Origin of the sequence: Rossellomorea oryzaecorticis (genome assembly GCF_045897515.1) — a bacterium.
In the GTDB taxonomy this organism is placed as follows: Bacteria; Bacillota; Bacilli; order Bacillales; family Bacillaceae_B; genus Rossellomorea; species Rossellomorea enclensis.
Window position 1 is genome coordinate 1 of record NZ_JBJOSA010000007.1, and the last position, 185783, is coordinate 185783.

Here is a 185783-nt window from a genome sequence, read left to right on the forward strand (position 1 = left end):
GACGTACAGGCAGAAATGCAAGAGTTTAGAACTGACTTACAAGCGGACATGAAAGAGTTAAGATCTGACGTACAGGCAGAAATGCAAGAGTTTAGAACTGACTTACAAGCGGACATGAAAGAGTTAAGATCTGACGTACAGGCGGAAATGCAAGAGTTGAGATCTGACGTACAAGCCGACATGATGACGTTAAGAACTGACGTACAATCGAACATGAAAGAGTTAAGATCTGACTTAAAAGCGGACATGATGACGTTAAGAACTGATGTAAAAGACATTAAAGAAACAGTCAATCGAATTGAAGCCTCACAAACAGAAGATGTCATCGCGATGTTAAAAGTTGGCGCCCAACGCTCGGAAACGGACTTTCGTTACCTCAATACAAGAATTACAGACATCGATAAGCGGGTCTTCACCCTGGAAAATCGCCCCGAAAGTTAACCTGCACCATCAGAGTCAAACGTTTGAGCGATTGGCCAGAACCAATCTTCCGTATACCCTCATCATGATCCTCAAATCGGTTCCTTCAAAATCAAAATTCTAATTTCTAACCTGGAAGCATAGGGGAAGGCTCTCCTGTTTCCAAAGCATGCATACCTTCCCCGTGTTTCAAACGTATCCCCTCGAATCTCACTTATACTCATGCCACCTGAAATCCTCCTGCCTGAATATATTGGTGCCCTTCGGATAACCAAAGTAATAGAGTTTTTTTCCATTTTCATCAAAGGCCGTGGCATTAAGTTTGTCTATCTGTTTGCTAAACGGAAACAAAAACGTAACACGCTCCCCTTTACTCACATCCCTGCGTTCGACATGGGGCTCCACTCCCGCTTCGATATAAGCCACCTTTTCATCATTTGACAACACACTCAAATAAGTAAGGGCATTTTCTTTTGAGGTAACGCTCATCCCTCCAATAAGCTGGAGCGGGTCAGATGTATAGGGGGTATAGGTAGAGTACTTACTTCTATATAAAAACCCTGACTTTTCAGCTAATACTGTCATATACTCCTCTTTTACATCACTTTTGAATAAAAGAATCTCAGCCTCGCCAATCCCCTGTTGATCCACATATTCAAAGTCATCTGTCACGGCAGAATTACTTAGGGCGGCACTTTCCGGCGTGAACCGATAAGCACTCAACACAAATATGAATATGGCCACTCCAATTGACCCTGCTATCAATACAAGTCTTCTCATCCAATCCCTCCTTTTCCTTTTTTAACCTGCCAGCATGGGGATTCAACGCAAGAAAACTGTCCCGACAGTCTTCCCAATCCCATCCCTATTCACAAATCGACTCTTTTGCTATACTTCTAGAATACCTTTCACAAAAATCCGAGGTGTACTTCATGATCAATGCAACCGGCTGGGTGACTTTTTCCTATACACCCAAGGCCGTCAAAAACTATAGACCAAAAGCAATCAAAACCATCAATTCTTTCAGTAAAAACGGCCATACATTCGACGTCCAATCCGTCTCACCCCCATTCGACCGGGAAGGCGATATCGCCGTGCAGGTCAAATGCAACTTCGACATAAATATAAAAGAACGATATGGATTCCGCGAAGGTGCCGATTACATCAGTGTCATCTCAGATGAACTGCAGCTGCTGCTGCCGATGGCCGGCGTGCCGATTACGCAGATTACGAATATTTATAGGTTTTAAGGAGCGGTATGCCCCCTAAAAACGGCGCCTGCCCTTCAGTGGAGGGGCGTCTATATGAGTTGCTTTTCTAGAAAAACTCATACAATCCCTCATCAAAATATTGAAATTCTTCCTTTGTCACCCTATACCGCGTATATCCCTCATAAAAAGCCGTTACGTATTCAGTGTTATCCATAAACTTCCTTATTGCCAGGGACTCATCATATCGGGGATCACCCACTGTCATACCGGCTACATCAATAAACATCCGTACCTCTCCATCAACCACGAATACATTATCCGCTGTGCAGTCACCATGTATCATCGTCTGGTTTACGGGAGACGGTCTGTCAGCCTTCAAATTCTCTAATAAAGATAAATTTCCGTCACACTGGCCATTTTCAGCATAGTATTGTGCTTTAAGAAGCTGGTCTTGTAACCAATCACCCTCGCTTTTAAAAATATCCAGTGGTTCTTTTTCATGAAATTCATGAAGAAATCGTCCAAAACTCCTGATCAACGATTTCCTTTCGGTTACCGACGCCGCTTTGGTTAAAGCTGCCGTCAAGGACATTCCATCCTCAAATGACATGATCAGATGGTCACCGTCCTTTTCCTCAATAAAACCATAGTATTCAGGAACCGCTATGACTGTATTTCCACTCAGCTTTTTTAAAACCTTAGCCTCTTCCTTCAACCACTCTCGATATTTTTCCTTATAGGAGCTTTTAAGTAAATATGAACGATCCGCTGCTAAAATCCTCCGCACCTCCGAGGTCCAGCCTTGTTCGTCCAATGCGTTGGTCTTATGTATGGAACCTGTTATTTTCTCTATCTTTTCTTGTAAACTCTGATTCATTTCATCTACATCTCCAATTTTTTCGTATCTAAATGAAAATATTTCGAAGGTACAAAACACCGTATAACAAAGCTCCGCCAACCAGAATGAGCAGTGCAACCATCACAAAACCATAGATAAAGCCTTTTCCCATTGCAAATAAGTCTAAAAACATGTTCTTCATTTCATTCACTATCGCCTTCATAGAACCCCCTCATTTCCGTAAATTTACTACTGAGTTGACCAGGGACTGCCTCTCAGAGTGATTCACCCTGATTCCCTAGATTTTTCGACAAGTTGGTTGATAAACTGGAAAAGTGAAGTGTATTTTTTAAATGCTGCACGTAAATGTGGAAAGAGGAACGTATTTTTCAAAAGTGGAACGTAAATCCGGAAAGTGGAACGTATATTAAAATATAGATCACTGAGCACGGTCCTTATGCTACTTTTCTCATCGGATCGAGCTATGCAGTGAAGCATATTTGCAGATTCAGTTCATTTTTCCGTTAAAGAAGGAGAAGATACCACGCTTCCCTCGCGCTTCAGGAAACTATTAAGCACTAAAAAGTAACTAAACCCACTACTAAAATTCCAAGCATAATAGAAAAATAGATGTACCTTTTATTTATAAAAAAAATGATGATACATATCAGGGTAATGAATACCCAAAAGATGTTATCTGCTAATTCCGGCATGAGGTCCACAACAAATAGGTCAATTGTATTCTTTAGAAAATAGATTAGTATTAAGACAAGTAAGATCGAATCAGTTGTTTTATTTCCTTTATTCTTTCTAAGAGTTACCACCGAATTCCCCCTGTTAAAAGTACACAATACTGACTAGTAAATCCCGGAACTGTTTTTCAAAACCACCTTGTTAGTTTATCATAAATTTTCCATTTTACAGTAAAAATATAGTTGAACAGGGACGTGTTTCCAAAATAAAAAATAGTAGAGCAGGAACCGTCCCCGCCCTACTCTGCAGAATAAAATCACTTCGAAAACAATCTCCAATTACCTTCAGAAACCACTTCAACCTCACCATCTATCACTTTAATGGCCGTTTCATCATCAACCGCGTACGCCGGACCCTGCATCCCTGCTGCCCATTTCTCTGCAGCTGCCATGGTGTTATGCGGGAGCATCTCGTGATCCAGGTGCGGAAAGATTGAAAAGTCGACCAGTCCCAGAGCGTCATCTCCCCCGCCCGGCGGTGTCCAGCCGACGAAGAATTCCCCGATGTGAGGGGCCATCACCATGCTCCCGGCACTCATTCCCACATATACTGCCTTCAGCGATGGCAAAAGCTCTGCCATCCCGGATTTCTTCATCCAGTAATTCAGATACAACGCGTCGCCGCCAGATACCAGCAGAACGTCCGTCTCCTTGACCAGCGGCATCCACCGTTCTTCATCGATACTTGGCAGCGCCGTGAGCTCCAGCACGCCGACCGACTTCCAGCCAAGGTCCACCATGGGATTCTCCGAATTACCGCTGATGAAGTCCCAGGTTCTTACACCGGGTCCGACCCAGGGGTGTCCGTACATAGCGGTCGGGATGCACAGTGCGGTGGATTCGGCGATCGGCTTGTCGAGCATGCCGGTCAACGCATCATGTATGCTTTTGTTATTGACGCCTGCAGATGTGAGCAGTAGTTTCATCACTTCATCTCCTTGTGATTGTGAGGAAGGAATCACCTTGACAGGAATCCCTCACCCTTCTTCTCTCCATAAGAAATTCAACAAAAAAGGCCGTGAATCCTCCTTGGAGTACGGCCTTCTCAACTCTATGCAGAGGTCATTTCATTCCTACTAAAAATTCTTCTAAATTTGGAGATTGATTATATTTAATGGCAGCTTGTTTATCCTTTTTGATTATGGCTTCTGTTAAATCAATATCATTTATGCTTGCAATGGCCACTGCGTAATGGATAACATCCACTAACTCTTTTTCTAAAGATGCATCCCCGGAATCTGCTTTCCTGCCTTCCAGCTGGTTTAATACCTCTGCCACCTCGCCAACCTCTTCTACCAATTTCATAAACAGAGCAGAAGAAGTGCGCCCTTCTTTGTATTTTAATGCAAGGTAGTCTTGTAACTCATGGAATGTTAATTGCTTCATAGAAATCCTCACTTGTCATTTTTTAACCATAACTCCTTCTTTACTTTCATTTCAGCTCCGCTCGATTATGAAAAAACGAATGTCTCCCCTTTTACTTAAGAAGATAAATCACTTCTTTTTCTAAGCAAATACGGTGCTAACGCGTCACCCTTGAGCAGCCCTGTTGTACCTCTTGTAATATGGACGTACTCTTCAGCATCTTCAATATTCATCCAAGTAACCTCTTCTATTTCTTCAGGCCGGGTTATCGTAATCTCTCCACCGGTTATCTTTCCTCTGAACGTAAAGAAAACGGTGTGGTGCCCCCGGTCCTCAAAAAATCCCTCACCCACAGAAAAAATATCCCTTATTTCAGCATCCAGGCCTGTCTCTTCCTTCACTTCTCTAATCGCAGCTTCCTCAAGTGTTTCCCCTGGCTCTGCTGCACCTCCAGGAAGTGTATAATACGACCCGTTCTTCCCAGTATTTTTCACCAACAATACCTTCTCTCCCGGTTCATCAAATAGAAGCATATAGGTGACATCCACTCTTTTCATAAAACAACCCCCTCTTTATTTTCCTAATGCCGACTAACCAATTCATTCCATCAGCAAATGAACATCAACATGGTCATCCAGCCAAATTCAAAAAGCCTGTCCCACTAAGAAGGACAGATTTAACCCGCGATACCACCCACATTTTAACAATTATGCAGCTTCACCACTTCATCCACAAACATTTCAGCTGTATTCTCGACCGGAGGCATCCACAAACCTGGAATGGGCCCATATACAACTAGTTATGTTGGTTCAATAAGTTATTCCACAAAAACGCCGTTAATCCTCCTTGGATCAACGGCACCTTGCGTTGAACATGCACTTTCAAATTAAGGTAAAAACTAATCAGATAACCCGTTTTGTGCATGATTCAACAGTTTTATATTCTGATAAAAAACGTCAGGAGATTTCCAATCCCTGTACTTTTCAGGTATATCGATTTCCTCTATGCTACCGCATTCTCTAACTGCATCTTGCAGTTCATTTATGTAATGGATTAGTTGATTGACATCATCCTTGCCTCCCACGGAACCATGTCCCGGAATTGCCGCCTCAAAATCAAAATCTACAACCTTCCTTAAAATCTCAACCCATTTATCAGGGTTTGATTCTTCAAAAAATGTAGGGTGACAGCGTACAAATAATAAATCTCCCATGAAGATCACTTTTTCTTCCGGGATATATAGAATTGCATCACAAATGGAATGTCCACCCCCCAATGAGAAAAGTTTGGCACTGCAGGTTGTTCCGAAGAATGTCAATTCGCCATTGAAGGTTTGGTGGGGTAAAGTCAATTTTAAAGTCGGCAATGATCGTTCTAACTCACGCAGGAAATGTATTTGATCCTGTAATGCAGGATCATTCTTTTCACTCAGGGACTCAATGTAATGTGATAACCCTTGAAGATCATTTTTCTGCTTACTGATTCTTGAGGGATGAATCTCTTTCATTTTTGAATAGGTGATTTCACTTGATATAATGTTACGATCATTAAATGTTTGGTTACCTCGTATATGATCACCATGCCAATGACTATTGATCACCCATGTGATGGGCTGTTTAGTCACTTTTTCAGCAATATACCTTAAATCTTCTGATGCTTGCTGTGTGTTGAATGTATCAAACACCATCACCTTATCCCCTAAGTCAACAAAACCTGCATTCGCTGCTGATCCGCCGCCTTCCTTTGCTATTGCTGCATAAACACTGGGACTGACCTTTTCAAGATTAAAATGTTTACTATTAAATTCTTCTATCATTTGCCCTTCTCCCTTTATTTTAAATTTCTATTTATCTTTTTAAAAACCTTATTCCGCTCAACAACCGCACATCCGTTACGTTCGAATGTCTTAAGCATCGGAAGGTTGTTGTGACCAGTACTTCCAATGTAATAAGAAGCTTTAAAGTCCCTTTTTAAAATCTCCAGTGCTTGCTTATGAAGAAGTCTGCTTTTCCCCTTCCCTCTTTCGCCTGGGATGATTCCAAAATAAAAGAGCCTTCCCTCTTCTGAAGTCCCGGGTTCTATATGAGGCATAACAACCCCGATTGGAGCTCCATTTTCATAAGCAATCATGCAGGATTTCTTATAGTCATCGCCTAATTCCATCTCTACACTTCGCATTTGTTCATCCATATTCAGTGAGGATGGCGCATTTAATGATCCTTTCATGGAAGCTTCCCAGACCCTTTTAAACTCTGCTACCGGAAGTTCAGATAAATCCTTTAATAAAAAACCGTCTTCAAATTCAGCTAATTCATCAAGCACCTTGCGAACCGTGACGTTCTTATCATGTAACTTAAACCCATACTCTTTTAAAAGAGTGGCTGTCTCTTTGCTGAATTTACGATCCACAAGGATATTTACATTTTTACTGGTTTGTATAAATGGCTGTTTCATCAAATATGGTATAAGTTCCATTAGTTCTTGATCCGTCAGGCTGCTTGTATGTTCGATCGTGACAATATTTTCTCCTTTTACAAGTTTAATCTTTGCCATTAAGTCAGAAACGTTGTGTGACTGTTTTCTATCCATACATTCCACCTCTCTCTTTTTTTGGGTTAGCCGTGGATGGTTCTCATCCTGCTTTTGCTGGATACGTTTCTCCACACCTTTAGTAAAAATATTTGGTGGTGAAAATACAATTCTTAAAAAGCAGAGCGGGAATCGTCCCCGCTCTACTAGATTACTTGCATCGCCGAACGATATCATTAACAACCTGTCCGATTGGAACAGCAGCGTCGATGATGATTCCGTCTTTAGGAATATCTTCTTTCGTTTGATGCAATCGTAAAACGAATTCCCGCTCCTTTTTCTTTCCCCCAAACTCATCTTGGGGTCGATCATCAAGGCGCCTCTTCAATGTGGCACTATCAACTTCGAGTACAAACACTCCGTCAAATAGATGGATGAATTTCGAATAGTTCCTGGACCCGCCGCAGAAAAATGTTACCTCATGATCCTGGTTGGCGATTAAAGATTTAACTTTCTCTACATCCCAAATATGATTCTCGTGCGAAGCGGTACCCGTCCGCTTACCCGTTTCCGGATCTCCCTGATAAGCCAATTCACGGTCACCATGAATGGAGTGGTAACCGCGTTTCTGCAATTCATTGCAGACCGAAGTTTTACCGGTACAGGAAACGCCTTCGATCAAATAATTTTTCTTTCCCATTGCTGGACCCCCTTTTAAGCATGTAGAATCATGGGGACGGTTCTCGTGCTTCTTTTTTGTGAATTAGATGAAAGCAGCAGAATCGACCCGATGCTTCATGGCTTTCCACACCGTCTGTGAAGATACTTGGTGGTGAAGTTCAATTCTTAAAAAGCAGAATAGGAACCGTCCCCACCCTACTCTTCGCTGCTGAACCGCTGCCTTCCTTTGCTATCGCTGCATAAACATTGGGACTGACCTTCTGCAGCATGAAATGTTTACTATTAAAACCTTCTAGCATTTTCATTCCCCCATTTGCAATATTTCTTAGTACTGCTTCCGAAGTAAGTGAACCGGATCAGTGTTTCCCAAACATAATTCCTGCCCCTTTGATATCTCGATACCAACCTGAATTCATGGCAACTGGAAACATAATGAAACACGTTCAGATCCATCCCTGTAACTTCCTTTGGGTATTCAATACAGTTTCACCGTGTCTTGTTACAGAAAGTCTAAGCAACCTATTCATCTCCTTACACAATCGAGTATAAGTAACATTTTACCATTAAAGCTAGGATAGTCGTTTCAAACTCACCCCACATAAAAGGAGGGCTGTGCTTAAAAGGAGGCGAAGGAACAAGCAAGATGGCCAAAAACCACAAAAAGGGACAAGGCGGCCGCCTTGTCCCTTTTTAAAACTATTCGCAGTGAACCTAACACTCTCTCTTACCTTAATTGTGCCAGTCCCCCACTGTTCTTATCTAAGCACGCAATAAAGCCCCATTTGGCTCTTTTAACTCCTGCTCTACTATTTGATTCATCTTAGAGAAGTGTTCCAGAAATTGTTGTGCCAGCTCTTGTTCCTCCGTGTCACTTTTCAATGAGACGATGTCGCGCAAAATCTGAGCCATCCACGAATTATCAAAATAACGGTACTTCCCTGTATTCCAAGTCGTTTTTCGAGGGGATTTTTCATTAACATAGTACTTCCAAAAAGGCATCTGCTTCGATTCCTCGTCTGTAAGTTTCAGTCTGTAATGGGAATGGGCAGGAATATTCCCATCTTCACAAAGTTTACCGATGAAATTATCCTTCACCATATAGACTCCTAATATCCGTCTGTCTTTTTCAGGGATGCCGGGATCGACCGTTGTCAGAAGGACCGCACTGTTTTGATGTAAGCGACTTGGCTTGTTTGGCTTACCCTTATTATTACCACTTTTTATTTCACCAGAGGAAACCGTCCAATCTGAAAAGGGGCTACTCTGTTCTTCTGTATCGCACCGATAAACCATCTGCGATTCGGGATGAAGTTTATGATTTTTCATAAGTTTTTCATGATCCGCTCGAAGCTCCTGGTATTTTCTTTGCCGTGCCTTTTCCTCTTCCTTCTGCATTTCTTCCTCTTTGAGTTCCATTTCCTGCTCGTGTAAAATTTTTTCAAGTGAATTGGCAGCATTTTTATCATGTAGTTTCAAGTGCTGTCCAAATACATCCGGGTAAACAAATTTTTTATTTTCCGAGGCGAAATGTATTTCAACTACCGTATCATTTTGTTTAACGATACTTCCCGTACCAAACCGCTCATGTGTAACTTTCTTATTGATTAAATTCAATATATTAGTCCTCCTTGTATAATATCTCGGGTCCTATTGCCTAAAAGCTCACAAAAACTGTTTGAATTCTCCTACGGAATAAATATGATTTTTAACTAAACGTTCAATATAAAAAAATCACTTGGTAATAATTATAGCATTTTTATGATAAAAATACAAATTAAGTGTTGACAACCTATTTTATTGCGAGGTAAAATAAAGTTTTGCTCAAATCTTAATGATCGTTCACCCCTGGAAGCATGGGGACGGTTCTGCCGCTTCCTACTAATCAAAAAGGAACACGAGAAGCGTCCCCATGCTTCATTTTTCTATAAAAAAAGTAGAGCGGGAACCGTCCCCACCCTACCTCTACTCCAAGCACGAAAGCTCTATCGTTACAACTGTTCCTTTTCCTTCTTCACTATCAAAAGAGATTTTCCCATTATGCTGATGGGTGATCTTCAGGCACCGCATCAATCCGAGGCCCGTCCCTTTTTCTTTGATGGAATAGTAAGGCTCACAGAGGTGCTTTAACCGGGCTTGACTGATCCCTTTTCCGTTATCGATTACACGGATCCGGGCTTTATCTTCCATACGGTCCAGCTTTACGATAAGGTGCCCGGCCGGTGACATGGCTTCGATCGAATTTTTGAACAGGTTGATAAAAAGCTGTTTGAGCTGCGGCTTGATACCGTGTAAAAGCAGCCCATCATGAAAATCGGATTCTATAACCGTTGTGATTTGTTTGCCATTTAGTTCCGTCCCCACTGCAGTAAGGGCGGACTGTATGATGCCGACCATTTCAACATCCGTCCATTCATCATCCTGCGAGTGGGACAGTTCAATGAATTCATCGGTAAAGCGATTGATTTGTTCCAGCTCTGTTTTGATAACGGGGAGGAAATCAAATAGTTTATTTTTATCATCGCCTTCTTCAATCAATTTTAAAAACCCCATGATCCCTGTAAGCGGGTTACGGATTTCATGTGCGATCCCCGACGCCAGCTGTCCAACCAATGCAAGTTTTTCAGACTGTTTAAGGAGCAGATCCATTTCCTTTTTCTTTGTGATATCTCGAAAGGTGGAAATCACATATTCAATCTTTTCGCTGCTGCCTAATTCAAAAATGGCTCTCGTGTCAACGAGTATCCATCTCTTTTCGTTTCTTAGAGGATTATGGATGGACATTTCTACATTGCTATGGGATTCTCCGGTACGTAACGTTTTCATAGCCGGATGTTCTTCCCCTGAGATGCCATCGCCTGAATCATTTAATGCTTCCCACTCCTCATTCATGGAAGACATTGTGATTAATGCCTTTTCACTGTATCCAAGAATGTCACTTGCATTTTTGTTCGCGTAAACGATTTTCCCGGTCGAATCTTGAAGGACCACACCGCTGGTCACGGCTTCATAGATCCTTTTATGATGCTCTTCAAGTGCTTTCTTTTCAGTGATATCACGGGTCACACCGACAACCTTCTTGATGACGTGGTCTTTTAAAATGATCGGTGACAATACACTGTGAAAATAGTGCTTCTTATCGTTTATCGTGAATTCCCATTCAAATTCAGTCGTTTTCCCTGATAACGCCTGCCGGGCTGCATCCAGGTGCAGAGGGGAACCGTTGAAGATCTTCTCAATCGACTCCCCTTCGAACATTTCCTTCGTGAACCCGTTTGATTCGATCCACTTTCCGAATACGCTCATGACAGTCAACAATTGATCAATCGTGAAAACGAAGTCGTCCATGGACGAGACCAGTGTTTTATATTTTTCCTTGCTGTTTTCCAGCTCATTAAGAGAATGAACTTGTTCGGTGATATCCACTCCTGTCGCTACAACATACTCTATATTTCCGGTTGGATCGTTGAATACGACATTTTTCCATTTGATGTGTCTTTTTTCACCATTCTTTATCAACCAATAATTCTCGTAATCAGAGGGGATTTTCCCGGACAAATAGTTGTCTATGATTCCGTTTTCTTCGTCTTTTTCTAAAAAAAGTTCCCAAAACTTCATGTATTGCACTTCTTCGAGCCGGTACCCGCTGAACGATTCCGTGAAGTTATTCCAATGAGCAATGCGTCCTTCCTTATCTAGGATCAATACAATGGACTGTGTGGTGTTCATGATGGTATTAAGGTAATTGTTTTCTTCTTTAAGGACTTCGTGATAACAGCAGGGGGTCGAATATTCTTTCAGCAGGCAGAAAACGATGCGTTTCCCTTCTATGTCATTCAAGGATACATTCAATTCCACAGGAATCATGGTGCCGTTTCCATCCGGAACATCAAGGATCGTTGTGAATTTTTCATTTGTAAAAAAGAGATTTTTAATTGTGCTGAATGCGAGGGGGGACAGGTGGCTGAAAAAGGACATCACATCTTTCTCCATCAACTCTTTTTCCGGAAGCTTCAGTAAAGCACAGGCTGCTTCATTCACTTCAAAAAGTCGATAATGATCAATCTCCTCGTTCACTATTTCAATCAGTAAGACCGGATATGCTAGCTTTTTAATAATGTCTCGATACAGGGACGGATCATTTCCTACCATCTCCATCTCCATAGGGCACCTCCTGACTGCATTTTTTGCGGGTGATGCTGTAAATATAATAGCCCGGAACAGGTGAATATTTTACTACAGAGACACAAATACGAAAGGTATGTTTCTATTATTTTATCACAAAATAGGCAAAAAGAAGGGTGCGCACTCTTACTTGGTAAAATATTTATATGTAATTTATCTTGTGTGAGCGTTGTATCCCCCCATTTTCCATACATATGAAAAAGGAAGCAAAGGTGCCGTCCCTTGCTTCCTATCAGTAGTATAGTAGATTGATGGAATTGAAAGAGAGGACAGTGGGAATAAACTGCTTAAAGTATGATGGTTTCATGAGGTTTGCTGAAGTGAGTTGTTCCCCCACCTCCGACTGTCACCGTGCCTCTTTTCGGGAAAATGACCAGCCTGCTCGAGCCATCGTTTAATAAAACTTCCATTTGAGAACGTTCAGCCAATGCAACATAGATCACATAGCCTGTTGGGGAAATAACGGTCTTCCAGTTATCATCAAACTCTGCTCGTTCCACACGATTTGAAAAGGTCTGATTGGTAAGGCTTGTGGAATTTGATTTCTTCATTTACTTACCTCCCTTCTTTTTATGTAAAGCTCTCTATATCATATTCATAATTTGAAAATCTGTATGGACAAGTATACGGGCGGTCGAGATGTATTCGGGTGATTAGAATAATGATCGAAGGAAGTTAGATTTAGAACTTATAGTAATCTATTAATTTCATAATTGGACAACCCTTTTTTGATTCTTGTTATGTTCGCTTATACCTTCTCTCTTTTATTTCATAGTATGAACAATATAAGAGGCCTCTTATAAAGAAAGCTGTAAGAGGGAGGTGAAGTTAAATGAATACTCTAAGTTCTTTACTTTGTCTTCTTGGGAAATTCTTAGTCTATCTTCTATTGATTGTTGTGGCTCTGCTTGCAGACTTATTGATCAACACTACTACCGGAGATAGGATTAGAGAACTTGCCAGATCTATTGCTGGTCAACCTTGTTAATGGTAGAATAACAAACCCTTTGCAGCAAAAAACCTGGAAGGATAGCAAATAACCTTCCAGGTTTTTTTAAAAATACTTCCTTACATAGAAGCACGGAGAAGGTTCTTGTGCTTTCTGTGGACCAAACAGGTATTATGGCAGCAGCACCTAACCTTTGTATGTTTTTTAATTTATGTTGAATTAACCTTTATAATCATCATCCTCAGGATCCTTTACTTTACCGTTAAGAATGTCGTCCAACGGAGTATAATGATTGGAAGGGAGCTTCTTTTTCCTAATAGCTTTTATGAATATAAACGCTGGTATGGCAATATAAACTGCAAATGCAAGTCCACTGGTTAATAATTCTTGAATGGTATTCATCATTTCCATACTCATTACCTCCCACTATAGTGAACGTTTAAGGGGGCAGCCCTGGACGTTTCTGATCCTGCTTCACATCGTCAGTGAAGAGGTTTAGTGGTGCAGATCAATATAATGGGAACCGTCCCCACGCTGCCCCAATCAACCGGCATAATGCAGAATCAACCTATACAGCGCTACACAACACCCTAATATACTGGCTTTCATTTTAGATGGATGTTTTCTTTTACTTAGAAACATATAAAATAATACAACGATAAATCCTAAAGGAAACCACAGCTCGAAGGTGCCTTCTTTTGTATCCCTGGAAAAAACGGGACCGATGTGCGTACTGATCAAAAAGTAAATAAACACTTTGTAACGGCCTGTTTCTAATTGTTTACTCCACCTGACTAAAAAGAAAAGAATAACGATGGCAAAGATGGTAATGAATATAGGCGGGAGAACAATAGAAAAGTCACCAAGACTGAATGCCACCGGATATACCCCCTTTTTGCTTCTGTATGTATATTCCTGCAGATCTTACGAGACAAGGAATCCGTTCAGCCGGCCACATATTCAACTATTGAAGCGTGTATTGGAAAAACGCTCTTCCCTATAAGGGGCAGGCAGTCCGGATTGGATATTTGGTCTATTTAAAACGAATTGTTTAAATCGTTTGCTATCTTCTTGAAAAATTCAGGTATGGGTATACCTGCATCCATAAAAAACAACTCACTTATCACAAGAAATAAAAGTGCCATCACGAAAAAAGAAACGATAAATACTGTCCACGCTTTGCTCACATTATTTCGTTTTACCTTTTTATGCTTCTTCTTTCTATATAAGCTTTGCGCAATTCTCAGCCGTTGATTTTTTTCTTGCTTGTTGAAATTCATCGTTAAATTCCCTTCCTGCCATAACCAATTCATTAAATAGTATATTCATTTAAATTACATTTTTACTAATTATTTCAAATAACAAGTGATTGTACAACCCTGTATTTCCAAACAGGTTCAAAAAAGAAAAAGAGCCTCACACCTGAAAATGGGTTGAAGCTCTTTACGATTAAAAGAAGGTTCCTTCGTATTTTAATGAATAGTAAGTTCTTTGTCTTTTATTCAATTAAATTGACCGATGATAAAAAAGCAATGCCCCGGAGTCAGTGGGATTGCTACCATTAATGGAACAAGGGGAGCCATCCATTACCCTGGAATTTCTCCCCCTACTTTCTCTGAATGGGCGATACTACTCTTCCCATAACATCATCCCGAATCCTGAATGTGTTCTTCATTGTTTATTTCCTTTCTTTAGGGGAAAGACACTATTAACAACAACAAAGGAGGAATTCATTATCTCACACGATCCAAAACAAGCGGCCGCACAGATGAATGAAGACAATAAAGAGGACATCCTGCAGCATTTCGACTCTTTCAAGAACTACCTGGGAAATCAGGTTCAAAGGGGAGAGAAGTTAGGTCTTAGTGAGGAGGCTCTTTCCAAGGGGGCTAAGCGCGTAGCAGACTATTTAGCGGAGCACGAGGAACCGAGAAACCGGGAGCAGAAAGTATTGAATGAGATGTGGAGCGTGGCCAATAAAGAAGAGCGGGAACATATGGCTCATGTACTGGTCAAGCTTGCTGACCAAACCAACTAAATCACGCAATAACGCCCGCAGCGATTTAGACCGCTGCGGGCGTTATTTTATGAAGAAACATTTACATGCATATAAGTCAGGGCATCTTTCACCGTAGCAAACGTGGGAATCGATGTTAGGTCGATGTTCTGGTTCGCAGCACTCATGACCATTTCCGGTCTTAATCCCGTGATGATGGTGCGAACGCCCAGTAAGTCCAGCACTCTTGTAATCTTAAATAAAGTATCCGTCACCACTTGATTTAATGTATAGACACCAGAGACGTCGATGATGACATGATTCACGTCCTGTTTCCTTACTTTGGCCGGAATGATATCGAATAGTAAGCGCGCTTTCTCTTCATCGATCGTCCCGACGATCGGGAGGACGGCAATATCGTCCAGCAAAGGAACCAGTACGGCGGATAATTCGTTTATTTCAGCCGCCATATCCATTTGCTTCTTTTCTCTTTCTTTCTTATCCGTGATGTCATATACATACGTCTGAATCGCCTGAGTATCCCCTATCATCAGCGGATGACAGTACAATTCGACTTCGACTGCCGTTCCGTCCGTTCGATAGACCGTCTCTTCAATGACATCGGCGGGCTTTCCGTACGCAGATTGAATTCGTTTCCTGATTGCGTCCTTTGAGGAATCCTTGAAAATATCCAAGGGACTTTGACCCACAACACCTTCTTTATCCGTTCGAAAAAATTCTTCCGCAGCCCCGTTCACATATAGGATTCTGTAATCCGTATGTATAATCAATGGGTCCAGTGAATACTCCATAACCTCGAGATAATCTATTTCTGATATATCTTCGCTCATAATGATCACTCCTCTCATCTAACGATATCGTTATTCACTGTAAGACGCAACAAATCGGAATGATATAAATCGATAGATGAGAGAGAGCAGGAGTGTGCAAAACTTGAACTTCGATCATCAAGTTGATGGACTTGAAATGATTGCTTACCTGCATATGCATATAAGTATTCCCCATCCTTTCCTGCCCCTTGAATCAATGCGGAACTTCGATAGTTCCCGAATCTTTTAACACGTAGATAATGGTCTCTTAGTGCTTTTTACTATTAAATGACTTTTTTTTTCAACCTCCCAAAGAGTCGAACGAATGAATTCATATTAAGTAACATTGCACTAAGAGCAGTAATGATGCTTGATATGTAAAATCCAAATGCATAGGAAGGAATGTTCCTTTCATGGACACTATCATTAATTTCAAAAAGTAAGAAGTGCACCCCGATTCCTTCTCCATCTACATCAGTCCCTAAGTCAGATAGTTGTAAACCCTTTTGAAACATTAATATTGAAAGAACCACAAGAAAAGCCGATAAGCCCCAGCGAATATTATATGACAATTAAATCCCCCTTTTCTCTCTTCATAATTAACATTTTTATTTTTTCTCCGAATACTTTTTTCATCTTTACACCTTCTTCTACAGTGAAGTCCACTTTTAAATATTTCTGCCTTACCCTTATTAATCAACAATTTTTTCTATTTTTTGTGCTTTTTATTATGCACTGCTAAAAATTCTTCTAGAAGATTACAAAGTTCATTAATAATGATATCATTCTATCCCAAACCGACTCCTCCCAGTAACCCTCTCCCTACTAAATCCCCCTTCCGCCTGCATCTACGTCAACTCATCCATCTTCATCGTAAACCTTTCTTTATGTATCAAAAATATCTCCACTCACCTCCTCTTTTTTAAAAAATTTGACCCCTTCAGCTGGGACAAGGTACCTGTCCCATCGCGAAAGTGAAATAGCTTCAAAGTGTAGGATGAGGGAGTATTCACAACCATCCCCTAGTAATCCTATACCTAACAAGGGTGAACTCATCTCCATGTTGATAACCGCGAAATTTGACGAAATATGAAAGCGACAGGACTTTTTCTATTTTTTCAAATTATGGTTTAATGGATAGTTGTACTAGGTATTAAGGATTATCTATTAAAGTAGTAAAGGATTGATGCGAATGGACAGGTCCGTATTTAGGATCTCGGTAGGAATTGCAGTGGTTTTCGTCCTGATTGGGGTGTTGATACCCGAACAATTGGGATCTGCAATGGAAGTAGCAAAAGGATTTGTACTTGAGAAATTTGGCTGGTTTTATCAGCTGGTCGCCACCTTTTTCCTCATATTTGCCGCATTTATGATCTTCAGTAAGTATGGAAAAATCAAATTAGGAAAAGAAGATTCACAACCCGAATTCAGCCGACCGACCTGGTTCGCGATGTTATTTTCGGCCGGAATGGGAATCGGTTTGTTATTTTACGGTGTGTCTGAACCAATCTCTCATTTTTCCTCGCCACCTGCAGGAGAAGGCGGGACGGCACAATCGGGAATTATGGGAATGCGATATACCTGGCTTCATTGGGGACTGCATGCGTGGGCGATTTATGCCATCGTCGCATTGGCACTGGCCTATCAGAAGTTTAACAGGGGAGCTCCCGGATTGATGAGTGCAACTCTTCATCCTGTAATTGGTGAAAAGGTGAAAGGCCCAATCGGTAAGACAATTGATGTTGTCGCCGTGTTTGCGACATTATTTGGCGTTGCCGCATCATTAGGATTGGGATCTCAACAGATCAATGCTGGACTGGAATATCTGATTGGAATTCCAAACAACTTTTTCGTCCAGTTCATCATCATGATGATCATCACAGTACTTTTCATTGTTTCAGCAACTACAGGCATTTCGAAAGGGATCAAGTTATTAAGTAATATCAATATGTCGTTGGCTGTCATATTGTTTATTGCCTTGCTTATACTTGGTCCAACGCTATTCTTGATGAATATGTTCACCACCACCATGGGAAGCTATTTGCAAAATGTCGTTCAAATGGGCTTGCGCTTGTCGCCTTTTAATGCAGATGAAGCAGCGTGGACCCAAGGCTGGACTGTGTTTTATTGGGCTTGGTGGATTTCCTGGACTCCGTTTGTGGGAATGTTCATTGCACGTGTGTCCAAAGGGCGTACCATCCGTGAGTTCACGGTCGCAGTCTTACTTGTGCCATCGCTTGTCTGTGCCTTATGGTTCACAGTATTCGGCGGAACGGGAATCAACCTCGAGATGGTGAAGGGCTTGGATGTTTCAGGGCAAAGCCTGGAAACCGCTCTATTCTTTGTTTATCAACATCTTCCGTTCGGCGCGCTTTTATCGGTATTGACTGTCGCTCTTATCACGACCTTCTTTGTCACATCAGCCGACTCGGCCACCTTTGTTCTTGGAATGCTCACAACAGGCGGGGAATTAAACCCTCCTAATCGTGTGAAAGTGATATGGGGAATAATCCTTGTCGCGTCCACACTCGTTCTGATGGCATCCGGCGGCCTGACCGGCCTGCAGACAGCAATCATCGTAAGTGCACTTCCACTGACATTCGTCGTGCTGGTCATGTGCTATGGATTGGTCAAGGAGCTTGGAAAAGAATATGATATCCAAATGAATCAATGGAAAACGGATAAAAAGAATAAATCAAATCAAAAAGCAGGCTGAGGAAATGACCTGTCCCAAAATGGGGCAGGTTATTTTTTATGTAAAAAATCTTCTCGGTCTTAAAAGGGAACTTGGTTGACTGAAGATGGGGAGAGAATCTATTCATCTATTCGTTCCAATCACTCTTTTTTCTTATTCACCTTCTACATAGTGATAGAGTTATGAAAAGGATACTATTAGTGAAAAATTCACATTTCTGTTTAATATCGTTATCCATTGTTGCACCCCAGCTTCATCCCATTTATTCAAGTTCACCCCAAACCCATAACAATCCCGATATTCTTTTACGGAAAAAGAATCATCTATTGAAGGGAAATTCGAATCAACAATCTAAAGATTATTCGACAAGTTGCTCGAAAACAGAGGAAAGTGGCTTGAAAAATGAAAAAGCGGCTCGTAAATCTGGAAAGTGGCTCGTATTTTTAAAATGTGACTTGAAAAGCTTGAAAAGTGGATCGAAAACGCGATTCGGGGTAATTTGCCGGTTCCTCTTAGTCAAGAATCCTTTAAAACCGGGGTTTTTAGCATGAGTTGCCCCCATTCATAACTCAATTTGCCTACTTCTCGGCCACTTATGCTGAAAAACGAATAGAATCCCGCCCTGCTTTAAAAGGGAAAGGCACGCCGGTTTTAGATCAACAAAAAACCGCAGTACCTGTCCCCTAAGCCCCAACCCCAACGCAGCCCAAGAAAAAAGGAATCATCTAACCATTCCCCAATAAAATACTAGAAACAGTACTTTAATTAACTGGAACTCTTTATAGGCTGGCAGACAGAAATAAGCAGGAGGGGTGGCATGGCTTTTAAACTTTACATTGTTGTTTTGCTGGTCTTTTCGCTGGCGAATTTAGCTTTTTTCATCTTTAAACCGTTAAGATATCATGTGTCTCTCCGGACATTGCGGAAAACACTTTATACATTGTTTATCGGAGCCATCGCCCTCGGTTTATTGCTGGATGAAATCCGATTGGCAGATTGGGAGTTGATCCTGACCCTGACTGCCATCGTGGTTTTTATGGATATCGCCCTTCTGCTGACTCCGAGCATCATGAAAATTTGGAGTGCTGAATTTCATTACACCGATTACGTGGAAGAGATCATCAAGGCCAATGACAAGATTCATAAAGCCATGGTCTACCGGGTCGAAGCGATGTCTGAAATGATTCAAACCAACAGTGAGCTGCTTCCATTCAGGAATTACACGGACCAGGAGTTACGTAACTATCTTGACCTCTATGCTGAAAAGTTCGGTTTCGACATTCAGATTCACCGGATCCCCCTTATTGAATTTTCAGCAGATGATGCAGATCCATCAGTGATAGAGGGATTGGCTGCCGAGGAGATTGAAATGCTTGTAGAATCCTACCGGTTAAATGAAGGAATCAGGATGACAGTAGAACAAATCAAGACCATTAACAACTTTGACTTCGACAGTGAGGAAGAGGATGTGGAAATGCTGGCACAATCAGCTGTCGTTCCTCTGATCGAGGATGAAAGCATGCTTGTACCTGTATTTATGGAGACAGACCAGTTCATTGTCGTCTTAAAAGAGGATATCGGTGAAGTGTTGGAGGTTGATGCGATCCATATCACCAACTTAATTTATCTTTTTTATGCGCTTTAAAACAACCCGGGTGCAGAAAGCTATCTTGCACCCTGCTTACTTATTTTATGAGTATACTTCTTCCCTCCTCCTGAATATGATGGATAGTAACCAAGCAGGAACAGGAGTGTGAAAACATGGACAAGGACGAAAATAAGAAGCCCGCCCCTAAAAAAGTGACGCATCTTAAGGGCGAAACCAAAATAGATAAAAAGAATAAAGAAGCACTGAAGGTCATTAAATCGATTAAGGGGATGTTTGGATGAATTCGGTGTTATTGACATTATGAATATATGAAGTTACTAAAAAAGCAAGCATGGGGCTCGCTTTTTTTCTTATTTAAGCCCAACCTCATAACGGTTACCAGCCCAAGTATGCTAAGGGATACCGGTAATACAGAAAAAATATTAGAGCAGAGTACTAATAAAACAAGGCAAACCGGCTCTGTTTTCATATAGTATCTTTCTATACTGTAACGGCAACATTTGTATATGCGGAATCCTTTACACCATCTTATTCACCAGCCCCCATCCCTTTTAAATGTTGTTTTAGAATCCAACTCCATGCAAAAAAGACGCCTCCTTATTCAAGAAGAGCGTCCTTTGTTAAACATTTTTGTATTACTTATTTTCATTGATAGTGGAGATATTGATAGAAAAATCCTCAAAACTCAATTGTCCTAAAGCAAACTTCGTACTTTGAACAAAGATCTGTTCGTTCTTAGTTAATTCACGTTTTGTTAGATTTTCAATCCAGACGTCCTCTATTTCTAATCTATCTAAAACATGTGTCTGTTTTGAAAAAGCTTCATAGTATCTTAAACCAAATTTCCTTTGTGACACAGCATCAATATGGATGCCATCCGGGTTAGCCGTCAAGCCTTTCGAGGTTACGAAATAGCAATTTTTTTCGGTATGAGCAACCCTGGATAATACCTGGTTTATTTGTTTATATTCGACAGCGCTTTTTCCAAATCCTGATTCGCCAAGATAATGTCCCAGCTCACCGATCATAATCGGGATATCTGGTGCATTCAATTCTTTTCTCAAGTGCTTGAATAATAAAAGTAATTTATCCTCATACGTCTTATAACGACCTCCGTAACTGTCGCTTTCACCTTGATGCCAAAGGATACCTGCTATTTCACTTGTTTCCATGGCAAATTTCGCTTCTGAAATTGCATGTCTTGTTAAGAGTCCATCTATTGCCCACTCATCAATGGAGCTTCCTCCCTCGGCACATGTTATGACCCCAATGGACTCACCCGGATGATCCTCTGTCCAAGCCTGAGCAAAAGAGGCCGCGGGTCCAACACCAGATATGTGACGATCCACATTAATCGGCTCCGCCATCATTTGCCATCTGCCGTTTCGCAGCATATGTATGTGCTCATTATAAATTGGCGTTACATCCTCAACAAACCCTCTGCCTGCCATATTCGATTGTCCAATTAATAATATTGATTTCATGAAAATCCTTCTTTCTTTTATACAAAGGTTTAATGATATTATTGCTTTCATCGCCTTTATTGGCCAACTTGGTACCGCTGCTTCTTTCAGCCTTTAAATCAGCCTGCAGTCCAGTTAGAGAACGAAAGGTGCAGACACATAAGCGATGAAAACAGATAACAGGAGATACAGACTAAACTTTTTAAAATCTTTTTCCACACCATGTTTCATGGCCAGAGTCAACAGCCACAACGAAAACAGTGCAGGACCTACGATATTCACATAGTAGCCAAGTTCCGTTCCATACCCATATTTAGGAAAAAAGAAGGCTTGAAGAACACCCCACATCACCAAAAGGATGGCTGCCATGTTCTCAAGAATCCGGGTTATTTTCACCTTCATTAGTATGCGCCTCCTTACCGATAAGAAATAGTCTTGTTATCTTCAAGAGTACCATATTTTAGGATACCCTGGAACACAATAAGAAACGCAGTATCAAGATGTCTCCACTATAATAATGTACCTCACCATGGTATGGCTATTGCTTCATCATAAAAGAGCATATATTAACAAAACCGAGCCACGGTACCTGTCCCCCTGACTCCTACTCCAACCAATACTTCTTCAACTCTTCTTTAACCTCATCCGTCGCAAATGCAGCTTCCACGCTGTTCATATAGATCTTTCTATAATCCTCATCGCTCATTTCAAACTGATTCCAGACCACATTAAATTCCTTCGTCATAATTGTATCGGATACCGTTCTGTTGTCGGTATTGATGGTGATGCTGATTCCGTCCCTGTGGAAATCGTATAAGGGATGATCCTCGAATCTGGTAACAGCTTTGGTCTGCACATTACTGGTCGGGCAGACCTCCAGCACGATCTGTTTATCTTTCACAACCTTATAGGCTTCTTCGCAGTCTTTTATATATACTCCGTGGCCGATTCTTTCAGCCCCGAGCCATTCAACAGCCTCGAGCACATTTCTTCCGATCCCCGTTTCACCTGCGTGGATCGTGACTCTGTAGCCATATTCCCTGGCAAGCGAGATGGGTTCAACGAATTTCGCGCAGAACCCTTCCTCTTCGGAAGCACATAAATCAATCGCAACAACTCCTTTTCCAAGAAAGGATTTCCCCTTTTCAACCACTTCAAAAGCATGTTCAGGAGCCATCGTCCTCATGCACGATAAAATGATATTCCCTCTGATATCAAATTGCCCTTCTGCCTCCTTCATCCCCTCAATCACACTTGCAATGATCCCTTCAACCGTCAATCCCTGACGTGTATGAAGCAATGGCGCGAACCGCACCTCCATATATTTTACCTGTTCGTTTGCAGCGTCTTCAAAAAGCTCGAAGGTGATCCTCTTCAAATTTTCCTTTGTCTGCATAACCGCATTCGGGATCGAAAATTTCTCCAAGTATTCATCCAATGACCTGCAGTCCAACGGAGCAATGAGCTCTTCTTTCATCACTTCTATATTCTCAGAAGGGATACGAATGCCATCCCTTTTGGCAATATCTATGATCGTTTCAGGCCGAACACTCCCATCCAAATGGCAGTGCAATTCAATCTTTGGCATATCAGCAATATTCATTAATGGACCTCCTCAATTTCTCATAAAAAAAATCCTGATTACGAAGAAAATACAAGAAAAAGTATCTTCTTCGTAATCAGGATTTTTTGGTTCCTGGTAGAGACCTCCAAACCATATTATTGGAGTTATACGAATGTACATAACGTATTCGGTTTTATATTACGATAATAAATTGTTCATTTATTGTCAAGTAGAGGGCCGGGGGGACAGGTACGGCGGCTCTATGGGGATGGAATAAATGCAGGAGATCAATAACGGTCGGGACTGGGTGGGGGGCTCTCACCTCCTTTCCACACTAAATTCATAATGACTGGTGCCTGCCCCTCAACTCTTCTAACCGATCATCTGCTTGCCAGAAAATCGAAACTACCGTCTAAAGATTAATCGACAAGTTGCACGAAAACAAAGGAAAGTGGAATGAAAAATGAAAATCTCGCACGTAAATCTGGAAAGTGGAACGTATTTTCAAAATGTGGTTTGAAAAAGCTGCAAAGTGGATTGAAAACGAAAATTGGAGTATAAGACCGGCTCTTCATTCATATAAATATCCCTTAGCACCGGGATTTTCAACATGAGGTGCCCTTGCCCAGTTACAGATTTACTCACATATCTGCCATATATGCTTAAAAGTGAATAGAATCACTCCAAAATCAGGGGATAAGTACTCCGTTTTATTAAGACCGGAAAAACCACAGATCCTTTCCCTGTGATTTTCCTCCAGTATGCCTTATCAAAACAACAATAAAATGTATAAAATAAAAATAAAAAGCCCCTAATCAGCAGGGACTTCTTAATATACAAGAAATGGCTTCATTTCTTCTTCCGTTAAATCTTTTGGTTCTACTCCAAGCCCTTTGCAATACTTATCCAACGTTCTTATTTTCACCTTTGGGACTTCAGCGGTTGCCGGGAATGCAAATACACCATCTGGAAAAGCATTATCAAATCTCTCGATATCTATTCTGCGCATAGTATCACTCCTGGTTATTTGCTTTTGTCTTCCACACTTATATCATACCATAAAATTACATTCTCTAATTAGATACCATGCTCCCCCTCAATCTTCTCTAACTTCATCCTTAGGAAACCAAAAGGACAGGCACGACGGTTTTTTTATCAACAAAAAGCCACTGTGCCTGTCCCCAATATTTTATAGAACGTGTATATTAATTGCGTCTACCTTCAACATATGTATTGTTAAAACTAGCAAATTCCTGATTATCTTGTATAGGATTCACATAATCTAGTTTTCTGCCATTATAAGTAAAGTAATCACGAATCCAAGTGAAATCACGGTCGTTATTGCTTATTAATGTAGCATTATGTATGAAAGCGGAAGCGGCAATGAATTCCACTGCATCCTGATAACCCATTTCATCCGCTGCGTATATATTGGTATCAATTAATGCTTTTTCCAAAGATTAATCCTCCCAATCTTCACGGTTAGCAATCCTTAAAGATTCTTTGAAGCCTTCTTTACTAAATAATTTTGCACTACCCGCTACTTGTTTGTGAAGAGCTTTCTTTTCTTCTTTGGTTAGTTTCCCCTTTTCTCTTGGTTCCACACTAATCCTCTCCTTAGAAGGAGTTACTTCTGCAGGAATAAGCTGATGCCCATCCCCGATTCTGATTTCAACTTGAGAAGCGTCTACTTCCTGCCTGCGTAGTTTCTTCTTTAAAACTGGGTTTTTGCTTAAAATGGATCTTCCTAATTCTAAAGCGAGACGATTGTCTCTGCGTCTATTTTGTTGTGGTCTCGGTTGCGGATGTGGTTGAGTCACTGCTCTTCCTGGCTTATATTCCATTGATCATCCCCACCTTAATTCGTATAGATTATAATTATATTATACCATAGGAAGCATCTCTTTATAATTTATCCGGATCATGAGCATTATTCCACTTAGGAATTTTTAACCAGCATATAAATGGGCTCGCAGCTCTAACCCAGTGACTCAATGGATATCTTGTCTCACTCAATTATGACTGCACAGTACCTGTCCTCTTCAAGCATCCCAAGGGGGCATAATCCTTGCCTTACTTATCACCGCCCCCGATTTATATCCCCGACCATCATCTCCACCATCGCTTCCTGATAACCTGCTCTTTTCTCTCTGTGCATTAGTTCAGCAACTTTATTTAAACCATGATCGCGCAGCTTACTCAATTGACTTAATCTTTTTTCGGTGATAACTTCTTCTGACATCGCTTCAAGATATGATCTTTCATCCATTCTCCAGAGAAGAACTGATTCTGGAAATCTTCGTAATAAACGATCCGCAATAAGCATCCCTTCAGGATCCAGATCACCTGAATAGTGAATTGTGACGTCTGATCTTACAAGTAATTCAATCAATCGCCAGCCGGCAATTCGCAGCTGTCCGTGGGTACATAGAATAGGCTCATCAGGAACCAGATCCATCAGGGTAGATGCCACGCTTGAATTTTCCACCACCCATACACAATTCCGTTCAAATGGGTAGATTTTATCCACTTTCATTAATTCTTTCAGCGGGATATTCAGGACCGTTCCCGTTTCTTGTGCTGCTTTCCAAACAGGATGAATTACCTGATCTGCTTCAGCTAATATATTTTGACATGTCACAAAACTCCATAAATCATCGCGGATCAAGCCATAGAATCCCAAGAGGTCATTTTCTTCTTCAGATGTTTTGCTAAAATTGATCTCGCTATCCTCCTTAATCTTCTGATCGACAGTTAATAAATGAAGCAGCATTCTTCCCAGAACCACATTCCGGTCGAATGCATGGGGGTTGCCCGTTACCTTTTGGGCAAATAAAGGAATTCGCAGGAACATTTTTTCTTCGATTAAAAATCCCCAAGCTGTTTCAAGGTACTCAAGATAAGAAGACAATACAGAAGGGTTTTCCTTATACACACTCCAAATCCATCTCGTGTCCGCCGACTTGGAAGAAATCCAATCAATATACCATCCAATTTGCGGAAATCTCGCTTTCATTTCATTTAAAAACTGCAATTCTCGCTGTTGCTCTAGGATCAGGCGATCCTTGTTCACTATTAATGACTCTTCAAAATAATCCTCAAGAAACGAAAGCAGAGAATCATATTGATACCTTGTACGCTGCAGTGATTTCTCAAATTTCAGCAGCGTAATGGAATTCTTCCCGCGTAATTCATCTACCGAAAATCCCGTCAATCCCGAAATGGCCTTTAAATCATCATCCGTAAATGATTTCAAACTGACCGATCCCCCGATCCGGCCAAGGGACTCATATCTCTTTTTGAACAAGAGAAACAGCTTATGAAAAGCCGGCTCCCTTTTAAGTAAGCTCAAGTCGCTCATAGATCTCTTCCTCTTCCTGTTGAACTGGCTTTCTCTGCACCCCATCCCACTCATAGCGCATGACCGTTACGAAGTCAGCATTTTTAGGACGCAGCAGGTCAGCGATTGAAAGGGACGGCACCGTATCATAATCCCCCCACAACGCCTGGGAATTCATGATATAGTTGAAGCCCAGCTGCTCGATCACTTCGAACATGTCCCTGATATTGTTTTCATCCACTCCTGCAAAGGCCTCGTCCAATGAGATGATATATGGCGCGAAGTCTCCTGCTTCTTTGTATCTTGAATAAGCTGCAGTGAAAAGCGGTATATACATGGCCATCGCCTTCTCTCCGCCTGAGAACTGGAAAAACGCATTATTCGTTAACTCACGCTTGATTCCTTCGTTCTCCCGTTTATAAGAGAGGACAAAGGTAAACCATTTCCGATAATCCAATACTTCCTTCAAGACCTGATGAAGGGTGGATCCTTCATTGCGAAGAGTGATCAATTCTTTGGCTTTCGCAATCCTGGATTGGAAATGCCGGGTGATTTTGCTTAAATCATCTTCGTGAAGATGTTTGCTGTCACGTTCGAGCAAGCTGACAAGTTCCACCGTATCCATCTCTTCTTCCGATTCCGCTGTTTGTGCTTTCCACGCAATCGAGAAGATCAGTCCCGAGGAATTGTCGCGCGCCGCCATGATTTTATCCATCTGACGAACCCATTTGGCAGCCCGCTTAATCCGGCTCCTGAGAATCGTTCCGATATGATTCAGCATGATATCCTCATACAGCTTCCGGTCCTGTTGATCCAGATTGCGATCCTGTTCTTCATAAGTTTTTGTCAGGATATCAGCAAGATAATAGGGATTGACCTGACTGCCATTATAAGAGAAACGTATCATCCGGCGATCCTTTAGAGATCTGTACTCTTGCAGGAAGGGTTCAAATCGCTCATCCTGCTCCTCATTTATCCACAGGGGCATGTCTCTGTCGTCGGTATAACTCCCCATCCTGTACTCCGATAACATCTGCGATTCTTCAAAAAATGCCTTGGACAGCTGCTCTAATAGTTTGGGTTTTTCATAAGAGATGAGCATATCCCCGTATGCTGATAAAATGTGGTCCGCCTCTGGAACATCGACTTCTACAAACTGATGATTGATCTCTTCTGTGACGTGCTCTTTCCACAAATCGCTCATCTTTGTCCAGAATTCCATGTCCGCAATGTACTCCTCCAACTTCTCATCCACCCGTTTTGCCTCATTTACTTTTTCTGGAATGGTCTTTTGAAGCATTCTTAGCTGCTGCTTCACATCTTCATACCTGCCCTGTACACGTCTGATTTCACGCCTGATTTCCTCCACACCTTTTAAGGCGAGCTGATGTTCGATGGACTCGATTTCCAGAAGCAATTTATCTCTGTCACTCTGCTCCACGTTGATGTCACCTTTCAATTGATCCAGCTCTTCTTCTATATCATGGAGCAGCGAGGCTATATCTTGAATCCGTTGTCGGCTGGCTTGCAATTGAACAAGCCCATTTTCAAAATTGTTCAGATTCCCTTCGTATTCCTTCATCAAAAGAATTGTCTGGGTCACACTCTCTGTGTCCAGCTCAAACGAGAAGCGACTGCTGTATTCGTATAGTTCCTGCTTCAACCGGCTTAGGGCCACCTGTACTTCTTTCCATTGGCGATCGGTTTGATCCAGAAGTGCCTGTTGAACGTTCCGTTTTTGTTCAAGCTCTTCATACTGTTTATGGATGTCACGCAGAACTTCATCAGATGGGATTGATTGCTGCCATTCTTTCACGTTCTCCAGGACCTGTGTTAACCTCGAAATCTCCAGCATTACTCCGTCCCGATCTTCGTTCAGCTCTGCAAGTTCAGTCACGAGAAGCGCGATTTGCTCCTTCAAATGACGTTTTCTTGATGCCCTGCCAATGAATTTTGACGGACCTTCTTCCGGTGCATGACCTTTCAAGATCCCCATAATATACGAACCGTCCGGATCGATCATGAATGCTCCCGCTGTTTCTTCTAAGGGAATGGAACGAAGGACGTCATCCACCTTTTGCAAGCAAACAGCTGAATCCCCTTCGACATCCGGTCTTAGGTAGTCGGCAAGGGTCTGGGTCATAAGCAGTGGCTCTGGTACCAGTACTGAGTCTTCGGACGGAGTGATCCCGTCCGCTGTTATGAGGCTGTCCAGGATCCCCGTCTGATTGAGAACCGCTTCGATCCGGGATTTTTCCCCTTCCGTCACACCATCCTGAAACTCCACCGCTTCATAAAACGGAACCGCCGCAACCCCTCTTCCTTTAAGATCTTCACGGTGCAGGGACGTTCCCTCAGAACGGCCGGGTTCAATCATTTTCTGCTGCTTCAATTGTGTCATCTGCCTGTTCTTTTCTTCAATGGCATCGTCTAATTGCTTAAGATGATTTCTCTTTTCAATCATTTGGGTCCGTATCTCTTGCCGGTATTCATCCAGACTGTCGAGCAGTATCCCTTTTGCTTGATCATAGGAATTCTCTTCGTAAAGCCCTTGAACAGATCGGGCCACCTGTTGGCGCTGACCATCCGTGAATAAGAGTTTGTCATGCTCACCAATCCAAGTGAAAATAGCAGATTCCAACTTCTGCTGCTCTTCCGTAAACCACTCTTCCGTATGGTTCATTTGCTGCAGGATCTCATCCACTTTCTGCTTCTTCGCAGACGATTCCCGTTCAAGTTCACGGTATCTCCCCAGCTGCCGCTTTCGATCTTCAAGGAGCTTCATGGCTTCTGAAAGGACATCCAGATGAGACGCAGCTTCTTTTTTCCAGACGGTAAAATCGTACTCACCTTCTTCCATCCGTTCGAAGTCGGCTTGATTGACGATGTGAGCTGAAAAATCACATTCTTCTGCCAGTTCATTCATTTCCTCCAGTAATTCTTCAACCTTACTTTTCGCTTTCCATTCACGTTCCTCCAAGGAATCAAGCTCTGCCTTCTTTTTCACATAATCGTTGTGCTTTCTGTCCCTTTTCTCCTCCAGGCGAATGACCGAGTCTTTTTTCCGCAGAGATTCTTTCTCAAGATCTTTCTTCTTCGCTTCAAGTGACCAGACTTCATGGCGGTTCAGCTGATCCTTTTGTTTTTCAAGAAGGTCTTGCTCATTCGACAAGTTCTCTTCTTTGACCTCAAGGTCTGAAATTTCCACTTTCAAATCTGATTTGTTTTGCTGAAGTTCTTTGACCGCTTCTTCTTTTTGGACAACCTTCTTATGCGCTGATTGCCACTTTTCCGCTTGTTCAGCAAGTACATAACGGTTATAGCGATCGTACACCCGGAGCACTTTATTGATCGATTCCTTTTGCATCGCCAGGCGCTCAAGCTCCTGTTGTGCCTGATCCATGTGATCGATACTATCGGATAAATAACGGATCTCATCATCCGTCAACGGCGGCAAGGCAGATTCCAGGATTTCATAAATCACCGTCGGTTTAAAGTCTTTTGAAAGCTTGGGGCTTCTCAATTGAATCAATAATTTGATCATATCCTCATAGGCATCCGTCGATTGGAAGCCGAAGATGTGGCGATTCACAAGTTCCATGTACTCCCTCTGGGACTGGACGACTTCTCCCCCTGTCCCGACCCGGTTCTTCAGTTCCTTTTCAGACATGGGAATCTTTTCACCTGAATGCTTTAGGGTAAGGGAAAAATCAAAGCCGATCCGCCGATTATCCGTGATGACGAAATACCATGATTTCATCTGCTTATTCCTCTTCGCCTGCATGCCGATTCCGGTTGTCATATACTGCCCTGTACTTTTCTTTACATATTCCATAAACAGATATCCCGTCCGCTCATCACGATCGACAATCCCTTTTTCGCCCAGAAGATAGTCCTCCATCCGCCTCGCCTTCGAACCAAATGGATCCAGCCTATCCGGGGACTTCCTCCCATCCAGCAGCACTGGAAGAAAACTCTGCATCGTAACGGACTTACCCGACCCATTGGCTCCGCGAAGCAGCAGCTTCCCATCTTTAAAGTCAAAGGTCTCTTCATCGTAATACCAGAAATTCACGAGTCCGGCGCGGTTCAATTGCCACCCTTCATTACTCACTATCATCACCCTTTCCCTTAAAATCATCCGGATATTTCCCTGCAAGTATCCCAAATAAAGGCTTGATATAAATCATCGCATCACTCTCATCCGTTTCTGCCATCATCCAGCTTTTCATGGAAGAAAGGCACTCCTTCCTGATCGTCTCCACCGCAGCTTCCCGGAAATATTTCGACCAGCCGGCCCCATTCTGTTCCTTCAACTCTATGATCAACTGATCAAAGTCCCCAGTCGTCAACAGTAAATCTCCGGATTCCAGGGGCGTGAATGAAGAACGCCTTTCATAAAGAAGATACGACAGCTGCAATAATACATCGGTCACGGCTTTATTATCCGGAAAATACTCATACTTGTAGTTAGGTTCCTGTGAGGATAGAAATGCCGTATTCTTGAACAGCCGAAGGCGGTAATGGCTGTGTTTCTCAATGTCTTCCATCATACGGTTCCGAAAGTTCCTGATATAAATAAAATCAGGGTCGTTCGTTGATTTTCTATGTACACCAGGTGAAAAGAACAGTTGGCGGTAGACCCTCTTTCTCCGCTCATCTTCCTGTTGGAACTTCCAATCTTCCTGAAGGAGTTCCTGCCAACTGGTAAACTGAGTCAAATCTTCCGGAAACGACCGGATGAAATATTTGCTGTAAACCGTCGTCTCATATAACACCTCATGTTCTTCGTCGGTATCAAACCTCTGAATATTCCCGTCCACCGTGCGGATCAACTGAAGGTCTGCCATGGTCTTAATCGTACGGATAAGGGACTTCCGGTGAGTATACACCGTCCAATCGATCCCTTCGTCTCCCTCATAATCATGCCTGATTTCCTCTGCCAGTTCCGACAGCAGAAACTGTTCACCGACAGACTTTTCCTCGAGAAAGGCCATGGCGTAACAGAACAACGCGTAGTCCCGCTGCTCCTGGAACGATGGAATGCCCATCCATGGTTCTGGCTCGACCGGAATCTTCTCAAGCTTAATAAAATGTTGATGGACGATTAACAAGAGGCCGAACTTATCATCAAGATACCGTCTCAATACCTTCTCCCGTTCGCGGATCAACTGATACTCCTGTGGATTCTCACTTCTCAATATCCAGAACTCATGCAGCAGGATTTCCAGCCCTTCAATCGCTTTGTCATCAAATTCAACCGTCTGTACCTGTTCCATCCGATGGCCCTCCTTTCATTTCAAATGTTACATCCGGCATCTTTAACACTCCGTCTTCTGCTTGCAGGATCACCATTCGCTCACGATGGACCTGAACCCGAACCGTGAACCCATAATCCGTTTTAATGGTCTGTTTTTTGCCCGCCATTGCTTTCCCGATCCAGCTGAGAATCACCTTCCGGACAAAAGGCTCCACTACATCAAGCTCAGAAATGACCATTTTGTCATCTGTAAACAGATTTTCGATGATGGTGCGCTCCTGTTCCTTTTCAGCCAGATGCTTCCGCATCAATGCCTTTTTCTTTTCCTCATTCGACACCATCGCCCCGGGCTTTGTTTTTTCCTTATATGATCTGACCCTTGGTTTGATCGGCAGGATGATCGGCTCTTCCTCCCAAATATCACTGTGAATGTTTTCTGTTGTATCTTCTTCGATTTTCAGATGCCTGATCGTCATGGAACCGAAAACGACCGCTGATAATTGATGGGCATCTTCCATCGAACGGCTCGCGCTGAAGAGTTTTGCCAGATGAAGATAATCTTTCTTACGGCTTTGATGACTGTGATGCCGCTCGCTCATCCGCTGCACATAACGGGTGATCCGCCTGATCATTTCATTTGTCTGCAGCTGCAGCATCTCAAGTTCACTCGATTGGCTGTCACTCCCGATGAACCATGACCTCATCACTCGCCAGAAGTCGTGGAATTCCTGATACCAATCCATCACCGTCTCTTCACTGATTTCCTCCAGTCTGGGAATCTGCCTCCTGTGATCAGCAAGCTTATCAAAGAAAGGAGCTACAACCTTTTGATCCATCCGGTCCAGCTGATCTGAAATCTGGAAGGATGTCTTCTGCAGGGACACAATAAAGTCTCTCAGATAAGTGGTGAATTGATTTTTATATACCAAAAACGCCTCACTCTGCATCCGCTGATCCGTTTGTTCACTATTGATATACGCAATATAATCCGCCGTGCTCGTCCGGATCGTCCGGAAATACTGCAAGAGATCCTCCCAAAGGAGCATATACGTTTCGGCCGATTCCCTAAGCCCCTTTTTCAACTCATGATCCAACTTGTTCACGGATTCAAGCAATCTGTCAAACTGAGACTTCTCCAGAGATCCCCCGAAGCTCTCCCCGCTCTTCTTCTCAAGAGTCGCGACCATTCTCTCAATCTCAATCGTATAAGGCGTCGACTGATAGCGGAAACGCTTCTTCTTATACTCCTCGATCGTCTTCGCGTTCGTCATATCCTGCCTGGCATTCAGATTCTTCCACTTCACCAGCTGCGCAAGCTGGATGAGAAGCTGCTCCTCTTCATAGTGCTCGTAATGAGGGAGGGATCTCATATATTCCAGTACCTCTTCAGGTGAAATGAAATCCCGCATCCGTTCATGCTGAAAGTAAAAGTATCGTAGAATCGTTCGGTATTCTGCCGCATTCTCTGCAGTCAGATAACTCGCTTCGATGAGCTTTTTCATTGGTCCTTGCATGTTCACGCACCTCTTTTCATGGCCATCATACTTGACTCACCTATGTATGTATATGGAATAATTATACCAGTTGAGGGAGCAGGCGGTAACGTAAACGTAAGAGAGGGGAAAGAGAATACAAGGGGCAGTATTTTACCTTTTGATCCAAAACAGAACGATTCACTAGATGTCTGATCGCTCTTTACTGAAACACTACACTAGCTAGGTTACAGCTCTTCTCCCCTGAAACCAAAGAGACAGGTAAACAACAGGGGAATCGGTTATATTTAGAACAACCACCCAAAGATTATTCGACAAGTTGCACGAAAACAGGGGAAAGTGGAATGAAAAATGAAAATCATGCACGTAAATCTGGAAAGTGGAACATATTTTCAAAATGTTGCCTGAAAAAGTTGAAAAGTGGATCGAAAACGAAAGTTGGCGCATAAAACCTGCTCCTCATTCATCTAAAAATCCATTAGCACCGGGATTTTCAACATAAGGTCCCCTGCCCCTTATAGAAATTTGCTAACTTTTGGTCCATTTAAGCTAAAAAATGAACAGAAGTCTTCAAAAAATCATAAGGAAAGGCAGCTGATTTATTATAACCATAAATAAAACGCAGTACCTGTCCCTGCGGTTCTCTCCCATCAACTAATTGAGCCGCGGTACCTGTCCCCTATGTTCAAACAAAACGGCGTTGACCAACAAAAAGTCAACGCCGTTTTCTTATGGCCGAACACCAGGAAACTCAATCACAAACTCCGTCCCCACCCCTTCCTCACTTTCCACACGGATCTTCCCGTTAAATGATCGGATGATTTGGTAGCTGACCATCATCCCGAGTCCCGTCCCATTTTCTTTTAAAGAATAATAGGGGGATCCAAGGCGCTGTACCTGTTTCGGGTTCATGCCGATTCCCTGGTCCTTAACAGTGATCCTGATGTGTCCATCGACGGCATTGTGACATGATAGCGATACGGTTCCGCCATTCGGCATGGACTCCACTGCATTTTTCAAGAAATTAAGTAGGGATTGGTTCAGTTTCTGGGGATCTGCCTTCATCCAGCAGTCATCCTGGATGTCTGTTTGAAATTCAACCTGCTGGTTCACGCTGAAGGTTTGAATCAGCGATGCTGTGCGTTTTAATTGTTCACTGACATTGATGGTTCCATATGTACTGTTGGAGGGCTTGCCTAAAGCGAGAAAGTCGTGGATGATTTCATTCGCGCGGTCTAATTCTTCAATCGACAACTTGATGTATTCTTTCTGGCGATAAGGGAGGTCGGGATCATCGAGGAGCTGCAGAAATCCCCTGCTCACCTGCATGGGATTTCGGATTTCATGGGCAAACACACCGGTGAGTTCACTAATCACCTTGAATCTTTCCGTGTCCTGGACCTCCAGCCTGAGCTCGTGGATCTCATGGATTTTCTCGATCAACACGGTACAGAACCCCGTGACGGCAATAGTAAAAATCAGATGAATGACCTGCACTTTCAATACAGGGATGGAGAATCCATTCATGCCCCCAAATACCATCATGCCGCAGAGACAGTACAGGAACGATAATCCCGTTGCAATGATGATTCTTCTACCCCTGTTCACACGCAAAAATAATCGCTGAACATAAAGAATGACGGGGAGTGTAAGTATGAGCACAACGACTGTCGTCACAACCCCCATGCTGATTCCGAAAGTCAGGCGGTAAAGAATGATGAGGAATGACAAAAACACGCCGGGCCAAATTCCGAGGTATATCGTCCCGAATAACAGAGGGATAAACCGAATATCGAGTCGTGCGCCTCCGCCGTATTCCACGGGAAAGGACATGCACAATAGGATGGACACTCCCCACAAAAGGGTCATGAACATCTTAATTGCCCGGTCCTCTTTCACCTTCTCCAGAATAAACGTAAAGTAACTGAAGATAGGGATAACCATTAATGTAAACTGCAGCAGGAAATCTTTCAGAATACTCATCCGCGCACCATTCGCCTTCTGTTATATGTATCTACTATTTTAGCAAAATCCAGATACTTTGGGTACTTGGGGCAAATTATTTTAAAAAAACTGAGGTGCTTGTCCCTATGTCTTTACCCATGGTTTTTTGGTGCCCCTTTTTCTAATTACAGAAAAATGTTCCCGCTCCCTATTAAAAAATAGCCCCCTTACAAAAGGGGACTACTCTTCTCCATCTTATCTTGGTTCCAAATAAATCGGAATGAAAGAAAAACCATTTTTCTCCCTGATTTTATTAGCTTTTTCTAAATCCTGAGCCTCACTACTACTAATCACGCCAGATCGTTCTGATATACTGATATCTAGAATTTTCGATTTTTCATGGCCTTTAAGCTTACCTATAGCTATTCTTTTAATTGAAAGCTCTTTAGGAAATGTCTCCAGATATTGATCGACCTTCTTCTTTTCTTCTTTGGTCAGTGGTTCCAATGTATATCCGCTCTCAGCTAACAACTCCTCAATTTCAGATTGTTCATCATCTACTGTTTTTTGTATGACCTTTCCGGATTTATTTAGAGGTACAACGACAGCGTCCCCCACTTCAAGAACACAATCCTCTTGATTTTCAACAGGGGCAAACGTCATAATGTATTGGCCATTTTCCCCTTCCACTTCGCCTTTACTGAAAATTGGTTCCACCTTTTCTCCTTTTGATTTAATAAATACTCCTGATTTCTTTTCGTTGACAATATAACCATATTCTTTACTGATTTTCCTTGCATTGAGATATTGTCGTTCCAGTTTACTCATCACTCTATATTCTTTTCCATTTACATCTTCCAAGGTCCCTGTGTCAGACCCACTGACGACAACCCTTGTTTCAAGCTTTGAAAATTCTACCTTGTTTACGGTGTAGGTTTCCCTTTTATAAGTGAAAGTTTGATTGAGCCTAACTGTTTTTCTCTCGGATACTGCAGCTGGCTTGATCTTGAACTCTACCGGCCATATTGTGTCCACACTGTCCTGACCATTATCGTTCCAAATTGTTAATTGATCAATTTCCAAGCGGATGTCTTTCCCCTCATAATCCTTTAATGATTCGAACGATAGGGCCGTTGCCACTTTGTTTTCTTTTTTATCATAATATCTGCTTCCCCAACCTACATTTTTTAATTTCCTTTTTTCATTTCCAACCATCAAATTGATTGAGCTTGCCCCTTCAAATAGATCGATATAATAATCCTTTAAATCGGTTGTTTTACTTTGATAAGTAAGGAGAAGCTTTGTTTCTTTATCATCCGTCAATAACCGTTCGAAATGGACGGTGATGTCATGCCTCTCATCGGTATATGATTGATCAAGTATTTGCCCATCCCCTGATAGTACAGCATTTCTCACACCTGAATCATCGATATGGTTACTTGAGAAAAGTTTGTCATATACCTCTTGAATAGCCGCTATCACGGGTGTGAATGTTAACGTTGATGCAATTAATAAAAGTGCCGCTGCAATAATCGAAAGTCTTTTATAAAGGGACTTTTTGCGCATGGGTGAACGTTCTGTACTGCGTTTATTCTCCTCTGGAGCGGCAGGTCTCTTATCATTGTTTTCCACTTTAGCTTTCTTGACGCCTAATCTGGCTCTACTATGTATTTCATCAGGAATTTCAATTTTTTCCAATTCATTTCTAATATGGTTATGGTTACTCATACATATCAACCCTCCTAACCTGTTTTCGAAGTTTTGCCAGCGCCCGATATAAAACAGACTTCACTGTGCCCAAGGGGGTTTCCTCGATTTCTGCAATCTCCTTCAAGGTATACCCATGGTAAAATTTCCAGAGTATAATATTTTTTTCACTTTCATTTAATGTTTCAATCAAATCATGCAAGGATAATGAGAGAGGAATATCATTGTCCTCAGAATGTATAGGAGAAGCGTATTCCGGGTTCAGATGAATGATCTTCTTTCTATTTCTGAGCATATCAGTAGCGCAGGTTATCGAGATCTTGATTAACCACGTTTTAAAATATTCAGGATTCTTTAATGTGCCAATCTTTTTGAATGATCGATACGCTGTTTCTTGAACGACATCAAGGGCATCTTCCTGATTTTTCACGTATACATAAGCCATTCGATAGATATCTTTTTCGTACTCTTGAAACATTGTCAAAAAAGCCTCTTCGTCGCCTTCTTGAGCTTTGTGAACTAATTCAATAATGGAACTCACCTTCTTTTCCTTTTCCTTTGTTTATTACTATGTATTAGACGGACACGTTAAGGATTTGGCTTCAATAATTTAAAATACCACAATAAAAAACAAGAGGAATTGCCCCCTTGCTTCTTTGATTCATGATTTGTAATTTAATTAATGGGGGTACCGGAGATCGTTCTCATCTTACTTTTTGTATTACAAGAACAATAGAACGCGTCCCCCTGCTCTATGCATTCACTTTTCATCCCCCATAACACTCCTAGCCGCATAATACCCACTAAGAGCAGAAGACAACGTCCCCGGCCCCGGAAAGACCTGTTCGCCCGCAATATACAGCTGCGGCAGTGGAGACCGGACACTTTTCGGTTTGGTGATGGCATTTCGAACGGTCAGCGGGAAGCCACCGACGGCCCTTTTTCCGATATAGCGCTCATAGGTCAGGGGCGTGCCCGCTTCTGCAAACAGCAGGTTCTCTTTTACCGGGATGACCTTCCCGATTTCTGCGAGAATCTCTTCTGTCACCTGCTCCTTGATCCGCTTGTACTCATCTTCTGGATATTCCGACCAGCTCTCTAATTCAGTATGCAGCGAGACCGTCATCATCACTTCCCCTTCAACCCGTTCACCTTTTCGGTCAACAGAATGATTGAAGGTGACATAGACAGGTCCATGGGTGTTTGCCCTGAGAGTGTGAGAATCCAGACTCGGAACGATTTGATAAGCGAAAGGGAGTGTCTTTTCCTTTAACTTCCCGCTCAACCCTTCACTAGACAAAATGGCATCGACCCGAAAGGCTCCCCAGGAAAACTCGTCCCCACTCTCATAGCTCGTTCCCTCCCCGAAGGAGATGCCTGAATTGTTGATCACAAAGTCGAAGGAAGACGTACATTTGCGACTGGCCACATTCCATTGTTTCCGGCTTTCTTCATAGACAAGGCTTTCAACCGGAGACACTTTCATGATCCCGCCGCCGAGCTCTTTAATGCGATGTGCCAGTGCTTTTCCCAGCTGGCCCATACCATTTTCGATAAAAAAACTGCCTCTGCGGTAAATCGTCAGAGCCAGACTTGATGGAAGCAATGCTGCCTCCCTGACATCCGTCTGCACCGCATCAAGAAGCTGGGCGTTCAGCAGCTGGCGCAGTGGTTCATACGAGTCAAGCTGATACTTCCTCATGAGATCTTCCACTGTATACAGCGCATATCGTGCCAAGCGGGCCATCGATATTGGATGCCGTACAGCGTGACGGGGCAGGCTTCCCAGGTCATATCGTTTTCTGACGGGTAAAGAAACCCTGCTTTCTGTCACAGCCAGGACATCATCACTTATTCGTTGAAGAGCCTCCCAGAACCTGACCACATCCCCGCTCCTCGGAAGAAATGCTTCCTTCAGCTCCTGTGCCCACAACGCTGGCCTTTTCACGATTGAAACCTTTCCTTCCGGCAAAATGACATCCATGGGGTGAAGCAGTTCTTCTGCGGGCAGATCGATATCCAGCTCGTTCAACACGGTCCTCAACAAGCCCTTTTCCTCCAAGCCAAACGCAATCGTCGCGCCTGTTGGAAACTTCCGGCCGTTCCGAATATACCACCCTGCTGAACCTCCAACAGTCGTCGCCTTCTCAAGGACCGTCACCTTATACCCTTCCTTCGCCAAATAGGCAGCCGCCGTCAATCCGCCCACACCCGCACCAATAATACAAACCGACTTAGACAAGGGATCACCTCCGCTCCTTGCTTCCCGCAAGCAATGTTCGTTGTTAGTTGCCATTAGTATACCCTTAATAGACCTGGGATGATAAAAATGGAGGTGCTGCGATGTGCTAAAACCAGAGGTAAAACCAAAGGGACAGGTACTCCGGTCTTTTATCAAAATTGAAAAAAACCAGGGTGCCTGTCCCCTGGCTTTCCTGGCTTCTTTACCCTCACCCGCTCCCTCAGCAAATCTTTCGGCAAACCGGATTACACTACTCTCCCACCCTACTACACCGTCATCTTCCAACTGGATCCTGCCAGCCAGTTTTCTTTCTCTTTATAGTCCGGCACAATTTTTCCAACAAGACGCCAGAAAGACCGGTCATGATTGAGATGCACCATATGGCACATTTCATGGACGACTACATAATCGACCACTTCCCGGGGAGCCATGGCCAGCTTCCAGTTGAAGGTCAGCTGTCTTTTGGCGTCACAGGTCCCCCACGTTTTGGTGCTGTCTGTAATTCGGAAGCTATGCGGCTTAGTTTTAAAATGATGCTGGTGTGAAGAAATACTTTTCTCTACTAACGTTTTGCACTGTTGATAATAAAAGCGTTTCAAAGCTTGTTTGATTCGTTCATCCTCCAGCTGTTTGACATAGACATGGATGGTCGTTTCATCAAACAGGACATGATCCTGCGGGCTGGATGGATCGTGATGGACTTCTATAGGAAAGACCTTGCCTAAATACAGAAACTGCTCACCCTGATCATAGACCTTTTCCTGGGGCCCATTCAGCCGGTCCTTCCTTTCTTTCGAATTCCTCAGGATCACATCCCATTTATCCTCTACTAATTGAATGATAGACTCGTCCGGCGTGCCTTTCGGGGCATGTACCTCGACATTTCCATAATGATCAAGATAAATACCAATGGATTTTCGATTTTTGTACTTAATATCAAGATATATCGTCTCACCTGAAAAAGTATGGTTCATGATTTATCCCCTGTATCTGATCGTTAATCCTTTTAAGAAATTCCTGGCATATCGGTCACCACAAATTTGGTAATTCTTATGGCCTTCCCTCCGTAAAATGGCGCTCATTTCGCCTTTGGTGACCTTCACACCCGCATCTTCCAGGATGTCGATCATATCTTCACTTGTCAAAGAGAGCGCAATTTTCACTTTCTTGAGGAGAAGGTTATTTACGTGTTCATACGTGATTGCCGGCCGTTCCGGCTGTCCCGGCTTAGGTTCCTGTTTGCCTCTTTTAAATGTAATGAATCCATTTAAAAACGACTCGAACATTTCATCATCACATGGTATATGATTTTCCTGATGATCATCCTCGTCCACTGATTTGGTCAGGACCTTCATCACCTCTTCTTTAGACAAATCCATGCCGCCTAGCTTGAAAATCTCCACCATCTCTGTATTTTTTATATCCAAAGCATATCGTAAACGAATCAATATATCGTTGTTATCTATATTCATGGGTTGACCTCCTGTTAATTATCTTGATACTGAATCACTAGCTTACCACTTTAGAGGCTTTGTTAAAATAGTATTAATTTGAGGGACATGCTATATCTATGCTTATCAACCTTTCAACAGTTGAACAATTTCCTTCGTTTTTTCCAGGTGAATCTCTTCGATCGGACTATGATTTTTTCGCACAGCTGTACCAAAATGATAATAGCCTGTATTTACTGTTGAATGAACAGAACAAATATTGCTTGCATTTAGTCCACTTCCAACCAAAATTGAAATATGCCCAGATACGGTTTTCATTTCCTGTATGGTTTGCAAGCGACTGGAAAATTCACCATTACCGCCAGAAGTTAAGATCGTTGTTATTTCTTTGTATTGGGCTAATGTTTTTGCTGCCTGAACGGGATTGTTTGTAGAATCAATTGCCCGATGAAATGTAACTTCCAATCCACTGCATTCGGTCAATAACTCTTCAAGCATAGGTTGGTTTACTTCATGATTCTCATTCAGCACTCCTAGTACTACACCATTCGCACCTAATGAGCGGATGATGTTTATATCATTTTTCATGATTAAAAAGTCGTCATAAGAGTAACAAAATGATTGACTATGCGGCCTTACCATCACATTGACCGGAATGCTTACACGGTTAACTACTGCTTCGATTAAAGAGTGACTAGGAGTTAAACCGCCCTCTGTCAAAGCGGATACCAGCTCAATCCGATCTGCCCCGGATTGTTCAATTAAAATAGCATCTTCTAACGTTGTCGCAATAAATTCTATGTACATCGTATCAACCTTTCTTATGCTGCCTGTCACATATACGTTTAAGGCGTTGCTTCTTATTGGAATAGTTTCTCTTCGCTAATGAGGCTGCCGCCATAACTTTTTAAGCACTATTTAGTCTAAACTTCCGGCAGGCAAACAGAATCTAGAATTGCAATTGTATGAGCATATACATTTATGCAAATGGAAGCAAGAGAACCGTCCCTATATTGCATTTTGTCCCCAACGACTTTCATGCCTATACCCTTAAGAAGCAATAAACATAATAAAATGTAGGTCAGTCATAAACATTAAACATTTCTTGGATGCGAGAAAAAATATACTTCATAATTGTTTGTTAATGTGGAAAACTACATCATAATATTGGAGGTTAGAAAATGCTTAATATTCGTTTGATTTTACTCATCTTAATTTTCACTTCAGTCGTTAGCATCGAAAAAGTTGCTTTAGCAGAGGACGTAAAAGTAAATCCTCAATCTTTTCATTACAAAATTGATTACAAAGAACTATATCAGTTTTTAGGAATAAGTAAGGAAGAGTATAATAGTGAATGGAAAAAAGGAAAAACAATAACTGAAATCGCTAAATCCAATGCAATTGCCCCAACGGAATTAATTACTTTTTTTGGTGAGCTGCAATTTACTGCTCTAAATGAAGCATTAACAAAAAGAGCAATTAACAAAGACTTTTACTATAACTATGCAATATCTCATATGGAAGAAGATATTATGCAAGTTATTAATCAAAACCCTAATAGACGAAGATCAGATAAAAAGGTTATGTACAATCATGATAGTATTAAGGTTGATGAACTTATTCAAAAGGTTGACTTTAATGTCCTTCTCCCTAATAAACTGCTTATTGATAATTATACGTTGGAGATTAAAACATATCCTGAGTGGGAAAATGATACCTTTACAAAGGTCAGACTACATTATATGGATAATGAGGATAATTCATTGTTGCTTGGGATTGAACAAAGAAAAATTTCGGATGATTATTCAGGGGATTCATTCCAAGGTAGTGAAGAAACCGTTAATATTAATGGACACAAAGGTTATTTCAAGACATTCTCAAATGCTGCTGGCGGCATACTTACTTGGAAGCAGGAGGGTACCTTGGTAGAAATGGATAGCAATCTTTTTAACAAAAAAGAAATGATAGAAATTGCTAACTCAATGAAAGTTGTTAAGTAAGATTCTTTGCAACCAAAATCAGAATGGCACTCAAGAGCCCTCATTCATCAACAGGGGATTTTGATCAAAGGATTAACGCTTTATTGGTGAAATTAATGGATTACTAGAGCAGGATAACGGAATAACTCACTTTGGTATACAGCAAACTAAAGAGAGATGAAATATGAAAAGAATTAAATTTATCCTGATCTTAATGATGATGGTTATTGTTCCGGAAACTCAAGTAATCACTATTTGGTCTAAACTTCTGGCAGGCAAACAGATCCTAGACTAGCGAAAAAATTTATTTTGTGTGAGCGATATACCCCTTCCAAATTTATGAAAGAGGAAGCAAGAGAGCCGTCCCCTTGCTTCCATCCCTCTCTAGCCCAATCAAAAAAGAGCAGATCCATCAGCTTGCCAACAATTAATTAATCCTTACCAAATTGGATATTCATTTCTTCCAGCAGTTGATAGAATGATACGTCACTCATGGAGTTCAGCCTATGTTTCACAGTTGGAAATTCAAGTTCCCGGGTCGTCTGATTAGGGACAATGATACATGTTAAACCGGCCTCCACAGCAGCCGATGCCCCATTTGCAGAATCTTCAAAGGCAATGCACTCTGAAGGCGATACATTCAAGTCTTCTGCTGCAAGCTTATATAAAGCAGGATCCGGCTTAACAAATTCTACGTCATCTGCCGTTCTGATTGTTTCAAAATAATCGATCAGATCAAGGTTTGTTAAGTGTTCCGTGACCCACTTTCTATTTGAGCTTGATGCCAGTCCAATCTTTAGCCCTTCGGATTTAGCGCCCTTCAAGTATTCAAGGACCCCAGGCCGTGCCTCGAGCACGCGGACCCGTTCTGAAAATTTCTGCTGGTTTTTGGCTTTCAACAGCTCACGGTCTACCTTCACCGAGGTAAGTTCCCTTTCTAATAGATCAAAGACAGTGAATGTGCTTTTTGTACCGATATGTTCAATCCAATCGGCATAAGGAAATTCAAGACCATGGTCATTGAACATTTCTTGAAATATTTCCACATGAAGGGTTTCCGTATCTAGGATCAGTCCGTCAAAATCAAAAATAACTGCTTTATACATTCCCTTCACCCTCTTTTATTAGTCTTGGTCTATAATATGTTCCAAACTCAATTTCACCCGTTCCGCAATTAAATAGTATTTGGAATAATGGACGGGAGTATCCTTTTCCCCGAAGATCACTTTATCCACCGATACGAGTAAATTTAAGCTATTTACCTTTAAATGTCTTTGCACTTCTTCATCAGGATGAATAAACTCCAAGTTCTTATTTACTCTTTTAAACTTTACTCCATAATCATCATGGATGATGGCGAAGGTTGAACTTTCGGGCGTAATTTTATCTTCGATGCCAGGATAAAGGTCTGTAGGCAAATAGGCAAAGTCCAGGCTTAGCTCCTGGTCATTGCGATACACTTTTCTTACCAGTTCAATATATTCGTCGTATCGCTTCTCAAAAACCCTGTCTAAATCCTCGTTTCTATTCACTTTCCGGATAGAAATGATATCTTTCGTGATAGTATCATTATCGGTTGTCAGCCCTTCAGAAAAACCTTGCAAATCCAACAAATGAATTTCTTTTCGCTGAGCGCTTACAAATGTTCCTTTACCTCTGACAATTTTCAGCGTACCTTCATCCACTAATTCCTTGATGGCACGTCTGATGGATATCCGGCTGGCATTAAACAAATCCCCCAGCTCTTTTTCAGTAGGGATTTTATCTCCTTCTTTTAATCCATTGTTATCAATATATTGTTTAAGGCCAGTCATGATTTCTTCATATAAATAATGCTGCAGATTGTCTTTTTCCATTGTCAACGCCTCAATATCTCAATTTTACAATAATTATACATGAACCACGGTTGAAATAAAATGAATTACATTTTTGCAGGGTAGCCAAATCCTCCATATACTTGACATGTGTTTTCAGCTGAGACTGTCCCTTTTTCAATTGCCTTTTCGATGTCGTTACTCTTCACATATTCGGTTAGAAAGCCGGCAATCAAGCTGTCCCCTGCCCCCATTGTATCGACCACTTCTATGCTGCGTAATGTTTGTTTGTAGATGGTTTGATTATGAACAAATACCGCAGGCTCCCCTCCCCGTGTCAACCCGATTATTTCAAAGCCAAACGGTGCAAGACTTTCAACAAAATCATCCAGTTCTGTTTGTGATAGTTCTGCAGCCGAGAAGAAAGCATAAGATACATACGGAGCAATAGAGGAGATATAGTCCAGATCTTTTCGATTTGAGAAATCGTACGATATCTTAATCTCTTTCGAAATCTTAAGCAGTTCACTTTCCATGGAAGAATAGCAGCTTACATGGCATAGGTCGAATTGTTTAAGGTAGTCCACTTCTTCCGGTATAAGCTGGATTTTAAAGCGATGTTGGACAGTGTCTTTAGGTCCGCCGACAAATACCCTGTCGTTCTCTTCTGTAAGCGCCACTTTCGGCTGGCCGGTAATGCCTATAGCCTCCCGTGAGAATCGAAAGTCTACCCCTTCTTCCTGCAGTGCTGCCTTTATATGATCAGCAGGTCCATCTGTAGCAAAAATACCAATATAAGCAACCGTGCTTGCGCCATTGCGTTTTGCATTTACAGCGACATTCACACAATTCCCGCCCGGAAAATATTCGTTACGATCCAAATAGCAGTCTACAACATTGTCACCAATTGTAATCAGTTTCATAGGTTTCTACCCTTTCACCGAGCCTTCTGATAAGCCTCGCACTAAGTATTTTTGCAGCACAATCAACAATATAACCATCGGTACTGATGCAATCACCATTCCAGATAATAAGACACCCCAATCGGTTCTTAAGGCATCCCTGAAAACCATCAAACCGGATGGGATCGTTTTCAATTCACTGGAATTGATAAAAACCGTCGCAAATAAAAACTCATTCCATGCATAGAAGGCGTTTATAATGACGGAAGTAATGACGATCGGGATGGACAAAGGCAAGTAAATCCTCCAATAGATCCCAAACTCGCTGCATCCATCAATCAAAGCAGATTCTGATAGTTCTTTTGGAACAGTAATGAAAAAAGCGCGGATGAGGATAATCGTAAGAGGAAGCCGGTAAGCCACATACGTTAGTATTAATGCCCATCTCGTATCAATTAAGTTAAAGAATGTTAGAATCTCAAACAAAGGAATGAGAGCAACCTCCGGATTCATCATCAAACCACCAATGATGAATAGAAGAGCCGCATCAATCCAGCGATTCCGGTACCGGGCCAGGACAAAGGCAGCCATCGTACCTGACATCACCGTAAGGAGGATTGAGAAACCAGTAACATATGCACTATTCAGGAAATAGTTTTGAATCCCTTTTTCCCACGCCAATGCGTAATTTTCAACGTGCCATTCACTCGGTAGTGCCCAAACATTTGTATAAATTTCCTGATAACTTTTAAAAGAAGAGATAAACATCCAAAAAAGCGGGTATAGGATCATCAAGGCGAAAATTAATAATCCAAGAAAAACGATGTTTCTGGATATACGTGTTTTGAGCGGCATATAGTTTCTTTGGGCAGCAGGTAAAACTGTTTTTTCAGTTGCAAGATTTTCAAGTTTCATCTTCAATCCTCCTTCCCTGTTTTAGACAATTTGATCTGGACTAATGCAAAGATCGCCGACAACAAAAACATCAGTGTAGCGATTGAGGAAGCATACCCCATATTGTCCTTAAAGAATCCATTTTGATACATATGGACGGCTAGTGTCATCGAACTGTTACCAGGTCCGCCATTGGTTAAAATATAGGGTTCATTAAAGACCAGGATGGAACCAGTGACCGTAATCAGCAGATTGACAAACATGGTTTCCTTTACTTGAGGAAGTGTAATATGAAAGAACTGACGGATTTTCCCGGCACCATCTATGTGGGAGGCTTCATACAATTCAGCAGGGATTTTTTGAATAGCGACAATGAACAGCATCGTGATTAAGCCGATACTCTGCCATTGTGACATGGCAATGACACTGTAAATCGCGGTCGTCGAGTTGCCAAGCCAGGGTTTAGCAAGATCACCGAGTCCGATTAATTCCAGAAAGCTGTTTAACAAACCAATCTGAGGATTATATACAAAACCAAACAACAGAGCGATGACCGAAATGGAGATCATGACAGGAATAAAATAAATGACCCTCAGTGCTGGAGCGACTCTGCGAAACAATTTATCTTCCAAAATACTTGCAAGTATCAAGGCAAAGAATATCTGAAAGATCACCGATATCGCTCCATATTTCAAATTGTTCAAGAATGCGGTACCAATCACTTCATCGCGGAACAATTCTTTTATATTACTTAAACCCACAAACTCTTTTGAATCTGAAAACACATTGAAATCAAAGAAGCTGTTATAAAAGTTTTGAATGAGTGGTATGTAAATGAAAATACCTAAAAATAGGACGGTTGGCAGAAGGAATAATATTGGCGTAATTGACAGTTTTTTAGCATTCATGTGTGTCACCCACTTTCACGATAATGAGAAAGCCCCGACACCCGAATGTCAGGGCCCTCCTTTTTACTCACTCATTTTCGCTGCTTCTGTTTGAACCTCTTTCATAATATCTTTTGGCGTTTTTTGTTTCGTTGCGAGTTCCTGACCGCCGCGCATGAAGATATCCGCAATCGTAATATCAACCGCATTATCAAACCATGGAGCTGTATTGGATGCATCTAACACAATTTGATACGCTTCATAGCTGGTAGGACTCGTATTCTCTTCCGTGACGCCATTTTTCACGGCATTTAATTGGCCGTCTGCTTTCGTGAATTCCTGAGCTGTTTCCTCAGAAGTTAAGAATTTCAGGAATTCAACCGCTTCTTCAGGAGCATCTTTGCTGAGCATCCAGCCTTCAGGGGCACCGGTCAGGGAATCCGCCCGACCTTCTCCATCCGTTACTTCAGGGAAGTTGAAGAAACCAATTTCTACATCCCCAATCTCTTGTACCAACCCTACTTCAGCAAACTGCATATAAAGAACCGGCACTTCTCCTGCGGCAAACATATTTCGTGCAGCTTCATGATCTATGGCGGTAGAGACTTCTCCCATATAACCCGTCAGCTCTTGGAACATTTCCAACCCTTTAATATATCCTTCATCTGTATAAGTGGAAGCACTTTCCAGTTTATAGTCTGCCTCGCGGACTTCAGGATCCACTACGCGGTCAAAGATTGTCCCCATATAGTGGGAAATAGCCCAGGCATTTGTTAATCCTTCGACAAGAGGAGTTTCATAGCCAGCCGACTTTAATTGATCCAATGCTTTAAGCATCTCATCGTAAGTCTTTGGAACCTCAATATTATTTTTTTCAAAGATTTCTTTGTTGTAGAAGAAGGCTTTTCCATCTACTGTGAAAGGAATACCATATGTTTTATCATCGAATGTAAATCCTTGATACTGGGATTCAAGGATATTCCCGCTCCATTCTTGATCTTCACTAATGATATCATCTAGTTCTTTTATCCTGCCAGAGCTGACTAGATTTTCAGCAAAAGAGTCTGACCAAGAAGAGAAAATATCAGGGAGGCCGTCATTTGATACTAAAACTCTAACTTTTTCTTTATAAGAGTCATTTAAAACTGAATCGACATTGATGGTGACACCAGGATGCGATTCTTCAAACTCTTTAATTTTCTCATCATAGAATGATTTTCTGGGCTCATTTGGCCAACGGTGAAAGAAATCAATAACGACCTCCCCTTCTTTAGATGCGGAACTTGAGTCAGATGAGTTACACCCTGCCAGAAGACTGGCAGCGGTAAAGCCTGCCAGAAGAAAGCTGAACATTTTTTTCAATATAATCCCCTCATCCATACCGTTATTTTTTTAATAGATTTTACACCAAGTGAATGACAATTAATACTCCATTTTCCACATGTATCTTCTAACAGACAGTGGGTGACCTGTATGTTCTGCCAAACCATCTGCATACAGGCGCATGACAGGACCTGCCAGGGCTGGACCAAAATACTCTTTCAAATCATCATCCACACCGCTGTAATCGAATTTGCTGACGTCCACCACTTCTACTTTCTCACTGTATTTTGTGACGAAATCCAGCGCACGCTGATCTAAAGGCTTACTTGGACCCTCACCGACAATCAGCAGGAATGGAACATCATAATCCGTGATTTCAAACGGGCCGTGGAAGTATTCACCTGAATGAATCGCATTTGAATTGATCCATAACATTTCCATCAGCAGACAGCTGGTGAATGAGTATGCATGGTGGTAATAAGCGCCGCTTGCCATCGTATAAATGGTTTTCTCTCTCTTATTCCGCTTACCGAATTCAAAAGCCGCCTCTTTATGCTTCTCCTGATTCGATTCAATTAATCCTTCAAGATTGCTTAACTGATCAATTCCTCTATCATACTTTTCGTCACCTGTAAGGGTTTTCAACAATTTGAAAATAAATGTGTAATAAATACCGATTTCTCCGTCAATGGCATTTGATCCATCTTTGTAATTGTAGTGAAGGACGTATTCTGCTTCTTTGCAAAGCGGGGATTCAGTATCCATAGAGATGGCAACAGTGAGAGCACCTATATTTCTGGCATATGTAGCTGCTTTCACTGTTTCCGGTGTTGTTCCAGAGTGAGAACGCAAGATAACCAGACTGTTTTCATTTAACCCTTTAGGTTCGGAATGGACAAATTCGTTAGAAGTATAAACGAAGCTTGGTTTTCCAGTATCTTTCGTGACGAAGTAGTCACCAAACGATAAAGAAGCCATTGATCCGCCGCAAGCTACGAAAAATACATTTTGAATATTTTTCTTCTCAATTGCGCTAATGGCGTTTTGGATCTGATTAACATGCTCTTGTTTCATTCCCTCCTTTCCATTATTTTTAATTGCTGATTGAGATAATGATTGTGTCATGAAAAGCACCTCCGAGATTTTATGATGTTATGTGACATCATATTGATAATTATAATACGTCATATAACGTTATATGTAAACAGTTTATTTATAATTTTCATACTATTTTTAATATACAAATTACGACAGACTCTGCAGTAGTCTTTCAAAGCAGCACATGAGATAGCACAATTTTAATGGCATTAAAAAGACGTGCTTCTTTTGTTTTAAAAGAAGCACGTCTCTTTTCCTTTTCTCTACCTGGCTTTTATGGAGCAGCTTACCTTACTTTTTATCTGGGCTTAGTACTACGGAGAATACTTTCATAAAAGTTCGCCCCTGGAAATCTCCACCCCTTATCTACAGTCATTTTGGGTTGGATCAATTTCATTGGTTACAGTTGGCTTTTCCCCTGCTCCACACGGAACATGCTAGTTTCCCAGCATCCTGCGCTCTATCCGAAGCAAGAAAACCGTCCCCATGGTCCAAACCCCAAACCAATTCCCCCATTAACCCTCTCCCTCCTCCATCCACGTCAACCCCTCCATGATCACCGCCCCCCCTCTTTATGTAACAAGAACATCTCCCGCATCAACCGCAGCCTTCGTCAAAAACACACCCATCCTCTCCCCACCTTTCATAAAAATTGACCCTTCCAACCAGGACAAGTTACCTATTCCCGCGACTACCGGACAATGAACCTGTCCCCACTCCCCTTAAAGCTCAGCTGAGTGACGAGGAGGACGAATTCCGCTTTACTTAGTAAAAAAAAGCGCCAGATACGTTCCCGCGCTTCAATAAAATAAAAAAAAGCAGAGGCCTTATTAAGCTTCTGCTTGTCAATTTTCCACTATTCATCTTTAACTAAATATAGATTGATTATTATTAACTAATTCATTAGAGGGGCCGGATTCAACTCTTCATCTCTTTGTAAAGACCTTCTAAAAAGCCACTCCCTAATTTCCCTCTAAATGCTGCTTCTCACCAGCCAAAAGCATCTCCAAATGTCTAACGGTCGGGGTGAGATTAACTAGAAAATACGATTCTCTTAACCTTCTTGATGGATCACTTTTTTGAATGTAGGCAGCACTTCCGCTATGAATCATATTGGCATGTACTGCTTTAGAGGTCAGATAGACAACCTCTAAACGGATACGAATGAGCTCTTCCCACACAATTGAAAAATCCGTCGTCATGCTTGCGAGCTTATAGGTCTTCTCGCGTAATCCTTCCAACTCCTGCTCTAGTTCTTCTGCTTGCACTGGCAGGTATTGATTCGAGCCGCCTTGTTTGGATTTTACTTTATTTATCGAATGAATTGCAGCTTCTGTAACACCCAAGCCTAATGGAATTTGATAGAATATAAATGCCGGACGCACTTGTTTGATAAAGGAATCGGCATCTTCAGCTATTAACCAGTTATCCGGGATAAAGACATCTTTGAATTGACAGGCAAACGTTGCACTTCCGTTCAGACCTAAATAATCAATTTTTTCCTTCAGGTTTAAACCATCCACATCACATGGGATACAAGCCATGATTCGTTGATCATCGTCCACTTCAGCCACAATTCCAAACCAATGTGTATCACCCAGATTCGAAACAGATGGCAGTGTTCCAGACACAGAATAACCACCTTCAGTTCGCGTTGCATTCAGGTGCAGCTTCTCCATTCCACCGTAAAATTTCATTGGGTTTGATAACCCTGTCCCACCGAGAAGATCACCTTTTTCGAGCTTCGGTAAAATTTCTTCCTTCAAGTAGGCATTCGTACTATGACGTAAGTAAGTCATCGATGTTAACTGGCACCACAAATTAAATGCCGTTGTCATACACACCTTAGCCGTTTCTTCAACAAGTGCGATTTCCCGTTGTAATACGTGATTGACAGGTAAGTCCCGGGATTGATAAAATCCAGCTTTTCCTAATTCAAGCAAGTATTCTTTCGCATAATAAGCTTCACAATCTATTTGTCTGACAAACGGCTTTAATTGTTCTTGTATGATGGCTTCCAACTTATCATTTTGACTAAATTCTTTTGATATCATAGTACTCTACCTCTCTTAAATTATTGCTTTCTAACGGCGGGCCGGGGACTCTGGCCTCATTATGTAAGGAAATATAATGATGAGGAGAAAAACATGTGGAATAAGAAACAAAACAAGGAGTCAGGCACCCAGTATGCGTACAATCGGGGCTTGAGGCACATGTGCCTCAAGCCTCACTTGCACTCTTATCACTTAGGCATTGTCAATTTCAGTAATGGAGTCTAAAGGCGTATTAACTGCTTCACGCGCTCTTTTTACTGCATCTTCATCAGGAGCATCATAGAAGCATAAGCACTTAGACATATCTTCACATACATATGTCCTTGAGAAGGATACCTCAGGAACCTCTGCATAGTGAACAGAATTTTTCTTCTTACGATCTAGATAGGCATCCATCGTCAAGTTCTCCGGCAAGTTCCATTGAACCAGATAATTAACCTTATCAGCTTGTTTCTTTACGTCATCCAGCTCTTTACCCACTAACCTTACTTCTTTCACTAATTCCACAGTCAGATCTAAGTCTGAAAGAGAATCAGATACCGCCTCTTGACTTTCTCCTTCAAAAATGAAAAATGTTCTTGAAAGATCCTTCGAAACTTGCACCTCTACAAGGTTAACTTCCTTTTTTTCAACTGCTGAATTGATTTCCTCGACTTTGCTTTCAAAAGCAGATTTATTTGAAACCCCGTTTACTGTTGACTCAACTAAAAATAAAGCCATTTGCTCCACTCCTTTAAAAATTAGATTTACTCTATAGATTATTTTATTATACTCAGTTGCAAAAAACAACCAACTAACATTTTTATATTTATGATATATTTATGTTAAAATAATGCTACGCGCAAAAGGAGGACCCTTAATTGAAAACAACCTACAATTTACCGTGTAATATTGCACAAACATTAAACATAATTGGAGACCGGTGGACACTATTAATTGCACATGAAATCCTAAAAGGAAATGTGCAATTCACTGATATCAAAAAATCCTTGGAAGGAATCTCATCAAATATCTTGTCTGATCGTATAAAATACTTAGAGAAATGCGGCCTTGTCACCTCAGTGTTGTACTCTGAACACCCGCCACGCTATCAATACCAACTAACGGATAGCGGAAAGGATTTAGAACCCATCTTTAACGCCATACTGTTATGGGGACGTGACCATTTACAAAAATGCTATAAAAAGATCATTCACTCCGAGTGTCAGCATGAAGTGACAATCGCCTATTACTGCCCACATTGCGAGACCAACGTTGACAATCTTTCGGTGGTTGAAGTGAACGAAGAAAAAGTAAGTTCCTGACACTTAATGTGTTAGGGACTATTTTCTTTTCAAGGCAGTTTCATTAGATGGAGACAACGCCCAGATTCCTACTTCGACGGCGTTACTCCACCCCACTGTTTCTGAATCCATTTTTCAAAAGCGGTAATTGCTTTATCTAATAATAATCCGCATAAACCAATAAAAATGATACCGGCTAGAACCAGATCTAATCGAAGTAAATTCCTCGCATCAACAATCAAGTAACCCAGGCCTGATTGTGCACCAACCATTTCACCGGAAACCAAAAAGATCCAAGCCGTGCCCAGAGCAATGTGCAGTCCGTTGGCGATGTATGGAAATGTTGCCGGGAAAATGATTTTTGTCATCAATTGGGGTTGCTTTATCTCCAAATTCTCTGCAACTTTCAAATAGGTTTTATCCACTTTTTTCACAGCTGAAACTGTTGAAAGCAACACGGGATAAAATGCTGCAATGAAAATAATTACGATGGCCGGGGCGTTTCCGATACCAAACCATAACACAATAAATGGAGACCACGCGATTGGCGCAACCGGACGTAATACTTGTACGATTGGATCGATGATATTCCATACTCTTTCCATGCGTCCAAGCAATAACCCTAAAACAATTGCCGTAACGACTGCTAACAAATAGCCTGTTGCAAAACGAAAGAGGCTGACCTGCAGGTGTACGAACAATGTTCCATCTGCGATCAATGAAATAATTCCATTTAAAACCATAAGTGGTGTCGGAAATAAATTTTCATTAACATCGGTTACTACAATCACCATCTGCCAAAGAGCGATAAGGATGGCAAAACCTATTAAGATATTTAATAACTTCTTTACCGCGTTATTCATGTCATCACATCGCTTTATTAATAAAAGAATTATCCACGAAATCTTCATACGTTGGTGGATTTTCAGAAAGACCCATTTCCTTGATGTAATTTCTCAACTCTGTATAGGAATCTTCATTAATTTTTAAGTCATCATACGAAATCCACTCAAGTGACTGTTCAAGCACCTTATCATCTACATCTAAATAATCCTTAATAATCGTATTCGTTTCCTCATGACCTTCTTCTGCTTCCATCCCTGCCGCTACATAGGAGTCTATGAACTCTTGTGCTGCTTCCGGTTCATCTTCAAGAAATTCACCTCGCATAACAAGGGCACAGTCGATTGCATTTTGCCAAAGGTCATCCTCTTGATAAAGAACTTTTCCATTTCCATTCACCACGGATTGAGCTCCGAACGGCTCTGCTACAACATATCCGGCAATCCTTCCTTCTGAAAGTGCAGCTGGCATTTCAGCGGGTGGCATCTCAACGGCATTTACATAATCATAAGAAAAACCTGCTTGTTTCAAAGCTTGGTAGAGTAAAATATTATGTGTCGAAAACTTATGTGGTATTGCAAATGTCTTCCCCTTAAGGTCTGATACACTTTCTATATCATTTGCTACTACAAGCGCGTTACCATCACGATGCCCAAGAGCAACTGCTTTCAAGTCAATTCCTTGTTCCTTTGCCCGCATCGCAACGGTTACTAAGGCAGATGCCCCATCAATACTACCCGTATTTAATGCGTCCATCAGATCCGGCCAAGATCCAAACTTTACGAGTTCTAATTCAAAGTCATCGAAGCCTTCTTCAGCAAGTGCCTCTTCAACATATAATGGAACTGCGTGAGTGATAGGCAAATAGCCTATTCTAATCTTTGTTTTTCCTTCTTCACCACTAGAACTGTCCTGCCCGCCACAGCCTGTCAACAGCAGTGCCAAAATTAATCCAAACGCAAGTAATTTGCTCCATTTTCCTTTACTTTTCATCATGAATACCTCCCCATCCTTTGTCGGTTAAATATGATAACTAATAGTATTACTTCCTCCACTAAACTGAAACTCTTCAAAAATCCGCTTACGATAATATTGGAAATTACCATGACTTCGATCACGAGGCTTTGACATCTCAATCTTAATTTCACGATGAACTTCACCAGGATTTTTACTCATTATAAATATGCGGTCTGACAAATAAATAGCCTCGTCAATATCATGTGTAACAAGGACAAAAGTAGCGTTGCTGCTTTCTTGAATCTTTAGTAATTCATCCTGTAAATAATAGCGGTTAAAAGCATCCAATGCAGCAAGTGGTTCATCCATCAAAATAATTTCCGGCTCAGTTATCAAAGCGCGGGCAATTGCCACACGTTGCTGCATCCCGCCCGACATCTCATGAGGGAATTGCTGCCCCTTGTTCTCTAAACCTACTAACTTTAAATAGTTCAAAACACGGTCTTTACGTTCAGCAGAAGAAAGTTTTTGCCCCTCTAAACCTAGTTCAACGTTTTTAAACACTGTTCTCCATGGCAGTAAACCATAATTTTGAAACAGCATCATACAATTTTTGCTTGGCTTTTTCACTTCATTTCCATCTATATGGACCTTGCCGGCAGTGGCCTTCTCAAATCCACCGATAATATTGAGCAAAGTACTTTTCCCACAGCCACTCTCACCTAAGATGGAGACAAATTCATTCCTATTCACATGTAAAGAAACATTATTCAACACTTGTTCACTACTGCCATTAAAGGATTTACTAACATTATCTATTTGAACGAGCTTATCATCTGCCATGCATTGACACCCCACCCTATCTTATAAAATCTTTATGCATTAAATATGTATGATTATAAGACCCTTAATTCCGATATACTTACTTTGTATTGTTGTAGGTAAGTTTATTATACTTTGTTAAAAAATTCAACCTAGTTTTTTACCACCGGATGATTTTTTCGCCCAAATTCCTAAAAAATCAGAATACTAAACCATATGAGCCGAGGGGCCAGGCGCAGGAGCTGGATGCAGAAACCATCCTTTTTATCCACAACCCAGGATTATTATATTCTTAACATTAAAAAAGCCTCTATTGCATACTTAGTGCAAATAGAGGCTTTATATTATACTTCTGTTCAACTATATATATTACTTTTACTTACTCGATCACAACACCGTAAGCTGGGCGAAAAAATATATCCTTCAATGTACTCTTTGTCCTGATTTACTTTCGCAAGCTTGGTTTAAAAAATTCTGTAGACAAATTAATTAATTTTCAAAACAAGTTTACCATTTCCTATACTTTTTTCTAGCTGTTCAAAGCCCTGTGATACTTTCTGGAGCGGCAGTGTTTCACCAATAATCGGACGAAGTGTACCACTTGTCAGCATGGCAATTACCCCCTGAATGCTTTGTTCATATTCTTCTTTTGGTGCGTTCCAAAGAGCTGTTGCTAAAATATCACATTCCTTTTCCATTGCAAAACGCGGATTTATTTCTATTGAACCGCGATTTCCAACGATTACAATTTTACCAATTGGTGCAATTAGCTTTAAATCTGTTTCTAAATTCTTATTTGCTAAAAACTCGATAATTACATCCGGTCCTTTTTCATCCATTAATGCTAGCACATCATCAATGGTTTCTTCTGTCACATGATCAATGACAAAATCTGCACCAGCTTGCTGAACCATTTTTTTACCTTCTGGTTTACTCGCTGTCCCAATTACTTTAGCTCCATGAGATTTAGCCATTTGCACAACTTGTAATCCAACCCCGCCACTGGCACCATGAATAAACACGGTTTGACCAGGTTTAAGACAGGCACGTTGAAATAGGACACGGTATGCAGTTAATGCAGGTACCCCCAGTGCTGCACCTTGTTCAAAAGATACATGATCTGGTAACGGATGAACCAAAGTTGCATCACATACTATTTTTTGTGCAAATGTACCTGTACTATTACTTCTCATTAAAGACGCAATAAATACACGATCACCAATTCGAACATTTGTGACTTCTTCTCCGATCGACTCCACAATTCCTGCACCGTCTAAGCCTGGGGTATAGGGCAATTGAGGTGTACAAAACGAATATGTACCAGATAATGTGTAAGTATCGCTCGGATTGATTCCCGCCGCAAATAAACGAACACATACCTCTCTCTTTCCTGCTACTACATCCTCAACATCTGTAAAAACTAATTTCTCAGGTCCACCAAATTGTGTAACTTGAATTGCTTTCATGTTCCCAGCCTCCTTGTGATTAATAAATATTGAAAGTTAGAATTTGAAGTAATATTAAAGTATAAAATATTATCCTCTCAAATGCGGACATATTAATTCATTACTTCTACTTTAAAAAAGTCCCCACCTCATAAACAATTTGCTTCTATATGAATAAATTAACTTAATATTACCACTTTTCTTTTTTCTTTGTGAAAGGTCTTCTTTCTAATTTCTTTAAATAAACTGCCTCATTCTCATAACCTCGGAACATATTAATTACGGGGTTTATTTTCCCCTTGTAAATGAAGAAAAGCAGAACGGGAACCGTCCACACATCACTCAATAAAAACGGTGTTGACCAATGTAAGGCCACCACCGTTTTTTATGGTTCAGCACCTGGAAACTCGATGTCAAATTCAGTGCCCACCCCTTCTTCGCTTTCCACTCTGATCTTTCCCTTAAAGGAATGGATGATTTGGTAGCTGACCATCATCCCGAGGCCCGTCCCTTTTTCCTTTAGGGAATAATAAGGGGAGCCCAGGCGCTGGACTTGTTTCGGATTCATGCCGATTCCCTGGTCCTTGACGGTGAGCCTGATGTGTCCATCGACGGTTTTATGACATGACAGCGACACGGTTCCACCATTCGGCATGGACTCCACAGCATTTTTCAAGAAATTGAGCAGGGATTGGTTCAGCTTTTGGGGATCTGCTCTCATCCAGCAGTCATCCTGAATGTCGGTTTGAAATTCAACCTGCTGATTCACATTGAAGGTTTGAATCAGCGAGGCTGTACGTTTTAACTGTTCACTAACATTGACGGTTCCATAAGTACTGTTTGAAGGTTTGCCTAAAGCGAGAAAGTCGTCGATAATTTCATTTGCCCGGTCTAATTCTTCAATCGACAACTTGATGTATTCTTTTTGGCGATAAGGGAGATCGGGTTCATCAAGGAGTTGAAGAAACCCCCTGCTCACCTGCATAGGATTGCGGATTTCATGGGCAAAAACACCGGTGAGTTCACTGATCACCCTGAATTTCTCCGAGTCCTGGACATCCATCCTAAGCTGTTGGGTCTCACGAATTTTCTCGATCAACACGGTACAGAACCACGTGACGGTAATCGGGGAAGCACGGGGACGGTTCTTGCGCTTCCGAAGCAAGAGAACCGTCCCCGTGCTTACCTTTCTATGTATGTTACTGATTGTCGGATCCCTGATGGCCTGCGGAAACTCCGGGGAAAAAGATGCGAAAGAAGGCGGCGGCAAAAAAGATGCGAAGCTTGCCTTCATCCCTAAACTGACAGGTGTCGGCTTCTTCACATCAGGCGGCCAGGGAGCAAAAGAAATGGCGGATACATTGGGAGTGGAGTTGAAATATGACGGACCTTCAGAAGCATCCGTATCCGGCCAGGTGAAATACATCAATAACTTTGTCAACCAAGGCTATGACGCTTTAATGATTTCCTCTGTATCAGTGGACGGACTAAGCCAGTCACTCAAGCGCGCCAAAGATAAAGGAGTCAAAATTCTCACGTGGGACTCTGATGTAAAACCTGAAGATCGTTCCTTCTATATCAACCAGGGAACGCCGGACCAACTAGCCGAGCTGCTGATTAAAATGACGTCCGATCAGATCGGCGATTCCGGCAAGGTCGCGTTCTTCTACTCCAGCCCGACCGTTACGGATCAGAACCAATGGGTCACAAAAGCTAAAGAAATCATCGCAGACAAATACCCGAACTGTGAAATTGTCACCACCCAATACGGTGAAAACGATGCTCAAAAATCACTGACTGTCGGAGAAAGCATTCTGAAAACATATCCTGATATTGATGCCGTCATCTGCCCGGATGCCACCGCCCTCCCTGCCATGGCCCAGGCAGCAGAAAACCTGGATAAAGCAGGCAATGTCGTTGTAACCGGATTCTCCACACCAAACGTCATGCGCGACTACGTCAAACGCGACACCGTCAAACAATTCGGATTATGGGATGTTAAGAAACAAGGGGCACTTGCTGCATATGTTGCCTACCTCATGACAGTAGAAGGAAAAGACCTTAAAGTCGGAGACGAGTTCGAAGTACCTGAAATCGGCAAGGTAAAGATCGAGCCGAATAGTATTCAAGGGTATGAGTATGAGGCTGAGGACAGCGGGATTATTCTGTTGCCTGAGCATGTTGTGTTTACGAAGGATAATATTGATGAGTATGATTTTTAAATAAGATAATGTAAAGGATTGATAAATTGCCGGAAGGCTTTTGATCAATCCTTTTTTCTGTGAAACGGGGACGGTTCTCACCCTACTTTTACCGCGTAACCATGTTTGCAGGGATGAATATGTTGTGATGAGTTTTTATTAAATGAGAAAAGTAGAGTGGGAACCGTCCCCACCACTGAGGGAGTTTAAGCACACCTTTTCAAGATCTTTGTTACTTAGAGTGGAATTTTTATCGATTTAACTGATACGGTTCACACCGAATAGTATTTCAACAAAGATATGTTATTTTCTTTTGATTTTCCTTTTTAGAAATATTATGACCATATGTCTGTATTCATTAACTTGTAAGACTAAAATATTTTTTGCTTTTTTGTTGACTTAAACTTTGGTTTAAGTCGTATCATATCCTGTCGACAACGAAAGATAAAATTTGGAGGTCTCCAGATGTAATATTGTTCAATAACCGTAACTTCAGCCAAATTCAATATTCCAGAATCAACATTACGTTATTATGAAAAAAAAGGATTACTACCTCTAATGGAGCGTGATGAAGCTGGTAGGCGGTTATTTTCAGAACGCTCAGTATTGGCGAGTTTTCTTTTTATACGCCATTCCTTCTTCAATGCAGTGTATGTTTTGAGGGAACCAAAGATCCGTTACTTCACTTTAGGACAAAAAGTAGGGGATTTATGCTTTTTAATAGACTTAGGAAAAGGTCCTCCTTATTCAAGAAAAGCCCTCGTTAGTTTAAGTACATTTGTTCACAAACTTTAAGTTTTTAAGACCTGCCTGTTTTCTTTCGCTAAGTTACTTTTTGGAGTATAAGTTTAACTGCCGTTACAAATAATACCCCTATAACAAATTAGGGGGTTAATAAAATGGAAGAAGCACCCACAAGTAATAATGCTATGAGCACAAGTAATAATGCTATGAGCACAAGCAATAATGGAATGAGTACATCTAATAAGATAAACCTTCCAGGTCTTGGTGTTGGAGCAATTGTACTAACCACTGTTTATACGGCAATTTTGGCTTCACAGTTAATGGCTACAAAGCATAAAGTCGATTACCTTTATTATAAAGAATTAACACAAAATAAATAGCAAATTATTGACGGTGCTTTTTTCACCGTCTTATATTTATTTAAACCAGAATTTGAACTAACCTGCCCGTTCGTATTATAAGGTTAATCAGAATTCTAGATATTTCTGGTTGACCTTTTTTAATATGGTCTTACTATAACAGTAGCCATGGTAGAACGTCCCTGCCCGTGGGACTTAAATCCCGTCGATTAAACCGTTCACCCCCTACTGGTAGAAACATATTTAAGGCTGGTTGGGACAAAGATCTCGTATAACAAGCGAAGGGCTCGTAGTGATATATAGAAATCAGGACCAGACGACCTGCACACTACCCTCCTAACGAACCGGGGGTCGCCCCTTTTTCCGAGAAAGTGAAAGTGTTCTGGGAGTTATTGGTCGATTTATTTGAATAAATGCACGCGGGGACGGGATTCCGTCCCCTTTTAATGTGCTAGTGGGGCAACCAGTGTGTCCCCCCAACTCTTATATATACAAAACGTATACTATCCTTCTTAAGGTAAATATTAAAGGGGTATCTTAAACAAGTGGCCACCTTCTATATGAGACATTACCTAAAAGAAAGCTGCCGCTGAAGACCAGGTATCAGTAAATCCCTAAGAAAAACACTCTAAAAACTAAGAAAAAGGAGGTCTGTTTCATTGGATAAGTATCAATTGGCTCCACACGAATCTTTGGACCTGCATGAAGCGATCAATTTGAAAACTTTATGTGTAGCAAAGTCAAAATTGATGCAGGGTCTTGTTTTTGACCAGGACCTTAGAGAATTGATGGAAAAAGATGTGCAGCAATCCATGTTAGATCTTGCTGAATTACAGCAGATCTATAAACACGCACCATTTGAAGCCCCGGTTCCACAGAGCCGCCCGACACCAATTATCGATGATAAGGAGGGTAACGTACATTGAATCAAGATTATTTAGATCCCATTAATGCACTGAATATGCCGGAACTCGCTGATATGACATTTGCATTAGATTTTCTCGTTCGTGCAAAAGAAGGTGTTAGAAATACGGCTGTTGCTTTAACGGAAACAACCACACCCGAATTACGAGCAGCACTTCGGAAACAGCTTTTTCAAGGTATCGCGATGCACCAGGAAATTACAGAGCTTATGGTCCAGAAAAAATGGTTCCATCCTCATGACCTGGGTGAACAATATCAATTGGATCAGCTCTCTGCCAAGAATACAAATATGATTGCAAATATGAACTTATTCCCTGTTGACACTAACAGAAAAGGAATGTTTGACCGGACACCGGATGAACAATAACACTGGAGGTAAATCAGCATGAAAGCAGTAACCTACCAAGGCATCAAGAATGTGGAAGTCAAAGAAGTTCCAGATCCAAAGATTGAAAAGCCGGATGACATGATAGTCAAAATCACAAGTACCGCCATTTGCGGCTCGGACCTCCACTTGATCCATGGAATGATCCCGAACATGCAGGAAGACTATATCATCGGACATGAACCGATGGGTATTGTTGAAGAAGTAGGTCCTGAAGTGAGAAATCTCAAAAAAGGCGACCGCGTTATCATCCCGTTCAATATTGCATGCGGGGAATGTATTTATTGTAAAAATCAGCTGGAAAGCCAATGCGATAATTCCAATGACAATGGTGATATGGGAGCCTATTTCGGTTATTCAGGTACTACCGGCGGTTTTGCTGGCGGGCAGGCTGAGTATCTTAGAGTTCCTTATGCCAATTTCACCCACTTTAAAATTCCTGAATCCTGCGAGGAACCGGATGAGAAATTAAGTTGTATTGCCGATGCGATGTCCACCGGCTTTTGGAGCGTTGATAATGCAGGAGTCAAAAACGGAGATACGGTCATTGTCCTTGGCTGCGGTCCAGTTGGCTTGTTCGCCCAGAAATTTGCCTGGATGAAGGGTGCAAAAAGGGTAATAGCTGTAGATTATGTCAAATATCGTTTGGATCATGCCAAACGTACAAACAAAGTGGAAATCGTCAATTTTGAAGACCACGAAAATGTTGGCAGCTATCTTAAGGAAATTACCAAAGGGGGCGCCGATGTCGTCATTGACGCGGTTGGGATGGATGGAAAGATGACCGATATGGAGTTCCTTGCAAGTGGATTAAAGCTCCAAGGTGGTGCCATGAGCGCCCTGGTCATTGCTTCACAGGCAGTACGTAAAGCAGGTACCATCCAGATTACAGGCGTTTATGGCGGCAGATATAATGGATTCCCGCTTGGGGACATCATGCAGCGAAACATCAATATACGCTCAGGACAAGCACCGATGATTCACCTTATGCCACATATGTATGATTTGGTTACATCCGGCAAGATTGACCTTGGTGATGTCGTGACCCATGTGCTGCCACTGAGCGAAGCCAAGCGTGGTTATGAAATTTTCGATACTAAGACAGATAATTGCATTAAAGTCGTGCTGAAACCATAAAAAAGCTGTCTCGCAGGAGTTTAGACTGAACTCCCGTCAAATCAAAGGAGGTTGATGAAATGGATTATGTATTGCATGAAGTCCTGGAGGTCCAGGAACTGGCCTCATTCAAAACTAATTGTTTAACCAAGTCCAAAACCATGAGAGCCCTTGTTGCCGATGAGAAACTCAAAAGAATCATGGAGCAAGACGTACAAACATCTACACGTCAACTGGAGGAATTCTCCGCTATTCTTTCCAAAGCAAAACAATCATGAGGAGTTGAATAAAGATGAACTTTATTGCTGAAAATTTAACAGGCATGAAGGCACTTACAGATCAGGTAGTCGCAACAGACCTTCTGATTGCAGCCAAAAGCGGCGTCCGAAATTATGCGATGGCCATCACTGAAACGGGTTCACCTGAAATAAAAGAAGTGATGACAAAGCATTTGGAAGAAGCCCTGGACCTGCACGAGCAAATCTCGAGTTATATGGTGGAACGGGGCTGGTATCATGCCTTTGATACGAACGAGCAGCTTGATCTCAACCTGCAGAATATCGACACTGCTTTAAAACTGCCGACACTTTAAAAAACCAAGGAGCAGATATGATCTACGATCAACTGTTCCTTGATTTTGGTTAATCTTTACATTACGCAAAACTAGCTTGTCATAAAAAGTGAAACTATTGGCTGTTTGAAGAAAAATCGGGCTGGTTCCTAGCAGTTGTCCTTTACTACTCCATATTGAACTTGTTGTTCGGCTGAATATATCAATAAAAATTTTTACACCTGTAGACTTAAATCTTATCGAAAGGAAGTGACCTCCCTCACTTTTTAAAGTGAAGAAGGTCACTTCCTTTTTCTTTTTATTTGATTGCTTTTGTTTAAAGGGGAGTACAAATGGGAGGTGTAAAAGAGCAAGGGGCGGACTCCCGGCACACTAACGTATTAACGTATCAGGGGTCAGGCCCCGTTTATTTATTACGAAAAGGTAGAAGCAGGAAATTCATCAATTTTCATACGAAGTAAACTATACGGTTTCTGTCGCAGGTCTTTTCCATAATGAAACCTTGCCTGCCGATGTAATTGGTTCACAATGACATATAAGTATTGATCAGGCCCAATTGAAAAAGTATCCGGCCATAAAATTCTCGGATCATGAGCAAGGGTTTCCATTATGCCATTCGGCAATATTTTTCGAATACTGTTGTTTTCATAGTCTCCGGCATAAAGATTTCCTTTTGCCCCGCTGATCATCCCATCAGAAGCACCTTTTTCTCCCCAGTACTCAACCTGGTAACGTAAATCGGTGTCCGGTATCGTTCGGTCTCTTAGAGCTTCTGTTGAGATTGAATACAAATGCCGGCTGGAAAGTGGACAATAAAATAAAACCTTTCCGTCGGGAGAAATCGCTATACCATCAGACGCCAATCTAAATGGAGATGTAGAGCCATCTTTGTTTCGGTTCATCAAAATTTCACCTTCTACTTTCGGTAAAAAATAAGGGTCGGGTGAAGTTGAATTTGCTCCATTTAACCGTCTGAACGCATTTCCACTTTCTAAATCTACAACGATAATAGCCCCTGGTCCTTTGGAAGATGAATCCGTTATATAAGCATAACCTGCTTTTCCAACTCGAAAATCAAATCGGACATCATTCAGATAAGTTGTTGGCAGGACAACATCTTCTGTAAAGGTATAAACTCTTCTTATTGTATTGGTTTTTAAATCCACAGCGACTAATTTTGCCCCTCCTTTAATTGGTTCGGAAAAATTTGGTGCCGCTGTATCTAAAACCCAAAGTGTTCCCCTTCCATCCGCAAATACACTTTGGACACTGATGAAAGACATTGTAATATTACCTTGACTACCCAAATTGGTTTTTAAACTAGGGTAAGGCTCCAAAGTATCTCCAACAATTTCCGCCACTGTGAACTTAACGTCGTCTCCCCATTTCGGAAAGCAAATGAAAATACGACCTGTTTCTGATACACTAACGCCTGTCGGCATAGCCCCATAAAATTCATATACTAGCTCTAACTTACCGAAAAATTTTTCCATAGGTAACATAGGTTTCATGATATCCTCCTCAAAAATTACGCACGGGATATCAAATATATATGATTTAAATTTATTTTAGTGAATTGTTCTTAATTGACTAAAATACATTAAATTTATGTAGATTATCGGGGTCTGTCCCCCGGCACACTAAAGGGTTACCGAAGTGGGGGTCAGACCCCGAAATTCCCTGTATTTTAAAATGTTGCACGTAAATATAGAAAGTGGAATGTATTGGGAAGCAAGAGAACCGTACCCATACTTCTGAAAAAGGACTTTCCACAGTGGTTGGAGAACTTAATAAAAAAAAGGAGCTAGAGGAGGAGTTAGTTTGCTAGAAACATTCCCTATACATATGACTTCATTCAAACAAGACAGACAAATCAGGGTTTATTTACCTAAGGGTTACAATCATGGAAAGAAAAAATATCCTGTTTTATATATGCATGATGGTCAGAATGTTTTTAATGATGAGGATGCTATTGGAGGTACTTCTTTAGAACTTGAAAAGTATCTGGACGAAAGAGGATTAGAAGTTATCGTTGTAGGAATAGACCTGAATACAGAAGACCGCTTGAACGAATACTGCCCTTGGGTAAATGGGGAGTACAGCAGAAAAATTATAGGACAGCTGCAAACATCTGGCGGAAAAGGGAAAGAGTATGTGGAATTTATCGTGAATGAATTAAAGCCATTCATAGACAAAAACTATCGGACAATAAAGGATCATACTGCTATGGCTGGTATCTCTTTAGGCGGGCTTATTTCCGTATACGCAATGTGCCGTTATCCTCATATATTCAGAAATATAGCTGTATTTTCTTCTGCTTTCTTCCGTAACCAGGAGGAAATTGAAAAGCTGATTAAGGAATCTGACCTTTCTTTAGTTGAAACGATTTACCTCGACAGCGGAGATAAGGAATCCGGAAATAAAGAAATGATAAACAAGGAGTTCCTGCATTCAAATAAAGTCATTTATGATCTTTTAAAAGAGAAAGTACCACGAACAGAGTTTGAGATTATTAGTGGTGCTGAGCATAGCTATGCCTTTTTCAGGGAAAGAGCACCTATGATTTTTTCTTTTTTAAACGAGTAAACATTATTTTACTACGGTGAACACGTCCCTTTTAATAATACTTAATGTGAACAAAGGATCATTTTGATGTGTTCACTTTTCAGGCTGAATTTTAAATGAACAAAAAAAGGACCAAAATAATCTGCCCCTATCAATACTAGCAAATTCCTATTAAGTTTTGTCATCGTACTTACTCAGATTATCGGGGTCTGTCCCCCGGCACACTAAAGGGTTACCGAAGTGGGGGGCAGACCCCGAAATCTTAAAAACCCTCTCACATCACTTCAAACAAATGAATGTCTACCAACCCCAAACCAACTCCCCCCAGTAACCCTCTCCCTCCTCAAAAGCCCTTCCTCCTCCATCCACGTCAACCCATCCATCATCACCGCAAACCCCTCTTTATGTAACAAGAACATCCCCCGCTCACAGCAAGCCCGCCAAATCTCACCATAGCTCAAGAATCCCAGCCCATCTTCCCTCACATCCGCTGCCCCCATCAAGTCGATCAACAGCCGATACATCTTCCTGCCTTCTTCTAAAAAAGAATCCTCCGCCTCAACCGCAGCCTTCGTCATAAACATTCCCGTCACTCCCCTTCTTTTTTATAAAAATAAACCACTCCAACCGGGTCAGGGTTGTGTCCCCGCGACCCGCTCCCGACCGAAACCGGGACAATGAACCTGTCCCCTCGTCCCGTGGCTCCACCATCAGACCACAGAAATCTCGCCCAACGCTTCACTTCCCATTCCCACTAAACCGCCCGCACTCCTTCTTAAACCGCAGCTTCACCGTACCGACCGGCCCGTTCCGATTCTTCGCCACCTTCACTTCCACAACATCCCCCGCTTCAGATGCACTGTTGTAGTACTCATCCCGATATAAAAACAACACAATATCCGCATCCTGCTCGATATTCCCGGAGTCACGAAGATCCGACAGCCTCGGTCTCTTGTCATCCCTGGATTCCACACCCCGCGACAGCTGGGACAGCAGGATGATCGGGATCCCGAATTCCTTCGCCATGCTCTTCAGCTGCTTTGTGATATGCCCGATCATCAAATCATGCCGGTCAAACCGCTCCCTCACGTTGATCAGCTGCAAGTAATCAATCACCACCAAAAACGGTTGAGTCGGATACTCCCGCTTAAGATTTAAAATCCTCTGCCTGATTTCCATCAGCGTGATCAATCCGTTATCCGAGAGCTGCAGGTTCGCTTTGTAGACCGAGTTCAACGCTTCCTGCATCCGCGGCATTTCCTCCTTCGATAAGTATTTATACGGGTTATGCCATTTCATCATATTGATATCGGACAGATTCGAGAGCAGCCGCTGCATGATTTGCTTCGAGCTCATCTCGAGGGAAAAGACGAGCGACACCCCCTCTTCCTTCATGGTCTCCCATGCGAGCTGAATCGCAAGCGCCGTCTTCCCCATCGACGGCCGTGCTGCGAGGATGATGAGTTCGCCATCCTTCCAGCCTCCCGTCAGCCCGTTCAACGCAGGGAACCCGGTGTTCACCCCCGGCATCCCCCTCCGCTCCTCATAAAGAGATTCATAGAGTTCCATGAGGATACTCTCCTTCGTCTCCTCATCATGACTCCGTTCGCTATGCATCTCGATGAGCACCTTGTACAGATCCTGTGCAGATTCCGGGGTGTAATCATTCAAAAAATGGCTGGCCGAATTCCGAATCAAACTCAAGTCATAGTATTTCATCACGATCTTCTCGTAATAGCCGAGATTCGCAACCGACGGACAATAAGCCGCGAGCTCCAGAAGATAGGTGACGCCCCCTACATTCTCGGTTTGATCCTGCAGCTCTTCCACAAGCGTCACCGGGTTGATCTCGACATTCTTCTTCTGCAGCTCCTTCATCGCCCCGAACACGATCCGGTTCCTCGACTGGGTGAAGTGCTTCGTCTCTAGGCTGAGCTGGTGGATCCTGTCCTCTTCCAGCAGCACAGCCCCGAGGATCATACTCTCTGCTTCATGCAGCAGCCGTAAGACCGCTTCATCGCTCCCAAGGTTTCTTCGGTCCGCTCCCTCGCTCAATGTGTTCAATCCGTTCCACCCCCTCCTTCTCCCACTCCCCCAGCATGTCAAGCACCGTCGTTTCCGTCTCGGGGCTCACATAAAGCTGGGAGACACCCGGAATATATTTATGCTGTTTGATATGGTCGTCCAGCCGTCTTTTCACCTCTCGATACTCACATTCCCTAAGCATTCCGAACCACAAATTCATCGTTGTTTGCGGCAGCTTCTTTGCCGGATACGCCAGATGCAGCAGATTCATAAGCTCCTTGAACTCATTCATCGTCATAATCGTTCAAACTCTCTTCCAGCCGGTCAAGCATGGCATCCAGCTCGGCCATCCTCTTTTCCGGCGACTCCCGTCTCTCCAAGGCTTTCAGCAAATACTTCGGACTGTGAATCGTGCCGTTCGGCTCATACACCTTGATTTTCTCAAACTGCTCATCCATGAACGCCTTCAGCTCGTCCACCGGCATCTCATGCAGGCTGATCTTCTCAAGCGCCATCTGATCGACCGGTGACAGCGAAAAGCTTCCTCCCCTCCTCACCAGGAAGTGCTCGGTGATGAGCGCCAATCTATCTGCCATAGTATTCGTTAGGGTGGTGAGTGTTTTTTTCTTTTCGTTCTCTACGTTCTTTACATTCTTATTTCTGTTACCGTTTCTGTCCCGATTGTCCTCCGTTGCTGATTCACATCGCGAGGGCAAAATGTTGCCGGCATCCCCTTCGTGCCGGTTAGTATCAGTCATATCCTCTTCATTCAATGTAATATCCACAATCTGCGGATCCCTTACAGGGTCCCTTGCCTCCCTCACCGTAAACAGATACCCGCTCCTGAACTTCTCTGCCGTAAACAGTCCTTCCTTCTCCAGCCGCTTGATCGACCTCTGAACCTTTGACGAACTAAACCTCTCCTTCTTCTTCCCGTTATAAAACATAAGCTTGTCCTGAAGCTCACCAATCGACTGCACATACTGCCCCTTCTTCAATACCCGGTCACCCACCACGACACCATCCTTCACCACCGCATGATTCAAAATCCACAAATAAATCCGCACATCCTCCGGGTGACAGAACACCCTCGACTCCAAAATACTTCTCTCAAACTTCGTCCACCCAATCAATGCCATTCCAAATCACTCCCTTATCCTATTCACCTCCTATATATTGATTTAGTTTTGAAAAGGCTACCCTTGATTGAAAAATATTTATATTTCTTTCTCAAATGATTTAATTCGAGATCAATTGTCGTTACCTGCTTGCATTACATTGACCAAAATGGCCAATTGCAAAGTCACCCTGAACCCACAACAAAAAGAGCAACCCCGGCACACTTTGCCAAGATTGCTCTTTATTATTTATGGATATATTCATCAGGAATTGTCCCGATATACCCCTTCCACATTTATGCAAAAGGAAGCAAGAGAACCGTCCCTGTGCTTCCCAGCGATGAGTTTCGGATATATAATAAACTATGTTCAATTAGAACAAAACACACCTCATTTGATAGTGTGTTTTTTGTTTGCCTTTTTCACATCAACGGATAAACAAGAACAACGTGTTCAAGATAATGAATGCAACCGTTGAAAAGATTAAGTAGGTAACCCCTTTGTTGTATAGATTGAATTTCTGCTGACAAATCTTCGAATTGATATAGGTTTGAGATAAGTAATCATTTTGAAGCTGTTCCTGTGTTTGTGCGTCAATAGCATCTTTGAAGTCACCAAATGACTTTCCTTGAATGCTTCCGAAAAATAGGTTCGAGTTCGTTGTCAGTTGGGCTTGCTGGTAGACGGATGGGTCAATCGAACCCTTAATACCCCGAAACAGGTATGTCACGCTCACAACTATTAGGATTACAAAGATAACGAGTACGATGGTCGTTAACTCAATGTGACGCATTTCCCAATGATTCTCGATATCCTTGATTTTTATGAGCTTCTCTATCAATTTGGTTAAAGAGCCCGTAATAATGCTACTGGAGAAGAATCCTCCAAGTAAAATGCCGGCAAACGCTAACGAAAAAGAAATCTTGGTGTCACAATTGGCTATCCAGAAATTAATGCGTTCAAGCGTCTTGATTGATTCTTCTTTTCGTTCCGCATGAGATAATGTGGATGGTGTATTTAGGTTGTTTTGAGCTCCTTCTTCACCTGGAGGGGGCTCTGGTGTATTGGAATGGTCTGACATTGGTAAGTCCTCCTTCTACGCAGATATGGGCTACTTCTTTTATAAGCCTTTCCGATCAAGAATACAAGAGAAAACAAATATGGAAAAGATATGTATTTCCTTAGCGATATCTTTTCCAAAGATTTATAATAAGAATACTCGCCCATAGAAAGTGGTGTCCAAGTATGCCTAGTATCAGCAAGGAGAAATACAATGAACTTGAAACACGAATTAAACGCATCTTTACAACCGAAATGGAAATCACCGATTTCACCGGAGATACCGTTCCTTCCACACAGGAGTTACCGGATAAGAATCGTGGTCTGATTATTACAAACTGCACTATCTTGTTCGTAGACATCCGAAGCTCTACAAAACTATCGGACAAATCCCAAGCGAAGAATATGGCGAAAATTTACCGTGCCTTTGCCAGATCCATGTCCATGTGCGTATACGAAAGTGGTGGACGAGTTCGTCAAATCGCCGGAGACCGAGTGATGGGCGTATTCGTGGATGATGCAGAAGAAAACTCTGTCCATAAAGCCATGGTTGCTGCACAAGCCATCTTGACGGTGGTCGAGTATCTCTTCAATCCATTATGCCGAAAAAACGTCAGCAATAAGGAAATCGAATGTGGCATCGGACTGGATACTGGACGAGTCCTAACTACGTCAATTGGTATGAAACATCAGGGAGAAGACTCCCGAGATTTGGTGTGGGCAGGAAAGACCGCTAATGTAGCAAGCAAACACACCGATTTAGCAGAAGCCAAAGAAATCTTTGTGACCAAACGCTTTTATGACAAACTGACGCAACCATTCAAAACAGATTCGGAAGGTAATTCTATTTGGAAAAAAGGATATCGGGTAAAAGGAGACAGTATCTTTGAAGGGTATGGGGCCCATGCATTTTACCTAAACGAGTTAGTAGAAGAGATGGGGGGGGAACCGGAAGAGAAACGGGCCACCGCTTCTTCTGATGTCTCTATAGAATCGGAAGGTATTGATACCTCTCAAATCGTTACAAATATTGTCCATGGTGTCGAATCAAAGGTCGACGGATTGTTAAGTAATTTTGAACAGGTCGTTCTCCGTGAAGTATCCGTTACCGCTAAAGAGAACCAAGCAGAGCAAAAGCAACAAGAACTGCATAGACGGGAACAAGTGGTGAAGAAAAAGGAAGATGATTTGAAAAAGAAAGAACAGGACATTGAGAAAGTACTTGCATATAAGAAAAAGGAGCTCATCTACGACGTTCGAATGACCAGTTTAAGAGACAGAACCAACAATATGAAGCTCCAGGATTTCTTAATTGAACTAAAAGAAGTCCAAAATCTAGGAGCAGAAATCGGAAAGAAACCGGGAACTGTCCATAATGACTTATATGTATGGCAAATCGTGACATATCTGCATCGAAATAATGAATCCGAATTAGCGTTTCGAATTCTTGTAGAACAATTGTTAGAAGATTTACCTTATGCCTCCATCCCATTAGAATCAAACTCGGTGACGATTATCAAGAAAGTGGGACGAGAGAAGGAATACCTGCAAGCTGTTCTTCATCACATCCAACACCATAACCCGTCCGTTCAAGACGTACTTCGTCTGCGCAATGTCCTCAAGGAATTGGGAATGGAAAAGGAAATTGTGCATTACCCAGGTCTGTTCATCGAATAATTCAAAAGAGAGGGGAATCTGTTATGCGAGGGAATTATCAAAAGTTTAAATTTGAAAATAGCTTGAGCCGGATCGATGACATCTTGTCCAGCACAGCTAATTACGAGGAATCAGATGACATCCCGAAAAAGGATGATTTGACATACAAAAGTGGCAAATACGTTCAATGTGCGTCCCTATTTATCGACTTGCGGGGGTCAACGGACTTAATCAAAACTCAAGGCAGGAAATCAAAGACCTTAGCACGCATCTACCGGGCATATATTAGTGAAATCGTTGCCATCGTCAATAGTTTTCAAACCTGCAAGGAAATTAATATTGTGGGAGATTGTGTGTCTGCGATGTTTGCAGGAAAAGAAGAAACCAGTGGACCAGCAGTAATTGAAGCCCTCCAATCCGCTTCGATGTGTAATGGCATGATGAAAGTCCTAAATGTAAAGTTCCAGAAGAAATGGGATGGTTTCCAAGAGTTGAAAGCAGGGATTGGTGTAGCTCTCGGAAGAGCTTTGGTTATTAAAGCCGGGTTCAGCGGAAGTGGCATTAGTGATTTGATTTACATGGGGGATGTGGTGAATAGAGCCTCCAAAATGTGTGGACTCGCTTACAAAGACTTCACCGCTCCAATATGTGTGACGGAAGCCGTCTATATGAGTGCCGATAGTTTCATCGCCAACTCCGAAAAACAGCAGACTTTCCAGGACTTTCTTACATTAAGGAACCATTCAAAGCACGGGGATGTATATACTGGTAATTTCTATAGATTAGAATTAACAGATTGGGCTGAAAAAAATAAATAGGGAATTAGAATGAAGTTCACATGAGTGAGCTTCTTTTTTGGCTTTTTTATTGACAATAGTATTCTCTGCAAGGGGTATTTTATGCTTAATACGTAAAATAACTGGATAAAAGCCTGCAATTTTTAAGATTCAGTCTTTCCTTTATTAAAGATTCTTTTTTCTAACTCTACAGTAGTAATAAATAGGGAAGCACAGGGACGGTTCTTATGCTTCCTGTCCCATATACGTTTAAGGCGTTAGTTCTTATTGGAATAGATTTTCTTTTCGCTAATCATGCTGTCGCAATACCTTTTTAAGCACTATTTGGCCTAAACTTCTGGCAGGCAAACAAATTCTAGACTAGCAAAAAAATTTATTTTGTGTGAGCGATATTTCCCTTCCACATTTATTTAAAAGGAAGCAAGAGAACTGTCCCCATGCATCCTTGCTCCCCCCGGCGCTCCATTCTAAAATTAACAACCTCAAAAACAAGTTCCATTTATTACTATTAATGGTGTATATTTATAGATGATTAAATTACAGTAACGGATGAAAAATGGAAAATCAAACAGATAAGGCACATGATTTAACATCTTTTTACATGAAAGTTTTAATTAATAAATGCAAATTTAATCAAACGACATTGAGATATTTGCTTCAAATTTTTTATCCAAATGAACACAGGGAGAATAAAATGGATCAACTTATATCATTAATCATATTTTCTTTACCCGGTTTAATCACTTATTTCTGGCTACAATTATTTGGAATTAATCCAGTAGTAAAACATACTCCTACTGAAATGGTTGGTTTAACAGCTTTACTATGGGCACCCACCACTTTTTTTACCGTTATCATTTATGATTTATTGTTCATGCTAATTAGTTTTATATTAAATTTGTGGAAGGTAGACTTATCATTCTTGAGTTTAACAGTTATTGTAAATCTGGACGATCTGAATAATCTCTCTAACAATCTTATCTTTCTATTTTATTATTTAATTCTTAGTTCAGTATTTAGTTTCTTTACTGCGCTAATATGGGCAAAGTATCTTTATCGGGAAGTATTAAATATTATTAATAAAGTTCGCATTAATAGAAAGATAATAAAACTTGCAGAAGACCCTACGGTTTGGGAAAGCTTCTTTTATAGGTTAGAGGAACAAAAGGAAGATCAGCTGGTTGTTGAAATTTATAAACTAGATAAACCACAAGATAGAATCTGTGGGCCAGTTATTAGAATGTCCCGTCCTTTTGAAACTGAGAAGTCATTAATTATCGATTCTTCAAAAGGCTGGGGTGAATCACACGAATATTTCAATTACGAAATAAAGAAATCCTACATAGATACAAAGTCTGGTCTAATTATTAATGAATTAAACGTTAAAAAACCTAAACCTAAGATTATTACTTAGGTTTAGGTGGCGTTGGAGCTTGATATGATGGTCTCTCTCCAGATCTGATATTCCTTCCGGGTGCTATCCCAACAGGTCTAGGAGAAGATACATTTATTGTTCTTTTTTGGCTAGTACTATTATTATTAGATCTATTACTTTTCATATTACGCCCCTTTTTAAAAACAATATTTTAAATCTCCTAAAATTCTCCTAAAATTTTTTTGTCTCAAAATCCTTAATGTTATCTTTAATTATATCAAAAAACTATCTTACTGTTAATTATTAACAACTTAAAATAGCTAAATTTTGAGTTAAATTTGATGATGCCCATACTACGACATCCCCATAGTGTTATATAATCATCTGCTTTAATAAGAGTTTCCTGCAAAGCGTTTCCTCCCTTTAAATCAAATTACTTTAGGTAAACACTTATACTGAACTATCTCTACTAGAAATTTCTTCATTAATCAGATATACAATATAATCTATTTTACTGTTATACTCATTAGTCTTATTAATAAAAGGAATTCCCTCTTTAAAGATTACTAGACCAAATCCGAGAGATAATGAAAGACTAAGTATGATGAAAGCAAAATTAGAATCATTAAATAATTTTTCTAATGCAGGTAAAAGTAAAGCAAAAACTGATATAAAAATAGCAAAAGCTGAAAAATTATTTCCAATTTCTTTCTTTTGACAATTAATAAAAGCTTTAACTTTATTTAGCTCTCCAATGGAATTAACGTTAACTAATAAATTGCATGCTTCTGTATCAGTTTTTGCATTAATTAATCTTTCGGTTAATTTTTTTATACTTTCCTGTAAAACAAAACTGTCAATCTTAAAGTGCATATCTTTCTCCTTTACAATTTCTCTTCAATTACTTTCCAGTTTTCTGCAGCTGATGTAAAAACATAGTTAAAATTATCTCTATCATCAATCCATTTACCATTTAACATATTCATATAGAAATGAATTCTTGGGGTATTTGATCCCTTGCATTTGCCCATTTTTTAAATTGTTCAGGATTAAGGACCACTATTATTTCCAATTATAACCTATACATTTTTATCCTTCACCTTTTAAAAAAGAGGCTTGTGATAAATCCAAGCCCCTTCCATCAAATGTTATTGGTAAAAAAGTAATTCCTTAATAAGTTTAAAAGCCTGCGCTGGTTGCTTTTGTAAAGTATTTAACGAAACCGTATTCAACAATTCATCATTCTGCAAAACTTCAATCTGCTTTTTCACTGAATTAAATAACACCTCAACATGCCCAATCTGATAAGCCTGAACCTTCCTAGCCCGATCAATAGAAATATCATCTAAACTAGTAGATACTTTACTAGATAACCGACGCAGCATCCGCCACAACTTAATCTCCTCACCAGACTTCATAAACAACTCCGGAAGCTCCTCAGCCTGCTCAAGCAAAGCCATCGTCGTCAACATATGAGACTGAACCCCATATCCAACCGGACGAATCCCACGCTTCAGCTTCCGCCAGCTCTCAACTTCAAACCTCACTCGAGACCCTAGGATCCTTACATCCTGGACACGTCCATAAAACTCAATCCCATTAGCAACTCCAGTCTCAGCACTAACCTCACTAGTCACATACAACGCCACATACTCAGAACTCTGCCACCCTTTCCGAAGCACAGCAGAATCCAACTCAAAATAACCAAGTATCTTATAATCCCGATACATCCTAGCATCATTCACCGTACCAACCAACACCTTCTCATCAAGCGATGATTCCCAATGAGTCCATGCTCCAGTCGGCAAGACACCTTCTTCTTGTAGATCCTCAGGATTACTCTCAACAAGCCAGTCTACTAACCGCTCAACCAGCACGGTTGAATTTGGCAGAAACGGCAGCCCGCCAATATTCACTTCATCAATACTCTTATAAAAAGGATGCTCTAAATAAGCCTGCTCTTCATTCCACGGAAACAATACATATGCGCCAAAGGAATATCGCTCATAGCTGTCACGCTGATCATGCTTCTTCACCAACGCATCCCGGTACCGGTGCATCGTATTAATATCCTCCTCAAGTGGACCGACCTTTTCAGCAGTACCTGTCCCAAACCCGAAATCAATCCGATACTTCGCATCAAACACATAATGATATCGGTTATGCGAATGCTTCTTCTCGACTTCAAGCATAATATCAGGCTTCTGCGTCACCGTAGGCAGCTTCCCTTCTCTCTTCTGAAAAGAAAGAACAATCCGCTCGCCCGTCTGAGGATGAGTAAATATCTGCTTTGCATTTGATGTCTGATCCAGATCAACAAACAAAGCCCCGTGACGGATTGCCACAACATCCTGGTACTCCGATACATAGTTCTTCCGCAGGATCTGTCCCATCTTCAAATACGTCCAATACTCATAAAGAGTGGCCACATCCTTCACAGACATCTTAAATAGCTCGCCTTCTAACGCCAGCCCTCTCGTAACCACCAAATAAATCTTATAAGCATCCCGATACCCGATCTTCCGCTGAATCACCATGCTCGTCACTGTTCGATCAATGGAGCTGATACTCTTCCAAAACGGCTTATTCATAAAAGCCTTTAACTTCTTCTGCATGGACATGATGTTACCCAACAGTTCTTCATCAACTGGACGCTCATATCTGCCAGACTGACTGGCAACCTTCTTAGCTAAATCCGCTAACTTGTGTGTTAGCCGCTCCATCATCCACTTTACAAACCGATTCTCCAGCGTATCGTAGGTAATGGTTTTGCGGGCGTTTAAGCCTTTCACTGGAAACACAGGCTTATCATGCAGTACCATTCCATTTTCCGTTTCTATAAATAAACGAGGATTGCGGCGTAAGTGCTTTCTCCCCTTGCTATCCAGCTTTTTGATCCGCTCACCTCTTACCATCTGATGCTCCGTCAGCAGCTGATGATGGGGCTGCTCCTCAATGCGCTGAATCGATTTGATAAAGCTCTCGAAATAAAACTCGATCAACCGGTAAAACTCCGTTAAAGAAGGATTCTCTGACAAATGATTCGAAGCCCCTAGAAACGTCTTCTTAATAAAGTGAAAGGCCAGATTATAGACCTCATCATTCACCTCTTCAAGCAGCTTACGGTAATCATCCTTATAACTTAATTTCGTTGGGAAAATTTCAAGTGTAACATCAATTAACGTCTTCCCCTTATGCTTCACCTGAAAGCTCGTGAATCCGACTTCATTCATGAACTGCAAGTTCCCCATCAGAATCGGATTCTTCCCTCTCCCAACAGGTTCAACAGCATTCCGCAAACCTGGATGCTCATGATAAAATGTTAGTGCTTTATCATTCTTCGGGGAAATCACAATCTGATAAGTTCCATTCTCAAAGAAAATAGGAGAATAAGAATGTCCCTCTTCGACTTCAAGCGAATCCGTCTCCACATCATAAAGTTCAACTGAACCTATGTTCTCCCCGCTCACCTTAAACCTCATAACCTCTTTCTCAATCACAGAGTGCTTTCGATACTGTGATAGATTCTCAAAGCGGGCATTATATGGCATCCCCTTGATATAAAGCGACAAATCCTCCGTTTCAATGTACAAAAGCTCTTTCGTCTCCGCTCCACTCATCCTTAACTACCCCAGAAAGAAGTGAAGCCGTCATGCATAATCTTCGGTATCATATTCGACAGCTTTCTAGCTGATTTCGAGAAACGAGCATATTTCTCAATCGACTCGACATCTTCATCCGTCCACTCATGATTCGTACAGAATCTGTACAACTTCTTCAGTGCATCTTCCGTTTTAAGATCATTCCCAGTTAACCGCGGAAGCACCTTCTGAAGCAGCTGATAATCAAACGCCTCATCAAATGACATCAATTGCCCCTCATCGTTATAAATCATATAAAAACAAACCTCGTCCCGAACACGGTAACCAAAATGAGCCTTTATCGGTTCTAAAATTGAATTCACTTCAACTAGCAAACTAGTAACCTTTTTAACCAAATCTTCATGATCAAAATAAGCATCCTTTAAATTTAGAAACCTTCCAGCCACCTGCTCATTCGAAACAGACAATGGTTCAGCAACAGAATCTTTACTCAAAAAACCAAAGTGATCCAAAACCACCTCATTGTATTCAATCGTATTGGCGCGGTCTAAAACCTTCGGACTAAACGGATGAGTCGTTTCATCCATATTAACCGTCCCAATGATAAATAGATTGTCCCTCATCAGCAATCGGCCAACTTCCATCTCCTCCACCACAGGAGCAGAAACCAACTCTCCATCCTTACGGTCACGACTTTCCATCACACTCAGCAAATCACTGAAGTAGTATTCCACTCTAGCTAGATTCATCTCATCTAACAGAACAAAATACGGCTTATTTCGATTCTCCAGTTTATTCGCCTCTATTAATATCTTTGTAAATGGACCTGCTTGGAATTCGCCTTTTATGTCACGGTAGCCAATAAGATCTGATCCATCGCTCCAATCTGGACGGACAGGGATTAACGCGCATTGTCCGTTATCTGCGGTTGCTCCTAGACTTTCAGCAAAGAGTTGGACGATTTTAGTTTTACCAGTTCCGGAGATGCCGGAAAGGATAACAAAAGGCTTAGTCTTTAGAGAAAGGCATAAGTTATTAATATCTCTCCGTTCATAATAAAATCCTTTAGCTGAAATATAAGCATGGATATGATCAACCAGTTCGCTGTCATTTCTAAACTCGACTGCGGCTTCCTCAACTTCAGGTAAACCATCCTCTGTAATATCTTGAGATTTAGAATGACCTATGAATCTCTCATAATAGAAAATCATGCTCTCTAAATCTTCAACCAGCTCTCTTTCAGAGGGCATTTCGTCTTTACGATATTCAATGTAAGCAGCAGTTGATAGAGCATACCCCTTTGCTTTACTTGACTCTCCTAGATATAAATCATTATCCTTCTTAACCGAAGCCCTCATTTCTATATGATCACGTATCTCTTGCTTACGCTTCAACATCTCTTCTTTTGTGGTTTCTGTTACTCCCTGGGCTAACGTTAAATAAAGTCTACTCATATCTTCACTGAACAAATAAACGATATAATATCCTCTTTGTGTAGAAGTTGTAATTTCTTTATTCATAATCGCAATCCAAGGAACAGATGCCCAGTTCCCTTGACCCACAGAGCCCGTAACAACATATTGATCATTCAAACAAGGCAGCTTTTGAAATTCTTTAGGGACCTCATTTCTTACATAAGAGCCAAGCTGATTCCCTCCAAAAGGTTGAGCCTTGGCTGAAACATAATTATTCATAATATATAATAGTTTTTCACGTATCGACGTATTCACAGTAGGGTGCTCCTTTAGTGTATTGACCTGAATATTTGGAGTGTACTCTTCATCAATCAAATCTACATATTGAAGCCATTTGAGAAGATTCGTAGTTCTTTCTTTCGCAACACTATCCACCATTAGATTTTCCCCAAGTGAATTCCTTACGATTAGTTTCCCTAGCTCAATTAAGGCTCTCTTTTTCTCATTTGGTGTATGATTTTCTAATAAATCCAATGTTTCAAGTGCGATTCTAAAATACTGTTTATGTAAAATTTGTTCCCTTAATAGTTCAATTTTATTAGAAGATTTTATGTATTTGTTAATGAGTTCCTCGTTTTGATGTTGATTCTTATCTAGGAAACCTAGCAACCTCAAGTCCTGGCGCGCTCTTGATTTGATTCGATATTCATTACCTTCTAGTTGTTCACTTAATCTTTCAGGATGGTAAGTACCCTCAATGATTTCCTCTAAAAAGGTCTTTACCTTGTGGATCTGCTCATTTGGCAAATCCTCTGTTTTGAACTCTATTAACGAAATCGCTGTCTTTTGTCCATTTTCTACTACCTTTACAAAAGGAAGCTTCGCGAAAAAAGACATAATAAATGAAGTTCTCCCCCGTGTTCGAACAAAGTCCTCTTTAGAAGCCACCCGCTTAGAAGAAAATTCTTGCCAAGCTTGTTGTATAAACTCATAGGAAATTAACTCAAGTGAAGTCGTCTTTTCTCCACGCCGGAACTTCTCCAATGATGACTCTGTCTCTACATAAATACCTTTTCCATCTGTTCTTCTAATGTAATTATTTTTGTTCAGTGATAAGGTTTGTACCACTTCAATTCTTTCAGCTAATGCTTTTAAGATTTCTATGATCATACATGTCTCCTAAACATCGTTTTCTTTAGTTTAGCAAATTATTTCCAAATAAAATAGCCTTCCTGCAGTAAGCAAAGAAGACTTCAATATTATTATTCTAAATTCCAATTAAAATGACGTAATGATGTAGATGTAAACCCTTTTGCTAAACGGGGCTAACTTGTCATTCGATCAATCCTCAACCTCAATCAAAAAAATCTTCTCTTCAAACCCGCCGCGCTTCTCTGCCTTCACTTGGCGTACCGATTCAACTTCTTCTATAGAAGAACCATGATGATTGGCCAAAGCATGAATGATTTCTAACAGATCCGCCAGCTCCTCCACTGCTTCTCCACTGCTTCTCCAACAGTGGCCGAGGTGCAATACTCGTCCAGTTCTTCATAGCTTTTTTCTTTTAAATATTTTATGTAATCCCGATCACTTAGGATTTCTGTTGAAACCTTTTTTCCTGTCTTCTCAATTATTTTTGGAATTTTATCTCTGACTAGTTTGTTGTAGGTTGGCATATTATTAGCCTCCTATTTCTGTACTATCTTTACTAAGAGCACGATGAAATAGTGCTTTACCCTTTTTTATAAAAACATTTAGAATAAGAATACATATTGTAAGTAATGAAGCCTCTTTACCCTTATTAATTCTATAGAACAAAGGAGATTTTATTAATGAATAAAAAGGAGTTTGGTATAATTAAGAATAAAGAATCCTATTGCTTTACTTTTATAGGATTTGAAAGCCGAAATGCCTATGGTGAAGTTTATATTAAAGATAAAAACTCTACCACTTACGCTTTTAGAGGGTATGGTAGACAAAAAGTGTTTAAGGAAGCTAAAAAGCAGATGATATTAATTAAGCTATTATAATCTCTACACCAATAATTCTTACAAGCATTTCCTTTTACACATTAAAAAAGCACTTAAGTTAAACTTTGCTTTTAGTATGGAACTTATTAATCATATTTTTAGTGACATGCTGTTTCTATTTGAGTAAATGAAGTTAAATTTAACCAAACAAGAAACATGACTACTTCTATCCGCTATTAGATATGCGGAGGTCAACTTCCTCTCACCCTAAAAGGTTTCCTAGTGAAATGACAATTCTTCATACCAACTCAATGGGGCACGCTTCTTTATCAGGTCTGTATAACAGAGCAAAATATTCACCTACTCTTTTAGCTAAACTGTATAGAATCAAGGCTAAAAGAGTAGGTACTGATTTCTCCCCTTAAATCAGTTTCTAAATCAAATATAATTATTAAGTTTTTTAATCCTACTAATTTCCGTTCCTTACCGGAAGCTAGTAAAGTAAGAGAATGTTTAAAACGTAATAATGGGGTCTATGAAACTAGATACTCAATTTTCATGTTCTACCGACTTTTGAAGTTACTCCATTAATACCTTATGTTCTTCAATGTAGTTCAAGGCTTCTTCATGATTTTCTTTAATCGCAATTTCTACTGCCTTTTTAGCCACTTCAAGAAGTTTCTCTGATTTTTTTCTAAGTCGAAAGCTCTCAGTTACCTTTTTCATAATAGTTTTTTGTACATTTATATCAATGATTGGTAATGGGATATTTAAAACCTCACTTTTACTTATTGAAGTTAGAATTGTCCCTGAACAGTTTTGTTTTAGAACGTTTTGCATTGGTTCCGATTTAAATAAAACTAAGAGGGTTTCAGAGTTAACTAACTTAGAATTTATTACGTAGAATCCAGTAGAACAGAGAGAATTGTCATACTCATTTGGAACTAATGCACAGCTTTCTAATGATCCTTCAATAGAAGAAATAATTACATCATTTGTTTTTACTTTTCTCCTTGCTCTTGAAGGAAGTTCACTTCCTAAAGCAGTTGTGCAACCTGTTATTTCTCCGGACTTTCCAATATTAGAGAGTTCAATATAGTTATAACAAAGCTTTTCATCCGGTTGGAAGTTATTATCTTTTATTGTACAAATACTTTTCAAACTCCCATAGCCATTTTTATATCTATATATTAGATCTAAATAATCTTCGTACATCGGTTGGTAATATTCAGCATCTAAACGACCTGTAGTGAGAAATGATTCTTTATAACTCTTTAGATTTACAGGTCCTTTACTCGGTTGGAAGTCTTTTAAACCTAAGTCTTCTAATAATAAATTCTCTGCGGTTTGGTATAATCTCTTAGACTCGCCTAACTTATCATATGCTTTTTCAACCAATCCTCGAATTGTATTCTGTATGTTTTTAGACAAAACTGGAACTAATATTTGGTCCATATCTTCTAGTATTAGTCCTTTTTGTACAGCACCACGTGTGAATTTTCTTATTTGGTTTTGACCAAATTTTGTCTGAAGGAATACAGCTAAATAGAATCCATCAACATCCTTAGGACGTAAGATAGCTAACTTACAATTGCAGGTGGCAGGCTCTTCTTTACTTACTAAGGAAACTCCACCGATGGTTCCTACAATAGAAAGCAATACATCCCCTTTCTTCAAATGAGAACGTTTCATATGCGGAATGTTGAATGTTTCATTATCGATACATATTGGGTTAGATTGTTCAATAAAGAAGTTGTGTATATCCTGCCCTCTATAATACGGTATTCCCTCATCTATGAACTTTTCACTAATACTCATGTGATTACCATCTGATACCTTAGTTAATTCCGATATTCTAGATGTTTCATGGAAGTTTAATACTTCTTGAATTTCTAGATTTTCTTTCTCATAGAATTCAGAATCAACCCTGAATGTTCTTTCTAACTCGGACTTATTAATAACACTTATCTCAAGCCCTTTCAATAATTTTTTGTACTTCTCTTCATTGAAAGGGCTGTCTACTTTCCCATGAATGATAATCCTTCTTTTTTTGCAAACTCAATAAACGCTTCCGCTATTCCATCTTTTGTTATCCCATCATGGTTAAACAAGTCATGCTTTACAATTAAATGACCATGGGAATCTAATAGAAATTCCTCTATATTTTCAGGCGGGTTATTATAATTCCCTGTTGGATTTATTGTTTCTAAAGTCGCTAGGTTAATGTCGGATTCAACATTTGGATAATCCTTTTTGCGGACAAATATTTTCTCTCCACTATTATCCTTACTTGGTTCTTGCATTGTAGCAAAGAAGATAGGATAGTCTTCTACTTTAGGGCATAATTCATCATCCCATTTTTGTACTAGCAAGACACTTGTTTTAGTTCCTGTATGTGGCTTAAACACATTCCCATGAAGTCCCACTACCCCAAGGATGCGACAATGCTCAGCAATAAACTCTCTTACTCTTTTATCACCACTGTTATTGAATCTACCTTGAGGTAACACTATCGCCATTCGACCACCTGGCTTCAAGAAATCTAAGTTACGTTCTATAAATAGGAGGTCTCTTCCTACCTTTGTATGGTACTTACCATTAGGTTTTTTTCCTAATTCATACTTGGCTAAAATTCTACTTTCCTTTATATCACCTGCAAAGGGAGGATTTGCCATTAGAACATCAAATTTAAAATCTCGATTACTGTTTCTGGTTACTCTAAGTTTCTTTAACCTTCTCCAACCTTCAAAGTATATATCTTGCCAATCCTCATCCTCAGTTTTCTCATCCCAACGTTCATAATCCAATGTATTTAGGTGCAAGACATTAGTTTGACCGTCACCTGCAATAAGGTTTAATGTTCTACCCACTCTTACCGCTCTTTCATCAAAGTCAATAGCAAATACTTTTTCTTTAACATAATCAATACAACGAGGAGGTTTAATTTCGGAAGTAAATAGATGACTTTTATCCCATCCTTCATCTTTCATTATCTTCTCCCACACATTAAAAATAGTATGAACAGGAAATCCACAACTGCCTGCTGCAGTATCGATGATTGTTTCATCTTCTTTAGGATTTAGCATTTTCACACACATATCAATAACATAACGAGGAGTAAAATATTGACCTTTCTCACCTTTACTACTCTTGTTAATTAAATATTCAAATGCCTCATCCACAACATCTAAGTTAGAGTTAAACAGCTTGACATCCTGTAAAGACGAAACACAGACAGAAAGGTGTGATGGGGTGAGCATAATTCTGGCGTCCTCACTGAACACCCCTGCCCACTTATTTTTAGCTCTTTCAAACAAGTCTTGAACCTTTTTTTTCAATTCACTTTCAGTATCACCATAGTTTCTAAATTCTAGATGTCTACTCCGATTACGACCACTTTCCATTTCATCATACAACTTTGTAAAAATTAACTTAAAAAGTTCTTCAAATACATCAACCCCTGCATTTGCAAGAACCTCATCCTCCATCTCTAAAATTAGATCTTTTAACGATTTACGTTCAGTTACTAACTTATCCTTTTCAACTAAATCTAAAATAGTCCATCGCTCTTCAAGAATATCAGAAAGCTTTTGGTTGGCCCTTGGTATACCTGGAATATCCTCAAAGTAATTTGGGTCTTTTCGATGGTAATAGGAAATGGAGTCACCATTACTCCATATACCAATCGGTGCACCAGTTGCATTACAATAAGATTTAAGCTGTTCTTTTCCATCTTTCAACTTAGGCTTTTTCAGTTCAACCATTATGTATGGTTCAGTAGTATAGTCTTTGTCAAAAATTACGATATCTGCTCTTTTCTTCTCTCTTCCGAAGGAGACTCCATATTCTAGAGCCATTCTATCTATGGGGTATCCTAAATCTTTATTTAATACCAATATATATAATTGACGAATGACTTCTTCTGGCGTTAATTTTATTTCTTTCTTTCTAACAATACACTTCATATAAGGAACATTTGCACCCTTAATTTCCTTGTGAAAGATGTTTTCTTCAATGTATTGTATTTTGTCCCTACTAAATTGTGTTAGTTTATAATTTGAGTCTTTTAGAACCTCAGCCAAATTCATTTTAACAACCTACCCTCATACATTTTAATTAATTCACCCTTTTAACTTAGCATTATAGAACTTGTATTAACATTATTAAGATATGATATGCTTGTTCATATACCTTATTAGTATCTTTATCAGGTAATACTTCTCCGTGAAAAAGTGTACACCTAAGTGAATATAATATCTCTATAATTGCTTTGCATATTAATTCGTTATCATCTACAAAGTAATATTGTCCCATTTTCTTACCTGTTGCAGTACTGCTAACGATATTTTCGTTCTTCCTTGGATTACATTCGAAGTATAGATTTTTCACCTCAGTTTGTTGATTTAAAGATAGTTTTTGATAGTCTTCGTCTTCTAGAATTTCTTGAAAATTATATTTGTTTTGTTCAAGGTAATATTTCTGATTACCGCGTGAATCATGAACACTAACTTCTACTTTATTACTTATTTCAACTTTGTAATTTAAAGTGTTCCTAGTTGAAGAAGCTTGTTTTATAGGATTTTCTTTAATAAACACATCATAAAATGAAATCTTTTTATTGTTATTCTTGACTTCAAATCTCTCAAGGTGATTATGCAGTGAAGAAACATATGCCTTAAAGGTCTCTCCTTCTGCATCATTGCTTGATAGCAGATTTAATATCCTTCTTCTAAATTCATTATTTTCTTCTTTAATAGTGTCTATAATCTTTCTATCTTTTCTTAAATGAGAATACCTAGTCCTCATCCATGCGTTAAATGCTAAATAAGACTTGATAAACTGTGAAAAGTAATCAATATATGATAGGTTTTTCCAATTTGTAATATTGTCAGATGTAGTCGAAGCAGTCATAGCTTAATCCCACCTTTCTTAAATAATAAGTGAAAATTTAGTACCTTTCTAGCCCAACAACTATTGTATCATTTTTGAGTTACTTTAGGTTAAGGTATACGAGTAGTGTCATAATTATATGTAAGAAAGTACTCTATTCTCCCTTTAACTCATTAATCATTGGAAGCACTTGGGCGAACCTCATGAATCTGCATGCCGATATATCTGGATATAACAACAGCCCATCAACAATAATAACTAAATTGATGGGTGATCTTTTTTAATACATAACAAATATTATTAACGAAAAGAACTTAACTCTTCTTCCAATTGTGTTTAATTAGAATTACCACAGCTTTTTGTTTAATGGTCAGACTCGCATGAGTGTTAATTGCACACAGAAGTTTGTATTAGGAATAATCGGTCCAGGTACATTTTATAGTAATACCTTACTTAACTTCTCTCGTATACTGACCTCCCTCTCCTCCATAAACTCTTGGAAGTTATCTAAGTCCAAATCTACCTCTGGAATAAAATGTCTTATTCTGTATTCCTTTTTCTCATTTTCGTTAGGACAAATTAATTCCAACCATTCCTTAAATCTTTTATTGGACTTCTCTTGGTTAGGAACCCCTTCAATAAGTTGCAAGTTACCAATGTAATCATGGTTTTCCATACAATAATTAATGGTTTTTTCTGATAATCCAGCTTTTCTAAGCTTAGATCTAGATTTTAACAGGCTTCTTGGGAATATATGGTCTTGATGAAAGTTATTTTTATAATCTAGATTAGGATACAATAATGATAATACAGAAAATGCGTACCTGTTACCGTATTTCATCCATAATAAGTCTTCTATCTCTTCTTCTGTGAACTTAAGTGACTTGTTTGTTACTCTAAGGTCTTGCTTAATTCTTTGATAAGGAAAGTCATCTAAATTGTTTTTCATGATTTCTCTTAGTGGTTTTAATACATTATCTGGTTGCCCACCAAACACTCTTTTCAACAGTGCTATTGTAGTAAACTTCTTCATATCTGCTCTTTCGCTATTAAATCTATAAGATTCTACAAAGTTGTGTGGATTCCCCTTTTTATAAAGGTAGTAAGCTATTGGAATAATAACGTAATTAGCAGTTAACGTTTTACTGTTATATCCGAAGTTTGCCATCAACTGCACAGCTAGCTTAATAGATTCTGAAATATCATCCCACTCTTCTTCTATTTTACTCATGGCATTGGAATCAAAATTATCAACTTTGAAAGCAATATCACTAAAATCACAAAGTACTAAGCACGTTTTTAATACTAAATCTTTGTTAAAGTCAAATCCATCCCCCACGTTATTGATTTCATCCACAAACGAGGTAATCGTTTTTCTAGCGTCTCGCACTTTCCATTGTGCAGTTGCAATTGAAAGTAGCAAATCGGAATAACTTAATTGTGTCCCACCACTGTTTACCCTAATAAATATATTCAGCACTTTATCCAGTTCTTGAGATTTTTCTTGATAATAATTTATGCAAGCTGTCTCATGAATTGCTTTATGCAGTCTATGTAGAGTCCTATTAGCAAATTTAGCCTTATCTTTTTCTAAAAGATTCAATTCGTTTTCGTAAATATAATCATTTATTTCAAATGATTCCGGTAAGTCTAAAATGTCACCAACTTTAAACCAAAAGTCATCAGTACCTGCATTTTTCAAATCTTCTTTAGAAAGAAATTGGAAGTCATATACCATATCGTATTCTTCAGATTTTTTTAAGAGATTCAGATATAATTCTCGCTTTGGATATGCCGCATCGTTATCTACCCTTTTTCGCGGTAGCTTAAATGCATACGAACCTTTAAGGCCAATGAATAAAGAAGTTAATCGTTGCTGACCATCTAAAATAGCAAGTATATCCTCTTCTCCACTTATGTTAGCTTCTGAATTATGTGTATTATCTCGTTCATGAAATTCTCGGAGAAATTCATAAAACTTAAATTTGTTAATATTCTCTTTCTCAATATACCAAAATAAAAATGCACCTACCGGGTAACCTCTTAATAGAGAATCAAATAGAGTTTGAATCTGATCGGTTTTCCATACAAACTCCCTTTGAATTGATGGTAACAGGTATTTTTTTCGATGAATATCGTTGACTACTTCTTTAATAGTTAAAGGTCTTTCAAAAGCCATATAAACTCCCCTTTATAAGTTTTTCATGATTCTTCTTGCTCTTATATATTCAACAGCCTCTTTTAACTCACTTTCACTCAGTTCAATATTGTCTACAATTAATGAGCATTTGTTAATTGTATCTTTTTGCAAATCAATAACCATTTTCTTTTCGTAGTCATTGATAAAGTAATCCACAGTTACATTAAAAAAATCAGCCAGTCTTACAAGATGATTTAAGCTTGGTTCTTTTTTCTCAAGTTCATAACTCCAAATTATACTTTTAGTAAGTTGTATCTCATCAGCAAGCTTTTCTGGGGTAAGGCCATTTTTTTCTCTTAAATCTTTTAACTTACTTCCTATAGCAGGCAAACTCTTTCACTTCCTTTTTTCAAAATTAAACACTTTTTTAAAAAACTATTCTTTCTGTAATAGGAAAACAAAAATAGTATTATAACCTCAACAGAGTAACACATCATATAAGTTTCACCTTAATAAGCCTTAATCCCAAACATCAACAACTTTTTCGGCAAAATATCATCCAAATTCTGAATATCTGCATCCTGCAGCTCAATTAAATTAAAGCCATACTTGTTATAAATCCTTAACTTCTCTTGTTTCCTTGCAGCATATTTAGGATCGTTTTCCAATCCCCAATATTCTATATACACTTTACCAATCGGCAGATAGAAATCAGTGTATACGTCTTCCTCAACCGGTAATTTTCTTTCATATGCATGGACAATTTCAGACATGTACAACCAATTATCGATTAACATCTCTGCTCTTGATCTCACATAATGACCATCAGCCGCTCTGTGTTTGGCTTCGAACTTTTCTCTAAACTCTAAAGGGTTATGATTGGCAGCCTTTGTCTCTTCTTCTGTATCATTCCCCTGCAGCTCTTTCATCGTTTCTACCAGTCTCTTATTCTGCAATATGATTTCTGGCCAGTTTACATAGGGCACACCTGTTTTATCATATTCTAATTGTTTCCCGCCTAAGCTTTGACCAAGCTTTGTTACTGTCCACCCTTTGAGTCCCTTTTGAATAAAACCAAGCTCAGACAGGATTGGATTCATTTTAAGCTTTGAAACCCCAAAGTGTTTACTCAAAGCAGTTATATTCAGAAGTTCATCCTTACGATCAGTTTTGAACATGCTATGATCTTTTATCGTTTCATCCCATGCAATATATTCTCCAACTTTGGGATGCCTCTTAATTGTCCCACCTGATTGCTTACCTTTTTCGGTTAACACCCATTGATTATCCACTCTATTAATCAATCCATTAGCAAGGAAAATGTTAAACGTTTCCTTTACATTCATTTTTAATTCTTTTGAAAGTGCAGTGGTCGAAACATATTTCACTTTATTAGTCGTAGTCATTCTATCCCTCTTTTACTAATTTCTTCTAATTACATACTACTTCTTATTAATAGAGAGAACAACCGCAGCTTAGGAGAATTAAGTAATACAAAATGTAATATTATGTTAAAATTAATGGAGTATTTTACTAGAAAAGAATGAATCGAGGAATTAAGAATGCCTATCGCTGAAAGAGATTATTGGAATGATGACCGGTATCAACCAAGAAATAAGAAGCCTCCAAAGTGGTCCTGGGGCGCAATAGGTCTCGTCCTAATCGCCCTCTTCGCCAGCGGCCTGCCCATGAAACTCTACAACGAACTGACCATCAACCACGACCAGAAGATCAGAAGCTACCTGCAGGAGCGTGAACAATATTTCAGCTCAAGCGACCAAAGCTTCAAGCAGCTGATGACAAAAGTAAACGAAGCAAACGGAGACCTGAGTTCCCTCAAGATGCAAGTCAATGAGACAGACATCATGCTTAAACAAAACTACTTAAAACTCATGGACCTAAATCCGCCAAGGGACTTTAAAGAGCTCCACACCAAAACAATGGAACTATACGTGATCAAGCAGGCAGCCGTCGACTATCTCGTTTCCTCAACTAAGACGAATACGTATCATCATGAAATCCTGTCGACCTACATAGAAGAAAGCAATTTGAAGTTGAGTCAGCTGCAGCCACTGATGATTGACGGTCTGCAGAAAGCGGATCTACGATATGAGATCAATCAGGTCGGCTCGCTTACGTATTGGGTGAAGGATGATTATGCGGGGAGCTTGGAGTAAACAGAAAGTAGTAAGAATAAGATAAATAGAACATGTTTCAGATAAGAAAGGAGGAGTTTGATGGAGTTAAAAAGCATCGGGGTACTAATATCCTGTCTTTCCGTTCTTACCTTTTGCGTTGTAAAAGCAATTGAAGAGGCCTCAAGATATACTTCCGGTGGAACATTTAATTTCATGGGGTGGTACATCTATGCATTTATTATCATCGATTTCTTGACTGGTGTTTTTTTAGTAATTAAAAGGGATGATAGTGAAGAATAGGATTTTTATTTCTAGCATATTGGGGGGATGGCCCCAATGATCTAGAGGGGTAATTTAAAGATAATATAAAAAAGTGTCATATTTTCTGTTTTAGAGGGGTATGACACTTTTTTGTGAGAGGAATCTCCTTTTGATGAAAAAACCGTATATTATTATTATTTAGTTAAAATAGGGTTCACCATAAGTTAGCTACTAAAATAAGAGATTATCCCCGCTTCACTCACCACTGACCATTTCTGCTATTTTTACAGTCTGCAGTTCTTTTTGCACATTCTCTATTGACGTTATTGTACTCTTGGATCGTTGAGATAACTCATTTGGCAGTTTTTGAATCTTTTCTATAGAAGCGTTTAAATCCTTCTCTAAACTTTCATTTGCCCCAATTCCAGAACTGTCTTCCGTTTCCTTCCAAAACTGAATGACATCCAGCGTATTTTCGCCCATTTCCTGCATTGAATGAAGAAGGGATTTAGTTTTATTTACTGTAATTAAAACACTAGAAGACAGTTCTAGAACTTTATGAGCCTCTATAGTAGTATTCTTTAAGTCTTCAATCTGATAAATCAAGTTTGAGTTTACCTCTTGTTCAATTTGCATTAACGTCTCCATGCTTTTATCTTTTTGATATTTTTCATATAATACATTTATCTTATGATGAGAATCACTCATTTCTTGTTGGATAACAGTTAAATTTTCCAAGCGAATTAATATTCGATCAATTTCATCAAGTTGGATCTGTGCCGAAGCTAATTTAGTAGTTATGTCACCTACAACGGGAAATTTAACAACAGTGTTGACTCCTTTAGCTACGGTGATGGCAGTGTCAAATTTGTTTGTTGCTTCCCTTATTGGAGCCAGATTGTCATTTAGCCACTTGACATTTTTAACCAATAAATTGATATCCTTATTGTATTTTTCGAGATCGCTGATTATTTTCGGTAACTCTTTTTCTATTACTTTTAAAGAATGATCTCTAGCTTCATTTATCTGGTTCTCCATATTATCTAAATTACTTATATCAGTTGTGTTACCCACATTATTTTTAACAGCTATTCTACTGGCTGTATATCCTATTAAACCTGATACTAACATGGATGAAGTAATTGTAAGAGGAAGCAAATATCTCTGATATACCTTTTTCCGGTTAGATTCAGCCCTTCCCTTTTCCATTTCCATAATCCAGCTCTCTCCTCTTCCATTTCGGGAATGTCATGTATACAGATACATTGTTAAAAGTTTTCTTTTGCCTTTGACAACATATCCAATTTTTTTGTGTTTCATAGAATCTGGTATTAAAACTCAATGTCTCAGGAATGATTGTAATAATTCTTAGCCGTGTAGTTCGGCCAATCCCAAAAGTTTGACCCTTGAGACACTACAAACCGATCTAAAAACAGTTCCAGATTCAAATGCAAAGGTTCCGGTTTTAGAATGGTTCCGGCTATATACAGATAGTTAGGACAATCTTGGTCAACAGCAGTTCGGCCTATCAAAAGATGATTCTCAAACACATACCCAATTGGAATAAATTCTGACAATGACTGAAGGATAGCACGTGTTTTTTTTATTTCTTCTAAAGAGTATACTAGTAATCCGCCACCAATATTGTTCGAACCGAGGATCATTTCATATAACCTGGCTCCATTATGTTGAGATAGAAATTCCCGGACGTCTTCCGGTAGCATCAACTTCGATTCTTCTTGAAACGTTTGCAGCTTTCCACTTTCGACAGGAGGATTAAATGAACAATGAACCGTGTGGATATTCCCTTGCTCAGCCAATATCTCCATATTCCCACTTTCATCAAGTCGCTTCTTCAGCGCATGCAAAGTCTTGTTAAGCAGCATTTCAATCTCCCCCATCACTTATTCAACTAACCTGGCCAGTTTTTGTAATCTCAATTTTCAACAATTGTAACACACAGTTCTTTACAAGAGGCTCGACGTAATGAGGTTGAGATTTGAATTAAGATATTAGTATAACAATAAACAAAGCAGGTCTAATTCATATGCGAAGTAGCCTGCTATTTTTAATGCTTTATGCAATTACTTATCTTAAAACGAAAACCCTTAAAAACAGTCCGATTTCAGGGTCGCCCCCCTCCGTGTTAATACGCCAGTCGACTGGAGGTCAGTGATCATATTACTTATCCGGATTTAGCTCCGATTCTTATCCTCCATCTCTTCCCTTTGGTGTGTTCTCTCATATTCTTCAAAAAATTTCTTCACCTCTTCTTTATTAGATGAAATAAAAAGAGGATGTTTATACCCTTCTTTGAAACCCTTATATGCGGTAAGCTTAAAGACTCCTATAAGTGGGTATTCAGGTAAAGCTGGTAAAGGAATACCGTAATCTTTGGCCCAATAGGATGACATCACACCCGATTCGCCTAGAGAACGATACACCCAAAACTCATTTTCTAATTCTGTATATAGATCGTCCTCATGACTGTCACGATCAGCATCCCCTTCATAAATAATGAAAAGTTCAAGACTAGAATAGTAGCTGGGATCTTTCCCTTTGGATTGTTTAGGGCTATTGCTTTTTCCGAATAACTTGCTGAAAAATGCCATTGACCTGTCTCCTTTCAATCATCTTTGCTGATTTTATTACGTTCATGTTCTTCATTAAGTATTGGTTAGACTATTATATTGTAAATTAATTACAATAGGTTGGTTTATTTACAGTTTAATAGAACGAAATTATAAAGCCAAGCCCTGTGATATGAAGTTCTACTCAATGACAGTAGCTCCTGGCGGTCCAGCATGGGTATTCAATGTGGAATCTTGGCCCCTGCACCCCGACGCAAGCGTGGGGATGGTTACATATATCAATATGACAAACAAAAACACAGGATGCCACGACATTGCTAAATACAGCTGCCAGGAACTCAACCAGGTTCCGCTCACAGCCTACATCCAACGTATATATAAGAAAACATTCGCATATGTATTCTAGAACCGGCACCTGAAAAAGGGGTGTCTGTTCTTTTTTTTGCCTAAAAATCCTTACCGTATCAAACGGGATGAGTTTCTTATTAGTACGCCACATTACTTGAAGTTAGATTATTCTGATTAGTTAAAATACAAAGGAATTTTAACAATTTGCGGTAAAATGAAGAAATGATGTCAATCTTTCAGAAACATATTATAGGGGTGTCTACACAATGAAAAAGAAACTAAACGGCTTACTCTTGCTTTTAACGAGTATGATTATCGTTGGTTGTGCCAACGTAGAAGGGGCAGCTGCACCAGATGAAGCATCAGATCCGAAAGTAGAAGCCACGGAGAATGCTGATAGTAAAGGTAAAACAGAAGAAGCTGCTTCCGAGGCTGTGGATGAGCCTGAAACAGAGGAACCAGTCTCAGAAGAAACCTCAACTGAAACAACTGATGAAGGTTTTCCAGGATTCGATCTCCTTGAAGTCGATGGTGGTGATTTGTCCGGGTATCGTCAACCAAACGTCGTCGTTGACATTGGATTTGGGGACCGTGAGTATTGGGCATTCACGAATGAATATGGTCAGCTGGTGCGCGTCATTGCAGACGAAATCATTTTACAGGATGACAGTACGGAGCCGGTAACATCGTCGGGCAGATACTACTCTGATGAGGCAAAGGTTCCCGGCGTCGAAAGTGATGTATTGGATGAAGGGCATATCATTGCCGACTCTCTCGGCGGGGTATCGAATGCTTATAATATCACCCCTCAGGACAGCACGCTTAACCGGCACGGTGATCAATCCTATATGGAAAAAAGTATCCGGGACGCAGGTGGAGCCACTGATTTTGAAGCCATTATCACCTATCCAAATACGGAAACGCAGATCCCTTCAAGTTATCAGTATACCTATACGCTGAGAGGGAACGTAATCATTGATACATTCGACAATTTGAACCCTGATGAAGTAAACGAATCACTCGGTCTGACAGAAAGTAAGCCTTCCAGCTCAAATAGCTCCAACACAGACTCATCGAATTCAACCACAGAAGGCGATCTTTCAAGCATCGATACTGACGGTAGTGGACTAGTGACAATCAAAGAAGCAAAAGCAGCCGGCTTCAGCATGCCGATCACAAGCGATCACTGGTTATACGCTCATATGCGGGATAATGATGGGGATGGGATGGTTGGAGAATAAGATATTGATATGAAACCATAAGAAAAAGCTTGGGAGTCCCCAAGCTTTTTTTCGTGGCCATGCTCCTTATTGCCCTAATTCCTAACAACAGGAATCCACATTTCACCATATACCATTCCGTCTTGTTCTCCCATCACCACCGCTGTATTCGGAGCACCAACATACGATACCTCTGTTACTTCCATAAGGACTTCACCAAAGGCAATACCCGTAAGCTTGTTAGCCAACTCTTCATCGGTACCCGCTTCCCCTTTGACCACGATGTATTCTCCTTCAGGAAATTGGATCAGTCTGGATGCCTCTGGCAAGGACTCCTTGGTCATTACCCCGACATAGTGCATCATCTTGTTGTTCACTGCTTCGTTTACAACAAAAAGATAGTCATTCGCGGCGACATTCTTCAGCTTATCGAGTCTTCCATCTTCATTGACAGCTTGCCAGAAGTCTGCTTTTTCCTTATGAATACCTTCAAAGTCTCTGTAATCACTCTTAAGTTCCGTACCAATCCCTAAAACCGTGAAGCTTTCTTTTTCTTCTAATAAATAATTTGCCATTTCTAACTTCCTCCTTAATGATTTGTTTTTTTACTTCCTGAGTTTATAATAGCATTGAATCATGTCAAAAAATGATACTGTTTAGGAGGGTCAAATGAAAAAAGTTGAACGGATCAATACCATCATGCGGTATATCAACAACCGCTCCTACTTTACAATTTCTGAGATTATGCAGGAATTTAACATCTCCCGTTCGACTGCTATCCGTGATATCAGAGAAATCGAATCCATGGGGATGCCGCTAGAATCAGAGGTTGGAAGAGATGGCGGTTATGCTGTCATGAACAACTCTGTCCTGCCTTCTATTCACTTTACTGATAGTGAAGTCAAAGCACTTTTTATAGCCTTCATGGCCTCAAGGAATCAACAGCTGCCCTATCTAAAAAGCCGGCAGTCGCTGGCAGAAAAATTACTCGGCCTGATACCGGATTATCAGCAAGAAAGCCTGGTTCTGTTAAATCAAATCCTGCTATTCGAAGGGACCAATCCCAGTAATCCTGATTTACTTGACCTGACAGACCTCCCTCACCCGATGTTAGAAAAGCTCATCCAACTGCTTCTGATGGATAACCATTTATTACTCACCATTAAAGAGGAGAAGTCCATAAAGGCTTATCCCATTTTTATCTTGCATCTTTATCGTGAAAAGAGCATTTGGCTAATAGAAGGATTTGACTTAAAAGAAGAAAAAAAGAGGGTCTTTCCAGTAGACTACCTTACCAATGTAGAGCCATATCACACGAATAAACGAGTAACTAAGAAGAAGGTTCTGGAAAAACTAAGTAAGCAGAAAGAAATGATCAACCTTGTCATCGAATTGGGTCCTAATGCAGTCGCCCAGTTCAAGAAATACCATCCGTTTAAATTCTCCATTTCCTATACGAATCCCTACCAAGCCACAGCCATCCTCAAGGCTTTCATCAACGTTACTATGCCCGAAGAACTGACCGATATGATCAATTGGCTGCTTTTCCTTGGTGAGGATATCAAGTTCAAGGAAGTGCCGGAAGAAGTCTTAACCGGTTTACAAGAGAGGTTGCGTGTAATAAGCAGGGATCGATGAAATCATCGGCAAGTTTCTCCACCGGCCATTGAAGTTCAGAGTCTGCCCCCCTTCCACGTTAATGGGGGGCAGTCCCCCATTTTTTAATGAGAGATTTGGGTATGTCCCCCTACCTTGAATCAGCTGTCTCCTTTATCAAAGCAATCTTCACAAATAAACCTGCCTTCATTCTTTAAATACGCTTTAATCTCAGTCATCCACTTATACTTTGGATAGCGCATCTTCACATACACCACATCATCACCCTTGATTTCTTTACTGCAGATAGAACATTGAGATTTATTACCGAACACGATTGGCACCTCCACCATAATTCTCGCTTCATTGCTTTAATCAAAAGATACACTCGAAGAAGAAGACGACTCATCCGCCTTCACACAATCAATCGCAATCACCAGTGCAATCACAATCGTCTCCATCGCTTCATCCAGCACCTGCACCCTGTAGCTGTCGCCCCAGCTGAACCACTTCTTATCGACTTCACCTACAACCTGGCCATGCTGCAATACCTGAAAGTTCATATCCCACCAGTTCCCGCGCACTTCGATGCCTGCCGCATCGATCGTATAGCGTGCTTTTAAAAAGGAGAACTCCTTCTTGATTGTCACTACATCCTGCCCATTGACCTCAACGTAGAACTTCGGCAAGAAGCTGAATACCTTTTTCGTGATGAGTGCCACTTCGTCCCTGCTTGCATTCAGTATGGAGAACGTCTTCGGTACCTTCATGAAGCTTCCCTCCACATAATACCGGTCCTTCTCCTCCCCATCCTTCACCGTGAATTTCCCGCTGAGACTGAATACCTTTTGTTTTATATAAAGTTCTCTCATGCTAGCGCCCCCCGTTTTTTTAAGTCTTTCTTTATTTACGGTTGAGATGGGATTTGGTTCCAAAAATTTGAGCCACGGGGACAGGTACAGTGGCTCTTTTAACTAACTCAAAAAAAGAACCGGGGGACCTGGTCCGTCCACAAACCATTAAATGATAATCGCCAAATCATTTAGGTTTCTTCAGGGACCAGGAGTCAGCCCCCGAAAATCGGAGCATATACGAGTGATAAATAGTAAAATCAACACTGCACTACTAAAAAAGTCAAAAAATAAAATACGTACATTTTCAAAATTACAATACATATCTTTCGTGTATTCTGCCTTTGAAATGAAATTTTTTCATTAAATCGGCCAATTACCCTTGAATTTCTCTTTTTTTAAACGTAAAATCAACAACGAACATTTTATAACGTCATACAATCAATGTTCGTGTTTAGTAGCAGAACTAATGACACACAGAAGAAATTAAACATCTAAGGGGGAGAATGAAAAATGAACATTCTTAAAAGCGCGAAGTCTTTACTATTGCTTGCAGCAATCAGTATTTTATTGGTTGGATGCTCACAACAACAAGCAGTACAAGAGGAAGCTGGAGCAGAGGAAACCAAGAAAGAAAATATCGTTGGGATTATTGGCCCAATGGCAGAAGAAATTGAAATTTTACATTCGCATATGAAAGTGGAAAATACTGAAGAAATAGCCGGGATGACTTTTTACGAAGGAACATTAAAAGGTCAGAATATTGTTCTGGTTCAGTCAGGAATCGGAAAAGTAAATGCCACAATGGCTGCGCAGCTTTTAGTAAGTCAGTTTAATGTAGATAAACTAATTAACTCTGGAATTTCTGGTGCGATCCTTCCGGATGTTAGTCTTGGAGATATCGTCATTTCAACGGATACTGTTCAGCATGACATGGATGAAACAGCAAAAGGGTATGAGCCAGGTATTATTCCTCGAATGGATATTGGCTATTTTGAAGCGGATGAAGAACTTATTTCCCTTGCGGAGGAAGCCGCCAAAAACCTGCCCGAAGACACAAAAGTTTTTAAAGGACGAGTTGCAACTGGTGATCAATTTATCGCGAATGCTGAAAAGAAACAATGGATCTATGAAACATTTAATGCCTATGTTTGTGAAATGGAAGGTGCAGCAGTTGGGCAGGTTGCTCACTTAAATAAGGTTCCTTATCTTGTCATCCGCTCAGCTTCTGATGACGCTGGTGAAGAAGCTGTGATGAAATGGGAAGACTTTAAACAAATGGCTGTAAACAACTCCTCTTCAATCATAGAAAATATGCTTGCAAATATGAAATAACATTTTATTAAAGAGACTGGAACAAAAGTAATTTAGCATAAGTAAAACCCGAACATATTAGCATGAGATAATGCAAATATGTTCGGGTTTTTATTTGTTCATTGGACATTGGAATTTAGTTTTTCCCAGCGGTTGATTGTAGTGCAAGACGAAGACTCCTGCGGGAAGAGTAGCTTATGTGAGACCCCGCAGGCGAAGCCGAGGAGGCTCACGGGCTACCCGCGGAAAGCGAAGTCTTGCACGGAAATCATTAGCGGTATTAAGGGACTACACTCTCACTCTGCATGAACCTTTCGAAGCTCCCAGGCAATATGCGCACTTTCCTCTAATTCTTCCAATGCATAAAATGCTTCCATGATCCCTTTTCCCGGTACTACCGGGCCGTGATGGCTGAGCAGCCATCCATCACTTGCATGGACGCCCTTTTCAAAAACGTTGAACAGCTCTTGACTGCCGGGTTTTTCATAAGGAATTAAGCCAATTGTTCCCAGCTTCATTTTCAGGTATGGCGTATAATCCGGCATGCAGTCTGATTCATCCAGGCCGGAAAGACAGCTCCAAAGCACACTATACGTGCTGTGCACATGCAGAACGGCACCGGCATCCGGTTTTGCTTTATAGACCGACAAATGCAGCGGCCATTCTTTGCTTGGTTTTGTATCATCCATTTGAACGCCATCCATGTCCAGTACGGCAAACTCCTCCGGTTGCAGGTTTCCAAAGCATGTCCCGGTTGCGGTTACGTACATGTTCCCTTCATGCAGAAAACTCAGGTTCGCGACACTTCCGGTTGCTTTCCCGCGTTGAAAGAGACTTTTGGCAGCCCAAATCGAATCTGTAATCTTCTGGTCTAATGTTTGCTCCATATTTTCCCCTTCTCTCTTATGTTAACGATAATGCTTGAAGGAAAAAGTCGGGTTTTCCAAAGTTTCCGCTTTTAAATACCATTCGAATACGTTGATCTTCAATCGGTATCATGATAGGTACGCCTGGTGAAATACTGTCCCCGATATGGTATCCCTTGTATCCAAGCCTTTTTGCCACGGCCCCGCTTGTTTCTCCGCCTGCCACAATGATCCTGTGAAACTCGGCTTGAACCGCACGTTCTGCTAAATCTGCGGTTGCTTTTTCCAGCCTTTCTGCCACTTCTTCCTTTCCTTGCTGTTGAATATCCCGTACCTTCTCAGGTGCGTCGCTGCTGTAAACCAGGATGGATTCTCCTTTGTGTTGAGAAATCACATCCCACATTCTTTCGACCGTTTCCTCACCTGAAATCAATTTAAGCGGATCCATGAAATAGGTTTTACCGCCTGATTGCTCAAATTCTTTGATCTGGTTCCGGGTCGCTTCACTGCAGCTTCCTGCTAAAAGGATCGCAGGGGAATGAGACGGCTCAAACCCGCCCGCTTCCGCATGGTGCTTATACATTTTCGCCAGCGGATAGGCAAGGCCGCTTCCGCCTGTAAGGAGCTTGAGCTCTCCAAACATTTGAACCAGCTTTTCCGCGTCTTCTTCTTTCTCGTAATCCGGTATGAGATAGAAACGAGTATGCTCCCTTTGCAGTTTTGCCAGTTGTTCATTCACTTCTTCTTCGTTTGCATCAGCCGGTATTTTCATACTGGGAAATGAGCTTTGCGGATCCATTAAGCGGACCAGATCACTATTCCTCATTGGCGTCAGCGGATGATTCTTCATTGGGCTCTGATGCAAAGGAACGCCGTTTACATATAAACACCCATTTCTGACGGTACGTCCATTTACCGGAAGGCCAGGACAAAGAATCGTATAAGGCACATCAAGCTCTTCCATGACCGCATCACAAATCGGACCGATATTTCCCTCGGGTGTAGAATCAAAGGTGGAGCAATATTTTATATAAAACTGTTTTGCACCCTGCTCTTTTAACCAGCGAATCGCCTCAAGGGAATTGCTTACGGCATCTTTCCGGTTCTGAGTACGGGTTTTTAAAGCGATGACACATACCTCTGCATTCGGCGCCTCCCCGATATCAGGCACCCCGGTGTATAAAACGGTGCTGAGACCGCCCTTTACAAAAAAAGAGGCGATGTCGCTGCCGCCTGTAAAATCATCTGCAATCACTCCAAAGCGCAAACGGGACACCTCCTTCCTATGTTTTTAGTTGACCAATTCAGCTTCTGCTTCTTGATAGCTTTTCTTCCGTACCTTTACTCCGAGTAGGTTCTCAAAGTAGCGAATCATCGCATGCTTATAGAAATCACCTTGTCCATTTTGTAATGCAAGCTGATACGTTTGCATGGTTCCATTCAATGTTGGCAGCGGAATTTGGTATTTCATTAATACTTCATTCATACTCTCCATGTCTTTATACGCTCGTTCAAGTGAAAAACTATGTTCAAAATTCCCTTCTAAAACCTTAGGAATTAATGTTTTTGAAGCAAAACTTGATCCGGTTGCCGTCATTAATACGTCACCGAGTTTTTCCGGATCCAACCCAAGCTTCACGCCGACCGGTAATAGTTCGCTGAAGCTTGCACAGCAAATATTTAATACACAGTTATTAATCATCTTCGTCAGTTGTCCAGCCCCGTTGTCACCCATGTAGAGGATCTGTTCCCCCATCCGGTCCAACATAGGTTTTATAGTATGGAATAGTTCTTCATCCCCGCCGCACATGATCGTAAGTGTTCCTTCGACCGTCGTTCTCGGGTGACCGGAAATAGGGCAGTCCATATATTCGATCCCATTCTCTTTGCAGGTTTCTGCGATTTCGACTGCACCTAAATAACTTATTGTGCTGAAATCAACAATTTTCTGTCCTGGCTCCATATGTTGAAGTACACCGTTTTCTCCGACTATAACCTTTTTTACAATCTCTAAGTCCGGCAGGCAGAGAAAGAGATAATCACTATCTGCTGTATCCAGGATATTCGTTGTGGTGTTAATCCCTTGTGTATTGAATTGCTCTAATGCAGCGGGGTTTGCATCACACACGAGGTACTCATACTCCCCTTCTTTTTCACCTTTTGCAAGATTGAATGCCATTCCTGTTCCCATTACGCCTAATCCTATAAAGCTCACTTTCATTGAAAACTCTCCTTTTTGGTTCAATTTTTCACAAGGGCTGCGTAACTGTAAATGTTTTATTTTTCTGTCGCTACGCGTTTACTTTATCCCGTTCCAATGCACGGATGATCACGTTTACCGCTTCTTTCGGACTGGTTAACACCGGCAGGCCCAATGTACTCGTTTCCGCTTCTGCACAAGCCTGGGTGATTTGGGCAAGAATGATGACTTCGCATCCTCTTTTTTGCAATTCCGCTGCAGCCAGACGGTTCAGCTGATTATGTTCTTCTTCGTTCCCGGCCTTTAATTCTGTCATCGCCTGCGTGATGATTTCTGTATCCACTTCAACGTCTTTATCCCATTCACCCGCAAGCTTCTCCAGTTGGGCTTTTGTTGCTGGTCCCGATGGGGCAGTCGTTGCCACGACGCCTATTTTTCTATAATTGGTAACGGCCTTTTCCAACATCGGGCGGTCCACCGCAAAGATCGGGACGGATATAAACGGCTTCACCGTATCCACTACAGGGGTCAGGACGGTGCAGGCTACAAGGATCGCATCCACTCCTGCTTCCTGTGCTTTACCGGCCATATGGACAAAATCCCGAAAAGATTTATCATCGATTCCATTGATCCGGTTAGCATGATACTGAATATTTTCGTCAACAAAGTTTAGAACGGTTACGTCCGGAGCCAGCTGCTTGAAGGCTGCATTCAAGGCTGGTACGGCATTGCAGGTTGCGTGAATAATTCCTATTTTCATATCAATTCTCCTCTATTTTCAGTAGTCAGAGAGTTTCATAGTGGGACCATTTACAGAGTAACCTTTACCTTACCTGAAGTTTTTTTTAACACATCGATCATTTGATTGATATCCAGTACTTTCTCGTTGAGATTCAATGTATGACATAATCGGCTGATATGTGGCTGTTTTAACATCGCTTCTTCCAGGACACCATGGTTCCAGAAAACCTCTTCTTTATGACTATCCTGAACGACTCTTTTATTTGCCATCACGATGACACGTTCAAAGTTGTTCACGACAAATTCCATATCATGTGTAATGGTAATGATCGTTTTCCCTTCTTGAACCAATGAATCGATGATGACCCCCAGACGTTTAATGGCTTGAGAGTCCTGACCGGCTGTCGGCTCATCCAGGATAATCGTATCTGTATCCATCGCAATGACCGAGGCGATCGTGACAAATTTCTTCATAGAATAAGGCAGGTTATACGGATGGATATCCAATAGTGGTACAATCCCTGTCAGTTCTGCTGCCTTCCTGACATTTTCTTCAATCTTCTCCTCTGAAAATCCAAGGTTCTTTGGTCCAAACCTGATTTCACTTTTTACCGTTTCGTGAAAAATCTGATCATCAGGATTTTGAAATACATATCCTACCTTTCTGGATATTTGAGCTGTTGTATAAGCTTTTGTATTCAACCCGTCAATGATCACATCACCTTGTGTAGGTTTTGTTAATCCATTCATCATTTTCACTGTTGTCGTTTTACCCGCACCATTTTGTCCAACAATGGCTACTGATTCTCCCTTTTCAAAAGACATGCTGACATTCTCAACCGCTTTAAAACCATTTGGATAACAATAGGTAACGTCATTTAGCGTTAAGAAGCTCATGGTTTCACCCCCTGTACTTCCATCCATTGCCTCATCACTTGAACGGAATCTCCTTCCGTAATGGGGATTCTTTCTGTATGCATATGTTGTTTCCGCATGGCTAAATCCAACAATGTATACTGAGTCAATCCCAACCCGCAATCCTGTGTTGCTTCTTCAGCAAGAACCTCTTCCGTTCTTCCCTGTTTCTTAATCTGTCCACCCTGGAGAACGATCACATAGTCTGCATATTCAGCAATCAATTCGATCTTGTGCTCTACTAAAATAATGGTTTTTCCTTTTTTCTTCATAATATCGATGACCCTGAATATTTCCTCCGTACCTTGCGGATCCAGCTGTGAAGTCGGTTCATCAAAGATGAGAATATCCGGCTCCATGACGATGATCGATGCCAGGGCCACTCTTTGTTTCTGCCCGCCTGACAGCTCATTCGGATTTTTGTGCTGGATATACTCGATGCCCAGCAATTGAATGATGTCTTGAACCTTCTGTCTGATGACGTCCACTTCCACCCCCAGGTTCTCCAGTCCGAAAGCGATCTCGTCAAAGACCGTTTCCTTCACACCGCTGATCTGGGTAAATGGATTTTGAAACACAAACCCCACTTTCTGGGCAAGGTCACTTGGATCCCAATCTTGGACATCCTTCCCATCGATCCGCACTTCCCCAGTTCGTTCTCCCTTAAAAAAGTGGGGAATGAACCCCCGGATCACATTGCAGAGCGTTGTCTTCCCTCCGCCATTCACGCCGGCGAGCGCATAGAATTTCCCGCTTTCAATCGTAAGATTCAGATCATAAAGGACTTTTTCACTGCCGGTAGGGTACTGGTATGATAGATTCCTGATTTCTATTCCACTCATAAGAAAAACCTCCAGATCAAGATTGAAACAAATACAATCACTAACACTGCCCTTACCACATGATCACTCTTTGTCTTTTCCAAATGGTGCAGGCTTGTCTTTTTGGTCCGGGCTGTAAACGCTCTGGATTCTAACGTGACGGCTTTCTCGTCTGTGCTTGAGAATGAAGACAAGATCAGCGGGGTTAATGCTGGCACAAATGCCTTCATTCGGATACTAAGGCTTCCTTCTGTTTCAACTCCGCGGGTTTTTTGGGCATCCATGATCCTCAGCAGCTGCAGCCTCATTTCAGGGATAATATTCAGGGCCGAAGAAAGGACATAGGTCGCATGTGGCGAAACGCCCATTAATTCTAGTGCCCGGGATAAATCATTGATTTTGGTAATCTGAAAAAATAACACAATGGCAGATCCCACCGCTAATATTTTGGAGGTCAGTTGTAAACTGAAATTGATTCCTTCTTGTTTAATGGAGAATATGCTCCAGGACCATAAGATGGTATCCCCCGGATAGAAAAATGATTGCAAAAGAAAAATCATGACAACAATCGGGATCAATCCTTTTAAGACGAAATTTACATATAGTTTTGTTTTTCCCGCAATCAGCGCAATCACCAGACACAGGACGGGGACCATATATGAATAAAGATATCCTGGCAGCAGTAACGGGGTCAGCATCAATAAGAAGGCAAACAAGAATTTAGTCGTCGGATAAAGATTCAGTATAAATTTACCTGGTCTTTCCATACGTACATCTCCCCTTTCATCTGTTGGTTCGTTTTCATTCCTTTTACGCCCTTATATAATTCCGGTAAATAAGGTGTAGGGGTGAGGGATGCAGAGACCGAAGATTGATCAACATGTTCACCCCGTGCTTGTTAAGCTCCTATTTTTCGACTGGAATGGTTATTATTATTATTTAAATATAAGTGACCATATTTTTGTTTCGACAGGTATTGATCTGACATCTTCCGAACAATCATATAGGCAACCATGATCGAAAGGATTTTGTCGATGCTTTCAACAAATATCTTCTGTGTAAAAACGGATGTCCAAATCTCTTTGCCTGAAGCTAAAAGAACGGCAGTGATCGTATCTGATCCGGTTCCTGAAGCTCCGCCAAACACGATAACCGTTGTCGGGGTAGCGATTAATATCGCAACGATTGCGACGATAAACCCTGTGAAGGCAACCTTCCAGGCATTTTTGGTGAATCCCTTTTTTGCCATGAGACCGACTACGATCCCGGAAGCCATGGCAACCGGCATAAATGCCAGCTGAGTAGGGTTGAAGATTCCGAAGATCAGTTTCGAAACCCCTCCGGTCACTGCCCCCACCCAAGGACCGGCTACCATCGCGACAATCATGGTGCCGATTTGATTCAAGAAGAGGGGGATCTTTAAGATCTCAACCAATTCTCCGGCAACGACATTGACTGCAACACCAATGGGAATGAGCAATATGGAAATAAGCGTAAAATCTTTCTTGATATTCTTCATGATTAGTCCTCCTTTTAATTGGGATTACCGATTTCTTCAAACATTCCATGCTCATCAGCAGAATCCGATCTGCTGAACATTGTATTCTTCCCAAAATCTGAATGGATCTTTTTATACATCCTGGTGAAAAAAGGCTCTAATGCATTCGCCTGAGAAACACTCTCCCGGCTCTTTTCAAAAAGGGATTTCTGTCTTTCTTTCACGGATTCCAATACTGATTCTTCATCGAATAAAACCATTTTGCGATTCCTAAGAACCCATTCGCCCTTGATCATGACCGACTCGACCGAACTCCCATTCTCGTAATACACAAGCTGAGTAAATAGATCGGTGCTCACCGCCAAAGCAGGCGAGCGCCTAGTCAGTAGTACAAGGTCCGCTTCATAACCCTGTTTGATCTTTCCACGCTTCTTCTCTTCACCTAATAAGCGGGCTCCTCCGACTGTCGCCATTTCCAGCACATCTTTTGGCTGCAGCCATTCCCGGAAATCTGGTTGTTCCTGTCGGCTGTGCATAACCGCTATTCTCATTGCTTCAAAAAGATTGTGGGAGATTCCGCAATTGGAGGAATCGGTTCCCAGCGCAACGTTCATCCCTTTTTGCAGATAAGAACCAATCTTCGCCCTTCCGCTGCCCAGCATCATATTGCTGACCGGATTATGAACAAGAGAAACACCATGCTCAGCCAACACGTCTGCCTCAGCGTCTTCCATCCAAATGGAATGGGCTCCGGACAACTTCCGTGAAAGCAATTGTTGATCTCGCAGTCTGCCGATTATCCCGCCTGCAAATGCAGCATCCCCGACTTCCTTCTGAATCCTTGTTTCGAGAAGATGAGTATGAACAAACGCCCCTCTTTGTTCACTTAATTCTTTACATAACGCCAGCATTTCTTCGGAACACCGCTGCGGAGCGTTGGGACCCAGCAGAATTTGTATGTTTTTTTTATCATGCCATTCGTTGAAAAGGGAGAGATAATACGCTCTCATTTCTTCAACAGATATCGGTGATGCTTCGTCTAGTTTCCGCTTCCAATCGTCCGGTAAATCGACTGGAAGGAAGTGATGATCCGGTACATCATGCATCATCGGGGCAAATCCTACTCTTATCGATGAAGCCTCATATGCTTTAAGTGCAGCTTCGGATCTTCTGATATGTGGGAAATGGTCAATGCAGCTGGTCACTCCGCTTTTTATCATGTCGATCACACCTAAAAGGACGGCATTGTGGATATCTTCATCATCAAGCGAATACCCGTATGCGGTTGTATAAAGTGACCAGATCTCCAATGGAAAATGGCTTGTCGTCCCTTTTAACAGATTCGAATAAGAATGATAATGAGCATTTGTCATACCGGGCATGATCATCATGTCAGATCCATCGATTGTTTCATCGGCTGGGATTTGGGGTTCGCTCCCGTGGTGGTGCGGAATCAACTCTTTGATGATTCCGTTTTCCACCAGCACGCTGCCTTCTAAGATCCCCGCATGATCATCCATTGTTATAATAGTGGCGTTTTTAATCAGAGTTGACATGCTGTCACTCCTTGATTTATCAGAATAGTAAGATATTTAACCGCGTAAGACGAGTTATTTTTGCACCTCGGCAACTCTTGTTTCCAGGGTAGAAATACGTTCTGCAAACCGGCGCGCCAAGGACTCTCCGTCCACATCCATCAGGATGGTTGTATTGGGTTCTGAATGACCCCACTGTCCAGTAAACTCAGTGACAGTCTGACCGGCTGTATGCTCCCCTGCTGTCTCGATCGAAACAAACGCAGGCACTGCCTTAAAGAGTTCAGGCCAAAGCGCATAGGCTACGGCTGGTACATCATTAAAGAAAACGCCCGTCTCCGTTTCTGACGATTGCTGGGCGGCAACGTAAGCCTTGCGCCGGAATTCAGCGGCCTCTAAGAGGAAAGCACCTGGACGGGTATTCGTATCCCTGATGCGTTCTAGATTTTCTGGTGAGATTCTCACCTTCGTACATACATCGAGACCTACTTGAACGACTGGAACACCCGAATCGTACACTGCCCTTGCAGCCTCAGGATCAGCTGCCAGATTGAAGGACGCAACCGGTGAATAGTTTCCGGCACAACGGACTGCCCCGCCCATCACAATAACTCTTTTCACCTTCTGTGCGATACCAGGGTCTATGGAGAGAGCCAGCGCCACATTTGTCAGTGGACCGATCGCCAGAATCGTGATGTCGTTTGGTGCTTCATTACAAAGCCTCACAATTTCCATTGCCGCATATTCCCCCGCCTCAGATATGGTAGGGTCTGGGACCTCGACTCCGCCAAAACCATTATTGCCGTGGATATGCTTGGCAAAATGCGGTTTGCGTATGAGCGGTTTGCTCGCCCCGCGGTAAACAGGGATATCTGTCCTTCCTGCCAGTTCAAGCAGTGAAAGGGCATTATGGGTAGCCGTTTCCACCTCAATATTTCCATGTACTGTTGTTAATGCTTCAATATGCAGTTCCGGAGACGCAAGCGCAAGATAGATTGCGGCTAGGTCGTCGACCCCCGGATCTGTGTCAATGATGACTCGTTCTGCCATACTGTCAACTCCTCCTTCTATTAAGACTGTTTAAGATAAGATTGCTGCTTTTTGCAGATTGGCCGGAAAGCATTCATGCTTCTGGCCATGTTCTTTCCGGATTTAAATGTAAGCTGTCATGCCTTCAATTCTCTTTATCTATTGAAAAATGTGCCATTAAACCAATTGGTGGTTTCTTTCCCTGTCCACCCCTTCACAGAAGCGGCGTGTTTTTTCTTCATCAACCGGGTTCGTCATGATATCATCAATTTTCGCTCCATATCCAAAGACAGCGCCATCCGCATATTTTAGTAGATTTGCCGTTTCCACTTTCATCCCGCTTCCGATGATGATCGGCACATCAGGGACTGCTTTCCTGACAGCCTCCAAGTTTTCAATCGATGGCGGCTGAGCTGATTCCTCGCCTGCAAGAATGATTGCGTCCGCCATCCCGCGATAAGCGGTATCACGGGCCAGCACATCGATCGGTCTTGCCGCCAGTGGAGCTGCGTGCTTTGTTTGAATGTCGGCGAAAATTTTGACTTTCTTCTCTAACCCTAGGAATTTACGATATCTCGCCACCAGGTGCGCCGTACCGTTGATGAGTCCCTGATCGGTCACGTACGCATCAGTCAGGACGTTAAGTCTGATAAAATCAGCCCCGACTGTCCCGGCAACCGCCAATGCGGATTTCCACGAGTTTCTCAGGATATTGATCCCCATTGGAAGCTTCACTTCACGGCGGATTTCGTGGGCGATCAAGGTCATAGCCGCCACTGTTTCAGGTTCCTCCGTTTCCGGATAAAACGGGTAGTCATTGAAGTTTTCCACCATAACGGAGCTGGCTCCGCCTTTTTCAAGACTTTTCGCATCACGCAGTGCCGCTTCCAGTACCTGATCGAGGTTCCCTTCATACAGGGGGGATCCGGGAAGCGGTCCTAAATGAACCATCCCGAGTACCGGTTTTTCCACACCGAAGATATTAGTGAATGACGTTTTCATGCTAATTCCTCCTCTTTTTTTTACTTATCGTTGTGTATATATGGGTGTCATCCCGGTGATCTTTTCTATGAACCTAGTGATCTTGGGATTTATTCTTTGCTTCCGGATGAAGCCAATCCTAAATCGATTTCGTCGAGAGAAAGTGCAACATCGGCATCCATGCTCGGCGCCCGCAGCTGGGACGTAAGGCCGCCGTCAATCGCCAGAATGTGTCCTGTTATATACGAAGAATCGGGTGAAGCCAGGAACCGGACGCCCTGACCGACGTCTTGAGGCATCCCGAGCCTGCCGAGCGGAATGAGAAGATCCGGTGAAGACTCATTCCCGACGGCTGTGCGGTTTTCCACCCACATCGAGCCCGGCATGACCGCGTTCACCCGGATTTTCCAAGGAGCCAGGTCAAGTGCCATCGCTCTGGTGGCAGCCTCGATCGCACCCTTCGTCGCATCATAAGCGACTCGGTTCCGATGGGCGCGGGTCGCTCCCCCGGAACTCATATTGATGATGCTTCCGCCCTCACCTTGGTGAATCATGGCTCTTGCAGCCAATTGGCTGCAATGATAAAGTCCATTAAGGTGTATATTCATCAGGTTCTCCCACATAGCGAAGTCCGTCTTTAGGAAGTGTCTTTCCGACATCGGACCGTGCCCAATCCCTGCATTGTTGACGAGCACATTGATTCCGCCTTGGAAATGGCGGGATTCCTCAAAGAGTTTCTTCACATCTTCACCAGAGGATACATCCGTATAAACGAATAGCCCCTCGCCGCCGGCTTCTTTAATCTCCTGTACGCAGCGCTCACCCGCTTCACTGTCAACATCGGCAACGACCACCGACGCACCCGATTCTGCAAACGTTAGGGCAATTCCGCGTCCAAGTCCCTTGGAGCCGCCAGTCACGATCACACGCTGTTTTTTTTGCTCTTTCATATTTTCACCCCTCATTTAAAGTCAGTTCTCCATACACTTCCCGTAAAACATTCCTATATCTATTTCCACCTTTATCTTGCATAACGAAATCCATGTAAACCTTTTCATTTTTATGAACAGCGCCCCGATTGCGTATGGCCTTACTTGATTTGTTCCGCCAACGCTGCATCATCTGCCAATTCAATTGTTGTATACTTCTCCAATGTGTCAGAAAACCAATACTGCAAATCCGCTTTTCTTTCATGAAGATAAACCGTTTTCCCATCCACAAGCTTCATCGGGATATCGTGTCCGGGAATTAAAACACTGTTCTCCTTTTTCCTCCACAATCTCCAAAGATAATCGATCGATTCCCGGCTGTCAGAAAGATTCAATGTCATATCTGCATCCCTTGATAAAAGCTCCGCCCTGTTCTTAGCCGCATCTCCGCTGAATATCAGGTCATAATCGCCATTGTCCACGGTGTAGGCCAGGTGGCCCGGTGAATGTCCATCCGTCTGATGTGCTGTGATCCCGGGGACAATTTCTTCAAGATGGACGACCTGCCTCATTTGTGAAGAAGAATGTAATTCCTTCACATACAATTCAGGGACATGCCATCCTCCAGGCGGTTCGTTTAATGCCCATTTCATGTCCTCCTGCCCCACCACGATGGTCGCATTAGGAAACAACGTCCAATTCACACAATGATCCCAATGCGTATGGGTCAGCAAAACCATCGATATGTCACTTGGAGATAACCCTCTGGCTTTGAGTTTGTCCAATATCAACGGTCTGACGCCGAAACTGCCGACATCAATAATGATGTGTGTATCATTGTGGGACAACAAGGTGACTGTGCTCCATCCCAGCCCTCCATGTGTAGAAGACTTTCCGGGAAATCCTTGAATAAATATGTTGTAGTCGAACATGACGATCTCCTTTCATATTGGCAAAACGCCGGATACAATCAGGACGTTCACTGGAAATTGGCCAGACCACTAACATTCACCAGAACTGGAAACGTTTCCATAAAACCTTCCCTTTATCCCATCCATTTAGCGTTTACCAGGTGTTTAATGAATCAACAAAACCGTTTATATGTGTTTCTTGGAGGTTTCTTTTACCAAAAAGGATGTTGAAGTGACTTCTTCTTGCTGTATTTTCTAGATGAGTATCTGTTACTACAAAAAATTTGATTTAAACAGATGGAAACGTTTCCACTTATTTAAATCAAATTTAACATACTTAGTAAACCATTTTCAATGATTTTTTTGAAAATTTATAAAATTATATTATTTAATGTAGGCGTATCAACGTCTTTTCACCATCATCCTCAATCATTTTTTTGGATGATCGGCTTCTATCGCCATCGTTGACTCCCTTTCAATAAGGTTTGGATAAAAGAGGACTGTTTCTTTAATGATTTGCTTTTCCTTAATGGCTTTCACCATGATTTCTATGGCCCTTTGACCCATTTCTTTAATGGGCGTACGTATGGTTGTAAGCATAGGATACAAAATTTCTGCATATTGAGAATCATCAAAACCAACAACCGATAATTGCTCTGGAATTCTTATATTCAGTTCCCTTGCAGCTTTGTATACCCCTACAGCAATACTGTCACTAACCGCAAAAATTGCCGTTGGTCTACCATTTTTTTGCAATAATCTCTTTGCATTCTCATACCCGCTTTGAATATAAAACGTGTCAAAAATCACATAGTCATCTTTTACTTGAATGCCTCGTTCATTCAATGCCATCTTGTAGCCCTTATGCCTTTCAACGGATGCATAAGTTTCGGGATCCCCGCCAATAAACGCAATATCCTTATGCCCTAGATCCAGAAGATGCCCCATCGCTTTATATGCCCCGTCAACATTATCAACCACGACCTCATTAAGAATTAGTTTAGGGAATTTCCCTCCTAATATGACAACCGGCAGCTCAGGATAGTTTTCCTTCAATTCTTCTATATTTCCATCATCCACCTCTGGAGATGAAAAGATGATTCCATCGACTCCTTTAGCAATCAATAGGTGGATATATTCTGCTTCTTTCTGCAAATTGTTATCTGTATTGCATAAAAAGATATTAAACCCATGGCTGTTTGCCCGGTCTTCGATTGTTCTGGTCAGATCTGAATAAAAAATATTCTTTATATCAGGGATGATCAAACCAAGAGTCAAGGTTTGCTTCTTCTTCATTGCAGCAGCTACCAGACTCCCTTGGTAATTAAGTTTCTTAACAGCATTAAGAACCTTTTCTTTCGTTTTTTCACTTGTATATCCACTTTTATTAAGCACTCTCGATACAGTGGAGATTGAAACATTCGCTTCTTTCGCCACTTCCTTAATGGTTACCACTACTGACACATCCTTATGGAAACGTTTCCTCATTTTTTATCATCTCTATAGTATTCGACAAAATATGTCGATTTCCTTTTATTGATACTTCAGTGTTGTTACAATCCTGCTACCAATATTCTACATTCCCCCGATCGTTATACGAATACTGGTGTGTGTAAGTTTTAAGTTATTACCGTATACTTCTGGTTAATAGAAGATTATGTTCGTTGTTCTTTATCATATCCTCCACGTTCGGTACTTGCATTTGTACCATAAAGTGTAATAGGAATCGTACCACAAAATTTGGAGAACAGAAAGTTTTGTCATTTGTAATTTAGGTGGTATTTATAAGCAGCTTTAAGGGAGTAAGCGTTATTAAAAGGAGTGTCATAATCAATGTGATTTTACACTCTGTTCTATATCGTTTTTAATTATTTCTTTGTTTACAGGTGAGATGGGATTTGGTTCCAATTTTTTCATGGTGTGTTTATAAATAAATAGAAGCGCAGGCTTGCTCCCCGCGCTTCTTTGTATAGTTATTTAAATCGAGGGGGATAAATGTGTCCATGTTAAGAGCTGGTCAATTATTAGTTGTGAGTATGATAAATATAAGCATAGTTAGCAGTAATGATATGGAAAGTGATATCATTACTGCCGGGATTCTAATTGTTAAATTATTCTTACTATCTGAAGGAGAGCTGAACGCCTTATATAAACAAAATATCAAAAGTGCCACACATATTATTACAATAGTCCACAAAGATAGGTTTGTATTCATTTCCTCCAACCCTCTCCTTCATTAACGAAAGACGATCATTATCCGTTATATCCCCTTATATGGAACAATTAAACAGTTTAAACCCATCAGAGATTCTAGAGGAACATCTCCAACTCACCACGTTAATTGGATGGCAATTAGATTATTTCCGACAAACCAATCAATGATAACCGCCTAGTTTTTAAGGCATTCTTCCGGATCGATGGTAATGGGTTTCCAGACTCCCGCAGCATCCATTTTAAATTGAGAAATCAATACATCCGTATCATTCGTTAAACGATAAAAGACAAACCGGTAATCGGCCCCGTCCGTGCCGGTGAAATCAATGATTTTGACGTACCCATCTTGTTTGACAGGCAGCTGTTTTTTGACCAGCTTGCACCATTCACCATACATAATGCCGACGACGGCTTCCGCATCATGCTGCCACAGGTGATAAGCTGCACACAGGAAGTCCTCTCCGTATAATTTCATGCGGTCGATTTTATAAAGATTATGGACCTTCTTCAATTGGATATAGCCGAAATAATAAGCAAAATAGGTCACACCCTTTGATGAACCTTCGATGGTTTCCAGTTCGATGAAATAGGATACGGTGTCTCCTTCATCAGGGAGTCTGTTCATCTTAATTAAATTCAGATGGCCGATCCCGGCAAACGATTGGAGATAATCATGATAGGAAACCCTCTTCTGATAGTCGTCAGTGAAAAAATTGTAAGCAACAGGAAAGGGCAGCTCTGCCATCCCCACCGTTCCGCACCCGCCCATCTGCCCGTCAGTGAGATTTTCTGCCTCTCTTAAAATACTAAAATAATTTAAGATCGTTTCATCAGCTGTGCGGGTCAATGCAGCAGGGAGTTTCACTTCCTTATAGCTTTTTTCATAAAAGGGATCAAAAAACTGAAAGTCCTTGAGAAGAGTATTTTTAATGGGGATGCAGGAAGGTCGGAAATATTTTTCGGGATCACTGGTACGTACGGGCGAAGACCCGCTTCGCTCAACCGGCTGGCCAAATTGTTGAGGTTCATATTCAGCCCCCATAACAAGAGTCCATTTCGTTTCAGGAGTACGACGAAACGTTCGTCTGATCCATTTAGTAAGATTCTTCATTAAGCCTCCCACCTTAAAGGAAAGAATGATTTACCTTATTCATTTTGTGGCAGGATTATGAGCCGCGGGGACAGGTACAGTGGCTCTTCCTCATTCATCTTGTTATTTCAAAAAGAACCAGGGGGCGCGTCCCCCTGGCACATATTATTCAATATCGCTTGTGTACTTTTCCGGCAGTAACTCCATGACATTACACTTAACTAATTCTTCATTATACGAAATGATCACATCCGTATTTTTTCCATAATCACTTATTAACTCCCGGCACATCCCACAAGGTGCGACTACCCAGCAATTTTCTATATCTTCGTGTGGGTGAGGGTGAGCGACTGCTACAATCGTTTCAAATTCGTGGTCCCCTTCTGATATGGACTTACCGATCGCCATTGCTTCTCCGCACACTGTTATCCTTCCCACATTCGCTTCGACGTGAACGGCTGAAAAAACATTCCCGCTCGTTGTTCTGACTGCTGCACCAATATGATGCCGTTCATACCGATAATTCTTTTCTATCACGTTTTCTGCCTGCTTAATCAATTCATAGTCCTTCTCTTCTAAAGGTCTTACTTTTAACATGATGAATCTCCCCTTGTTCGTTCATATCAACACCCCTGCACCTTTAACGGAACAAGACTCATTGTTTTACTACAAAATTTTAACATAAATTACCTATCCCTTTTGATTAATTTTAGAAAGAGCCACGGGGACAGGTACAGTGGCTCTTTTAACCATCTCAAAAAAAAGAACCACGGGACCTGTCCCCATGGCTCACATGATTGAAAAAAATGGATAATCCTACTAAACAAACACATACTACTTTCTGAGTAAACACATGTTTACATAAAAACAGCAGGAGGTAAGATGAATGAAAAAGAAAACATTTGCTTTCATGATGGCAGCATTCATGGTTTTCATGACAATGTCGAATGGAGTATCGGCTGTTGAGGGACAGGCTCCGGCAACCAAGGATATCGTTGACACTGCAGTGGAAGCCGGCCAGTTCAAAACACTTGCAGCCGCTTTGGAAAAAGCCGGTCTTGTGGAAACATTGAAAGGTGAAGGTCCTTACACAGTATTCGCACCGACTGACGCTGCGTTCGCAAAGCTATTAAAGAAATTGGGCATCACGGCAGAAGAATTACTGGCACGAGAAGATTTGAAAGACATTCTTCTGTACCACGTGCTTTCCGGTAAAGTGATGTCAACTGATCTCAAAGACGTAGCGCAGGTTGAAACGCTTGCCAAGAAACCCGTGAAGATCTCCCTTGATCCAGTCCGCGTGAATGATGCCAATGTGATTCAGGCGGATATCCAGGCTTCGAATGGCGTCATCCATGTGATCGACGAGGTTTTACTTCCGGAGTGAGTTTTCAAAAAAAGCCTGTCCGAAAATTCGGTTATGAATTTTGGACAGGCTTTTTCATTTTATAAAGTACAGAAACGTGTTGCCGGGGTGGTTGATATTAGGACAGGTAATGCATATGAGCCTCGGTTTGCTTCTCTATCCATAAATGGTAATATGTTTAAAAAACTAGCTTACAAGAAAGCTAGTTTTTTACCTTGTCAAAGGAGGCTAAGCCATGAAAAAATCAATCTCATTATTGTCAGGCACTCTCCTCATCATATCAGGGGCCTTACTTTATTCCTTCGAAAAAATGATGGCATACATAATGTGGGCTGCCCACCGTATTGGACCATCCAGCAGTGAAGGATGGCCAAGTGAACCGGACGTCCCCTCTCTCCTTGAAAATTGGTTCGTCCCGATTTTCCTGGTGCTGGGTATCTTTTTCATATTGAAGGGTTTCTTTGATAAACATAACGATTGATGAATAGTAACCGAAGAGACTGTTCCGCCGGCCGGCTGTTGGACGGGGACCAGTCTCTTCAAATCCCTGGCAAAATCTCCGTTTAGTCAATCCACCTTATATTTCTTCCTTAACATCATAGTAATCGATTCTCTTTTAAATTTTATCGGTCTTATATTTGAATAAATGAAACTAACAGGTGAAAAATAAAAATGAGTGTTAATCATTAACACTTACACTTCAATGTGGGGGGATTTACTTTGAGTACACTCTTTAGCTTGATTTCAACACTAATTTTACTGTTGATGAAGTTTGCATTCTCAATTAACAGGAAAACATCATGGTTAGACTCACTATTAAGAATGCCATCTTCAACCTAGGTTTGAGGATACTTCAGAGGAAAATCTAAATTCACATTGTCAGAAGGGTAAGCATTTTATGGTGCTTACCTTTTCGTATGTATCGTTTTTTTAAAAAAAGCTCCAGTTATAACGGTGTCTGTTTCAAGGGAATAAGCGGAAATTTCCCCGTTAATATGCTGAAGTTCGTCTGGATCGGGGTGAATAAGGGGAAAAGTTCCTTCTAATCTCGCAAAAATCCCCAAATTTAATGTTTTTCAAGTAAATAGAAGTAAATTCTCCCTTTATTTTAACTGCTTTCAATTCCATTTTTTCATTAAGGGAAATTTCTCCCCTTATTTATGAATCAAATGCTACTGATTCTTCATCCGGCCCGGGGGCGTGCCGCTTTTGTTCACTTTGCCGGGTAAGATCAGCCGTAAAATACATCTGCAATTACTGCCATAACTTGCGGTGAAGATTGCAAATTTGTACTCCGAAACAGATCCCGTTACCCAGTTAGGGACTCATTCACTTTCATCTAAAACCGTACTTAAAAGCGTTATATCTTCTCGAATAAGTTCTTTGTACTCAGAGTCATAACAATTATTTAAATCCTGTATAAGTCTTCGTATTTCTCTTTTTATTAAAAATTGTTCGTCTTTCTGCATACAAAGACCCCCTTCTCCTCAATACTTATTCCTCAAACAGACTTACCCATTTTACCTGCCCAAAAGAAGCATGTTCCAAACCTAATTAAATAATGTAAACCAAACAAGTTAGGACAAACATACACGTAAATAGGGATAAAATCGGTCATTTAATTTTGCTTTTTCTCCTTTGCTAACTTTACAACGTCCATTGTTCCAGGCGGTTGTTCCAGCCATTCATTCTGAATCATTAAATAAGCTATATCTTTGGCATACTGTGCAATCTCCAGAGAAAGCCTTTGATAATTAAGTATTAAATCACTTCTCTGACTAGCGGCGGCTGCTGTTGCATAGTTACCCGTTCCTGATGCTGTTAATAATCCTTGATGAAATATAATTAACTTATCCGAAAATACCTGCGCCGTGGAATTAGTTACGGAAACATCTGCAGAAACTGGGGATTGAGTATTATTATCAAGCAGGGTAGTGGAAAATATTTTAACGTGTTTTTCTGAAATATCCTTTCCCTGCAGCATAAGTTTTTGAACTTCTTTCCTTGGTGAAGACTGTGCAAATGCAATTGATAATTTAGCACCGATTAAATTGGTTTGAATGTTCATATTCAAATGAGACAGCTCAACAGAATTTAAAGGTCTTTTATTTGAAAATGGATTTAGTCCGCTTAAATAACTTTTGCTGTCTATAAAATCCTTTTGCTTAGGATAATCAATGTACGGGGAACGGATATACAAACCTTTTTGAAGAAGCACTTCCGAACTTTCGTCATACAATTCAGAAGTCATGGATAATGCATCCTTGAAAAGGTTCCTGACATCTTTTCTCGTACACATACTTAAAAAACCGCTATACCCCAGCATTCCGGCTTTAGACATATGATTTACATAGGTAAGCATAAACGAATCCGTAAATAGTTTTGGTGCATTCAGATTTACATCGCTGTTAGAAAAAGCAGTTGGAAGAGGAATATTTTCTTTTTTATAAATATCGGTTAATTGTGTAAGGAGTGTTGCCGATATTCCATGTCCCTTTTCTATAATTTCCTTTATTTCCGAGTCTTCCATTGTTGTCAAAAAATAATTCAGGAACTGGATTGACATACTATTATTCATGTACGCTGTCCAAATGGAAGCTATTTCGGAAGACGTTAGTAGAATAACTTTATCAGGCATTTGTTACCATTCCCTTTCAGCGAAGACGGTTTTTTTAAAGATTATTATCTGTAAGATAAGGAAAAATATACATATTCTCTTTTTGGCGGTCGTCTTCGGTGATTCGCCTGTTATTTGTATTATATAAAAAAGGAGATGGGCCGTTCAGGAAAATGGCAGGTCAAATGGCAGCACGTTTATCCGGGGCAGCTATTGTCCTTGTAAAAATGGTGCCAAGCTGAGCTTGTTTACAACTACATAACTATTAGTTAAACCCCTAATGTTATTTTTGCCTAAAAAAGGAACTGCCGCTCGTGAAGAAGTAGTAAATGAAATCATTGATGTTGTCCATAAACAAGCAATGATTCCTCTTCAGGAGAGGAAAAAATGACCGCCTTAGAAAGACGATCATTTTTTTTAGTTCGCATTGAAGTAATGCAGCACTCCAAAACAGAACCCCTTAAGCTGCACTGCACTTTTTACTTTTCTAAGAAGTAAAAAGTGCAGTCACCTTGCTACTTCCTCACAAAACAGCTCTCCATTGAAAATTAGCGGAAGAATTCCCTTTAAATCAAAAAATGCCGCTATTTCACGAATAATAGCCGGAGTTTTTCCGCTTATATTAAATTATCCGTTAAATATTTTTCCATATTGAGCAGTTAAGCGGAACTTCTCCTCTTATTTCAGCGTTTTAATCCTCCTCCAGCTGCCTTAGACGGAATTTCTCCGCTTATAAATCTACCGCAAAAATGGGATCATCTAAAGCAGTATGCTTTATTGCTGGTTTACTTTAACAACTATAATTTTCCCCAAATCTAAAAACATACTTATTAAACAAAACTGCCCTTTAATCCAATAACTGCAACAAAAAAGCGTTATTCCTTCTTAAATCAACGCCCCCTATGATTTATTAACAATCATATGTTTTCTTTCTTCTGTACATTTTACTTCATACGCTCCTGTATCTTCCTTACAATAACTACATTCTTGCTGAATCGCTTAAGGATTTAAAAAAAATAGTTTAAAGGTAAAATTTTGCAAGAAAATAGGTTTATGGCCCTTTATGAAGGGTAAATATATTATTGTTTGTTTTTTTAATAAGGAGTTTTTGACTGGGATTAAACTATAAGATTATAAATTATATTCCAGGCAAGAGTAGATATGTGTAAGAGCCTTTAGTTCAGACTTATAGGTTCTTTTATGCATGTCAACTTCAAGTAAAAAACAGGGGGAGACATTTTATGGAATTGATGTCCAAAGTAAGTGATGAAGTTCACTCTTATATCCTTGATAACGGGGAAGCATTCAACGAGAAATTGCTTTCCGAAGCTGTAAACGTATCGATTAAGATAAAGGATATCTTAGATCGTGGAAACATAGATTTATTAAAAAATGCACGAATACTTATATCCTATGTCCTTGAACAAAAGGATAAAGAATTAACTTCTTTTGCAGAACAGGAAGGTATTGCATGGGCGACTTATTCTTTAACATTATCCTTAAAATTGGAATGGGTACAAGCTATAAGAAGAACTTTGTGGCAGTTAATACACGACCTGGAAGCCAATAAGAAGATTACGGATACCCGAGATGACTTTTTTGATATGGAGAAATACGTTAACGATCGGATCGACCAGTTCCTCAATAGCTTTTTTATAAGTTATTCTTCATATAAAGATGAAATGCTGCACAAACAAAGGGAGATTGTCGAACATTTATCTGTCCCTATCATTCCTGTAAGGGAAAATGTTTCCGTCTTGCCTCTGATCGGATCGATGGATTCATATCGTATGCAAATCATTGAGGAGAAGGTTTTCACTGAAATTTCCACATCACGAATCCAATCTCTTATTATCGATTTATCAGGTATGGCCTTAATGGAAATTGATGTTATCGATGAATTCGAGAAAATTTTAGCCGGTATATCAATGATGGGATGCAGAGCTATCCTTACCGGTTTACGACCAGATCTCGTTAAGAGAATGGTTCATTCAGGAATCCTCTTTGACAGGGATATCGACACAAGAGGAACGCTTCAGGAAACCTTGAGGGAATATCTATAGAAATAAGGAGTATTATAATAATCTCTTGTTAATCTACTAGCCATTGCAATATCTAACCGTGTATCAATAAACACTGCATAATCAATAAGTTTGCTTGTTTCGGGGTATGTCCCCCGCCGCAACAGGCCCCCGTATTCATTGAACATGGGGGCCTGTTTGATGCTGAGCATGGATTGCTAATCCATATTCTAAAGCGTTCTGCCAGGAAGCCTCTGATTCTTTGTTTGCTCTTTGGGAAGGGAATAATACTTAAGTGGCCAAGTACGGTAAGTGTTTGTTTTAAATATAGAAGGCGTGCATGTCATTTCCACCCTCACCCTTACCCATTAAATGAACTTCCCTTCTTCCTATTCCTCAAAAACGCAACAAGCAGAAGGAGTATAGGAATGATCACTAAGAGAGGCAGATGCAGGACAAACATGGCAATCTCTAATCCTTCATGGATATGTTCTTGGAAATTGCTCGCAATCGCCATCGACATAAACAAAACGACTAGACCCATAGGATAGCAAAGTCGTGAAGGCGATTTAATCTTAAACAAGCTGGCAGATCCTATGACAGCTGCATAAAACAACACGCTTATTTTAAAGAAAATCCCGATTACTAAGGCAAGCATAAAAAACACATCAAGGCGTTCCAGGAAATCGGCAACCTGGATGGTCTGAACCGTACTGAGAAGCGGAAATTGGGAACGTGCAGTCAGATCTACACCAAGTACGCTAATGTTAATGAGCATCGTAAGAATCAAATTGATTCCACTTAATCCTGTTGCACAAAACATCGTCAGCCTTACCTTTTTGGGATTATTCAGATACGGCAATATCATGGTGAATACAAACACTTCTGCAAAGGGGAAATATAGGGTTTGAGTAAATACCACTTTCAGGACAGGTGCAATCCCTTCTTCAAGTACGGGCTGCAAATTGGTCATATCGATTAAACCAGAACTCACGATCAATATAAACCCAATGACTGAAAGCATAAACATAAGGATAAACAGCAGTTCTCCCGATCGCGCGATGACCTCGATCCCTTTTCGCACCATATAGATGATGACCAGTATTAACAATGCATTCGCAATGAACAGCGGTGTTTCAGGATAGGCAAAGGTTAACAGCATTTCACCAAAATCGCGAAGGATCCTGGAGGCATCATACATAAAGTAAAAAAGATAAAGAAAGGCAAGTACGCTTCCTATCGCTTTTCCCAGAATTTTTTGCATGTACTCGGTGGGCAAAAGATCAGGATAATACCAATAAAGTTGATGATAGACGAGTAAAAGAACAAAACTGACTGCCATTCCCAGCAGAATGGCTAACCAGGCATCCTGTTTTGCGTCTATCGCAAGAGGTACTAGTAAAGCACTCCCCAGTTCAAACAGAACCATTAAGATAAAGAGCTGGCTGGCACTGATTTTTGCTTTCTCCACTCTGCTGGTACCTCCTTTTCATCACTGCTGGTTTTCTTCTATAGTTGATAGAAACGATTTATTTCTTAAGCCGGCACGACGGATGTAAGCTTCGACCGTAATATCCACATTCAATTCTGGAAAATATACCTCGTTCCACATCGGTTTTAGCCGCTGCCAGTCACTTGGACTTTTACGGCGGATGACATCTCCAAACTCAAAGATATCCGCTTTATTTGTTTGAGCTTGTTCAATCGCTTGTTTTATTTCTTGTTTAACCTCTTTTGCTAATTCTTTTTCCATTTTTGAAATAACCTTCACATCTGTTATATCCACAGGGACATTCATTTCCCCTATGCCTCCTTCCACGCGTGTATGAATAGAGATAGAGGGGCGGCCATTCTTTACCTGCGCTGATACATCCGTTTTTTGACGGACAGTTTGGTAGGAGATGGCATCTTTCTTTCCCTTCCAATCAATGTTGATGTTTGTCCCTTGGATTTTATCCAGAATCCAAATCGTTCCTCTGGCATTTCTTCCATACAGCCAATCGACTAATTTGCCTTCTTTCAGAATGGCGATACCACTGGCTTGAAGGGTAGCTTCAGGCTCACTTTCCTGAAGGTTCTCTAAACTGCTGGCGTGCTTGGAATCTCCTGAAAGACGAAACCCTGATACCACGGTATCGCCATTCAGGGATTGAAGGCCCTTCATCACGTCCTGCACCGATGTTTTAATGTTTTTCCCCCCAATCTTTTGGGTGAATTCCAGTGTTTTAAGCACCTTATTTGCAGGAATCTTATCAACGGGGGTTAATGCCTTCACAAGCTCTTCTGCAGTTGACTGATGGGTAATCACCATCGTTGTGGTGATTCGAAATTCATGATCCCGGTCGATCGCATCGATGATCGGAGCCAATCCTTCGTCTTGTGCCAGGTTCTCCCCGACAACCACCAGGTTTGTATGTGCATAATATAATCTTCGGGATATCTTGCTGGATGCAGTCCTGCTTGCTTCCACCAAATTATTACCTGTAGCCGAATAAATGGTAACAGGCGGGCTTTGTGGACCACTCCCGCGTATGCCTCCAGCCACATTCCCGGGATTGATAATTTGAAGTGTCACGGCATATTTCCCGTCTTCTGATTTATCTACTCCCATAGCCGCCACAATCGCAAGATCAGTTAACTCTTTTTTGCTCCAGCAACCTGAGAGCAAGACGGGGATTGTCACCAATATTATAAGAAAAAACAGCCTACGCTTCATTACTGCCACCTTCTTTAAAATCACGATTGACCATACCGCGGGATGCAGGAGGCTGAGGGTGCTGACTCTTCCCTTCCCGCCGGGTATTCGCACTAATTAAGCGCGGTCTTTGTCTTAGTGTCCACCATGGCAGCCTTATGAATGTGTCTCCATTATTCAACGGTATAAAAGGAGCAAACGGGGCCATATAGGGAACTCCAAATGAACGTAAGCCGCTTAAATGGACGACCATCATCAAGAGGATTAATATGATTCCGTAGAAACCGAATGTGGCTGCACCGATCATAAACAAAAACCGCAGCAACCGGACTGAAATGGCCATATCAAAGGATGGAGTGGCAAAACTGGCAATCGCCGTGATCGATACGATAATGACCATAGCAGGTGATACAATGCTCGCTTGGACAGCTGCCTGCCCGATCACAAGGGCACCGACAATGGAAACAGCTGAACCAATCGCTTTAGGCAGACGGATCCCGGCTTCCCTTAAGATTTCAAATGTTAGTTCCATAAGAAGAGCTTCCACGAATGCGGGAAAAGGCACGGCTTCCCGCTGAGCCGCAATGGCCACTATGAGTGTTGTGGGCACCATTTCCTGGTGGAAGGTGGTGACTGCCACAAAGGAAGCAGGGGCAATAAGCGAAATGAAAAACATCAAAATACGCAAAAGGCGGATTGATGTCGCAATATCATAACGTACATAATAATCCTCTGCCGATTGGAAAAATTGAATAAACACAGCAGGTGCAATCAGCACAAATGGCGTTCCATCAACAAAGATGGCGATCCTTCCCTCAAACAGATTCCCGGCCACCACATCAGGTCTTTCGGTGTTAAAAATAGTCGGAAAGGGCGTCATGGTTTGGTCTTCAATTAATTGTTCGATATAGCCTGATTCTAAAATGCTGTCAATGTCAATCTTGTTTATTCGCTGACGGACCTCGTCAACCACTTGATCATTGGCAATGCCGTTTATGTACATAAGCGTCACATCTGTTTTGGTCACGCGGCCAACTTTAAAGGACTCCATCCATAGATCGGGAGTCTTAATAATGCGGCGCACCATGGATGTATTCGTCGCAATCGACTCTGTAAACGCCCCTTTTGGACCGCGGACCACCATCTGCGTGGTGGATTCTGAAATGGAACGTTTTTCTCCGCCTTGCGTGGATGCACTCAAAGCCTTAGCTATTCCATCTACGAGGATAATGGTATCCCCAGCCATTAAGGATAAAAACAGCTCATCCCAGTTATTGAAGGATGACGTGTTACCAACCGTCATCATGTCTTCAGAGATTCGTTCTAACGCATCCTCCTGAATCAATTTCTCTTTATCATCATCTTTCATCATGGATTGAAGCAAGAATTCTTGAATCGATTGATTGTCCACGATTCCTTCGATATACACAATGGCTGTTTTAATATCAGAGTTTCTCCCCAATTTCAGTTGACGAACGACAACGTCTGAACTGTTTCCCGTCTTCTCTCGGATGAGGGCAAGGTTGGCTGATAATGACTCTTGTATATGGTCATCAGATTGAACTGCAGCTTTATTTTCAGCATCCTTCTGCTTGTTCTTTTTTGATTTTCGACCTTTAAAGTACGAAGGCATATCATCAGGCACCCTTCTTTTATTTTTTATTACTTTAACCCTATACGCGGTTATTATGTAATTTTTAACAAAAGATATCACTGTATGATACTGAGCCAATTAGAAAACCTAAAATGAGGAGAGTGATCAGCATGAAAATCATGAGTATTTCCCTTTTGATGTTGGGATGTTTAATGGCTTTTTCCCTGAGTATCGATATTCTCCAAGGATTTGATTTTTCGCATGCCCTGCAAAATACTGTCAGTCCATTTCGCGTAATGGAAGTTATCGAATTATTCGTCCTCTATTTTCTTCTGTTTCTATTTTTCGCTGAGTCCGCCTATTATTTTATAAAGAGACGGAATGAAAACAAATAGATCATTACAGTTATGAGTTTTTTAGATCGTTGGATCGCAAGCAATAATTACGAGTATGGGGTGCCGCTGGACAAACCTGCTGAGAGCAAGAAACATCAAAAAAACGCAAACGGTCTCACATAACCGTCTGCGTTCCTTCAATTACAGCCTGATCACAACCTCCGTCCCATCCTTCGCCTTCACATCCATCAGCACAAGCCCCCTATGCTTTTTCAGTTCCTTATAGATGGGCTTTAACGCTTTTCGATCAATGTCCAGGATCGTAAAGTCCAGCTGCTTTTTCTTAAAATGCTCTTTCGTCCAATGATGAAGACGTTGATGAAAAAACTTGGAGGATAGGATGGATATGCCGACATTCAAGATGGCATATGGGACCGGGATGGTGAACCGGGTGTCGTTTGATTTCACTTTTATATGCAGCATCGGCAGCTCCCTATTCGATGATGACGGAAACGGTATCTCCGTTTGCCGATTTCACATCGACGATCGGGCCTTCCAGTTCATTCTCGATGGCTTCCGTGATCAGGTTGATGTCGATATCTTTTACATACTTCTCCGATTGCGGAATCCCCGCTGCAATGCTGTGTCCAGCCTTTAAGACGGCTTTGATCAGCTTAATCGGCAGATTGGCCGCGACGTTGTCGCCTTCAGCTGATACGACACGGACTTTCAACGTCTTGTCTGCATAGGCTGCGGGCTTTTCTGCCACCCTGACACCAGTCTCTTCTTTCTCTTTTAACACTGTGATCAGTTCGGCACCCTTCGCCGCGTCGATTTTCCCATCCTGCACCATCGTCAACACTCTCGTGATTTCCTCATTCATGATACGTTCCCCCTATTCGTTTTTTAAAAGCTTAATGGCTTCCTCCGGAGTGATTTCGCCATTCTCGAGCATCGTGACAACCTTCTTCTCGTCAACATCGTTTTTCTTCTTTTCTGCATAACCAAGAGATGAAATGATGTCAGTCAGCTTGCCCCGGACCGTCGGATACGAAATCCCCAGCTCCTTCTCGACCTCTTTGATATTCCCCCTGCACGTCAAAAACACTTCCACAAAATGAAGCTGATCCGCCGACAACGACGCCAGCTTCGATAACTCAAACTCATTCTCAATCGTCGTCTGACAATGAGAACACTGCAGCTTCGTAATCTTCATCGTTTCACTGCAGACCGGACAATTCGTGATTACTTTATAAGCCATAATGAAAGTCCTTTCTTTTATTTGTCTTGATTATATATCAATAAACAAAATATGTAAATTAAAAAAATTAATATTATTAATATTTTTATTAAAATAATTAATTTTTTAATTGAATATTTCAATGTTCATTTAAAAAATATTTACTTTTTAACAAGACACCCTTTTCAGGAATATTTTTTAAATTTAAGAAAAAAATAATAAGTAACATACATAGAAAGAGGCGTATTTACATGAAAAAATCTCTGCCTACCATCGTATTAATGATCACGTGTACACTTGTTCACTTATATTTCACGCATCTGGGTCAAGAAATGAACCGGAAACGCTTTATCATAAGCGGCATCGCGTTAACTTTCTTTGGGAGTATATATTCAACTCTGCAAACCATGTTCATTATAAAAGCTGGCAGAAAGAGGACCTAGAAAAGATAAGCAGCATATACGCCACCCGTAAAGGAGGGAGTATATGCTGCAAAAATTAACTTTTGCTGAAGAAAGCCTATCCCCTGCCATGAAACGGGGCCTGTTCCCAAATCCAGACATCCTCAATCTGTGAGGCGGCGCCCGTCAAGAATAAAAGTTAAACTGACTAACATAGAAAAAAACCAGAGCTGAATGATTCTGGTTTTATTAAGACTTATTATTCCATTAACGCGCCCGATTGCGAAAGAACAAGAATCTTAGTTTACTCTCCAGTCAACTGCTTTTTTAATTAATTCATCCACAAATTTCTCTTTAACTTCTTGATATTTATGCGTTTCATTAGGAAACTGTTTTGCCAAAATCTTTTTAAGATCTCCGTAATTTTTCGCATCCTCTGGATTATTGATTAAGTATTCTTTAAATGATAAATGTGCATCAATGTTTTTATTTCCAAGTTGAAAGATATGAACGTGATGAGACCTTTTTTGTTTACCTTTAGTAAAATATCTTCTTTCTGTTATTCCGTGTTCATTCCTTGGTTCATACCCTAAACCCAACATTTCCTTATTGTATAAATTTACTTTCTCAATATCTTTTACAACGACTAAGATATCTATTATTGGTTTTGCATAGCCTACTGAAGGTATTGATGTACTGCCTATATGGTATATCTCAATCAGTTCATCTTTAAAAATTTCTTTGAGTTTACTTTCTTCTTTCAAATATACTTTTCCCCATTCTTCTGTCCAAGGAAGTATTTCTGTCTTTCTCATCGCCACTTGCTCCTCCTGCAAAAATTTTGTTCCCTTTAAAATTTATAATTTATTCTACTATCCATAATGAACGGGGCCTGACCCCGACACACTAACGCTTTCGCGTGCCGGGGGTCAGACCCCAAATCCACTTATAAGTATTTATCCCTGATCACGTTCAAATGGTGTAACTCGTGCCCGGCAATGCCATATGCAATGATGCCTACCGAAACTGGGTTGTTCATTACAGTTCCACTGCGAACCCACGCTTCATCATCAATGGTAGAAAGAAGGCTTAGCGTGTTAGAACGCACCGCGTCCAAACCAGCCAGTAACTGCTCCCAGGATAAGTTGTTGAAGTTCGCCGCAGAGACGTATTGATTCATTCTGTTCCATTGCTGGGAGTGGTTCACTTTCATTTCGTGCAATGGCAAGCATTCGATACGACATCACACGCTCCGAGTCGGTCATATGCCCAATCACTTCTTTTAAAGTCCATTTCCCTGGTGCATAAGCCTTCCCTGCTGACTCCTCTGACACGCCGCTTAAGAGGGTAATCGTCTCAGTCCGCTGCTTACTAAGAATTTCTTCAATATCCCCATCTGGCACCAGACTAACATACCTATCATGCTCTGGATTTTCAATACATAATGGTCGTGGACGCACAAGAATCCTCCTCATCGGAATTAGTTAATTATGCTTCTAGTCTACTATTCGACTGTCACGAAGATATTTCCTTTACTTTTGATCTTTACCCCATAATATCTGTACAACTGATTTATGCAGCTAGTAATGGGTTCATTCACTTTTCTTCCACTACGCTTCCCTATAACTGAACTAATAAAAAAGGCTGAAGATCACTTGCCAGATCTTCAGCGTGGAATAAGCTATTTCATTTTTATACCTTGTTTTTGTGCATAATCGTTAATTTCTTCTATTAGGTTTTTTCTATAAATAGATGTACTGTATGGAATATCTCTTTGGTTTTCACCACGAAATGTATATTCTGGAAAGATAATAAAGTTGTCTTTGTCCATTTTTTTTATAATAAACTCGTTACCTTCAAACTCGCCATTTCTTATATGAACGTTTGAGATAAAATTTATTATTTCATCATATAAATCTTGATACATTATTTCTGATTGTAAAAACCTTTTTATCACGTTATCCATATAACTCCCCCCTCTTTTTGTCATAGGACAACATTTACTTAGTAATCCATTAACCTCCCCAATAATTGAAATGTTCATATTCTAATCAAATTATATTTGCTGAATATCAGTCTTTTATATTTTGATAAATGTAATCTGCGTGCCCTATTGGATTTTCTTTTTTTACGTAGTAATCTTCTGCTAACCAATATCTTTGTTGATATTTTTTAACCCTTGCTTGATATTCACCAAGATACACATCTCGTCCTAAAACTCTCGTAGATCTTAATTGTTGGTTACATTCAAGAAAGATCATGTAATCAAAGAAACCACGCCATTCTTTCCTTTGTAAGAATACTCCTTCAATAATGATAAACCCATTAGCTGGTACATTTACTTTTTTGTAAAGTATATTGTTAATTGAATTATCATAAAAAGGCAACGTTAAAAGGCTAATGTTACTATGCAACTTTTCAAACAATTCTGCTTGAATCACTTTAACATCCCATTGAAGATAATAATATTCGTACCATTCTTCATGGCCTGTTAGGTAACGTTTCTCTCTTTCCACAATGTAATCATCGATATGTAGAATTACAGACTCGCAACTAGCTGCCTCTAATTCATTTTTAAGCTGTAAAGCAAGCGTGGTCTTACCAGATCCACCTAATCCATCGATTCCAATGATTAAAGGACGTTCAATAGTACGCTGAGATATCAAAGTTTTAGTCAATTTACCTAATTCCACATACAATCCTCCCACAATCTTTGCTGTGACTATTCACCCTTAAAAATATACATAATGATTCTTTAATGTGAAACGGGGCTTGACCCCCAAAACACTAAACGCTTTCTTGTGCCGGGGAACACACCCCTATTCTAATCGAAGAAGCTAATTTAAAGTTTAGATTTCATTTCCTTAATAGCATTTATAACTAATTGAGGTTCGTCGATGTGGACGGCGTGTCCAGCCTCCTTAATAACAAGGTGATTACTTGTTGTTGAAAGGTTGGCAAGTTCCTTCTGAAACATCATCCATTGAGCCATAGACTGGTTTGTATGATGGGGCTGTGTACCGCCTGTAATGACAAGAAGAGGAATTTCTCCAAGCTTTATTCCTCTTACTTCCTCCAAACTTTCTTCAAACTCGCTTAGTGTAGCTTCTACTGCAAACTGTCCTAAATAATCTTTTTGGACTTTCTCTGTAAATAATGGAACCATCTTTTTATTTTGTTCTTCGTGAACGGAATCCAAAAGAATTACTCCTGCGACCTCTTCTGGATACTTATTAGCAAATAATCTAACGTTTACACCCCCGAAAGAATGCCCTACTAGTAAATACGGAGGTTTGACTTTGGCTTTTTCGAGTAAATTTCTCAGATTATTAATAATTTGCATACTGTGTTTTGGTTTAATACTCTTCTCGCTTCTACCAATACCGTCCCTATCATACAAGAATACATTTGCAAACTTTGAAACATCGTTTTTAATCGGATTCCAGTTATTTAAGTCCCACCCATATCCAGACTCAAACACAATTGTTAAATCATCAGTACTACTCTTTATATATTCATAATATAGTTCAATACCTTCTAAAATTACTTTTTTACCAACAGCACTTCCAATTATAAACTCCTCCGAAAATTTGTCATTACAGAAGTAATTCTAGGCATTCTTTCATTAACCTTCCCGAATGCCAATAGCAGGATTAATTAGCTGTTCTTCGGTTATTGCCACCTTTAATAAAACCATTAAACGGGGCCTGACCCCTGACACACTAACGCTTTTGTGTGCCGGGGGTCAGACCCCAAACCTCAGAGCGTAAGGATGCTTATACTATACGAGAATAGTAAGCTACATCGGCAACTCTGCCGTGTATATGCGATTCAGGCAACACCGCTACCAAAGTAAATCCGAGTTTTTCAACTAACTTTTTTGAATTCATATTGTTATTATCTATAGTAGCAGATAGGCGTTTAAGGTTTAACGTGCTTTTACTATGCTCAATGACCGCGGAAACCGCTTCATACGCAAAACCGCCTCCCCAGTGCTCCCTCATGAAGCGATAACCAATTTCGCCAAGATAACCTTCTGCTATTTCTGGAATCATTACATCACCGATGAATTCATCCGTATCTTTTAATGCGACCGTCCATTTTGTTTCAGTACGATTCCTAACCATTTCTAACATTGAGTGTTCATCACGAGGGGGATTAATTCCAAGAAATTCTCTTACATCATCATTGTTAAACATTTTAAGCATATTGGGAATGTCTTTTTCCGCTCTCGGACGTAAAATCAATCGTTCTGTTTGAATTTTCGGTGCTTCTTTTTTTGCCATGATTTATTCCAGCCTTTCGTCCAATATATAAACAATCTATCATGTGAACGGTTTTGAACTTCATGTTTGTTATCTCCTTATGAAATTTATAATATCATTCGATACCGATTATTTGGATTCCTTCTTCAACTAACCTGCCCTATCGTATTATAAGGTTGACCAGAATTCTAGATATTTCTGGTTGACCTTTTTTTATATGGTCTTATTATAACAGTAGCCAGGGTAGAACGTCCCTGCCCATGGGACTTAGATCCCGTCAGTTAAACCGTTCACCCCCTACTCGTAGAAACATGTTTGAGGCTGGTTGGGACAAAGATCTCGTATAACAAGCGAAGCTATGATACTACTAGGAGGAAATAGGGGCTACTGGCAAGTTGAATTTGAGGAGGAGATTGAGAATGAATCCAGTCATAGGTCTGGATGTTTCAAAAGGAGAAAGTGAGGTTCAGGCCTTTTTAGATAAGGGCAAACCTTACGGTAAAAGTTTTAGTATTAAGCATGATCTTAATGGTCTAGGAAAGTTACTTGAGTTTTTGGAAGGTGTCAAAGACAAAACCGGTATCCAACCTTCGGTTATCTTAGAATCTACAGGACATTATCACGCACCAGTGGTTCAGTATCTGGAGCAGCATAACTATTTATTAATCATCGTAAATCCGTTGATTTCTCACAGAGCTAAAAGCTCTAGTTTACGAAAAGTTAAAACGGATGCCATCGATGCCTATCGTCTCTGTGAGCTTTACTACAAAGAGGATTTAGAACCCTATGAAAGACGCGGCATTCAGCTCTTGAACCTGCGTAATCTCACACGACAGCATGAAAATATTACTGGGTTATATGTTTAAACTAAGCTTCAATTCCAAGCAGTGCTGGATCAAATCTTTCCTGAGTATAAAGGGGTTTTTGGTGATTTACATTCCGTTGTGTCTTTGCTTGTTTTAAAGGAATTTCCCGCATCAGAAGATATTCTGGCTGTTGGTGAAGATATGTTGGCCGATAAAATCAAGGAATTCTGTAAGAGTCGCTCTAAGAGATGGGCAGAAGAAAAAGCTCGAGATCTTAAGCAAGCTGCAGCGCGGAATCCATTTAAAAAGACGCTTTATCAGAGTCATTTACTGAGTCTAAGTATGTATATTGATATGCTTCTTCAATACAAAGAGCATCTATCCAAGATGGAGTCAGAGATAGACGCTCTCGCAAAAGAAGTTGAAGAATATAAGATTATCCAATCTATCCCTGGTATCGGAGAAAAAATCGCGGCAACGATCATTTCTGAAATTGGTGAGATAGACCGGTTTAATCACCCTAAAAAGCTTGTAGCGTTCGCTGGGGTTGATCCTGAAGTGTTTGAATCAGGTAAGTTTAAAGCTACTCTCGTTCGAATTACAAAACGTGGTTCAAGCAGATTAAGGCACGCCTTATATATGGCTGTTCGCTCTGGTATTCGTGACTGTCGCAAGAAAAAAACAACAGATGAAATCATCCCTAGAAACAAGAGATTGAGAGCTTTTTATGATAAGAAGCGTGAGGAAGGAAAACTTTATAAAGTCGCCGTCATTGCTTGTGTAAATAAGCTCTTACATTGGATCTATGCCATATTAAAAAACAGAACCACTTTCCAAGATATAGCCTAATTAAGATTTCCAGCTAAATAAGAAAAAACCTTCCAAACAAGGGTAAGTGGAAGGTTATTTGGCATGCATATTTTCAGTATAACATGAGTTATTTTAAGTTTTTATTGAAAAATGTTGACAAACTATTAGCTGGTTTAATTGAAAAAGGGCAATAGCCGGATCATCTAGCTGATCTTCGGTTATTGCCCCCGTTAACAGTTACTGAGATCTCTAATAAAAGACCTCAGTTAAATTATAGTGCTTTTGCCTTAATCATAAAGCGATGCTGTTTCACTTCAAAAAATCCTTTTTCTTGAATAATTTTATGAATATCATACAATTTATTTTCAAATCTTTTCACACTAAAACCTGGTACTTGCCAAGGTATGGCTTTTAGATAATAAACTAATGCTCCCACATCATAAAAACGTTGAAAAGGGAATTCCTCTTGGCTATACAAAACCTGAAATGAATTTTTTTCAAGTTCATTTTTAGCAGACTTTAGGTTCCAATTTAAAAATTCATTATTCAAAAAAACACCAAGGGCTTCATTAATTCCAACACAATCTAAGCCACCTACCTGCTGTGTTAAAAATGAACCATTTTCTTTAATTATTCTTCTTAATTCTTTAGGGGAATAGGACTCGTGTTGGTTTAAGATTAAGTCAAATTGTTCGTTTTCAAAGGGAAGTTTGGTATCTTCATCAATAGGAACAACAGTTACACCCATTGGTTCCAGTCGTTCCTTTGCAATTGCTATATTCGGTTTGTATCCTTCAGTTGCAAAAACAGTTTGAGGAAAGGGTCTAAGCATCGATAAAAACTCTCCGCCACCAGTGCCCATATCCAGCATAGTATTTGTGCCTTGGATTAACGAAATTGCTTGGCTACCATATGACCAAGAAAGTAGGCCGCTACTCATACGTCCAGTCCCTGAAATAAATGAGAAGTCCCACCCTTTAAAACTTCTATCAACATCTTTAATTAAATTTAAAAATTTGCTATCTTTAATCATAATTTCCTCCCGTGAAATTTTTTTTGAAATTCAAACAATTAGGGAGGACCCCGACAGTAATTAAAAAGTTGTTATATATTATGTTCAGATAGGTTCATACAAACTATCCCCTTATTATAATTATTTTCAACATATCAACTTATTGCATTATCTCTGCCCGTTAATTGAACAAACCCTTCATCTATATATTAACATAAAATCCCATAACCCTTTTGTTTATATTTAAATCCATAATATTTTAGAAAACAGGCTAAGAATGAGACGAGATTCAAATTGATTAAGTTTCAAATATTCCGTTAAACTGCCCTTTTATTGAAGAGCTTTCATTCATTTTTATAGTAATCTTCCACAGTCATTTTTTCTAAGTCCCCATTTTTTCTTTTTACGATCATAACCCTGGGATCTTCGTTTGATGTGTAAATCTCCTCCCCCACCTCAAGGAAGTTGGAAGATAAATTTTCTTCGGCTGTAACTTCTTTCTTCACCTTCTGTTTTACTTCGCCAACCTTCTTGCCAATCGTATATTCATTACCTATAATGGTTCCTTGCCAAATATATTCTTGTTCATTAGCTAATAAAATTCCTGAATAGACTTCGTCTGAGGAAGAATTGAAATGCCAAAAAGCAGTAGAGTTAAGTATATAAGAGTCCTTTCTGGGTAATAACGATCCCCCCCTCTACTAACATTGACCCCAATAGCTGAATAGGGGTTATCTGATACAGATGTTTTCATAAATCTTGATTTAAAACTGACTCATTGTCTGTTAACTCATCATTGATTAATAAGAAGCTGGAAATACTCTTGGAGTCGCTTTTACATTCTTTTACTTACATTCAATATCCATTGTTTTCAATTGCATCACACAAATCCTTCCATCATTCAGGAAGGATTATCCGCAGTGCTTGGAGTAATGTAAGAAGAGTGATCAAATGGTCTGTAGGAACTATATTTGAGAAAAAAGATCTACGGGCTGCTGCTTTCCCATTTGCCGTAATCGGACTTATTTTAGCCTTTGCTCTGCCGCCCGGGAGAAAACCGTACGTCATTTTACTGTCCCTGCTATTTTGAATTCTCTATTTCTATTTATCCCGTAAAAATAAATGAACGCCTTTCAAAAAAGGATGATAATGATTATGGTAAATAAGCACATGACCCTCAACGGAAAATCAATTTACGTCAAATCGTTTGGAAATGGCGACCCGATCGTTTTCCTTCATGGCGGCCCAGGCGGCAGCCACGAGTTCTTCCTTCCTTTCGCAGAAAGGCTGGCAGCGGATCATACGGTAATCTTATATGACCAGGCCGGCTGCGGGATGTCCGGTGCCGTTGAAGGAGACCGGTACTCCATTCAGGATGAAGTCGGGAACCTCGAAGCTCTGAGACAGGAATTGGGTTTGGAGCGCATGCATCTTTTCGGTGAGTCATGGGGCAGCATGCTCGCCCTGTCGTATGCCGCTATACACCCATCCCATGTAGAAAAAATCATGCTGACGGCGGCAATCGGATTGACGAACGAAACATACGCTGCTTTTAAGACGGAACTTTTACAAAAGCTCGACACATTTAAAAAGTTGAGATTCATGGTGAATGGCATGCTCCACACCATCGGCATCAACCGTACTAAACAGATCCTCAACCTTCTGGATCCTTACTACGTCTACTCCCAAGAAACATTAAAGAAGAAAAAACACTTCCCATACAATGATGTCGTCCAAAGCAAGATCAGCAAGGACATAGAGGCATCTTACAATCTATTGCCGCACGTAAAAACCTTGAGCAGCATTCCAATCCTGATTGCGCAGGGTTCACATGATATCCTGACTCCTCTTCATATGGAACCTTTTTTCAAGGATCATCTTCCGCATGTTGAGATTGTAGAGGTTGGGGAAAGCGGGCATTGGACGATATTGGAGCAGCCTGGGGAAATGGCTTCGGTGGCTTCGTTTTTCTTTATGAATTCGGGTGAATCGTTTAGTATCAAGTAATACAGCTAAAACACTCGAATTAGGTGGTGAAACGTTATGAGAAACGTTCAAGCGATCATTGCCATCCCCTCTGTGATTTTATTATTCACCTCCTTATTTTTTCACCTCCCCTATATATTTTACATAGCAATACCGGGAATAGTGGCCGCTCTCATAATCAAGCAAATCAGACTAAACGGGACAGCGCCATGATTCTGGGGAATCCGGATAGGAGTAAATATCAAAACGGAGATCTTGAGGACGATTCCATGGAAATGGATGTGGATGGGAGTGATCAAGACTGAAGCGCCCTCCTAACTATAAAAACGGAGACTCATTGCAAGAGAGGATGAGATAAAATGCAAAGTGTTTCAAACGAAATCAAAACAGAATCCATCAAAGCCTTTCAATCCGCCATCCGCAAATCAGAAAATGCCCTCGAGAATATGGCTCAAAAGGGTTCTAATACTACTTTGATCAAGAAGCGACTTCATGCTCTTCAAGTCGGACTGGCTGTGTTGGAGAGTAATTGGGATCAAAGACCATGCAATTACAATCGGGAAGAATTAGCAGAAGCCCGAAATGTGTTGATTGGATTGCTTCCCTCCCTTCAAAAGATGTTGGAAAAGGCGAAAGCCGGAAGCCCTCAGAAGACGTTAATTGAAAGAAGGATAAAAGCATTTGAAATGGCGGTTGCGGCAATTGAAGAAACGCTGAATCAGTAATAGACTGGGTGTCCCCGATCTATGCGCAAGGAATGCACGTCGCAAACAAAAAAGAGGGAGTGTTTCTACCAGCCCCTTATAGCAGTAAAATCCTCCCCCCTCTCTATTCAACTCCCCTTCACACAAAGATCCATCCGGTTATACCCATCCAAATCCGGCTCCCACTCCTCCGGATCCACCGGAACATTCAGATCCAATCTTATCGGATGAAGATAATCCTGGACAACGCCCTCACTGTCATACATTTCATATTTCACCAGGATGCCGGTATCCTTATCCACCCAGAACCTGAAAGTATCGTTTTTCGTCAATTCTTTATTCTTTTCATCAAATTCACCGAACAATACAATCGTATGATGACCGGCCACCTCTTCATTCTGCTTTTCGATTTTCCAAAGGTGTTCATCCCTTAAATTCCTTGCGGTCATTTCATAAGGAAAAAGTGAAAGTGCCGACCGGCTGCCGAGTAATGGCCGTTCCCTTAATTTTGTGTCTGGCCTGAAGAGGCGGTTTTCATCGACACTGAAAGCTTCCTCGGGAGTGGTGAACGTTTCCTGGCTGGTTACCGGTTGATAGTCACAAGCACTATAGGTTTTCCCGGCACTTTCTTTTCTCCAGATTATTTTATCATTATAGATGGTTTCATTTACACTTTCCCCGCCGTCCTGAAGCTTTTCAGTCGTTTTATCATATCCGCCGAAATCACGCTTGTTGCTCAATTTGAATTCTGTGGTGGTCACAGATGTACTTCCATCCCGATAGGTTGTAAATAATTCAAGCTCCCCCGATGCCGTCTCAAAATAATCCACCGTGTTCAATAATTTCTCCAGCACTTCTTGCCTTGTCATATCCTCATAGGATTCTTCTATTAATGGAGGTTGTACGGCATCCGATCCTTTCTCGGGCGGATCCACGCTTGCGATGTTTTCTTCCCTTGGCGAAAGATCCAATTTTTCTGAGACATAATAACCCATGCCTAAAAAGAACATACACGCCGTACCGATGCTTAACGCATATCGCAATGAAGGCTTCAGCAACCGTTTTTTGTTTCTTTTTTTAGAGATGGCCTGCAGCACATGATTCTTATTTTTTTCATTGAAATGAATATCCTTCATCACCGTGTCATCCATGTTTTCTTTTGTATGGCGCAGAAATTCATCCATCTCACACACTCCCTTCAAGTTCCTTTTTTAACAAAATGCGGGCTCTATGGAGTCGGGACTTCACCGTTTGCAGCCGTATATGTAATAGGTCCGCTATGTGCTTATAGGACATTTCTTCGTAATAGTACAAGATGATGACCTCCCGATGTTTCACGGGCAGGGTAAGGATCGCTTCAGATATGACCCGCTTATTCTCTTTGCCCGCCAATTCAAGCTCGGGGGAATTGCCGGCGCTCCTTGTCTTCCCGAAAAATTCTGTCACCACGATATTCCTGAACGGCCAGCTCCTCAGCTTGTCCTTGCATAAATTGATCGCAATCCGGTACAGCCAGGTTTTGTATGTGGATTGATTCCGGAATTGATCCAGATTTTCATAACACTTGATAAACACCTCTTGCGCAATATCCTCCGCAAGCTGTTTCTGCTTCGTATAAGAAAAGGCCAGCCGGGCAATATCGTCCCCGTACTCATCCATCAGCCATACGAGACGGTCTTCTTTATTCATAAACTCTCTCTGTTCACACTTTTTCTCAAGCATCCTCCACACCCTTTCAAAGATATTAGACGGAGAAGGAACGGAATGGTTGGAAAGAAATGTTTTCCCACCGTCCACTTTTCCGAAAAATGCCAAAATATAGAATTAATCCAATCAGGTAGTTATTTAGAAATATGTTTGTTACACTATTGTAACGTAATTGAAAGAAAGGAAGTTTTATAGATGAAGAAATTATTTACCGTATTAGCGGCACTCATTCTTCTGACTGCCTGCTCTTCGGAAGAAGCCGGCAAAAAAGACAACAAGGAAGAGTCTGCGAAGAAAGATGAAAGTGTAGAAGTTGATAAAAAGTTATTCAATGTCGAGGTCACGCTGCCTGCTTCCATGTTCGAGAATGAGAGCCTGGAAACGATCAAGGCCGATGCGAAAGAAAACGGCATCAAGGATGTAACCCAGAATGAAGATGGATCCATTACATATAAAATGTCAAAATCCACTCATAAAAAGATGCTGAAGGACATTGCAGCCAGCATCGACGAAACCATCGAGGAAACGAAGACGAGCGAAGACTTTGTTTCCATCAAAGACATCAAGCATAATGATTCATACTCCGAGTTTACGATGATCGTAGAGAAAGAGAAATATGAAAACAGCATGGACGCGTTCGCCACCATGAGTCTCGGCATGTCGGGCATGATGTACCAACTGTATGACGGGGTAAGCACGGATGACTACTCTGTCACGGTCAAAGTCGAGGACGAAGCTTCAGGCGAAACACTTGAAGAAGTGGTCTACCCGGATGATCTTGAAGAAGCAGAAGAAGAAAATTAAGAAAGCTTTGCTCTTGCATAGGGCAGGTCCCCAGGCTCAAACTCCGGGGGCCTGTCCTTTTTATTTGAAAATAGAACCTCTCACCTTATCAAAAAACCAAACAGGTGAGCCGGTAAACTGGAATTACAAGGAAATGATTCACATTTCCAAATGAACACCCCATAAGGAGGAATTTTTTTATGAAAAAGATTGTTTATCTATTGTTAGCAGGTGCCATGACTCTGATGCTCGCAGCATGCGGCAGTGATTCAGCTGTAGAGGAACTTGATAAAAACGACACAGAAAAAGCCGAGGCAAAAACGAATGGTGATGCCGGCAAGGAAGAAAAGACAGAGGAAGAAGCGCAGGAAGAAGATATCTGGACGTACTATAATGATGCGAAGTGGTCCGATGACTACAACGGCTTGAAAATGGAGATCCAAAAAGCCGTCGTCTCGGATAAAGCCCCTACCATGGAAGATGAAAACGCCAAAGCATCCGCAGTCGGCGTCAAGTTCAAAATGGAAAACACAACCGACGGAAAATTCACCTTCTACCCCGACCAGGCCGTACTCGTGACCAGCACCGGTGAACAAATCGACATGCCTGACATGTGGGTCTCCGACAGCATCGGCGGCGAGATTGACAAAGGCGTCATCAAAGAAGGCAACATCATCTGGTACCTTGAAAGAGGACATGCCGAAGACATCGAGTGGATCAAACTCGAGTTCCACGGCCACCAGGGACCAGAGGATGACTTTGAATCCGAGATGAAGGAATATGAGATTGAGCTGCAGTTGAAGTAAGGTTTGTTGGGTCTGATTCCCGGTTGATTGCCCGGGGGTCGGACCTTTCTATTTGTTGGAACAGGTGTCCATCCGCAACTATTATCTTATTTATAATTTATGTTTACTTATCCCCTCTTTCCAATTATAGTTGTAATAATGAATAGGATGAAAGATTCAGATACATTCCGCATTACCCAGTTTAGTATTATTTTTCAGCTGCAAATGTCCTGATAAATGGAATGTAAGCATCAAGTAACAATGAAACCTCACGAAAAAATCCGTACAACACCCTAAGAGTCCCTCCACTCCACATTTATTATTCTTACATGAATAGTTCTTCCCTATTTTAAGAGATATCTGAGCTTTTCGTCGAAGCAATACGCTGCAAACAGTATTTAACCAATATCAGCCCCTGATTCATTTATGGTAGTATATACCCAAAAATATTCTCATGGAGGGTATGCATGCAATTCCATTCTGGTGATAAAGTAGCATATAACAACGAAGAATACGTAGTTCAATGGGTTTACGATACTGGTTACCTTGAAATCTCCAAAGACAGAATAAGTAATTGTATATTGGTGCATATGACTGAAATTGTCTTAAAAAAAGAGTAAATTTGGGAAGGGGTGATTCTTTTGAATGGGCTGAATACTTTACCAGAAGAAAAGCTAAAGAAAATTCTAGTGGATTCCAAGAGAGTTGGGACCTCGAAGGAATTCATCAAATTGATCGAAGCTGCCATTCTTCATAGAACATCTCTCAAATAAACACTTAAAACAGCTGTTTTACAGGAGAGACGCTTCCGCCGGTGTCTCTTCTTTTTTATTCACAGTTGTTGATATAAGGACAGGCGGTCATTTTGAATGCTTTGAGTTTCCTTGCACAATAATCCCCAAAGTGAAAAAGAAACCTAACCCAACAACTAAGAAAAAGAAATTGGACCATTCCCCAGGATATGTACGCAAACCTAGTAATAAGGCAATCAGCATAACCGATACATTGTATGTGACTTTGATTTTTTTCTTCAAGAACAGTCCTCCTTTTCTCCACCAAAGCGAGGTGGCGCACCCTAATTTTTACATAAATATGGTAAAAATCAAGCATATCTGCGATAATTTCTTATAAGGTGACAGCATCCAAGAGTTTACTAGTATGTGCAAATACGAATTAAAGGAGAGATACATAATGAGTCATTCGTTTATTGATCAAGTTCATTATTTTCGAATCCCTGTAAGAAATCTGGAGGCGTCTGCCCATTGGTACCGGGACGTGTTGGGACTGCAGCTGTTGTCCATCACCGAAGATCCGTATGCCATTATAAAAGTAAATGATGGGCCTTTTATGCTTATATTAGTCCCAACTGCTGATGAAACTTATGCCCATTTCACAATCGATAACGAGTCAGCCTTTTCAATCGGCTTTACCAGTCCTGAATTAACGAAGTTCCACAAACATTTAGCAGATCACGGAGTCAAGGTGGAGGAAATACAAGAAGATAATGGCCATGCCTATTTTCACTTCTATGACCCGAATGGGAATAAGCTTCAAGTGCACTGGTAAGCGGCATGATTTGGCCTTGGCCCCGACACATTTCAGCGTGGCCGGGGTCAGGCTCACTGACAGATAACTTGGTGATGTATTGCCAGGAAACAGACCATTTCCTTCATAAAACACCACAAATGAGTCCATTTTTTTAAAAAATCAAGCCCTCCCTTCTGTCCAGCCGGTCACATGCATCCAAAATTTCTTCGTTTTCTGACCAAACCACACAAAATCAACTCCCCCTTCCTCCCTGCCATTCTTTTATTATCGAATTCTTCAATTTTATTATCGAAATCCAAAAATTTATTATCGAAAAAGAAGATTCTATTATCGAATTCAGGAGGTTCGCTTCACGCTATAATCGATTGATCTGGTAATTGATTGATTCAAGCTCGTTATTATCGAATTCGTCCAGATAGAAGTGGATTTTTATTGGGGATCAGCCGCCCGATTACACATACTCAAGTCCCCCTGTCACCCGCTATGCGTCATTCCCCAAAACAATCTTCCGCCGACATTTATTATGTAGTTTTCATTTTATCTATGTAAAAAAAACTGAGGCCGAACACCCACTAAAAACTGGTGTAATCTACTGAATCCGCCCCACTTCATCAAATATTCAAACATTAAACGATCTTTTTGCCCAGGAATGATGACCCTCCTGTTCTATCCTCCATTTACATTCATTTACAACAACTTAAAAATGGTCCCCTATACTGTGAGTTGTTACATTCAATCGATTCATGAAAGGGGACATTCGCATGACAAGTGAGAGACCGATGGACAATTGGATGCAAAAGTTTAATGAGGAGACCTTACATAAAGGGGTCGACCGCCGCAGCTTCCTACAAGGGGCGGGAAAAGTCGCCGGCATTTCTTTAGGGATGGTGATTGCGCAGTCGATGGGCGGTTTTTCCGTATCAGCAGAAGAAGGCGGATTTCAGGAGTATCCCTTCCTGCTTGGGGTAGCTTCGGGTGACCCGCTCCCGGACGGTGTCGTGTTATGGACGCGTTTGGCGATCGACCCGCTTAATGGAGGCGGCATGCCTGACCGAAATATCCCAGTAAAGTGGGAAATCGCGAAGGATGAACATTTCCGGCATATTGTACAGCGCGGTAATGAAGTGGCAAGTCCCGCACTCGCTCATTCTGTTCATGCAGAGGTTGGGAATCTCGAAGTAGGTACGGTGTACTATTACCGGTTCAAAGTCGGGAAGGATTACAGCCCGATCGGTAGAACGAAAACCCTTCCTGCCCTGAATGCAGATGTCTCAAGCCTCTCTTTCGCCTTCGCTTCCTGTCAGCAGTATGAGCACGGCTATTATACTGCCTACAAGCATATGGCAAAAGAAGACCTCGACCTCGTTTTCCATCTAGGAGACTACATTTATGAGTATGGTCCGGATGAGTATGTAGCTAAATCAGGCAACGTCCGCCAGCATAAAGGACCGGAAATCCGTTCTCTGGATGACTACCGGAACCGTCATGCCCAGTATCGCACTGACGCAGACTTGCAGGCTGCCCATGCGGCATTCCCGTGGGTGGTCACATGGGATGACCATGAAGTGGAGAACAATTATGCTGACATGATCCCTGAAAAAGGACAATCCGTAGAGGAGTTCGTGAAACGCCGCGTCGCTGCATATCAAGCTTACTATGAACACATGCCGCTTAGACGATCTTCCATGCCACACGGATCGGACATGCAGCTTTACCGCCAATTCTCATACGGGAACCTCGCGAATTTCATGGTCCTCGATTCCCGCCAGTATCGCTCCGACCAGGCGAATGGGGATAAAAGCTCTCCGCAGACGGCTGAATCCCTGGATCCGTCACGGACACTCCTTGGCAGCGAGCAGGAACAATGGATCCTTGATCACCTGGGCAAATCCAAGAGCTCTTGGAATGTACTTACCCAGCAGATCTTTTTTGCAAAAAGAAACTATGGCCCGAGCCCGGAGCAGCCTCTTTACAGCATGGATGGCTGGGACGGCTACACTCCTGCGAGGGAGCGCATCACAGACTTTGCCCATCAGAAAAACATGGATAATTTGATCGTCCTGACCGGTGATGTCCATGCGAACTGGGCTTCCAATATCCTGGCAGACTTTGATGATACGTCTTCCAAGATGCTTGGTGCAGAGTTTGTCGGCACATCGATCACATCAGGCGGGAACGGGGCGGACAAGCGTGCAGATACGGACCGCATCCTCGGTCAGAACGAACATATCAAGTTCTTTAACGACTACCGCGGATATGTCCGCTGTCACGTCACACCGACACAATGGAGAGCCGATTATCGCGTCGTCCCATTCGTCTCGAAGCCAGGCGCGGATATTTCCACAAGAGCTTCATTTGTTTACGAAAAAGACCCAGAAGGGCTGAAGGAAATATCAGCAGCAACCGTTCCCCAAGGGGTGCAGAAGTCTTCCGAGGTGGAAGATGACCGCCACGAAGCGCATGCACGAGCCCATAAAAAACAAGCTCAAAAAGGCAAACATATGCAAATGAACTAGTATAGAGGAGGCAAAAGACATGAATGAGAGCAGCCAGCAGCTGATCGGACATTTGGAAGAGCTGAGGAGCCGGTTGATGAAAACCGTGTTCGCCTTTATCGGGTTCCTGATTGCCGGGATGGTCTTTGTGAAACCGATCTACAGGTGGCTGATCAGGGATTTGGACATGAAGCTTGCGGTCCTCGGACCAAGCGAGATTCTTTGGGTGTACTTGATGATTGCAGCCGTCTGCTCGCTGGCTGCAACCATCCCTGTCGCCGCCTATCAAATTTGGCGGTTTGTCTCACCGGGTCTCAGCCCGAGAGAAAGAAGCGTGACCGTACGCTTCATACCAGCCTTATTCTTTCTGTTCGTTTTCGGCATCGGGTTCGGATATTTTCTCCTTTTCCCGATCGTCCTGAATTTTTTGACCACCCTGTCAGCCGGCCAATTTGAAACAATGTTCACAGCCGAAAAATACTTCCGGTTCATGCTGAACCTCACGTTACCATTTGGACTGTTATTTGAAATGCCGCTCGTGATCGTCTTCCTGACGGTACTCGGCATTTTAGATCCTGCCAAATTGAAGAAATCAAGGAGAGTCGCCTATTTTTTCCTGATTGTCATTTCCGTGCTCATCACGCCGCCGGATTTTCTATCGGATGTACTCGTCATCCTGCCGCTTCTCCTTTTATATGAAATCAGCATCACCTGTTCAACGATTGCATATAAAAAAAGAGCTTTCCGTCAGGCGGAACCATCCATGGCTCAAGAGAGTGCCGTTTAGGAGTGAATGACTACTTCCAACTTCAAAGGGAAACAGCTGCATCGCTGCGGCAAGCCCCATTCTATGAAACGAACAGGAGGCGAACATTATGCTATCGAATATCGGAATCCCAGGATTAATCCTTGTACTAGTGATCGCGTTGATCATCTTCGGACCTTCCAAACTCCCGGAAATCGGACGTGCATTCGGAAACACATTAAAAGAATTCAAAAGCGCTACAAGTGACTTAGTCAATGGCCACGATCATAAGAAGAGTACTTCTACAGACGAAGGCCAAACACTGAAAGCCGTGGAAAAAGAGAATCAGCATACAGGCAGCTGACATATAACACAAAAGACGTCCAGGGTCTCTTACTCTGGACGTCTTTTATTCTAAGAGTTTTGCCTGTTATTTTCCCTCAAATAATTTTCATACACCTCTCTCGCCTTATCCGGCTTCGGCATTTCCTTAGAAACTCTTTTATGTATATCATTCAACAAATACAGCCCCCTGAACAAACTCCCCGCAATGATACCGAACGCAAGAACGCCGCCAAACCAAGGTCCCGTCACAAATAATATTAATCCTAGTAAACTTGCTAAAAAAATCGATAGGATCAAGTACAAACGAATAAACCCCCTTTCCCTGTTGTTTTTCAACTTTATAAAATTAAATGCAGATTCCTCCCTTATTATGCTAAAAGTCTTACACCCCTTCAAACTTTCCTCCGAAGAAAAATCACACGGCTCCCCGTATACTATATAAAAAGAGGTCAGCATGGCCAACACAGGAGGAGAAAACCTATGAACCTATTTCATTACCACCACTGGACACCAAAAGTAAAAGAAATGGAAGACCATTATCAGCAGCTCGGATTCCGGACCATTTCAAGGGTCGGGAGGCTGGATGGTGAGATGCAGGCGTTCAATCCCCCATTGACCTGGGATGATTTTAAAGGAAAAGACATTGCGTTCAGGATCATCGAGATGGTCAAGGGGCAGACCAATGTGACATTCGGGCAGGGTAAGCGCGACATATTCGACCATATCGGTGTGCTGTTGAACGAAGAAGAATACAGCGCGATTGTCGGCAGGGCTGCCGAATTAGGTTGGGACGTCAACGAAGGCGAACGCCGGACATTCATTTCGACTCCGTGGACATTCCGGATCGAGCTTCAACGAAGAAGCGACGTAGTGAGTGAGGAACAGCATACTGTGATTCAGAAGATGGAAATCGGGGCTCCTTTCACCGAACACCCAAGATCCGTTGCCCGTTTGTTGAATTTGGATGTACATCATGAAGAAGAATCGCGTGTGACAGTTGGGGATGATCGGTGGAGCCTCGTCTTTAATAAGGCAGATGATCGTGAATTAAGTGCTGTTCATTTTTCAGGCAGAGGGTTTGAGGGTGTGGATCCTGCGGGGGTTAGGTTGGAAGCGGCAGAAAAGAACTGATTTGAAAAGCCCCCGATGCGTTATGGTGTCCCATTAACATGATGGTTTTTATTAAAAAAGCTTTTAAAACAAGCTAAAAATGCTCATTTTGAATGGTTTTAGTCCAATAAGCAGGAAAGATCCCTGAATCCAGGCCGTCAGCATCCCGATTCGATGTGCCTCCACCCGTTTATTATCAAAACCGGGCAGGATATTATCAAAAATCCAATTATATTATCAAAACGTAAAATCACCGCAAAAAGGGCCTGACCCCAGTCCGCTAACACATTAGTGCGCCGGGGGTCAGGCCCCCGCATCCCCGCATGAGGCCCACATCTAAGGCTGCACCTTCATATCCAACCAGTTCACACCCTTCCTCATATTCGTTAAAGACATCAATCATCGCCTGTGCTATAGTATCCTAGTATTCCATTTGAACGGAGTGATGATATGAATAAAACAACTGTGAAAGAAATCACCTTGATCATCGTCGGGTCCGTGTTCTTTGCACTAGGGGTGAACCTGTTTGCGATCCCGAACGAACTTGGGGAAGGCGGCGTGACGGGGATCTCCATGACCCTTTATTATCTTCTTGGCTGGTCGCCGGGTATCACGAACTTCGTCATGAACGGGGCTCTGCTTGCCATCGGATACAAGGTGCTCAATAAACGGGTGACCTGGTACACGATGCTTGCCATCTTCTTTACGTCCCTCTTCATCAAATTGACTGAAGGCATGGGAGAATCGGTCGACATCATGCTCGGGACTGTCTTTGCCGGTGTGTTCATCGGGCTAGGGCTCGGTCTTGTCCTTCGCTCGGGAGGAACGACAGGCGGCTCGACCATCATTGCCCGCATGCTCAATCAGCATTTCGGCTGGGCGGTCAGCACGACGATGTTCGTCTTCGATATCGTGGTGGTACTCGGTTCTTCTTTTGTAATCGGGATCGAGAATACGATGTACACTGGAATCTCTATCTATATCAGCACGAAGATTTTGGACTACCTGATTGATGGTTTTGATACGAGAAAGGCTGTCACGATCATTTCCGCCCATACGGACGACATCGCTGAAAAAGTGAGTGCCGAAATGGACCGCGGAGTGACCGTCATCAACGCAAGAGGTCATTATTCGAAAGAGTCTAAGGATATCCTGTATGTCGTGATCAATAAGCAGGAGCTGTTCCTCTTGAAAAAGAAGATTCAGAAGATAGATGAGAAAGCTTTTGTGGTCGTCCATGATGTGCGCGATGTGTTTGGGGAAGGGTTTACGTTTCCAAAGACATAAATGCCTATGTCCCCAAGCAAAGTGTTTCTTTCCTTGAAGCGGAAAGACTTCAATATATTTAAAACAGGGCCTGCCCCCCATCATACCGGGGGGGAGGCCCCAATCTATGGATTTTTTTGCTTGAAAACTGCTTTTTTTAAAAAAACGGGCATTTTATTCGAATTTCACTTCAAAATTGATCGCAGCACCCGAATCCATTTCTTCCATTACCCTCACACAAGCCCCCAGCCCTTACTTTCAAATTAGATCAAGGAACCTGTCCCCCTATTATCTCTTTCACAACTAAAAAAACAATACGTATGAATTGTCAGGCAACTTAAATAGAGTTCATAATATTAGTATAGAAGACATTTCACAAGCATTTTAAAATCATAACTGAATTGGAGTGGTACGTAATGATGAAAGCATTAGTTCATGAAGGGGCCTCAGGTGTAAACGGACTCTCATTGCAGCAGATGCAGGACCCTCAGCCGAAAGCAGGAGAAGTAATCGTAAAGTTGAAAGCCGTTGGACTGAATCATCGTGATTTATTTATTCTTGATAGACACAAATCTACGGAACCACCATTAATTATCGGATCAGATGGTGCTGGGGTGATAGAGGCTGTTGGTGCAGAGGTACAGGATGTCCGGGTTGGCGACAGCGTGATCATAAATCCTGGGATTGGCTGGAAGGACAATACGGATGCCCCTCCAGAAGGCTTTACCATTTTTGGACATCCACATCACGGTACGTTTGCCGGGAAGATTGCGGTTCCTGCTGAATATGTAGCTCCTAAACCTGAGCATTTATCGTGGGAAGAAGCTGGCGTCCTGTCCCTTTCAGCACTTACCGCATACCGGGCAATGTTTACAAAAGGAAAAGTTCAGGCAGGCATGAAAGTGCTGATCCCTGGAATCGGGAGTGGTGTCGCAACATTTTTACTCCAATTTGCGAAGGCCGTCGGAGCCATCGTTTATGTCACTTCACGCTCAGCTGAAAAGTGCCGGAATGCGCTTGAACTTGGTGCAGATAAGGCAATTGACAGTAATGGGGATTGGGATCAATTGCTTTCTGGTGAAAAAATGGACCTCGTCATTGACTCAGTCGGTGCCGCTACGATTAACAAGTCGCTCCGTCAGGTGACCCAAGGCGGTACAGTGGTGACATTCGGTGCTTCCGCCGGAGATGTAGCCCAGATTAACCTGCGTGATTTTTTCTATGGTCAGCTTAACCTCCTGGGCTCTACGATGGGAAGCCATGAAGAGTTTTTAGAAATGCTGGAATTTATAAAAGAACATGATATTAAACCGATAGTTGATCGGGCTTATTCCCTGGATAATTTCAATGACGCCTTCAAAAGAATCGAGGCCTCAGATCAATTTGGAAAAATTGGATTTATCATTGACTAATTATCATTTGTTGGGGATGTTATTAGGAGCAGACTGTAGGCAGACGGAGGAAAAGGTAAAAGTTTCAAAATAGTTCTTGCCTTCCCCTCCTTCCCTCAAGTACAATAATGAAAATAATTCCAAAACCCAATAAGTGATGATAGGATTCAGTAGTCAATTATCTCCCTGTCGAAGAGATCTGATGGCCGGTGCGAATCAGAACACAGATAATGGCGAATTACCCCCTTGAACTTTTCCTGTGTAGCAGCAGGAAACGGCCGGACCGTTATCCGATTGAGTGGAAGAGAAATTCTTCAAGCAAGGGTGGTACCGCGTTAACCACGTCCCTTTATTAGGGTCGTGGTTTTATTTTTTTATAAGGCTCTTTTCGCATACCTTGTTGCTATACAGACAAGAAAATACCGGAACTTTGGTATTTTCGGGTTGTCCGTCCGTCTCTAGTTTAATCTTGAGTTCGGAAAGAGCACCTACACAAGCTCCTTTCAGGTTACAACTCTATTTACGAAAAGTAACAATCTTTTAGAAAAAAGTCTATAAGGAGGAAAAAGGGATGAAGAAACTGACGAAAGAACAGCAGGCAGAATTGGAGAGGCAGATCAGTCTTTATCAGAACGGGGTTGTGGAGACGATTCCCGAGAATGAATTAAGGGATAAAGTGGCGCGTTCCATCCAGACCGGGAAGCCGCTTAAAATAAAACTCGGCCTCGACCCGACTGCACCGGACGTCCATCTGGGGCATACCGTGGTCCTGAATAAACTGAAGCAATTCCAGGAAAACGGCCATATCATCCAGCTGATCATCGGGGATTTCACCGGGAAGATCGGCGACCCGACCGGAAAATCGACCGTGCGGAAACAGCTGACCGATGAAGATGTAAAGGTGAATGCCCAGACATACTTTGAACAGTTCGGCCATGTGCTCGATATGGAGAAAGTGGAGCTTTTCTATAACTCCGAGTGGCTGACACCGTTGAACCTCGAAGACGTCATTCGCCTGTCTTCAAGCATCACGGTCGCACGCCTGATCGAACGGAACGATTTCTCCAACAGAATTGCAACAGGGAAACCGATCTCCCTGCATGAATTCTTCTACCCCCTGATGCAGGGCTACGATTCCGTCGCCTTAGAAAGCGACATCGAACTCGGCGGCACAGACCAGCATTTCAACGTCCTCATGGGCCGGCAGCTGCAGGAGCACTACGTGAAAGAAAAGCAGGTCGTCATGCTGCTTCCGCTGCTAGAAGGACTGGACGGCGTCGACAAAATGTCCAAATCCAAACACAACTACATCGGAATCGACGAACCGCCAAACGAGATCTTCGGAAAAACGATGTCGATCCCTAATGAGCTCATCGTCAAATACTTCAACCTGGTCACAGACCTGCCGCTGGAAGAAAAACAAAAAATCTCGGCCGGCTTGACAGACGGCACCCTCCATCCAAGGGACGCCAAAGTCCGCCTGGCCCGCACCATCGTCTCCATGTTCCACGGAGAAGAAGCAGCCGCTGCGGCGGTCAGGCACTTCCAAACCGTCTTCCAAAAAGGAGCCCTCCCCGAGGATATCCCTTCAGTCGAATGGGAAGGTGCCAAGGAAGTCGCTATTATCGAATTACTGGTCGGACTGGGCATGCAAAGCTCAAAGAGTGAAGCCAGAAGAATGATCAAAAACGGCGGAATTCGGATCGACGGCGAGAAAGTGCTGGATACCGATCTGGTAGTTCCGATAAAGGACAGTATGATTGTGCAGGTTGGGAAGAGGAAGTTTGTGAGGGTGAAGGTTTGATTGAGGACAGATTGCCAAAAACAGCGAAGACCTATTTCGGTCGACGCTGTTTTTTTACAGGCCGGAGTCTGATCCCCGGCACCTGTAATAACCTCTGCAAAAATCCGTATTCCTTGGTTTATTGTAATCAGCAATGAATTAATGATATCTGATGAAGAAATCAACGTGTTGATCCAACCCACAATTAACAGAATTAGTTTCACATTTCCTGATACATAGAACGATAGTGTGACTGGCACAACCGTTAAAACTAAAAAGGGCAGGCTCATAAAGAGCCAGAATCTGGCTTTGGATAGGATGGCATTTGTATTCAGCCAAAAAAACATCCCGCTGAACGTCAGGCTTATATCACCTTTTTTACGTATAACCAAGATGTGCAGACATTCATGAATGATGAAAACAAGGATACCTATTATGATGAGCAAAAATGTATCAATAGTCGTGAATCCTGTTGGAAAGAAAACGGGTATCAGAAAAATGAAGATCTGGAGCACATATACAAATTTCATATAATGTTTTCGATACCAGTTATTCTGTATGAAAGGAGTCCACTCCGACAAATCCAATCTTTTCTGAGGTAAATGTCAAAACCAAATGATCATAGGCAATTCACCTTTGCACAAATCTATTTTTAAAAAATTGTTCTATTAGCTCTGTTAATTTAAGCGTTAGAATAATACAATGTTCAATTGAAGCTGTTTCAGTTAAACGATCCCTCCAGAGGCCATCGTATCACCGAATCAACCCAAACACATATCCACCACAGCCTTATTCCGAATGAAACCCAAGGCCTCATACAGCTTGATTGCCCGATTATCTTTCAGCACAGCCAATCGCGTAGCCGGGTACTCCTTACTCGATATGTTAATAGAATGGGTTAACAGAAATCGTCCAATCCCCTTCTTCTGATGGTCAGGGTCCACGGCTAAACTCATAATAAGAGGATAATTTTCAAACTCCATGTGCAGGCAGACGCCAACAATGGTGTTCGTGCCTGTATCTACAATCACCCTTGAACACTCATCCATGGTGGTTTGGTTTTGGTATTTTTCCAGGAATTCATCTACGTGATTCACATAGTTCTCTTTCGTTCCAACTTGTTTATAAGCTGGATTTGCTTTATACGATTTCATAAGCAGACAGGCGATATCATTCGTATCTTCACTTGAAACAGCTCTGGATCTATATCCTTCAGGAAGCACCGCCTTCATCGATTGTGTGGGACGGATCATCCAATAGTTCGCTTCACGAACCCGGCAGCCATGGTGTACATAAGAAGGAACATGTTCTTCCACAATGTCCCTGAAATAAATTTCATCTTCCGTCTTCGATACTTTTTTTAAGTAGTTTAGAAGTTTGCAGAGCAACCCTTCATAGTCTTCATATGGCGGCACAACAAATAAATCGGCCATAAAGTTAGGTTTCAGGAATATACCGCCAACAATCGTTTCCTCTTTCTTAATGAAATAACCACAGTCAAAAATCGCTGCGATTTCAATCATTGCCGCCGTTGACCTCCTGAAAAAATAATCTGCATATTTCTGTCCATAATAGATGGAATAATAACGGGTGAACTCTTTAGGCTCCTGATAAACCAGTTTGAACCCATCTTCTAAATCAATATGTTTTCTTAAAGATTGAACTTGCTCAATCATGTTTTACTCCCCCTTTCTATGACCTGAACTTCCCTGATAGTGAAAGACCTGAATCACCTCACTATTAATCTGGTTGCTTTCCCTAATCTTTAAGAGAAGTATTGGTAGTGATCGGTTGTTCCAAACAATATGTATAGAAGGGCGTGATTTATCTAAGTTTTAATCATTCTCAGCGGTTGATTGGAGTGCAGGACGAAGACTCCTAATAGAAAAGCGGAAGGGCTTCGTTCAGAGGCGTGTGGCATAAGACGAATCGGCCACGAAGGCGGCTCTTTGCCTTCTTGGTCGGTTTGACTTATGACATGTGCCTCTAAGCCCTGTAGCTGGACAGCTCCTCCCCCAGAATAAGAAGAGGAGGCTCACCAACCGCCCGCGGAAAGCGAAGACCTGCACGGAAATCAATAGCGGCATTCAAAGCTCAACCACAGTAAGGTCACCCATGCAGCACAAACTTCCAATAAGCCAAACATATAAACGTACAAACCCAGGATACAAACCCGAACACCGTCACGATCGTATTCTCAGACCACCCGTATTTCAGCCCATAGTGAAAATGGATGGGTGTCATCCTGAAGATCCGCTTCCCTGTCTTTTTAAATGAAGCCACCTGCAGGATCACCGAAAGCTGTTCGGCAAAATAGATGATGAACAGCAGTGGAATCAAGATCTCCACCTTCTCAATCACGGCAAGAAACGAAAGCGATCCGCCTATCGCCAGTGATCCCGTGTCCCCCATGAACGCTTTGGCAGGGAATAGATTATAAATGAGGAATCCAAGCAGGCATCCGATCATGACCAGACTAAAAAGCTTCACTTCTGGTGTGTCTGAAATCACAAAAAAGAAAAAGTACGTAGGAATGGCCACCACCCCTAACAGCCCGTCCAGGCCGTCCGTGAAATTGATGGCATTGGCTGAACCAACGACAAACAGTGCGATCACCACGATATAGACTGCCATCGGAAGATCAAAGGACACATTTTCAGTAATCCGGACCACGGTGTCGATACCAAGTTCTTTTATCACGTAAAAAAGCAGCGTACCCGTAAACAGAAATTGCAGGATAAGCTTGGTCCTGCTCGATACCCCTAAAGGGTCCTGGCGTGAAGCCTTCCAAAAATCATCCAAAAACCCGATAAAACCGAATAATATGTACGTCACTGCCAGGAAATACATGAATGGCGTTGGCGAAAAGAGGATGGATACGATAAGGCCTGTTAGAAGGATGATCCCAAACATCAATGGCGTCCCTTTTTTTAACTGATGATTGGCCGGAAGCTCCTTCCTGATCGGCTGCACGAGCCTTAATTTTCTTAATAGAGCAATGAAGAACGGGGACAACACAGCGACAATTACAAAAGCAATGATGGCCGGTATGATTTGATCACTCACATCTGGTATTCTCCTTTTCTATTTATTTCCTATATATAAGTTCTAGTCAGACGGGTGATATCCTTTAATCTACACAAAAAAAGCCCCCCGCTCCCCAAAGGAAGCAGAAGGCAGACTCGTTTTATTTTTTATTCACAGAAGCATCATAAATCGATTCAATCGCACTCTTCATCGCTTTATCGAACTCTTCACCTGTTTGATTGAATCTTAATTCCTCAGCCAGTGCCCGGGAGAAGCTCGCGATCATTCCATCGTTTTCTTTCAGCTTCTCGTTCGCTTCATCACGGGAGTAGCCGCCGGAGAGCGCAACCACCCGGACGACGCGCGGATGCTCGACCAATTCCTTGTACGCGTTGGCCTTTGTCGGAATTGTGAGCTTCAGCATCACGTTTTCATCTTCCGAGAGATCATTCAGGTGATTGAGAATCTCTTTTTTCAAAATTTCTTCGCATTCTTCCTTCTTTTCGCTGTGGATATTCACTTCCGGCTCGATGATCGGAACGAGATCGGCCGCTATGATTTTCTTGCCTACTTCGAATTGCTGGTCCACCACAGCCTTGATGCCCTCTTCATTCGGCTCATGGATGACCGAACGCATCTTTGTGCCGAAAATATTCCGTTCATTGGCACGGCGCAGCGTCTCATCCAGATCCGGATTCGGCTTCATCAGCTGGACGCCGTTTTCTTGTTCAGCAAGGCCCTTATCCACTTTCAAAAACGGAACGATATTATGGTCAGCCAGATAATCCGCCGTATACTTCCCCTCCACCTTGCTGTCCATCGTCTGCTCGAACAAAATCACCCCGAGGATATGCTCGGAACTGAATGCTGGAGACGTCATGATCCTCGTCCGCATCTCATGCACCTGCTCAAACATTTCATCCTCATTCGAATAAGAGTCCTCCATCACGCCATACGCTGCCAGCGCCTTTGGTGTACTGCCTCCGCTCTGATCCAGCGCTGCAATAAACCCTTTTCCATTCTTCATTCGATCCAATTGACTCTGATTCATGTGTTCCACTCCTTTTTCGTTAAGTAAATCTTCCTCTATACTATTTCCCCATTTTCGGCGGAGTTAACACAGATCAAGCAGGAAATTAGCTAAGGGGACGGGAATCTACATTATATAAGAGTAGAACGAAGGAAAAAATCCATAAATGGGTAATTATGGTATAATTGTAGATAACGCTAACATCGAATGAGTTGATGTAAAAGAACTGAGGTGGAAAATTGAATAGAAACAAGCTTTTAATCTTAGGAATGCTATTGCTCGTATTGATCATAACCCTGCCGCCATTGTTTGCACCGCTCGTACACAACCATGATTCACCCAGGTCAGCACTGCGTGAAGCCATATACAAAGACGGCCACCCCTATCAAAGCTTTACTGCTTTTATAAAAAAAGGAGATTACAAGGACGAAGCTTACGGCCAGCTTTATAATGTATACTGGTATGATTACAATAGCCCCACGGGAGAGACAGCAACGATGTGCTACACAAACAAGATCGAAAACGATAAGTATGTAGTGGCGTGCGGGACAGGTCCATAATATGGCGAAGCTGAATTCAAACTTAAACTATTAAAAACCAGACGGGTGCTGGTTTTTTTACTTATATTTCTTTCCGGCACGTAATCACCATAAACGGAAACGGCGGCTTCCCCTCCGCATTCTTATGCGGCTCCATCATCTCCGTAACTTCCAAAAGCCCATAATCCCCAAAGTCACGCTTGATTGAATCCTCATCATAGAAGAACATCTTCACACCATCCATGATCTCAAAATAATCCTCCCCGAGCTGTGTGCCTTTCCCGTACATCGGGGCATCTTTTGAAATCGTCGTAAACACCATATAACCGCCGGGCTTCAGCTGCGCGTAGCAGTCGCGGATAAACTTCACCCGCTCCTCTTCACTCAACAGGTGGAGAAGCGCATAGCTGAAAATCCCGTCATACTGCCTGTCGTCAAACGGCATATCGGACACCGGCCCATGAAAAATCGGAATCTCAAGCCCGCTTTCCCTCGCCAGCTCAATCGCCGTCTTTGAAATCTCAATGCCCGTTACATCCATTCCATTCTCCATAAAAACCTTCGCATTCCGGCCGTACCCGATACCCGGAATCAGCACATCCTTCACATTTTTTTCTTTAAAATAATCCTTCGTCAGGATGGCCGAATCTGCAGGTTCGAACCCCCACATCGTTTGGTTTTTGATGAAACTTGTCTCCCAGAATTCAGTCATGTCCTTTACCCCTTTATGGATTGATTTGAAAAGTGCTTTTTTTAGTTAAAAAAAACGTACTTTTCATACTAAAAATTCGTCTATGTTTAAAGATCCAGCCTCTTTCCTGGAGGTGTACCCCGAAATAAGCCATTACTCCAGTCCGATTCATCCAGCCGGACCCGTATATTATCAAAAATCCAATTATATTATCAAAAACAGCCCATTTATTATCAAAAATCAAAATATATTATCAAATCGCTGAAACCGGGTGAAAGTACTGTCATCCTCGTCCTTATAAATCGTAACTATTACGATTTAATGACTATACTGATATTAAACCACATCGCTAACCAGCAGGCAAATGGCCTAAAAAACCCTAGTGGCAGCCAAGGTAACGTCGCTCCCGCTCATCAAACCGGCAGTTAAGCCTCATTTCTAACCAAATATGATAAAATTCACTGCCGGCGGCCGACCGCCGACACAGTTATTATCGATTTCTTCAATTTTATTATCGAAAATCAAAGATTTATTATCGTAAATGAAGATTTTATTATCAATTTAGTAAAAGCACTTGGAATCTATTCTCGATTCCCCGAAGCTATTATCGCTATTCTCCCCATATTATCGTATTCCTTCACATATTATCGTATTCCTCCACCTATTATCAAACCGGCAAGATCTAACTCACTCCCCATCCTCAAACCCCCGCTTATGAATCAAATAAAACTGCCTCGCCAGATACGCCGGGGTATACGGCATATCATTCCGCAGCCACGCTTCGACCGTCCCCATCACGGCTGCGGCATCATACCACAGGAAGATTTCCTTCTCGATCCCAGCCTGCCGGACGAAGGAGTCGCTGCCGCGGCTTTCGATCCGCAGTACGAGCCACTCCGTAAAAAATGACAATAACCGTTCCTTAAAATGCGGGAGCCCGCGCGACACCAGGATCGTTTTATAAAACTTCGCGTTCTCGGCAATATGCTCAAGGAACCGCTCCAGCATCTTTATGTTCTCCTCATCACTCGATGAGAGATTCGCCTCCGGCTCGCCGAGTACGTTCGACACATCCTCGATGACTTCATCGGCCATTTTATCGAGCATATCCGAAATATCTTTATAATGAAGATAAAAGGTCACCCGGTTGATGGTAGCCCGTTCAGCAAGACGATTCACCGACAGCTTCTCGATATCCATTTCCTGCAGCAGATCCACGAACGCTTCCTTCAAAAGCTGCCGCGTCCGGAGTACCCTCGGATCGGTTTGTTTCGATTGTTTATCCATCCCATTCTTCACCCTTTTTCCAGATTAATAGACGACTTCAATATATCTGTCTAACTTCCCCAAAATAAACGACACAACCACGATATTTGTAAACTAATAGACAGATTCCCGTTTACTGTATGTTGTACCTCTAGAGCCTTGCTCCTATAATGATACGTATGCTTTTGCATTTATACTACACATTGTAAATTAAGTTTGCAACAGGATGGAAAGGATGAAGAAGATTGAGTCACAGCAGCGCAGCAGCTGAAAGCAGTTCTCTCAGAAAGGGCCCGATCATGGCCATCATGATCCTGGGTGCCTTTTTCACGATTTTCAACCAGACGACGATGACCGTCGCCCTCCCGAAATTAATGGAGGCATTCAACATCGACGCGTCCACCGGGCAGTGGCTGACGACAGGCTACATGCTCGTCAACGGGGTGCTGATCCCGGTCACCGGTTTCCTGATGAAGCGGTTCTCGACCCGGCAGCTATTCCAGACATCGATGGTGATATTCCTGATCGGAACCATCGTCTCGGCGATCGCCCCGAGCTTTTCCGTGCTTTTGACGGGAAGGCTGATACAGGCGGCTTCGACCGGCATCACGATGCCGCTTTTAATGAATGTCGTACTGTCGCTTTACCCTCCTGAAAAGAGGGGAACCGCGATGGGGACCGTCGGCCTTGCGATCATCTTTGCCCCCGCGATCGGCCCGACTCTTGCAGGATACGTCCTCGACGTCTATCCGTGGCAGACGCTGTTTTACGGGATGATCCCATTCATCCTGCTCATCATCTTGTGCGGGTTTATTTTTCTAAAAAATGTATCCGATACGAGCATGAGCAGGATCGACGTCATCAGCCTGATCCTTTCAACGGTCGGGTTCGGGGCCCTGTTGTACGGGTTCAGCGAAGCCGGAAGTGCAGGCTGGTCGGATTCCATCGTCATCATGATGCTGACCGTCGGCTTGATTGCGGTGGGGCTGTTTACATGGAGGCAGCTGACCGCAGACGAACCGTTCCTTGACCTGCGGGCATTCAAATTCAATATGTTCACACTCACGACGATCATCAACTGCGTCATCACGATGGTCATGTACGCAGACATGATCCTGATGCCGCTTTACCTGCAGACCGCGCGTGGATTTACGGCACTCGAGGCAGGGGTCCTAATGCTTCCGGGTGCCCTCCTGATGGGATTGATGAGCCCCGCAGTCGGGAAACTGTTCGACCGCTTCGGGGCAAAATGGCTCTCCATCATCGGCATCACGATCATTTTGGCAACGACGTACACCTTTACCAATCTGACGGACTCGACCACCTATATGCATCTGATCTTGATGTATGCGGGACGCCGGATCGGGATGGCGTTATTCCTGATGCCGATCCAGACAGCCGGCCTGAACCAGCTGCCGGCAAGCCTCCACGCCCACGGAACCGCGATTTCCAACACGGCAAGACAGGTTGCAGGGGCAATCGGGACCTCCCTGCTCATCACGATCATGACCAACCGGACGAAGGAACACTTCCAGGACATGATGACCGGCGGACACACGGGAGAATCGCAGGCCCGTATGGTGATGGAAGCCTCCATCCAGGGGATCGGCGACACCTATTTTGCCATCATGATCATCGGGATTGTCAGCCTTGTGCTTTCCTTCTTTGTTAAGAAGGTGGAGCAGGCGCCTGAGGAAGCAGCCGGGTGATCGATTAAAAAAAGGGAGAAACCTGCGTTCAGCACGTTTCTCCCTTTTTGCTTATAAAATCCTGCGCGGTGGGCCGGTCTTTTCATTTTACGGCCGTGCCCACGCCACAAAGGCGTCAACAATTTGATCCTGCTGTTCCTTCACGGGCAGCTCCGCCTTGTTGTCCCCTTTTTGCGGGCCGTACATACCGAACTGAGCATGATTGCCGCCATCAATTTCATAAAAGACGGCGTCATCCGGCAGCAGGGCTTTGGATTGTTCGATGTTTTCAGAAGACGTGAGGCCGTCGTTCTCGGCAAAGATCGAAAGGACTGGCAGGTCTTTTTCAGAAAAATCATCCCCGCCGCCGGGATATGAACCGAGGAAAAATAAACCGGCGACCTCATCCAGGTTGTCATGCGCGAACGAAGCGGCTGCCACCCCGCCGAGGGAATGCCCGCCTACATACCACTTCTCAACAGATGGGTAGCGCTCCATCATTTCCTCCGCTTTCCCGACACCCGTGAACGCCAGATTCAACGGCACATGGGGAATGCCGACAACATAGCCCTCTTCGGACCACTGCTGGGCAAGATACGCGTAGGCTTCCGGCTCCACCTTGGCCCCCGGATACAACACAATGCCCGCCTTACTGGTTCCTTCAGGCTCATAGACGACCCATCCATCCTCAGCCTCCACTTCATCCACCAGCTCCACAAGCTTTGCGGAAGGTTCATACGTCTGCTGCGTCCAGACATAAAAGCCCGCTAGTACGGCAAGCAGAAGGAGCCCGATCGCCAGGAAGGTATATTTCAGATATTTTTTCATCATCATTACCTCTGTTTTTTTATTAATCGTACCTGGAGGCGATGATTGTGTCCATTACTGATATGTCCCGGTCCACTGCTGCATTAGGACGATGCTGTCTGCATATTGGCCCTTTTACGTTTAAAAATGCTCAAAATTTGTCTATTTTTAAATGAACCCAGTTTACTTTTCTGAGTGAGCACCTGACTCGTGGTGCCTGCCCCCCTGCCAGTCGCGCGCGTCCCGCACTTATTATCAAAAACGACCAATTTATTATCAAAAATCCAAATATATTATCAAAAACGGATGATATATTATCAAAAATTCGATTTTATTATCAAAACCGCATTTCACCGAATCACGGACCATCAATCAGCCTCATCATCGGACCGCCCAATCAACCATTCGGCGCGAATGCTCCCCGTTCTATCAACCAACCGGAGTGAAGGAACCCGCGCCGTCCTATCAACCAACCGGCCCGATCCGGCTGCCCCCACACTGCAGACCAAGACCTACCGCGGCACCGACCCCAATCCAACCGAAAAATAAAAATACTTCGTTTTAGACAGGCCGGGCTCCGCGCCCTGCATCACATCCGTACAATCCACCCACTTCACCTGCTTCAGCTTCCGGTTCAATTGGCGCTCGATCTCCTTTTCAATCTCCCTCATCTCCGCCATGAACTCGCCAAATGTGAGTCGGAAATAATCGGCCGCCTGCCGGTGGGGTGCGTGCTTGATGAGCAGGCTCATGAATTCGTCCGAGGTGGAAGCCTGCCGTGCAAGTTCATCTTCCTGCCGCACGACATACTGATACATCTCTCTCTTCAGCGGGGGAAGTGCCTGCACGATCTCCCTTTCCAGTATTTCCATCAGATATCCGTTCATGCTTAACACCTTTCTTACAGCAGAAACGGGCTGCACCTGCATGCAGCCCCTCCGGTTATTTTTTCATATTGTATTTCTTCATGAAGCGCTCCGCACGTCCGCCGCGATCGGAGAATTTCTGTCTTCCCGTATAGAACGGATGGGTGTCCGAGCTGACTTCCACTTTCAGGAGCGGATAGACCTTTCCGTCTTCCCACTCGATTGTTTCGTTTGATGTCATCGTGGACCCGGTCATGAACTTGAATCCGCTGTTCGTGTCCATAAATACGACATCATGATATTCAGGATGAATGGAACTTTTCATCTGACATGCTCCTTTCTTTTTTACCAGCTTGCTTTCTTCACACCGGGGATCTGACCCTTGTGCGCCAATTCCCGGAATGCGATACGGGACATCTTGAACTTCCTCAGGTATCCGCGCGGGCGTCCTGTCACTTCACATCTATTCTTCAAACGCGTCGGGGAAGAATCCCTAGGAAGCTTCTTAAGCGCCTCATAGTCCCCCTTCTCCTTCAGTTCTCTCCGCAGCTCTGCATATTTCAAAACCGTCTCCTGACGTTTCTTTTCTTTTACGACTTTCGATTTCTTCGCCAAGTGATTTTCCTCCAATCTTTTCTCAAATCGTAATGATTACGATTTAATGAGTATAGTTGTATTAAACCATATCGAACTTCCATTTGCAAATGCATTGTTTCTATAAAAAAATCCCTCACCCTTTATCCGGGTGACGGACCTGTTTACATTTTATATCCCGATATCTTCAATATAAAAAAAGATGAGATAAAAACAACGGGCAGGGAAATCAATATATACATGAACCCGTTGGGCAGTAACAAATTAAAAAAGTAGAAAAACATCGTTACCCAAACGAATGTAATGATTAAACCAAGCAGTTTTTTCACTATGATCCTCCGTAACTATTAAAATCCTTCTCCCTGCAAAGCAAATATAAACGTCAATACAACCGTCAAAAAGGCAAGCGGAAGCGCAATCAAGATGGTTGCGGATGCCTTTCTCCAAAACCCGCCCGAACTGAACCACGAAGCAAGGACGGCACCAAAATAGCCAATCAACATAATCCACTCCCACAAATGGCCGATTTGTTTTCCCACGAGAGACTGCAAGACGATAAATGTCAAAATCAGAATCCCGATTGAAACGAACCCCAGATACTTTTTCAACGTGAGATCCCCCTCCCTAGTTTGAAATATAAATATTCCCATTAATAATAAATATTGGTACGATAATTATATCATGATAACCAAATGGAGGGGCGTCACTATGAACTTCGTCTTCGACCTCGACGGGACTATCTGCTTTAAAGGAGTCCCCGTATCCACCCGAATCAATGAAACACTCAAAGAACTGGAGGAAGCCGGCCACACCGTGATCTTCGCATCGGCCCGGCCGATCCGGGACCTGCTTCCGGTGTTGGATGAGTATTTTCATCAGCATACCTTAATCGGCGGAAACGGCGCGTTGATCTCGAAAAAAGGGAAAATCACCTATGCCCGAAGCTTCTCGCTGGACCAAATCGAATACATAAAAAAATTAATCACCGAACACAAGGCGACCTACCTCATCGACGGGGAGTGGGATTACTCCTACACAGGCTCTGCTGCCCACCCGATTCTTCAAAATCTCGACCCGCAGAAACGGGCAGCCAACATCAGCCTGACTGATCATCCTTCCATTGTGAAAGTACTGATTCTCAGCGCGGAAGACAAAGACGGATTGCTGCAAAAACTCTCCGATCTCGATGTCGTCATCCACATGCACGGCGGGGAGGATGTCATCGATATCAGCCCGACAGGCATCCATAAACTTGCCGCCATGCAGCGTCTTACCGGCGACTACGTCGCATTCGGAAACGACGCCAACGACATCCAGCTCTTCAAGGGAGCATGCCGCTCCATCATGATCGGCCGCCATGCCGAACTTTCCGCATATGCAGACGAATCCATTTCACTCGAAGAGGATTACGAAGAAAAAATCATCCAGAAGCTTCGTGAGCTGAGTGAAGAATACAGGGTTATAGAAGTGTGACACAGCAAAAAAGAGTCAGCCCCACGCTTCAACGTGAGTCTGACTCTTTTTCAATTTAAATATACTTAACCACAGCCATCTCCCGGCCAAACCGGTCACCCTCATCAACAAACCCGAGGCTTGCATACAATTGATGAGCCCCCTTGTTATCAGGATGATAGCCGACAACGATCTTATCCGCATGGGGCAGCTTGGCCATTTCTCCGATCATCAGTCTCGTGGCTTCTTTTCCTATTCCCTTGCCCTGGCTGCTCCGGTCCACCATGATCCGGTAAACCCAGTACCCGCCAAGCTCTTCCTTGACCGTGTTGAACATAAGGAACCCGGCCACTTTCTCCTCGCTGTAAATCGCAAATGCCTTCAGAGTCGGTTCGAATTTCGTCTGCGCGATTGAAACCGCATTTGATTCCATGTATTCGGCTTGGTCCTTGGTCAATTCCAACCCGCAGCATTCATACCAATTCTCCGAGTCGATTTCTGCTAATCTTACATGCATACTAATTTCCCCTCTCAATATGGGGATCACCTTTGTTAATGAGGCGTACTCCCCTTGTGTGATGCCTTAACCCATGCTGTGCTATTTTTCATAATGAACGCCTCCCTTAACAAAAATGGCCTGAATCGCTCAGGCTTTGTTAGTATACCATAATTTTCTATGTTAGGAATTCCCTGGCTGATATCCGCTGCTGTATACCGGAGATGATTGCTCCTTGGCTAGTTAATAGATAATTTGTCTATTTTTTAGTTAAAAAAGAGTCATTTTTATTCAGGATTGGTCCTGTTCCTTCTAATCTACTGCTGCATTTATGTATCCTGACCCTCCTTATGGCCTGATTCACTGCTTATATTCGCCTCCGAATCTGACTTATTATCAAAAACGGACCTTTTATTATCAAAAATTCAAATATATTATCAAAAACGATACTTTTATTATCAAAAAATCAACTATATTATCAAATCGCTAAAAGCCGCAGTCAAACCGAAACAGCACCAAGCTATACCGCCCCCGCAAACCCCATTCCAAACGGAAAATTCAATAAGATCCACAACAATACGGCCACCCAAATCAATATGATGACTGTACCCGCCACCCAATTTTTCGGCTTGTCCTTTTTCATCAATTCTTCTGCTTTGATTTCACATTCAGCGATCACTTCACGGGGGATCATCTTCAGTGCCATCATGATTCCCAACGGAACGAGAATGACATCGTCTACATATCCAAGCACCGGTATGAAATCAGGAATCAAATCAATCGGACTCAGCGCATACGCCACCACGCACGCTGTAAATAACTTGGCATACCGGGGCACTCTGTCGTGCTTATACGCTAAATAAAGGACCAAAACTTGCTGCTTTAACTTTTTCGCCCATGCTTTTACTTTCTGCATACCGTGCTCTCCCTTTAGATCGTACTGTATTTATGAAACGTTATGTAAAGAAGGATCCCCACATAACACATCCTCATGATCCCAAGCATCAACCCCATAACAGGAAGATGTTTCTTCTCATTCTTTTTCCGAAGAGCCAGAATACTGAACAGGATGGTTAATAGTATACCGATTGATTGGATGCTCATAAAGTATCCAGGGAAGATATTTGTAAACAATGGGTGCAAAATCAGCCCAACCCCTAATCCGAAAGATACGTAACTTAACCAGGAATATCTTTTTCCTTCCATAAATGTCCCCTCCTGTTTTCTCAAACGAAAGATTAACAAAATCCCCTTTAGTGTAATTATACACCAAAGGGGATTTTTTCTACTAAAAATTTTAATCTTCTGCTCAATAATGTTTCTGAAGAAAACGGCCGATTTCCTCATTGATCTTTTCCAGACCATCCTCAGAAGGAAAATGCCCCGTGTCGAGCGATTTAAAAGCCGTCAGATTCGGTATGATTTCCTCTGCTTTCGCTTTAAGCGCCCCGGCTGGAAAGAACACATCATGCTCACCTGCTATGACAAGCGTCGGGGAAGAGTACCTCTCCAATTCGCGCTTCTCCGTCAATTTCGGCATGTCCTGTTCCAATTTCACATGCTGGAATACCTCTCCGATGATGTCCCGGTCCACCTTATTCATGAAACCTGACGACATATTGTCAGCGATGCGATCCAGATACTTCTCTAATTTAGTCGCTTTATATAAAAGCAAAGGCAGCAGGATCTCCTTGATCATCCCCACCTTTGAACCCAATCGGATGCCGGCCGGTGACACGAGCACCGCGCAATCGATTTTCTCCGGCATGAAAGCCGCCAATCTCAAAATGATACCGCCTCCGAACGACGGACCTACAAACGCACAATGTTCGATACCCAGTTCATCCATCATGTCGCTGATCCAGGCGGCATAACTATCATCTTCCCCTGAGACGCGGGTCTCGGCACTGAATCCCGGGTGCCCGACCGTATCCGGCGCATACACCCGGTACTTCCTTACAAGGGGCATGAACCAGGATAATGTCATCGGATTGATGCAGTTCCCTCCTTGAAAAATAAAAACCGGCTTCCCATCAGAAGGTCCTGCCGCAAGCAAATGTGTCCTGCCAAACCTCGTCTCAACTTCCATCCTCTCCACTTGAAAATCAAGTTTCCGGACATACGCTTCATAATGCTCCTGGATCCGCCTCTTGCCTTCTTCGCTCTTATAAATCGTTTCTTTCCCCATCGACTCCACCACCGTTCTCCTTGACCGGTCATATTACACGGCTCTTCATTTACTACTATTTTACTACATGAATGGAAAATAAAGTTCACTGATTTTCACTTAGAATGAAGCTGGCCCCTGGCATGTCTCCAGTCATAGGGGGATTTTAACGCTCTCTCTTTTCTTCCTTCGGCTTCGACTTCAACCATCCAACAATTCCAATCCCGATCAAAACCGCCCAGAAGATCCCCTTCCATATCGGTCCTTTGGCAAACTCATAGGCAATGACTCCCACAGCCGGATGGGCCAATGTATAAACGGCAAGCTTGACGCCGACCCAGCCGACGATGACAAAGGCTGCGGACTCAAGACCCGGACGTCTTTCAAGCAGGCCTACAAAAGCAGAAGCCGCAAACCTCATGATGACAAGGCCGATGATTCCACCGAGCAGGATAACGATGAAATGCCCGCCGGCCAGACCGCCGATCGCCGGCAGATCCGTCTCTGGCAGGGTCACCGCCAGCGCCACAGCCGCCAGGATCGCATCGACCGCAAACGCAATATCCGCTGCCTCAACCTTTACGACCGTCCACCAGAAACCGGACTTGGACTCCCCATTGTCTTTTTGCCTCTCGATTTCTTTTTTCAATACGTGCTTTTTCACCAAATGATAGCCGGCAATTCCGAGCAGATACAGTGCACCGATCGCCTGCACCTGCCAGATATCGACCAGATACGAAATCAGGAACAAGGAACCGAACCGGAAAACAAACGCCCCCGCCAGACCGTAAAACAACGCCTTCTTCCGTTTGTCCTCCGGCAGATGCCGCACCATCGTGGCAATGACCAGCGCATTATCCGCAGCCAGTATCCCTTCCAAACCAATCAAAATCAGCAGCACCCATCCATACTCAAGTAACATCGACCATTCCAACGAACATCCCTCTTTTCATGATATTTTCCATAATGATGAGTCCACAACACACCGCGCGATCACTAACCCCGGCACCCTTCCTTTCCAATAGAAAAAGACCTCTACCGATTGGTAAAGGCCTTATGTCTGCATTCTATACAAAGGGTCCTTTACCGTTCAGGCAAAGGTCTCGCAAGCAACATCCCTGTTGCCAAGTGGACCGGAGACGGAAAACCCGTCACGAAATGACGACACACTTGAAAGCTACTCCCCTTTGGAGTCTTACCTATTTAATTTACTTCTTACCTTCACTATAGCAAGCGGTCAAACCCATCGTCAATAGGTGGATGCATCATTTTTTGGCAGCGCGCCACGGGACATACTGATATTGGCTCTGGGCTCGCACCTGAAACCTCCCCTACCCCATTTTGGCGGCTGAGGAGATCTGTTTTTGATAGAATCAGAACTTTTTTTGTTGATTGCGGCCTAAAACGTGCGAAAGATTGAATTTTTTATAAAGAAGAAGGAACCTGCGTGGGTCCAGCACCCCTGAACAGAGCTGCCAGCCTGCTATATTATCAAAACCGGACACTTTATTATCAAAAATCCAATTATATTATCAAAAACGACCCTTTTATTATCAAAAACAGAAATATATTATCAAAACCACATTTCAGCCAAGTTGCCGCCTTAGATCAAGGCCCGTCCCTCATAGCGCTAATGCTTTAACGTAACGAGGGACGGACCCCACCATCCAACCGGGGAACATGCCCCATCCGCTGTCCTCATCCGGCAACCAAGCCCACACCAACAAAAAGCCGCCCCGGCACAACAAAACCGGGAACGGACCCATCACCAAATCATTATTCCACCGTCGACAATTCCTCCTCCGTCACCCATTTATGATTCTTCACTTCTTCCCCGCCGTCTTTCGGCATGTAATCTACCATATAGACGGTCGTTTCCTCAGCAGACTCGATCACCGCCTCTGCACCTTTCATGCCTTTCATATGATCGGCTTCCAGTATGACTTTATCGCCCTTTTTATAAGGCTCTTTACCTGGATCCTTCAGTTCTTCGTGAATGACCCATTTATGATTTTTGACTTCCTTTCCACCTGTGGTCGGTGTGTATGTAACGGTGTAGACCACGGTGTCATATGCTCCTGAAATCGTCGCCTCGGCACCCTTCATCCCCGGCATATGGCCGGCATTGATGATGGCTTTGCTTCCCACCGGATTCATCGGGTCTGCTGCTGTTTCAAGCCCTTCAGGCACTTCGCCCGAACCGGAGTGATTCATCTCCCCGTGGTCCATCCCTTCCATTTCGTCATTTCCTTCCGTGCCGTCATTCTCTTCCATCTTCATCTCGTCATTGCCTGATTCTTTGTTTCCCATATCATCTTCGTTATTATTAGAACAAGCACCCAAAACGAGAATGATCATAGCGGCGAATAGAAGTTTCTTTATCATGATGTTTCCTCCTTTAGTGGTATCACTAAAGATTCTACCCCGTAATTTTGCAAAATATATGTAGGCGGGTCTGCAAACTTTTTTCAAAAAGGTTGTTTATGATAAAAGATAGGACAGAATCGAGGGTTGAAGATGAAAATTTCTACGAAACTGACATTATATTTCACGGCTGCCCTGTTTGCACTTGTCGTCTTTATTTTATTTTTCCTTCATGAAAATATCGTGAACAGCCGGATCGAGGAAGAGATGGCGGCTATTCAGTCCAGAGGCGAAAGCCACCGCGATGTGCTGCAGGACAACTACTCCCCGCAAACGCTGCAGCATATCGCGCTCATGGAATCGAAGACGGATACGGTTGTGGTGGTCACGGATCAAGAGATGAATCCAATCATTGCATCGGACAGGGTCACCCCTCAGATGCAAAGGATTAAAGAAAGAGCTGCGGGAGCTTCTTACCCGGGCAGCAGGCTGCTCGAGGACGATTACCGGAACAGCGATTATATCGCCTCTGTCTCATCCTTCGATACGGACAGCCAGACAGGGTACATCTTTATGTTCAAAGAAACCGGCCCTTTAAGGGCACTGGTCAAGAAGCTGAATTCCCACTTTCTGATTGCGGGCGGCCTCAGTCTCATCCTGATGCTCGTCCTCCACTTTATCCTTTCTAAAATACTGACCCGGCCGCTTGTCAAAATGAAGACCGCCACCGAAACGATCAGCAGGGGAAATTACAATGTCGGTCTCCCGCCTGCAGGCAATGACGAACTTGGGCAGCTATCGAATGCCATCGGGAAGCTGTCACAGGACCTGCAGACATTGAAATCGGAACGGGCCGAATTTTTAGCGAGCATTTCCCATGAACTGAGGACGCCGCTCACGTATGTTCAGGGCTATACAACTGTCGCCCTGAGGGAAGGAATCAGTGACCGGGAAAGAGGAGAATATCTGAAGATCATCGGCGAGGAAACCGGAACCATCGTCAAGCTTGTCGAGAATCTGTTTGAGCTGGCAAAACTCGATGAGAATGCTTTTACTATTTTAAAAGAAGAAGTTGAGCTGTGCCCTTTCCTGAAGGGGCTCCATTCGAAAGTGGACCCCGCATTCCTGGCCAAAAACATGCGGCTGGAATTTGAATGCAGAGCAAACCTGACCATCACGGCCGACCCGATCCGCCTTGAGCAGATTTTCCTGAACCTCCTGGATAATGCAAGGAAATATTCTGAAGAGGATACAACCGTTACATTAACCGTCACCCGCAATGGCGACCGCGTCATCTTCACCCTGAAAGATGAAGGCATCGGCATCGACCAGGCCGAGATCCCGAACATCTTCAAAAGGTTGTACCGGGTGGAAAAATCACGGTCCAGGGAGCTCGGGGGATCGGGCCTCGGATTATCCATCGTCAAAGAATTGGTGGAAGCTCACAAGGGGGACATCTCTGTCGAGAGCACACCAGGAAAAGGAACTACCGTACACATTACCATGCCGATGAAGGAGGACACCCCATGACCAACATACTGATCGTAGACGACGAAGCGAGGATGCTGAACCTGATCGAACTTTTTCTGAAACCGCACGGATACTCCTGCGTCAAGGTGAACAACGGCCACGAAGCGATCCAGCGCATTAAGAAGCAGGAATTCGACCTCGTGCTCCTCGACATCATGATGCCGGAGATGTCCGGTTGGGAAACCTGCGAAAAAATCAGGAGTTTCCAGACACTCCCGATCATCATGCTCACCGCCAGGGACACGAAAGCCGACCTCATCAAAGGACTCGAACTCGGCGCCGATGACTATCTCACCAAACCCTTCGACGAAGACGTGCTGCTGGCCAAGATCAAAGCCGTCCTGAGAAGGCACAGGAATGAATTCCAAACGGCTGATTCCCACCTCCTCACCAGAGGCGGATTTTCGCTGGACTATCAGTCCTATACCCTGAAGCACGGGGAAAAACAGATCACCCTGACCATGAAGGAATTCAAACTGCTCGAAGCCCTTATGAAAAAACCGGAACGGGTCTTCACACGCCAGCAGCTCCTCGTGATGGTCTGGGACAGCAGTTTCGAAACCGAAATCCGCACCGTCGATTCGCACATCCGCAACCTGCGGGATAAACTGCGGTCTGCTGCATTCCCTATCGACGATCATCTGGCGACTGTCTGGGGGATCGGGTATCAGTGGAAGGTGTAATAAACGAATGTAAAGGAGAAACCATATGATTTTCAAAAAACCAGCAGGCATCATACTCGCAGCAGGGTTATTCTTGACAGGCTGTTCGTCTTCCGGGGAAGATGAATACAAGTTTGTCAGTCCGGAAGCTGAAAACGTCGAACACTTGCATGGATCCGGATATCCCGGCAGCGGCGAGTCCTTCTTCATCGCCACACACAATGGCCTTTTTAAATACGAAGACAATGAATGGACAGAATCGAACAGCAATAAACACGATTATATGGGCTTCGCTCCGTACATGGAAGGTTTCTACTCCAGCGGACACCCTGAACACGGTTCCGACCTTAAGAACCCGCTGGGACTTGTGAAGAGCAAAGACTCCGGTAAAACCCTGGATAAGCTCGCCTTCTACGGCGAAACGGACTTTCACTACCTCACTGCAGGCTATGAATCCGGCAAGCTGTACGTCCTGAATGAAGCGCCGAACTCAGAACTTGAAGCCGGCTTCTACTCGTCAAGTGACGAAGGCGAAACCTGGGACAAGCTGGACATGAAAGGCGTTGAACCTGACATCCTTGTCAGCATGGCCGCCCACCCGACCGATCAGAACCTTGTCGGCGTCAGCAGCCAGGCAGGCGTCTACCTTTCCAAAGACGGCGGAAACACCTTCACCCCCGTCACCGAGGGAAAACCCGCCACCAGTATCGCCTTTACTGAACAAAAGGGTATCTATTCCGTCATCGACGGCGAAAGCATCAAGCTTGTGGAATTCGACCTGGACACATTGGAAGAAACCGAGTATCGGCTGCCTTCTTTGAAAGCAGACAACCCGATCATGTATATCGCCGTCAATCCTGATGACTCAGCCGAATTGACGGTTGTGACGTATAAAAATGACATTTATCAGTCTAAGGACGGCGGCAGTAATTGGAAAGAAATTATGGATGCGGGGGACCCGCGATAAAGCGCAAGATTTCCTTTTGTGCGGGGTATGGCGTCATTCACTATGGAAAAATGGTTATCAACATCACGATCCATTCACATACTCTTTTATATGCTAGAATGAAATTGTAATTCATTTCCATACAAAGGAGAAACGTGAATGTCGGATGGCCTTGGTTTGTTTTTAACCATTGTACTGGAGATTTTCGTGTTCGTACTGTTTAACTACTACGCATTCAAGAAATCGGCAGGCAGTATTAAAAGAAGATTGTGGGCAGGTGTCATCTTTCTGGTGCTGACCCCGCTCATCTTTTTCGGAACCTTGTTTTTCGTCCTAATATTTGACGAAGGCGGCTGGGGCGCCGGTATATTGGCCGTATTTTTCACAGCCCTCTATATCTTGAACGGAATCATCATTTTGCTCTCTTCCCTGCATATTTATTTGACAAAAAAGAGTGAATGACGGTTAAAACCGGGTCCCGGCTGCGATTCAGCCGGTATCCACCCAACCTTCACCTGTAAAAGATCAATTTGTCTATTATAATTAAATCAAACATAAAAAGGGCTGATCCCCGGTAAAACCACTCCCGGGAGATCAGCCCTCTTCTATTTATCTCTTCTCAATGAATGGACCATAGTCCCTGCGCTTGTGCTGTACGCCGATCCATTTGACGGTTGTGAATTCCTCAAGTGCCCATTCGCCGTTGAAGCGGCCGAGCCCGGAGTCTTTTTCCCCGCCGAACGGCATATGCGGTTCGTCATTGACGGATTCATCGTTGACGTGAATCATGCCGGTCTGGACGCGGCGGGCGAAGTTCGTCCCTCTTTCAATCGATGAGGAGTGAACCGCTCCGCTTAGTCCGTATGGGTGTTCATTGGCCAGACTAACCGCTTCTTCATCGTCTTCGAAGCGAATTATGGCGGCGACCGGACCGAAGATTTCGTTCTTCGCAATCGGCATGTTGTTGGTCACGCCAGTCATCACGGTCGGGGACAGCAGATTGTCTTTAGCTTCTCCGCCGAGGATGACTTCTGCACCCTGTTCCTTACTGGCATCGATGTCTTTCAGGATGCGCTCGGCCTGATCTTCATCAATCAGCGGCCCGATGTGGGTTGCTTTTTCAGCCGGATTGCCGGTGTTGAGTTCCTTCACCCGCGATACGAACGCATCGACGAATTTGTCATGGATATCCTTATGGACCATGATGCGGTTGATCGACATGCAGATCTGACCCTGATGATAGAATTTGCCGAACAGGGCCGACTCCACGGCCTGGTCGATATCGGCATCGTCAAGTACGATGAAGACATTGTTCCCTCCGAGTTCGAGGGCGGTCTTCTTCAGGTTTTTCCCGGCAAGTTCGCCGATCCTGCGGCCCACCTCGGTGGATCCGGTGAACGAAATCAATCGCGGAATCGGGTGGGTGACGATGTCATCGCCAATTTCGGAACCGCGTCCGACGACAACGTTCAATAACCCTTTCGGAAGGCCCGCTTCTTCAAAAATGCTCGCGAACAACAGTCCGCCTGTCACCGGTGTGTGGGTGGCCGGCTTGACCACGACGCCGTTCCCGGTCGCGAGTGCCGTCGCGATCGAACGCACTGCGAGATGAAACGGGAAATTCCACGGGCTGATGATGCCGACGACGCCGAGCGGCTCGCGGTAGACCCGGTTTTCTTTTCCCGGCACCTGCGAAGGGAGAATCTTTCCTTCCATTCTGTATGGATAAGTGGCCGCTTCCTTCATGCTGAGGATCGACACCTTCACCTCTCCGGCAGCTTTCATGTAGGTACTGCCGGATTCCTTGATGAGCCAGTCGATGATCGTCTCCTGATTTTCTTCTACGATGCGGACAGCTTTTTCCATTACATCGCGCTTCACCTGCGGAAGCTCATTCGCCCATTCCTCTTGTGCCTTCTGTGCAGATTGGTAGGCGTGATCCAGGTCCTCCTTGCTGGCGGCTTTGATTGTGCCAAGTTCTTCCCCGTCGTATGGATTGCGGTTGGTGATGGTACTGTCGCTGTTTCCGTCTGTCCATTCACCATTGATGAATAGTTTTGTAAAATCGGTCTTCATGATGATCCCTCCTACATTCCCTGCTGTGTCGGACGCACAATGATTTCGTTCACGTCGACATGTTCTGGCTGTTCGACTGCATATGAGATGGATTTCGCGATGTTTTCACTGTCGAGCGGCTTCATTTCCTGCTGTTTGAACCCTTCGATGACATCTTCGTCCGTGATTGTTTCCGTCAGTTCCGTCGCCACCGCACCAGGACAGATAATCGTCGTGCGGATGTTATGGGATGTGTTCATTTCCTGACGCAGTCCCTCGGTGATTGCACGGACTGCATATTTTGTCCCGCTGTATACTGAGCTGCCCGGCATGACCTTGTGGCCAGCGACGGAAGAAATATTGATGATGTGCCCTGATTTCTGTTCTTCCATATACGGAAGCACGGCCGCGATCCCGTAAAGGACGCCCTTGATGTTTACGTCCACCATCTGATCCCATTCCTTGATCTTCAGCTTATTCATATACGAAAGCGGCATGAGACCCGCGTTATTGACGAGGATATCGATGCTTCCGCACTCCTCCTTCGTCTTCTTCGCAAGCTGCTCCATCTCTTCGACGTTCGTTACATCCGTCACCTGATAAAAAGCCTTGCCGCCGCTGTCTTGGATTTCCTGCTGCAGTTCCTTCAGGCGCTCTTCGCGTCTAGCCGCAAGCATTACGGTAATTCCCTTCGAAGCCAGCTCCTTCGCCGTCGCCTGTCCGATCCCGCTGCTCGCTCCTGTAATAATTGCTGTTTTATTTGAACTCATTAATGATTCCTCCCGTTTAAGTAAAATTTTTTACTGATATAGTTTTATCCACACCTCTTGTTTTCACGCAAAAAGGAGGAGTTAAACAAAAGTCAGAGAGTTTGGATCTGGAGTGAGCCGGGGGGACAGGTACGGCGGCCCATTTTGAAAGGGCGGGGAGAGCCGGAGGGACAGGTACGGTGACTCATTTTAGGGGAATAATAAAAGAGGCAGTCTCCGGTGTGCCGGATCCTGCCTCTTTTATTGTTTATTCATCTGGAACGGTGCGACGGAGTCTCAACCGAAAACGGGCCGGGAACCGGCACCCCGGCCAGCTACATCATCTGCTCCATCTTCTCCTCACGCTTGGCCTGCTGCACGGAATGAATGAGGATTCCGAAGAAGACAATCACGGACAGGAGGATGAGGCCGAATGAGACGGCTGAGAGCGAGAGCATTTTGAAGAGTACGCTCACAGCGACGATCATGTACATATAGGACAGCATTTGCTTGACTTTGACCACTTTGAACCGCTTCAATTGCACGGATCCGAGCGGTGTGCCGAGCAGTGCCCCGATGATCAGGACGATGCCGTGCCTGAAATCCAGCGTCTCGCCTGTGAACATATACGATCCGATACCTGATATCACGATGATCGACGCGGCCGAGATGCTCGTGCCGATCGCTTTGTTCAAATCGAGCTTGATCCATTTCGTCAGTAAAGGTGTCATGACGAAACCGCCGCTGACCCCCATCAAGGAAGAAATCACGCCTGTAAAAAAACCGATCACAGGTACTGCGCCTTTTCCTTTAGCCTTCGATTCGTTCTCACGCTTACTGAAAAACTGGTACGAAAACCAGCTTAATATGGCGATATAGGCAACCGAAATGACGGTCGCGGCCCCGTTCAGGGAATCCAGCCATTTCACAAATGGTGCGGTCACAACAGAACCGATCACACCGAAACCGCCGAGAATCATGGCCAGTTTAACATTCACATTGTTCAGCCTGAAATGAGACAAACTGCCCGTGATCGTCGAGCCCAGTGTCAGCATCAGCGACAGCATGATCGCCTGGCTCGGTTCATAGCCGAGAATCAATAATGCCGGAGTCAGCACAATGCCTCCTCCGATTCCGAAGAAACCGGAAATCACCCCGATTGAGGCGCCCCCGAGTATAAATAATATCCATTCCATAACGTTCGTCACTCCTTCACTATTATTATATCGCGGGATTGGCTATAATAATAATAAATAATAACAATGAGTATGATTACGTTTTGTAATGGAGGTGTTTTTTTATGGAATTGACCTGGATCCGCACGTTTGTCACGCTCGCCCATTTTCAGCATTTCACGAAAACGAGCGAGTTCCTGAATATGTCACAGCCGACCGTCAGCATTCATGTGAAGAAGCTGGAAGAATCACTGGGTGTGAAACTCATCGACCGAAGCTCCACGCGGCTCCCCTTCACCCTGACACCTGCCGGGGAGAAGGTATTCGCCGACGGCCAGAAGATGATCGAACTCTGGAAATCGATGGAGCATGCAGGCGAAGAACGCGAAGAGGTGATGCTGAAAATCGGATCGACCCACACCGTGAGCGCAGCCCTGCTTCCTGATTTTATAAAAAAAATAAAAATGCTCCATCCGCACGTCCGACTGAAAATAGAGATCCATAACCATGACCGCATCGTCGAGCTTCTTGAAAATCAGGAACTCGACCTCGCCATCGTGGAAGGAACAAAAGGGATCGAGCCGTTCCAGACCGAAGTCATCAGCCGCGACGAACTGCGTTTCTTCGCGAATAGGGGCATGAACCTGCACACCTCCCCCCTCATCCTCCGGGAAAAAGGATCGGGGACACGCGACTATGCCGACCAGTTCATCAAATCGGAACAAATCACACCGGCTGAAATCATCGAAGCCGGCAGCCACCACCTCATCAAACAGCTGGCACTGAGGGGCCTCGGCATCGCATTCCTTTCAAGCTCAATGGTCAAAGACGAAGTCGCAGCCGGAAAGCTCATTCCCCTCGACCCCTACGTCATCCACCGGCCATTCTTCGCAGTCTGCCCTGCAGACTCCCCGGCCGGCAGCGTCATCCGGGAACTGATCGGGGTGTTGAAGGAGGATTGACTTCTTCTTGGCAGGGCGGGTGAACGGCTCCACGACCGCACCCTCTTTCAGATGGGTCTCCGGCGCGGGCCGGCGGTACACGTTCCTTGACCCGTGTTTCAATCCGAGTATAATGATACAGACTGTGTTTGAAATTTATCGATCTAATAGGAGGCGTTTCCATGATTCAAATAAAAAAAGCCACCGTCATTCCAGAGATGGACGGATGGCTGCTTGTAGATTTTTCAAACGGATCAAAAAAATTCGTTGATATTAAGCCGCATATGGATGGAGTTCTTGAACAGCTCAGAGATCCTGCATTCTTCAAACAAGTATCTGTCGATGAGAAAGTGAAAACCGTCACATGGCCGGGAGAGCTGGGTTTAGACCCGGATCAGCTATATAAAGAAGGAATTGAATTAAAAGATATTAAGAAATGGATTGAATCGAATAAAGGGTAAACGGTGCGTCAGGGAAATCATTCCCTGACTTTTTTTATAAAATAACCCCAGCCATTGTTCAGCTTCACTCCACCACCCGCGGCCCCGCCACATGAATCACAAGATCTGCCGTAAAATGAGCAATCATCGCAAACTCGATCCCCATAAACACAAACAGCGCTCCAAACACCAGCCCGCCGATTCCATTTATCACAAGCATACTGAGTACAACTCCCAACGTCATATCAAGGCTGGATGCCGCCACGCTGAAATGCATGATCCCGAACACCAGGGATGAAAGGATAATTGCTGTCCATATCTTCGGTTTCGTGACAGTTCCTTTCGTGAATTTCAGGAACAGCCAAAGAATCAGGGTGATGAGAAACAACCTGAAAATCGACTCCTCATTCACCGCCGCTCCGAATGAACCAAGCATGCCCAGCCACCAGGACGGCTCATTCAAAGAGGAATTGTCCACGCCGAGCGGTTTTGAAACAATGAGGCTGAAAACGCTGATGGACACACCCGCCAGGACGCCAAACACTGCAGATTGAATCCCCTTCTTTTTAAAAGAATGAAGCGGCTTGCTTCTATTGAAAATTGCATCAATGACAGGAGCTCCCAGCTTTACTTTTTTCTCAAGCCACAGGGCAATGAATAAAAGGAGGCCTGCTTCCAAAAGAACCTGGACCACATAGAACAGGGTGAAGGACAGCTTGCCCAGCCCCATGACTTCATGAAGATTTTCACGTGCCATCGCGTAAGGGGCGATGGCCAGCGCGCCCAACAAATTAAGGAAAAGAAGTGTGAAATACACCTTCCAGTTAATCAGCGCCGGTCTTTTCCCTTCCGTAGCAGCAGCTGTCAGCCTTTCTTCTTCAGCTTCTTCATTTTCATCATAACCCGCGGCTTTTTCTTGCAGATCCTTTATCAGCGCCTCAGGTTGTTCCATATAAATTAAGGCTTTATGTACTTCTTGCTTCTGCCCGAAATAGCCCCGGGCATATATTGGTTCTTTAAAAATTACTTCGTACCTCAATTCATCAATCATCCCGAAAATCCGGGTCAGCACCCTCGGCAGCGCCGTGACGTGAAAGACATTCTTTTCATGGATGATGCCTCCGTTATTCCGGTACTGGGTCCGGGCAGGCTGGATTGCAGCGACGTCCCCGATGTGAAAGCGAAGCGACCTTCTCTCCCCGATTTTCATCAAAATATGGTTTCCTTTTATCCGGATGGGAGAGTTGCGGACAAGATTATAATCTCCCAGCATGTAGAGAATCGTGTAAATGTGGAGAACAACGAGGATGTTTGCGCGGAGGGGGTCCACTTCTTTCAGGTAGTAATGAAAAGCGAAGGCTTCGATTACCTGTTCATGAATGAGGGCGATGAACAGCCAGAAATAGTTTGAGCCTTTATGATATGCGTAAGTCCGGTCCTCTTTGCTATCCCTTATCTTCCACTTGAACAAAGCATGATAGAAAACCACCCACTCTTTCTTCAAAATCGTCACGAACGGATTCGTTTCCATGTCCCCTCTCCTGTATTTTACAAACAGGATGACGGCCCCGGCTTCCGCCAATGTGATGAGAATGATGATGGATATGATCATTTGGGTATCCATGTGATTCCCCCTTTGATATGTAGGTTCCGTGTATCTTTTTACCTATTTTAAATGTACGTTTTTAGGAATTAAAAGTATAGGAAGATTTACTTTTTTTAGAAATACAGACATAAGATTGTGTCGGTATTGTTAAAATATGTAATTTACGTTGACAGCCGGAACGTTTACTTTGAAACAATTTCATCGTAAAAACCGTATATACTGATGAACGTAATCTATTAAGGGGGATGTTTCATGGAATTCAGAACCGATAGACTCTTCATCCGGCCGTTTAGGAGCACGGACTTACAAGATGTATTTGATATTTATAAGGATGACGATACGTGCAGATATCTCCTGCATGATCGGTGGACTTTTGAAGATAGGCAGGAGAAATTCAACAAAAAGGTGAAAAATAGTTCACTCTCAAAAGAGACGATGCTAAGTTTGGCCGTGGTCCACGAGACCAAAGTCATTGGCGATTTATCAGTTTGGTATACAGATATGAAAGATACGGTGGAGATCGGTTACAGCTTTTCAAGTGAAATCTCGGGAAGAGGCTACGCAACAGAAGCGGTGGGTAATTTAGTCAAGAAGTTATTTGACGAATTTCATGTGCATCGGATCCAGGCCCAGCTTGATGCCAGAAACACATCCTCCCAAAAGTTGTGTGAACGTATAGGGATGAGGAAAGAAGCTCATTTCATCAAGAATTATTGGAACAAAGAAGAATGGACAGACAGCATTATTTACGGCATGCTGCTGTCTGATTTGAAAGAAAGTTAAGCCTTATAAAAAAAATCAGGCTGCCATTCACCGGCAGCTTGTTCCTGGTTAACTGGGAATAAGCCTTTTACTCAGTCTATAAAAGATAAATTTGCTCTTTTTAAGCTAAAATACTTCAGTTAGACTGAGTTTTCTAGCTAAAAACAGTGAAAAGGACAAGAATAGGGTTCATTTTCCAGGCTCAAATTCAGGTGAACGTGAGCCGGAAGCCGAATACGATCCATTTCTGGAATTTATGATTCATTCGACAAAAAATACGCGCCGTTTTCAGGATTTATGATCCTAATTCGAAAAATACGATCCTAATTCAAAATATACGATCTTATGATAATCATTCTAAACTGGCGCCACCCTGCCTCCACCCTTTCGCCCCATTCTCCTTTTAAAAAAGAGCCGCGGCACCTGTCCAATGGCTCGAGGTCCTGTCCCTCCCAAAAATGAGCCACTGTACCTGTCCCCATGGCCCACTCAGAAATGAGCCGCCGTACCTGTCCCCGCGACCCAGCCACATCCGGCATCCCGGCCCCGATTCACCTGCCCGCCACACAAAAAAAGCAGCCCCCGCAAAAAGGACTGCCCCAAACCAAACCAAAAATCAACTCAACACAAACGTCCCGATCGAATGACCCGGAAGTTCCAACCTAACCGCTTCATCCGAGCCGCTGACCGCCATCGAAACGTCTTCCTTATCATCACCGGCATTCATCACAACCACCGCAACCCGGCCGTCCGGATTTTCAAACGCCGTGGCTGAAACCCGGTCGGAAGATACTCCGCTCCAGATCCGGCGGGCACCAGGCTCAATGAACTTACTGAAATGCCCAATATAATAGAACGAACTGTTATAATGCACCTCATCCTTCACTGTGTCCACGATGACCGGCGCGTCGCAGTAGTTACCGACGTGGTTCGGCCCGCCTTCTTCGTTCAGCACGAGATTCCAGTCGATCCACGCTTCGAGATGATTGTTCAGATCGCCGATGATATTCCTCGCATACCGCTCGCCTGTGTGCCAGGCACCGACCTGGACGCCGCCTTCGATGCATCCTTCCGTAAAGATCAGATGCTTATCGGGGAACGCATCGTGAACCTTTGAAAGATTCTCGAATTCCTCCGACACATACCAGTGGTTGCCGGTCCCCCACACATACTTCGCTGCTTCCGGATCCGCCAGCACCGCACTTGCACGTTCAAAAATGACGTCGCGGTTATGATCCCAGATGATCACCTTCACATCGCCGTGCCCGTTCCGCTCCAACGACGGCCCGAGATGGTTCTTGATAAAATCGCGTTCTTCTTCCCCGGTGTACAGGCATGAATCCCATACCTGCTTCGCTTCGGGCTCGTTCTGGATCGTGATTCCCCAGATCGCGACGCCTTCTTTTTCCATGGCATCGATATACTTCGAATAGTACTCCGCCCAGGCCCCTTCAAACTCCGGCAGCAGCGTGCCCCCGTTGTTCATTTCGCCGTTCGATTTCATCCACGGCGGCGGGCTCCAAGGAGACGCCACGATCGACAGCTCGCTTCCCGCGGCCTTCACTGCGTCATGGATCAAAGGAAGGACAAGCTTGCGTTCGCGTTCGATCGTAAAGCTCTCGAGCGACGCGTCCCCTTCTTCCACATACGTATAATTCCCCAGCGAAAAGTCACAGCTGTTGATATGGGTACGTCCGAGACGGTAGCCAAGCCCCTCAACAGGATCGAAGTAACGCTTGATCACTTCTGCACTCTTCTCCGGGCTCACCAGTGACAAACTGTAAGCAGCCGCTTCCGTGAACGCGCCGCCGAACCCGATCATCTCCTGAAATTTCAGCCCCGGATCAAGTTCGATATGGGTACCTGCCGCATCCAGGCCAGTCGAAAAGGAAACCGGCTCCTTTTTAGAAAGCCGGTCCCCTGTTTCTTTGGCAGTAAGGATCACTTCTGCACTCTTGAATCTCATTGCGCGACCTCCGCTTGAAGATTATGGCTCTTCTTATGATCGCGGATGATTTCCGCGTAGCGGTAGGCGCTGTCTTTCCAGATCCTCTCCTGTGTATCGAAATCGACGTAAAGGATACCGAAGCGCTTATCATAGCCGAAGCTCCATTCGAAGTTATCCATCAAGGACCACAGATAGTAGCCTGAGATGTTCATGCCTTCTCCGTTCAGATCGGAAACCGCTTGAAGATGCTTCTCGACATAGTCGGTACGTTCCTTGTCATGGACTCTTCCGTTTTCGACCACATCATCGTATGCCGCGCCGTTTTCCGTGATGATGATCGGAAGCTGCGTGTACTCCGCTCTCAGGCGGCGGATGAGATCCTTGAATTCATTCGGCGCGATATCCCAGCCCATGCCGGTTTTTTCGTAGTCGGAATAAGCTCCTCTGTGTAAAAAGTCAGTCGCTGCACTGAACTCGACGATTCCGCGGCTGTAGTAGTTGATGCCGAAGAAATCGCACTCGATCGAAATGGCCTCCATGTCGCCTTCCTTGATGAAATCGTAGGAGTGAACGTATTTCGAGAACAGATTCATCATATCTTTCGGATACTCGCCCTTAAATACCGGATCCAGGAACCAGCGGTTGGAGTAGCCGTCCGCATTGTTTGCAGCAAGCGCATCGTTGACGGAATCCGACTTCGGATAAACCGGTGACAGGTTCAGCGTGATGCCGATTTCCGTGTCGGATGCAAATTCTTTTTTCAACATTTCGACCGCTTTCCCGTGGGACACGAGCATATGGTGGACGGCTTTCACCGCTTCGTCCATATTCGTGTGCCCCGGTGCATGAACGCCCTGATGGTAGCCGAGGAACCCGGCACACCACGGTTCATTATGCGTGATCCAGGAATCGACGACACCGTCAAGCTCCGTGAAGCAGGCGCGCGCATATTCAAGGAACCAGCCCACAGACTCGCGGTTCACCCAGCCGCCTTCTTCATGGGCCCACATTGGCAGATCCCAGTGATAAAGCGTGACTGCAGGCTTGATGCCTTCTTCCGTAAGGCGCGTTGCCAATTTTTTATAAAAATCCATGCCTTCCTGATTGTACTTGCCTTTCTCAGGAAAAATCCGCGGCCATGCAATTGAGAATCGGTATGTATCGACACCGAGTCTCTTGATGTGCTGGATGTCTTCCTCGAAACGGTGATAATGGTCGCAGGCAACGTCGCCGTTATGCTGCTTGTGGACCCTGCCCGGGATGTCGCAGAACATATCCCAGATGGACGGTGTCCTGCCGCCTTCCGCTGCCGCCCCTTCGATTTGATAGGAGGATGTTGCCGTTCCGAACGTAAACTGTTTATCGAATTTCATTATGTCTTCTCCCCTTTATGTTTGTGTATGGAAGCAAGGGGACGGTTCTGCTGCTTCCGAAGCATGAGTACCGTCTCCGCGCTTCCTATTTGTATATGCAGGGAAAAACAGGGGCGTTGCTTTATACACATGCACCGTCCCCATTTTTCCAGATTGAAGCGAGTGAGCCCGGCCGGACGCTTCCAAGAGAATCGGGTATTGGACCGGCCGCAACCGTCCCCTTTATTCTTTGACTGATCCAGCAGAGATGCTGTTGACGATATATTTTGACAGGAACAGGAATGCGATCATGATCGGTACGACTGAAATCGCGATTCCCAGGTACATGCTTCCGAGATTCTGTGCCACCTGTGATCCTTTTAGGAAACCCATCAATACAGGCAGTGTGTATTTCTCAGGCGAGAAAAGGATGACGAGCGGCATGATGTAGTTGTTCCATGAACCGATGAAGGTGAAGATCGACATCGTCGCGATCGCCGGCATCATGATCGGGATCGCCACTGTGTGGAAAATCTTGAACTCGCTTGCGCCGTCGATCCTGGCCGCTTCGATCAGGCTCGGATGCAGCGTCGTCTGGATGTACTGTCTCAGGAAGAACACGACGAACGGACTGGCGATCGTCGGCACGATCAATGGGATGTAAGTATCCAAGATTCCCAGGTTTTTACTCAGTTCGTAGAATCCGATGAGTCCGAGCTGACCCGGCACCATCATCATGACGAGCATGAAGACGAACAGGAAGTTCTTTCCCTTGAATGTGTAAAAGGCGAATCCATACGCGGTCAGCGCCGAGAAGTATCCCGACAGGACCGTCACGAGTACGGAGATGATCAAGCTGTTCTTGAAACCGGCCCAGATGTTGACGTAATCCATCATCGTCCTGTAGTTTTCCATGAGGGCGGTACCCGGGATCAGTGTGAACCCCGACAGGATCGCCTCATTCGACCTCGTCGCGTTGACGAGCATCATGAGGAACGGGATGAAACAGACGACCGCCATCACGGACAGAACGATGTAGATGATGCTTTTGGCGGTGCGGCCCTTCTTTTTTTCCTTTGTTTCCTGAGGGAGGTACCCCGGGTTCGGATCCTTCACCTCTTCTTCGAACTGCACTTCGTTTTCGACTGCTGTTTTTCCTAACATCTTTCCTACACCTGCCTTGTCTGCTTGCGTTCATTTCGGTACATCCCTTTGAACACCATCGCCGAGAAGATCAGGGTGATGACGAACAATCCGTACGCGACTGCAGAAGCATAGCCGTAATTGTTATACTTGAATGCCTGGTTGTATAAATACAGCACCATCGTGTTCAGCGAGCCGTCCGGCGAACCGATTCCGTCGGTCAGGAGCATCGGCAGGTCGAACAATTGGAGACCCCCGATCAGCGACGTGATCATGATGTACAGGAGGATCGGCTTCAAGAGCGGAAGCGTGATCGTCGTGAACGTCTGCCAGCGGTTGGCCCCGTCGATCAGTGCCGCTTCATAGTAATCTTTCGAAATGCCCGACACCCCCGCCATCACGACGATGAAGGAGTGGCCGAACCACATCCAAGTCAGGATGAGCGAGACGGACAGCTGGGCTGTGGCAGGCTCGTTAAGCCAGTTTATCGGTTCTGATATAAGACCAATTTTTAGAAGAATCATATTTAATGAGCCGTGCTGCCAATCTAGTAAAATACCGAACAGCAGGGCGACCGAGCTGATGGTGATCAAATTTGGCAGATAGAAAATCGATCTGAAGAAGGCGAGTCCCCTCAACTTCATTCTCATATCAGAAAAGATCAATGCCAGGATGAGAGCCAGTCCGATCTGCAGGATGAAGTTGACTCCCCAGATCTTCCATGTGTTAAAAAAAGCTTCCACAAAATAAGTATCCGTGAATAACCGCTTATAGTTGGCGAGGCCGACGACTTCCGCGACTCCGCTTCCTGTATAGTTTGTGAAGCTGTAATAGAATGTAAGTGCCACGGGATAAATACTGAAGATCAAAAAGATGATCCAGAACGGCGCAATGAAGAAATAGCCGTATTTATTGACGTTTTTCATTCCCCGAGCCCCCTTCGTTATCTTTGATTTTGGCAGACGGCCAAGACTTTAGGCCGCCTGCTTCTTTTTGTATGCTCATGCGCCAGGCGGACGTGCCGGGTACGGCCGCTGAATGTTCACCGGCCGGCCCCGCAGCATTTCCCCTCGACGCACTCTTTCTACTAAATTTAGTTCTTCGGTACCTTCAAGTCAGGGTACGCGTTCTGTGCTTTTTGATAGAATTCTTTAATTGCATCTTCTTTAGACTTCTTGCCGTCTACATATTGCTGAACAGCATTTCCGTAGAACGTATCAAGCTGCTGGTCATATTTCGTGACGATGCCAGGTTCAATTTCTTTCGCCTGCTCCAGGAAGAACTGGTAGTTGTTCTGTCCGCCAAGGAATTCACTGCTGAGGTCATCCTTGATTGCGTTCGTTACCGGATTGTAAGCAAGGACATCTCCTGTTTCCTTCGCCCACTCTGTCAGGAATTCATCGTCCTGTGTCATCATTTTCACAAAATCATACGCAAGTTCTTTGTTCTCTGATTTGTTGTAAACACCTAACCACGTTCCGCCCCAGAAGTACGGGCTTGGTCCGCTTGTCACGGCCCAGTCGCCGTTCGTTTCTTTCACGTTTGTCTTCAATACGCTGTGAAGTCCCCATGTCGGAAGGACATATGAGAATACCTGAGTTTCTTTTTCTTTTCCGTCCTGCTTCACTTTGATCGGCTTATCCATGCCTTCGAACCATGATGGAGACCACTCGGCAGCAAGAGCCGTATAGCTGTTCTCGCGAAGGGTCTTCGCGTGATCCATGAACTCTTTCTTTTGATCTGTCAGCTGCAATTCGCCTTTGTCGTTCACCCATGGCTGCGGATTGTCGCCTTGTGAGAACCAGCGCATCGCACCTTCATCCGGGAACATGCTGTAACCTTTTCCCTTCATTTTTTCAGCTACTTCGAACACTCCGTCCATAGAAGCCATCATATTGCCGACTTCTGTCGGATCGTCGGTTCCAAGCACTTCTTTTGCAATGCTTCTTCTATAGAAAATTCCTCCAGGCGTTGTCTGCCAAGAAAGGGCTCTTACATTTCCATCTTTGTCTTTTCCTAAATCGAATACATACGGTACATATTTATCCTTGATTTCTTCAACATTGTACGGATCCTCTGAAAGGTTTTCCCAGTATCCTGCATCCACCCATTGTTTAAGGAATGCAATCTCCCCTGTGAACACGTCAGGAGCTCCGACACCGCTTTCAAGAACCGGCTTCAATTTCGTCGGATAATCCGCGATCGGAACGATTGTCAGTTCCACTTTGACCCCATTCTTCTCTTCAAACTTCGTGATCGGCTTCTTCAATTCATCCGTGAATGACCAGATCTTCAAATCAACATCCTTGTCTTTCTTGCCGCCTGATGACTCCGAGCTTCCGGAACAGCCGGCAAGCACCCCTGCAAGCAGGACCGCTGTCAAAAATAATGCTAGAAACTTCTTCATGTTTATCCCCCTTTGTCCTTTATGAATCTATGTGGTCGAAATCGGTTTCGGTAAAACCTGTAAAAAATTCATGGATGCCGCTGTTGATTTCCCTGTAAAACGGTAAGGTCTTACACGGAAATCAACAGCTGGAAACTCTTTCCGAAACCGGTTTCGAAATCACCTAAAAAATTTTTTCGTGCCTGGAGTCCAGGCACTATTTAATTGATGTACAGGACTCCCTGATGATGAGCTCCACCGGGATGATGTCCGTCGTCTTCAACTTCTTCTTCAAATCCATCTGCTTGATCAGCATTCCGCCGGCCCGTTCACCGATCTTGTCGGTGTCCTGCCTGACGGTCGTCAATTTCGGTGTCACGTAGGCTGCCATGTCAATATCATCATAGCCGATGATCGAAATATCCTCAGGAATCCTGAGACCTTTTTCCTTGATCGCTTCCATCGCCCCGATTGCCATATGGTCACCGGATACGAATACAGCCGTCGGCAGGTCCTCGAGCGAAAGTAGCGTATTCATCGCTTTCTTTCCTTCCTCGATGGAGAAAAATCCTCCGTTCACCACGAATTCTTTCCGTATCGGAAGGCCCGCTTCCTTCATGCCCTTCTTGAATCCTTTGATCCGCTGTGCACCGGCATCGATGCCCGGATCCCCTGAGATATGGGCGATCTTGGTATGACCCAGTGAATGAAGATAATTCACGGCAAGCCTGCCGCCCTCGATATTATCGGAGTAGACGACACTGCAATTCTGCTTCGTCATGTCGATCACCACGATCGGTACATGACTGTTGATCATCTCCTGCACCTGAGGGTCGTTCGGGTCTGAACAAATGACCACAATCCCGTCAACGGCGCGGTATAAGAAGTGTTCCAGATAACTCGTATCCCGCTTGCGCAGATTCCGTGAGGCAAAGATCAAATCATAGCCTTCACGCTCCACGTACTTGCGGAAACTCTCAATGATCGCATTGAAGAAAGGATGCTTCATCCCCACCTCATTATCCTCGGCGAACATCACACCGATCGTCCACGACTTCTTCGTCGACAGCGACTGTGCATGCGCATTCGGGAGATAACCCATCTCCGCCGCCGCATCGAGGATCTTCTGCTTCGTCTTCGGACTTACATCCGCATAATTATTAAGAGCCTTGGATACCGTCGTACTGGAAACCCCAGTTTTCTTCGCCAAATCATAAATCGTAACCATCGTTGTCCCCTCTTCATCGAAAGCGCTTTCGTTGATGTTATTATAGCCCAGAAAAAATCGATGCGCAATAGAATTTTCAAAAAATTTTGTTTGGGTTGTTTTGGTGGGATTGGGGCGTGATTGTTGCAGCGGGTTGTGTCCGGGTTGCGGGATCGGGATGGGTTGTGCGGCCGAGTTGCGGGGGCGGGTCGGGGGGACAGGTAGGGACCACTGAAAAAGTCGCTTTCTAAAACCCTTCTGTTCATCCGTTTTCCCGTTTTAATCAATTATCACGAAAAAG

General features: G+C 42.6%; 185 protein-coding genes, 4 pseudogenes, 1 riboswitch and 1 other annotated feature. Of the genes and pseudogenes, 54 read left to right on the forward strand and 135 right to left on the reverse strand.

Features of this window, described 5'->3' with window-relative positions; genetic code table 11:
- On the forward strand, positions 1 to 441 hold a 441-nt coding region (locus ACKA06_RS10215; protein WP_411159540.1), incomplete at its 5' end, for a hypothetical protein.
- Between the two features lie 189 nt (positions 442 to 630).
- Here ACKA06_RS10215 and ACKA06_RS10220 read toward each other — a convergent pair.
- Positions 631 to 1200, reverse strand: coding sequence for a hypothetical protein (locus tag ACKA06_RS10220; protein ID WP_411159541.1), 570 nt, complete (start codon positions 1198 to 1200; stop codon positions 631 to 633).
- 152 nt (positions 1201 to 1352) lie between these two features.
- Here ACKA06_RS10220 and ACKA06_RS10225 point away from each other — a divergent pair, with 152 nt between their 5' ends.
- Complete coding sequence (locus ACKA06_RS10225) at positions 1353 to 1670, forward strand: hypothetical protein (RefSeq protein WP_411159542.1); 318 nt, start codon at positions 1353 to 1355, stop codon at positions 1668 to 1670.
- Between the two features lie 67 nt (positions 1671 to 1737).
- Here ACKA06_RS10225 and ACKA06_RS10230 read toward each other — a convergent pair whose 3' ends face one another.
- From ACKA06_RS10230 to ACKA06_RS10300, 15 genes are all read right to left on the reverse strand, one after another.
- Complete coding sequence (locus ACKA06_RS10230) at positions 1738 to 2508, reverse strand: phosphotransferase family protein (RefSeq protein WP_411159543.1); 771 nt, start codon at positions 2506 to 2508, stop codon at positions 1738 to 1740.
- Between the two features lie 28 nt (positions 2509 to 2536).
- Complete coding sequence (locus ACKA06_RS10235; protein WP_411159544.1) at positions 2537 to 2692, reverse strand: hypothetical protein; 156 nt, start codon at positions 2690 to 2692, stop codon at positions 2537 to 2539.
- 786 nt (positions 2693 to 3478) lie between these two features.
- Positions 3479 to 4147, reverse strand: coding sequence for a Type 1 glutamine amidotransferase-like domain-containing protein (locus ACKA06_RS10240; protein WP_411159545.1), 669 nt, complete (start codon positions 4145 to 4147; stop codon positions 3479 to 3481).
- 136 nt (positions 4148 to 4283) lie between these two features.
- Entirely contained in the window at positions 4284 to 4607 is a 324-nt protein-coding gene (locus ACKA06_RS10245) for a MazG nucleotide pyrophosphohydrolase domain-containing protein (protein ID WP_411159546.1), read from the reverse strand.
- A gap of 95 nt (positions 4608 to 4702) precedes the next feature.
- Entirely contained in the window at positions 4703 to 5143 is a 441-nt protein-coding gene (locus ACKA06_RS10250; protein WP_411159547.1) for an NUDIX hydrolase, read from the reverse strand.
- Between the two features lie 341 nt (positions 5144 to 5484).
- The gene (locus ACKA06_RS10255) at positions 5485 to 6402 is read right to left on the reverse strand and encodes an MBL fold metallo-hydrolase (protein ID WP_411159548.1); all 918 of its coding nucleotides are present in this window, start codon (positions 6400 to 6402) and stop codon (positions 5485 to 5487) included.
- 14 nt (positions 6403 to 6416) lie between these two features.
- A complete protein-coding gene (locus tag ACKA06_RS10260) occupies positions 6417 to 7175 on the reverse strand; it encodes a GNAT family N-acetyltransferase (RefSeq protein ID WP_411159549.1) in 759 nt (252 codons plus the stop codon).
- Positions 7176 to 7326: 151 nt separating this feature from the next.
- A complete protein-coding gene (locus tag ACKA06_RS10265; RefSeq protein ID WP_411159550.1) occupies positions 7327 to 7815 on the reverse strand; it encodes an AAA family ATPase in 489 nt (162 codons plus the stop codon).
- 139 nt (positions 7816 to 7954) lie between these two features.
- Positions 7955 to 8095 carry a hypothetical protein gene (locus ACKA06_RS10270; RefSeq protein ID WP_411159551.1) on the reverse strand — a complete coding sequence of 47 codons (141 nt, stop codon included), beginning with the start codon at positions 8093 to 8095 and terminating at the stop codon, positions 7955 to 7957.
- Between the two features lie 460 nt (positions 8096 to 8555).
- Positions 8556 to 9410 (reverse strand): malate synthase, encoded by an 855-nt coding sequence (locus tag ACKA06_RS10275; RefSeq protein WP_411159552.1) that lies wholly within the window; start codon positions 9408 to 9410, stop codon positions 8556 to 8558.
- Positions 9411 to 9758: 348 nt separating this feature from the next.
- Positions 9759 to 11957: a PAS domain S-box protein gene (locus ACKA06_RS10280; protein WP_411159553.1), complete on the reverse strand. Its 2199-nt coding sequence runs from the start codon at positions 11955 to 11957 to the stop codon at positions 9759 to 9761.
- A 308-nt stretch (positions 11958 to 12265) separates the two neighbouring features.
- The gene (locus tag ACKA06_RS10285; RefSeq protein ID WP_411159554.1) at positions 12266 to 12529 is read right to left on the reverse strand and encodes a hypothetical protein; all 264 of its coding nucleotides are present in this window, start codon (positions 12527 to 12529) and stop codon (positions 12266 to 12268) included.
- A gap of 617 nt (positions 12530 to 13146) precedes the next feature.
- Complete coding sequence (locus tag ACKA06_RS10290) at positions 13147 to 13338, reverse strand: hypothetical protein (RefSeq protein ID WP_411159555.1); 192 nt, start codon at positions 13336 to 13338, stop codon at positions 13147 to 13149.
- 132 nt (positions 13339 to 13470) lie between these two features.
- A complete protein-coding gene (locus tag ACKA06_RS10295; RefSeq protein ID WP_411159556.1) occupies positions 13471 to 13806 on the reverse strand; it encodes a hypothetical protein in 336 nt (111 codons plus the stop codon).
- A gap of 158 nt (positions 13807 to 13964) precedes the next feature.
- Positions 13965 to 14207, reverse strand: a complete 243-nt coding sequence (locus ACKA06_RS10300; protein ID WP_411159557.1) for a hypothetical protein — start codon at positions 14205 to 14207, stop codon at positions 13965 to 13967.
- A gap of 272 nt (positions 14208 to 14479) precedes the next feature.
- Here ACKA06_RS10300 and ACKA06_RS10305 point away from each other — a divergent pair, with 272 nt between their 5' ends.
- Complete coding sequence (locus ACKA06_RS10305; protein WP_411159558.1) at positions 14480 to 14965, forward strand: DUF3243 domain-containing protein; 486 nt, start codon at positions 14480 to 14482, stop codon at positions 14963 to 14965.
- Positions 14966 to 15012: 47 nt separating this feature from the next.
- Here the strand turns inward: ACKA06_RS10305 and ACKA06_RS10310 are convergent, their stop codons facing one another.
- Together ACKA06_RS10310 and ACKA06_RS10315 are read right to left on the reverse strand one after the other, a co-directional pair.
- Positions 15013 to 15774, reverse strand: a complete 762-nt coding sequence (locus ACKA06_RS10310; protein ID WP_032086005.1) for a PAS domain S-box protein — start codon at positions 15772 to 15774, stop codon at positions 15013 to 15015.
- A 263-nt stretch (positions 15775 to 16037) separates the two neighbouring features.
- Positions 16038 to 16325, reverse strand: coding sequence for a hypothetical protein (locus ACKA06_RS10315; protein WP_411159559.1), 288 nt, complete (start codon positions 16323 to 16325; stop codon positions 16038 to 16040).
- Between the two features lie 614 nt (positions 16326 to 16939).
- On the opposite strand from ACKA06_RS10315, the gene ACKA06_RS10320 reads away from it, so the two are divergent.
- The 3 genes from ACKA06_RS10320 to ACKA06_RS10330 all read left to right on the forward strand — a co-directional run bounded on the left by ACKA06_RS10320 (position 16940) and on the right by ACKA06_RS10330 (position 20338).
- Positions 16940 to 18469, forward strand: coding sequence for a glycine betaine uptake BCCT transporter (locus tag ACKA06_RS10320; protein ID WP_411159560.1), 1530 nt, complete (start codon positions 16940 to 16942; stop codon positions 18467 to 18469).
- Positions 18470 to 19265: 796 nt separating this feature from the next.
- Positions 19266 to 20093, forward strand: a complete 828-nt coding sequence (locus ACKA06_RS10325) for a type II toxin-antitoxin system SpoIISA family toxin (RefSeq protein WP_411159561.1) — start codon at positions 19266 to 19268, stop codon at positions 20091 to 20093.
- Positions 20094 to 20209: 116 nt separating this feature from the next.
- The gene (locus tag ACKA06_RS10330) at positions 20210 to 20338 is read left to right on the forward strand and encodes a hypothetical protein (protein WP_269751513.1); all 129 of its coding nucleotides are present in this window, start codon (positions 20210 to 20212) and stop codon (positions 20336 to 20338) included.
- Positions 20339 to 20692: 354 nt separating this feature from the next.
- On the opposite strand, the gene ACKA06_RS10335 is transcribed toward ACKA06_RS10330, so the two are convergent.
- The 17 genes from ACKA06_RS10335 to ACKA06_RS10415 form a co-directional block, all read right to left on the reverse strand.
- Positions 20693 to 21541, reverse strand: a complete 849-nt coding sequence (locus tag ACKA06_RS10335; RefSeq protein ID WP_411159562.1) for a sialate O-acetylesterase — start codon at positions 21539 to 21541, stop codon at positions 20693 to 20695.
- A 114-nt stretch (positions 21542 to 21655) separates the two neighbouring features.
- Positions 21656 to 21922 carry a hypothetical protein gene (locus ACKA06_RS10340; protein WP_411159563.1) on the reverse strand — a complete coding sequence of 89 codons (267 nt, stop codon included), beginning with the start codon at positions 21920 to 21922 and terminating at the stop codon, positions 21656 to 21658.
- 202 nt (positions 21923 to 22124) lie between these two features.
- Positions 22125 to 23123 (reverse strand): adenosine deaminase, encoded by a 999-nt coding sequence (gene add / locus ACKA06_RS10345; RefSeq protein ID WP_411159564.1) that lies wholly within the window; start codon positions 23121 to 23123, stop codon positions 22125 to 22127.
- A gap of 53 nt (positions 23124 to 23176) precedes the next feature.
- Positions 23177 to 23276: riboswitch (purine riboswitch) on the reverse strand.
- 637 nt (positions 23277 to 23913) lie between these two features.
- A complete protein-coding gene (locus tag ACKA06_RS10350; protein ID WP_318293648.1) occupies positions 23914 to 24093 on the reverse strand; it encodes a hypothetical protein in 180 nt (59 codons plus the stop codon).
- Positions 24094 to 24289: 196 nt separating this feature from the next.
- Complete coding sequence (locus ACKA06_RS10355; RefSeq protein ID WP_032085996.1) at positions 24290 to 24541, reverse strand: PIN domain-containing protein; 252 nt, start codon at positions 24539 to 24541, stop codon at positions 24290 to 24292.
- A gap of 3 nt (positions 24542 to 24544) precedes the next feature.
- Positions 24545 to 24928 carry a hypothetical protein gene (locus tag ACKA06_RS10360; protein ID WP_411159565.1) on the reverse strand — a complete coding sequence of 128 codons (384 nt, stop codon included), beginning with the start codon at positions 24926 to 24928 and terminating at the stop codon, positions 24545 to 24547.
- 236 nt (positions 24929 to 25164) lie between these two features.
- Positions 25165 to 26445 (reverse strand): TIGR02679 domain-containing protein, encoded by a 1281-nt coding sequence (locus ACKA06_RS10365; protein ID WP_411159566.1) that lies wholly within the window; start codon positions 26443 to 26445, stop codon positions 25165 to 25167.
- Positions 26423 to 30544, reverse strand: coding sequence for a TIGR02680 family protein (locus tag ACKA06_RS10370; RefSeq protein ID WP_411159567.1), 4122 nt, complete (start codon positions 30542 to 30544; stop codon positions 26423 to 26425). The genes ACKA06_RS10365 and ACKA06_RS10370 overlap by 23 nt, the downstream gene beginning before the upstream one ends.
- Positions 30531 to 31703 (reverse strand): TIGR02678 family protein, encoded by a 1173-nt coding sequence (locus ACKA06_RS10375; protein WP_032085993.1) that lies wholly within the window; start codon positions 31701 to 31703, stop codon positions 30531 to 30533. Before ACKA06_RS10375 ends, ACKA06_RS10370 begins: the two co-directional genes overlap by 14 nt.
- Positions 31681 to 33198, reverse strand: coding sequence for a TIGR02677 family protein (locus ACKA06_RS10380; protein ID WP_411159568.1), 1518 nt, complete (start codon positions 33196 to 33198; stop codon positions 31681 to 31683). Before ACKA06_RS10380 ends, ACKA06_RS10375 begins: the two co-directional genes overlap by 23 nt.
- Positions 33199 to 33906: 708 nt before the next feature.
- Complete coding sequence (locus tag ACKA06_RS10385) at positions 33907 to 35160, reverse strand: ATP-binding protein (protein ID WP_032085991.1); 1254 nt, start codon at positions 35158 to 35160, stop codon at positions 33907 to 33909.
- 216 nt (positions 35161 to 35376) lie between these two features.
- Positions 35377 to 36849, reverse strand: coding sequence for a DUF4179 domain-containing protein (locus ACKA06_RS10390; protein WP_032085990.1), 1473 nt, complete (start codon positions 36847 to 36849; stop codon positions 35377 to 35379).
- Positions 36842 to 37306 (reverse strand): sigma-70 family RNA polymerase sigma factor, encoded by a 465-nt coding sequence (locus ACKA06_RS10395; protein WP_081940990.1) that lies wholly within the window; start codon positions 37304 to 37306, stop codon positions 36842 to 36844. The genes ACKA06_RS10390 and ACKA06_RS10395 overlap by 8 nt, the downstream gene beginning before the upstream one ends.
- A 282-nt stretch (positions 37307 to 37588) precedes the next feature.
- Complete coding sequence (locus ACKA06_RS10400; protein ID WP_411159569.1) at positions 37589 to 39070, reverse strand: phytoene desaturase family protein; 1482 nt, start codon at positions 39068 to 39070, stop codon at positions 37589 to 37591.
- A 266-nt stretch (positions 39071 to 39336) separates the two neighbouring features.
- On the reverse strand, positions 39337 to 40044 hold the full coding sequence (locus tag ACKA06_RS10405) for a M48 family metallopeptidase (protein WP_411159570.1): 708 nt from the start codon (positions 40042 to 40044) through the stop codon (positions 39337 to 39339).
- Positions 40045 to 40047: 3 nt separating this feature from the next.
- Positions 40048 to 40542: a YehS family protein gene (locus tag ACKA06_RS10410; RefSeq protein ID WP_176716073.1), complete on the reverse strand. Its 495-nt coding sequence runs from the start codon at positions 40540 to 40542 to the stop codon at positions 40048 to 40050.
- A 105-nt stretch (positions 40543 to 40647) separates the two neighbouring features.
- Positions 40648 to 41328, reverse strand: a complete 681-nt coding sequence (locus tag ACKA06_RS10415; RefSeq protein ID WP_411159571.1) for a copper homeostasis protein CutC — start codon at positions 41326 to 41328, stop codon at positions 40648 to 40650.
- Between the two features lie 374 nt (positions 41329 to 41702).
- Here ACKA06_RS10415 and ACKA06_RS10420 point away from each other — a divergent pair, with 374 nt between their 5' ends.
- Positions 41703 to 42521, forward strand: coding sequence for a hypothetical protein (locus ACKA06_RS10420; protein WP_052011301.1), 819 nt, complete (start codon positions 41703 to 41705; stop codon positions 42519 to 42521).
- A gap of 410 nt (positions 42522 to 42931) precedes the next feature.
- On the opposite strand, the gene ACKA06_RS10425 is transcribed toward ACKA06_RS10420, so the two are convergent.
- The 9 genes from ACKA06_RS10425 to ACKA06_RS10465 all read right to left on the reverse strand — a co-directional run bounded on the left by ACKA06_RS10425 (position 42932) and on the right by ACKA06_RS10465 (position 52192).
- Positions 42932 to 43606, reverse strand: coding sequence for an HAD family hydrolase (locus ACKA06_RS10425; RefSeq protein WP_411159572.1), 675 nt, complete (start codon positions 43604 to 43606; stop codon positions 42932 to 42934).
- An 18-nt stretch (positions 43607 to 43624) separates the two neighbouring features.
- Positions 43625 to 44356, reverse strand: a complete 732-nt coding sequence (locus ACKA06_RS10430; protein WP_214873364.1) for a GntR family transcriptional regulator — start codon at positions 44354 to 44356, stop codon at positions 43625 to 43627.
- 65 nt (positions 44357 to 44421) lie between these two features.
- Complete coding sequence (locus ACKA06_RS10435) at positions 44422 to 45237, reverse strand: PfkB family carbohydrate kinase (RefSeq protein ID WP_032085972.1); 816 nt, start codon at positions 45235 to 45237, stop codon at positions 44422 to 44424.
- A gap of 6 nt (positions 45238 to 45243) precedes the next feature.
- On the reverse strand, positions 45244 to 46131 hold the full coding sequence (locus tag ACKA06_RS10440) for a carbohydrate ABC transporter permease (RefSeq protein WP_032085971.1): 888 nt from the start codon (positions 46129 to 46131) through the stop codon (positions 45244 to 45246).
- Positions 46132 to 46133: 2 nt separating this feature from the next.
- Entirely contained in the window at positions 46134 to 47018 is an 885-nt protein-coding gene (locus ACKA06_RS10445; RefSeq protein WP_032085970.1) for a carbohydrate ABC transporter permease, read from the reverse strand.
- A gap of 63 nt (positions 47019 to 47081) precedes the next feature.
- Positions 47082 to 48350 carry an ABC transporter substrate-binding protein gene (locus tag ACKA06_RS10450; RefSeq protein ID WP_214874171.1) on the reverse strand — a complete coding sequence of 423 codons (1269 nt, stop codon included), beginning with the start codon at positions 48348 to 48350 and terminating at the stop codon, positions 47082 to 47084.
- Positions 48351 to 48419: 69 nt separating this feature from the next.
- Entirely contained in the window at positions 48420 to 49445 is a 1026-nt protein-coding gene (locus ACKA06_RS10455) for an SIS domain-containing protein (protein WP_411159573.1), read from the reverse strand.
- Positions 49446 to 50380: 935 nt separating this feature from the next.
- Positions 50381 to 51472: an acyl-CoA dehydrogenase gene (locus tag ACKA06_RS10460; RefSeq protein ID WP_411159574.1), complete on the reverse strand. Its 1092-nt coding sequence runs from the start codon at positions 51470 to 51472 to the stop codon at positions 50381 to 50383.
- Positions 51473 to 51664: 192 nt separating this feature from the next.
- A complete protein-coding gene (locus ACKA06_RS10465; RefSeq protein WP_175989556.1) occupies positions 51665 to 52192 on the reverse strand; it encodes a DUF4242 domain-containing protein in 528 nt (175 codons plus the stop codon).
- A gap of 140 nt (positions 52193 to 52332) precedes the next feature.
- Here ACKA06_RS10465 and ACKA06_RS10470 point away from each other — a divergent pair, with 140 nt between their 5' ends.
- Complete coding sequence (locus tag ACKA06_RS10470; protein WP_175989557.1) at positions 52333 to 52776, forward strand: winged helix-turn-helix transcriptional regulator; 444 nt, start codon at positions 52333 to 52335, stop codon at positions 52774 to 52776.
- Between the two features lie 68 nt (positions 52777 to 52844).
- Here ACKA06_RS10470 and ACKA06_RS10475 read toward each other — a convergent pair whose 3' ends face one another.
- The 5 genes from ACKA06_RS10475 to ACKA06_RS10495 all read right to left on the reverse strand — a co-directional run bounded on the left by ACKA06_RS10475 (position 52845) and on the right by ACKA06_RS10495 (position 57987).
- Positions 52845 to 53618, reverse strand: a complete 774-nt coding sequence (locus ACKA06_RS10475) for an ABC transporter permease (protein WP_175989558.1) — start codon at positions 53616 to 53618, stop codon at positions 52845 to 52847.
- Between the two features lie 4 nt (positions 53619 to 53622).
- Positions 53623 to 54591, reverse strand: a complete 969-nt coding sequence (locus ACKA06_RS10480; protein WP_411159575.1) for an ABC transporter substrate-binding protein — start codon at positions 54589 to 54591, stop codon at positions 53623 to 53625.
- 27 nt (positions 54592 to 54618) lie between these two features.
- Positions 54619 to 55398, reverse strand: a complete 780-nt coding sequence (locus tag ACKA06_RS10485) for an ABC transporter ATP-binding protein (RefSeq protein WP_175989559.1) — start codon at positions 55396 to 55398, stop codon at positions 54619 to 54621.
- A 464-nt stretch (positions 55399 to 55862) separates the two neighbouring features.
- Positions 55863 to 56843 (reverse strand): NADPH:quinone reductase, encoded by a 981-nt coding sequence (locus tag ACKA06_RS10490; RefSeq protein WP_411159576.1) that lies wholly within the window; start codon positions 56841 to 56843, stop codon positions 55863 to 55865.
- 364 nt (positions 56844 to 57207) lie between these two features.
- Positions 57208 to 57987, reverse strand: coding sequence for an ATP-binding protein (locus ACKA06_RS10495; protein WP_411159577.1), 780 nt, complete (start codon positions 57985 to 57987; stop codon positions 57208 to 57210).
- A 31-nt stretch (positions 57988 to 58018) separates the two neighbouring features.
- Here ACKA06_RS10495 and lsrB point away from each other — a divergent pair, with 31 nt between their 5' ends.
- From lsrB to ACKA06_RS10535, 8 genes and pseudogenes are all read left to right on the forward strand, one after another.
- Positions 58019 to 59044: an autoinducer 2 ABC transporter substrate-binding protein LsrB gene (gene lsrB / locus ACKA06_RS10500; RefSeq protein ID WP_411159662.1), complete on the forward strand. Its 1026-nt coding sequence runs from the start codon at positions 58019 to 58021 to the stop codon at positions 59042 to 59044.
- Positions 59045 to 59503: 459 nt separating this feature from the next.
- A pseudogene (locus tag ACKA06_RS10505) lies at positions 59504 to 59617 on the forward strand (MerR family DNA-binding transcriptional regulator); the annotation flags it as partial.
- 305 nt (positions 59618 to 59922) lie between these two features.
- Positions 59923 to 60147, forward strand: coding sequence for a hypothetical protein (locus ACKA06_RS10510; RefSeq protein ID WP_032085978.1), 225 nt, complete (start codon positions 59923 to 59925; stop codon positions 60145 to 60147).
- A gap of 638 nt (positions 60148 to 60785) precedes the next feature.
- Positions 60786 to 61052 (forward strand): spore gernimation protein GerQ, encoded by a 267-nt coding sequence (locus ACKA06_RS10515; RefSeq protein ID WP_148970834.1) that lies wholly within the window; start codon positions 60786 to 60788, stop codon positions 61050 to 61052.
- A complete protein-coding gene (locus ACKA06_RS10520) occupies positions 61049 to 61417 on the forward strand; it encodes a spore coat protein (RefSeq protein WP_175990349.1) in 369 nt (122 codons plus the stop codon). Before ACKA06_RS10515 ends, ACKA06_RS10520 begins: the two co-directional genes overlap by 4 nt.
- An 18-nt stretch (positions 61418 to 61435) precedes the next feature.
- Positions 61436 to 62572 (forward strand): zinc-dependent alcohol dehydrogenase, encoded by a 1137-nt coding sequence (locus tag ACKA06_RS10525; protein WP_175990348.1) that lies wholly within the window; start codon positions 61436 to 61438, stop codon positions 62570 to 62572.
- Between the two features lie 59 nt (positions 62573 to 62631).
- The gene (locus ACKA06_RS10530; RefSeq protein WP_175990347.1) at positions 62632 to 62829 is read left to right on the forward strand and encodes a hypothetical protein; all 198 of its coding nucleotides are present in this window, start codon (positions 62632 to 62634) and stop codon (positions 62827 to 62829) included.
- Positions 62830 to 62843: 14 nt separating this feature from the next.
- The gene (locus tag ACKA06_RS10535; RefSeq protein ID WP_175990346.1) at positions 62844 to 63143 is read left to right on the forward strand and encodes a spore coat protein; all 300 of its coding nucleotides are present in this window, start codon (positions 62844 to 62846) and stop codon (positions 63141 to 63143) included.
- A 392-nt stretch (positions 63144 to 63535) separates the two neighbouring features.
- On the opposite strand, the gene ACKA06_RS10540 is transcribed toward ACKA06_RS10535, so the two are convergent.
- Positions 63536 to 64633 (reverse strand): L-dopachrome tautomerase-related protein, encoded by a 1098-nt coding sequence (locus tag ACKA06_RS10540; RefSeq protein ID WP_214873352.1) that lies wholly within the window; start codon positions 64631 to 64633, stop codon positions 63536 to 63538.
- A 310-nt stretch (positions 64634 to 64943) separates the two neighbouring features.
- Between ACKA06_RS10540 and ACKA06_RS10545 the strand changes: the two genes are divergently transcribed.
- The gene (locus ACKA06_RS10545) at positions 64944 to 65708 is read left to right on the forward strand and encodes an alpha/beta hydrolase (protein ID WP_411159578.1); all 765 of its coding nucleotides are present in this window, start codon (positions 64944 to 64946) and stop codon (positions 65706 to 65708) included.
- A gap of 263 nt (positions 65709 to 65971) precedes the next feature.
- Here ACKA06_RS10545 and ACKA06_RS10550 read toward each other — a convergent pair whose 3' ends face one another.
- The 5 genes from ACKA06_RS10550 to ACKA06_RS10570 all read right to left on the reverse strand — a co-directional run bounded on the left by ACKA06_RS10550 (position 65972) and on the right by ACKA06_RS10570 (position 69911).
- Entirely contained in the window at positions 65972 to 66271 is a 300-nt protein-coding gene (locus ACKA06_RS10550) for a hypothetical protein (protein WP_411159579.1), read from the reverse strand.
- A gap of 154 nt (positions 66272 to 66425) precedes the next feature.
- Positions 66426 to 67751 (reverse strand): replicative DNA helicase, encoded by a 1326-nt coding sequence (locus tag ACKA06_RS10555; RefSeq protein WP_411159580.1) that lies wholly within the window; start codon positions 67749 to 67751, stop codon positions 66426 to 66428.
- On the reverse strand, positions 67702 to 68010 hold the full coding sequence (locus tag ACKA06_RS10560) for a hypothetical protein (RefSeq protein ID WP_411159581.1): 309 nt from the start codon (positions 68008 to 68010) through the stop codon (positions 67702 to 67704). Before ACKA06_RS10560 ends, ACKA06_RS10555 begins: the two co-directional genes overlap by 50 nt.
- The gene (locus ACKA06_RS10565; protein ID WP_411159582.1) at positions 67997 to 68851 is read right to left on the reverse strand and encodes a hypothetical protein; all 855 of its coding nucleotides are present in this window, start codon (positions 68849 to 68851) and stop codon (positions 67997 to 67999) included. Before ACKA06_RS10565 ends, ACKA06_RS10560 begins: the two co-directional genes overlap by 14 nt.
- 406 nt (positions 68852 to 69257) lie before the next feature.
- Positions 69258 to 69911: a Pycsar system effector family protein gene (locus ACKA06_RS10570; protein ID WP_411159583.1), complete on the reverse strand. Its 654-nt coding sequence runs from the start codon at positions 69909 to 69911 to the stop codon at positions 69258 to 69260.
- A 164-nt stretch (positions 69912 to 70075) separates the two neighbouring features.
- Here ACKA06_RS10570 and ACKA06_RS10575 point away from each other — a divergent pair, with 164 nt between their 5' ends.
- The 3 genes from ACKA06_RS10575 (at position 70076) to ACKA06_RS10585 (ending at position 73756) form a co-directional block, all read left to right on the forward strand.
- Positions 70076 to 71566 (forward strand): adenylate/guanylate cyclase domain-containing protein, encoded by a 1491-nt coding sequence (locus ACKA06_RS10575; RefSeq protein WP_411159584.1) that lies wholly within the window; start codon positions 70076 to 70078, stop codon positions 71564 to 71566.
- Between the two features lie 23 nt (positions 71567 to 71589).
- The gene (locus tag ACKA06_RS10580) at positions 71590 to 72363 is read left to right on the forward strand and encodes an adenylate/guanylate cyclase domain-containing protein (protein WP_411159585.1); all 774 of its coding nucleotides are present in this window, start codon (positions 71590 to 71592) and stop codon (positions 72361 to 72363) included.
- A gap of 535 nt (positions 72364 to 72898) precedes the next feature.
- Positions 72899 to 73756, forward strand: coding sequence for a hypothetical protein (locus ACKA06_RS10585; protein WP_411159586.1), 858 nt, complete (start codon positions 72899 to 72901; stop codon positions 73754 to 73756).
- Positions 73757 to 74167: 411 nt separating this feature from the next.
- Here the strand turns inward: ACKA06_RS10585 and ACKA06_RS10590 are convergent, their stop codons facing one another.
- From ACKA06_RS10590 to ACKA06_RS10605, 4 genes and pseudogenes are all read right to left on the reverse strand, one after another.
- Complete coding sequence (locus ACKA06_RS10590; protein ID WP_411159587.1) at positions 74168 to 74590, reverse strand: hypothetical protein; 423 nt, start codon at positions 74588 to 74590, stop codon at positions 74168 to 74170.
- 275 nt (positions 74591 to 74865) lie between these two features.
- Positions 74866 to 77337 carry a DUF2357 domain-containing protein gene (locus ACKA06_RS10595; protein ID WP_411159588.1) on the reverse strand — a complete coding sequence of 824 codons (2472 nt, stop codon included), beginning with the start codon at positions 77335 to 77337 and terminating at the stop codon, positions 74866 to 74868.
- A gap of 2 nt (positions 77338 to 77339) precedes the next feature.
- Positions 77340 to 79904, reverse strand: a complete 2565-nt coding sequence (locus ACKA06_RS10600) for an MrcB family domain-containing protein (protein ID WP_411159589.1) — start codon at positions 79902 to 79904, stop codon at positions 77340 to 77342.
- Between the two features lie 171 nt (positions 79905 to 80075).
- A pseudogene (locus ACKA06_RS10605) lies at positions 80076 to 80410 on the reverse strand (nucleoside triphosphate pyrophosphohydrolase).
- 156 nt (positions 80411 to 80566) lie between these two features.
- Here ACKA06_RS10605 and ACKA06_RS10610 point away from each other — a divergent pair.
- Positions 80567 to 80764 (forward strand): hypothetical protein, encoded by a 198-nt coding sequence (locus ACKA06_RS10610; protein ID WP_411159590.1) that lies wholly within the window; start codon positions 80567 to 80569, stop codon positions 80762 to 80764.
- A gap of 519 nt (positions 80765 to 81283) precedes the next feature.
- On the opposite strand, the gene ACKA06_RS10615 is transcribed toward ACKA06_RS10610, so the two are convergent.
- The 6 genes from ACKA06_RS10615 to ACKA06_RS10640 form a co-directional block, all read right to left on the reverse strand.
- Entirely contained in the window at positions 81284 to 82687 is a 1404-nt protein-coding gene (locus tag ACKA06_RS10615) for a restriction endonuclease subunit S (protein WP_411159591.1), read from the reverse strand.
- A gap of 35 nt (positions 82688 to 82722) precedes the next feature.
- On the reverse strand, positions 82723 to 84792 hold the full coding sequence (locus ACKA06_RS10620; protein WP_411159592.1) for an N-6 DNA methylase: 2070 nt from the start codon (positions 84790 to 84792) through the stop codon (positions 82723 to 82725).
- A 52-nt stretch (positions 84793 to 84844) separates the two neighbouring features.
- Positions 84845 to 85615 carry a hypothetical protein gene (locus ACKA06_RS10625; RefSeq protein ID WP_411159593.1) on the reverse strand — a complete coding sequence of 257 codons (771 nt, stop codon included), beginning with the start codon at positions 85613 to 85615 and terminating at the stop codon, positions 84845 to 84847.
- 415 nt (positions 85616 to 86030) lie between these two features.
- Complete coding sequence (locus tag ACKA06_RS10630; protein ID WP_411159594.1) at positions 86031 to 87773, reverse strand: DUF262 domain-containing protein; 1743 nt, start codon at positions 87771 to 87773, stop codon at positions 86031 to 86033.
- 12 nt (positions 87774 to 87785) lie between these two features.
- Positions 87786 to 88124: a helix-turn-helix domain-containing protein gene (locus tag ACKA06_RS10635; protein ID WP_411159595.1), complete on the reverse strand. Its 339-nt coding sequence runs from the start codon at positions 88122 to 88124 to the stop codon at positions 87786 to 87788.
- Between the two features lie 119 nt (positions 88125 to 88243).
- On the reverse strand, positions 88244 to 89140 hold the full coding sequence (locus ACKA06_RS10640; protein WP_411159596.1) for a glycerol kinase: 897 nt from the start codon (positions 89138 to 89140) through the stop codon (positions 88244 to 88246).
- Between the two features lie 156 nt (positions 89141 to 89296).
- Here ACKA06_RS10640 and ACKA06_RS10645 point away from each other — a divergent pair, with 156 nt between their 5' ends.
- Both ACKA06_RS10645 and ACKA06_RS10650 read left to right on the forward strand, forming a co-directional pair.
- Positions 89297 to 89911, forward strand: coding sequence for a hypothetical protein (locus ACKA06_RS10645; protein WP_411159597.1), 615 nt, complete (start codon positions 89297 to 89299; stop codon positions 89909 to 89911).
- Between the two features lie 60 nt (positions 89912 to 89971).
- Positions 89972 to 90172, forward strand: a complete 201-nt coding sequence (locus ACKA06_RS10650) for a hypothetical protein (RefSeq protein WP_411159598.1) — start codon at positions 89972 to 89974, stop codon at positions 90170 to 90172.
- A 216-nt stretch (positions 90173 to 90388) separates the two neighbouring features.
- On the opposite strand, the gene ACKA06_RS10655 is transcribed toward ACKA06_RS10650, so the two are convergent.
- The 3 genes from ACKA06_RS10655 to ACKA06_RS10665 form a co-directional block, all read right to left on the reverse strand.
- The gene (locus ACKA06_RS10655; RefSeq protein ID WP_071616870.1) at positions 90389 to 91348 is read right to left on the reverse strand and encodes a hypothetical protein; all 960 of its coding nucleotides are present in this window, start codon (positions 91346 to 91348) and stop codon (positions 90389 to 90391) included.
- A gap of 131 nt (positions 91349 to 91479) precedes the next feature.
- On the reverse strand, positions 91480 to 92019 hold the full coding sequence (locus ACKA06_RS10660) for an SMI1/KNR4 family protein (protein ID WP_171910629.1): 540 nt from the start codon (positions 92017 to 92019) through the stop codon (positions 91480 to 91482).
- A gap of 309 nt (positions 92020 to 92328) precedes the next feature.
- Complete coding sequence (locus ACKA06_RS10665) at positions 92329 to 92745, reverse strand: hypothetical protein (RefSeq protein WP_071616869.1); 417 nt, start codon at positions 92743 to 92745, stop codon at positions 92329 to 92331.
- 166 nt (positions 92746 to 92911) lie between these two features.
- On the opposite strand from ACKA06_RS10665, the gene ACKA06_RS10670 reads away from it, so the two are divergent.
- Positions 92912 to 93130: a hypothetical protein gene (locus ACKA06_RS10670; protein WP_071616868.1), complete on the forward strand. Its 219-nt coding sequence runs from the start codon at positions 92912 to 92914 to the stop codon at positions 93128 to 93130.
- Between the two features lie 208 nt (positions 93131 to 93338).
- Positions 93339 to 94313: a DNA/RNA non-specific endonuclease gene (locus tag ACKA06_RS10675; RefSeq protein WP_411159599.1), complete on the forward strand. Its 975-nt coding sequence runs from the start codon at positions 93339 to 93341 to the stop codon at positions 94311 to 94313.
- Positions 94314 to 94387: 74 nt separating this feature from the next.
- On the opposite strand, the gene ACKA06_RS10680 is transcribed toward ACKA06_RS10675, so the two are convergent.
- On the reverse strand, positions 94388 to 94867 hold the full coding sequence (locus tag ACKA06_RS10680; RefSeq protein ID WP_071616866.1) for a GyrI-like domain-containing protein: 480 nt from the start codon (positions 94865 to 94867) through the stop codon (positions 94388 to 94390).
- Positions 94868 to 94961: 94 nt separating this feature from the next.
- Between ACKA06_RS10680 and ACKA06_RS10685 the strand changes: the two genes are divergently transcribed.
- On the forward strand, positions 94962 to 95930 hold the full coding sequence (locus tag ACKA06_RS10685) for a helix-turn-helix transcriptional regulator (protein ID WP_411159600.1): 969 nt from the start codon (positions 94962 to 94964) through the stop codon (positions 95928 to 95930).
- 119 nt (positions 95931 to 96049) lie between these two features.
- Here the strand turns inward: ACKA06_RS10685 and ACKA06_RS10690 are convergent, their stop codons facing one another.
- Complete coding sequence (locus tag ACKA06_RS10690; RefSeq protein ID WP_411159601.1) at positions 96050 to 96223, reverse strand: Fe3+ hydroxamate ABC transporter substrate-binding protein; 174 nt, start codon at positions 96221 to 96223, stop codon at positions 96050 to 96052.
- A gap of 36 nt (positions 96224 to 96259) precedes the next feature.
- Positions 96260 to 96760: an LURP-one-related/scramblase family protein gene (locus ACKA06_RS10695; protein ID WP_071616863.1), complete on the reverse strand. Its 501-nt coding sequence runs from the start codon at positions 96758 to 96760 to the stop codon at positions 96260 to 96262.
- A 492-nt stretch (positions 96761 to 97252) separates the two neighbouring features.
- On the opposite strand from ACKA06_RS10695, the gene ACKA06_RS10700 reads away from it, so the two are divergent.
- Positions 97253 to 98074 carry a 5'-methylthioadenosine/adenosylhomocysteine nucleosidase gene (locus tag ACKA06_RS10700; RefSeq protein ID WP_411159602.1) on the forward strand — a complete coding sequence of 274 codons (822 nt, stop codon included), beginning with the start codon at positions 97253 to 97255 and terminating at the stop codon, positions 98072 to 98074.
- 275 nt (positions 98075 to 98349) lie between these two features.
- Here ACKA06_RS10700 and ACKA06_RS10705 read toward each other — a convergent pair whose 3' ends face one another.
- The 16 genes from ACKA06_RS10705 to ACKA06_RS10780 form a co-directional block, all read right to left on the reverse strand.
- Positions 98350 to 98940 carry a class II aldolase/adducin family protein gene (locus ACKA06_RS10705; RefSeq protein ID WP_071616862.1) on the reverse strand — a complete coding sequence of 197 codons (591 nt, stop codon included), beginning with the start codon at positions 98938 to 98940 and terminating at the stop codon, positions 98350 to 98352.
- A gap of 16 nt (positions 98941 to 98956) precedes the next feature.
- Positions 98957 to 100186 carry a 3-oxo-tetronate kinase gene (gene otnK, locus ACKA06_RS10710; protein WP_083573559.1) on the reverse strand — a complete coding sequence of 410 codons (1230 nt, stop codon included), beginning with the start codon at positions 100184 to 100186 and terminating at the stop codon, positions 98957 to 98959.
- 24 nt (positions 100187 to 100210) lie between these two features.
- Positions 100211 to 101140 (reverse strand): NAD(P)-dependent oxidoreductase, encoded by a 930-nt coding sequence (locus ACKA06_RS10715; protein WP_071616861.1) that lies wholly within the window; start codon positions 101138 to 101140, stop codon positions 100211 to 100213.
- A 70-nt stretch (positions 101141 to 101210) separates the two neighbouring features.
- Positions 101211 to 101879 carry an aspartate/glutamate racemase family protein gene (locus tag ACKA06_RS10720; protein ID WP_071616860.1) on the reverse strand — a complete coding sequence of 223 codons (669 nt, stop codon included), beginning with the start codon at positions 101877 to 101879 and terminating at the stop codon, positions 101211 to 101213.
- 50 nt (positions 101880 to 101929) lie between these two features.
- Positions 101930 to 102757 carry an energy-coupling factor ABC transporter ATP-binding protein gene (locus ACKA06_RS10725; protein ID WP_071616859.1) on the reverse strand — a complete coding sequence of 276 codons (828 nt, stop codon included), beginning with the start codon at positions 102755 to 102757 and terminating at the stop codon, positions 101930 to 101932.
- Entirely contained in the window at positions 102754 to 103617 is an 864-nt protein-coding gene (locus ACKA06_RS10730) for an energy-coupling factor ABC transporter ATP-binding protein (RefSeq protein ID WP_071616858.1), read from the reverse strand. The genes ACKA06_RS10725 and ACKA06_RS10730 overlap by 4 nt, the downstream gene beginning before the upstream one ends.
- On the reverse strand, positions 103614 to 104363 hold the full coding sequence (locus tag ACKA06_RS10735) for an energy-coupling factor transporter transmembrane component T family protein (RefSeq protein ID WP_071616857.1): 750 nt from the start codon (positions 104361 to 104363) through the stop codon (positions 103614 to 103616). Before ACKA06_RS10735 ends, ACKA06_RS10730 begins: the two co-directional genes overlap by 4 nt.
- Before the next feature lie 131 nt (positions 104364 to 104494).
- On the reverse strand, positions 104495 to 105115 hold the full coding sequence (locus tag ACKA06_RS10740) for an ECF transporter S component (RefSeq protein ID WP_071616856.1): 621 nt from the start codon (positions 105113 to 105115) through the stop codon (positions 104495 to 104497).
- A 14-nt stretch (positions 105116 to 105129) separates the two neighbouring features.
- Positions 105130 to 106650: an amidohydrolase family protein gene (locus tag ACKA06_RS10745; RefSeq protein WP_071616855.1), complete on the reverse strand. Its 1521-nt coding sequence runs from the start codon at positions 106648 to 106650 to the stop codon at positions 105130 to 105132.
- Between the two features lie 54 nt (positions 106651 to 106704).
- A complete protein-coding gene (locus ACKA06_RS10750; RefSeq protein WP_411159603.1) occupies positions 106705 to 107679 on the reverse strand; it encodes a nucleoside hydrolase in 975 nt (324 codons plus the stop codon).
- A gap of 156 nt (positions 107680 to 107835) precedes the next feature.
- The gene (locus tag ACKA06_RS10755; RefSeq protein ID WP_071616853.1) at positions 107836 to 108660 is read right to left on the reverse strand and encodes a BtpA/SgcQ family protein; all 825 of its coding nucleotides are present in this window, start codon (positions 108658 to 108660) and stop codon (positions 107836 to 107838) included.
- Positions 108661 to 108749: 89 nt separating this feature from the next.
- Positions 108750 to 109589, reverse strand: a complete 840-nt coding sequence (locus tag ACKA06_RS10760; protein WP_171910628.1) for an SDR family NAD(P)-dependent oxidoreductase — start codon at positions 109587 to 109589, stop codon at positions 108750 to 108752.
- Positions 109590 to 109729: 140 nt separating this feature from the next.
- Complete coding sequence (locus tag ACKA06_RS10765; RefSeq protein WP_071616851.1) at positions 109730 to 110500, reverse strand: MBL fold metallo-hydrolase; 771 nt, start codon at positions 110498 to 110500, stop codon at positions 109730 to 109732.
- Between the two features lie 408 nt (positions 110501 to 110908).
- Positions 110909 to 111934: a LacI family DNA-binding transcriptional regulator gene (locus tag ACKA06_RS10770; RefSeq protein ID WP_411159604.1), complete on the reverse strand. Its 1026-nt coding sequence runs from the start codon at positions 111932 to 111934 to the stop codon at positions 110909 to 110911.
- Between the two features lie 934 nt (positions 111935 to 112868).
- Positions 112869 to 113804, reverse strand: coding sequence for a hypothetical protein (locus tag ACKA06_RS10775; protein WP_411159605.1), 936 nt, complete (start codon positions 113802 to 113804; stop codon positions 112869 to 112871).
- A 144-nt stretch (positions 113805 to 113948) separates the two neighbouring features.
- The gene (locus ACKA06_RS10780) at positions 113949 to 114380 is read right to left on the reverse strand and encodes a cytidine deaminase (protein WP_411159606.1); all 432 of its coding nucleotides are present in this window, start codon (positions 114378 to 114380) and stop codon (positions 113949 to 113951) included.
- A 289-nt stretch (positions 114381 to 114669) separates the two neighbouring features.
- Here ACKA06_RS10780 and ACKA06_RS10785 point away from each other — a divergent pair, with 289 nt between their 5' ends.
- Positions 114670 to 115170, forward strand: a complete 501-nt coding sequence (locus tag ACKA06_RS10785; RefSeq protein ID WP_411159607.1) for a fasciclin domain-containing protein — start codon at positions 114670 to 114672, stop codon at positions 115168 to 115170.
- A 214-nt stretch (positions 115171 to 115384) separates the two neighbouring features.
- Entirely contained in the window at positions 115385 to 115630 is a 246-nt protein-coding gene (locus ACKA06_RS10790) for a hypothetical protein (protein WP_411159608.1), read from the forward strand.
- Positions 115631 to 116474: 844 nt separating this feature from the next.
- On the opposite strand, the gene ACKA06_RS10795 is transcribed toward ACKA06_RS10790, so the two are convergent.
- Both ACKA06_RS10795 and ACKA06_RS10800 read right to left on the reverse strand, forming a co-directional pair.
- Positions 116475 to 116618 carry a hypothetical protein gene (locus ACKA06_RS10795; protein WP_214873263.1) on the reverse strand — a complete coding sequence of 48 codons (144 nt, stop codon included), beginning with the start codon at positions 116616 to 116618 and terminating at the stop codon, positions 116475 to 116477.
- A gap of 149 nt (positions 116619 to 116767) precedes the next feature.
- Positions 116768 to 117787: a DUF3231 family protein gene (locus ACKA06_RS10800; RefSeq protein WP_411159609.1), complete on the reverse strand. Its 1020-nt coding sequence runs from the start codon at positions 117785 to 117787 to the stop codon at positions 116768 to 116770.
- A gap of 1220 nt (positions 117788 to 119007) precedes the next feature.
- Between ACKA06_RS10800 and ACKA06_RS10805 the strand changes: the two genes are divergently transcribed.
- Positions 119008 to 119829 (forward strand): STAS domain-containing protein, encoded by an 822-nt coding sequence (locus ACKA06_RS10805; protein WP_411159610.1) that lies wholly within the window; start codon positions 119008 to 119010, stop codon positions 119827 to 119829.
- A gap of 319 nt (positions 119830 to 120148) precedes the next feature.
- Here the strand turns inward: ACKA06_RS10805 and ACKA06_RS10810 are convergent, their stop codons facing one another.
- The 3 genes from ACKA06_RS10810 to ACKA06_RS10820 are packed head-to-tail and all read right to left on the reverse strand — an operon-like array spanning position 120149 to position 124115.
- Positions 120149 to 121258 (reverse strand): GerAB/ArcD/ProY family transporter, encoded by a 1110-nt coding sequence (locus ACKA06_RS10810; RefSeq protein ID WP_411159611.1) that lies wholly within the window; start codon positions 121256 to 121258, stop codon positions 120149 to 120151.
- A 21-nt stretch (positions 121259 to 121279) separates the two neighbouring features.
- On the reverse strand, positions 121280 to 122503 hold the full coding sequence (locus ACKA06_RS10815) for a Ger(x)C family spore germination protein (protein ID WP_214873258.1): 1224 nt from the start codon (positions 122501 to 122503) through the stop codon (positions 121280 to 121282).
- Positions 122493 to 124115: a spore germination protein gene (locus tag ACKA06_RS10820; RefSeq protein ID WP_411159612.1), complete on the reverse strand. Its 1623-nt coding sequence runs from the start codon at positions 124113 to 124115 to the stop codon at positions 122493 to 122495. Before ACKA06_RS10820 ends, ACKA06_RS10815 begins: the two co-directional genes overlap by 11 nt.
- 131 nt (positions 124116 to 124246) lie before the next feature.
- Here ACKA06_RS10820 and ACKA06_RS10825 point away from each other — a divergent pair, with 131 nt between their 5' ends.
- Entirely contained in the window at positions 124247 to 124471 is a 225-nt protein-coding gene (locus tag ACKA06_RS10825) for a hypothetical protein (protein ID WP_318293642.1), read from the forward strand.
- 141 nt (positions 124472 to 124612) lie between these two features.
- On the opposite strand, the gene ACKA06_RS10830 is transcribed toward ACKA06_RS10825, so the two are convergent.
- The 10 genes from ACKA06_RS10830 to ACKA06_RS10875 all read right to left on the reverse strand — a co-directional run bounded on the left by ACKA06_RS10830 (position 124613) and on the right by ACKA06_RS10875 (position 130338).
- The gene (locus ACKA06_RS10830; protein ID WP_411159613.1) at positions 124613 to 124894 is read right to left on the reverse strand and encodes a hypothetical protein; all 282 of its coding nucleotides are present in this window, start codon (positions 124892 to 124894) and stop codon (positions 124613 to 124615) included.
- Between the two features lie 10 nt (positions 124895 to 124904).
- A complete protein-coding gene (locus ACKA06_RS10835; RefSeq protein WP_032085899.1) occupies positions 124905 to 125294 on the reverse strand; it encodes an SHOCT-like domain-containing protein in 390 nt (129 codons plus the stop codon).
- Between the two features lie 12 nt (positions 125295 to 125306).
- A complete protein-coding gene (locus ACKA06_RS10840) occupies positions 125307 to 125672 on the reverse strand; it encodes a DUF2089 domain-containing protein (protein ID WP_411159614.1) in 366 nt (121 codons plus the stop codon).
- A gap of 679 nt (positions 125673 to 126351) precedes the next feature.
- Positions 126352 to 126867, reverse strand: a complete 516-nt coding sequence (locus tag ACKA06_RS10845; protein ID WP_032085895.1) for a GrpB family protein — start codon at positions 126865 to 126867, stop codon at positions 126352 to 126354.
- 131 nt (positions 126868 to 126998) lie between these two features.
- Positions 126999 to 127265 carry a DinB family protein gene (locus tag ACKA06_RS10850; protein ID WP_411159615.1) on the reverse strand — a complete coding sequence of 89 codons (267 nt, stop codon included), beginning with the start codon at positions 127263 to 127265 and terminating at the stop codon, positions 126999 to 127001.
- Positions 127150 to 127512: a DinB family protein gene (locus ACKA06_RS10855; protein WP_411159616.1), complete on the reverse strand. Its 363-nt coding sequence runs from the start codon at positions 127510 to 127512 to the stop codon at positions 127150 to 127152. Before ACKA06_RS10855 ends, ACKA06_RS10850 begins: the two co-directional genes overlap by 116 nt.
- A gap of 221 nt (positions 127513 to 127733) precedes the next feature.
- Positions 127734 to 128018 (reverse strand): hypothetical protein, encoded by a 285-nt coding sequence (locus ACKA06_RS10860; RefSeq protein WP_198258256.1) that lies wholly within the window; start codon positions 128016 to 128018, stop codon positions 127734 to 127736.
- A gap of 106 nt (positions 128019 to 128124) precedes the next feature.
- A complete protein-coding gene (locus ACKA06_RS10865; protein ID WP_411159617.1) occupies positions 128125 to 128745 on the reverse strand; it encodes a kinase in 621 nt (206 codons plus the stop codon).
- A gap of 149 nt (positions 128746 to 128894) precedes the next feature.
- Positions 128895 to 129533, reverse strand: coding sequence for an alpha/beta fold hydrolase (locus tag ACKA06_RS10870; RefSeq protein WP_411159618.1), 639 nt, complete (start codon positions 129531 to 129533; stop codon positions 128895 to 128897).
- A 295-nt stretch (positions 129534 to 129828) separates the two neighbouring features.
- Positions 129829 to 130338, reverse strand: coding sequence for a GNAT family N-acetyltransferase (locus tag ACKA06_RS10875; RefSeq protein WP_411159619.1), 510 nt, complete (start codon positions 130336 to 130338; stop codon positions 129829 to 129831).
- Positions 130339 to 130736: 398 nt separating this feature from the next.
- Here ACKA06_RS10875 and ACKA06_RS10880 point away from each other — a divergent pair.
- Positions 130737 to 131972 (forward strand): annotated as a pseudogene (locus ACKA06_RS10880) (IS110 family RNA-guided transposase).
- A 232-nt stretch (positions 131973 to 132204) separates the two neighbouring features.
- Here the strand turns inward: ACKA06_RS10880 and ACKA06_RS10885 are convergent.
- Together ACKA06_RS10885 and ACKA06_RS10890 are read right to left on the reverse strand one after the other, a co-directional pair.
- Positions 132205 to 132966 carry a class I SAM-dependent methyltransferase gene (locus ACKA06_RS10885; RefSeq protein WP_411159620.1) on the reverse strand — a complete coding sequence of 254 codons (762 nt, stop codon included), beginning with the start codon at positions 132964 to 132966 and terminating at the stop codon, positions 132205 to 132207.
- Between the two features lie 323 nt (positions 132967 to 133289).
- Positions 133290 to 133451 carry a hypothetical protein gene (locus ACKA06_RS10890; protein ID WP_411159621.1) on the reverse strand — a complete coding sequence of 54 codons (162 nt, stop codon included), beginning with the start codon at positions 133449 to 133451 and terminating at the stop codon, positions 133290 to 133292.
- Between the two features lie 649 nt (positions 133452 to 134100).
- Here ACKA06_RS10890 and ACKA06_RS10895 point away from each other — a divergent pair.
- Together ACKA06_RS10895 and ACKA06_RS10900 are read left to right on the forward strand one after the other, a co-directional pair.
- Positions 134101 to 134952 (forward strand): alpha/beta fold hydrolase, encoded by an 852-nt coding sequence (locus tag ACKA06_RS10895; protein ID WP_052011275.1) that lies wholly within the window; start codon positions 134101 to 134103, stop codon positions 134950 to 134952.
- 338 nt (positions 134953 to 135290) lie between these two features.
- Complete coding sequence (locus ACKA06_RS10900; protein WP_411159622.1) at positions 135291 to 135656, forward strand: hypothetical protein; 366 nt, start codon at positions 135291 to 135293, stop codon at positions 135654 to 135656.
- Between the two features lie 107 nt (positions 135657 to 135763).
- Here ACKA06_RS10900 and ACKA06_RS10905 read toward each other — a convergent pair whose 3' ends face one another.
- Positions 135764 to 136819 carry a hypothetical protein gene (locus ACKA06_RS10905; protein ID WP_411159623.1) on the reverse strand — a complete coding sequence of 352 codons (1056 nt, stop codon included), beginning with the start codon at positions 136817 to 136819 and terminating at the stop codon, positions 135764 to 135766.
- A 1-nt stretch (position 136820) separates the two neighbouring features.
- Entirely contained in the window at positions 136821 to 137357 is a 537-nt protein-coding gene (locus ACKA06_RS10910) for a sigma-70 family RNA polymerase sigma factor (RefSeq protein WP_411159624.1), read from the reverse strand.
- Positions 137358 to 137537: 180 nt separating this feature from the next.
- Between ACKA06_RS10910 and ACKA06_RS10915 the strand changes: the two genes are divergently transcribed.
- Positions 137538 to 138146 (forward strand): hypothetical protein, encoded by a 609-nt coding sequence (locus tag ACKA06_RS10915; RefSeq protein ID WP_064562777.1) that lies wholly within the window; start codon positions 137538 to 137540, stop codon positions 138144 to 138146.
- A 179-nt stretch (positions 138147 to 138325) separates the two neighbouring features.
- The gene (locus ACKA06_RS10920) at positions 138326 to 138931 is read left to right on the forward strand and encodes a hypothetical protein (RefSeq protein ID WP_411159625.1); all 606 of its coding nucleotides are present in this window, start codon (positions 138326 to 138328) and stop codon (positions 138929 to 138931) included.
- Between the two features lie 839 nt (positions 138932 to 139770).
- Here ACKA06_RS10920 and ACKA06_RS10925 read toward each other — a convergent pair.
- A complete protein-coding gene (locus ACKA06_RS10925; protein ID WP_214873236.1) occupies positions 139771 to 139944 on the reverse strand; it encodes a hypothetical protein in 174 nt (57 codons plus the stop codon).
- A 157-nt stretch (positions 139945 to 140101) separates the two neighbouring features.
- Here ACKA06_RS10925 and ACKA06_RS10930 point away from each other — a divergent pair, with 157 nt between their 5' ends.
- From ACKA06_RS10930 to ACKA06_RS10945, 4 genes are all read left to right on the forward strand, one after another.
- On the forward strand, positions 140102 to 140476 hold the full coding sequence (locus tag ACKA06_RS10930) for a VOC family protein (protein ID WP_411159626.1): 375 nt from the start codon (positions 140102 to 140104) through the stop codon (positions 140474 to 140476).
- A 743-nt stretch (positions 140477 to 141219) separates the two neighbouring features.
- Positions 141220 to 142974: an alkaline phosphatase D family protein gene (locus ACKA06_RS10935; protein ID WP_411159627.1), complete on the forward strand. Its 1755-nt coding sequence runs from the start codon at positions 141220 to 141222 to the stop codon at positions 142972 to 142974.
- 19 nt (positions 142975 to 142993) lie between these two features.
- Entirely contained in the window at positions 142994 to 143740 is a 747-nt protein-coding gene (gene tatC / locus ACKA06_RS10940; RefSeq protein ID WP_214873231.1) for a twin-arginine translocase subunit TatC, read from the forward strand.
- 88 nt (positions 143741 to 143828) lie between these two features.
- Entirely contained in the window at positions 143829 to 144062 is a 234-nt protein-coding gene (locus ACKA06_RS10945) for a twin-arginine translocase TatA/TatE family subunit (RefSeq protein ID WP_411159628.1), read from the forward strand.
- Between the two features lie 50 nt (positions 144063 to 144112).
- On the opposite strand, the gene ACKA06_RS10950 is transcribed toward ACKA06_RS10945, so the two are convergent.
- Positions 144113 to 144346, reverse strand: a complete 234-nt coding sequence (locus ACKA06_RS10950; protein ID WP_411159629.1) for a hypothetical protein — start codon at positions 144344 to 144346, stop codon at positions 144113 to 144115.
- A gap of 177 nt (positions 144347 to 144523) precedes the next feature.
- Here ACKA06_RS10950 and ACKA06_RS10955 point away from each other — a divergent pair, with 177 nt between their 5' ends.
- From ACKA06_RS10955 to tyrS, 4 genes are all read left to right on the forward strand, one after another.
- Positions 144524 to 145174, forward strand: coding sequence for a hypothetical protein (locus ACKA06_RS10955; protein WP_411159630.1), 651 nt, complete (start codon positions 144524 to 144526; stop codon positions 145172 to 145174).
- Between the two features lie 429 nt (positions 145175 to 145603).
- The gene (locus tag ACKA06_RS10960; protein ID WP_032085807.1) at positions 145604 to 146440 is read left to right on the forward strand and encodes a YitT family protein; all 837 of its coding nucleotides are present in this window, start codon (positions 145604 to 145606) and stop codon (positions 146438 to 146440) included.
- 398 nt (positions 146441 to 146838) lie between these two features.
- Entirely contained in the window at positions 146839 to 147831 is a 993-nt protein-coding gene (locus tag ACKA06_RS10965) for a zinc-binding dehydrogenase (RefSeq protein WP_198258255.1), read from the forward strand.
- 127 nt (positions 147832 to 147958) lie between these two features.
- Positions 147959 to 148162, forward strand: a binding site (T-box leader).
- Positions 148163 to 148381: 219 nt separating this feature from the next.
- Positions 148382 to 149614: a tyrosine--tRNA ligase gene (gene tyrS, locus ACKA06_RS10970; RefSeq protein ID WP_411159631.1), complete on the forward strand. Its 1233-nt coding sequence runs from the start codon at positions 148382 to 148384 to the stop codon at positions 149612 to 149614.
- Positions 149615 to 149668: 54 nt separating this feature from the next.
- Here tyrS and ACKA06_RS10975 read toward each other — a convergent pair.
- From ACKA06_RS10975 to ACKA06_RS10990, 4 genes and pseudogenes are all read right to left on the reverse strand, one after another.
- Positions 149669 to 150180 (reverse strand): annotated as a pseudogene (locus ACKA06_RS10975) (DUF3267 domain-containing protein).
- 174 nt (positions 150181 to 150354) lie between these two features.
- Positions 150355 to 151269 carry a GNAT family N-acetyltransferase gene (locus ACKA06_RS10980; RefSeq protein WP_411159632.1) on the reverse strand — a complete coding sequence of 305 codons (915 nt, stop codon included), beginning with the start codon at positions 151267 to 151269 and terminating at the stop codon, positions 150355 to 150357.
- Between the two features lie 433 nt (positions 151270 to 151702).
- The gene (gene mraY / locus ACKA06_RS10985) at positions 151703 to 152659 is read right to left on the reverse strand and encodes a phospho-N-acetylmuramoyl-pentapeptide-transferase (RefSeq protein ID WP_411159633.1); all 957 of its coding nucleotides are present in this window, start codon (positions 152657 to 152659) and stop codon (positions 151703 to 151705) included.
- A gap of 121 nt (positions 152660 to 152780) precedes the next feature.
- Positions 152781 to 153671 carry a fructose bisphosphate aldolase gene (locus ACKA06_RS10990; RefSeq protein ID WP_411159634.1) on the reverse strand — a complete coding sequence of 297 codons (891 nt, stop codon included), beginning with the start codon at positions 153669 to 153671 and terminating at the stop codon, positions 152781 to 152783.
- A 218-nt stretch (positions 153672 to 153889) separates the two neighbouring features.
- On the opposite strand from ACKA06_RS10990, the gene ACKA06_RS10995 reads away from it, so the two are divergent.
- Positions 153890 to 154210, forward strand: a complete 321-nt coding sequence (locus tag ACKA06_RS10995) for a hypothetical protein (protein WP_411159635.1) — start codon at positions 153890 to 153892, stop codon at positions 154208 to 154210.
- A 61-nt stretch (positions 154211 to 154271) separates the two neighbouring features.
- On the opposite strand, the gene ACKA06_RS11000 is transcribed toward ACKA06_RS10995, so the two are convergent.
- Both ACKA06_RS11000 and ACKA06_RS11005 read right to left on the reverse strand, forming a co-directional pair.
- Positions 154272 to 154901 (reverse strand): methyltransferase domain-containing protein, encoded by a 630-nt coding sequence (locus tag ACKA06_RS11000; protein WP_411159636.1) that lies wholly within the window; start codon positions 154899 to 154901, stop codon positions 154272 to 154274.
- Positions 154902 to 155567: 666 nt separating this feature from the next.
- Positions 155568 to 156167 (reverse strand): TetR/AcrR family transcriptional regulator, encoded by a 600-nt coding sequence (locus ACKA06_RS11005; RefSeq protein WP_411159637.1) that lies wholly within the window; start codon positions 156165 to 156167, stop codon positions 155568 to 155570.
- 278 nt (positions 156168 to 156445) lie between these two features.
- Here ACKA06_RS11005 and ACKA06_RS11010 point away from each other — a divergent pair, with 278 nt between their 5' ends.
- Entirely contained in the window at positions 156446 to 157855 is a 1410-nt protein-coding gene (locus ACKA06_RS11010) for a DHA2 family efflux MFS transporter permease subunit (protein WP_411159663.1), read from the forward strand.
- 87 nt (positions 157856 to 157942) lie between these two features.
- On the opposite strand, the gene ACKA06_RS11015 is transcribed toward ACKA06_RS11010, so the two are convergent.
- From ACKA06_RS11015 to ACKA06_RS11035, 5 genes are all read right to left on the reverse strand, one after another.
- On the reverse strand, positions 157943 to 158662 hold the full coding sequence (locus ACKA06_RS11015) for an alpha/beta hydrolase (RefSeq protein ID WP_411159638.1): 720 nt from the start codon (positions 158660 to 158662) through the stop codon (positions 157943 to 157945).
- A gap of 491 nt (positions 158663 to 159153) precedes the next feature.
- Positions 159154 to 159570, reverse strand: coding sequence for a hypothetical protein (locus tag ACKA06_RS11020; protein WP_411159639.1), 417 nt, complete (start codon positions 159568 to 159570; stop codon positions 159154 to 159156).
- 13 nt (positions 159571 to 159583) lie between these two features.
- The gene (locus tag ACKA06_RS11025) at positions 159584 to 159832 is read right to left on the reverse strand and encodes a type B 50S ribosomal protein L31 (protein ID WP_411159640.1); all 249 of its coding nucleotides are present in this window, start codon (positions 159830 to 159832) and stop codon (positions 159584 to 159586) included.
- Positions 159833 to 159852: 20 nt separating this feature from the next.
- Entirely contained in the window at positions 159853 to 160122 is a 270-nt protein-coding gene (rpsN, locus tag ACKA06_RS11030) for a 30S ribosomal protein S14 (protein WP_411159641.1), read from the reverse strand.
- A 326-nt stretch (positions 160123 to 160448) separates the two neighbouring features.
- Complete coding sequence (locus tag ACKA06_RS11035) at positions 160449 to 160709, reverse strand: hypothetical protein (protein WP_411159642.1); 261 nt, start codon at positions 160707 to 160709, stop codon at positions 160449 to 160451.
- 100 nt (positions 160710 to 160809) lie between these two features.
- Here ACKA06_RS11035 and ACKA06_RS11040 point away from each other — a divergent pair, with 100 nt between their 5' ends.
- Entirely contained in the window at positions 160810 to 161574 is a 765-nt protein-coding gene (locus tag ACKA06_RS11040) for an HAD-IIB family hydrolase (protein WP_411159643.1), read from the forward strand.
- Between the two features lie 55 nt (positions 161575 to 161629).
- Here the strand turns inward: ACKA06_RS11040 and ACKA06_RS11045 are convergent, their stop codons facing one another.
- The 6 genes from ACKA06_RS11045 to ACKA06_RS11070 form a co-directional block, all read right to left on the reverse strand.
- A complete protein-coding gene (locus ACKA06_RS11045; RefSeq protein ID WP_411159644.1) occupies positions 161630 to 162070 on the reverse strand; it encodes a GNAT family N-acetyltransferase in 441 nt (146 codons plus the stop codon).
- A gap of 499 nt (positions 162071 to 162569) precedes the next feature.
- Positions 162570 to 162965, reverse strand: coding sequence for a YkvA family protein (locus ACKA06_RS11050; RefSeq protein WP_411159645.1), 396 nt, complete (start codon positions 162963 to 162965; stop codon positions 162570 to 162572).
- 14 nt (positions 162966 to 162979) lie between these two features.
- The gene (locus ACKA06_RS11055; protein WP_411159646.1) at positions 162980 to 163255 is read right to left on the reverse strand and encodes a hypothetical protein; all 276 of its coding nucleotides are present in this window, start codon (positions 163253 to 163255) and stop codon (positions 162980 to 162982) included.
- A 103-nt stretch (positions 163256 to 163358) separates the two neighbouring features.
- A complete protein-coding gene (locus ACKA06_RS11060; RefSeq protein WP_032085881.1) occupies positions 163359 to 164237 on the reverse strand; it encodes an alpha/beta fold hydrolase in 879 nt (292 codons plus the stop codon).
- Between the two features lie 145 nt (positions 164238 to 164382).
- Positions 164383 to 165150, reverse strand: coding sequence for a TerC family protein (locus tag ACKA06_RS11065; protein WP_411159647.1), 768 nt, complete (start codon positions 165148 to 165150; stop codon positions 164383 to 164385).
- Positions 165151 to 165992: 842 nt separating this feature from the next.
- Positions 165993 to 166601, reverse strand: coding sequence for a YdhK family protein (locus tag ACKA06_RS11070; RefSeq protein WP_411159648.1), 609 nt, complete (start codon positions 166599 to 166601; stop codon positions 165993 to 165995).
- 132 nt (positions 166602 to 166733) lie between these two features.
- Here ACKA06_RS11070 and ACKA06_RS11075 point away from each other — a divergent pair, with 132 nt between their 5' ends.
- The 4 genes from ACKA06_RS11075 to ACKA06_RS11090 all read left to right on the forward strand — a co-directional run bounded on the left by ACKA06_RS11075 (position 166734) and on the right by ACKA06_RS11090 (position 170180).
- The gene (locus tag ACKA06_RS11075) at positions 166734 to 168110 is read left to right on the forward strand and encodes a sensor histidine kinase (RefSeq protein WP_411159649.1); all 1377 of its coding nucleotides are present in this window, start codon (positions 166734 to 166736) and stop codon (positions 168108 to 168110) included.
- A complete protein-coding gene (locus ACKA06_RS11080) occupies positions 168107 to 168793 on the forward strand; it encodes a response regulator transcription factor (protein WP_198258074.1) in 687 nt (228 codons plus the stop codon). The genes ACKA06_RS11075 and ACKA06_RS11080 overlap by 4 nt, the downstream gene beginning before the upstream one ends.
- A gap of 25 nt (positions 168794 to 168818) precedes the next feature.
- Positions 168819 to 169739 (forward strand): F510_1955 family glycosylhydrolase, encoded by a 921-nt coding sequence (locus tag ACKA06_RS11085; protein ID WP_411159650.1) that lies wholly within the window; start codon positions 168819 to 168821, stop codon positions 169737 to 169739.
- A gap of 138 nt (positions 169740 to 169877) precedes the next feature.
- Positions 169878 to 170180 (forward strand): hypothetical protein, encoded by a 303-nt coding sequence (locus ACKA06_RS11090; RefSeq protein ID WP_411159651.1) that lies wholly within the window; start codon positions 169878 to 169880, stop codon positions 170178 to 170180.
- Between the two features lie 147 nt (positions 170181 to 170327).
- Here the strand turns inward: ACKA06_RS11090 and ACKA06_RS11095 are convergent, their stop codons facing one another.
- The 3 genes from ACKA06_RS11095 to ACKA06_RS11105 form a co-directional block, all read right to left on the reverse strand.
- Entirely contained in the window at positions 170328 to 171794 is a 1467-nt protein-coding gene (locus ACKA06_RS11095; RefSeq protein ID WP_411159652.1) for an aldehyde dehydrogenase family protein, read from the reverse strand.
- An 11-nt stretch (positions 171795 to 171805) separates the two neighbouring features.
- The gene (locus tag ACKA06_RS11100; RefSeq protein ID WP_032085783.1) at positions 171806 to 172543 is read right to left on the reverse strand and encodes an SDR family oxidoreductase; all 738 of its coding nucleotides are present in this window, start codon (positions 172541 to 172543) and stop codon (positions 171806 to 171808) included.
- Between the two features lie 314 nt (positions 172544 to 172857).
- Positions 172858 to 173718: a sulfite exporter TauE/SafE family protein gene (locus ACKA06_RS11105; protein ID WP_411159653.1), complete on the reverse strand. Its 861-nt coding sequence runs from the start codon at positions 173716 to 173718 to the stop codon at positions 172858 to 172860.
- Between the two features lie 104 nt (positions 173719 to 173822).
- Here ACKA06_RS11105 and ACKA06_RS11110 point away from each other — a divergent pair, with 104 nt between their 5' ends.
- Together ACKA06_RS11110 and ACKA06_RS11115 are read left to right on the forward strand one after the other, a co-directional pair.
- Entirely contained in the window at positions 173823 to 174659 is an 837-nt protein-coding gene (locus tag ACKA06_RS11110; protein WP_411159654.1) for a LysR family transcriptional regulator, read from the forward strand.
- A 161-nt stretch (positions 174660 to 174820) separates the two neighbouring features.
- Positions 174821 to 175099 carry a DUF2442 domain-containing protein gene (locus ACKA06_RS11115; protein WP_052011261.1) on the forward strand — a complete coding sequence of 93 codons (279 nt, stop codon included), beginning with the start codon at positions 174821 to 174823 and terminating at the stop codon, positions 175097 to 175099.
- Between the two features lie 64 nt (positions 175100 to 175163).
- Here ACKA06_RS11115 and ACKA06_RS11120 read toward each other — a convergent pair whose 3' ends face one another.
- Positions 175164 to 176702, reverse strand: a complete 1539-nt coding sequence (locus tag ACKA06_RS11120; protein WP_411159655.1) for a CPBP family intramembrane glutamic endopeptidase — start codon at positions 176700 to 176702, stop codon at positions 175164 to 175166.
- 234 nt (positions 176703 to 176936) lie between these two features.
- Here ACKA06_RS11120 and ACKA06_RS11125 point away from each other — a divergent pair, with 234 nt between their 5' ends.
- Entirely contained in the window at positions 176937 to 177467 is a 531-nt protein-coding gene (locus ACKA06_RS11125) for a GNAT family N-acetyltransferase (protein WP_064564797.1), read from the forward strand.
- A gap of 595 nt (positions 177468 to 178062) precedes the next feature.
- Here the strand turns inward: ACKA06_RS11125 and ACKA06_RS11130 are convergent.
- The 6 genes from ACKA06_RS11130 to ACKA06_RS11155 form a co-directional block, all read right to left on the reverse strand.
- Positions 178063 to 179412, reverse strand: coding sequence for a glycoside hydrolase family 30 protein (locus tag ACKA06_RS11130; RefSeq protein ID WP_411159656.1), 1350 nt, complete (start codon positions 179410 to 179412; stop codon positions 178063 to 178065).
- On the reverse strand, positions 179409 to 180767 hold the full coding sequence (locus ACKA06_RS11135) for a GH1 family beta-glucosidase (protein WP_411159657.1): 1359 nt from the start codon (positions 180765 to 180767) through the stop codon (positions 179409 to 179411). The genes ACKA06_RS11130 and ACKA06_RS11135 overlap by 4 nt, the downstream gene beginning before the upstream one ends.
- Positions 180768 to 180989: 222 nt before the next feature.
- A complete protein-coding gene (locus ACKA06_RS11140) occupies positions 180990 to 181766 on the reverse strand; it encodes a carbohydrate ABC transporter permease (RefSeq protein WP_052011271.1) in 777 nt (258 codons plus the stop codon).
- A 149-nt stretch (positions 181767 to 181915) separates the two neighbouring features.
- Complete coding sequence (locus ACKA06_RS11145; protein WP_411159658.1) at positions 181916 to 182815, reverse strand: carbohydrate ABC transporter permease; 900 nt, start codon at positions 182813 to 182815, stop codon at positions 181916 to 181918.
- Between the two features lie 167 nt (positions 182816 to 182982).
- Positions 182983 to 184296 carry an ABC transporter substrate-binding protein gene (locus ACKA06_RS11150; RefSeq protein ID WP_411159660.1) on the reverse strand — a complete coding sequence of 438 codons (1314 nt, stop codon included), beginning with the start codon at positions 184294 to 184296 and terminating at the stop codon, positions 182983 to 182985.
- Positions 184297 to 184492: 196 nt separating this feature from the next.
- A complete protein-coding gene (locus ACKA06_RS11155) occupies positions 184493 to 185503 on the reverse strand; it encodes a LacI family DNA-binding transcriptional regulator (RefSeq protein WP_411159661.1) in 1011 nt (336 codons plus the stop codon).
- Between the last annotated feature and the right edge of the window lie 280 nt (positions 185504 to 185783).

Coding starts and splice junctions, on each gene's coding strand:
- ACKA06_RS10220 (WP_411159541.1), bottom strand. CDS start 1,200: ATGAGAAGACTTGTATTGATAGCAGGGTCAATTGGAGTGGCCATATTC.
- ACKA06_RS10225 (WP_411159542.1), top strand. CDS start 1,353: ATGATCAATGCAACCGGCTGGGTGACTTTTTCCTATACACCCAAGGCC.
- ACKA06_RS10230 (WP_411159543.1), bottom strand. CDS start 2,508: ATGAATCAGAGTTTACAAGAAAAGATAGAGAAAATAACAGGTTCCATA.
- ACKA06_RS10235 (WP_411159544.1), bottom strand. CDS start 2,692: ATGAAGGCGATAGTGAATGAAATGAAGAACATGTTTTTAGACTTATTT.
- ACKA06_RS10240 (WP_411159545.1), bottom strand. CDS start 4,147: ATGAAACTACTGCTCACATCTGCAGGCGTCAATAACAAAAGCATACAT.
- ACKA06_RS10245 (WP_411159546.1), bottom strand. CDS start 4,607: ATGAAGCAATTAACATTCCATGAGTTACAAGACTACCTTGCATTAAAA.
- ACKA06_RS10250 (WP_411159547.1), bottom strand. CDS start 5,143: ATGAAAAGAGTGGATGTCACCTATATGCTTCTATTTGATGAACCGGGA.
- ACKA06_RS10255 (WP_411159548.1), bottom strand. CDS start 6,402: ATGATAGAAGAATTTAATAGTAAACATTTTAATCTTGAAAAGGTCAGT.
- ACKA06_RS10260 (WP_411159549.1), bottom strand. CDS start 7,175: ATGGATAGAAAACAGTCACACAACGTTTCTGACTTAATGGCAAAGATT.
- ACKA06_RS10265 (WP_411159550.1), bottom strand. CDS start 7,815: ATGGGAAAGAAAAATTATTTGATCGAAGGCGTTTCCTGTACCGGTAAA.
- ACKA06_RS10270 (WP_411159551.1), bottom strand. CDS start 8,095: ATGCTAGAAGGTTTTAATAGTAAACATTTCATGCTGCAGAAGGTCAGT.
- ACKA06_RS10280 (WP_411159553.1), bottom strand. CDS start 11,957: ATGGAGATGGAGATGGTAGGAAATGATCCGTCCCTGTATCGAGACATT.
- ACKA06_RS10285 (WP_411159554.1), bottom strand. CDS start 12,529: ATGAAGAAATCAAATTCCACAAGCCTTACCAATCAGACCTTTTCAAAT.
- ACKA06_RS10290 (WP_411159555.1), bottom strand. CDS start 13,338: ATGGAAATGATGAATACCATTCAAGAATTATTAACCAGTGGACTTGCA.
- ACKA06_RS10300 (WP_411159557.1), bottom strand. CDS start 14,207: ATGAATTTCAACAAGCAAGAAAAAAATCAACGGCTGAGAATTGCGCAA.
- ACKA06_RS10310 (WP_032086005.1), bottom strand. CDS start 15,774: ATGAGCGAAGATATATCAGAAATAGATTATCTCGAGGTTATGGAGTAT.
- ACKA06_RS10320 (WP_411159560.1), top strand. CDS start 16,940: ATGCGAATGGACAGGTCCGTATTTAGGATCTCGGTAGGAATTGCAGTG.
- ACKA06_RS10325 (WP_411159561.1), top strand. CDS start 19,266: ATGGCTTTTAAACTTTACATTGTTGTTTTGCTGGTCTTTTCGCTGGCG.
- ACKA06_RS10330 (WP_269751513.1), top strand. CDS start 20,210: ATGGACAAGGACGAAAATAAGAAGCCCGCCCCTAAAAAAGTGACGCAT.
- ACKA06_RS10335 (WP_411159562.1), bottom strand. CDS start 21,541: ATGAAATCAATATTATTAATTGGACAATCGAATATGGCAGGCAGAGGG.
- ACKA06_RS10340 (WP_411159563.1), bottom strand. CDS start 21,922: ATGAAGGTGAAAATAACCCGGATTCTTGAGAACATGGCAGCCATCCTT.
- add (WP_411159564.1), bottom strand. CDS start 23,123: ATGAATATTGCTGATATGCCAAAGATTGAATTGCACTGCCATTTGGAT.
- ACKA06_RS10350 (WP_318293648.1), bottom strand. CDS start 24,093: ATGCGCAGAATAGATATCGAGAGATTTGATAATGCTTTTCCAGATGGT.
- ACKA06_RS10360 (WP_411159565.1), bottom strand. CDS start 24,928: ATGGAATATAAGCCAGGAAGAGCAGTGACTCAACCACATCCGCAACCG.
- ACKA06_RS10365 (WP_411159566.1), bottom strand. CDS start 26,445: ATGAGCGACTTGAGCTTACTTAAAAGGGAGCCGGCTTTTCATAAGCTG.
- ACKA06_RS10370 (WP_411159567.1), bottom strand. CDS start 30,544: ATGATAGTGAGTAATGAAGGGTGGCAATTGAACCGCGCCGGACTCGTG.
- ACKA06_RS10375 (WP_032085993.1), bottom strand. CDS start 31,703: ATGGAACAGGTACAGACGGTTGAATTTGATGACAAAGCGATTGAAGGG.
- ACKA06_RS10380 (WP_411159568.1), bottom strand. CDS start 33,198: ATGCAAGGACCAATGAAAAAGCTCATCGAAGCGAGTTATCTGACTGCA.
- ACKA06_RS10385 (WP_032085991.1), bottom strand. CDS start 35,160: ATGAGTATTCTGAAAGATTTCCTGCTGCAGTTTACATTAATGGTTATC.
- ACKA06_RS10390 (WP_032085990.1), bottom strand. CDS start 36,849: ATGAGTAACCATAACCATATTAGAAATGAATTGGAAAAAATTGAAATT.
- ACKA06_RS10395 (WP_081940990.1), bottom strand. CDS start 37,306: ATGTTTCAAGAGTACGAAAAAGATATCTATCGAATGGCTTATGTATAC.
- ACKA06_RS10405 (WP_411159570.1), bottom strand. CDS start 40,044: ATGAACCATACTTTTTCAGGTGAGACGATATATCTTGATATTAAGTAC.
- ACKA06_RS10410 (WP_176716073.1), bottom strand. CDS start 40,542: ATGAATATAGATAACAACGATATATTGATTCGTTTACGATATGCTTTG.
- ACKA06_RS10415 (WP_411159571.1), bottom strand. CDS start 41,328: ATGTACATAGAATTTATTGCGACAACGTTAGAAGATGCTATTTTAATT.
- ACKA06_RS10420 (WP_052011301.1), top strand. CDS start 41,703: ATGCTTAATATTCGTTTGATTTTACTCATCTTAATTTTCACTTCAGTC.
- ACKA06_RS10425 (WP_411159572.1), bottom strand. CDS start 43,606: ATGTATAAAGCAGTTATTTTTGATTTTGACGGACTGATCCTAGATACG.
- ACKA06_RS10430 (WP_214873364.1), bottom strand. CDS start 44,356: ATGGAAAAAGACAATCTGCAGCATTATTTATATGAAGAAATCATGACT.
- ACKA06_RS10435 (WP_032085972.1), bottom strand. CDS start 45,237: ATGAAACTGATTACAATTGGTGACAATGTTGTAGACTGCTATTTGGAT.
- ACKA06_RS10440 (WP_032085971.1), bottom strand. CDS start 46,131: ATGAAACTTGAAAATCTTGCAACTGAAAAAACAGTTTTACCTGCTGCC.
- ACKA06_RS10445 (WP_032085970.1), bottom strand. CDS start 47,018: ATGAATGCTAAAAAACTGTCAATTACGCCAATATTATTCCTTCTGCCA.
- ACKA06_RS10450 (WP_214874171.1), bottom strand. CDS start 48,350: ATGTTCAGCTTTCTTCTGGCAGGCTTTACCGCTGCCAGTCTTCTGGCA.
- ACKA06_RS10455 (WP_411159573.1), bottom strand. CDS start 49,445: ATGACACAATCATTATCTCAATCAGCAATTAAAAATAATGGAAAGGAG.
- ACKA06_RS10460 (WP_411159574.1), bottom strand. CDS start 51,472: ATGATATCAAAAGAATTTAGTCAAAATGATAAGTTGGAAGCCATCATA.
- ACKA06_RS10465 (WP_175989556.1), bottom strand. CDS start 52,192: ATGGCTTTATTTTTAGTTGAGTCAACAGTAAACGGGGTTTCAAATAAA.
- ACKA06_RS10475 (WP_175989558.1), bottom strand. CDS start 53,618: ATGAATAACGCGGTAAAGAAGTTATTAAATATCTTAATAGGTTTTGCC.
- ACKA06_RS10480 (WP_411159575.1), bottom strand. CDS start 54,591: ATGAAAAGTAAAGGAAAATGGAGCAAATTACTTGCGTTTGGATTAATT.
- ACKA06_RS10485 (WP_175989559.1), bottom strand. CDS start 55,398: ATGGCAGATGATAAGCTCGTTCAAATAGATAATGTTAGTAAATCCTTT.
- ACKA06_RS10490 (WP_411159576.1), bottom strand. CDS start 56,843: ATGAAAGCAATTCAAGTTACACAATTTGGTGGACCTGAGAAATTAGTT.
- lsrB (WP_411159662.1), top strand. CDS start 58,019: ATGTTACTGATTGTCGGATCCCTGATGGCCTGCGGAAACTCCGGGGAA.
- ACKA06_RS10510 (WP_032085978.1), top strand. CDS start 59,923: ATGGAAGAAGCACCCACAAGTAATAATGCTATGAGCACAAGTAATAAT.
- ACKA06_RS10525 (WP_175990348.1), top strand. CDS start 61,436: ATGAAAGCAGTAACCTACCAAGGCATCAAGAATGTGGAAGTCAAAGAA.
- ACKA06_RS10530 (WP_175990347.1), top strand. CDS start 62,632: ATGGATTATGTATTGCATGAAGTCCTGGAGGTCCAGGAACTGGCCTCA.
- ACKA06_RS10535 (WP_175990346.1), top strand. CDS start 62,844: ATGAACTTTATTGCTGAAAATTTAACAGGCATGAAGGCACTTACAGAT.
- ACKA06_RS10540 (WP_214873352.1), bottom strand. CDS start 64,633: ATGAAACCTATGTTACCTATGGAAAAATTTTTCGGTAAGTTAGAGCTA.
- ACKA06_RS10550 (WP_411159579.1), bottom strand. CDS start 66,271: ATGTTTATGACGAAGGCTGCGGTTGAGGCGGAGGATTCTTTTTTAGAA.
- ACKA06_RS10560 (WP_411159581.1), bottom strand. CDS start 68,010: ATGACGATGAATGAGTTCAAGGAGCTTATGAATCTGCTGCATCTGGCG.
- ACKA06_RS10565 (WP_411159582.1), bottom strand. CDS start 68,851: ATGGCATTGATTGGGTGGACGAAGTTTGAGAGAAGTATTTTGGAGTCG.
- ACKA06_RS10570 (WP_411159583.1), bottom strand. CDS start 69,911: ATGTCAGACCATTCCAATACACCAGAGCCCCCTCCAGGTGAAGAAGGA.
- ACKA06_RS10575 (WP_411159584.1), top strand. CDS start 70,076: ATGCCTAGTATCAGCAAGGAGAAATACAATGAACTTGAAACACGAATT.
- ACKA06_RS10580 (WP_411159585.1), top strand. CDS start 71,590: ATGCGAGGGAATTATCAAAAGTTTAAATTTGAAAATAGCTTGAGCCGG.
- ACKA06_RS10585 (WP_411159586.1), top strand. CDS start 72,899: ATGGAAAATCAAACAGATAAGGCACATGATTTAACATCTTTTTACATG.
- ACKA06_RS10590 (WP_411159587.1), bottom strand. CDS start 74,590: ATGCACTTTAAGATTGACAGTTTTGTTTTACAGGAAAGTATAAAAAAA.
- ACKA06_RS10595 (WP_411159588.1), bottom strand. CDS start 77,337: ATGAGTGGAGCGGAGACGAAAGAGCTTTTGTACATTGAAACGGAGGAT.
- ACKA06_RS10600 (WP_411159589.1), bottom strand. CDS start 79,904: ATGATCATAGAAATCTTAAAAGCATTAGCTGAAAGAATTGAAGTGGTA.
- ACKA06_RS10610 (WP_411159590.1), top strand. CDS start 80,567: ATGAATAAAAAGGAGTTTGGTATAATTAAGAATAAAGAATCCTATTGC.
- ACKA06_RS10620 (WP_411159592.1), bottom strand. CDS start 84,792: ATGAATTTGGCTGAGGTTCTAAAAGACTCAAATTATAAACTAACACAA.
- ACKA06_RS10625 (WP_411159593.1), bottom strand. CDS start 85,615: ATGACTGCTTCGACTACATCTGACAATATTACAAATTGGAAAAACCTA.
- ACKA06_RS10630 (WP_411159594.1), bottom strand. CDS start 87,773: ATGGCTTTTGAAAGACCTTTAACTATTAAAGAAGTAGTCAACGATATT.
- ACKA06_RS10640 (WP_411159596.1), bottom strand. CDS start 89,140: ATGACTACGACTAATAAAGTGAAATATGTTTCGACCACTGCACTTTCA.
- ACKA06_RS10645 (WP_411159597.1), top strand. CDS start 89,297: ATGCCTATCGCTGAAAGAGATTATTGGAATGATGACCGGTATCAACCA.
- ACKA06_RS10650 (WP_411159598.1), top strand. CDS start 89,972: ATGGAGTTAAAAAGCATCGGGGTACTAATATCCTGTCTTTCCGTTCTT.
- ACKA06_RS10655 (WP_071616870.1), bottom strand. CDS start 91,348: ATGGAAATGGAAAAGGGAAGGGCTGAATCTAACCGGAAAAAGGTATAT.
- ACKA06_RS10660 (WP_171910629.1), bottom strand. CDS start 92,019: ATGCTGCTTAACAAGACTTTGCATGCGCTGAAGAAGCGACTTGATGAA.
- ACKA06_RS10665 (WP_071616869.1), bottom strand. CDS start 92,745: ATGGCATTTTTCAGCAAGTTATTCGGAAAAAGCAATAGCCCTAAACAA.
- ACKA06_RS10670 (WP_071616868.1), top strand. CDS start 92,912: ATGACAGTAGCTCCTGGCGGTCCAGCATGGGTATTCAATGTGGAATCT.
- ACKA06_RS10675 (WP_411159599.1), top strand. CDS start 93,339: ATGAAAAAGAAACTAAACGGCTTACTCTTGCTTTTAACGAGTATGATT.
- ACKA06_RS10680 (WP_071616866.1), bottom strand. CDS start 94,867: ATGGCAAATTATTTATTAGAAGAAAAAGAAAGCTTCACGGTTTTAGGG.
- ACKA06_RS10685 (WP_411159600.1), top strand. CDS start 94,962: ATGAAAAAAGTTGAACGGATCAATACCATCATGCGGTATATCAACAAC.
- ACKA06_RS10695 (WP_071616863.1), bottom strand. CDS start 96,760: ATGAGAGAACTTTATATAAAACAAAAGGTATTCAGTCTCAGCGGGAAA.
- ACKA06_RS10700 (WP_411159602.1), top strand. CDS start 97,253: ATGAACATTCTTAAAAGCGCGAAGTCTTTACTATTGCTTGCAGCAATC.
- ACKA06_RS10705 (WP_071616862.1), bottom strand. CDS start 98,940: ATGGAGCAAACATTAGACCAGAAGATTACAGATTCGATTTGGGCTGCC.
- ACKA06_RS10715 (WP_071616861.1), bottom strand. CDS start 101,140: ATGAAAGTGAGCTTTATAGGATTAGGCGTAATGGGAACAGGAATGGCA.
- ACKA06_RS10720 (WP_071616860.1), bottom strand. CDS start 101,879: ATGAAAATAGGAATTATTCACGCAACCTGCAATGCCGTACCAGCCTTG.
- ACKA06_RS10725 (WP_071616859.1), bottom strand. CDS start 102,757: ATGAGCTTCTTAACGCTAAATGACGTTACCTATTGTTATCCAAATGGT.
- ACKA06_RS10730 (WP_071616858.1), bottom strand. CDS start 103,617: ATGAGTGGAATAGAAATCAGGAATCTATCATACCAGTACCCTACCGGC.
- ACKA06_RS10735 (WP_071616857.1), bottom strand. CDS start 104,363: ATGGAAAGACCAGGTAAATTTATACTGAATCTTTATCCGACGACTAAA.
- ACKA06_RS10740 (WP_071616856.1), bottom strand. CDS start 105,115: ATGAAGAATATCAAGAAAGATTTTACGCTTATTTCCATATTGCTCATT.
- ACKA06_RS10745 (WP_071616855.1), bottom strand. CDS start 106,650: ATGTCAACTCTGATTAAAAACGCCACTATTATAACAATGGATGATCAT.
- ACKA06_RS10750 (WP_411159603.1), bottom strand. CDS start 107,679: ATGGCAGAACGAGTCATCATTGACACAGATCCGGGGGTCGACGACCTA.
- ACKA06_RS10755 (WP_071616853.1), bottom strand. CDS start 108,660: ATGAAAACGTCATTCACTAATATCTTCGGTGTGGAAAAACCGGTACTC.
- ACKA06_RS10760 (WP_171910628.1), bottom strand. CDS start 109,589: ATGAAAGAGCAAAAAAAACAGCGTGTGATCGTGACTGGCGGCTCCAAG.
- ACKA06_RS10765 (WP_071616851.1), bottom strand. CDS start 110,500: ATGTTCGACTACAACATATTTATTCAAGGATTTCCCGGAAAGTCTTCT.
- ACKA06_RS10775 (WP_411159605.1), bottom strand. CDS start 113,804: ATGAAGAATCTTACTAAATGGATCAGACGAACGTTTCGTCGTACTCCT.
- ACKA06_RS10780 (WP_411159606.1), bottom strand. CDS start 114,380: ATGTTAAAAGTAAGACCTTTAGAAGAGAAGGACTATGAATTGATTAAG.
- ACKA06_RS10785 (WP_411159607.1), top strand. CDS start 114,670: ATGAAAAAGAAAACATTTGCTTTCATGATGGCAGCATTCATGGTTTTC.
- ACKA06_RS10790 (WP_411159608.1), top strand. CDS start 115,385: ATGAAAAAATCAATCTCATTATTGTCAGGCACTCTCCTCATCATATCA.
- ACKA06_RS10795 (WP_214873263.1), bottom strand. CDS start 116,618: ATGCAGAAAGACGAACAATTTTTAATAAAAAGAGAAATACGAAGACTT.
- ACKA06_RS10800 (WP_411159609.1), bottom strand. CDS start 117,787: ATGCCTGATAAAGTTATTCTACTAACGTCTTCCGAAATAGCTTCCATT.
- ACKA06_RS10805 (WP_411159610.1), top strand. CDS start 119,008: ATGGAATTGATGTCCAAAGTAAGTGATGAAGTTCACTCTTATATCCTT.
- ACKA06_RS10815 (WP_214873258.1), bottom strand. CDS start 122,503: ATGAAGCGTAGGCTGTTTTTTCTTATAATATTGGTGACAATCCCCGTC.
- ACKA06_RS10820 (WP_411159612.1), bottom strand. CDS start 124,115: ATGCCTTCGTACTTTAAAGGTCGAAAATCAAAAAAGAACAAGCAGAAG.
- ACKA06_RS10825 (WP_318293642.1), top strand. CDS start 124,247: ATGAAAATCATGAGTATTTCCCTTTTGATGTTGGGATGTTTAATGGCT.
- ACKA06_RS10830 (WP_411159613.1), bottom strand. CDS start 124,894: ATGCTGCATATAAAAGTGAAATCAAACGACACCCGGTTCACCATCCCG.
- ACKA06_RS10835 (WP_032085899.1), bottom strand. CDS start 125,294: ATGAATGAGGAAATCACGAGAGTGTTGACGATGGTGCAGGATGGGAAA.
- ACKA06_RS10840 (WP_411159614.1), bottom strand. CDS start 125,672: ATGGCTTATAAAGTAATCACGAATTGTCCGGTCTGCAGTGAAACGATG.
- ACKA06_RS10845 (WP_032085895.1), bottom strand. CDS start 126,867: ATGAGAAAGACAGAAATACTTCCTTGGACAGAAGAATGGGGAAAAGTA.
- ACKA06_RS10850 (WP_411159615.1), bottom strand. CDS start 127,265: ATGAAAGTGAACCACTCCCAGCAATGGAACAGAATGAATCAATACGTC.
- ACKA06_RS10860 (WP_198258256.1), bottom strand. CDS start 128,018: ATGGATAACGTGATAAAAAGGTTTTTACAATCAGAAATAATGTATCAA.
- ACKA06_RS10875 (WP_411159619.1), bottom strand. CDS start 130,338: ATGGCAAAAAAAGAAGCACCGAAAATTCAAACAGAACGATTGATTTTA.
- ACKA06_RS10885 (WP_411159620.1), bottom strand. CDS start 132,966: ATGATTAAAGATAGCAAATTTTTAAATTTAATTAAAGATGTTGATAGA.
- ACKA06_RS10895 (WP_052011275.1), top strand. CDS start 134,101: ATGGTAAATAAGCACATGACCCTCAACGGAAAATCAATTTACGTCAAA.
- ACKA06_RS10900 (WP_411159622.1), top strand. CDS start 135,291: ATGCAAAGTGTTTCAAACGAAATCAAAACAGAATCCATCAAAGCCTTT.
- ACKA06_RS10905 (WP_411159623.1), bottom strand. CDS start 136,819: ATGGATGAATTTCTGCGCCATACAAAAGAAAACATGGATGACACGGTG.
- ACKA06_RS10910 (WP_411159624.1), bottom strand. CDS start 137,357: ATGCTTGAGAAAAAGTGTGAACAGAGAGAGTTTATGAATAAAGAAGAC.
- ACKA06_RS10915 (WP_064562777.1), top strand. CDS start 137,538: ATGAAGAAATTATTTACCGTATTAGCGGCACTCATTCTTCTGACTGCC.
- ACKA06_RS10920 (WP_411159625.1), top strand. CDS start 138,326: ATGAAAAAGATTGTTTATCTATTGTTAGCAGGTGCCATGACTCTGATG.
- ACKA06_RS10930 (WP_411159626.1), top strand. CDS start 140,102: ATGAGTCATTCGTTTATTGATCAAGTTCATTATTTTCGAATCCCTGTA.
- ACKA06_RS10935 (WP_411159627.1), top strand. CDS start 141,220: ATGACAAGTGAGAGACCGATGGACAATTGGATGCAAAAGTTTAATGAG.
- tatC (WP_214873231.1), top strand. CDS start 142,994: ATGAATGAGAGCAGCCAGCAGCTGATCGGACATTTGGAAGAGCTGAGG.
- ACKA06_RS10945 (WP_411159628.1), top strand. CDS start 143,829: ATGCTATCGAATATCGGAATCCCAGGATTAATCCTTGTACTAGTGATC.
- ACKA06_RS10955 (WP_411159630.1), top strand. CDS start 144,524: ATGAACCTATTTCATTACCACCACTGGACACCAAAAGTAAAAGAAATG.
- ACKA06_RS10960 (WP_032085807.1), top strand. CDS start 145,604: ATGAATAAAACAACTGTGAAAGAAATCACCTTGATCATCGTCGGGTCC.
- ACKA06_RS10965 (WP_198258255.1), top strand. CDS start 146,839: ATGAAAGCATTAGTTCATGAAGGGGCCTCAGGTGTAAACGGACTCTCA.
- tyrS (WP_411159631.1), top strand. CDS start 148,382: ATGAAGAAACTGACGAAAGAACAGCAGGCAGAATTGGAGAGGCAGATC.
- ACKA06_RS10980 (WP_411159632.1), bottom strand. CDS start 151,269: ATGATTGAGCAAGTTCAATCTTTAAGAAAACATATTGATTTAGAAGAT.
- ACKA06_RS10990 (WP_411159634.1), bottom strand. CDS start 153,671: ATGAATCAGAGTCAATTGGATCGAATGAAGAATGGAAAAGGGTTTATT.
- ACKA06_RS11000 (WP_411159636.1), bottom strand. CDS start 154,901: ATGACTGAATTCTGGGAGACAAGTTTCATCAAAAACCAAACGATGTGG.
- ACKA06_RS11005 (WP_411159637.1), bottom strand. CDS start 156,167: ATGGATAAACAATCGAAACAAACCGATCCGAGGGTACTCCGGACGCGG.
- ACKA06_RS11010 (WP_411159663.1), top strand. CDS start 156,446: ATGGCCATCATGATCCTGGGTGCCTTTTTCACGATTTTCAACCAGACG.
- ACKA06_RS11015 (WP_411159638.1), bottom strand. CDS start 158,662: ATGAAAAAATATCTGAAATATACCTTCCTGGCGATCGGGCTCCTTCTG.
- ACKA06_RS11020 (WP_411159639.1), bottom strand. CDS start 159,570: ATGCAGGTGCAGCCCGTTTCTGCTGTAAGAAAGGTGTTAAGCATGAAC.
- ACKA06_RS11025 (WP_411159640.1), bottom strand. CDS start 159,832: ATGAAAAGTTCCATTCATCCTGAATATCATGATGTCGTATTTATGGAC.
- ACKA06_RS11040 (WP_411159643.1), top strand. CDS start 160,810: ATGAACTTCGTCTTCGACCTCGACGGGACTATCTGCTTTAAAGGAGTC.
- ACKA06_RS11045 (WP_411159644.1), bottom strand. CDS start 162,070: ATGCATGTAAGATTAGCAGAAATCGACTCGGAGAATTGGTATGAATGC.
- ACKA06_RS11050 (WP_411159645.1), bottom strand. CDS start 162,965: ATGCAGAAAGTAAAAGCATGGGCGAAAAAGTTAAAGCAGCAAGTTTTG.
- ACKA06_RS11055 (WP_411159646.1), bottom strand. CDS start 163,255: ATGGAAGGAAAAAGATATTCCTGGTTAAGTTACGTATCTTTCGGATTA.
- ACKA06_RS11060 (WP_032085881.1), bottom strand. CDS start 164,237: ATGGGGAAAGAAACGATTTATAAGAGCGAAGAAGGCAAGAGGCGGATC.
- ACKA06_RS11070 (WP_411159648.1), bottom strand. CDS start 166,601: ATGATAAAGAAACTTCTATTCGCCGCTATGATCATTCTCGTTTTGGGT.
- ACKA06_RS11075 (WP_411159649.1), top strand. CDS start 166,734: ATGAAAATTTCTACGAAACTGACATTATATTTCACGGCTGCCCTGTTT.
- ACKA06_RS11080 (WP_198258074.1), top strand. CDS start 168,107: ATGACCAACATACTGATCGTAGACGACGAAGCGAGGATGCTGAACCTG.
- ACKA06_RS11085 (WP_411159650.1), top strand. CDS start 168,819: ATGATTTTCAAAAAACCAGCAGGCATCATACTCGCAGCAGGGTTATTC.
- ACKA06_RS11090 (WP_411159651.1), top strand. CDS start 169,878: ATGTCGGATGGCCTTGGTTTGTTTTTAACCATTGTACTGGAGATTTTC.
- ACKA06_RS11095 (WP_411159652.1), bottom strand. CDS start 171,794: ATGAAGACCGATTTTACAAAACTATTCATCAATGGTGAATGGACAGAC.
- ACKA06_RS11100 (WP_032085783.1), bottom strand. CDS start 172,543: ATGAGTTCAAATAAAACAGCAATTATTACAGGAGCGAGCAGCGGGATC.
- ACKA06_RS11105 (WP_411159653.1), bottom strand. CDS start 173,718: ATGGAATGGATATTATTTATACTCGGGGGCGCCTCAATCGGGGTGATT.
- ACKA06_RS11110 (WP_411159654.1), top strand. CDS start 173,823: ATGGAATTGACCTGGATCCGCACGTTTGTCACGCTCGCCCATTTTCAG.
- ACKA06_RS11115 (WP_052011261.1), top strand. CDS start 174,821: ATGATTCAAATAAAAAAAGCCACCGTCATTCCAGAGATGGACGGATGG.
- ACKA06_RS11120 (WP_411159655.1), bottom strand. CDS start 176,702: ATGGATACCCAAATGATCATATCCATCATCATTCTCATCACATTGGCG.
- ACKA06_RS11125 (WP_064564797.1), top strand. CDS start 176,937: ATGGAATTCAGAACCGATAGACTCTTCATCCGGCCGTTTAGGAGCACG.
- ACKA06_RS11130 (WP_411159656.1), bottom strand. CDS start 179,412: ATGAGATTCAAGAGTGCAGAAGTGATCCTTACTGCCAAAGAAACAGGG.
- ACKA06_RS11135 (WP_411159657.1), bottom strand. CDS start 180,767: ATGAAATTCGATAAACAGTTTACGTTCGGAACGGCAACATCCTCCTAT.
- ACKA06_RS11140 (WP_052011271.1), bottom strand. CDS start 181,766: ATGGCGGTCGTCTGTTTCATCCCGTTCCTCATGATGCTCGTCAACGCG.
- ACKA06_RS11145 (WP_411159658.1), bottom strand. CDS start 182,815: ATGAAAAACGTCAATAAATACGGCTATTTCTTCATTGCGCCGTTCTGG.
- ACKA06_RS11150 (WP_411159660.1), bottom strand. CDS start 184,296: ATGAAGAAGTTTCTAGCATTATTTTTGACAGCGGTCCTGCTTGCAGGG.
- ACKA06_RS11155 (WP_411159661.1), bottom strand. CDS start 185,503: ATGGTTACGATTTATGATTTGGCGAAGAAAACTGGGGTTTCCAGTACG.